A 184,024-nucleotide genomic window follows, 5' to 3' on the forward strand; every position below is an offset into this window, starting at 1 on the left:
AACTGCACCCGGCCCTGCTGCATGAGCACGGCCGCGAAGTGGTCGGCGGCGCGGTGGGTGCGCCGGGAGAAGTCGCCTTGCATCGTGGCCTCCTAGGTGACGAAGAGAATGGCGGAATCGGTTCCGGCCGGGGTGAATTCATCGAGTCGCAGGCGCAGCGTGTCCGTGCGCTGCGGCTGGAACAGGTCGTGGAAGACGCCCATTTCCGAGTCGTCATCCGCGCCGCGAACAATCTCGTCGGGGCACCAGGCGGCGAGCTGGGCGTATCCGGGTGTGCCGTAGCGGATCCGGGTGAATCGCGGCACGACTCGGATCGGATCACCGGAGTGGGCGGGCTCGCAGTGGAATTGCGCGGGGGTGCGCGAACCCGGTGGGAGCCAGCAGAATCGGAAGCAGCCCTGCTGGCGCCGCGCCACGCACACTTCGCCGGTGAGGATCGAATTCTCGAACAGTTCCGCCGCATGCACGCGCACCGCGCCGAAGACGGTGCAGCGGCGCGCGCTCACGGTGGCGAAGGCGAATCCGTCGTCGTCGGCCACGATCGCGGCCAGGCAGTCGTCGGTGGCATCGATAATGCTGTCGGACAACCAGATTCGATTCGGCTCCCGATGGGTCTCGTCCGCCTCCACGATGATGGTGCCGAGGATGCTGCGGTCGACCTGCAGGCACGCGGTGGTGCGCAGCAGTTCCAGGCTCGGCTCCTCCTCGTGTTCGGGACAGCACTTGTCATCCAGCGACCACCCTGGAACCAGTGTGCAGTGGCGGATACCCACCACACCGATCCGACCCTCCATGCGCACACTGCGACCCGTGATCAGCAACCCATCCAATGTGACGACGGCGGGCGGCGCATCGGTCGGCGGACCGTCGGGTCCGATGAGCCGTAGTGCGTCGGGACGGTTGCTGTACCAGTCGAGCAACCGGAGCACCGGCCGCTTCCGCTGCGCCGCGCGCAGGGTGAGCCGGTCGCCGTCTTCGAGCTTGATCTCCAATTGCTCCTGATAGGCGCCGCTGTCGACCAGCTCGATGACGGCCTCGCGCCGCTCGGGATCCGCCGACTTGTCGATATTCCACTGTCGAAGCGCCGCGTTGATCAGCGTGAACTGTCCGCCCGTGCCCACGGTGTACACGGTGGCGGCGGGTTTCAGCGGCCGGTGGTACTCCCCACCGCCGAGGTCGTCGGAGAACCCGTAGTGGTAGTCGACCCACACTCCGGTGTCGGGGGCGTACCCGGCGGGAAAGGCGATGCGCCCCAATACCGGATCGACGGCGACCTGCCCCGGCTTGGGCCGATAGACCCAGTCCGTCAGATCCGCGGCCACGATCCGCTCGAGCGGCACCGCGATCGGCGGGTCGCCCTCCTTCGGCGCGGCGGTGTAGAGGCACAGGCTCTTGCCCGGACCGTAGTAGTCGGCGGTCCGCTCCCGGAAGGCAAGCCGTCGGATGAAGGCGGGCACATCCCTCTCCTCGGCGATATGCGCGGGTTCGGGTTCGCGGTCCGGCGCGGTGATGAGCGGCGCGTCATTGCCGAGGATGCTGAAGGTGAAATGGGCGCGCGCCCGGTCGTGGCAGGAGAAGGCGGGCGCGCCGGTCACCGAATACGGTCGCAGCCGCCAGACGAACAGCCCGAGTTCGGGAATGTTGTAGCGGCCCTGTCCCCGCGGCGAATTGATCCGCCGCACATCGACGGTGTGCGCGAGCGCGTCGAACGGCCCGTCCACCCGGTCGAGCACATCCACCTCGCGCAGATCGGCGAGCCGCCCGCGATGGAGCCGTCGGGCATCGGCACGTGGATCGCGGCCCCACAGTCGGATCGCCTGGGTGAGGCCGAGCAGTCGGCGGAATTCCACCGCCCGCGCGGGCCACGCGGCTGCGTCGGCGGCGAGATCCTCCAGCACCGCGAGGGTGCCTTTACGCCTGCGATTGCGCACCGTGTGGCCGACATCGCGCCGGGCGGCCAAGGCGGCCAGCAGCTTTCGCGCCTCCTCGGTGCCCGCCGCCAGCGCCTCGGCCGAGGCGGGCGCGGCGTGGAAACCCACCAGATCCCCGAGGTAGGGCAGCACCCAGTCCTGGCAGGTCTCCACGAACCAGTCCTCGGCGAGCCGTTCGATATCGGCCTCGATCAGGTCGGCCTGCTCGGTGATCACCCCGAGCAGGGCGCGCAGCGGTCCGCCCAGGTCGTCGTCGCGGGACTGGTAGACCCTTGGCATGAGTTCGAAGAGCCGGTCCGTGGTCACGGGATCCTCCGCAGGGTCAGGGCCTCGGGCACGTCGGCCGGGAGTACGACGAGTCGGGCGGGGCGGATGCCGCGGAAAATCGTGAGCCGGGTGCCGCTGCCCGGATCGGCAACCGTCAGCGCGGGATTGAGCGCGGCCAGTTCGGCGAGGGTGAGTCCGGCCCGCTGCGCGAATTCGGTGAGCGTCTCACCCGAGCCGAGGCGACGGGAGACGGTGTCGTAGTGGGCCGGTCCGGCGGCGATACGCCGCTGCGCGCCTTTGAGTTTCGTCGCCAGGGTGACCAACTCCAGTGCGGTCGTGGTGCCGGGAACCCCGTGGAAGACCTCTACCTCCACATAGTCGACACCCGGCACGCCCTGTATGACCGCGATGGCCCGACTCAGGTAGGCGGGCGAGCCGAGCTCCGCTCGGGCGAAAGAGAATTCGTCCAGCAGCGCGGCCCGCACGGCGGGTTCCACCAGATCCCACGAATAGTCGGGCAGCACCGCCAGACCCGCCCGCAGAATCAGCAGCACCGACTCCCGCACCGCGATGCGGACCGGAACCCCGAGATCCCCGAAGTCGCGCAGCGATTCGGCCAATTTGACCAGCAGTTCGGCCGAGGCGTTCACCGGCGCGTCGCCGATGGTCGCGACCGTCACGTGCACCACCTCGCGCTCGCCGTCGAACAGTTTGCGCGCCGAGGCTTTGGCGAATCCGGCGCGGGCGCGGGTGAAATCCTCGTAGTCGCGCACCGAGACGAGCCGATCGAGCGCGAGCATGCGCAGCGGCATCGTGGCGCGCATGTCGGCCGGGCCGTCGCCGTCGGTGCCGCCGGTCGCGGGCACCGGGTTGGTCACCGCGTTGACACCGAGCGGGCGGGCGGCGAGCTGTTTGATCTGATCGGCGTCGACATCACCCGAACTACCCGCCCCGACACGGAATTTCGCGGTGACATTGTCGACGCCGGTCTGCGGGCGCGCACCGTGCGTGCCGTCGCCGAAGCGCACCCGCACGGTGTGGTCGGCGGCGATATCGGTGGCGTACACATGATCGGTCGGGCCGTTGACGATGAGCGATTCCGTTGGGTGCCAACGCACTCCGGAGACCGCGACGGCAAGCGCCGGATCGTAGCCCGCCGGATTGTCGGCGGGTAGCGCGGTGAGCGGTGTCGCGGCGGCGATCTGCCGGATCGGGAAGCTCTGGCCCGCCGCGGTCGCATCGCCCGCGCCCAGCACCTCCTGACGGCTCTCCCCTTGATCGGCTTCCACGACATTGCCGTAGACGGTGACGGTTTCGCGCTTGTAGGTGTAGGCGAGATCCCCGCTCAACTCCAGGAAGGTCTGCAATGCCGCGCCGGGCTTGTTCGGATCCACCCGCTGGCGGATACCCGCGAGCATGGTGACTTCGGCGGCCTTCACCCCGGCGGTATGCGGCACATCGGTGCGCTCACCCGCCACGATCAGCAGGCGACCGGGCTGCAAACCGGAATAGACCTGCGCCAGTTCGATTTCCCGGCCCTTGATGTCCTCGATGATGGGATCGCCCAGGGGCGTGAGGTTCTCGCCCTGCGCCCAAATCGCCGACCCCACGGCGGGCGCGGAATTCCCGGCGCCCCAGGGATCGGTGCCGGCCACGGTCAGCACGGTGGCGGGGACCGAGGTGGGCAGCGCCGCCTTCGAGGTGGTCACGACGATCGGGCGCTTGTCCTGCCGCACCGCATCGATCAGGAACCCGGCCGTGTGCAGCGCTCCGGCGGAATCCTGCACCGTCGCGATCATCCAGGTGCCGGGCAGGATCTGGTCGTAGACCGCGTCCAACCACACCTCGCCGACGGGCGCCGTGCTGCTCGGGGCCGCGACCACCGCGGCCTTGGTGCGCAGCACTTGCAGCCCGGACAGCGGCGGCGGTGCCGTGAGTTGCTGATTGGCCCAGGCGCGGTGCAGATTCGGCGCGAGCCGCGGATCGGCCGCGATGAGCAGTTTCGGATGCACATCGGAGTTCGCGCGGAACTGCTCGGCCACCGGAGCGGCGATATCGCGCGCCTTGCGCGGCGGGATCGAGGGATCGCGCCGCAGCGCGGGCAGTACCGTGTCGAGCGCGGCGAGGGCCGCACCGTCGTCACAGTCCGCCGGATCGGTGCGCGATCGTCTCGCACTCGACTCCCCGCCGCCGCACGGCGGGCACAGCAGGTCGTGGGCGGCGCCCATGAGGCGGCCGATCTCCGGTGCACGGGTCCTGTCGCGGGCGCGCAGCAGGTCGGCGACTTTCTGCCCCGCCACCACGGCGTCGTGCACCGGGCCGGTGTACCACTCGACAACGGCACACGACTCGTGCGCCGCCGCGAGCTCACCGGTCTCCGCCAGCCGCTCCAACAGGTAGAGCGGGAGATCGGTGTTTCCGGGCTTGTGCAGTGCCGTCTGCAACGGTTGCAGATAGGTCGTGTCCGCGTCCTGCGCCGACTGGGCCTTCGGTGCGGTCGCACGCGCGGTATCCACCTTCGTGCTCAGATCGGCGATCGCGGCGGCCAATGCGTCGTCGGGCGCGATGAGCGTGACGATGGTGCGGTCGGCGGGGAAGTCCGGATCCGCGCGCTGCACCAGCCGCACGGCGGTATTGGTGACCTGGCCGCCGAACAGGAACAGCAGGCGGTCACCGGTTTTCAACCCGGCGGCGGTCCCGGCGACGAGTACGGTCGGCTTGGTGCGCACATCGCCGGGATCGGTCGTCGGCAGATGACTCGGTTCGTAGTAGGTGATGCGCACCGGCGCGGTGCGCGCGGGCGCCAGGGTGTTCCAGTCGGCGCGGGCCGGTAGCTCGTCCATGGTCTCGAAGGTCTGCGGCAACTCGTTCTGCTTGGCGACGCTGCGCGCACCCGACCCGATCGGAATCAGCGTGGCCGCACCGGGATCCAGGGTGTAGGCCAGGAAGGTGCTCGCGCCGAGGGCCGGTCGCGGGGTGTAGCCGACGAGATTGCCGAGTTCGGTCAGCGAGTAGGTCTCGGTGGCGGTGCGCAGGTAACCCTCATTGGCGATGCGCTCCTGGTAGAAGGTGAGCACATCGCCCAGCACCGCGAACGCGTCGAGCAAAGCGATCCCCGGATCGTCCGGATCGCGGGTCGTCAAGCGCGCCAACGCGTCCCGACTCGCCAACCTGGCCTGCATGGTCTCGCGGAAGCTGCCGTAGGCGCCGACGCGATAGGTCAGCGCGGGCAATCCCGGCCGGTTGAAGACCTCGACCGGCGTGCGGGGGCGAACCCCCGCGCAGCAACCGCATTCGCATCCGCAGCTCATCGCCCACCTACCAGGTGCAGTCGCAGCCGACCGTGTTCCGGCCGCGTCGGATCGTTGTCGAGCCGGGCCACCTCCAACGGCCCGATGGGTAGCACACCGGTCCGCAGCGCATTGCCCAGCGGTCCGAAAAGCCGCTCCAGCGTGGTGACTTCGGCGCTGCGCACACCGGGCAGCGCCACCACCGCGGCGATGATCCGGCTGACGCGCACCGGATCGCCGAAACTCAGTCGGGCCGGGTCGAACAGTCCGCCGGTTCGCGCGCCGAGCGCCCGCAGCACCGCCGCGCGCACGTGTCCGGTCAGGTAGTCCGGTGAAACCTCCACGCACAGCGCCAGATCCAGCGGCACCGTTAGCGCGGTGGACACCGCCAGGTCGTGGCCGATGCGCCGATACCGGTGCAGGACACCCCTGACCTCGTCCAGCAGCCAGGACGGCGCATCCTCACCGCCGAAGGGCAGGATCGCGACCTGCGCCTCGTACCAGCTTCCCGTCCACGCCAGATCCGCGGCGGCGGCCCGCACACCGGGCGCCCGCGCGGCGGCGGCCGCGTAGTCGGCGGCCGTGATGGCCCGCAGTTGCCGCAGCCGCGCCTCGTGCGGAGCCTGCTCGCGCACATCCGACACCGACTCGGGATCGATGCCACCCGAGGCCGCAAGGGGATTGCGCACCCGGATGATCGCCAAACCCTTGGCTTCGGTGAGCAGTCGATTGATCGTCTCGGCCCCGACATTCCCGGCACGACCGTTGCCGATGCGGTAGGTGATGGTCGGCCGATCGAGCGAATCGAAAGCCGCCCCATTGCGACCATCGCCGAAACGCAGTGTCAGGTAACCGTCGTCATCGGATTCGCCGACGAAGTCGCGATCATCCGGACCGCTGTCGAGCAGGTCGCGGCGCGGCCGCCAGCTCGCGCCGAACCCGTCGACCACGGTGACGGCGGGCAGTGCCGCGCGCGGATCCGTCGACAGGGCCGCCGCGGCGGGTCCGTGGAAGGCCGGATTCGCGGGATCGAGACCCGTGCCCTCCGCCGCACCCCACTGTTGCGTGATCTCCCAGCCTTCGACCGCGGCGACCAGCTCCCGACCGCCCAGCGCGCGCCGCACCAGTCGAGCCAGCCGCCCGAGTTTGGCGGCGAGCAGGTCATCGAAGCGGGCGAGCAGCAGTTTCAGCGCCGCCTCCGGCTTGTCCTTCAGAAGGACTCTGCGCAGAGTCGCCGGACCGAAAACCGCGGTGAGATAGGCGATATCGGCGTCGTCGAGTCGGGTGTGCGCGGCCTTGTCGCGCAACGAGCGCAGCTGGGCGCGCGCGCGATCGGGCAGCCCTTCCAGCCTGCGGGCCTGTGCCGCCGCCACCACCGCGGGCTGCGGATAGGCGGCGGTCATCGTGACAGGCCACGACTGCAGGCGCGGCCGAAACCGGTGCGGCAGCGGCGGATAGTGCGGGCGATACGCCGGTTTCGCCACATCTTGGCACCCGAAGCAGACCGGGGCCGGACAGCCCGGCTCCTGCGGATCGGGCTGCGGCACCTCCGGGTACTCCGGATCGCCGAAGTCGCCGTGTTCGACCAGCACCACATTGCCCCTGGCCGCGCCGACCACCAGATCGGCGCATTGCGATCCGCCAACGCTGTTGACGCACAAGGGGAATCGCAACGCGTCCGCCCGCGACCAAGTCACCTCCAGCAACCGCACTCCGTAGAGGTCGTCGCCGGTCTCGGTGACCGAAATCAGTCGAACCGCCTGCCGGTGCGTGTGATCGGCATCGGCGGGCAGACCGGTCTTCGGGCCGAGCAGTTCCTCGAAGACGAGTATGTCACCGGGGGCCAGGTGCAGGATGCGCTCGGATTCACCATCGCCGCGACCAGATCCGTCGGGCGCGGCCGACCCCGGCCCGCTGCTCGATGTCGCGGGCCGCGAGTCCACCAGCGTCGCCGAGGTGGCCCCTTCCGGCAGGCAGCAGTCGTGATCGCCCCAAGTCCAGATATCGATCCGATTGTGCGCCCGGTGCAGAACGAGATCCCGTGTCTCGAGCGGCACAAACCGCTCCGTCCCCGCTCCGAAGCGAATATCCTCCGGCGCGAGTCGCACATCCGCCGAGACCTCGACGCACACCCACGCCCGCGCCGCACACCCGTCGTGCATGGCGTAGTCGACCAACCGGGCATGCCGCCGCACCGAGGTGCGCAGCCGAGCGGTATCCAGATAGGCCTCGGTCGCGGCCGCATCCTGCCGATAGGACAACCGATCACCCTCGTAGGCGAGCAGTTCCACCAGCGCGATGCCGATATCGGCGATGTGCCGCTCGGTCCACTCCGGGACGGTGATACTCATCCGCTCCAGCAGCAACTGCCGGAAGCTCTCGAAATCCTTGGCCTGATAGTCGATTTCGACTACCGGATCGGTCGGGTCCGGACAGTCGCAGACCGGTGCGCAGTCCAAATCGTCGCAGCCGGTGACGAATCGGAATTCCGCACTCGTATAGCGCGGGTCGAATCCGGCGACGCCGAGGATCCGCAGCCGATAGGTCGAGACATCGCCGACATCGCTCACCCGCAACCGGACGCTGCCCTCCAACTCCGGATCGTCGCCGTAGACGGGTTCGACGCCCAGAACCTTGATCCCCGTGACCTTCACCCCACCGTCGACACGAAAGTTCCGCGGCCCGAGGTCTTGCGGCGTCTCCCCGAAGAACAGCACGGTCAACACATGCCGATCCGCCCCGACATCCACCGAATCGATGCCGTTGCGCCCGTGCGCGCGGACCACCGCGCGGCGACGCTCGTCGGTGCAGGTCATATCACCCTCCCCTCGAGGCGATCGGTGCGCCGCTGCCCGGTGGCGAGCAGGGTGTAGTCGATATCGATGCGCAGCGTGGCCTCCTGTGCCGTGACGTCCATCCGCGCTACGGCGATGACATCGCCGAGCCAGCGCAATAGCGCGCCTTCGGCCGAAACCTGGAGCGCCGCCGCCACTTCCGGACTATTGGGTTCGAAGACCAGGTCCAGCAGTCCACAGCCGAAGTCGGGTCGGTCCACGCGTTCGCCGGGCCGGGTGAACAGCAACTGCTCGATCATCTGCCGCACATGGTCGGGATAGTTCGCGGCGGCGGTCCGGCCGCGCGCGTCGATGGCGAAAGGAAAGGCGATATCCACGGCCCTCACGTCCCCACTACTCGCACTTGAACGAACGACAATTGCGGCGGCCCCGGTGTGAGCGACCCGAGGCAGATGCCATTGCCAGGTCCCGGCGGCGGGGTCGACTGGAGCAGCACCGGCGCGCCGCCGAACAGCGGGGTGCCGAGATTCGACCACTGCACCATGGTGCACGGCGGGGCCGACCCGGTCAGCCCGCAGCCGATCACCACGAGTTGGTCCACGGCCGTCGCCACGGGACTCACCCCGATCACCGCGACGGGCGCACCGCCGGGGACGAAGGTCACCTGACCACCGTGCGGGCACAGCATCTTGGTGCTGTAATCCACCACGAAACCGGGCATCTCGCACCTCCTATCGCTTGATGATCAGGGCCGTGTCATTGATGAACACCGCCACCGGCGTGATCCGGATCGACGCACCGCCGGGGCCGCCGGAAAGCACGATCCCGGTCTCGTCGAGCTTGATCGACGGCCCGCCGGGGGATTTGATCTGCAATTGGATACCGCCGGTCGGTCCGGGCAGATCCGTGATCAGCAGGGTGTTCTGCAATGAGGTGCCCATCACGACCTTCGGCACGCCCGGTGGCACCGCCGAGGCGATCGGGTGGATCTCGTCCAGGTCGTCGGGCCAGAATCCGGTCCACTTGCCGCGATCGATATCGCCGTCCACGAATTGCACGATCACGCCCGTGCCGACCATGGGCACCACCACCATGCCCGGAATCGGGGTGACCGGTTCGCACCAGATGCACGGGTCCTCGCCCAGCACATCCTGCACCTGGACCATCACCCGGTTGCCGCCGGTGACATCCACATTGCCCACCACGACACCGTGGTAGACACCATTGAATTTCTTGGCATCGGTTGTCATGGCAGCACCTTCGGGAAAAGCGGACCGAATCCGTCGCGGGTCAGGGAGAAGCTCTGCTTGTATTCGCCGCGTTTTATGTCGTGGGTGACGCTTTTGACGTAGTAGAGGCCGTCGTAGTTGAGTCCCGCCCCGCGCACACCGACCAGGCTGCGCGATTTCAACACTTGCCCGTAGCGCAGCACATCGAGTTTGCCCTGCGCGGTCACCGCGTCGGCGGCCTGCGTGGTCTTGCTCAATCCGCGCAGCGCGATATCCATCAGCGGCCGACCGTCGATATCGGGCAGCGGCTGCTCCCGCAGCGCCACCGCGGGTCGCGGGGCCAGCGGCGGGCGCAGCAGCGAGATATCCGGAACCGGCACGGAGATACCGATTTTCGTATTCGGCTCGGTGAAATGCATGGTGTACTGGGTGCGGGACAGGCCGTCGAAGCCGAAGGACAGCGATTCGACATTGGTGGCGGTATCGCTGTTCACCGTCAACGCGGGCTGCACGATTCCGGCCCGCACCTCCGGACCCCAGTACGCGGTGCTCACACCGGGCGCCGGTCCCGGAATGAGGTAGAAGGTGTAGCCCGCCTCCGAGGCCAATGCCTGGACGTACTCCAGGTCGGTGCTCGACTGCACGGGGATGCTCTGCAACGGATTGGGCACACTGATGATCACCGGGGGCACCGCAGCCGGAATCATGCCGTACTGCGCGTATTTCAGCACGATCAGCATGACCCGCACGTTGAACGGCATGGCCGGGAAGCAGGCGTGCTCGTGGCGCAGATCCATCAGCAGGGTCAGATCCTCGCCGGTGACGGTCAGCGTCGACTGGCCCGGCGTCTCGGACGGACTCAGTTCGTGGCGGGTGATCACCCCGTCCATCAGCACGTCGGGCAGTCCGCCGAGCAGACCGGTCAGCACCACCCGCGCGGGCGGGTCGAGCAGACCGGTCGGCAGCAGGGTGCTGGTGATGATCGAGTTCTTGCTCACCGCGAAGGTCAACTGGAAACCGCTGCGCGTGCCCGCGCCGGAGGTGACCTGGATCGTTTGCAGCGCGTCGATCAGCGGGCGGGGCGCGGGCACCGCGACGACCCCACCGATCATGAGATTGATCTGCAGGCTCTTACCCATTGGCCGCTCCCGGTGTGATCAGCCCCGCGGCCGGGATCGCGGCGGGCAGGGTGATGCGCAGGACCCGACCGGGCACGGCGGTCAACTCGTCGGGATCGACGACGCGATTGCCGTCGGCGAGCCGCCACCACTGTTCGGCGTCGCCGAAGACGGCGAATGCCACCACATCCGGGCGCTGGGCCGGGCGCACCAGGTAGGTCCCGGTCTGCGCCAGATCTTCCGGATGCGGGAGGATGCGGCGGCGCACGTAGGTGAGCACGCGTCCATCGGGTGTGCGCAGCACGGCGGTCGGGATCCCGTAGAAGCGACTGGTCACGGCGAACATCGGCGCACCACCTTCAAATCGAGGACACGCCGAGCGTGCCGAGTCCGGAATCGACGGGAGCGGCCATGCGCTCCTTCTGCCCCTGGTAGGCCAGGTAGAGCAGCCCACCCTTGTGCGTGTAACCCAGGTCGTCCACGGTCAGGACCCGAACTCCGATACTCGCCTTCGCGCGCACGGGGGCCAGCGCCTGATCGAATTCCTCCTCGGTAACACTGAAATCGGTGATCCGCACCGGCAGCACCCGGCGCGGGCCGAGCACCAGCACCGTCAGCGGCGATTCCACCGGCGCGATCTCCAAGGTGCCCTTGGTGGCGAGGTCGTACTCCTCCCACAGTTGCGGCACGCTCGGATACATACTCACCTCGATCGCCGACAGCACCGGATACAGGCCGTCGGCGGGCAGATCGGCGCCGTCGGCCAGGTCGGAGGCGTCGAATTCCGCGTCGAATTTGTAGGTTTCGTGCGGCGGACCCTTCAGGCGCAGCACCTCGAGTCTGTCGCCGGGCTCGTTGCCGATGCCCTGCGGCTGAAGGGTGCGCGTGAGTGTATCCGGGTTGTATTGGAACGGAATGGTCTTCTGCGGTCGTCCGGTATCCGGATCGACCATGACGAAACCGCCGCGCAGCGGCTTGGCTCGCCTCGGGAATGTGCTCATCGGAGTTCTCCCTCCCCGGTTCGGCGCAGCGCCGAATACACCGAATGCGCTATGGCACGGCCCAATTCGCCCGATTTCGGTGCGGGCATGACGACGGTGACGCGGGTGCGCGCGGCGCGCCGCCACCCGCCGGGCGAATCGGAGAGCAGGCGGGCCAGTTCGACGCGAATGGCGGCGGCGAGGTCCGTCGGACGAACCGCGGTGTCCGTCAGGATGATTCGGTCGATGCGCAACTCGATGGTCATGGCGCGCCCACCTCGTCGACGGCGAAATCGCGGTCGCGGACCGGCAGTTCGAGCTTCTCGAATTCGGAGCGGGCGGCGGCCAAGGCGTGGCGCATGCCGATCCGCGCGCCATCGGCGGCGGCCAGGAAGGCGGCATTGACCGCGATATTGCGGGCCATGCCGCCGCTGACCGACATGGCCGCCAACCGCTCGAAATCCAGGTCCTCGGTCGGCGCCGCCGCCGGAAACGACTTCCGCCAGATGGTCTTTCGCTCGGCCGGACTCGGGAACGGGAATTCCACGATGAACCTCAGCCTGCGTAGAAAGGCCGGATCGAGGGCGCTGCGCAGGTTGGTGGCCAGGATGGCCAGCCCGCGATAGGTCTCCATGCGCTGCAGCAGATAGTTGATCTCGATATTGGCGTAGCGGTCGTGGGCGTCCTTGACCTGACTGCGGGTGCCGTAGAGCGAATCGGCCTCGTCGAAGAACAGGATGCAGCCCCCGCCCTCGGCCGCGTCGAACAGTCGGCGCAGATTCTTCTCGGTCTCACCGATGTACTTGCTCACCACGGCCGACAGATCGATCCGATACAGGTCCAGCTTCAATTGCGCGGCAAGCACTTCGGCGGCCATGGTCTTGCCGGTGCCGCTCGGCCCCGCGAACAGGACGCTGACGCCGAGGCCGCGACTGATCCGCGCGCCGAAACCCCACTGTTCGTAGACCATGGTCCGGTGCTCGACCTGGTCGGCCACCTGGTGCAGCAGACGCAGCACCGGGTCGGGCAGCACGATATCGTCCCAGTCGATTCTCGGCTCCAGGCGCTGCGCCAGTGCGTCCATCCGCGGCCGGGTGCGTCCCCGGCAGGCGGGCCACGCGGCCTCGGCCCGACCGCCCGCCATCTCGGCGACCGCGCGAATCTCGGCCTCCTCCACCGCGAATTGCGCCGCCAGCGCATCGATCGCGACCGGATCCGCGGTGGGAAGCAGCGATTCGCGCCACACCCGCGCCCGCTCGGCGGGCGTCGGCGCGGCCGCGTCGAGCACCACCGAGGGGCGACCCAGATCCGACCAGCTCTCCCGCGTCGCGAGCACGCAGCGCCCGGCGAGCCGGGACAGGAACCGGCCCAGCGACGGAGGTTCCGGACCGGTCTCGTCCACCGCCTCGGCATCCACGTACAGCGCCAGCGGCAGCAGCGCCGACTCCCGGTCCCACAGTCGCGCCAGACCATCCAGATCGACCGCGCTCTGCGGCAGCATGGCCGCGGGCAATTGATAGGCGGCCAGCCCGCATTCGGCGGCGGCACAGGCGGCGATGGCGCGCTTGGCGGCCGGATCCGGCCCCGCCAGTTGCAGCACCGGCGCGACCTCGCAGCGCCAGTGCTCGGCCCCGGTCTCGACCACTCGCCACTGCGAGGGCGGCAGCGTTCCCGAAGGCGGATCGAGGTGGGTGAGCAGGGGTGTCAGCCGGTCGTCGAGGTGGTTGAGTCCCTTGAGGTAGTTGACGATCCGCTCGTCGGCCGCCAACCCGGCCCCGATGACACCGTCGCCTGCCCACCGCGTCAGCTCCACCAATCGCCAATACCGCAGTCCCGCATGCGGTGAGACCACCTCCCACGCCGGATCCGGGAGCACCGCGAGCGCCAATCCGAATGTCGGGCACCGCCGCTGGGCATCGCCGTTGATCCGGGCGCACAGCGCCCCGGCCACCGGATCCAACTCGACCGCGGCGCACAGCAGCAGGGTGTCGCGCTCGAACCGCGACAGACCGAGGCGCTGCGCCAACCGCACCAGTGCGGGCTCCGGCGAAACAGACTCGGCCGCGGCGATTTCCGCGGCAGCCGCAGTGATCTCCTTGTCACTCACCGCGCCGGAACCACGCGGACTGCCGCTGAACGAGACGTCATCGAGCGGCACACCATCCGCACGGGTGGTGTTGCCCGCATCGGCGACCCGCGCCGCGCTCCCCCGCCACCAACTCCGTGGTGCATCGACACTCGGCCGCTCCCCCGCATCCTCGTTTCGGGCCTGCGGCGCAGTCTGGTGCGCATGCTCGGCCAGATGCCGCTGCAGCAGCAACCGAATCCAGCTCAGGGAGGCCGACAGGAACCGGGCATTGGCCGATTCCCATTCCGAGGGTGCGAGCGGCGTGGTCATCAGGTCACCGTCAGGGTTTGCGTAGGGTCGAAGCGCGGCTTGGGTTGCGACCGGTCGACCAGGCGGCTGTCGACGCCGCCGACGCGCAGGCGCAGCAGGTGGCGACCGGGCGCGGCGGCCGCGATGACGAAGGTCAAAGCCGTTCCGGTGACCGGGGTCGCGGTGTCGGTGCGCTTCTCGGCGACCGAGCGACCATCGGCGATCAGGACGACGGGCTGGCCCGCGAGCACCGGTGGGTCGCAGGTGAGGTGCACCGTCGCGGCGCCTGCCGGATCGCGCGCCACCGTCATCGGCATGCCGCTGGTGACGCGCGGGGCGACACTCAGCGGCACGCCATTGGTGCTGGTCGAGACCTCTTCCCCGGCAACGGTATCGGTGAGGATCAGGGCCACCGACCACAGTCCGGCGGGCACACCCGCGGCGGGAAGGGTGAAGCGCACGCTGTCGGCGGCGACACCAGAGGCCGGGATGACGAGCGGCGCGGCCAGCAGCGGATGGGTCAACTCGACCCGTGCCGAGGACGCGCCCAGCTTCGCACCGTGCAGCAGCACGGCCTCACCGGGGTGCGCGGAGGCTTGATTGTTCTGCGGGGCAGCGCTTTGCAGCTCCGGGAACGGCGAGGCGATATCGCCCTGCGCCACCGGCCCCTGATCGGCCGCGCCGCGCTTGAGCACCGGCACCGGAGCGCGTCGGGGCCGTCTGCTGTCGATGAGCACCGCCCGCACCTCGAAGGCCGCCGAAAGCCGGTACGGCGCTTGAAATGCCGACCACAGCGAGTAGATGTCGCTCTCGCCCAAGGGCTGCCAGGTGATTCGTATCCGATCCAGTTGGGCAGCGACATTGCTGAACGGGCCGGAATCGGTGAGCCGCGCCGAGGTCAACAGGGTCTGCTCGTGAATGGCGCGCACCGCCAGGCCGAGAACCCGGTGCGCGTCGGTATCCCTACCGCCCTGAATGTAGGGCGTGATCAGGTAGTGCAGCACCAGCGGCAGCGCCGGATCGCCCGACTCACCCGGCAACAGGTCCAGCGGATCCGCGTTGCGCAGCGCCGCGTCCACCTCGGTCCGATACAGGAACAGATTGCATTGCAGCGGTTCGATCTCGGTGCGCACCTCGTGCGGCGGCTGGGCGATCACCTTGACCGCGCCGCCGAAGCCCAGCCCGGAGTCGTTGACCGATTCGCCGATCAGATGCAGCAGTGTCTTGGTCACCGCCTCGATGGCCCGCGCGTCGCTCATCCCCGCCCCCTCGCGTCCCGCTCGCGCAGGTAGTCCTCCAGGCTGACCTGCGGCCGCTTCGGCGCCTCGGCGCGGCGGGTCGGCTCGGAACCGGAAGCGGCGCTGCGAATCTCGACCCGTCCGATACTGATCCGGACCTCGGGTTCGACGCCCGCGCCGCGCGCGGCTCGCGCCCGCCGCGAAATCGGACCGGGCGGTGTCGGATCCGCCGAGCGCGGCGCAGTGGTCCGCGCGGAGTCGAGGACCGGTGCGTGTTCGACGATGGTCTGCGCGGAGGAGGTGCGTTCCACCAGGGTCCGCGCGAATTCCACTGCCTCGACGACGGATTCGACCGTGTACATGGCAGAACTCACTTCGATCGTGTTCGATTCGGAAGAATTGGTGGTAGTCGGCACGGACACGGCAGAGGCGGAACCCGGCAACCCTGATCGGGCGGGCCGCGGCCTGCCGGGCGCGGATAAACCGGGCAGACCGGATACCGCGAGGTGAACGGCTTGCGACACCGGCGAACCGGACTGCACTCGAAGCGATTCCGCTCGTTGATCCGGCCGCGCCGGATCAACGCCGACCTCGGCCGAATCGTGCCCGGTATCGGTGAACTGCCCCATGGGCAACTCCATGTCCCCGCCACGCGCCGAAAGCGGTTCGAACAGTGTCGGAATCAACGGCCGAATACCCGCGATCCGGCCGCGCCCCAGCAGTCGATCCACGAAATCCGTCATGACGCCACCATTTCCAGATAGCGCCTGCGACGGGCGGGTCCGACGGCCAGCACCTCGGCCTCCGACCATCCGTAGGCCGAGGCCAATACGTGCACCTCCGAGAGCAGCCTGCGCGCGTCGGCATCCATTTCCGCCCACAGGTACCCCCCGATATCGAAGGGCGCCGACCAGGCGAATCCGCAGACGGCACAGTCCAATTCGACCAGCACATCGGCCTGCGGATCGAGCGCGGCGAGCATCTCGACCCCGTCGCCCCCCTCGGGCACGCAGCGGCTCAGCAACTCGCGTCTGGGATCCTCGGCGCGCGCCGCCGCGAGCAGATCCCGCGAGGTGATCGCCCGATATCCCGCCGAATCGACAACGGCGGAAGGTGTTTCGCGTCGGATATCCTCGGGGCGCAACCCCAACTCCAACTCCGCCGCGCATTCGGGACAGTCCACGACGCAGTCGAATCCGGCCCCGAACCACCGCTCCCGCAGCGCCATGACGAACTCGTCGCGCCGCCCGACGGGCAGATCGGCGACGGTGCGCGGGTCCGCGCCACCCGCCACGGCGAGCACCAGCGCCCGCCCGATCGGCGGGCGCGTCACGGCGGATTCCCACAGCGCCAGCAGTTCGGCCTGCGCGCCGTGTCGTGTCCCGCTCATCGGATCACGCCGGATCGGTGAAGGAGACCTCGGGCAGATCGGGCACATCGGCCCGCACCCACCCCTCGTTCTCCAGCCTGATATGTTGAATCGCGACGGCATTGGCATTGGCATCCAGATCCGAGACCGGCTGCCACTCCGAGACCCAGCAGTTGAACACCTGATACGAGAGCACCTTCTGACCGCCCTCGTTGAAGACGTCCACCACCAGATCCTGACGGAAGTCCTTGAGCGAGGTCTCCATACCACCCGCCGAATTGGTGAAACTCCACACCCGGTTGGCCCACTGCTCGAACGCCTTGTCGGTGGTGACGCCCCGCTCGAGCACGATCGGGTCGTATTCGGTGCGCCCCGGCAGCTTGGTGCTGGTCGCCGGATCACCGCCCGCCCGGTGCTTGATCACCTCGGTGGTCCGCTTGAATCCGGTCACCTTGCTGACACCGAGTATGTAGTCGTTGCCGCCACTGAGCTTCACCCGGAATCGGAAATTCTTGAACGGATCGCGCCGTTTCGTCTTGCCCTCGGCCATCTCTGCACGTCCTTCCCTGCGTCAGACCTGGATCTGACCGGCCAACTGCTGAATGTGGATGATCACGAACTCTGCGGGCTTCAGCGGTGCGAAGCCGACCAGGATATTGACGATGCCGCGATCGATATCGTTCTGCGGATTGTTCGTGCTGTCGCATTTCACCAGGTACGCCTGCTGCGGTGTCTGCCCCTGGAAGGCGCCCTGGCGGAACAGGTTGTTCATGAAAGCACCGACATTGAGCCGGATGGACGACCACAGCGGTTCGTCATTGGGTTCGAACACCACCCACTGGGTGCCGCGATACAGGCTCTCCTCGAGGAAGAGCGCGAGCCTGCGCACCGGCAGATATTTCCACTGGTCGGCGAGTCGATCCGCGCCGCGCATGGTGCGCGCGCCCCAGGACACCGGTCCGATCACCGGGAATACGCGAAGGCAGTTGATACCCAAGGGATTCAGGATGCCGTTCTGCGGATCGGTGATCTTCAGCGGTTTGGCGCCGCCGAGGCTGTCGACCCCATTGAGCGAAGCGTCGGTGCCCGCCGGAGCCTTCCACACGCCGCGCGCCACATCGGTGGACGCCCAGATTCCGGCCAGGACCCCGCAGGGCGGGAACGATTCGACCGCGCCCTTGTGCAGCGGATTTCCCATTCGGATATTCGGGAAGTAGATCGCCGCGTTCTTCGTGTTCGGCCCGGTGAGATGGTGGGCCTTGGTCGGATCGGCGGCGTCGTTGACCGTGACCCACGTTTTCGGCGGATCGACGATGAACATGGCGCGCCGATCGACGCACATTTTGAGCGCCTTGTCCTGCACTCCGTTGATATCGCCGGTGACGTCGAGCAGTCCGGGCAGGCAGAGCATATTGAAGATGTCGGTCTGCAACAGTTGGTATATCCCGGTGCTCGCACCGTCGCCCGCGTAGTCGTCGGCGGTGACCGCGGTGGCATCGGTGCCACTGCCCGCGGCGGGCACCGAGAACCAGCCATCGGGTGGATCGCCCGCCTTTGTCGCGTCGCCGAACGGGTCGGTTCCCGGCGGGAGATCCTTGTGCTTATCGGGCCGGGTCGTCACATCCGCAGCTGCCGCGAGCGTGATCAATTGCGACCCGCTCAATAAATTCGGCAGGTAATTCGGGCTGGTCTTGTCGGTGGTGACATTGAGGTAGGTCTCCAGCGTTCCGGTTCCGGAGTCGAAGACACTGAGGTTGTAGAGCTTCGAATCGACGGTGGCGGTGTTGTAGTCGACCCGCACGCACAGGTTCATGCCCCACGCGCCCTTGCTGATCGCCGTCAGCAGCGGAAACCCGCCTGTCGGAGGTGTCCCGGCCGCCGCGGGTTTCAGCTGGATCGTCGCCGCCGTGCTGCCACTGCCCGCCAACCGAACGATCTCGGCCTCGCTGCCGCCGTTCAGATAGAACTGGTACACCGCCTGACTCATCGGACTATTGGCGTTCAGGCCGCCGTAGTTCTGCACATAGTCGTCGAAGCTGGTGATGTGCACCGCCTCGTCCGGCCCGCGCGGAGCCCAGCCGACGAAGGCCGCGATCGAGGTGGGAACCCCGACGATGGTGCGGACCGCGCTGGGCAATTCGTCGATGTATACGCCTGGATAGGTCGGACTCACTGGCATGACCGGTTCTCCTCTGACGGTGCCGTGACGGCGTGGATCGTGTCGACGAGGGTGTCGAATGAGGGCGCGTCGAGCGTGGTGCGCTGCGGCAGCAGCCGCCACAGGGCGCTGCCGCGACCGTCATCGATGATCGCGATGATCGGGAATCCGCCGGTGACGCCGAAGAATTCGGGCCGCTGCTCCAAGAGCGCGTCGCTGTCGAATTGCCAGACCACGACATCGGGGGCCAGACGGCGCAGGCGGTGGGCGAGGTCGCCCGGATCGCCCGCGGTGGCTTCATCGACCACGGGCATGTCGACCACCGTCATATCGGCGCGTCCGCCGACACAGCCGCGGATCAGTCCGCCGAGGATGCCCGAGCATGCGACGAGTGCCACCGTGGTCTCGGTCGTATCGTTCATCAGTCCCTCGCAGCCGACGCCCGCCATGGGCGTCACCGCATCCAGTAACGCGCGCGGCCTCGGCCCGCGACAATGGATCGAACGGGTCCGACTTCCTCTGAACCCGATCCGGACCCGCACCGCGCGAACCGGCCGACCAGTTCGGCGAAACCGCTGGCAGCGGAGATTTCACCGGCATCTCACCGTGGACCAACCGCTCCGGATCCGGCCGCGAATCTGCGAGAATTCGGGAGTATCGGTCGCAAGGGCAGTGCGGAATCGGGCGGAGACGGGAAGCCTGCGCGCACCGGTGTTCTAAGGAGCGCGGATGGTCCACCAATTCCAGCCGCCGGGGGAGGCAGCAGCCGGATTCGGCGCCGACGCGCCGAATCGCACCGCCGATGCCGGGGCATTACGCATTGTGATCGTGTCGCCGATCAGGTTGTATCGCGACGGTTTGGCGGCGGTGCTGCGCGCACTCGACGACGTCGCCGAGGTCAGCACCTGTGAGGAGGCGATCGACGCGGTCGGGGCGGCCCGTCGAATCGCCGCCCAGGTGGTGCTGCTCGATATGTCGGCGGCCGCCGGGGTGTCGGCCGCCAGGGTTTTCACCAGGGAGTTGCCCGGTGTGCACGTGGTGGCGCTGGCCCTGCCCGAGACCGGACAGTCGGTGGTGGCCTGCGCCGAGGCGGGCATTGTCGGCTATGTGTCGCGGGAGGGCACCCTCGATGATCTGATCGCGGCCGTTCGCCACGCCATGGTCGGCGAGATGCGCTGTCCACCCGGCATCACCGGAATCCTGATGCGCCGCATCGGGGCCATGGCCGACGATCGCCTCCCCTACGCCACCAAATTCCGGTTGACCGCGCGGGAGCGCGAGATCGCCGACCAGGTGGCGCTCGGATTGAGCAATCGAGCCATCGCCGACCGGCTCGGGATCGAACTGTGCACGGTCAAGAACCACGTGCACAATATTCTCGACAAACTCGGCGCCGGGCAGCGCGCCGAGATCGCCCGATGTCTGCAGGAGTAGCTCTCACCCGCCGTAGCGGACGCCGGGCGGCCCGTCGAAAAGATTCCACGGCAGCGGCCGATAGTCGTTCTCGCACGGATTGCCCCCGGTGACCAGGAACTCCCCCGTCGTCAAATCGACGATGCTGGAGGCAATGGTCTTGTACCTGGTCATCTCGGCGGCGCGCTCGTCGGGATGGCAGCACACCGAATGCGGGTAGGCACTGTGATCGGACAGGGTGCGCGCGATGATCGCGCGGACATCCCCGGCCCGCGCGGCGGCCAGTCCGCGCTCGATCACCTGCACCCGGAACAGCGAATCGATCGCGCTCAGCTTGCGGGCCGCATCCGGGGTGCCGTAGCGATAGTGGTTGCCGTGCACCAGGACTCCCGCGCGCGGCTCGCCGTGATTGTGGCCGAGCGGGGTGGTCTCCAGATCGATGGTGATGCCGTCGCGGTGGGTGAACAGCAGATTGGCGGCGATCTGCTGGCGGTGGTTGTACGGGACGGCCAGGGCATCGTGCAGGTTGTCGGCGTCGAGGATCATCCGGCGCAGGATGGTCTGCGGTAGGCCCGTCGGCGTGCCGAACGCGCCGTCGAGTGCGCTCGCGTTCAGCGCGATACCGGCGGAATTCGCACCGTGCCTTGCGATTTGCCCCGCCTCCACCGGCATGACGATGGTGGGTTTGGGTGGTTGCACGATGCGCAGCGACACCACGCTCGATGCCGCGCCCGCCCGCCAATCCCAATTCTGTCCGCAGTAGACGTGGCCGTCGGCGGTGGCCTCCGGCACCAGGGCGAACGCACAGCATTCGCCGAAGCCGAAATCGGGGCGGGTCAGGATCTCGGTGCGGGCATTGAGGGCCAGGATCTCGTCCTCGTGCAGATCCGCGCCCTCGGCGATGGCATCCATCTCGATCAGCAATTCCGGTGCGGCGCGAGCGATCACGCGCCGCCAGCCACGGGCGGCGGCCAGAACGTCCGGCCATTGCAGACCCGGCGCGCCCGAAGGATCGCAGGCCGCGAAGACTCCCCGGTAGTAGTCGATCGAAGCGCGAATCTGCTCGCGCGCCGCCTCGCCGTAGGTGAGCCCGCGCTGCCGGGCGCCGCCCTCGATCTCGATCATCAACATTCGACGCCCTATCTGAAATGTTGCTACAACTGGCAACGAGTTTGTAGCGTTCGCTTCGACGGTGTCAACCACGCGCGAGCCCCCAATATGGGGGCGTGCTCTCGGATCATCGGTGCGGGCACTTCCGGCGAGCGCACACGAATCTCGCTGCGCGCTCGTATGATTCGGCCACGCTCGGTGTCACGGCTTCACACGCTTGCGCGTGTGCGCCGCATCGCGGCCGTCGGTGACCAGCCTGGCGGCCAGCGCGGTCAGCGTCTCGGCGGAGACCGTGGCGGCGGGTTCATCACGCAGGGTCAGGCTCACCACCAGCGCGGTGGTGAGCACCTCGCCCCCGAGCCTTTGCCCGTCCATCGTCCGGCAGGTGCGATAGGCCGGAAGCACCACGTCGACCTTGTCCACCAGCGGGGCGCACAGTTCGTCCACGATCACCAGCACCCGCGCGCCGACCGTGGCCGCGTGGTCGAGCGCGACCTGGTAGTCATTCGCGATCGGCGGCGTCAGGTAGAGCACCATCACATCGGTCTCGCACAGGCGCAGCAGATCCTCGGCCAACGCCAAGCCGCCGACCCGACTCGCCCGCGCCCGCCGACCGATCCGCGTCAACCGCATGGCGAGATATTCGGCCAGCAGACCGTTGACCCCCATTCCGAACGCGTGCACCGTCTCGGCCTCGGCCAGCAGCTGCACGGCGCGGGTGAAATCGTCGACGGGGATCGACCGCAGCGTCTTCGTCAAGTCCACCGCGGCGGCGGCGAAAACCCGCTCCAGGACCGAATCACCGACCGCGCTCCGGTCGACCTCGGGTCCGCGCGACAGGGCCACCTCCATGGCCAGCTCCCGCCGCAACTCCTGAAGACTGCCGTAGCCGAGGCTTTTCACGGTCCGCACCACCGTGGCATCGCTGGTCTCGGTCGCGGTCGCGATCTGCTGCGCGGTCGCCAGCAGCGCCTCCTCGCTGTGCCTGCGCAGATATTCTGCGACCACCCGTTCGGCGGGCGGCATCCCTGCCAGCTTGCCGGCAATGCGCTCGGCGAGTGATTCCCTCATCGACCCTCTCCTCGGCGATGTGCTACAGCGCACACTATGCCGGCCACGACCCAGCCTCCCAGCGTGCGCAATACCCGTTCGGTTGCTACTGATTTCGCTACCAACCCAAGCACCGCTGTGCCAGAATGGCTTTCGCAAGGGGATTCGGAAGTCACTGTGGCAGACCAGTTTTCACGTGTCCCAACATGTGGTCTCTGCCAGGTGCTTCGGCACGGCCCACCGTCGGCGCTGACGCGGCGGTCGGCGTGCGCGACGAGTGGGGTATTTCATGAGTTCACCGCGTGTGTACGAACCGGTGCCCATCCGCCGGGAACGGATCGATATCGAGGAGTCCAAGGAGCCGACGCGGCCCTCGGTGCAGGAACTGAAACAGATGCTCAACAGGATCGGCCTCACCTGCGAGCAGACCAGCACCGAACAGCTCGGCCAGTTCATCGCCGATGTGCAGGCCAAACTGCCATCATCACAACGTCATAGCAACCAGGGCTGGTTCATCGGTCAGCGACGAGATCGGCTGCGGCGCGAGATCGGCACCGAGGCCGACGAATTCCGTCGGCGCATCGCCCGGCTGCATTTCGATCCCGAGGGCGGAAAGTCCGTGCGGAAGGCGGCCGCCGATCCGGGCGCCGCCGAGTTCTTCCACGCCATCCTGCGCGATAATCCGGGCGGCGTAGATTTCGTGAATCAGCTTTCCCCCGTGGAACATTGGCGCGATGCCGCTGCGGCGGAATTCGCGGGTGGATTCGTCGAACACAATCCGTTCACCACCCTGATGTTGACGAAACTGAGCCTGCTCGACATCACCCCCGCCGCGGTCGGCACCTGGGTGCCCAAGGACAGCCCGGCGATCAACGAGTGGGCGACCTCGCTGGCCGAGTTGGTGAGCGCGCGAACCTTCGACTGTCTGGCGGGCAAATCGCTGAAGAACAATCGAAACAACTGCCGCAAGGGTGAGCAGCCGACGCGACGCTGGGGCGAGACATATCGGCGGCCCGAGTCCTACGAGGGCAATATGTCCAGCGCCGACGCCATCAAGGACAAGTACATCACCCTCGCCTACAATGCCTCGGCCGCGACGGCGGAGGGCCTGGATCAGACGGATATGACCGCCTTCCTGTCCAATCTCGTACTCCCCCTGATGCCCACGAGCCTCAAGGACTACGACAGCCGCGATCCCAAGACCCAGGAGGATCTGGAGCGCTACATATTCCTCGCGGGCGACCCGCAATACGATTCGCTCGGGAATGTGGTCGGTGCGACGGGCGCCGGGGTCATCGGCATCAAATGGCGGATTCGCATCAGCGAATACCGCCGCAAGGACAAGAACGGCGGAACCACCCATCCGACCAATATGGATATCTGGATCCGCTCCCTGCTGTACCCCTCGGTCTACAAGGACCGTGTCAACCCGACCACCATCAGCGAGCAACTCGACGACGATCTCGCGCTCTGCCCGGTAGAGGAGTAGTCGAAATGTCGGACCCAACACCAATTCCCGAGCCGCGCGAGCCGGTGCCCTCGGACCGGAAGGTCAAGATCTTCCAGGCCATGCCGCCCGCGAACAAGGACACCTTCCTCAATTCGGCGATCATCAATCTCGCCGATCCGAATCCGATCGCGGCGGTGCTCTACGCCCCCGATCTGGAACAGTTGGTCTGCCTGGACAATACCGAATCGCCCTCCGACAGCTCATGGAGCGAATCGGTCACCACCGGATTCAGCCTGTCCACCTCGGTCACCTTCGATTTCAGCACCCAGTTCGAAATCGACGCCGTGGTCGCCAAGGCCAATGTGACCTTCGGTTTCAGCTTCACCCTCACCGCCGAGTACAACAAATCCGTCACCAAATCGATCACCTGCGAGGTGCCCGCCGGGCAGCGCGCCTTCGTCTACCGGGGGTATCTGTACAACCGACTGCTCAAGCACAATACGGCGGCCCGCACCTACGAGTGGGTCAGCCAACCCGGCTGGCTCTACACCAATATCATTCGCACATCATCGGTTCCGCTGATTGGACAGACGACGATCGTCACGCGCCGCTCGGACGTGGCTACTCGACAGCCGGTCGCACACACCTCCTGAAAGGATGAGAATTACGGCAACGCGATGTATTTGGTCTCCAGGTACTCCTCGATGCCCTCCGAGCCCGCCTCGCGGCCCAAACCCGATTCCTTGATCCCGCCGAACGGCGCGGCGACATCGGAGATGATCCCCCGATTGATCCCGACCATGCCGGATTCGACGGATTCGGCCACGCGCAGCGCGCGATCCAGGTCGGTGGTGTAAATGTAGGCGGCCAAACCGAATTCGGTGGCATTGGCGGCCGCGACACCGGCCGCCTCGCCATCGAATCCGGTGATCGCCGCGACCGGCCCGAAGACCTCCTCACGCAGGATGCGCGCCTCGGCGGGCACATCGGCGAGCACGGTGGGTTCGTAGAAGTAGCCCGACCCGGACACCCGCGCACCGCCCGTGGTGATGCGCGCGCCTTTGCTCACCGCATCGGCCACCAACTCGGCCACCGAATCGCGCTGTTCCTCACTGATCAGCGGACCGACCTGCACACCATCCAGATGACCGGCGCCGATCTTCAGCGCGCGCATCCGCTCGGTGAACCGGTCGGTGAACTCAGCGCGCACCGCGTTGTCGACGTGGAAACGATTGGCGGCCGTGCACGCCTCGCCGGTATTGCGCATCTTGGCCGCCAGCGCGCCGTCGAGGGCGGCATCCAGGTCGGCGTCGGCGAACACCACGAACGGGGCATTGCCACCGAGCTCCATCGAGGTGCGCAGCACGCGCGAAGCCGACTGCGCCAGCAGGATTTTGCCGATCGCGGTGGAACCGGTGAAGGTCACCTTGCGCAGTCGCGCGTCGGCGAACAGCGGGTCGGTCAACCGGGCGGCGCGTGCGGTCGGCAGGATGGACAGCACGCCCGACGGCAGACCGGCCTCGGCGAAGATCTCGCCGAGCAGCAGCATGGTCAGCGGTGTCTCCGCGGCGGGTTTGACCACCATGGTGCACCCCGCGGCGAAGGCGGGCGCGATCTTCCTGGTGCCCATGGCGAGCGGGAAATTCCACGGCGTGATGGCCAGCGCGGGGCCGACCGGCTGCTTGGTGACCAGAATGCGGCCCGCGCCCGACGGGGAGTGGGTGTAGCGGCCATTGATCCGGACCGCCTCCTCGGCGAACCAGCGCAGGAATTCGCCGCCGTAGGTGACCTCACCGTAGGACTCGGCCAGCGGTTTGCCCATTTCCAGGGTCATCAGCATGGCGAAGTCGTCGCGCCGGGCATTGATCAATTCCCAAGCGCGGCGCAAGATCTCGGCACGCTGCCGGGCGGGGGTCGCGGCCCAGCCGGGCTGCGCGGCCGCCGCGGCGTCCAGAGCGTGCGCGCCATCGGCGGCAGTGGCGTCGGCGACCTCGGTCAGCACCGCGCCGGTCGCCGGATCGTGCACCGGGAAGGCGCCGCCGCCGGTCGCGGGGACCTGTTCGCCGCCCAGCCACAGCCCTCTGGGCACCGCCGCCAGTAGATCGGCCCGTTCGCGCATGATGAAATCTCCTCTGTCGGTGGTCGTTACGGTCGGCGCGCGCAGCCGCGCAGCGCCTCGGCGAGGACGCCGACACCGTCGGCGAGCAGGTCGGCCCCGATCACCAGCGGGGGCAGCAGCCGGATGACATTGCCGTAGGTGCCGCAGGTCAGCGTCAGCACGCCCTGCGAAAGCGCTTCGGCGGCAACGGCCTTGGCCAGTTCCGGTGCCGGATCGGTGCTGCCGGGGCGCACCAGTTCCACCGCGAGCATGGCCCCTCGACCGCGCACATCGCCGATGACCGGCGTCTCGGTCGCGAGCTCCCGTAGTCGGGGCAGCACGGCGACCTCGATCTCCCGCGCCCGCGCGGGCAGATCCAGCTCGCGCATGACGGCGATGGTGGCCGAGGCGGCCGCGCAGGCCACCGGGTTACCGCCGTAGGTGCCGCCGAGTCCGCCGGGATGCACCGCGTCCATCAGGTCGGCGCGACCGGTGACCGCCGCCAGCGGCATCCCGCCCGCGATCCCCTTGGCCAGCGCGATCAGGTCGGGCACCACGCCCTCGTGCTCGCACGCGAACCACGCCCCGGTGCGGGCGAATCCGGTCTGCACCTCGTCGGCGATGAACACCACGCCGTGTGCGCGCGCCCAATCCGCCAGCGCGGCAAGGAATCCCGGCGCGGGCACAATGAATCCGCCCTCGCCCTGGATGGGTTCGATGACAATGGCCGCCAGCGAGTCCACGCCGATCTGCGCCTCGATCCTGGAGATCGCCCGCCGCGCCGCCTGCGCGCCCGTCAGGCCCGGCTCATCGCGGAACGGGTAGGACATCGGCATCCGGTAGATCTCCGGCGCGAACGGGCCGAACCGCGCCTTGTAGGGCATATTCTTCGCGGTCAGCGCCATGGTCAGATTGGTGCGACCGTGATAGGCGTGATCGAAGGCCACCACCGCGGTGCGGCCGGTCGCCAAGCGCGCCACCTTGACCGCGTTCTCCACCGCTTCCGCGCCGGAATTGAACAGCACACTGCGCTTGTCGTGGGCGCCGGGGGTGCGCTCGGCGAGTTGCTCGGCCACTCGGACATACCCCTCGTAGGGAGTGACCATGAAACACGTATGCGTGAATCGGGCCGCCTGCTCGGCCACCGCCGCCGCCACCCGAGGATGCGAGGCGCCCACCGAGGTCACCGCGATACCGGAGCCGAGATCGATGAACGAATTGCCGTCCACGTCGACAAGGACGCCGCCGTCCGCGTCGGCCGCGTAAACCGGTGCGGTGGAACCGACTCCGGCGGCCACGGCGGCGTCGCGGCGCGCGGCCAGTGCCGCCGAGCGCGGTCCGGGCAGCGGGGTGACCAGGGCGCGGCGTTGCGGTAGCCGATGGGTTGCGTCATGCATTTCGAAGGGGTCTCCAGGTCGAGTCGAAGGGGAGAAGATCCGGGTGGGAAAATCGCGTGACAGCGGGTGCGAAATCACAGCGCGGTGCGTGGATCCGGCGCGAGCGCCGCCTGCGTGGCGCGGAAGTACTGCGGCTGCCGCCAGCGCATGACCAGCATGAGCACCGCGCCGAGCAGCAGGATACCGAAGCTCATATAGAACACCAGCCCGATACCGCCGATCGACGCGCCGCTGCCCTTGGCCGGATTCATGCTCTCGCGCACCGAGGTCACGAATACGGCGGCCAACATGAGTCCGCCGCTCAGCGGGAACAGGAATTTGAAAACGAAATTGCGCGCACCGGTGAATAATTCGCGCCGGAAGTACCAGACGCAGGCGAACGCCGTGATGCCGTAGTACCAGCAGATCATGATACCCAGCGCCGCGACGGTATCCACCAGCACCCGCTGCGACAGCAGCGCCGCGGCGGTGTAGAACACACCGGTCACCACGCCGACCACGATGGTTCCGAAGACCGGAGCCTGCGTGCGGGATCGCACCACGGCGAACCGCTTGGGGAACGCGCCGTACACGCCCATCGCCAGCAGTGTGCGCGCCACCGGAAGGAAGGTCGTCTGCAAGCTGGCCACGGCGGAGGCGAAGATGGCCAGTAGCAGCAGCGGTCCGGCCGGGCCGAGCACCGGATCGGCCAGCACCGCGAAGACATTGTCGGCATTGTGCGGATTGCCGAGTCCCACACCGTCTTCGCGCACACCGGCGTACATCATCACCGCGATCGTCACCAGCAGGTAGGTGATCAGAATGGAGACCACGCACAGCAGCCCGGCCCGGCCGGGCACCCGATCCGGATCCTTGGACTCCTCCCCCAGGGTCAGGCAGGTATCCCAACCCCAGAAGGCGAAGATCGATCCGGTCACGCCGATCACGAAGGCGCTCACCGTGATTCCGGTGAACGGGTTGAGCCAGTCGAATTGGAAGCTCAGGTGCGCCGGTGCGTCGCCCGAGGTCACCTTCACCAGCGCCACCACCGCGAACACCAGCAGCACGATCAGTTGAAAGGCGACCATCACATACTGCAGGCGCTCGCTGGTGGTGATGCCGCGACCCGCCACGTACGTGGCCGCCGCGAGCAATGCGAGGGTGGTGAGAATGTTCACCACTTTGTTGTCGGCGACGTCGGCCAGTTCGGAGTAGCCCGAAATCCGGGCCAGGAAAAGGTAGCCGAACTTCATGCCGATGGCGGAGAGGTTGGAAAGCACGATGGCGGAGGCCATCACCATCCCCCACCCCGCCATCCAGCCGACATACGGCCCGAATGCCTTGGCGGACCAGGTGAACGACGCGCCGCAGTCGGGCATGCGCGCATTCAACTCGCGATAGGCGTAGGCGGTCAGGAACATCGGGATGAACCCGGCGATGAGAATGGCGGGCATCTTCAACCCGACCGCGGCCACGATGAGGCCGATGCTGGTGGTCAGCGTATAGCCGGGGGCCACCGTCGAAATGCCGAGGATGGCACCGGAAATGGTCCCGATACGACCGGAGGCCAGCCCCTTGCCGCCGACCGGCCCCGCGTCATTGCGGGTCGTGGTGCTGCTAATTGCTCTACTCTCCTTGCCTCACAACGGCTTTCGTCGACCATGCGGCGACCCGACCGCCCGATCGGGGGTCGGGTCGCGCGGCCGCGCTCAGTCGTGGGCGCTCATGACATGCTTGATCCGGGTGTACTCCTCGACGCTGTAGGCCGAGAGATCCTTGCCGTAACCGGAGTATTTGAAGCCGCCGTGCGGCATCTCGGCCACCAGCGGAATATGGCAGTTCACCCATACCGCACCGAAATCCAGTGCGCGCGTGAACTTTTCAGCGATGGCATGGTTGCCGGTCCAAATACTGGACGCCAGTGCGTAGCGGACGTCGTTGGCCAGGGCAATGGCGTGCTCCGCGTCGGTGAACGGCTGCACCGTCAGCACCGGGCCGAAGGTTTCCTCCTGCACCAGCGCGTCGTGCTGACGCACACCGGTGACGATGGTGGGTTCGACGAAGAATCCCTTGTCGCCCAGGCGTTTTCCGCCGGTGACCACCGTGACGTGCGCGGGCAGCGCCGCGAGTTTGCCCAGCACCGCGTCGAAATGGCCGCGGTTGTTGAGCGGACCGTAGAAGCTGTCCGGATCATCCGGCAGACCGGGGCGCAGTTGCTCCGCGCACTTCGCCACCGCCGCGACGAATTCGTCGTGGATCGACTCGTGCACCAGCAGTCGGGTCGCGGCCGTGCAGTCCTGTCCGCCATTGAAGAAGGCCGCCTGCGCGATACCGAGCGCCGCCTTCTCGAGATCCGCGTCCGGGAACACTATCGCGGGGGCCTTACCGCCCAATTCGAGATGCGCGCGCTTGAGCTGCTGGGCCGCCGACCCGGCGACCGCGATTCCCGCCCGCACCGATCCGGTGATCGACACCAGGCCCGGCGTCGGATGGCGCACCAGCTCCGCACCCGTATTCGCGTCGCCGAGAACGACATTCAGCACACCATCGGGCAGGATGCCTTTGCTGATCCCGGCCAGCACCAACGTGCTCTCCGGCGTGGTGTCACTCGGCTTGAGCACGATGGTGTTCCCTGCGGCCAGCGCGGGACCGATCTTCCAAATGGCCATCATGAACGGGTAGTTCCACGGCGTCACCTGCGCGACGACCCCGATCGGCTCACGCCGGACATAGGAGGTGAAACCCTCCAGGTACTCACCGGCGGCACGCCCTTCGAGCAGACGCGCGGCGCCGGCGAAGAAGCGGAGCTGATCCGCGCCGACCGCCACCTCCTCCGCGGCGACGACCGCCGCGGGCTGACCCGTATTGCGGCATTGCGCGGCGACGATCTCGGCACTGTGCGCCTCGACGGCGTCGGCCAGCCGCAGCAGCGCCTTCTGCCGCACGCTCGGAGTCGTGCGACCCCAGGACGCGAAAGCGCGCTCGGCCGCCCGCATGGCGGCGTCGACATCGGCGCCGGTGGAGATCGGCGACCGCGCGAGGACGCTTTCGTCGACCGGGTTCACCAACTCCAGGGTTTCGGTGGCTCCAGAGGCCACGAACGCGCCGTCGATGTAGTTCTCGAGTACTGGACCCGACATGTATTCACCGTCCATCCATCCGACTGTGATGCGCAGTTTGTCCGGCCACAAGTGTGCGGTCCCGCACACCACCCCTCCCCCTGCCTAAATGTCCAACCACACAATTCGGACTCGCCGTTTTGTACAGTCGGGCGATGTTCGTCTCCATCGAATGGGTGCTCGCCCAGCCGGAATTCGCCGCCCGACTGCGCGGCGGCGCGGCCGGGCTGCGCCGCGGCATCGACCTCGTCGTCACCAGCGAACTCGAGGATCCCTGCCGCTGGCTCTCCGGCGGGGAACTGGTGCTCACCACCGGGATGCGACTACCGGACACACCCGAACGTCGCGCCGCCTACCTGCGCGAACTGGACCAATGCGGTGTCGCCGGACTCGGTTTCGGCATCGGACTCACCCACGCCGAAGTGCCGAGGGATCTGGTGCGCGCCGCCGACGCGATCGGGCTGCCACTGCTCGAGGTGCCGTTACGGATTCCCTTCGCGGCCATCGTCAAAAGGGTCAGCGCGCGCATCGCCGAATTGCGCTACGACGCGGTGCTGCGCGCCGCTGCGGCCCAGCCGCGCATGACCAGGGCGCTCATCCGATCCGGGGCGCACGCCATCGTGGCCGAACTGGCCCGATCGTTGGCGGCGACGGTGCTGGTGCTCGATCCGGCGGGCGAGGTCATCGAATATCGGCCAGGCCCACCGGATCCCGAACTGATGCGGGCCGCGCGGGCCGCGACCGGGACGGCGGCCGGCGGGGTGCGCACCGAACCGTCGGGGGCCTCGATCACCCACCAGCGCATCGGCGTCGGGCGCCAACATCACGGCGATCTGGTGGTGATCAGTCCGACCGCACTCGGACACGTCGACCAGATCCTGCTCGGACACGCCAATTCGCTGCTGGCCCTCGACTTCGAGAAGCCCGCCCGACTGCAAGACGCGCGCCACCGGCTGAACAGCCAGGCACTGGCGCTGCTGCTCGGCGCGGAAACCGATCCCGAACCCGCCTGGACCCAGCTCGCCCAAGCGGCCGACGCGGCGGGCCGCATCCGGGTGCTCGCGGTCGACTGCGATACCGCCGAGGCCGCCGAAGAAGCGCGAAACGCGATCGAGGACGCGGTGATTCGCGCCGGACACCCCCTATTCCTGCATTGCGACGCATCCGAACTGCTCGCCGTGCTCCCCGCCTCGGGCGCCGCGCTCGCGCAGCGCAGCGCCCACGACATTGTCGGCGGCGCCCGGCGTTTCCTGCGTTTCGGCCTGGGCCGCGCGCATCCGGTCCGGGAACTAGCCACCGCCGTCTCGGGCGCCAGACTCGCCGCCTCCGCCGCCACCCGAGGCGGGCCTGCCGCCGAATTCGGCACCCCCACCGGCGAATCCCTCCTGTCACACGACGCCACCCGACAACTGCTCGCCACCATGGCCGCCACCCTGCTCGCCCCCGTCATCGACCACGACCGCACCCACGCCACCCCCCTGCTCCCCACCCTGCGCGCCTACCTCGAGGGCAACGGCCACTGGGAATCCGCCGCCGCCTGCCTCGGCATCCACCGCCACACCCTCCGCAACCGGATGACCACCATCCGCCACCTACTGTCCTGCGACCTCGACGACGCCCGCATCCGCGCCGAGCTCCTGCTGACCCTCCTCGCCGCCGACCACTGAACCCGCCACGACGGATTTCATGATCGGCTCGCGAAAGTCGACGGATTTCGTTGTTCGGGCCGCCGCCGGTCGCCGATGGAGCACCGAACACACCCGCCGAGGCGATTGTTCGGCGCCGCTCGGGGCGGCAGGATGCCGGGGGTGAGTGAGCAGGAAGTCAATCGGACGGCGGCGCCGGTGTTGGATCCGATCAACAAGCGGATCATCGCGCAGTTACAGGAGGACGGGCGGCGGCCGTACGCGGCGATCGGGAAGGCCGTCGGGCTCTCGGAGGCGGCGGTGCGGCAGCGGGTGCAGCGGCTCTCCGACGCCGGGGTGATCCAGATCGTCGCGGTCTCGGATCCGTTGCAGGTCGGGCTGTTTCGGCAGGCGATGATCGCGGTCACGGTGGACGGCCCGCTCGGGCCGGTCGCCGAGGCGCTGGCCGCCATGGACGAGATCACCTACGTGGTCGAGTGCGCGGGCCGCTACGACATCCTCTGCGAGGCGGTCTGCGCCGACGACGCCGCGCTGCTGGATCTGGTGTCGAATCGGCTGCGCGGGCTGCCGCAGGTCCGGCACGCCGAGATCATGGTCTACCTCAAGCTGCGCAAGCAGACCTACCGCTGGGGTTCGCACTGAACAACGAAATCCGTAGCAAGATCGCAGTGCGGCAACTATTTGTCGCGGTTGCAAGCCCAGAGACAACCGATTCGGTTGCACATCCGGAAATAGTTGTGGCATAAACGGAGGTACCGAACCCCGGCGCAGCGGCCGGGGCGCGATTCGGTTCATCCGCTAGGAGTCCGCAACCATGACCGTCACCGAGCAACCCGCCACTACCGAACGCAGCGCGCGGATCATCCGCGACAACATGTTCCTGCACTTCACCCCGCACACCGGCCTGACCGGGGACGATATCCCGGTGATCGTGCGCGGTGAGGGCGCCTACGTCTACGACGCCGCAGGACGCCGCTACCTCGACGGTCTGGCGGGTCTGTTCGCAGGCCAGATCGGCCACGGCCGCGACGAGTTGGCCGCGGCCGCCGCCCGCCAAACCAAGGAACTGGCCTACTTCCCGCTGTGGGGCTACGCCCATCCCACCGCCATCGATCTGGCCGAGCGCCTCGCCGAGGCCGCTCCCGGCGAACTGAATCGCGCCTTCTTCACCGTCAGCGGCGGCGAATCCGTCGAGACCGCGTGGAAGCTGATCCGGCAGTACTTCAAAGCCACCGGCCGACCCACCAAGCACAAGGTGATCAGCCGGTCGCTGGCCTACCACGGCACCTCCATGGGCGCGCTGTCCATCACCGGAATCCCCGGCGCGAAATCCGAATTCGAACCCCTCGTCCCCAGCACCATGCGGGTGCCGCACACCAACTTCTACCGCGCCACCGAACACGCCGACGACTACGCGGCGTTCGGACTCTGGGCCGCCGACCGGATCGAGGAGGCCATTGTCTTCGAGGGCGCCGAGACCGTCGCGGCCGTCTTCCTCGAACCGGTCCAGAACACCGGCGGCTGCTTCGTGCCGCCGCCCAACTACTTCCAGCGGGTCCGCGAGATCTGCGACCGCCACGACGTCCTGCTGGTCTCCGACGAGACCATCTGCGCCTTCGGCCGCATCGGCTACGACTTCGGCGCCAAGCGCTTCGGCTACCAGCCCGACCTCATCACCACCGCCAAGGGCCTCACCTCCGGGTACGCCCCGCTCGGCGTGGTCATGCTCGGCGACCGGATCATGGAGCCGTTCCTCAATGGCTCGACATTCCTGCACGGCTCCACCTATGGCGGACACCCGGTCTCGTGCGCGGTCGCCCTCGCCAACCTCGACGTGATCGAGCGCGAGAACATCTACGGCCACGTCCTGGCCACCGAGGACGCCTTCCGAACCACTCTGGAAAAGCTCTACGACCTGCCGATCGTCGGCGATGTGCGCGGCACCGGCTACTTCTACGCGGTGGAACTGGTCAAGGACAGGACCACCAAGGAGAAGTTCACCGACGAGGACGCCACCCGCATCCTCAAGGGGCACGTCTCCAAGGCCCTGTTCGAGGCGGGTCTGCACTGCCGCGCCGACGACCGGGCCGAACCGGTCATCCAGCTCGCGCCGCCGCTGATCTGCGAGCAGGCGCAGTTCGACGAGATGGAGCAGGCGCTGCGCTTCGCACTGACGGGGGCGCAGGAACTGCTCTGAACCTTCGAGGTCGCCGGGGCGAGATGGGCTGATCCCGCCGCCGCGCCTCGGTCGCCGCACGTGCCGTCAGTGGTCGGCACGATCGCGTTCGTGTCGTTGTCCGGGTGCGACGGCTCGGTCATCGGCCTCGGTCGCCGCGCGTCCGTAGCGCTGGGTGTCGAGCAGGTACCAGTCCTGATATCCGCGCATCCAGTCCTGCAAACCGGTGATGTACCCGCACAATTCGGTGCGGGCCGACCGGCGGACCCGCTCGGCCAGCACCGCGAAGTGGTCGATCTCGGCACGCACCCGATCGGCCACGGTATCGACGGCTCGCGACAGATCGGTGCCGTCGGCCGTGTAGAGGGTCACCATATTGCGGAACTGACCGGGTTGGCGCGCCTCCACCACCAGGCTCTGAATATCGTTGGACCAGCTCACCACATTGTTGGCATGCAATTGCAGCCGCTGGGTCGCGGGCGCGTAGTACTCCGCCGCGCTCACCGCCCCCGCATTGGCCGCGTCCGACAGCGCCAGGCACGGATTCATCCCGCTGGTGTGCCTGCGAATCGTCTCGTAGGCGCCGATCCGGATCGGATGCGGCTGAACGTGATTGAGAATCTGCAAACCCGCAGTGCTCGCCCACAGCCGCATTCCGGTGGCGAAACGCTGAAAATGCTCCGGCGACAACAGCATCCGCAGGCGACGACAGATATCCAGCCACGCCGCCGCACCGTAGATGGGCCGCTCGCCGACTCGATCGAGATCGAGCACATCGATCATCGCGGTCAGTTGCGCGATGGTGTCCGGCGTGACGGTGTCGACCCGGTCCACGAACAGATCGTCGGCCAGGAAGAACCACAGGCAGTAGTCGGCGGTGACCTGGAGCAGCGCCCGATCGGCGCGCGGATAGCAGCGCGCCGCCAAATACCCGTATCTGGTCCGGACCACCCGCTGCCGGTACTTCTCATCGGGGTAGAGCCCGTACTGCGCACCCCAGGCGACCGTGTCCCGTTCGGCCTGTTCGGCGGCGGGATGACACGACCCTTCCCAGGGAAACACGAACAGCGGCACCGCGAGGTCGCCGCAGTCGATCCTTGACCCCATCCAGCCACGCTACCAGTATTTCCGAATACGAACAGCCCACTGCCACAATGCATTTCAGCATTCCGATGGGATCGGTATCGCACCCGCGGCATGCGGGTGTCAGAGCGCCGACTCGTATCCGAGAGGCGCGGATCGAACTGTGCACGGATTCGCGCGGGTAGTCTCACCCGTAGCCGGAACCGCACCCGCGTGCGGGCCGGCGTCCGCGGCCAAGGAGTAGTTCATGCGTTTGAATCCCGAGACCGTCTCGGTGATCGACTCACCCATCGGTTCGGCGCACAAACTCGTCGAGAAACGTAGCGGTGCACGCGAATTGCTGAACCTGTCGCAGGCGGCGCCGCAGTATCCGCCCGCGCCGGAGGTGATCGAGCACATCGTGGCCACCGCCCGCGACCCACACGGGGCCGAATACTCCACCGTCGGCGGACTCCCCCATGTGCGCACGGCCATCGCCGAAGACCTCGCCACCGCCTACTCGGGTGCGGTCCGTCCCGATCAGGTGGTCGTCACTGCGGGCTGCAACCAGGCATTCTGCCTCACGGTCGCGGCACTGGCCGGTCCCGGCGACGAGATCATCGGCTACCTGCCGTACTACTTCAACCACGATATGTGGATGCGGATGACCGGCCTGGTGCCGGTCTATGTCGATCCGGGTCCCGAGCTCATCCCGGATGTCGCGGCCACCGAGGCGGCCATCACCCCGCGCACCAAGGCCATCGTGGTGGTGACACCCGGCAATCCGAGCGGGTTCACCGTGCCGCCGGACCGCATCACGGAACTGGCCGAGGTGGCGGCCCGGCACGATCTCGCGCTCATCATCGATGAGACCTACCGCTCGTTCCGCGACACCGACGCCGCGCCGCATCGGCTCCTCGCGGATCCGAACTGGACCGAGACGGTGGTCAGCCTGCACAGTTTCTCCAAGGATCTGGCCATTCCCGGCTACCGCGTCGGCGCGGTCGTCTCCTCGACCGAGCTGGGCCGCGAGGTCACCAAACTGCTCGACTGCGTGGCTATTTCGGCGCCGCGCATCGGCCAGGAGGCCGCCTGGGCCGGACTCACCGCGGCGGGCGCGTGGCGGCGCGCACGGGCCGCCGAGATCGCCCAGCGCCGCATCTGGTTCACCGAGGCCATGGCCGCGCATCCGGGCGGCTACGAATTACTCTCCGCCGGCGGATTTTTCGGCTGGGTCCGCCATCCCTATCCGGACCGCTCCACCGAGGATGTGGTGCGCGAGTTGATCATCGACTACGACACCCTCGTCATCCCCGGCACCGTCTTCCTCCCCGACGACCGTCGAATGCTGCGCGTCAGCTACAGCAACGCCGACCGGGACGCCATCGCGGATTTCGCCGACCGGTTGACCGCTTCGGCGCCGCACTGACCGAACCGCGCGGTCGCGAAATCCGTAGCGACTCAGGCCAGAGACAGCAACTTGGCCTGGCCGGTGACCACGATCTCGTCGCGATCGACCAGTGCGACACGCACCTGCACCGTCTGCCCCGCCGCGACCGGTGTGCCGACCAGGCCGACAATCGCATTGTGGGTACCGCCATCGCAGGTGACGGCGGTCTGTGTGCCGTCGGCCGACGGCGCATCGGCATTGGGGTCACCGACCATCGCTCGGATCGCGACCACCCCGGAGGAGGGTTCGCAACTGTAGTCGACGGCGATATTGGCCGGACCGACCGCGCCGATATCGATACTCGTCGCGGCCTGAGCGGGCGCGGCGAACCCGAGAACAGCCGAGGCCAACGCGCCTAAGACGCCGAACGCAAGGACAGGGCGGCTGACAGACACCATGGATCCTCCTACCTAGCGGGAGCACAGCTGGACACGATCCAGAAACGAGCGGTGCGACCGCACCGCGCCTCCATCGTCGCGCACCACGGCGGCCCGTGGTCGGAAACCGCCCGGACTCGAGGCCGATCCTGCGAGAATCGGGCGCGGGACCGGCCCCGGCAGGCATTTAGGCGGGCGGGACGAGGGTGATGAGGAATTCCTCGTCCCGCCCGCCCGAACACCGTCCCTGAACCACCTCGGCGCCCGCCGCCATATCCTGATCGCGCAGCGACAGGCACTCGCGCGTCGCGTCGGGACGCAATCGGAAGTGGCCGACTGCGGGCGGCCCCACCGCTTCGAGCCGGAACCGCTGGGTCGGATCGCCCGAAGCGCACTCCCCGCGCGGTTCGAGCAGATCCCGACCCGGCCCGTCCCGCAACACGGTGAGACACCCGACACCGAAACTCGGGTGGTGCCACTGGATTCGGACCATTCCCCCACCAACCGGCTCGAGATAGACGCGCGGCACCCGAGTCTGCGCACAGGGCCGCTGCACCGCGATCACGCTGGGATAGTGGCGAGTTCGATCCACACCGTCGGACAGGCACAGTTCGGGGGTCCGGGCCGGTTGGATCAACGCCCAACTGCCGATCGAGGGCAGAGCGAGTCCGGGAACGGGATCGGGCGTCCCGCTGTCGGTCTTGCCGGATAGCGCCTGCACGCCCAAAGTGCCCAGCACACCCACGATTCCGGCGAACAACAGCCACAGGAATCTGAACCTGCGCCGCACCAATGGCTCCGGCTCCGGCTCGACTCCGTCCTCACGCTCCCGCGACCGCGCCGCGATCCGCTCCCGCGCGTCCAACCACCGCGTCACCTGCTCGCCGTCGAGTCCGCATGCGCGCACGAAACCTGCCACGAAAGATTCGCGCGGCAGGGTGGCCCGCCCCAGCGTGGTGGCGATCGTGCTGGACGGCAGCACATCTCCGTTCGCGGCGGCCTTCCCCTGCAATTGTCGATAGGCCAGTCCGGACCAGCTTTTCAACGACCGTAGCGCGGCGACATATTCGGCCGCCGTGGCGGCCCGCTCCGGCCGCGGACTGTCCTTCCCGCGCGCCATACCGTCCAGCATGACAGAAATTTCCACCTGGCAGCGTGGGATCGAATCGGAAATTCAGCTTGTCCCTTCTCATTTCGACCGGTGTTCGAACGGCAGGTCGACCTGTTCCGAACACACCCGAACGCGTTCGACCCTTGTCCGCGCCCCACCCCACCGGCAAGGCTCGATATCGACGTTGCGGCCGGGAAGCCTGCGAAACAACGGATTCGAGTTAGGGGGTGCGCCATGGACTACCCGCACTGAGCGCTGAACTGATCAGCAATTGAGATCGGGGTGCCCGGCGTCGCGAGCCGGGCACCCACAGCTTTCCTTGGACGGGAGCCGCATTTGTCCACCCCTCGCACCGCGAAAACCGCCCGCGCGGAAATATTCCGACCGCTCGCGCCGGAAATGCTGGCCGACCCCTATCCCGTCTACGCCAGGCTGCGCGCCGAGGATCCGGTGCACTGGCACGAGGGGCTGCGCGCCCTGGTGCTCACCCGGCACGCCGACTGCACACGGGTGCTGCGCGAACACGGCGTCTTCTCCGCGGACCCGCGCAAACTCGGCAAACCCATTGCCGCCCAGGTGATCAGCCTGCAAACGATGGACCCACCGGAGCATTCGATCATCCGCCACCACTTCGTCGCCGCACTCAAACGCCGGGATCTCGCGACCTGGGCCGCGGGCGTCGCCGCGACCGCCGACGAACTCGTCGCCGCCGTCGGGACCGAGCCCTTCGACTTCGTCGCCGATATCGCCGAACCACTGGCACTTTCGGCCATGTGTCTGCTCTACGGCGTGAACTATCCGCTCGACGACACCGTATTCCGCACCGCGTCGCGCACTTTGGCGCTCGGTATGGACGCGGGCCTGGCTCCCGAGCGCCGCGCCCCCGCTTTGGCCGCGCGCGAGACGATCAACGAGATGATCCGGCAGTGGGTATCCGACCCGCCGCGCCACTCGGTCCTGGCCCATCTCGACGACATCACGGCCGTCCCGTCCGAACACCTCGTCAATTCGGCCCGCGCGATATTCGACGCGGGCTATTCGACCACCGCCAATTTCCTCGGCAACGCGGTACGCTGGTTGCTCGCCAATGGCCATCGGGATGCGTTGGGCACCTTGGACACTCGCGCGGTGGACGAACTCGCGCGTCTGGTGGGTCCGGTACAGGCGGTCAGCAGGCTCTGCCTGGAGGACACCGAATTCGGTGGCCGGAGCATCGGCCGGGGCGAGATCGTCATCGCGCTGCTGGGTGCGGCCAATCACGATCCCGAGGTCTTCCCCGATCCGCAACGCGCCGAATTCGGACGCGCACCCAATCCGCATCTGGGTTTCGGGCGCGGGGTGCACTCCTGTCTCGGTAGCCACATCGGCAATCGAATCATGGTGGCGCTCAGCCGATCCCTCGCCTCGGTGCGCCTGGAGAGCGCGGGCGCGCACCGTCAGCGGCCCACCGCGACCCAGCGCGGCCTCGATCTGCTGCCGCTGCGGGTGCGATGATGCGCGCACTACTGCTCGCGCTGCTGCTCGCGGCGCTGTTCGCCCCCGCCGCCACGGCGCAAGACCTGGCGGCCGAGAATATTTCGCGTGCCGTCAGCACCTCCGACGCCATGGCCACCGTGGCCGCGCTCGACGCCATCGCCGTCGCCAATGGCGGCAATCGGGAGACCGGCAAACCGGGTTTCGCGCGCTCGCGCGAATATGTGGAGAACGCGCTGCGACGCGCAGGCTACGACGTCGTCGCGCAACCGGTCCCCTACCGGGATTTCGCGGCCGACACCGAAACTCTCACCGCGCCCGATGGCCGCCGAATCCGCACGCTCATGGCGCAATTCGTCCCCTCCGGGCAGGTCACCGGGCCGCTCGCCGATGCGGGCGCGGGCTGCTCTACCGCGGACTACCCGAAGGGCACCGCCATCGCCGTCATCCGTTCCGGCGACTGCCCGTCGGGCGATAAGACGGTAGCCGCGCGCGATGCGGGCGTGCAGGCCGTCCTCGTCTACGACGCCGGACCGGCGATCGATGCGGCGATCCGGCGCCAAGTCCCGCATGCCGCACTGCCAGTCGGGTTCCTCAGTCAGCGCGACGCCTCCGCGCTCACCGCCGCGCCCGGTTCGGCACAGCTGGAACTGCGCGGCCACACCTTCGACGACACCGCGGTCAGCCTGTTCGCGGAAACCTCCGGCGGACACCCGGACAGCGTCGTCATGGCGGGTGCGCACCTGGACAGCGCCGTGGACGGACCCGGTATCAACGACAATGGCAGCAGTGTCGCCGCACTGTTGGAGACCGCGATCCGGCTGGCCCCATTCCAGGATCGGGTGCCGAACAAGGTGCGTTTCGCCTTCTGGGGCGCGGAGGAATTGATCGACATCGGCTCGAGCTACTACATCGATACCCGCACACCCGCCGAGGTCGCCGCCATCGCCCTGTATCTGAACTGGGAGATGATCGGCTCGCCGAACTACGCGCATTTCGTCATGGACGGCGACGGCGCGGACCATCCCGGCGGGTCGGCGGGTCCGCCGGGTTCGGGCACCGTCAAAGCCGTGATGGCGCAGGGCTATCAGATCCAGGGGGTGCCCTACCGCACGGCGGACCTCGCCCAGATCGGTTCGGATCAGGAGCCGTTCGCCCGCGCGGGCATCCCGATCGGCGGCGCGTTCGGCGGGGTGCGCGCGCTCAAGACGCCCGAGGAGGCGGCGGTCTTCGGCGGCGTCGCCGGTCAGCCGTACGACCCGTGCTATCACCAGCCGTGCGACAACCTCGCCAACGTGAATCCCAAGGCATTCGAGCAGGCCCTGCGCGCGATGGCATGGGCCGTCGCCCGTTTCGCCGTGGACGACCACTTAAAGAAGTAGGCCCCACCCTCGTTGCCGATATGGCAAAGCAACGATGTCCGTTTCTGCTGAATAGCGCACTGCCCGGCCACTATCGGTTGCCAAATCCGCAAAACCACATTGCCCCGACGCGGACCACGACGCAATGTCGTAGAACCACCGACGAAGGGATGCCGATGTTCTCGAAGGTCATCACCGATTTCTGGCGCGAACAGATGTTCGCCTCCGCAGCGATCGGCGCGAACGGCGACTTCGCGGTCACCGTCAATCCGGACCTGAAGCAGGACAGCGGGGTCATGATCCTGGAGATCGCCGACGGCGCGACCATCGCCACCCTCGCCCCGGCCCTCGCGGCGAAGATCGGACTGCAAAGCGCCGATGCTCCGACCGCGGCCGGATTCCGGAAACTGCTGACCGACGCCGAGATCGCCCTGAACGGCGCCGACTTCCTGTTCTATTTCACCGAGGCGGCCAAGTCCGAACTGCTCGCCGAGAACAACGACAGCAGGGTCCGCAGGCTCACCGCCGAGGATGCCGAGCTGTTCGCGGCCTTCGAATCCGCCACTCCCGAACAGGATCTCGACGACGCCTATGTCGAACTCGACCACGAGATCGTCTACGGCTCGTTCGACAGTGGCGCGCTGGTCTGCGCCGCCAGCTCCTACACCTGGGCCGCGGGCGACTACACCAGGGAGAAGGACTCCGCGATCAGCGACTTCGGCGTCGTCACCGTCCCCGAACATCGGGGCAAAGGCCATGCCCGCGCGGCGGTCCGGGCGCTGGCCCGCCACGCCTACGCCGCCGGACTCGAACCCCAGTACCGCTGCCAACTCGACAATGCCGCCTCGGTGGCCTTGGCGGGCAAGTCGGGCCTGACGCTGTTCGGTAACTGGGACCGGATCGCCGACTGACCGAACGCACTGTCGCACAGCGATTTCCACAGAGGGCCGGGGCGGCGTTCATCGCCTCGGCCCTCGTCACCATCGCACATCACCGCCATTCCCGCGGCTAATCCGCCCTAGTCGAGTACGACGAATTCCGCCGCCCGGATTGTGGTGGCGCACCGAATCGCCGGAACGCCCGCGTACCTAGATTGCTCGAACACAGACAATGCGGTCGAACGGAGTTATCAATGGCGACGCAGCAGACAATGGTGGTCGCGGCCGATGCGGCGCAGCGCCGACGAATAACGCGCACGGGGGCGATCACCGCGGTAATCCTCTTGCTCGCCTATTCGATCGACTATATCGATCGATTCGGAATCAGCATGGCGCTGCCCGCGATCGGCCGCGAGTTCGGACTGTCCAAGACCTCGCAGGGTCTGCTGGTCACCGCCTTCGCCCTGGTGTACATGATCTGCCAGATTCCGGCGGGCATGGTGGTCGATCGGATCGGTTCGCGGGCGCTGCTGCTCGGCGCGCTGATCATGTGGTCGGTCTTCACCCTGATGACCGCCGTGACAACGACTTTCGCCCTCTTGCTCGTGGTGCGCGGACTCTTCGGCGCGTCACAGGGTTTCTTCCCCGCGGCGAGTTTCAAGACCATCGCCGAACGCACCACACCGCGCAATCGCGGCACGGTCATGAGCGTCGTGCTCGCCGCCGCCGGCGTCGGCAGCTCGCTGTCCCCGCTGCTCATGGGGCCGCTGCTGGAGCATTTCGGTTGGCGCGGGGCATTCCTGTGGCTGGCGGGTACGGGCGCGCTCCTCGGCGTGGTGTTGCTCCTGCTGCTCCCCAAGCCGCTGTCGATCGAATTGCGCGACGCCGAGCGCCCGGTGCCGCCGAGCGCCAAGGCCCGGCGCGCGGTCCTGCGCTCGCCTCGGGTGTGGCTGCTGGCCGGTGTGTTCTGTGCGGCGAATTTCGTCACCTACGGGTTGATCACCTGGGTCCCCACCTATCTGCAACTGGCCAAGGGCATTTCGATCGGCAAGACGGGCGTGCTGGCCTCGATTCCCATGGCGACCAGCGTATTCACCACCATCGCAGGCGGATTCCTCTTCGACCGGTATTTCCGGGACAATCCGCGCTGGTACCTGTGCGTCACACTCGGAATCGGCGGCATATTCCTGATTCCCATGGCGGCGGCCGATTCCGCGAACGCCTTCATCGTGTGGGAGACCTGTGCCTCCTTCGTCGCGGGTCTGGGCAGCGGCGCGCTGGTCGCCCTGCCGATGCGGTTGCTGCCGTCCACGCTGACCGGCACCGGAATGGGCGTCTTCAATTTCGGCGGCCAAGTCGCGGGCGTGGCCGCGCCGTTGCTGCTCGGTATCGTCATGGACAAGTTCAGCTATGCGGCGGCGTTCGGACTACTCGCCTGCTCGTGTCTGATCGCGGCCGGACTGGCGCTGTGCATTCCGCGGCGCGTCGATCCAACCAATTTCATCAAGGGAGCACTCAGCTGATGCACGACAACAACGGTGCGACAACGCAATCGCGGACGGGAGAGGTGCTGCTGCGCGGCGGCACGGTATGCGATCCCGGATCGGGTTTCTCGGGAACGGCCGATGTGCTGGTGCGCGATGGGAAAGTCGCCGCCCTCGGCGCCGATCTCGCCGTCGCGGCGGACATCCCGGTGCTCGATGTCAGCGCGATGATTGTCGGCCCCGGCTTCATCGATCTGCACAGCCACGTCAATTCCGTTGCCGGGCAGCGATTGCAGGCCTTCGACGGCGTCACCACCGCACTCGAACTCGAGGCGGGCGCACCCGATATCGAACAGACCTACCGCGCCGCCGCGCAGGACGGTCGCCCACTCAACTACGGCTACTCCGCCTCCTGGGCCGCCGTGCGCTACGCCGCGCATCTGGGCACGCCGCCCCACGACCTGCTCGGCGTGCTCGGCGCGCCCGAATGGCAGCGCAGCTCCTCCGACCTGGAACGCCGCACCTGGCTCGACCTGCTCGAAAAGGAGTTGGCCGCGGGCGGACTCGGCGTCGGCATCCTGCTCGGTTACGCGCCGCGCACCGATCCCGCCGAATTCCTGGCCGTGGCCCGGCTGGCGGCGCAGGCGGGCGCGCCGACCTTCACCCACGTGCGCGAATTGGTCGAGTCCGATCCGACCACCCCGATCGACGGCTCCACCGAAATCGCCGTCGCCGCGGCCGAGACCGGTGCGGCCATGCACCACTGCCACGTCAACAGCACCTCCCGCCGCCATATCGACCGGGTGCTGTCCACGCTGGATACGGCGCGTGCGAGCGGATCCAAGGTCACCGTCGAGGCGTACCCGTACGCGGCGGGCTCCACCGCCATCGGCGCGTTCTTCCTGGCGCCGGAACGGCTTTCCCGGTGGGGCGTTGGGCCGAGCGATATCGTGCTGGTCGACACCGGCGAGCGCATCGCCGATGCCGCGCGGCTGGCCGCGGTCCGGGAGGCCGATCCCGGCGCGCCGTGCATCATCCACTACCTCGACGAGACCAGCGCCGCCGATATCGCGCTGCTGCGCAACTCCCTGGCCTTCGAGGACAGTATCGTCGCCAGCGACGCCATGTTCGTCACCTGGGCCGACGGGTCCCGCGAATCCCTGCATTGGCCGCTGCCGCCCAACGGTCGCACCCATCCGCGCACCTCGGGCACCTACGCCAAATCCCTGCGCCTGATGGTCCGCGAATCCGGCGCCTGGACCTGGCTGGAAGCATTCCGCCGCTGCTCCTACCTACCCGCCAGGGTGCTCGACACCATCTGCCCCACCATCCGCCCCAAAGGCCACCTGGGCATCGGAGCCGACGCGGATATCGTCGTCATCGACCCGGCAACCGTCACCGACCGCGCCACCTACGCCGACCCCACCCGCACCTCACAGGGCATCCGGCACCTGATGGTCAACGGCACCTTCGTCATTCGCGACAACACCCTGCGCACCGACGCCTTCCCCGGCCGTCCGCTGCGCGCATCGCCCCTCGCGTGAACAAAACCCTCGCGTAGGCGAACAGGCCCGCTCCAGAACCCGGAGCGGGCCTGTTCGCCTCAGCCCGGATTCCCCATGGCGAGTAGTTTGAGTTGCAGCATGGCGCCGAAACGAGAATCCGAATCGGTCAGGTCGATACCGCCCACCTCGGTGATGCGGCGCAGCCGATAGCGAAAAGTATTGGGGTGGATATAAACAGCGGCGGCGGCCGCGTTCACATCCCCGAACGCGGTGAGCCAGGCGTCGAGAGTCGCGACGAGACAACTGCCCTGCGCCGTGTCGTAGTCGCGCAGGCGGGCGATCGGACCGGTCAGCGGGTCGCGGCGGATGGTCATCAGATCGTGCAATTCCTGGAGCAGGGCCTCGGTCTGCACTTCACTGATATGGGCGACGCGACGGGTGCCTGCGGCGAGTACGCGCAGCGCGCGGTCGGCATCCTCGCGGGAGCGCCGCAGACCGGCGACATCCACCGCCGTGGTGCCGATGCCGATCCGAACGGGAGCGCGTTCGCCGATGCGCGCGAGGAAGTCGCGGGCGGTCTCGACGGCCCGGTGCGGCGCGCCGAACACCGGCACAATGCCGTATGTCGTATCGCCGAGCAGCGCCGTCGCCGCCGCAGGATAGACGGCATTGAGATGCATACCGAACGCGTCGGCCAGGCGCTCGTGCTCGCTGACGCGGCGGGCGTCGGCGGCAGGCGAATGGTCGCCCCGGTCGGGCACCATGGCCAGCACCGTCACCGGTTGATCGGCCACACCGAGTTTGCGCAGCGCGTCCACCGCGTCGGGTCCGGCGTCCAATGCCCGACCGACCAGATCGGCACGCAACCGCCGCGCCACATCCGACCCCGCGCGCTGTCGCAACAGATGCACCGCCGCCAGCTTGCCGACCTCCTCGAACGAGCGGATCCGCGCCGGAGTCAACGGCTCGTCGGTGGCCGCCCAGATGGAGCCGAGCAGTTCATCGCCCGCCCGCACCGCCTGCGCGATACGAGCCACGGTGAACCCGTTGAAACCGGGCTGCGGCGCGATCCGGACCGGTGAGTCGCTGCGCGCCAACTCGCGGAATACGCCCTGCTCGGCCAGATACTGCGAATACTGCGCCGGAACCTGACGTCCCAGAATGGTTTCCGTCCGCGACACGTCGGCCGCGTCCTGCCCGCCGGAGAAGGCGAGCACCCGGCTGTTGCGGTCCTCGATGGTGACCGGCGCGTCGAGCAACGCGGCCACCGCATTGGCCAGGGCGAACAGATCGCCGGAGGGGATACCGCCCAGCGTCTCCGGTTCGCCGAGCCGATCGTCGGCCAGCAGACCGCGCAACCAGGTGGTCAACTGCGTCCACGACGCGCCCCTGGTGAGTTCGAGCAGCGCCACGCCTGATCGTTGCGCGGATTGCACCAGCGCCGGATCCGCGACGAGCGGGGAGCGCACGACCAGCGCCGCCGCCCCCTGCCCGCCCAGATCGCCCAGGAGTCGCCGGATCTGCTCCGAATCGCGCAAACCGATGCCGAGCACCAGCGACCCGGCGGGCGGCGGCTGCTCATCGAGCGGATCGTGGATCGCGACACCGGTGATCTGCCTGGCGTTTTCGGCATCGCCGCCGAGCAACCGCAGCAGCGCCTCCCCGAGGTCGTCGAGAATACGCACCAGGTTTGCGGAGGCCATCCGCCCAAGGTAGTCGGCCCCCGTGACCACGGCCAGGCCCGCCTAGACCGGAATCCATTCCGTCGACACGGTGACCGCGTCGAGGAGATCGGGTTCGGGCCGTACGCCGATGCCCGGTCCGGTGGGCACGCTCAGGTATCCGTCCGCCAGCACGAACGGTTCGGTGATATCGGTTTCGTAGTAGCGGTCCGAGGCCGAGGTATCGCCCGGCAGGACGAATCCGGGCAGCGCGGCCAGCGCCACATTGGCGGCCCGACCCAGACCCGTCTCCAACATGCCGCCGCACCAGACCGGGATACCGTGCGCCACGCACAGGTCGTGGATGCGCCGCGATTCCAGGTAGCCGCCGACGCGGCCCGGCTTGATATTGACGATCTGGCACGCGCCGAGCGTGATGGCCGCGGCGGCGGTGCGGGCATTGGTGATGGATTCGTCGAGGCAGATCGGTGTGCGGACCCGCTTGGCCAGTTCCACGTGGCCGAGCAGGTCGTCCTCGGGCAGCGGCTGTTCGATGAGCAGCAGATCGAAGGCATCGAGTTTGACCAGCCGGTCGGCGGTGGCGAGGGTGTAGGCGGTATTGGCGTCCACCTGAAGGTCCAGGTCTCCGATGCGCTCGCGCACCGCGCGCACGGGTTCGACATCCCAACCGGGTTCGATCTTCAGCTTGATGCGCCGATAGCCTTGCGCCACATAGTCGTCCACCGCGGCGAGCAGCGCGTCGATGGAATCCATGATCCCGACCGAAACCCCGCACGCCACTCGGCTCCGGGTCGCGCCGAGTTCACGGCTGAGCGCAATGCCCAGCGAGACCAGCTCGGCATCGAGGATGGCGGTCTCGAGCGCCGCCTTGGCCATGGCGTGGCCGTGGAATCTCGCCAGCGCGGGAGCCACCGCGGCCCCGGTGAGGTCGTCGCGGCCCGCCAACGCGGGAATCAGGAAGCGCCGCAGCACATCCACGCTGCCCTCGAGGTATTCCGGCGAGTAGACCGGATCGACCAGGGCCACACATTCGGCCCAGCCCTCGGCCTCATCGGTGACCGCGCGCAGCACCAGCATCTCCCGCGCGGTCTGGGTGCCGAACGAGGTGCGGAACGGGGATTTCAGCGGCATGCTGACCCGCCGCAGTTCCACGCCGGTGAGTTTCATTTCATCTCCTTGGTGAGCAGGTAGCCGCCGGTGCGGTCGAATCCGGTGACGCGCGAGCCCGCAGCGAACAGACCGGTCAGCGCTTCGCGCACGGCGGCGCGCCAGCGGGCCGCCATGGCCGGGTCCGAGGCGCGCAGCGCGGTGATATCCGCGGGCACCCCCACCAGTGACCGCGCGCCGTCGAGCGAGCCGGGGACCGGTGCGCCGTCCGGCGAGATCCCCACCGCCACAACAGCATCCGTGCCGATATCGGCGATATCGGGTTTTCCCTCGCAGATCGCCGCCACGGACGGCGCGCGCAGATCCCAGCGGATGAGCAGCCGATCGGTGGCATCGCCCGCATTGATGACATCGTCCATGGGACCGTAGAAGTCCGGCAGGTACTCCACCGGAAGCGCGCCCAGTTTGGCGATATTGAAATAGGCGTTGCGACGGACCAGCGGATCGAAGGTCCAGCCGATGGTGGCGATTCCGTACGACAGCGCCCAGGCCCGCTGATGGGTCTTGAGGGCGAAACCCACATTGCGGCCGCGCAGCCCATCGACCACACCCGCGATATGGCTGTGCAGCAGCAGGTCCGCGGGCGCGGCATGGAATCCCACACCGACGCCTACCATTTCGTCCCCGTCGTAGGCACCGGCGATGTATCCGCCGGATTTTGCCAACGCGCGCAACAGATTCGGTGTGACCGGTCGGTCCTGCGGCGCGGACTGCCACATCTGCGCGCACAACCGGCACACCTCGGCGATCTCCTCGATCGTGGACAGGGTCGCGATCCGCACGCCTGCCAGGTCGGCGGCCCGACCGGCGGCGGCGGTGGCGCGACCGAGCACGCCGGTGTTCTCTCCGATCATCGTCACCGCAGATCCTTTCCGCGCAGTTCCGCCACCAGCGCGTGGAAAAGCGCGGTGCGGGTGGGCAATTCGTCGACGAGCACATGTTCGTGATCGGCGTGCGCGCCGTCGCCGCACGCGCCGAGTCCGTCCAGGGTGGGGATGCCGATCCCCGCGGTGAGATTGCCGTCCGAACCGCCGCCGACCTCGACACCGGTCAGCGGGCCGATGCCCAGGTCCTCGGCAAGGCGCTGGGCGCGGCCGAACAGCGCGCGCGAGGCGACCGAGGACAGCGGCGGTCGATTCGGTCCACCATGCACCTCGACGACGGCACCGTCGAGAACGGGCCGCAGGGCGTGCATGGCCGAATCGATGCGGTCCTGCTCGGCAGGCTCGAAGGCGCGCACGTCGACCGCGCACACCGCCTCGGCCGGGACCGTATTCTCCGTCGTGCCCGCGGACATGACGGTGGGGGTGACCGTGGTGCCCGCCGCCGCATCGCCCAGTTCGGCGATGGCTCGGATCTGGTGGGCCAACTCGATCGTCGCGTTGACGCCGTTCTGCGGTTCCAGACCCGCGTGCGCGGCCCGGCCACGCACCTGAACCCGATACTGGGACACGCCTTTTCGCGCGATCTTCAGCGCGACTCCGGCGGCGGGCTCCGCGACGAGCACCGCGGCGCACCCGCGCGCCTGCTCCAGAATCAGCTCGCGCGAGGAGGGGGCGCCGATCTCCTCGTCACCGGTGACCAGAATGGTCACGCCGGTGCGGTCGGGCAGCGCGGCTACCGCGCGCAATGCCATGGCCAGACCCGCCTTCATATCGAAACAGCCGGGACCGAACAGTTTTCCGTCGCGCACCGCGAATGGGTGCGTGGCCAGCGAACCCACCGGCCACACCGTGTCGTGGTGGCCGAGCACCAGCACCCCGCCGGGTCCACCGAACTGCCAGAGCAGATGGGTGCGGCCCGCGAGCACGATCCGCTCGGGTTGCGCACCGAGCAGGGCGGCGCCCACCTCGGCCACCACCTCGGCCCCGCGCGCCACCGCGGCCAGATCCGCCGAGGGCGATTCGCAGCACACCAGTCGCTCGATATCGCCGAGCAGCGCGGGCAATTCGTCCCGGAACCGCAGCACCAGCGCGGGTCCGGCGGACAGTTCCGCAGCAGACGTCATCGGGTTCCTCCTCACTTCCCGGATTCCCCTGGAAGCTTGGCCCCCGAGTCCCATCCCTCACTTCGTCGCCGTGCATGAATCCCGTTCAGCCGGTTCGTGGTTCTCGACGAATGCCAGGCCGGGCCTAGGTGCAGATCGGGTCTCTGATCTCCAATAATTCGGCTCCGGTGCTGGTAGAGCCGGTGGCGCAGAAGCGATCGGCGGGCGTGCGGCGCACGATCAGGGTGGTGGAGGCGGATTTGGCGTCGGGTTGCACAGCGTCCTGACGCGAGCCGCCGGTGGAGTCGGAGCGGCGGTAGAGCGAGACCATCACCCGATTGCCGGAGCCCGCATTGTCCAGTCGGGTGATGCGGCCCCAACTGGCGCCGCAGCGCGACGAATACAGGATCTCCAGGCGCAGTTTGCCGGTGACCACCGAATCGGCGATGGGTTTGGCGTCTTTATCGCATTCGGCATTGGCCGGGTCGTCTCCGGTGTTCACGGCGGCGTGGTCGGGAGGCCGCTCCGCGCGCCCCGTCGAGGTGAGGGCCAGCGCCGTCAGGACCGCGCCCACCATCAATAGTGCGATGAGAAACAATCCGCCCCGCGGGAATGCTCTCGTTCGTGTCTGCGCCATGCGTCCTCCTCGAGCAGCGCAACCGTTTTCGGTGCGGCGGGCGGCACCGAAACCCCTTTTCGTCAACGCGCGGAGAGAAATTGACGCGACCACACATCACGCACACTTTCTCAGCCGTCCGACCGCTTGGGCAATCTACCGCTCGGGACGAATGAACGCACGTACAGACCAAGCGGTATATCCGGATGCGAACGTCTTTGCGCAGATTTTGCCGCCGGATGCGGATAAAAGTGCACGAATCGCCGCGCCGCGCGCGAGGTCGAATATTCGGAATTGAGATCGTCTTTCGCACCGAACGCGATGGGAAAGACGCGCATTTCTGAATAGCCGGTCGCACCGCGCGGCCCGCACCTCGCCCGCGACCCGCCGATCCGCTGATCGGTCCGGACCGCCGCGCGCGAGGCGTACGCCGATACGCTCGACCGGACCGCGTTCTCCGTCCAGGGAAGGTTCGAAATGAGTCCTCGCTACGGTGAATTCGTGCCGAGAAGAACCTCCATCGCCCCGGCGGCCATCGCGCTCGCGGGCTGCCTCACCGGTCAGTACGACCCGACCGAAGCAGGCGCCGCGCCGGGCCGGTCGGACAACGCGGAACCGCTCTACCAGCCGAGCGGCCCTGCCAGCGCCCAGAATCCGGCATACTCGCCCGACGGGGCGAACCTGCTGTTCACCCAGTTCCGCGCGGGGTACAACGCGGGCGGGGCGAGCCTGAATCTCATGCCGAGTTCCGGTGGCGCCCCGCAGACCCTGTTGCAGAACGGAGATCAAGCCGCGGTGAATCTGCCGGGCGCCGCGTGGAATGCCGCGAACGGCTTGATCACCTTCGCCTACGACGCCTCCGATCGCGACGAGATCTGGACCATGAAGCCGGGTCAGCAGCCGACCAAAGTCACCACCCACTCGGGGACGAGCCACTACACCGAACCGAGCTTCGCTCCCGCGGGCGATTGGATCGTCTTCCAGGACAACGACAATCAGGCGGGCAATACCTCGCGCGGGAGCATCTGGAAGGTGCGCACCGCGGGCGGCGCTCCCGTGCTGCTGGTCGACGGTCCGGGTTCGGGCACCGACAATCGCCAGCCGAACTGGTCACCGGCGGGAAACAAGATCGTCTTCCAGACCCGGAGCGCGAGCGGCGGCTGGCATCTGGCGACCATCGGCCCCGACGGCGGTCCGGTCACCGCGCTGAGCAGCGGTAACGACGAGGACACCGATGCGAGCTTCGGCCCGAACGGCGACTGGGTGGTGTACTCCTCCGATCACGCGCGCACCGCGCACGCCCAGATCTACGTGCGCCGCACGGACGGAACCGGCAGTCCGATTCGCGTCACCACCTCCGAGGTGTACGACGGTGCGCCGAGTTGGTCACCGGACGGCAAGTGGATCGCCTTCGAATCCGGCGGCGACGGGACCGCCCCCACCGGCATCTGGCGCATTCCGGCAAAGACCACCTGATCGGTTCACAACCCCGCGAGGAGTGCGGCGACCTCGCGGGCGCAGCCGTATCCGATGGTCATGCCAGAACCGCCGTGCCCATAGTTGTGAATCACCGGGATTGCGGGCAGACAGGTGTGGTCGATCTCGAGCCGCACCTCGTCGCGGCCCGGTCGCAGCCCGACGAGCGTCTCCAATACCTCGCTCCGGGCCAGTTGCGGCACCAGATCCCGGCAGCGGTCCAGAATCGACCGCGTCAGTTCGGGATTCGGTGTCAGGTCCCACTCCCCCGCATCGAGGGTTCCGCCCAGCACACAATCGTGCGCGCGCGGATGCACATAGGCCCGCCCCAGCGGATGACCCTCATCGCGCACCGACATGGTGACACCGGGGTTGGCCACCCGCACGATCTGCCCCCGAATCGGACGAATCGATTTGTCGCCCACCAGTTCCCGCGCACCGAGGCCGGTGCAGTTGACCACCGCGTCCGGCTTCAGGTCGACCACCTCGGCCAACTCGCGCACGGTTCGACGGACCCATCGCGCCCCCGCCGCATCGACCCGGCCCCGCAGATACGGCAGATACACCGGCATCTCGACCAGCGGCACCGCGAATCGAAATCCGAACCGATAGCCCGCGGGCAGCTCATCGGCACGGGCAGGCCGGAACCCACGCACGCTCCCGGCCCAGGCCGGCGCGGGTATCTCCGCCCGGTACAGCGCCAACGACTCGCACATTCGCACACCCGGAGCCTGTACCCGCTCCCAGTGCTCGAAGGTGTCGCGCCCCCACTGCCCCACCCGCTCCCCCGGCCCCACCGCCGTCGGAAACCACACCGCCGCGGCCAAATACGAGGCCGTGCGCGTGATCTCGTCGGCACTCACCACCGTGACTTCGTGACCATCCGCCAGCAAACGCTCGGCCACTGACAGCCCAATGATTCCCGAACCGATCACCACAACGCGCACCCGCCGGATGCTACCGGCTACCCGCTACTGAACAGCCCTGTCCCGAAGCGGGATTCGACCCGCGGCAAATGTTCGGCGGGTGGAATCGGCTCCACCCGCCGATACCGCGCGGCCCTCAGCCCAACTTTCCGGCCAGCAGGTTTCCCGGCGCGTTCGCATCGGTGCTGAGGAAGAAATCGCGGGCCGCCGTCGTGAACTCCTCCTTGGTGACGTAGCCGTCACCATCGATATCGAGCACGGCGAACGACTGCGCCCGATCCTCCGGCGACATGCCACTGTGCTGCTGCGCCCGGTCCATCTCCTCGCGGCTGACCCGTCCGTCGCCATCGGTATCGGCCAGCTCATAGGTCGCCAGCGCGAACGGGATGAGCACGTCCTCCAGGAATTCGGGCTTGTCCATGCTGTTCACCCACTCCTCCCGGCTGACCTCCTTGTCGCCATCGGTGTCGGCGTGGCCGAGCAGGTCCTGCCAGAGCTTGTTGGCATGGCCCACCATGGTGCGCCACTTCGGGGTGCCGGGCGCGATCTCGAAGGTCGTGCACCAGCCCTGGACGATGAGATCGATATCGGTTTGGTCGATCTTGCCGTTCTGGTCGGCGTCGAAACGATCGAAAAGCACGCTGAATTTCTGATTCTGCAGTGCGGTTGCCATGACATGCCTTCCCTCGATGTGCGTCGATCTGACACTCGCTATCTTATTATGTAGCTTTCGATTCGGGGCTGGAACGCACGATCGCGAGCAGGTTACTGGATCTAGATCATCTGCAAGACAGGAAGATTGAACGGACCGATCGAATTCCGACCGGTCCGCCCCACATTTCGAATCACTACGTTTCAGTATTCTGAAACACGGATATCCATCCGGTAGGGCGGGTGACCGAATCGCGGGCCGATCCGATCACCGGCCGATTCAGCGCACCACGGCCGCGACGGCCGCCACCTCCACCAGCGCGCCGGGCACACCCAGCTTGGCGACCAGCGCCGCAGTGACCAGCGGCGGTTGCGGACATACGGCCAGCGCGGCCGCCGCCGCGCCATAGGCCGCCCGCACATCGACACCATCGACCAGCAGCACCGTCGTCTGCACCAGATGTTCGAAACCCAGCCCGGCCGCCGCCAGCGCGATCCCGACATTCTCCATGGCCCGCCGGGCCTGCGCGGCGACATCATCGCCGCCGATCAGCGCTCCGCTCGCGTCGACGGCATTCTGACCGCCGATGTACACCGTGGTGGCGCCCGGCGGAACCACCGCGACATGGCTGAACGCGGGGGAGACAACAAGCCCCTCGGGGCGCAGCAACTGAATATCGGTCACGCCGGGCACTCTAGAGAAGGGGGCCGACAAGAACCGGTTCGGTTCACCCCCACTGCATCTCGCCCTTCACGACCTTCGCGCTCAACTCCAGCGAACTCTCACCGGGCAGGCCGGGATAGCGCTGCTTCATGGCGGCGATGAGGTCGGCGCTGTTGCCCGCTGCGGCCTCGGCCTCGTTGAAGGCGAGGAGGTAGTCGCGGGTGAAGCGCAGCGCCGCGATCCCGTTGTCGGCGCCCGCTGGGGCGTGGCCCGCGACGACGATCTTCGGATCGCGCGCGATCATGGTGTCGAGGTTGGCGATCCACTGCTTGCGCTGTGCCGATGCGGGCAGGTCGGCGATGAACAGGTGTTCGCCGGAGGCGACGAGATTACCGCCGAAGATGGCTCGCAGATCCTGCGACCACAGGTAGTAGCGGTCCCCCAGGTTGTCGGCGCGCACGATATCGAGGGTGTGACCGCCGACCGTGAGAGCGGTTTGCGCACTGGGTTGCGCGATGACCACGTCGGCGACCGCACGCGGGCCATTGTCGCCCAATTGCGGGGACCAGGTGGCGATCTTGCCTTCGACATTCCCGTGCACGGCCGCCACCACATCCTCGGGTGCGAGCACCTTGGCCTGCGGGAAGGCGCTCGTCACCGGGCGCAGCCCGAAGTAGTAGTCCGGATCGCTGGAGGTGACGAAGACGGTGCTCAGCGGCTGACCGATGGTATTGATCCGATCGGCGAGGGCTTTACCGTCCGAGAGGGTGAATCCGCCGTCGACGAGCACCGATTCCGCACCGGCCGTGAGGATGACGGGGGCGCGGTCGAATCCGGCCTCGTTCGCGCGAATCGCGGTCCACCGCAATTCGTTTCCGGATTTCTCGGTGCCGTTCGAGTCGTTCGACCCGCACGACGCCGTCGCCGCCGCGATACCGATGGCGGCCAGTGCGGCCATCCCCTTGCCGAACCTCATGCTGTGCCCTTCCTCGTGCCGCGTCCTTATCGTCCGAATTCCCCTGGCACCCTACCCGGTTATCTCCCGGTTAACGGGAGTCAGAATTCGACCACGTCCGGCGCGGCGATTCGGGGTGGTTCGCCGCGACGACGCGACAGCAGCGCGCCGACCAGGATCGCCGTCGCGATGAGCACGAAATGGGCGGCCATGAGAACAAGGAAGGGGAGGACGAATCCCTGGTCGGTGACCGCGCCGCGCGAGGTGGCGCAGTAGAGGGTGTAGTTGACCGAGGTGCCCTCCGAATCGTGGGTGGTGTCGGCGACCACGATCGGCTCGCGGTACGGTGCGCCGCAGAACAGCGGCGCGGTCAACTCGGCCTCACCCGGCCAGATCGCCACGGGGACGACCAGCGTGAGCGGCGTCGCCGACGCGGCCACCGAAATCGCCTTCAGCACGCGGAATTCGGACATCACGCCTGCCGGGTCCGCAGATACGCGCCGGTGCGGTCGAATTCGACGACCGCCTCCGTGCGGGGCGAGACCACATTGGTCACGATGCGGATCTCACGACCGAAGCGGCCGACCACCAGCGCGGTCACCTCGCCGCCGGGCACCTCGCCGCGGGCGATGGCGGTATCCACGATCTCCTCGATCCGGCCGAGGCCGGGCACCTCGCTCACAGCGAAGCTCTCGCCGTCCAGATCGTCGCGCGCCGAAACACGAACCGGTTCCGGCGCGCTCAGCGCCCCCAGGGTGAACGAATAGTCGTCCAGCGCGCGGGACGCGCCCGGCGGACGAATCCGCAACCGCGCCACCGCCTGTCGCGCACCGATCTCGGGCCGATCGGACAGGAAGCGGGTGAGCTGCGGCGGTTGATCGAAAAGCACCAACCGGAACTGGGCGGTGTTCGGCGCGGCGAGCAGAATCACGCCCGCCTGAATATCGGCCGCTCCCAGGCGTTCGCGCAGTGCGGCCAACGCGCCGCCGGGCAGGTCGCTCACCAGTCCGCCACCGCGCGACCGCAGCTGCTGTTCGAAATCCGGCCGTTGCACCGCCCCAACGCAACCAGCCGTCCCCAGGACCACCAAACACATCGCGGCTCGCAGCCATAGCTCAGCCCGCAGCCATCGTCTTCGCCGCATACCCTCGGATGCTAGGGGCTCGCGCGCGTTTGCGCGCGCCCTACCACTCGACGGGTAGCTTCGTCACACCGTAGACCACCGAATCCGGCCGAAAGGCAAGCTCTTCCGACGGCACGGCCAAACGCAGAGTGGGAAACCGGCGAATCAGTTCGACCAGGGCGATCCGCATTTCCAACCGCGCCAGCGGTGCGCCGACGCAGTAGTGGATGCCGTGCCCGAAGGCCAAGTGGCCATTGGACTTTCGGGAGATATCGAACAGATCCGGGCCGAGTTCCGGATCACGGTTGGCGGCAGGTATGGAGCACAGCACCATCTCACCCCGCGCGATCGCGATATCGCCGATCACCGTATCCCGCAGGGCCGTTCGCAGACCGGGATGGTGCACGACCGACAGGTGGCGCAGCAGTTCCTCGACCGCCCGATCCGGCTCGGCCCGCCCATCGGCCAGCATCGCCCACTGTTGCCGATGTTGCAGTAGCAACAGCGTGCCGAGGGCGAGCATGCTGGCGGTGGTCTCGTGTCCGGCGATGAGCAGCAGGACGCCCAGGCCGATCAGGTCCGCGTCGGTGAGTTCGTCCCCGTGTTCGCGCACCAGTGCGCCGAGCAGCCCGGATCCGGGATCGGCCCGCTGCAATCGCACGAATTCCGCCATATAGGACCGGGATTCGGCCGCGGCGGCGGCGCGACGGGCCTCGCCGATGGTGCGGTCCAATTGCGCCGCGCCGCGCCGCTGGAAATCGGCACGGTCGGCATAGGGCACGCCGAGCAGTTCGCAGATCACCAGCGACGGCACCGGGAGCGCGAAGGATTCGACCAGGTCCACCGGGCCGCCGTGCAGGGCCATCGCGTCCAGGTGTCCGGTGACGATCTCCTCGATGCGCGGCCGCAACCGCCGCATCCGCGACACGGTGAATTCCGGGGCCAGCACCCGCCGCAGCCGGGTGTGGTCGGGCGGATCGGCCACCACCAGCGGGCCGGGTGTCAGCTCGCGCAGGCGCAGTGCGGCGTCGTTGCCCAGTGCGGCGGCCACGTGCTCGGCCATCCGATCGGCCGAGTTGCTGTACAGCGCGGGATTATTCAGCACCTCGCGGACATCGGAGTACCGGGTGACCAGCCATACCGGCACCGAGAGCGGACCCATCGGAAACGTGACGCGACTGACCGGTTCGGTCTCGCGTAGCCGGGCCAGAGCGGGATGGGGGTCGAAACGGTCACGCCAGCGGTAGAACGGAACGCGCGCGGAATGCGGCATCGAATCCCTGTCTCGATAACGAAGCTGTAATTGAGAGCCAACTCTCAATTAACGGGGATCCGACGGTAGCACAAACGGCGGCAGCGCGGTGGCGGCAGCGGGACGCATCGCGTCCAGCAGCAGCGCCAAATACCGGCGCCAACCGTTGCCGGAACCGCCTCCCGCACTTCCCATTCCGAGGAACATGGCATCGGCGGCCCCGCCGAGCCGCTGCGCCGCGATCAACATGGTGGTCAACCGCGGCAGATCCGCGGCGACCAGATCCGCGCGCACCACTCCGGCCTCCTGCGCCCGGCGCAACACCGTGCCGAAGTCCTCGAAATAGCGAACGGCCAACTCCGCGAAGATATCCGGCGACAGCGCGGCGGCGAAGGTGTGCTGTTCGCGCTCGGCGACCTCGAGCACCACCTCGAGCATGTCCACCATCGCCTGCCACGGATCGGCCCGCTGCAGCGCCAGCGCGGCAACCGGCGCGACATCCTCGGCGAAGCGCCGCCGCAGCACCTCGAGAATCAACTCCTCGCGACCGGCGAAGTGTCGATACAGCGTCGCCTCGCTCACCCCCGCCGCGGCCGCCACCTCCCCCAACTGCGCCCGCGCGCCGCGCTCGGAGAACACCGCCCGCGCCGCCACCAGGATCTTCTCGATATTGCGCACCGCATCGGCGCGTGGACGTCGCGTGGTCGAAGACATGCCCCACCCTAAAATGCCGCGTCGGCCGGGGGATCCCTATTCCGGGGACAGTCCGTCGACATGTGAACTCCGGCACAAACACTTAGGCAGACCTTATCCACACCGCGAACTCGTTGCTATCGTCAAGTCCTCAGAGGACCTGATGAATCAGATCTCGGCGAGGGCGCGGCGCGATCCGCCCGCCCGATCTGCCGAGCACCATCGAAAGCACCGCGACTGCGGCAGAAATAAGGGAGAAATGCTGTGAAACGGGGTCAAGTCGCGTTCCTGACGGGAACGCACGTGGTCAATGACCTCTATCAGGGGGCGGTGCCCGCGCTGCTGCCATTCCTGATGTCCGAACGCGGCTACAGCTACTCGGCGGTCGCCGGAATCACCTTGGCCGCCACCGGATTGTCGAGCCTCACCCAGCCGATCTTCGGCATGATCGTCGACCGCCGCCAGCGAAACTGGCTGATACCGGCCGGATTCCTGGTCGCCGCCGCCGGAATCGCCTGCGCCGCGATGAGCTCCGGATATCTGCTCACCTGGGTGTGCGTGGCCATCGCGGGAATCGGGATCTCCGCCTACCATCCGCCCGCCACCAATGCGGCCCGCGCGGCGGGCGGACCCTCGCAGTTCGCCATGAGCGCCTTCTCCGTCGGCGGCACCGTCGGCGCCTCGCTCGCACCGCCGCTGGTGACCCTCGTCGTCGGCGGGCTCGGACTCTCCGGCGGCTACCTGCTCGCGGTGCCCGCGATCGTGGTCGGTCTGCTGTGGACGCTGCAGAAACCGTGGTATCGCTACCGGGGCTACGTGATGGCCGCGCCCATCGCGGCGACCGCCGAACAGCGCCGCGGCCACGACGACTGGCCCGCCTTCGGGCGACTGGTCCTGGTGACGGTCTGCTGGTCGGTGCCCTATGTCATCACCATGTCCATGGCCTCGCCCTTCCTGATCCACACCCTCGGATCATCCAAATCCGTCGCCGCGCTGACACTTTCGCTGTTCACGGTGGCGGGCGCGGTCGGCACGCTGGTCGGCGGGGCGCTCGCCGACCGCTACGGACGTCGCATCGCCATCCGCGCGGGCTACCTGATGGCCCCGCCCGCACTGCTGGTCCTGACCCTCGCGCAATCCACGGTGTGGGCGGCGTTGGCCATCGCCCTGGTCGGCCTGGCCATGTTCCTGCCCTTCGCTCCACAGGTCACCCTCGCCCAGGACTATCTGCCCACCCGCCCCGGCTCCGCCAGTGGCGTCACCCTCGGCCTGGCCATGTCGGTCGGCGGCCTGGCCTCCCCGCTGTTCGGCATCCTGGCCGACCACGTCGGACCGCGCGGCGCGATCGCCACCGCGGCAGCCGTGCTGGTCGTGTCGACCATCGCCGCGTTCACCCTGCGCGATCGGGTGCCGCCCGCGACCGTCTCCGAACACGAACGCGAACTGCTCGTCGCCGCGGAACGCTGAGCATTCAGAAGGGCGTGACGGCGCCCAGGTGGGCGTCGATCGCGCTGGACATGGTGCGCCGGGCCGCCGCGGCGGCGGACCGCGCGTCACCGGATTCGATGGCCGCGATCAGGCGGGCGTGCGACTGCTCGTCATGGCGCCGGTGCACGGTGTCGCGGAATTCCGGTGTGCCGACCACCTTTTCGGCCGCGCCGCGCAGTGCGCCGGTGAAGGAGGCATACAGAGCCGAGAGAACCTCGTTGTGCGCGGCGGCCACCACCGCCGCGTGCAGGCGCAGGTCGGCCTCGACCACCTTCGCCGGCTCATCGGCCGACTCGCGTTGCCGCAGTGCGTCTTTCAATACCTCGATATCCGCCTCGGTCCGGCGGCGCGCCGCGAGCCGGGCCGCCTCCACCTCGAGCATCAATCGCACCTCGTACACCTGCGCCACATCCGAGCGCAACAGGTGCCGATCGAAGTCCGAAACCGGTTTCACCGAAACCACATACGTGCCCGATCCGTGCCGCGAGCGCAGCTGCCCGGACGCGATCAGCGCGCGCACCGCCTCCCGGCTGGTCGATCGCCCCACTCCGAGCAGCCGACTCAGTTCCTGCTCATTGGGAATCCGGGCGCCGACCCGCCATTCCCCCGCCTCGATCAGGCGCGACAATTCCGCACTGGCCTGCGCCACCAAGGATCGCGCCTGTACCGGCCGAACAGTCATCGCCCACCTCCGCGGCCCCCGCTCATCTGGTCCTCATAGGACCCTATCGACTTTCGTACCGAGCGCCAGCAAGGCCCCGAACGCAGCCGCGCAACCCAGCAGGGCGCAGGCAGTCGGATATCCGCCGACGGAATTGGCGAGGAAAGTTCCGGTGGCCGGGCCGAGGGCGACGGCCAGTGCGGCGGGTGTGCAGGCCAGAGCATTGAGGGTGGCGAAATCTCTTGTGCCCCAACGGTCGCTGACGGCAGTGGCCTGCACAAGGGTAAGCGCTCCGCGCGCGGCGCCCGCGAATACGGAAACCCCGACGAGCATCGGGAGCGGTCCGGGCACCGCCGCGAGCAGCACCGCGGCCAGACACGCGGTCGACATGACGACGGCGGTGCGCGCGGGCGGGTGCGTGCGGCGGGCCAATGCCGGGTAGCCGAGGCGGCCCAGGAGTTGTCCCGCGCCGCAGAGCCCGAGGACGGTCGCGGCGGTGCGACCGTCGACGCCTCGGTCGACGAGCAGCGGGACGAGATTGCTGGTCGCACCGTAGATGGCAAGGGCGGTAAGGCAACTCGCCGCCGTCAACAAGGCGAAGGCACGCGAACCCGCGACGGCGCGGATATGCGTCGCACCCCGCTCGCGGGTGTGCCCATGGTGTGGCGACCAGGGCGGGGTGAGGCACAGCCAACGCAGCGGCAACGTCACAGCGGCCAATACCAGGGCGAGGACGACGAGGGTGGGCCGCCAGCCCAGGTGCGCGGCGAGTACGGCATGGTGTGCGCCCACTGCCGCGAACCCCTGCACCTCGCCGAGGTGAGCGCGCGCCTCGGACCGGGATTCCCGGACCGACTACGCGAAGACGCCCTGGCCACCGGACATTTCACCGACTAGCGCTCGATCGGCGTCGTTCCCGCCCGCCGCGACGATCGCGGCCGAGGTGTCGCCGCTGGGACCCGGTATTGCGGCAAAAGCGCTTTCGCGGCTCTGGGTCCTGGCTCAGTCTCGCGCGCGGTGTGATCAAAAACCCACGCCGCGACGGATCGGCTGAGTGAAAATGGGGTCGGTCGAAGTTCGGCCGACAGGGGATGTGTCGGCACACAGCCGACGGAATGTGGGGAAATACCATGAGACCCAGCAAGTTCGCCGCGACGGCCGTACTCGCGGCCTGCGCCACCGGTATCGCGGCGGGCGCCGTGCAGGCCCAGCCGCTGCCCGGTCCAGGCATCGCGGGCGTCGACCACGGTGTCGGCTACCTCGTCGCGCCCACCGCGGACCGGGCGGGCCTGAGCACCACCGTCACCTCGGGGCGGTTCGCGCCCACCCCCGACGGTCAGGCCATCGCGCTCACCGACGCCACCGGCGCGATCGTGGCCACCGTCCCGCTCGCGCTGCGGTCGACCGCGGGCACCGTCGGCCTCGCCGCGACCCTGGCCGACGACGGCCGCACCCTCACCCTCACCCCGCAGTCCGACCGGACGGTGCAGGCCATCGACGCGGCCTCCGACACCATTGCCCGCAAGCAGTACAACGCGGGTGTCGGCGCGCTGGTCGGCGCCGGTATCGGCGCGGTGATCGGCTTCTTCCTCGGCGGTGTCGGCGCATTGGTCACAGTGCCGATCGGCGCGGGCCTCGGCGCGCTCATCGGCTACGCCACCCCCTAAAAGGAGCCGCCTTCGTAAAGGGCGCCTGGAAAATCGTCGAAGCGCCGTCGCGGGTCCACGCGACGGCGCTTCGAGCTGTCCGCGCCGCCCCCGCGGCCGCCCCCCAACTCCGCGAACCGAGGGCGGCGGCCGAGACGAACGGACTCGGTACCCTCGGGGTGCGGGCGTTATGTCCGCAGTTCAGGATGGTGGCGCGAAAGGTTCTCCGATGATTGGTTCGAGCAGACTTGTCTGCGCAGCATTGGGCGTGACCGCGGCGGCACTGATGCTGGCCGCCCCCACCGCGTCGGCATCGATCACCGGATTCGATGTCATGCCCGGCCCGATGCCGGGATTCGGCACCGGATGCACCTACACCGTGATCGCGCACGCCGGGCCGGGCGAGTACTTGAGTTTCTACGACAGTCAGGACGGATTGTTCGATCCGGCGGGCGCGGTGCAGGTGGGCGCCTCCGGCGAGGTGCGGGCGCGGTGGACCCCGAGCACTCCCGGCAGGCACAACCTGCACGCCGCTCAGATCGGCAGCGAGAAGACGCTGCGCATCGAGGTCGCCGCGGGCGTCGGCTGCCCGTTCTAGAACTGTCCCTGGCGCAGGGTGTTGCCGCGGTAGTAGAAGTCCTTGGTGCCCTGGTTGGTGTTGTAGTTGACCAACGCGCCCGTCGCCGGGTCGGTGTAGCCCAGGCACAGCGAGGACCCGTCGCCGACGGTGATCGGCTGACAATCGGTGTTGCTGTATTCCGCCCAGGCCACGGCGTAGGCCCACAGCGGCTGCGCGGCGAGGGTGCCCGCGGTGGGCAACTGGGCCACTTCGGTGAGCGCCATCGGCTTGTTCGGCGCGACATTGTGCAGGTCGCTGTACCAGTCCGCGGGTGCCTGCCGATTCCACCACAGGTCGAGTCCGAGCACATCGACGTAGGCGTCACCGGGATATTCGGCGGTCGCATCCCGGTTCTGCGCGCCCGCCACATCCTTGAGCGCCCAGACCCAGATCAGGTTGTCCAGCCCTTTGCCCGCGTAGTAGTCGTGCATGAGCCGGAACAGCGCGGCACGCCAGGACTGCTGCCGGCGCGTACTGGTTCCGATGGTCGTCCCCCACCAGGCCCAACCGTCGTTCATTTCGTGAAAAGGTCGCAGCAGCACGGGAACTCCGGCCGCACGCAACTGGGTGAGGTAGGGCAGCGCCTCGTCGAAACGACTCAGCAGCGCGGAATTGAGCGGATCGCCCGAGGTGAGCAGGCGCTGCCACTGGTCATCGGTGAGCGAACCATTGACGGCGGTCTGATCCGAGGCGTTCGTGGGCTGCCACTGGCACGACGATCCGGTGGTCGGCGGGCACATATGCCAGGTCAGTGCGACCAGCGAACCGGCGCGCCACTGGGCGATGGCCTGATCGGTGAGTGCCTGCCGCCACGTGCCGTCGGTGAACGGCGCGTCGTAGAGCAGGTCACCGCTCCAGACCGCCGGACGCACGCCGGTGATATCGGCGACCTTCTGCGTCCACGGCCCGTACAGCGATGCGGCCGGGGCGGTATTCCAGTTCCAGCCGAACGGCGTCGCCGACGGCTCGCGATTGTGCTGTCCGGACAGGATGCGATTCTGCGCGGGCAAGCCATTCAGTAGTGCCAGCACCCCGGCGCGGTCGACGGGCATTGCCCGCGCCGCACCGGGATTCGCGCCCACGAACAGCGCGGCCACCACCGCCGACACTGCGCACACCGCTGCGGCGCGGCCACCGAACCATCTCATTCGCTCTGCTCCCTCGGGTTTGGCCCCCCGAGATGCAGATGATGGTGGAAGGGTGAAATCGCCTGGCTTCAGGCGCTTCTCACGGTAGGGAACGCTCCTGTGCCCGCATCCGGAGCCCGGCGGGGGCGAGCACGGCGGTGGCCTTCGGCCGAACCCGGCTGCCCGGTATCGACCGCAACCGCCAGCGGGACGCGATCGTCGCCAGCATGAGCGTCGCCTCCATCAGCGAGAAGGCGTCACCCATGCACTTGCGCGCGCCCGAACTGAACGGGATATACGAATTTCGCTGCGGCGCGTCACCTCCCGGCAGCCACCGATCCGGGTCGAAGGTATCGGCCGCATGCTGCCCTGGATGGTGGTGGGTGAGGTACGCGCCGAAGATGATCGTCGCGCCCGCCGGAATCGTCGCGTCGCCGAGTTCGGCATCCGCTGTGGTCACCCGGCTGAGCATCCAGGCGGCGGGCCACAACCGCATGGTCTCGCTGACGATGCGCCCGGTCAGTTCCAGCCGATCGAGGTCGTCATGGGTCGCGGCGCGCCCGCCGAGCACCGCGTCCACCTCCGCGAACAGTCTGCGCTCGATTTCGGGATGTTCGGCGATCAGGTGCAGCGCCCAGGCGATGGTGCCGCTGGTGGTCTCGGTGCCCGCCCACACGAACGACAGCAACTGGCCGATGATCTCCTCGTCCGACAGGTAGCCCGCGTCCGTCTCGGGATCGCGGGCGGTGAGCAGGGTGGACAGCAGGTCGCCGTGATCGCGCTCGTCGGCGCGCCGCTCGACGATGATCCGCGACATCTGCGCGCGCAGTCGCCGCACCGCGCGCCGGTAGCGCGGACCCGCCAGCCAGCCCAGCGCGGGCGGCAGGATTATGCGCAGGTACATGCCGTTCATGAGGATCAGCAGGTCATCGAGGATGCGCCGCAACCGATCCGGGGGAAGGGAATCGGAGAACATGGTGGCCACAAGGGTTTTCGAGGCCATGGTGGTGGTTTCGGCGAGGATGTCCAGGGTTTGGCCGTCGCGCCAGCGGTCCACGACGGCGCGGATCTGCTCGGTCATGATCGCGGCGTAGCCCGCCATCCGCACGCGCTGGAACGAGGGCTGCACGAGTCGGCGCAGTCTGCGGTGCACCGCGTGCGGACAGACCGGCAGGCTGTCGCCGACCTCCGTGCGCGCCCGGTCGAAGAGGGGGCCGCCCTTGTCGAAGGTGCGGTCGTCGCGCAGGACCCGATCCAAGAGAACCGGATCGCACACCACCACCGCGTCGGCCGAGCCGATGCGGATGCGAACCAGATCCCCGTGCGCGGGCAGTCCGGCGAGGAAGTCCAGGGGGCGACGCAGCAGTGCGACGGTATGGCCGAGCAGTGGCACCGCGCGCGGCGCGAGCGGAATGGAGCTTTGCGTGGTCAAACTCTTCCTCCTGAGGACGGCGCGTACTGAACGACGAACGGAACCACAGCGGCGGAACCACATAATCTGTTGTCCGCGAGGAGAATTCAGCGATGCTCGAATAAACGTGAGCCGAAGATGCTAAGCAGTGTAAGCGGCACGCCGGAATTTCCCAATTATGGGAATCGATTGGGCGGTCGATGCCGGGTCGAATGCGAATATCCCCGATTGTCCGCCAGCACCACCATCGTCACGACTTTCAAAAGGGGATGACAGATGAACGCGCCCAACACCATCGGGTTGACTGTGGGAGAACGCCTCGAGATCCGCCGCCGCAGGCGCGGGCTGTCCCGCAGGGTGGTCGCCAATCTGGCCGGACGCAGCGAGGAATGGCTGCGTCTGGTGGAATCCGGCCGCAGAAGGCTCGACAGCATCGAGGTCCTGCTGCGGCTCGCCGAGATCCTGCAGGTGGACGATCTCACCGAATTGATCGACGCGCCAACGGGATCGCTGCCGCGACCGGACGGCGACAGCCTGCGTGCCCTGCGCCGGGTGATCGTGGACCATCCGGCGCTGTGCGTCTATCAGGACGACGCCGTCTTCACCGAAACCGACCATCCTGGAACGCGATTCGCCGCGCCACCGCCGAGACATCGCGACTCCCCCACCGCAGGGGCCGAATTCGATTCGACACTGCTGGCGGCCGCGCTCGGCGAATGCCGCACCATCTGGAGCGCCTCGCCGCAGCGCTATTCGCGCCTGGCCCGCAGACTCCCCGCCGTCCTGCGCGCCAGCCGCGCCGCCCGCTGGCGACTGCGCAGCGACGACTCGGCCGAACTGCTGGTGCAGACCTATCACGTGGCGCGCCAATTGCTCACCGGCTGCGGCGAACACACCATGGCGGCCACCGTCGCCGACCGCTCCATGGCCACCTCGACCCGGATCGCGCACGGCAGGCTCACCGCTGCCAGCGCCTGGCATGTCGGCAGCGCGCTGCTCGGACTCTCCTATCCGATCGAATGCCGCGACTACGCGCTGGCCGCCGCCCATCGCCTGGCCCCGACCCGGCCGCGCGATCCGGCCGACGCGGCACTGTGGGGCGCGCTGCACCTGCTGGCCGCTCGCGCGGGGGCGGCGGCGCGCCTCTCGCACGAGCCCACCGCACTGCTCGCCACGGCGCAATGCACCGCCGAGGCGCTCGGCGTGGATACCGAGACCCACGCGATTCCGTTCGGCCCCACCGAGGTCGGCATCACCGGCATCGAGATCGCCTTGGCCGCCAGCAATCCCGACGAGGCCATCCGCAGAGCCGCCGCTATCGAGCCTGCCGCCGACTATCTGCCCGCGCGCCGCGCGAAATACCATATCTGCCAGGCATTCGCCTATGTGCACCGCCGCGACGACGTGGCCGCCGCACTGGCCCTGACCAAGGCCGCCGACCTGTGCGCCGAGGATATCCGCTACGACCAGGACGCGCACCGCTGCGTCCAGCATCTGCTGCGGCGCGACAACTACCTGGTGCGCGCCGAGGTGCGCAGGCTGGCCGAACTGGCGGCACTGGTCTGAGTTGGGTCCGCCGGTCGGCGCGGAATTGGACCCGCCGCGCCACCGGCCGCCGGTGACCACCCGCACCCCTGTCGCGTTCCCACTGTGGCGTCGATCCGCACTCCCACCTCGGCTTGGCCGCGAAGACCCACGCGGACAACACACTCCACTGCGGATCCGGCATCCGCGCCGGATCGCGACGCCGGGACGGCGCTGACGAAAGGGTCTGCGATGGAAATCGAATCCGAGCGTTACCACCTGCGGTGGGCCGGTGTGGTCGGCCTGCTGCCACTGCCCGCCATGATCATCGGCTTCGCCATCGGCCAATTCCCTTGGCCGGACGACAATCTCGGCGGACGCACCTACCTGAACTATGAACTCGGCAATCACTTCGGCGAGATCGGCACCCTGGTGTGGTTGACGCTCACCGGCGCGTCGGTGGTGTTCGTGTGGCTGCTGGGGATCGCCTACCTGCGGCACGCGCGCACCGTGACGCTGAGCGGCGTCGCGATGATCGGCGGCGCGGCGGCCTCGGCGGGGACGGCCGTCGTCTTCGCCAGTTCCTTCGTGACCATCGCGATCACCGGGCGCGGCTATCCCGGATTCGCGCAGGGCGACGAGCGCGCCGACCTGATGGTCATGACGTATTCGTGGAATCTCACCGAGATCTGCTTCGCACTGAATACCGCGCTGCTCGGGTTGATCTGGTGCGCGGTCGCCGCGGCGCATCGGCGCGACGCCGCCGTGCTGCCCGCGCCTTTGGGACGCGCCGCCGCGTTGGTCGCGGTGATCGACCTGACCTCGCTCGTCTCGCTGTTCGTACCCACCGGCCCGTGGTCGCCCGGTTCGGTGCTCAATGTGCTGCCGGGTGCGGCGGCCACCTATATCTGGATCATGGTGGCGGCGGTGATCCTGATGCGCCGCAACGGACTTCCGTCCCGGACGCGGGCGGTCGCCGCGGTCCACTAAACCGGGAGCGGGTCCCCTACCGCGGGGACCCGCTGTCACCGCGACGGCGCGAGCTGCCATGCCCGATGCCCGTTCGCGGTTCGGCTCTGGGTGCGCGCGTATTCGAGCGAGTAGCGGAAGCTGGTGTAGTACCAGTCGATCGACCCGCCCAGCCACAGCCGCATGGCCGCGCCGTATCGGTGCACCGCGTCGGTCGCGGCCGCGCCCAGCCCGATCTGCTCGCACAGCGCGGGCAGACCCGACTCCAGTGCGCAGAACCGGTCGATCATCTGCTCGGTGTCCTCGGCCACGAGCCGCATGGCCTCGTCGCGGGTACAGCCGAGTTCGTGTTTGCGCACCAACACCAGATTGTCGATATCGCCGACCATCTCCTCCTTCGGCGCCGAGATCAGATCATTGGTGAGCAGCGAGATATCCTCGGTCAGATCGCGCATGCGGCGCAGTTCCGGACTGTGGAAGGCGGCGGGCGGCACCTCGAAACCGCCGGTGCGCTCCATGAAGTCGAACACGATGCCCATACCACCGCTGCCGCGCCGGATCACCAGGTAGTCCTCGAACTGCTCCGGTGTGCCGCGCACCCGACCCCGCGCCTCGTGCACATGCGCGTAGAGCCACTGGTCGTAGTTGTAGGCGGCGCGCTCGCACCAGGAGCGGGACATGCCCTGCCTGCTGCGATCCCAGATATCGGCGAGTGCCGCGAGGTAGGGCGGCAGGTCGGCGCGGTCTTCGGTGTGAAAGATCTCGGCCGCCTGCGAGATCACGTGCGCCGTCTGGATCGGGTCGCGGCCGAGCGGGCCGTCGAAGGGTTCGTCGGTGATGGCCGCCATCCCCATGAAGTCGGCCAGCAGATCCAGATCGGCCCCGCGCGCGTAGGGCCAGCCCTGCGCGACCAGGCGGGTGGTCTCGATCTTGACGAACCGGTCGATCGGATAGGTCGCCCCCTCCGCGTCGCCGATCACGCCGTAGCCGAGATGCCAATCGACGGTGTGCGCGAGGGACTGCTCGAGATCCGGACTGCACCGCACGGCGAAGGGGTGCGCGACACGGCCGTCATGGGGTTCGCTGCTCATGAAAGATTCTCCTCGGCTTCGGAACTGTCGGCACGGACCGTAGGCGGCGGGAATCGGCCGCGACCCAACCGCGCGAGGGGCCGATCACCACCGCAAAGTTGTCCACGGCCATCGCACCGCCCACCGATCCGGATATCCGGATTCCTTTGTGGCCGTCGATATCCCGACGCCACGACCCGAACAGCGTTGGCGGCGCGCCACCTCCGCGCGGCTAGCTTTCCCACATCAGAGCGACATGGCCTGCGGCGACGAACCGGAGATGATCCCATGACAGCGAATACCCTCGGCCCGACCACGAAGACGAGCCGCGCGGCGGCGACACGAACCGCCGATCATCGCGCCCCCGATCTACTTCTCGCCGCCCGGCGCGCCTGCGAGCCGATCCTGCGCGAGAGCATCGGCGCGCTGCCCGATCCGCTGCGCCGAATGGCCGGATATCACTTCGGCTGGTGGAATGTCGGCGGCGTCCCGACGGCAGCGGATTCCGGAAAGTCCCTGCGCGCGGCGCTGACTCGCGCCGCAGCGGCGGCCTGCGGGGGCGCCGACTCCGAACGCGCCGCCGCCGCAGTAGAATTGCTGCACAACTTCACCCTGGTGCACGACGATGTGATGGACCGCGACCGCACCCGACGCGGGCGGGCCACCATCTGGGCGATCTGGGGCGCGAACGACGCCATCCTGCTCGGAGATGTCCTGCACACCTTGTCATTTCGCATGGTCTGCACCGGTCTGCCGGTCGCGACCACGGCGGGCGCGGTATCCCGCTTGGCACACGCCTCGATCGAGGTGTGTCGGGGTCAGCAGGAGGATTGCGAATTCGAGACCCGCACCGGCGTCACCATGGGCGAGTACATCGCCATGGCCGCGGGCAAGACCGGTGCGCTGATGGGCTGCGCCACCGCGCTCGGCGCGCTATGCGCCGGAGCGGACCCCGAAACCGTGTCCGCCCTGGACACTTTCGGCCGCGAACTCGGTCTCGCCTTCCAGTTCGTCGACGACATCATGGGCCTGTGGGGCGATCCCGCCGTCACCGGCAAACCGGCGGGCCGCGACCTGGTCCGACGCAAGCGCACCCTACCGATCGTCGCGGCGCTGGAAACCGACACCGAAGCGGCCCGCACCCTGGCGGGCCGCTATCGCTCGAGCCTCCCGATGACCCCCGCCGAAATCGCGGCGGCCACCGAACTGGTCACCGCGGCGGGCGGGCGCGAAACCGCCCTGCGCCATGCCAACGAACGCATCGACACCGCACTGGCGGCCCTGCCCGCCGAGCTGCGCGCCGATGATCTCCGCGCGCTCGCCCGCCTGGTCACCGATCGCGAGCGCTGAGGATTCAGCCGAGATCGGCCGCCGCGATGGTGACGGGCGCGGCTGGCTCGCCGTCGAGTTGGCCGCGCTCGGTCGGGATGATTCCCGCCTCCACCATGCGGTCCAATACCTCCATACCGCGCACCACCCGACCGAGGACCGAATAGTTGGCGGGAATGTGCGCGAAGGAGTGCACGAGGAAGAATTCGCTGCCATTGGTGCCCGGCCCCTGATTGCCCATGGCGAGGGTGCCGCGCTCGTAGGTTTCCGAACCGTCCACCTCATCGGCGAATTTGTATCCGGGACCGCCCTTCTCGACCTCGTAGAGGTCACCGCACTGGAGTACGCCGAGTCGGGTGCTGTCGGTCAGTCGCCAGCAGCGACTGCCGTCGAAGAAGTGCTGGGCGACCAGGCTCGCCATATTCTGTACGGCGCACGGCGCGGCGCCCGCCCGATTCAGGCGCACGGTCACCGGGCCGTAATTGAAATGGAAGGTCACATCGACCGTGCCGATACCGAGCGCGATCGGCGCGGGCGGTTGGACGGGGCGCGCGGCCGGATTCTCCGGGGTCGGCGTGTAGGAGCACAGGGTGATCGGCGGTCCGGCGGCGGCCGGACCCGCGCCTGCCAACAATCCGGAGAACAACAGGGCGGGAATCGCCAAAACGGCGCCCAAACGCGACTTCATAGCCAGGAAGCTAGCTCACATCCGGCAATCTGTCCGGCAAAAGCCGCAATCCGGACGATGCCCGATGCACTGGCCGTACAGACCTCGTTCACATCGTGTTTACGATATCTCGGTGCTAGTGAACGATGTGCGCGCGGAGCAGACCGCCGCGGCAGGTGCGGTGCCCCGAACGCGGCCGGTACTGATGTGGGGCGCGGCAGCGGCGGCGATCTTCGCACTGGTGGGCGGGGAGTTGATGGCCGCGCACATCTCGGCGCTCGGCCCGCTGACCAGCCTGGTGCGCGACTACGCGGGCACACCGAAGTCGGCGACGACACCGTGGGCCGGATTCCTGCTCGCCCTGGTCGGTTTCGCGAACCGCGAGCGGATCGCCGCACTGGCCGCCGCCGTCGGCATCGACGCGATCTTCGTCACCGTGCGCACCCTCGAGGGCAGGCCGTTCACCGTGGGCAACGGCCCGACCATCGTGCTCACCGCGCTCGCGGCACTGGTGGTGCTGCGCTGGTCGGGGACCCGACGACGAACGGCCCTGCGCACCATTACCTTCGGCGCGCTGCTCATCTTCGCCACCAAGGTCAGCGAGATCTGGTTGGACATCACCGCGTGGGCCTGCCCGACGGTGCTCGACCCCTATGTGGAACTCGCCGATCACGCGCTGGGCAACCCCTCGTGGCTGGTGGGTCAGGCGCTCGACGCGGCGGGACCGATACCGCTGGGCGTGGTCCGCTGGGTCTACTTCGAACTGCCGCTGGCGGCCATCGTGGTGGCGGCATGGCAACTGCGCCACGTCACCACCCGAGGCTGGCCGCGGCACTACCTGGTGCGCACCTTCCTGACGCTCGGGCTGGTGGGGCCGATCTGGTATGTCGTATTCCCGGTCGTCGGGCCGATCCTCGCCTACGGGCCGATGGGTCACGGCTTCGAGATCGCCAATATCTGGCCCGATGCCATCCCGACCGCCGAGCCCCCCGCACCGCTGGCTTTCGACGCCATCACACCGCGCAACTGCATGCCGTCGCTGCACACCGCCTGGGCGCTGTCACTGTTCATCCATTCCCGGCGCGGGCCTGCCTGGTTGCGGTGGGGCGGTGCGTTCTGGCTGGTCTGCACGCTCATCGCGACCCTCGGCCTCGGCGCGCACTACGGTATCGACCTGGTCGTCGGCGCGACCCTCTGTCTCACCGTGGAATCCGCGCTGCGCGATCCGGACCGAGGCTGGGATCGCGCCCGCGTCAGGCTCGTCGCCGCGGGCGCCGCGCTGTTCGCCGCACTGCTGCTCGGCATCCGGTACGGGGCCGAGATCATGGCGGCGCATCCGGTCCCGGCCTGCGGCACGGTGCTCGGCGCGCTCGCGGCGCTCGTTGCGCTGTTCTACCGAACCTGGTTCGCGACAACCCCTTCCGAGGTCGACACGGCAGCCCGGCAGTTGGCCGGACGCTAGCGCGGCGCCAACGCGCCGCTATTTGTTGGCACGTCGCACGGAGCGCCGCACCATACCGCTGATCACCGGCCATTGAATGGCGCGCAGCATCACCTCGTTCATGACGACATGCGCTTTGGTGGGTGGCGCGTACTGGACGGCACCGCGCCGGGCCAACGCCTGCCGCTTGTCGACCTCGGGTCGCAACCCGTTCGCCCACTCGGCCAGTGCCGTGGGGATATCGGCATTCCCGAGGGCCGCACCGAGGCGATCGGCGCCGGTGAGGGCCAAGGCCGCGCCGTAACCCGCGAACGGGGTGACGCACCAGGCGGCGTCGCCCAGCAGGACGACCCGGCCGCGACTCCACTGCGGCAGCACCACCTGGGTCACCGAATCGAAATAGGCGCTCGACGGATCCGCCGCGAGTTGGGCGAGTGCGTCGGGGACGCCGCCGCCGAGGTCCCCGAACATTGCCGTGAGGGCCGCGACCGGGCCTGCCGCCAGGTCGGTTCCGGCGTCATCGGTGCGGTAGGTCAGGAAGGTCGAGGACCGATCCGGGCCGAGGTTCATGACCGAGGCGGAGCGGCGCAGGCCGATGAAGGTGGCGCCCGCGCCCTCCGGCACCACCCCTGGTTGCCGGGCGAGCGGGAAGGCCGCCACCATATGCCGCAGATCCACCCGATCGCCCGCCGCCGATCCGAAGATCAGGTCGCGCACGCCCGAGTGGAGTCCGTCCGCGCCGACCAGCAGCTCGGCCCGTTCGACCGTGCCGTCGTCCAGCGTCGCATCCACCTGTGTGCCGTCCTGGACGATATCGACCACGGTGGCGCCGAACCGGATCGGCACCTCGTCCCGAATCGCCTCGTACAGCACGGTTTCCAGATCACCTCGGAAAAGGGTCAGCGCCCGTGCGCCGAGCGCGGCCTGCGCGAGGGCGGGCGGCACGGTGAGTTTCGTCCCGCCGTCCTCGCGGACCAGCACGGTGGTGAACCAGCCGATATCCCGCGCGGTCAGCGCAGGCAGCAGGCCGAGTCGTTCGGCGGCGTCGTAGCCGTATCCGGTGAGATTGACCAGGTAGCCACTGCTGCGCCGAGCGGCGGCTCGCTCGATGACGAGCACATCCCAGCCGTCGCGCCGCAACCGCAGCGCGGTCGCCAACCCGGCGATACCGGCGCCGACCACCACGGCCCGCCGATTCCCGATCTGTCCCATGACTCGAATTCCTCTCCGTATCGGATGCTTTCGATGTCGGCGAGGACAGAAAGGTCATCGTCAACTCGAAGTTGACGATAGCCTATAGCGTCAACCTCGGGTTGTCGATCGAGAACTACCGCAGGTCGAATCCGAGCGCGTCGGCCGCCGCGTCCGGCGTCGGCTGACTCCAGCGCTCCCCGAGTGCCGCATTGGTGCTCAGCGACCGCGTCTCGGCCTTATCGATGTAAATGATCCCGGCCAGATGATCGGTCTCGTGCTGGAAGATCCGCGCGGGCCAGCCACTGAACCGCTCGACATGCTCGCGACCGTCGAGATCGGTAAATGTCGCGAGCACCGATTCCGACCGCCGCACCACGGCCTGATAGCCCGGCATGCTCAAACACCCCTCATAGAAGCCGACATCCGGACCGTCGGCCGCGTAACTCGGGTTCACAATGGTGAATTCGGCCAACTCCACCCGCCCGCGCGCCGCGGCCACCTCCGGTGCGATCCCGCGCGCCGCATCGCCGAGCACCGCCAGCCGCAGCGGAATCCCGATCTGCGGCGCGGCCACCCCGACGCCGGGCGCGGCATGCATGGTGGCGAACATGATTTCGCTCAACTCCCGCAGCAGTTCCGAGTCCACCTGTCCGGCAACCGGTTCCGCTATTCGGCGCACCACCGGATCACCCACCGCGACCAGCGGCGCCGGACCACCCCGATAGCGCTCGACCAAATCCACGACCATTGCGGCAACATTCACCCGGACATTGTGCCGCTCGGGCATCCCGCCCCGGCAGGTCGGGCACCCGCCGCGAGACGGCCCTACCCTGCCGATTTATTCGTCATTGATTCCCGATGAACCCCGCAGGCCCAGGATTACGGTGCCGGTATGCACCCCATCGCTGGGCGCAGACCGTTCACCCCCCAGAAACAGGGGCGGCGCGCGATCACCGGCACCGATATTTTCGGGAGGAGATTCAGTTTCCGCGAATACCGACATCGAATGGAAAACAGAGAACCGTCAATCATTTGGGAGTTCGTAGCATGGATACGATTGATCGCGGAGGAGCAGGTGCGATCGGCCCGAGCCGACTGGCCGTGGCGGGACGATCGACCGATCTCGATACCACCGATCCCCGGTCCCACCGCATCATGATGACCAAGGTGGGACTGCATATCACCGATAAACTGACCTTCGAGACGTGGGAGCTGGCCGGACACCGCCTTTCGGGTATCGTCGATTCATCCACCTGGTGCCTCGGGGATTGGCTCGTCTACGGCAAGAGCAGTTTTCCGGACCGCTATCACCGCGCCATTCGCGCCGCCGGACTGCAATATCAGACATTGCGAAATTACGCGTGGGTGTCGCGCCGCTTTCCGCTGGAACGCCGCCGCGCGCAATTGAGTTTCCAGCATCACGCCGAGGTGGCCTCGCTGCCGATCGAGAAGCAGGATCTCTGGCTCGATCGCGCCGTCGCGTCGACCTGGACCACCAAACAATTGCGCACCCAGATCCGGCAGGCGCAGCACGCAACGCCGACCGCGAAGAAGGTGGACAAGGCGGTGGCGTTACTCCCCGCCATCTCGTTGGAAGGCAGCAGGCTGCCCTCGTGGCGCAAGGCCGCCGAGTACCAGGGCATCGATTTCGACCAATGGGTGATCACCACCCTCGATCGGGCCGCCGAGAGGGCACTCGAGGCGCTACCGTCGCGAAACTAGCGGGGGCGGCCCGCATTCGGAGGGACTCGACGCCGTCATCGATCCCACCGAGACCCGCACCCCGCGCTGATCAGGCCGGGTCGAACAGCCGCGCCGCCAGGTCGATGAGGACGGCATCGCTGCCGGCGTCGGCCTCGGCGGCGATGCCGGTGCGAAACAGGGATGCGCCCTCCAGCACCGCGGTGAACACCCGCGCGCGGGCCGCGCACGCGTCGGCGGACAGTTCGGGACGCCGCGCCCGGACGACCTGCGCGACCTGCTCCTGATACGCGCGGTAGAACTCGCGCACCGCCGCCGCCACCGTCTCGTCCCGACTCGCCAATGCCCACAGTTCGGAGTAGAGCCGCATCGAGCAGATGTCGTGTTCGGCCAGGAGCAGCCGCACCAGATCTTTCGCACCCCCATCGGATTCGGCCTCGGTGAGCAGCGGTGTCAGTCGCTGCAACGATCGGTCGAGGGCGCGGCGCAGCACCGCGCCGACCAGATCGGCCCGGTTCGGGAAGTAGTACTGCAGGTGACCCAGCCGAATGTTCCCCGCGGCGGCCACGGCCCGCATCGTCAACTCACCGTGCCCGGATTCGAGCAGGATGCCCTCGGCGATGTCCAGGATCGCACCGCGACGCCGCTCTCCTTTCGACGTGGCCGCACTCATCCCGACGCTCCCTTCTCACGCGGCGAGACGCGCGCCGCCCATGTCGATCCGCAGCCCGACACCGTACTCCGCGAGCTGATCCGGCACCTGCTCGGGCAGCGGCGTCTGCTCCGGGAAACGGATACCGGGGTCGGCGGGCGCACCGTCGAGGCCCAGGGTGCGGCGCAGCCCGAGGACCGCGCCGACCGCGGTGAGGTGCGCTTGACCCGCCGGATCGCGCAGGTGCGCGGTCGCCGTCCGGTCACCGTTGACGATATCGATGCGAACCTGCGCGGTGCCGCCTTCGCCGGGCGAGTACAGCAGCGACCGGCGCGTCGAGGTGAAAGCCGGGCCGCGTCCCCAACGGAACAGGCCGATGCGCCGCGCCAGCAGCAGCGCGGAAGTCGAAGCGCCCGAACTGAATCCGATGCGGGTGCGCGCGGTGGCGGTGCCGAGGGTGAGCGGCAGGGTGAACTGTTCGGGAGTGTCGAGCCGCGCGACCTTCGTCGCGGTGTCTCCGATACGGACGCTCTCGACCTCGCTCAGCGGCATGACCATATGCCGCGCGCCGGTGGTGACGACCTCGAAATCGAGGCCGAGCCGGTCCATGAACTCCACCGAATCCGCGCCGGCCCGGTCGGCGAGGTCCCAGCGGATCGCGATATCGACCCGTTCGGCCCCGCCGAGCCGCGCGGCCAGGTGGGCCGCGACCAAGCTGGTCACGCCGCCCATCCACGCCGAGGACAACAGCACCGGCGCCTGCGGGGTCAGCAGTGCGGCGACCGTGACGGCCCGTTGCATCCGTGCCGTCCACCGCGTCACATCCGTGAACGGCACACCGCCCGCGATGGCGGCGCGCAGCACCCGATCGTCCGGATCGTTGACCACACCCACCACGGCCCGCACCCCGGCCCGGAACGGCTTCGGATCGGCCAGATCCCAGACCTGGAGCGCCGCATCGGTTTCGGTGGCAAGCGCGCGCCCTCGCTCGGGTGAGCGACCGGTCAGCAGCAGTGGGAACTCGCGCGCGGCCATCCGCGCGACCTCCGTGCCGACGGTGCCGTAGCCACCGACGAGGAGTACCGGTCCTTGCGCGTCGAAAAACAGTTCGTCCGTCATGGCCACCAATATAGGTCAATCGACCTAAACTGTGCCGCATGGTTCGCGCCACAGTCGCGGCGATCGGTGACGCGGCTCGCACGCGGTTGGACTCTGTATCACCGTCCGTGATAGGGAAGATGGTCGTGCAGCGCAGAAACCCAGCCCCCGACACCGTTCGCCGCGCGCTCCGGTGAGCCGCGCGAGCGCTCCGGCGACAACTCCGGTCGCGACCACCCACCACCGCGGCGACCTCGACGGCCTGCGCGGCATAGCCATCGCGCTGGTGGTGGTGTTCCATATCTGGTTCGGTCGGGTCTCCGGCGGCGTCGATATCTTCCTGGCGCTCTCGGGCTACTTCTTCACCGGATCGCTGCTGCGGCGCGCGGAGTCGACCGGGCGGGTCGGTCTGCGCGAGACCGCCGGGCGCACCGCGCGCCGCCTGCTGCCCGCGCTGGTGGTGGTGCTCGCGGCGGTGGTCGTGGCGACGATCGCGCTGCGGCCCTATACCCAGTGGCCCGATATCGCGACGCAGACGCTGGCCTCGCTGCTGTATATCCAGAACTGGCAGTTGGCCCTGTCCTGGTCGGACTACCTGGCCGCCGACCCGTCGGTGAGTCCGCTGCAACACCTCTGGTCGATGTCGGTGCAAGGGCAGTTCTATCTGGCGGCACTGCTCGTCATCGCCGGTATCACCGCGGGCTGCCGTCGACTCGGCATCGCGCCGCGTCCTGCCGCCGCGTTCGTCATCGCGACCATGGCCGTGGCGTCGTTCGTCCATGCCGCGCAGGGGATGGCAGCGCACCAGGGCTGGAACTACTACGACAGCACTGCCCGCGCCTGGGAACTGCTGGCGGGCGCGCTGCTCGCGACCCTCGCCCCCTACCTCACCCCGCCCCGAGCACTGCGCCCGATCCTCGCGGCGGCCGGGCTGGCGATCGTCTTCGCCTGCGGCTGGTTGCTCGACGGCGCGTCCCAGTTCCCCGGTCCGCTCGCTGTGGTCCCGGTGGCCGCCGCGCTCGCCCTGATCCTCGCGGCCCACCATCTCGGACCGACCGAACAGCCCCCGCTCCTCAGCCGCCTGCTGACCAGCGCCCCCGCCGTTCGACTCGGCGAACTGGCCTACGCCCTCTACCTCTGGCACTGGCCCCTGCTGATCTTCTACCTCGCCGAACGCGACACTCCCACCGCCGGATTCGCCGACGGCGCGATACTCATCGCCGCCGCGCTGGTCCTGGCTCAGCTCACCGTCCGCTTCGTCGAAACGCCGTTGCGCCGCCCGAAGCGGGCGCCCGCCACCACCCGACGCCTCGTCGCCACGCTCGGCGTCACCCTCGCGGTCGCGACCGTGGGCACACAGGTCGTGCTGCATCTGAATCCACCGAAGGCCGCAGCCGCCCTCGATCCGATTCGCTATCCGGGCGCGGAGGCGCTGGCGCGCGGCGCGCGCATCCCGGATGTTCCCATGCGACCGTCACTGTTCGACGCGCCCGCCGATATCCCGCCGCCCACCGGCGACGGCTGCATCGCCGACTGGGATACCCGCGAGGTGATCACCTGCGACTACGGCGATACCACCGCCGAACGCACCATCGCCGTGGTCGGCAGCTCGCACGCCGAGCACTGGGTTCCCGCGCTGGAAGTGCTGGCCCGCCAACACCATTTCCGCATCGCGGTCTACCTGAAGATGGGCTGCCCGCTCACCGTCGCGCAGGAGCCGAGCTACAAGGGCGAGGCCAATCCGGACTGTCGCGATTGGTCGCGCGAGGTGCTCGATCGCCTCGCCGTGGACCGCCCGGACTGGGTGTTCACCACCGCGACCCGCCCCCGCGACGGCGTCGGCGACGAGACGCCGCAGGACTACCTGCAGGTCTGGTCGGAACTGTCCGATCGGGACCTGAAGGTGCTCGCCGTGCGCGACACCCCGTGGCTGCGGCGCGACGAGGTCCGCTACCGGGCCATCGATTGCCTTGCCCAACACGGCAATCGCCTCAGTTGCGGTATGACGCGCACCGACGCGCTCGATCCGGTCAATCCGGCGGCGGCCCCGGCGGCGGCATATCCCAACGTATTTCCGCTGGACCTCTCCGATGCCGTCTGCGACGAGCAGGTGTGCGCGGCGAGCGCGGGCAATGTGCTGATCTACCACGACGAACATCACCTCACCGCCAGCTACTCCCGTTCGCTGGCACCGGAATTGGGGCGCCAACTCGGACCGATCCTCGGCTGGTGGTGAGCGGCGCTACCACCCGCGCAGCGCCGCGCCCATGAGCGGACCGCCGAGACCGTGCTGTCCCAAACGCTGGACCAGCGCCGCCAATTCGCGTTGGCGTTCACCCGATCCGGCCACGCGCGTCCTGCGCGCGAACCCGTTGAGCGACGGATCATGGCGCAGGATCCGCAGTTCCAGCTCGGCGGTCTCCGGCGAGACCGCCGCGCCCAGGTGCCCGGCCAACCCGGCGCGCAAGGCGCGCAGGCGATTCAGCGCGTCGACCTGACTGCCCGCACGGTACAGCGCCAGCGCGTACATGCGGGCCAACGGTTCGTGCCAGGGATGCTCCCCCGCCAAAATGGCCAGCTCCCTGACCAATTCGGGGCCGCAGCCCTGACGCAGGGCGGCGTCGAACCCGATGGTGGCCACCTCGAGCCGCCACCGGTCCAGCCGCGCCGCCTCGGCCGCCGCGTAGGGAGCCCAGGTGAGGTCGGCCAGCGCCGGTCCGCGCCACCAGCGCAGCGCCTCGTCGGCGGCGGCGCGCGCCGCCGCGTAGCGCCCGGACCGATGTGCCGCGTACATCCGCTCCGCTGCGGATTCGGCGGCGGGCAGATCGCCGACGGACGTCGCTGTCCGATAACCTGCCCGCGTGCGCAGCACGCTCGCCCCGTGCACCCCCAGTGCCGTCCGCAGCCGCGAGACGATCACCCGCAATCGCTGCACCGGACGGCTCACCTCACCGTCACCCCACAGGTCGACGGCCAGCCGCCCGTCCGCGACGGGCACACCGCCCGCCAACGCCAACCGGACCAGCACCGCGCGTTCCAGTGGCCGGTCGACCCTTATCTCTCCCCCACCCGCCCCGATCAGCACGGGTCCCAGCACCCGGACTTGAACATTCGAGCCCCCCTGCACCACACCCATATTCACCCCTCCAGTCGATTCGGCGACGACCCCCCGAGCAGCACGCCGTAGTGCGCGAACTCGGCCTCGACCTCCGCGGCGCGGGGATGGCACAGACCCGGCGGCGGTGGCGCCAGTTCCGGCGCCGCCGTCGCGAACGCCCGATGCGCCCGCTCCACGCCCGCGGGGGTGATCAGCACCAGCAGCCGCGCCTGCGCGGTCCGCACCGCCAACCCGTGCGGTATCCCGCGCGGCAGCCACACCGAGGCGCCCGGCCCGACCTGGATGCGATCCAGTCCGCGCCGCACTGTCAGCTCCCCGTCGAGTACGTAACACAGCTCGTCCTCCCGCGCGTGCACGTGCTGGGGCAGCTCAGCGCCCCGAGGCAGCACCACCTCCGCCATGGCGAGCATCCCACCGGTGGTCTCCGCACGCTGGTGCCAGATCACCAGGCAACCGAGCGCCCATTCCGCGATCGGTCGATGATGTCCCAGTTCGTCCCATCGCACCGACAAGATGCCGCCCCTCTATCGAATTCCTCCGTGCTCAATGCTGACCCACCCGCACCGGGAACGGAAACACCGATCCTGTGTCGGATCTACAATCCACGATTGTGGACGTGGAATTACGGCACCTGCGCGCCTTCCATGTACTCGCGACCGAGCTGAATTTCACCCGCGCGGCGGCCCGGCTGCACATGAGCCAGCAGGCGCTGAGCAATCAGATAAAGCAACTCGAAACCCGGATCGGCGCAACGCTTTTCCAGCGCAATACCCGTCAGGTCACGCTCACCGACGCGGGTCGAACCCTGCTGGCCAGGGTGCCGAGCATCCTGGAGACGGTCGGCGCGGCCCTCACCGACACCAGGGGCATCGGCGCGGGCGAGCGGGCCGAACTCATCCTGGGCGTGCGCGGGGTGACCGGCCTCGACATCACCCCCAAGGTGCTGCGCGCCTTCGCCGCCGACCATCCCGAGGTGGCCGTCACCGTCGGTCGGGTCGATTTCGACGACTGGAGCGCCGGGGTGCTCCCCGGTCGAGCCGATATCGGCCTCGTCTGGCTGCCCGCGCCCCCCGGTGTCGAGGTGACGCCGCTGGTCGAGGAGCAGCGGATCGCGCTGCTGCCCGCAGATCACCGGCTCGCGCGGCTCGAGGCCGTTCCGCCGACGGAATTGGCGACCGAACCCTTCGCCTGGTGGGCGAACAATCGGGACGCGCTCACCCGCGACTACGCCACCCTCGCCGAATATCGGGACGGGCCGGCCGTGATCGGGGCCGAGGTGGCCACGGTGGAGGATCTGCTGGCCGCCGTCGGCAACGGTCAGGCCGTCGCGGTCTCGGTGGCCTCGATCGGCCGATTCTTCCCGTGGGGCGGCGTCGTCACCCGACCGCTGCTCGACCTCGCGCCCGCGGTGCTCGCGGTGATCCGCCGCAGCGGCGATACCCGGCCGCTGGTCGCGGCGTTCATCAAATCCGCGGCCAAAGCGGCGGCCGAGTTCGCTGCCGAGTGAAGGACTCAGAAGCGCCGCACACCCGCGATCGGCATGGACGACACCGGGGACAGCACCACGCCGATGCCGTAGGTGGAGGCGTGGATTACTTGGCCGTCTCCGACGTAGAGCGCCGAATGTCCGCCGTCGTAGAAGGAGACCAGATCGCCGGGGCGCATCTCGTCGACCGAGACCGCGTCGCCGGTGGACAACTGCTCGTAGCTGGTGCGCGGCAGGTCGATGCCCGCCTGCCCGTAGGACCACTGCACCAGCCCCGAGCAGTCGAAGGCATCGGGTCCGGCCGCGCCCGCCGCGTAGTCTGCCCCGAGTTTGCTGCGCGCCGCTTCCACCGCTATCGCACCGGCCGTGGCCTCGGACGCCGGGGGCTGGGCGGGCGGTGCGGCGGGTTCGACACTCGGCGGCATCCACTCCACCCTGGGTAGTTCGATATGCCAGGGCAGTTCCAGCCACGGCGGCAGCGACAGCGGCGGGATGGCGAGCGGCTGCGCGGAGACGTCCGCGGACACCTCGGAAATGGGCGTGTCGACGGACGGATCGCGATGGGGTGTGCCGAGAAATTGCGCCCCGATTACGGCCGCGCCTGCGATTATCGCCACCGGTAGCGCCCGCCGCAGATAACGGCGACGCCCCGGACGAACTCCGGTCGAGAATTCCATCATGCCGTCCTCCGAATTCATCGCGCGGTCGCGGACGGGATTTCGCCCGGTCGCGACCCCAGTGTGAGATCGAGAACATGGCCAGCGGATCCGGGCGTCCATATTTCAGGACGGTGCGACCACGCGGGAATTCGACACGCGCCCGGGCAATAACGAATCGATAACTACCTGTTGCGACGCTCGGTCAGGAGAATATCCAGACCCCACCGGATCAGCCCGGCGGCGATGGCCAGATGAAGGACGAGCGCGGCATAGACCAGCAGCGGGCCACCCTCGGCGGCCCAGTGCGGCAGCCACGGGAGCGAGATCAGCGCCGCGAGTGTCAGCGCGATCCCGAGCGCGATGGCGGGGACCGCGAGCGGACGCAGCTCGGTCTTCGCACCGATGCCGATCCGCGCCTGTTCCGAGTCGGAGATCGAGTCGGGTATGCCGTCCATAACACCCCCATCACGTTGCAGCAAACTTTCAGCTACTCGCCAAACTGCCGCATTCGCCCCGCGAAGGGAAGGGGTAGGTGAGCGGAGTCACACAACTCGCCCCGGCGAGATCAGCTGTGGCCACCCCGCGCACGACCGCCGCGATTCCGTGACGCGCACCGAGTCGGCGGCGGATCATGGGCAGCCATGACCAAGGTATTCCAGGCCGTCGCCGACGCCCTCGCCCAACTCGGCCTCTCGCATATCTTCGGCGTGGTCGGCAGCGGCAATTTCGAACTCACCAACGCGTTGCGCGCCAACGGTATTCGATTCACCGCCGCCCGACACGAGGGCGGCGCGACCACCATGGCCGACGCCTACGCCAGAACCACCGACACCGTCGCGGCGGTCTCGCTGCACCAGGGCTGCGGCCTCACCAACGCCATGACCGGCATCGCCGAGGCCGCGAAAAGTCGCACACCACTGTTGATCCTGACCGCCGACGCGGGCACCGGATCGCTGCTGTCGAACTTCCGGGTGGACCAGGACGCGCTCGCCGGCGCCGTCGGCGCGGTTGCCGAGCGCGTACACACGCCGAAAACTGCCGTGGCGGACGCGATTCGGGCCTACCGCACGGCCCGCGACGAGCGACGCTGCGTGGTGCTCAGCCTGCCCGTCGATATCCAGACCATGGACGCCTACTCCGAAAAGACAGCCCCCGAACGGATTTCGGCCCCGACACCACAGCCGGTCCGCCCCGCCGCCGGTGCCGTCGTCGAACTCGCCGAACTGCTCGACACCGCGCGGCGACCGGTCTTCCTCTGCGGACGCGGCGCACGCCCGTACGCCGGAGAACTGCGCGCGCTGGCCGCAAGAACCGGCGCGCTGCTGAGCACCTCCGCCGTCGCGCACGGACTCTTCCACGACGAGCCGTGGTCCCTCGGCATCTGCGGCGGCTTCGCCGCCCCCGCCACCCTCGACCTCATCGCCGACGCCGACCTCATCATCGGTTGGGGTTGCGCCCTGAACCGGTGGACCATGCGCAACGGCGCCCTCATCGGCCCGCAAACCCGTCTGGCACAGGTGGATCACGAAGCCGCCGGACTCGGCGCACAGCGACGGATCGATCTGGGCGTCCTCGGCGATGTCGGACAGACGGCGCGCGACGTCCTGAATGTCTGTGCCTCCCGCACCGGCTACCGCACACCGGCCGCGGCGACTCGAATCGCGACCGACGCGCACTGGCGCGAGGTCCCCTACGAAGACACCTCCACCGCCGAACACATCGATCCCCGCACGCTGAGCATCGCCCTGGACGACCTGCTACCCGCCCAGCGCACCGTCGCCATCGACTCCGGCAATTTCATGGGCTATCCCAGCGCCTACCTCAGCGTGCCGGACGAAGCAGGTTTCTGCTTCACCCAGGGCTTCCAATCCATCGGCCTGGGTTTGGCCACCGGGATCGGCGCGGCGCTGGCCCGACCCGATCGGATCGCCGTGGCCGCACTCGGCGACGGCGGTGCGCTCATGGCCGCCGCCGAACTGGAAACCGCGGCGCGCCTGGGTATCGCGCTGGTCGTCGTGGTCTACGACGACCACGCCTACGGCGCCGAGGTGCACCACTTCGGCGCCGCCGATATGAGCACGGTCGTCTTCCCCGACACCGATATCGCCGCCCTCGCCCGCGGCGCCGGATTCACGGCGGCCACCGTGCGCCGCGTCGAGGATCTGGCCGTTCTTTCGGAATGGCTCGCCGGGCCGCGGGACCGACCGCTGCTGCTCGACGCGAAGGTGGTCAGCGGTGGATCCTGGTGGCTGCACGAGGCATTCGAGCAGCACTGAGGCTCAGAGCGCGGGCCAGGATCGGGCGCGGAAGGCGGCGGGGGTGAGTCCGGTGCGCTGATGGAAGTATTTGGAGAAGTTGGAGGGATCGTCGAAGCCGAGGTCTTCGGCGATGCGGGCCACCGGATCACGCCCGTGGGCGAGCAGGCGTTTGGCCTCGAGCAGAATGCGCTCGTCGATGAACTCCTTGGCGCTCATACCCGTGTTCTCCCTGGCCAGACGGTTCAGGGTATGGGTGGAATAGCCGAGGCGGGCGGCGTAGTCGGCCACCTTGTGGCGGGTGCGGAAGCGGGCGTCGACCTCGTCGCGGAACCAAAGGAATGCCTCGCGCGTCGCGGGACCGTGCGTGCTGCCCTCGGGTGCGGCGATAATGAGGTGCAGCAGGGCGGCCGCCAGTGCGGCGGAGCGAGCGGCGGCGCGAATCGCCTGGTCCCCCATAGCGTTTCGCGGTTCGGCCGCGGCGGCGGCGAGGGCGAGCGCAGGCGGTCCCTCGACCGAGGCGGCGGGCCAGTAGTTGGGTGTGCTGACACCCGCACCGCGAATGAGCTCGGCGGTGCCCGCCCCGATCGCGGCCGCGGTGAACAGGAACACCGGCCCCTCGATCGCCGCTATCCGCCCCCACTGCTGCACCTGCCCGGCGCGAACCCACAGAACATCGCCGGGCTCGAGCGGATAGCCGGTGAAGTCGACCGTGTGCACGGCATGTCCGGAACCGATGCGGAACAGCAGGTCGAAATCGAGCCGCTGCGGAGCCAGGAATTCGCGCGGACCACCCCGCTCCCGAATCCCGGCCAGCGTGCCGACCTCGATCTCACCGACCGCCCCGGCGGGCGGCGCGTATCGCACCGAACGAATGCGCTGCTCCATTTTCACCACGATACGCACCGTCACGACCGTGAAAACCCCAGTTCATCTCCATAGCCTTGGCATCATGACAGTGAAAATGACCTACGTCTTCGACGCCTACTGCGGCTGGTGCCACGGCTTCGGCCCCACCGTGACCGAATTCGCCGCCGCCAATGCCGACCGCATCGACCTCGAGGTGCTCAGCGGCGGACTGTTCACCGGTTCGCGAGTCGCGCCCATGTCGGCGATGCCGTACATCCCCGAGGCCAACGACCGCATCGCCGCGCTGACCGGCGCGGAATTCGGTCCCGGCTACCAGAAGCTGGTGGCGGACGGCCGTTTCGCCATGGATTCCACCGCGGCGGCCGCCGGATTCGCCGCCCTGCGCGCCGCCGCCCCCGAACGCGCGCTCGCCTCGGCCGAGGCCATGCAGCGCGCCTTCTACCGTGACGGACTGAGTCTGTCGGATCTGGCAACCTATCGGCGAATCGCCGACGAGAATGGTCTCGATGCCCGACGCGTCCTCGAATTCCTGAACGGCCCGCAGGCCGCGACCACCGCACGCCACGATTTCAGCCGCGCCGCACAGCTCGGCGTCACCGCCTTCCCCACGCTGCTGCTGCACACCCCCACCGGAGTGGTTCGACTCGGTGGACCCGCCGCCGACGCCACCCGACTGACCGCCGCACTCGACCGGCAGATCAGCAACAACTGAGACAACCCCCGAAAGGACCCCACCATGTCCGCCTTGGACTACCAGATCCTCGATTTCGCCGACAGCTCCCTCAACAAGACGAGCGTCCTGGTCACCGGGCCGACCGAGGCCCTCGTGGTCGACGCCGCCTTCACCCGCGCCGACGGCCACCGCATCGTCGCCGCGGTGCTGGATTCCGGTAAGCGCCTCGGCACCGTCCTCATCACCGCGGGCGATCCCGACTTCTACTTCGGCGCCGAAGTGATCGCCGACGCCTTCCCGGAGGCACAGTTCCTCGCCCCCGCCGATGTCATCGACCACATTCACCACAGCTACGAGGGCAAGCTCGCGGCCTGGGCGCATCTCGGCGTGAACCTGCCCACCCGCTTGGTCGAGATCGCCCCGCTCCACACGCCCGCCGTCACCGTCGACGGCCTCGCACTCGAGATCCATCGCGCCAGTGCGATGCTCGGCGATCGGTCGTGGTACGTGTACGAACCGACAGGGCGCGCGCTGCTCGGCGGGGTGCTGCTGTTCGAAGGTCTGCACGTATGGACCGCCGACACCCCGACCGAGGCGCAGCGCCGCGAATGGATCCGGGTGCTCGACGAACTCGAGGCACTCGCCCCGGCTTTCGTCGTCGCGGGCCACCGGGCCGCCGACACCCCCACCGACCTGACGGCCATCCGCCATACCCGCGAGTATCTGCGCGACTTCGACAAGATCATCACCGACGCGACCGACGCCGCTTCGGCCGCCGCCGCGCTGAAGGCCGACTACCCGAATGCCGGATTGACCGTCGCCGCCGACCTCGGCGCCAAGGTCGCCAAGGGGGAAATGACATGGGGCTGAACACCTTCGAAGCCGACAGCCCCGCCGGTGTGGTGCGCCGCCAATATCTGGCCTCGGCCGCGGGCGATCTGGCCGCGCTGCGCGCCACCCTCGCACCCGATGTGGAATGGACCGAGATGGCGGGCTTCCCGCTGGCAGGCACCTACCGCACCCCCGAGGGCGTCACCTCGGCGGTGATGGAACGACTCGACAAGGACTGGTCGGGGTGGACCGCCCACGACGACACCTACCTTGTCGACGGCGAGAACGTGGTGGTCCTGGCCCGCTACACCGCCACCCACCGCGGCACGGGCAAACCGTTGAATGTGCGGGTGGCACACCATTTCACGGTGCGCGGCGGGCGGATCGTGCGCTTCGAGCAGTTCGTCGACACGGCGCTGGTGCGCGACGCCGCGAATTAAACGGGCACGCCGACGACGATGCTCGCCGCGCCGTGCAGCGCCAAGGTGTCGGCGTGGTGCAGCCCCGCCGTCGCGAACAGCGCGCCGAATTCGGCCAGGGTGCGCTCGCGGCCCGGATGCAGGGCGAGCATGACGATATCCATCACCTTGCCGTCGTCGGGATGATTGCCCTCGGTGAGCGCCGCGTCCACCACCAGCACGCGGCCCTGCGGGGCCATGGCCTTGCGGATATTGCGCAGGATGAGACCCGCGCGCTCGTCATCCCAGTCGTGCAGGATGCGGGAGAGCACGTAGACATCGCCGCCCTCCGGGACGGCGTCGAAGAAATCGCCCCCGACCAGTTCGGCCCGATCGGCCACGCCCGCCTCGTCGAGCACCCGCTCCGCCTCGCCGACCACGGCTCGCTGGTCGAAGATGACGGCGGTCAACTCCGGATAGCGGCGCAGCAGCGCCGCCGCCAGGTAGCCGCGCCCGCCGCCGACATCGACCAGCCGTCGCACGCCCGACAGGTCGTAGCCCGAGACGGTGGCATCGTGGACCCGGCGCACCTGATAGCCCATGGCGTCGTTGAAGACCGCCGCCTGTTCCGGATGGTTCGCCAGGTGCGACCACCAGTCCGTGCCGGTCACCGACTCGAATGCGGGTGTGCCGGTGCGGACGGTATCGCCGAGGTGGCCGAGCGCCGAGGTGCGTTCGGAGATGCCCCACAGGCGGGCCAGGGCGCGGACCGAGTCCGCGCCCGAACGCAGCGTGTCGGACAGTTCGGTAGCGGCGAAGGTGCGCGACGCGGTCTCCTGGAATATTCCGGCCGCCGCCAGCCCGCGCAGCACCCGATACAGCGGGTCCGGCAGGCTGCCCGAGCGCTGCGCCAACTCGGCGACGGTGCGCGGGCCGTCGGCCACCAGATCGGCCAGCCCCAGTTCGGCGGCCACCGCCACCAAGGGCACGAGTACGGCCCCGTTCAATATCTCCGTCATCCGCCGCTGTGCGTCCACCACCGAACCTCCTCGCATCCGCCCCCAAGCAGTCTGCGCCGACGATCCCGGTTCCGCAAGCGAAACAGCTTGTCTATCAATGAAATTCGCGTGCCGTCCAGACCTCTTGACCGATATCTACTACGGTTCGTAGGATTAATACATGTGGATCATCCTGGTCATCGCAGGCGTGAGCATCGTCGTGATCGCCGTCGGCTTCGCGATCGGTTTTCCCAAGGACTGAACATCCGACCCGCAGCCCCGACGGCCCGCACCCTCGAAACCAGCCGTCGGGGCGTAGCGGGCCGCCCAGCGCCGGCAGACGCGCGGATCGGGCAGGCGCGCAGCAGTGGACGCCGCCGCCACGGCGGCGGCCATCGGCAGTCGATCCGATGAACCACCCGGCGCGGCAAGGTATTCGGCGGCATCGGGAGTCGACTGCCCGACACAGCCCGCCCGCTCGACGACCAGGACGGCCAGCTGATCCCCCGAAGGGCGCTGCGCGCCTCGGCCGCCGGAGCGTATCGACGCTACGCCCGCCTGCGCTGCGGGAGCCGGTGAACGCAGCGGCCGATATCCGCCAGCAGACGCGCGGCTACCTCGGCAGGCTGAATTCCGGGCCGCGAATCAGCGGCGGCCCGAGGGGAATTCGGACCCGAAAGAGGAGCGATACATATGGATTCCGGCCTGGCACCGAAGGTCTTCATCGTCACCGGCGGCAGCTCCGGCATCGGGCTCGCGGTGGCGCGACGGCTGACGCGGGCGGGCGCGGCGGTGGTGATCGGCGCGCGGCGGGCCGGGGTGGGCGAGCAGGTCGCCGCCGACCTGCGCGCCGAGGGCGGCAGGGCGATCTTCGCGCGGGCGGACGTCTCGGTGGAAGCGGACGCGGCGCACCTGGTCGAGGTCGCCACCGGGGAATACGGCCGACTGGACGGCGCATTCAACAACGCGGGCAGCATCGAGGCGGTGGGCGAGCTGAGCTCGGTCGACGCCGCGGACTGGGCCGCCGAACTGAACGCCAACCTGACCAGCGTGTTCTACAGCCTGAAATACCAACTGCCCGAGGTGATCAAGACACGCGGCTCGATCGTCAACAACGCCTCGAATATGGGGGCGGTCGCACTGCCCGCAATGGGTGCGTACGTGGCCGCCAAGCACGGCGTGGTCGGACTGACCAAGGCGGCGGCGCTCGAGGTGGCCGATCGGGGCGTGCGCGTCAATGCCATCAATACCGGCGGCGTGGACACACCGCTGGGCCGCAGCAGCGCCGGATCCGAGGAGGCGCTCGCCGCGATCGCCGCCATGCATCCGGTCAATCGGCTGGCCACGCCCGAGGAGATCGCCCCCATGGTGACCTTCCTGCTCGGCGACGAGTCCACCTTCGTCACCGGCGCGGCACTGGCCATCGACGGTGGTTTCACGACCCGCTGATCCGCCGTCCGCGACCGATCAGCAAACCCATTGAGGTGCACGCGGTTTGGTCGCGATGGATGATGGATCGGTGAAAACGAAACTGAACTGCCCCTGCGGCGAGTACATCACCGGCGCGAACGAGGACGAACTCGTCGAGAAGACCAAGGCGCATCTGGCCGACAAGCATCCGGGCCACGACTACAGCCGCGACGAGATCCTCTTCATCGCCTACTGAAGTTCAACGCCCGCCGAGCATCCCCTGCGATGTAACGCTATCCAGAGCCACGATATCCAGCGTTACATCGCAGGGTGATTCACGCACCGAGAGCCGGCCAACTAGCGGCCGGTTCAGTGCGACCCCGGCCAACCGGCCAGTGCCATGTCCATAGCACGCGATAGCTCGGCAACCGTGGCGCCACCGGCCGCCAGCACCGAAAGTCCGTAGGTGGTCGCCCAGATCGATCGCGCGAGCGCGTCGGCATCGACGTCCGGGGCGAGATCACCTTCGGCACAGGCCCTTTCGAAACGTTCGCGCATGCTGACGTGCGCCGCGCGCCGTCGCGCCGCCAGTTCGTCGCGCACCTGCGCGCCCTGTGCGCCAGTGGCCAGCGCCCCCTGGACGAACAGACAACCACCCGGCCCCGATGTGGTCAGCTCGATCGCCCCGCGCATCAGCGCCTCGGCCGTCGCGCGCGCCGTCGGCGCGGCGAGCGCGCGCCCGACGTAGCTCGCGGGGCCGGCTTCATAGTGATCAACGGCCTTGAGGAACAGCGCCGCCTTGTTGCCGTATGCCGCGTAGAGGCTCGGCTTGTTGATGCCCATCGCCTCGGTCAGATCGGCGAGTGCCGTGCCCTCGTAGCCCTGCCGCCAGAAGACGCGCATGGCCCGCCCCAGCCGTTCGTCGAGGTCGAATTCGCGCGGTCGTCCTGTCGCCACGACCCTCCTTTGCCTGATCTGTACCAATCGGTATAGAGTACCGCCACCCAATCTATACCGATTGGTACACAATGGTCAGGAGTAGTCATGCAGACAGCACTGGCGGGCAAAACCGCACTCGTCACCGGCGGATCGCGCGGGTTGGGCGCGGCCATCGCCCGCGCGCTCGCGCAGGCAGGCGCCGATGTCGCCGTCAGCTACGTATCCAGTCCGGACAAGGCCGACAGCGTGATCCGAGAGATCCGCGCCATCGGCAGACGCGCCGTCGCCTACCGGGCCGATCAATCCGATACCGCCGGGGTGGCCGGACTCGTCGATTCGGTGGTCGCCGACCTCGGCGGACTCGACATCCTGGTCAACAACGCGGGCGTGGTCGCCTACGGCGCCCTCGGCGACGACAGCGCCGATCATCCGACCCTGGACCGCCTGCGCGAGGTCAATATCGACGGCGTGATCACGACGATCAGAGCCGCCGCGAATGTGCTCGGCGCGGGCGGGCGGATCATCACCGTCGGATCCACACTCGCCGCCCGCGCGAGTACACCCGGAGTCGCCGACTACGCCGCGAGCAAGGCCGCGATCATCGGCTACACGAAGGGCGCGGCCCGCGATCTCGCGCCGCGCGGCATCACCGCGAATGTGATCCAAGCGGGGGCTTTCGCCACCGATATGAACCCGCCGGACGGCCCGACTGCCGATCAGCAGCGCTCCTGGAATCCCATGGGCCGCTTCGGTCGACCGGAAGAACTCGCCGCAGGCGTGGTCTTCCTCGCCTCCCCCGCCGCCTCCTACATCACCGGCACGGTGCTCACCATCGACGGCGGCGCGCTCGCCTAGGGCCTGAGACTTCGACACAGACCCTAGCGCTCAGCGCAGACCATTCGCGAGCGCGGTCACCACGCAGGTGCCGAGGCGGCCCAGTCGGTCGTAGAGCACGGCCGTTCCCACCGCGACTCCCTCGGCGGCGACCCGATCCTCGGCCCGCAGGCCGAGTTCGGGTCCGGAGGGGAGGCGCGAAAGGGCCAGTGTCATATCGGCATTGATGTAGCGGACCCCGGCCGTGCCCAGATGGCAGACCAGATTCGTCACATCGGCCATGGCCGCCGCCCGCTGGAATGGGGAGATCTTCTCCCCCTCTACCAGGGGAATCAGGTTCTGCCACAGCACATTGCGCTCCGGGTTGCGTCCCGATGTCAGGTCCTCGGTCCATTCCGCGGCACCGGACCGCAGCAGTGGCGGGTCGCCGTCCGGTGCGACCAGCCGGGTGTCCGGCATCGGGAGTTCTTCCTTCGGCGCCCATACCTCGCCCGCCGAATCCCCTTTGGCCGCCAGGAATACCGCGGTCCCGCGCGTGCGCACCTCCCCCGCCTGGATGACTTGCGCATCCGCGACCACCACCCGATTCCCGGCCCGGACCACCGCACTGCGCACCTCGATCGGCGCATCCGGCACCGCGCGAAACATATCCACCGTCAACCGTGCGGGCACGAATCCGGCCGCAGGACAGTGCCGTTCCAATTCCCGCGCCAGCAGTCCGCACAGCGCCACCCCGCTGACCTGCCCGCCACCCCATTTGGCCAACCCGAGGGGCCGAACCCAAAACACCCCGTCCCGCAACTCGAAGAACGTCTCAGCCAAAACCGACCCCTTTCCGCGCTTCGATTAGAACACGTACTATTCGCGGTTCTCCCCTTGCCCACGCAGAGCGCCCAGCCGCGCGGCGGCAACAAAGTCGAAGGATGGATCGAGCAGCAGCAGTGTGCGTTCCACCCCTGCCAAAGTTCGGAAGGCACGAGCGACCTGCTCCGGAAACCTTCCCTCGGTGCCGAATGCCGCGATGGGATCGGACTTGTCGGGCACAGCCAGAAGGTCGGCGATCACGCGACGCTCGGCTTCGTCCAAGCGCCCGACAGCGGCGAAATCGAGCAGACCGAGGGTGCCGTCATCGTCCACCAGGACATTGTTCGGATGCAGGTTCGCGTGAAAGACACCGGCGATGAGGATCTGTCGCAGCGCCGTTTCGAGTAGTGCGCGGGCGGCGCGGGTTCTGGTGTCCGCGTCGAGCAGAGCTAGGTAGGGTCCGGCCGCTCCGATGGGTGTCCCCGAAAGACGCTGCATCACTAGGATATTCGTGCTGGACAAGGCCGGATACGGCACCGGGATCACCGCGGTCGACCCCGCGTCCGCCGCCGCCACGGCGCGCATATTCGCCAATTCGACTGTGTAGTCCAGTTCTTCGCGCAGTGACGCCGAGAGCCGCTCCGCCACATCGACCCCGCCGGGAACGCGACGGGCCAGCCGACGCAGCACCGGTAGGTCCCGCTCAACCTGCGCACGCACACCCGGCCGCAACACCTTCACCACCACCGGAGCCCCGTCACAGAGTCGCGCGCAGTGCACCTGCCCGATCAGGGATACCGCCAGGGGCGTCCGATCCACCGCCGCGAACACCTGCTCAACCGGCCCGCCGAGCGAATCCCGCAGCACCGCCTCGACATCCGGCCACGACATGGGCACACCATCGGATCCCAGCCGAGTCAACTCCTCGGCAATGGCCGCGGGCACAATATCGCGCCGCACCGAAAGCAGCCGCCCCAGTGCGATATACGTGACCCCGGCCTCCGACGCCGCCCGCCGCAATCGCGCCCCGACCTCGGCATCCACTCTCGCGCCACGCCGCAGATACCCGCCGAGCCCGTGCCGCGACAGCAGCATCCGCAGGCGCAGATACCCCACCCTCTCGCGCCAGGAGCGCGCCAACGCCCCAGCAATCCCGTTCGACACCATCAGAACCTAGCCACGGGAACCCGGCGCGAGCATCAGGGAGAACCCGGAGGCTCTCCCTGATTCCCACCTCAGGAGGCAGGCTGCACCGTCGGCTCCGATTCCGCGACGGCCACGCGACGCGGCTGCCATCCGGGCGGCCCGAACAGGTATCCGGCCCATTCGCGCGGACCGCGCGCGTGCCGCAGATCCCCCGCCAACGCGCGGATCTCATGGGTGTAGACCTTCAACGGATTGTGCGAGCCGACCGGGTGCACCAGCCCGAACTCCACCCGAGCCACTTCGTGCGCATAGGTCCCGAAGAGCCGATCCCAGAAGATGAACATCCCGCCGAAGTTCTTGTCCAAGTAGGGATTATTGGCACCGTGATGCACCCGATGGTGCGAGGGCGTATTGAACAGGTACTCGATGGGCCGCCACATTTGGTTCACCCGCTCGGTGTGCAGCGGAATCTGGACCAGGATGGTGAGCGACTTGGCCAGGAAGATGGTCTGCACCGGCGCGCCGAGCAGCGCGATCGGCACGTACCAGAGTTGGCCGAGCAGATCCATCGCCCCGAACAGGCCCAGCCGATAGTTGGTGGTGAGATTGAAGTTCTGGCTGGAGTGATGCACGCTGTGCGTGGTCCAGAACAGCCGCACCCGGTGCGCGGCGCGATGCTCCCAGTAGTAGGCCAGGTCGGCGAGCAACAGCACGATCAACCAGGCGACGGGATTGCTGGTGCCCCAGTGCAGCGGGGTGATCTGCGCGGCCACCACCACCAGGGCCGCGCCACCGAGCACCTCGGTGAACCGCAGGATGAATCCGTTGGCCAACTCGAGGGAGACATTGGTCGCCGTATCCTTGAGCCCGTAGCCGCGGCGTTCGGGATGTTTGGTGTGTCGGCGACCGAGCCAGTAGGCGGTGATGTCGACGATCAGCAGGATCGCGAGCGCGATATCCGACTTGTTCAACACCAGGATGAGCAGATGTTCTAAGTCCATGGGTGTCCGCCTTTTCCGGCCGTCAGAGGGGCCGCGGACACTGCCCAACCGCGGCGCGGCTTCCCGCCGCGTCCGCTCTCCCTGTGGCGCAACCGGAATCAATTCGACGATAAGCCGCTCAGCGGTTCAGGGCGTCGGCCGAGAGTCGGCATTCGACTCACTCGCGCGAGGGACGCCGATTCGGGGAATCTCAGGGTTGCGCGTCGAAAGCCTCGATTATCGCGCGCCGCACCAACGCGGGATCCACGGTGCCCAGTTCGCGCGCCACCGAAGTCATGTCAACCTCGGGCAATCCGCAGGCAACCGCCCACTGCCAGGGCTGGAGATCGCCGTCCACATTCAGCGCGAACCCGTGACTGGTGACCGCGCGGCTCTGGCGCATACCGATGGAGGTGATCTTGCGATTCGTCCGCGCGACCCACACACCGGTGAGCAATTCCGATCCGGGCGGGGTATCGCGGCGCTCGGCGGGGATGCCGAGACTGTCCAGCGCCGCGATCAACCGATGCTCGACCTCGCGAATGTAGTCGACCACACCCTCATTCGGCGCGAGCCGCACGATCAGGTAGCCGACCAACTGTCCCGGACCGTGATAGGTCAATTGGCCGCCGCGCGTGGTCTCGAGCACCGGGATGTGATGCGCCGGATCCGGCAGATGCTCGCTGGGCGTGCGCCGCCCGATCGTGTACACCGCAGGATGACTCAGCAACCACAGGGTATCCGGCCGCTCGTCCCGCTGCCGCTCCTCGACCATGGCCACCATCCGCGCCATCGCCTTGTCGTAGTCGACGACTTCGCCGGCAGGTTCCTCGAACATCAACATCAGCGGCCTCGACCTCATCCCCCGACCCTACTCGCGCCCCCTGACGGCAGGGCCGGGGCCTGCGCACGACGACGAACTGTCGGTGTGGGAGCGCTGATCGACGAAGGCGCCCTCGAGCAGTGCCGGTACCGACCGGCTCGCATCGAGTTCCAAGGCGATGTCGACATCCGCGCCGAACCCATGGGAGCTCAACTCACGCGCCGAAGAGCTTTCTCTTATCAAGGCCGGAAGATCCGAGATGCCCTGGTAGCTCGCGCAGGCCGAAAGAGCCTCAGGTGATAGTGAATCCGCGCCACCCTGCGCGAGGGCAGCGATCACCGCCGCCGCGCCGAACCAATCCTCGATGGCAGGTCGGAGTTGTCCACCCGGCCAGTGTTCGCCTGCGGCAATGACCGCGATCGGCGATTCCACTGTGCCCCAGCCTTGTTCGAGTATCCAGCTACCGACCGAAGAGGCATTGCGCAGGCAGGAGGCAACAACAGGTATGCCATCGACCGCCGAAGAGATGGCAGATCCGTTGGGCGACGGCAGCACCAGGCGTTTCGCCGCAGGTGCCCTACGCAGGGCCGCAGGCGACAATGACCAAGGCTGCTCCAATGACACAGAACTCCGCCCCACCGCCAACTCCGCCCCTGCTTCCCTGGCGAAATCCGCTGCGCTATCACGCCATGGGTACGGCAATACCGCCATGCCGGCGTCCACCGCCACCGATACGGCAGTCGTGAACGACAGCACATCGACCACCACTATCGCGACGCACTCCGCTGCCAGCGTGGTCGCCCCGGCCAACCCCCATTCCAGCCGCACACCGTATGGCCGCTGCGTGGCCCAATCCGTACGCATACCGGTTTCTATCACTCCCCGAGTCGATGCGACCTGACCGGAGAGCCAACAGGCTGTCCCACCCGCGCGATGTGCAGCAGGCGATCCGGGGCTTCGACGCCCAGTCGCGTAGCCAACCGGGCGCGGGTGGTGGGGTCGTCGATGATTTGGCTCAGTGGGTGGCTCGCGTAGCCGCGGCGGGTCAGTTCGAGCCAGAGGCGCAGGAGGGTTCGCCCCGATTCGACGGTGTCGCGACCGGACTGCAGGATGATCACGTCGCCGTCGCCCGCCAGGGGGCCGTTGGATGCGGCGGCCAGGACTCTGCCGAGTCCGGCGTGCCGCAATGTCGGATAGGCCGCGAGGGCGGTGCGGAGCCCGGTGGCCTCGATTCGGTTGAGGCTCAGTGCCGCATCGGTGAGTCCGTCACAGCGGTAGCGGGCGTGGTGTGGGCTCAGCCGCAGCCATTCGCGCAGTTCCCGAACGGCGGCCGGGGCGGCGAACAGTTCGCGATCGGCGGCGCGCAGCAGCAGGCGGACCTCGTGGCAGTCGAGGCGACGCAGTTGCGCGCCATCGGATTTCGCGAGATCGGCCAGCACACCGAAGCCATCGATGTGTCCGGGCCGGTAGGCGCCCCGGTGCGAGGCGCGGCGGCGAACATCCTCGGTGCGGTACCGGGTTTCATATGGTTGAGCCGCGGGCTCGAGGTATCCGATCCGCCGGTCGCCCGGATCCGGAACGAAGCCCATCGCCAATCCAGCATCGGCGCAGACGATCAGACAGCATTCCACGAACGCGCCGAGCCCCAGCATCAGATCACGCCCGGTGGGGTCGCTCGCCGGCAGGGAACGCGCCGGGTCCCAGCCTATTTCGACACGGTCGGACCGATAGGTGAGCACCCATGGCTGCGTATTGTGCGCACTCGGGGCGCGTCGGAAGTCCGGCTCGAGTGCCCGCACGGCGGCGATATCGAGGGTCACGTCAGATCCTTTTCGTAGAAGGTGTACCCGTGCAGCGGGTGCCCGCCCATGGCTCGGAAATGGTGCGCCGAACCGGGATTCGTGTGCTCGACATAGGTGCTCCGCAGGGTGCGATAGCCACCGGCGCGCAGATTGCGCAGCAGTTCCCGCGACAGGTACCGCATATGCCCGTTTCCCTGTTCGTCGGGAACGGTGCCCTTGATGATGAGCACGGCCTCGCGCCGATACCGCGCTCGTCGAGCGAGCAGCCGAATCTGATTGCGCAGCCGCAGATCACCGCCCACCGCGACCAGGAATTCCGAGATATCCGGTACGCAGAGCACGAAGGCGATGGGCCGATCGTCCTTGGTCAGGTACAGCAGCAGCGATTCATCGAGCAGGTGGGCGAGCCCCTCGGTCTGCGCCGCCAATTGCGCCGCGGAGATCTCGGTGTAGTAACCCAGTTGCGCGAAGGCGGCATTCAGCATCTCCCGCAGGATGGGCAACTGCGCGGCGAACCGGCGGCGCGAGCCGCGATGCAGCCGCACCCCCGGTCCCAACTCCGCACCGGCGAATACGGTGTCCGGATCGGCGGTGACCGGGCACATCCAGGTATCGGACTCGAATCGCCTGACGAACCCGAAGGTTTCGTACTCCGAAGGATAGTGCGCCGGATTCCAGGCACTGTCGATGAATCCGCGTTCCGCGAACCCGGACGTGATGACCCCACCCGCCTGATTGGGCAACAACGCCACCGGGCCGAACACCCCGCCGCGTCCGACCCGATGCGCCCGCGCCACGATCTCCTCGAACAGCGCGGCCCCCGAGTCCTTTTCGAACTCGGTCAGCCCGAATAGTTGCCGCTCCCGCCCGAGTTCGGCATCGAAGGCGGCATCGGTGTGCAGTGTCGTCCGCCCGATGACGCGCCCACCGTCGCGCAGCAGATACAGCTCGACACCCTCGCGATACCAGCGCCGAATGGTCTGGTGCGGCGTCGGCACATAGCGACGGTCGTGCAATCGCCCCGGCAGTTCCAGGAATTCGCGAAGCTCGCCGGTCCCCTCGACCCGGTGCCACCTCATCGCCGCACCGCCGGGCCAACCGCCTCGTGCGAGAGCGGGGTGAAGGTCGGAATATGGCGCATGACATTCTCTTCCGCCCGCCAGACCCCATTGGTGTAGCCGGCGGGGTCGGCGCAGTAGAGCCGGATGTATCCGCCGGTGGCGTGGCGGGCGCCCTCGGTCACCCAGATCATCAGCTTGCGGTGGTGGCGGCTGCGGGCGAAGGCGAGCAGCGCGTCGCGGTCGGTGAAGAAGGCGATGGTGCCGAGGGTGAGCGGAAACTCGTAATACACCTTGTGCCAGCAGTATCCGCGCATCCGCCGCATATCGCGCACCATCCGCAGCCAGGTCAGGGTGAGCACCAAGATCGAGCGGAGGCCGCGGTAGCGGGTGGCCCCGACGAACATGGCGGTGGCCTGCCCCTGCGGCGGGGTCTTGCTGAAATCGGTCGTCCTCATGAGGTCTGCACCAGATAGCTGTTCTTGAGCTTGGTCATGCCCGCGAAGGGACCCGCACCGGGTTCGTGCAGGCGCACGCGCAGGTCGGCGGCGGCCGGGTCCTCGCGCAGCGAGGCGGCGAAGTCGCGCGATACCCGCGCCAAGTGGTCGAGCACTCCGCGACGGCAGGTCTCGGCGAGTATCGGCAGATCGTCGGAATCCATTCCGATGGAATCGATTTCGAGATGCACGACGGGCCGCGATTCGAGGTCAGGGAGCTCTTCGAGCGCAAGGCAGAACCGCGAGATCCTGTCGGCGTGCGGATTGTCCCGGTACAGGCCGTACTCGATATCCTGCGGGTAGAGGTTGGCCCCCATGTACGACACGGTGCTGTCGGCGCGCCCGAAGACGAACAGCAGCGGCAGCCGCATGGTGTCTCCCGCCGCGGCCCTGCGACATTCGGCCCAGAGCTGCGGATCCCGGCGCAGTATCGCCTCCACAGCGGGCAATTCACGCAGCATGACCTCGTCGCCCACGTTGTAGCGCAGTTTGGGCTGCAAGCAGTGCGGGGAGGTGAGGGTGCACAGCAGTTCGCCGCGCGGGTTCACCTCGAGGTAGGTCTCGAGCGGGTTGTAGTGGAAGATCATCGGCAGCCGCTGCTCGTTCGGCCCGAGCAGGGCACGGCGCAGCGCGGCGTCCTCGGACAGCCTGCGGCGCAGCCATACGGTGAATCCGGTCTCCGCACCCAGTCCGATGGTGAGATCGCTCGCGCCGTAACCGGATCGGATCCGCGCGAAGCGCCGTTCCAGGTAGTCGCGCAGCGCCTCGGTCATCGATTCGCCGCCGACCATCCCGCTGATGTGGTACTCGGCCCACGGGAATCCCGTGGCGTCCAGGCGATCCCGCAGATGCTTCAGGAAAGGCGGATACGCGGCGACGATATAGTCGTAGTCCGGTCCGAAGTGCCGCAGCGTGTCCATGATCTTGTCCAGATCCGGCCCGGTGTTCTTCACCATCGCGATCCGCGCCATGGCCGCGCCGGTGGTCGTGCCCGTGGCCCAGGCGCCCATCGAGTACGCGTTGATGACGAACCGCCGCTGTCCCGGAAAGGCCAGTTCCACATAGCCCGCCGCATTGCGGTAGATGTTGCGCAGCTCGCGCGGCCCGCGCACCCAATTGAACGGCGTCCCGGTCGATCCCGAGGATTCGTCGACGATCACGCCTGCCCGGTGCAGCTCGCCCCGATGACAGCGACTCGCCTCGTCGTAGACGCCCGCGTAGTTCCGCTTGTCGGTCTCGGGGAAGTCACTGAGTCGCCGTATCTTTCGCGTACCGGACCGCCGCAGGAAGCTGCGATACGCCGGAACGTCCAGCGCGGCGACCTGACAGGCCAGCAGCGCGTGCCGCGCCGCGAGCCGCCCGAGGGACGGCCGGAAGGTCCGCACCATATACCGCCAGATCGCCGGATCCACAGCGGCCGCACCGTATCCCAGCGCCAGCGCACCCGACACCGCCCGCAAGCGGATCAGCCGCCACCGCTCGCGCGATGTGAGCCCCACCCCGTACCTCATGCCGAAGTCCTCTCCCGAGAGTCGTCCCGGACCTTGCGTCCGGCAATCCATGTCTGCGTCACCCGCAACGCTGTATCCAGCCTCGCCGAAACGGCCGCCGCGAACACCCGTGCCGGTACCCGAATCCGCTAGGTAGGACTACCTGGTCTCGACCAGGGGATTTCAACTTCGACTGCGCGGCGGGAACTTTCACCGGTATCGGTCCGACTCTCTGTGGGACGACGTCGTTGCCCCGTTCCATCCACGCGAGAGGAGTTCATCGTGCGTATCACTGTTCGTCGGAAGAAGACCCGCAGCCGGCTGCTGAACAACCACGGCTGATCCGGACCGGTCGGCGTCCCGCACAGCCGGGACGCCGACCGGCGCAACCCATCGCATCGGAAGGACTCCCGTGGAGTACCGCAGGGCCTCGAGCCTCATCATGTATTGGGACTCCGGCGAATTGACCGTCGAGAACTATCTGGAGTCCCGCTCGACCGACGAGGAGAGCGAGAACGCACTCGCCCTCGACCCGGCCGCGGTCGAACTGCTCGACCGCTTCGCCGAATGGACCGACGACGCCGCCGTCATCGCCGAATATCCGCAGCACGAACCGGATTCGGTGCGCAAGGCGATCGAACTGCTGGCCGAGGACGGCCTGCTGCTCACCCGCGAATCCGCCGGACGCGAGGAGAGATTCCTGGCGGCGTGGGCGAATTGGGGCGAGGAGGCACGCTTCTTCCACTTCGGCACCCGCAATGCCATCTACACCGGCGACAGCCTCGAACAGCGCCGCTCCGACGCCCGCTGGGTGCGCGAGACCGGCGGCGAGCCGCCCGCCATCTTCAAGACCTATCCCGATGCGCCGCGCATCTATCTGCCGCGCGTATTCCGGCCGCTCACCGATGATTTCGGCGCGGTGCTGACCCGCAGGCGCACCCACCGCGTCTTCACCGGCGAACAGGTGAACCTGCACGATTTCGCCACCGCGCTGTTCTACACCTTCGCGCCGATGCAGCTCTACGACGCGGGCGATCTCGGCACCCTGATGCTGCGCACCAGCCCGTGCGGTGGCGCCAGGCACGAATTGGAGGGCTATGTCGCGGTCCTCGATGTGCAGGGGGTGCCGCCGGGGCTGTACCACTACAACGCGGAATCGCATGCGCTGGAACTGATCGACGCGGCCTTCGACCGGGATCGCCTGCACCGGGTGACCTACGAGTCGGAGATGTGCACGCCGTCGGCCTTCGTCTGCTTCGTCACCGCCGTCTACGAGCGCACCATGTACAAGTACCGGCATTCGCGCGCGCTGCGGGTGACGCTGCTGTCGGCCGGACATCTCGGGCAGACCTTCGTACTCACCAATACCGCACTGGGACTGGGCGCCTGGCAGAGCGCGGCCTTCCGCGACGACGAGGTGGACGCGGCGCTCGGTGTGGACGGATTCGCCGAGGGCGCGCTGTACATGTTCGGCGCGGGTATCCCGGTCTACGCCGAGGACGGGATGCCCAAGGGGATCACCCGCGCCGGACTGGTGGACCGGGCGGCGCTCGCGAGCGCGGCCGAATAACGTTCCCCCGGTGGTGATCACGACCTACACGACACTGCTGCGGCAGCGCTGGGTGCCCGCGCTGCTACTGGCGGGCACCCTCGCGCGGCTGCCGTTGCAAATGTATTCGTTCGCGCTGCTGCTGCTCGTGGTGCAGCGCACCGGATCCTTCGCGACGGCGGGTGCGACCGCAGCAGCGGCGGCCGCCGGCTATGCGGTGGCGGTGCCGGTGCAGGGTCGACTCGTCGACCGCTTCGGTCGGACCCGAATCCTGGTGCTCACCGCCGCGATCAACCTGGCCGCCTTCGCCATCGTCCCGCTCGCCGTGCGGGCGGGCACGCAGACCCTGCTGGTCGCCGCGGTGCTGCTGGGCGCGTCGCTGCCACCGGTGGCGGCGGCCCAGCGGGCGCTGTGGCCGGAGGTGGTGGTCGAGGAAGCGGCCCGGCGCACCGCCTTCACCCTCGACGCGCTGCTGCTGGATCTGGCGCTGGTGGTGGGACCGCTCCTGGTGACGGCGATTTCGGCGGTGCTGGGTCCGCTGTGGGCGGTGGAGGCGGGCGGAGTGGCCATCGCGGCGGGCACCCTGTGGTTCAGCGGACTGCCGCCCGCGCGCGCGAGATCGGGCCGAAAACGTTCGGGCGCTTTCGCCGGGCCACTGCGTAGTCCGGCGATCGTGTTGCTGCTGTGCGGTTCGGTGCTGACCGGAACGTTGCTCGGGGTGGTCCGGGTGACCTTCGTGCGCTTCGCCGACGCGCACGCCGCCCCGCATGCCGCCGGATTCGCCTTGGCCGCCTATGGACTCGGCAGTCTGGTCGGCGGACTCGCCTACGGCGCGATCCGGTGGTCCGGCGACGCGGCGCGCCGCCTCGCGCTCATCCTCGCCGGATACGCGGCCGGAGTCGCGCTGCTGGCCTGCGCACCGAATCCGACTGTCCTGGTGGGACTGTGCCTGTTCGCCGGAGTGTGGCTCGGGCCGACGGTGATCTGCACCTTCGAACTGGTCGGCCGGTGCGCGCCACCGGATGCGGTCACCGAATCGTTCGCCTGGGGTATCACCGCCACCTACTCCGGTTCGGCACTGGGCAATTCGCTCGGTGGCGCGCTCACCGCGACCGGCGCCGCATTTCTGGTCGCCGCCTGCTGCGCCGCAGTGGCGACACTCGCAATTTCACTGGGCCGAAAGGTTTTCCATGCTTAGACCACCGCTGCTCGCTCTCGCGGCCCTACTGCTGGCGGGGTGTGGCAGTTCGACGGGCGCCCAGCCCGCCGCCGTCGCTCCCGGCTACGGCGAGGTGCGGGTGCGCGACTGCCAAGGCATCGAATCCCGTTTCACCGCACCGCCGCAACGGGCACTGGTGCTCACCCCGAGCGTGTTGGAACCGCTGTATTGGCTCGGCGTCGCCGATCACGTCGCCGATCTCGGACAGCCGCCGCGACCGGGCAGCCTGCCCCCGCAGTTTCGCGCCCAAGCCGACCAATTGCCCGCGCTGGCCGGGAAGTACGTGGCGGGCGGTGGCTATCAGCCCGTGCCGAAGGAGCAGTTGCTCGCGGCCCGCCCGGATCTGGTGCTCGGTGGTTTTCCGAGCAATTTCGCCGCCAAAGGCGCGGTGCCGCAGCAGGAATTGGCCGACTCCGGGATCCCGTCCTACCTGGCGTTGAGCACCTCCTGCAAGCAGGCGCTGGACGGTCCACAGACCGATCTCGGACTGGTCTACCGCGACATCGACAACCTGAGTCGCGTCTTCGGCGTCGCCGATCGTGGCGCGGAACTCCTCGCGCGAATGCGTGGACAGATCGATGCCGTGTCCGCGCGGGTGGCCAATACCCAGCGCCCCAGTGTGTTTGCGTTCGAATACGACGAGGGGACGCAAACACCGAATGTGCCGGGCAACCGCCAGACCGTCAATGCCGTGATCACCCTGGCGGGCGGGCGCAATCTGTTCGACGATATGGACCGCTCCTACGACAAGGTCGGCTGGGAACCGATCGCGGCGCGCGATCCCGATACCGTGCTGCTCATCATCTATGACACCGGCGAGGAGGCCCGCAATGCGGCGCGTTTCGCCGAGGCCGAGCGGTTCGTGCGCGAGCAGCCCGCACTGAGTGCCACCAAGGCGGTGCGTGCGGGCCGATTCGCCAGGCTCGTCTACGAATACGGGTCGGTCGGCGGCGTCCGCAACGCACAGGCCGTGGAATTGCTCGCGGACCAACTGCATCCGCGATGAGGGCCTACCTGGTCGCAGGCGCGGCGCTGATCGGGGCACTGCTGCTGGCGATCTGCCTCGGATCGGTGCCCATCGCGCCGGGCGCGGCGCTGGAGATCGTGGGGCGCAAGCTGATCGGCGCGGACACCACCATGTTCGCGCCGATCGATGTGACCGTGCTGTGGGCGGCGCGAGTGCCCAGAGCGGTGCTCGGGGCGGTCGTCGGCGCCGGACTCGGCGTAGCCGGGTGCGCCACACAGGCTTTGGTGCGCAACCCGATCGCCGAACCGTATCTGCTCGGACTCACCTACGGCGCGGCGGCAGGCGCCGTCGCGGTGCTCGTCACCGGATTCGCGCCGCTGGGTCCGATGACCGCGAGCGCGGCGGCCTTCGCCGGGTCGATGGCCGCCTTCACGGTGGTCTATCTCTTCGCCAGGGGCGAGGGCACCCTCTCGCCCCTGCGGCTGGTGCTCGCCGGGATCGCCGTGACCTCCGGCTTGCAGGGGATCGTCATCTTCCTGGTGCGACTCGCCGACGATCCGTCCACCACGGCCTCGGTGCTGTTCTGGTTGTTCGGCAGTCTCGCCGACGCCAAATGGTCCCAACTCGGATTGCCCGCGATCGTGCTGGCGATCATCGTCATCGCGCTCGTCGGTCAGGGGCGGGGGCTCAACGCCTTGATGCTCGGCGACGAGACCGCCGCCGGACTGGGGGTGCGGCCGGGACGGCTACGGCTGACGCTGTTCCTGCTCATCGCCCTGCTCACCGGGGTGCTGGTCGCGCTGGTCGGCGGTATCGGGTTCGTCGGATTGGTGGTGCCGCACGCGGTCCGGCTGCTGGTCGGGGCCGACCACCGCCGGGTCCTACCGCTCGCGGCTCTCACCGGGGCGGCCTTCCTCGTTCTCACCGATCTCGCCGCGCGGACGGTTATCGCGCCGGGCGAACTGCCCATCGGCGTCGTCACCGCGGTCCTCGGCGCGCCCACCTTCCTGTGGTTGGTGCGGCGGCGGGCACGAGCCGAGGTCGGGTCATGAGCCGAACAGGCGGTGACGCAACATCTTCCGGGGCGCTGACGCTGTCGGGCATCCATGTGGCCCTCGCGGGCGCCCCCATCGTCGCGGGTATCGATCTCGAGGTCCGCGCGGGCGAACGCGTCGGACTCGTCGGCCCCAACGGCAGCGGCAAATCCACCCTCCTGCGCACCGTCTACCGCCACCTCCCCGCCGACAAAGGCACCGCCTGGATCGACGGCAACGACCTGTGGGCCATGAAACCCCGGCACGCCGCCCGTCGCATCGCCACCGTCCCCCAGGAGACCCACCCGGAATTCGACATCACCGCGCGCGACATGGTCGCCATGGGCCGCACCCCCCACAAGAGCGCCTTCGCCGCCGACGACCCCGCCGACCGGGAAATCATCGCCGAGGCCCTGCGTCAGGTCGACATGCTCGCACTCGCGGCCCGCCGCTTCGCGGCCCTCTCCGGCGGCGAGAAGCAACGCATCCTCATCGCGCGCGCCCTGGCCCAACGCACCCACCTGCTCCTGCTCGACGAACCCACCAACCACCTCGACCTGCACCACCAGTTCGCCCTGCTCGAACTCGTCACCCGCACCGGCCTGACCACCCTCACCGCCCTGCACGACCTCAACCTCGCCGCCGCCTACTGCGACCGCCTCTACGTGCTCGCCGCAGGCGCGGTCGTCGCCTCCGGAACCCCCGAATCCGTCCTGACCCCGACCCTGCTCCGCGACGTATTCCGCGTCCAGGCCACCATCACCGCGCACCCCAGCACCGGGCGACCGCACCTAACCCTGCACCCGCTGACCTGACCGCACCACCGCGAGACTGCTCGCCTCGAGCACGAGAATCAGTGCGACATACTGCAATCCGCTGATCAGCGGCACGTGATCGATCGGCAGCGTGTAGGCGAGCAATATGCGAACCCCCGAGTCGGCGATCAAGCCGACACCCCAGATGACGGTGGCGATGCGCATCTTGCGCTGGAAGGCGGGCGAGTCCACCCAGGATCGTTCGATGCGCTCGTGGGTCTCCCCCCTGGTCATCGAGCGCGCCGCCTGGAAATAGAACGGGGTGCGCGCCAGCGTGGCCAGTATCCACAGTCCGGCCAAGCCGGTGAGCCACCCGTCCTTGGCCAGCAGAAAGCGCGGGCTACCGGTCAGGAAGGAGACCGCGACACTCACGACGATCACGCTCAGCGCGAACAGGGCCAACCCGTCGACGCGTCGCCGCGTGGCCACGGTCCAGCCGGTGCGCAACAGCGGCGGGATGGTTCCCAGCGTCAGCGCCAACCACTGGTCCGCGCCGCACGCTCGCGCGCCGTAGAAAATGGCCAGTGGCGCAAGGACATTGACGCCGATACCGGACATCATGGCCCGGCGCGAATCGTTGCTCATGGCGAACCCCGAGGAAAACAAGCCTGCACAGTCGATGATAGAAGACAACGACCGCCGCCATGCCCCCAACTGTGCGGCAAATATATGGCGAATACAATCGACAAGTCACCGACACCGAATGACCACCCATACCTACCCTTACCACCACCAATTTCCGAACAGCAAGGTATGCACCGCATTACCTCAGTTCGGTGAGCCTTCCATTGCCGGCGGTGTGCTACGAGTTCGAATACGGTCGTACCCATGAGCGCTGACCTGACCACCCTCGCCGTACACCCTGGCGAACCGCACGCCGCGAGCCTGGCGGTGCGGCTCAATTGGTTGCGCGCGGCGGTCCTCGGCGCCAATGACGGCATCGTCTCCGTCGCGGGCATCGTCGTCGGTGTGGCCGCGGCCACACCCGATCGCGGCCCGCTGCTGACGGCGGGTATCGCGGGCCTGGTCGCGGGCGCGGTCTCGATGGCGCTCGGCGAATACGTCTCGGTCAGCACCCAGCGCGACAGCGAACGCGCCCTGCTCGACAAGGAGCGCCGCGAGCTGCGCGAACAGCCCGAGGAAGAACTGGACGAACTGGCCGCCCTCTACCGGGCCAAGGGTCTGTCCCCCGCCACCGCGCGAACCGTCGCCGAGGAACTCACCGCGCACGACGCCTTCGCCGCGCACGCCGAGGCCGAACTCGGCATCGACCCGGACGAACTCACCAATCCCTGGCATGCCGCGCTGTCCTCGGCACTGTCGTTCACCCTCGGCGCGCTGCTGCCGCTGCTGGCGATCCTGCTGCCGCCCCTCGAGTTCCGGATACCGGTCGCGGTCGTCGCGGTGCTGGCGGCCCTGGTGCTGACCGGCAATATCAGCGCCCGCCTCGGCGGCGGCCCGGCCCTGCGCGCCACCGCCCGCATCACCGTCGGCGGCGCGCTGGCCATGGCCGTCACCTATGGCATTGGCCATCTGGTGGGTGTCGCGATCTAGAGTTGGCCGGGTGGATCCCGCCGACGCCCGCGCCCGGCTGAGCGCCGCCAGGGTGGCTCACCTGGCCACCGCCGACGCCGCGGCCGTACCCCACCTGGTCCCGATTGTCTTCGCACTCGACGGCGACCTGCTGTACTTCGCCGTCGACCACAAGCCAAAGAAGGGTCCCGACCTGCGCCGCCTGCGCAATATCGCGGCGAATCCGCGCGTCTCGGTCCTCGTCGACCGGTACGACGAGGACTGGCGGCGACTATGGTGGGTGCGCGCCGACGGCCGCGCAGCTATCCATGCCGAACATCCCGCCGCTGTTGCCGCGCTCACCGCGAAATATTCCCAATACCAGGACATTCCACCCCTCGGACCCTATGTGACAATTACCATCGACCGCTTGGCGGGTTGGTCCTTCGCCTGACCGTTGACAGGCAGCAACACGTTCTGGACATATTGGACGCAGTCCAGAGGAAAGGATCGCGCCTTGTCGACCATCCGCCAGTCCCGCTCCGGTGCCATCGTCACCCTGACGATTGATCGCCCGGACAAGCTCAACGCCCTCGATTACCCCACCATCGACGGGCTGCAAGCCGCGCTGGACGAGGTGGAGGCCGAGGACGCGCTGCGCGCGGTCATCCTCACCGGTGCGGGTGAGCGCGCCTTCAGCGCGGGCGCGGATATCCCCTCGCTGGCGGGTTCCATCGCGGGTGGCACCGACCGGGCGCTGCGCGAGATCGTGCGCCGGGGCCAAGGTCTGACCCGCCGGGTGGAGACCTTCGGCAAACCGATCATCGTCGCGGTCAACGGCCTGGCCTACGGCGGCGGCTGCGAGATCACCGAGGCCGCACCGCTGGCCATCGCCGCCGAGCACGCCACATTCGCCAAACCCGAGATCACCCTGGGCTTTCCGCCGCCGTTCGGCGGTTCGCAGCGGCTGCCGCGTCATATCGGCCGCAAGCGCGGACTGGAGATGATCCTCACCGGCGACCCCATCGACGCCACCCGCGCCTACGAACTCGGCATCGTGAACCACGTGGTCCCGGCCACCGAACTACTCGCGGCGGCAACCGATTTGGCCGAACGCATCATCCGCCATCCGGCGACCGCGGTCACCGCCTGCCTCAATGCCGTCACCAGGGGCATCAACCTGCCCATCGACGAGGGACTGGCCGTCGAGGCGGGGTGGTTCGCCAATACCGTGCCGACCAAAGGTGTTGCCGACGGCCTCGCCGCATTCCTGAACCGGCATTCCTGATCCGGCATTCGTCAACCGGCACTGAGTAATACCCGATCCGACACGACACACCGCACGACACGCGGGCACCCGGCCTCGAGCGGGACACAAACAGCAAATTTGCACCCCCCTCTCGAGATACTCACAGGGATGTACCGATCAAATAGGGTATGAGCACGAGTACGCGACGAGATCGCGCGCGCTACGCGCGATCTCGCCCGATGACCGGCGCCGCCGCCGGAATCGCCACCGTCCTTTGGCTGGGATCGACCACGGCGGCGGCACTGTGGCTGGGTGCGGGATCCGCAGCGGCAGAGGCGCATCGCCCTTCCGGGGCGGTGGCGGACGCGGCCGTCGCGGTCGCCGTTCCCGAGATACCGCAACCCGCCACCGAGGTGGCCGAGCAGATGCAATCGGCCATTCGGGCCGCCTCCCCCGATAGCCGGGTCGGCATCGATGTGGTCGATCTGGACAGCGGCGCGGTACTGGCCGGACTCGATGTCGACCATCCGTTCTTCACCGCCTCGGTGGTCAAACTGCTCATCGCCCTGGACGCACTCAAATCCGCCGACTGGCAACCCGATCCGGCCGCCGCCGCGCAATTGCGCCAGATGCTGGCGGCCAGCGACGACGGTATCGCCGACGGACTCTGGGATGCCAACGGCGGCCCGGAGATCGTCTCGCGCATGATCGAGATGATCGGACTGCCCGGCACCCTGCCGCCGGAGGATCGCTACCAGTGGGGCGAAACCCTCACCACCCCACGCGATGTCGTGTCCATCTACCGCTACATCGCCGCCGACGCGCCACCGCAGGCCCGCGACCTGCTGCTGGGCGCGCTGCACGGGGCCGACAAGATCGCCGCCGACGGCACCGATCAGTACTTCGGCATTCCGGCCGGACTGCCCGGTGTCACCTGGGCGGTGAAACAGGGCTGGATGTCGCTGGATTCGTCCACCACCATCGATACCACCGGCCTCATCGGCCTCACCCCGGACAAGCCCTACCGCTACGCCGTGGTGGTGCTCACCACCCAACCGGCCGACACCGCTTGGGCCGCAGCGGGTTCGGCGGTCACGGCAGGAATCGGCGTGCTGGGCACCATAATCCAGCACCGGTAGCGTTCAGTCGGCGGTTCCCGTGACCACCACCCGGTTGCCGTCGAGTTCGCGTCCGTTCAGCGCGGCCACCGCCGCCGCGGCATCGCGCAGGTCGCCGTAGACGACCGAGCCGGTGGCGCGATCGCGATCCACCCGCGAGTCGAGCACCTGGCCGAAGTCCGAGGCCAGGCGGCGCACCTTCTCGTCGGAGGTCCGGGGCGACAGGTTGCTCAACTGAATCCTCGCGAACATGGGCGAACTCCTTCGACGCATCCGGCAACCACGCGGGGGCCGGCCTGTCGTCGATCGCTGCCGAGTTGCGGATAGTCCGCGCGCCAAGCGCTCTCGATCGCGTGGCGATCGACGGCGGCGCTGACCCCGACCCTTCGAGAATAGCGGCACGGCTCCCTGGCAGCGGGCTAATCCGTTACCAGTCTTGATAATTCGTCGTTTCGAAGTTGTGAACGCCGAAAGTCGCTGAACTGCCGCTCTTTTCAGTGCGCGGTCTGTGAAGCCGCCGCCCGCGCACTCAAATCCGAGTGGGCGAGCAGGTGGCGGGGCGGCGCGTCGAGCACCAACTCGGAGCGCACCCGCAGCCTGCCGTCCACATGCAGCAACTCCCCCGATGCCAGTGCCCGCCACCGCGGATTCTCGTCCATCCGCTCACTGGCCACCACCACCGCCGGATACCGCGCCAGGTCGGCGCTGTGGGTGCGCACGGTGCCGGGCAGGCCGGCGTGGTCGAGATGGCGGTCCCCGTGCGGGCCACCTGCCGCGCGCTCGAGCACGAACAGCTCATGCGTGTCGGGGTAGCGCAGCGCCCACAGCTCGCTGGCGGTGGTGACGAGCAGATTCAGCGCGTAGACCGGCACCGAGTCGGCGATCCAGCGCACCGCGTCCACAATGCCCGCGGTGATATCGCCGCCGTGCCGGTCCACCCGCTGGGTGATCAGCGCGAAGATCCGCTCGGAATCGGTGTCGCCGCCGACCAATTCGCGATAGTCCCCGAGTTCGGCTGCTATCGCATCCAGCCCGTGCACCACGCCGTTGTGCGCGAACAGCCGCCCGCGCTGCTCGAACGGATGGGTGTTGCGCACATTCAGCGAGCCGGTGGAGGCGTAGCGGACGTGCGCGAGAAAGGTGCCCGATTCGCGCTCCCGCGCCGCGCGACCGAATTCGGCGTCGGCATAGGCCGCCACCGGCTCCTTCTCCACGAACGGCGAGCCGTCGGCGCGGTAGGTGCCCAGTCCGGTCCCATCGGGTTCGCGCCTGCTCTGCCGCACCAGGCTGTCGGGAGCGTCGAGCAGCCAGAAAGTGGCCCGCACGCGATGCGGCGCGGCCGTGAGACCGAATAGACGGCACATGACTCCACAATAGGGCCGCGCGGCCGCGCACTCAGGCCGGTCCGCGGGGAAATATCGGCGAGCAAACCTGTGCGACACCGTATCCGGTACCGGGAGTTCGCGGTGCGCATCACATTCGACTGTTGAACGTGACGCGTCCGAGTGATAAACATTGTGCACGAGTCGCAACTAGTGTTGCACATCATGCAATAGAAGGATAGCAATGCCGCACTGTGGATTTCGGCCCGTGCGACGCCTGCTGGGTGTCGCGGCCGCGCTGCTGCTGCTCGCAGGGTGCGCGCCGGTGCATTCGGACCCGGCGGGCTCCGGAGCCGACGAGCGCACAGGCACACTTCGGGTCTGGCTGTTCGACGAGGCCAACCGCGCACCCAAGGCGGCGGTCCTCGACGAGGCCATCGCCGAATTCACCGCGACCCGACCGGATGTGAAGGTCGATGTGCAGTGGGTTCCGGTCGCAGGCCGCGCCGACAAGTTCGCGGGCGCGTTCATCGACCCGGCCAGCGCGCCCGATGTCGCCGAATTCGGCAATACCGATGTCGCCGGATACGCGGCCACCGGCGCGTTCGCCGAACTCGGCCCGGAGGCCGCGGCCATGTCCGACCTGGTGCCCTCGGTGCTGAAAACCGCCGAGTACGCGGGCAAGATCTACGGCCTGCCCTGGTACACGGGTGTGCGGGCGCTCTACTACCGCACCGATATCTTCGCCGAACTCGGTCTGCGCCCGCCCACCACGCTGGACGAACTGACCGCGACCGCGCGCCGGATCCGCGCCGCCAAACCCGAGATGTACGGAATCGCGGTGGGCGGCAAGTACACCTACGCCATGCTGCCGTTCCTGTGGGCCGAGGGCGGCGAACTCGCGAGCTACGACGGCACCATGTGGAACGCGCAGATCAATTCCGAGCAGGCCGCGGCGGGCGTCACCCGCTACACCGATCTCATTCACGCCGATATCTGCCCACCGGCCCAGTGCGCCGATTTCACCGGAACCCAGAGCGTGCAGGCGTTCGCGGGCGGTAAGGCGGCCATGACCATCGGCGGTGACTTCAACCGCAAGGCCGTCGACCAGGGCGCGGTGCAGGGCAAGTACGCGGTGATCCCGCTACCCGGCCGCCAATCGGGCTCCGTGGCACCGGCTTTCGCGGGCGGCAACCTGCTCGGTGTCTTCCGGGCCAGTCGGCATCGCGGACTGGCTCGCGAATTCGCCCGGCTACTGGCCGATCCCAAATATCAGGAGAAGATGTACGTGGCGATGGGCAACCTGCCGACGCTGGCCGGGGTACAGGCCGAACTCGCGGACAATGACCCGTTCCTGCGGCCGTTCGTCGAAACGCTGCGCGCCGGAACCAAATTCGTACCGAGCACGCCTGCCTGGTCGAAGATCGACAGTCAGAACCTGCTGCCGACGGCGGTGCAGCAGATCGCGACCGGCCAGAAGACGCCCGCCGCGGCGCTCTCGGTGGCCGCCGCGGCGATGAACAAGGCATTCCGGTAGGCGCACATGGCTATTCGCGATCATCTCCCGCGCCGCGACACCGCGACCGCCTGGCTCTACCTGGCCCCGGCACTGCTGCTCCTGCTCGCGGTGCTGGCCTACCCGATCTATCAGATCGTGCTCATCTCCTTCTACGACTATGGGCAGCCGCAGGCGGTCGGCACCGCACCGCTGGAATTCATCGGACTCGGCAACTACCGAGAGTTGCTGTCGGACGGACAATTCTGGCGGGTCCTCGCGAACACCTTCGGCTTCGGCGCGGTCTGCGTTGGCGGCTCGTTGGCGGTGGGCACGGCGCTGGCGGTGCTGGCCGCCCGGATTCGGCCGCTGCCGAGGCTGCTGCTGTTCCTGGCGGCGCTCGGCGCGTGGTCCACACCCACCATGGCGGGCTCCTATGTGTGGCTGTTCCTGTTCGACACCGATTTCGGCATCGTCAATGCGGCGCTGGGCGGACTCGGCTTCGACGGAATGCGCGGACACTCCTGGACCTATGACACCCTGTCGGCTTTCGGAATCGTGGCCGCCGAGGTGATCTGGTGCTCGTTCCCCTTCGTCATGGTGACGATGTACGCCGGGATCAAGGCCATACCGGGCGAGGTGCTGGAGGCGGCCGCGCTGGACGGGGCCTCGGGCCTGCGCACCGCCTGGTCGGTGGTGTTGCCGATCGTGCGCCCGCTGCTGCTCATCGCCACGGTGCAGTCCATCATCTGGGATTTCAAGATCTTCACCCAGATCTACGTCATGACCAATGGCGGCGGCGTGGCCGGACGCAACCTCATCCTCAATGTCTACGCCTACCAAAAAGCCTTCGCCGGGCAGGAATACGGACTCGGCTCAGCGATCGGAGTGCTGATGACCCTGCTGTTGCTCTCGGTGACCGGTTTCTACATCCGGTCACAGCGCAGGAGCACACCGTGAAGGCCCGGCGGCTGGTCGCCGACGCCGTCGCGATCATCGTCGCCGCGCTGGTCGCGTTCCCGCTCTACTGGATGGTGCTCGCCGCGGTGAAACCGGCGGGCGAGATCCAGTCGGCCGCACCGCGACCCTGGACGCTCACCCCGAGCTGGGACAGTTTCCACCGGGTGCTGTCCATCAACGGTTTCGGCCGCTACTTCCTCAACAGCATGCTGATCGCGGCGGTCGTGGTGGTGTGCTCGCTGGTGCTGTCGTTCCTGTCGGCGGTGGCGCTGACCAGATTCCGATTCCGCGGGCGCACAGTGCTGCTGGTGATGATCCTGGTGGCGCAATTGATTCCGGTCGAGGCGCTGACCATTCCGCTGTTCTTCCTCATGCGCTCCCTCGGCGGCGCCGTGCCCGCGCTGGGACTCAACGAACTGGGCTCGATCATGCTGGTGGATCTGGCTTTCAGTCTGCCGCTGTCGATCTGGCTGCTGCGCGGCTTCGTCGCCGCGGTGCCCGAGGAGCTCGAGGAGGCCGCCCGCATCGACGGCGCGAGCAGGCTGCGTTTCCTCTGGCAGATCCTGCTGCCGCTGGTGGGACCCGGACTGGTCTCGGTGAGCATGCTCGCCTTCATCCACGCCTGGAACGACTTCCTGTTCGCCAAGACCTTCATCATCTCCAAGACCGAGAATCAGACGCTGCCGCAGGCGATGCTGGTGTTCTTCAAACCCGAGGACACCGACTGGGGCGCGGTCATGGCGGCCTCGACGCTCATGACGATTCCGGCTTTGATTCTGTTCGTGATCGTGCAACGCAAACTTGTTTCCGGATTGGATGGGGCGGTGAAGGGTTGATGCCCGGCTTCGAAACATTACTGCCACGGCCGGTTTCGGCGCAGCCGCGACCGGGTGTGTGTCGGTGGCCCGGCGAGCTCGAATTCCGCACCGACACTTCGCTGCCCGCCGAGGGCTATCGGCTGGAGATCGCACCGCAGGGGATCACACTGCACGCCGCCGACGCCGCCGGGAAGTTCTACGGGCAGCAGACGCTGCGTCAGCTCGCGGGGCCGGATGCCTTCCGCGCGGCCAGGATTCATCCCGGACCGGTGGAGTTGCCGTGCGGGGTGATCGAGGATCATCCGCGCTTCGCCTGGCGCGGATGCATGCTCGACGTGGCGCGCCATTTCCGGACCAGGGCCGAGGTGCTGCGCTTCGTCGACCTCATCGCCGCCCACAAACTCAATGTGCTGCACCTGCACCTCACCGACGACCAGGGCTGGCGCATCGAGATACCCGATTTCCCGCGACTGACCGAAATCGGTTCGTGGCGCACCGGATCCATGGTCGGCAGACATGACGGACCCGAACGCGACGGCCGCCCGCACGGCGGTTACTACACCGGCGCGGACCTGCGCGAGATCGTCGCCTACGCCGCCGAGCGGGCCGTTACCGTGATTCCCGAGATCGATGTGCCAGGGCACGCGCGGGCCGCGCTGGCGGCCTACCCGGAACTGGGTCCCGACACCACCGAACCGTGGCAGGTGTGGACCCGCTGGGGTGTGAGCACCGCGCTGCTGGACCCCTCCGACTACACCCGCGAGTTCTTCCGCCGCATCTTCGATGAGGTGCTGCGGATCTTCCCGTCGCAGATCATCGGCATCGGCGGCGACGAAGTGCCCGGCGCGACCCCCGCACATGGTCGGTTCGCCGCCGATCTGGCCGCCTACCTCACCGAATGCGGTCGCACCGCCTTCGGCTGGGATGAACTGCTCGAAGCGGGCGCGTTGCCGCCCATGGTGATCGCGGCCTGGCGATCCGATGCCGCCGCGACCGATGCCGTCGCGGCGGGTCATCGGGCGGTGCTGTGCCCGGAGGAGCGCATCTACTTGAACCACCGGGAATCCGACCGCACCGACGAACCGATCCCGGTCGGCTACCTGCGCACCCTGCAGGATATGTACGACTACGAACCCGCCTGCGGCCCCGGCATTCTGGGTATCGAGGCCCCGGTGTGGAGCGAACAGCTCGACACCATGCGCCGCGTCGAATACCAGGTCTTCCCCCGGCTGTGCGCCGTCGCCGAAACCGCCTGGAGCACCGGGCCGCGCGATTTCACCGAGTTCCTGCCTCGGTTGCGCGAGCACCATCTCCCCCGCCTCGACGCCCTCGGGGTCGAATACCGGCCCCTGGCCGGGCCGCACCCCTGGCAGACCCGGCCCGATGTGCCGCCGACGGCGCACCGCCCCTGGTAGTCAGTCGAATTTCGCGGCGTAGTCCGCGATTTCGCGCAGGTAGCCGTCCAGGCGGGCCGGGGTGAGCCACGAGGCGCGGAAGGAGTTCTCCGCCAGGGCGATCAGACGCGCGCGATCCAGGTGCGCGTGTTCGGCCAGGCGCAGATAGTTCTCGCCGACGTAGGCGCCGAAGTAGGCCGGATCGTCGCTGTTCACGGTGACGGTGAGACCGCGATCGAGCAGGTCGAGGATCTCGGTGGACTTCATCTGGTCGGTGACGAAGGAATTGGAGACCGGACAGGTGGTGAAGCCGATTCCCTTCTCCTTGGCCACCGCGACCAGGCGCTCGTCCTCGACGATATTGGTGCCGTGATCGATGCGGTCCACGCCGATCTCCTCCAGCGCCTGCCGGATGTGCTCGATCGAATCCTGCTGATCGATATCGCAGTGCATGGTCAGCAGGAATCCCGCGCCGCGGGCGCGCTCGAACACCGCGGCGAATTTGCTCGGCGGATTGCCGCGCTCATCGGAGTCCAGTCCGACGCCGATGATCCAATCCCGGTAGGGCAGCGCCTCCATCAGCGTGGCCATGGCGAATTCGGCCGAGTGATCGCGCAGGAAGCACAGGATCAGCTCGGCCGAGATGCCGAATTCGCGGCGGGCGCGCACGATGGCCGACCGGTAGCCGGACACCACCGTGTCGAACGGGACGCCACGGGAGGTGTGCGCCTGCGGGTCGAAGAACATCTCGACATGGCGCACGCCATTGGCATGGGCCCTCGTCAAGTAGTCGTAGGCCAGGTCGTGGAAGTCGGGCGCGTGCCGGAGCACCCGCATCGCCGGATAGTAGACCTGGAGGAAGGAGGTCAGATCGTGGAAATCGTAGGTCTGCCTGACCTGCTCCACCGTGGTCTCGGCCAATTCGATCCCGTTGCGCGCGGCCAGTCGGAACTTCAGCTCCGGCTCCAGCGTCCCTTCCAGGTGCAGGTGCAGTTCGGCTTTGGGCAGTCCGCGCACGAATGCGGCGAGATCGTTCGACATGCCCGCCATCATCCTCTCCCGTTTCAGCGGGGTTGCTGCGCGGTCACCAGAAACACGTGCGACGTCACCGGGGCGACGGGCAGCTCGCGCCCCAGTTCGCGCAGGTACTCACCCAGCCCGGTCCGCCGTGCCGACCAGCCGTGCTCGGTGAACCACTGCGCCGCATCGGCTCTCGGGTCGTTGTAGATCAGATCCACCCATTGCCGCTGCTCCTCGGCGAGCTCGTGGCCCGCGTTCCGCATGCTCTCGTACAGATCGGCGGGTAGCGGCTCCATGGCCTCGATGGCGACCCGACTGCCGGGCGCGCTGTTGGCCACGACAGCGGCGAACAGGTCGTCCTGCGCCCGCGGGGCGAGGTAGATGAGCAGGCCCTCGATCAACCAGGCCGTCGCCTCGGCCGGATCGAAACCCTTGTCCCGCAGCGCCGTCGGCCAGTCGCCGCGCAGGTCGACCGGCACCTCCCTGCGCTCACCGCGCGGCTTGTGTCCGGCCGCCGCCAGCGTTTCGCGCTTGAATTCGAGGACTTCCGCCCGGTCCAGCTCGTAGACCGTCGCCTCCTCCAGTTCCGCCATTCGGTAGGCCCTCGCATCCAGCCCGGCGGCCAGGATCACCACCTGCCGCACCCCATCGCGAACCGCCGCGGCCAGGTACTCGTCGAAGTACCGGGTCCGCGCGCCCACATGCGCCAGGAACGACGGCCCGAACTCGGGTGTCAGCAGCGCGTGCCCCTCGGCCCGGCCCTCCAGGAGTTCGACCCATTCGCCACCCGAGGCCCGCAGGAACACCTCCGCCAGCGGATCCACCGCCAACGGATCCGGCTCCCGTCCCACCAGTGCCCGCGTCGCCGCCACGAACAAAGCGGTGGAACCAACACTCGTATTGATATCCCAGCTATCCGAATCGGTGCGCATATGCCCACGCTAGTGCGGTGTTGATCATCCCAACAGCAGATCCATATACGTCGAAGGCGATACCCGAGCGCGGTGCGCGCGCCAGGCCAAATGGGCGTCGGGACGGACCAGCATCGGGTCGGGAACATCGGCTGTCAATCCGACCAGCTCGGCGCCGAGTCGCCGCGCCTGCGCGAGATCCGGCACCGAGCCCGAGGGCGCGACCACGGCGAAGCGCCCCTGCAACGCCGCGTAGAGCCGCGTCTGCCGCCCCTCCGATGTGCGAGTCTCGATATCCGGCACCCGATCACCGGGCAGCACATGTTCCGCCGAAGTGTGGCGCGTGGTGCCCAAACTCGACAAAAACCCAAGGGGCGCGAGCGGACCCCGCCGATACGACACCCCCAACTGGCTCGCCGACGCGGTGACCCGCCGCATCAGCCGCCGATCGCGCAGAATCGGCAGAATCACCCGATCCCGCAGGAATCGGGCAGGGGCATTGCCCGCCAACAGAATTCGAGTCGCACCCGTGGTGCCCGCCGCGACATCCGCGCCGACCGGCCTGCGCTCGGCGGTGTAGGTGTCCAGCAGCGCGTCCCCCGCAAGACCTTTGGCGACGAGCACCAGCTTCCACGCCAGATTCTCCGCATCGCCGATCCCGGTGTTCAACCCCTGCCCGCCGAAGGGACTGTGAATATGCGCGGCATCCCCCGCGATCAGGAGACGACCGCGCCGATAGGTATCGGCCAGGCGACGCTGGATACGGAAGGTGGAGATCCACTCGACCGATTCGAACCGCACCTCGCCCCCGGTGCGCGCGGCCACGAGCCGGGCGAGCTGGGCCAGGGTATCGGCCTCCTCGACACCGACCGCCGCGATGATTCGCCACAGGTCCGCACCGGGCAGCGGGAACAGCACCAGCAACCCCTCCTCGTGCATCCAGACGTGGGTTCCCGCGCGGCTCACCGGCAGTTCGACATGCACATCGGCCAGGACGAACCGCTCGATGATCGGTCTGCCGGGAAATCCGATCCCGGCGATCTTGCGCACCGCGCTGTGCGCGCCGTCACAGCCGAGCAGCCAATCGCCCCGCACCTCGCCGACCGGACCGTCCACCCGCACGAGGACACCGGTCGAATCCTGCTCCGCGCCCGCGACGGGCGCACCCCATTCGATCTTGCCGCCGAGCTCGGCCAGTCGGATCCGCAGCCGCGCCTCGAGTTCGGCCTGCGACACCAGGATCACCGGATGACGGCCCGCCGCCGTGGCCGCGCCCACCGGGAAGGTCAGCAGATCGCGCCCGCCCGCATGCACGGTCGCACCGATCGGATTGATCCCGCGCTCGGCCAGATCCCCCAGCGCCCCCAGCCGCTCCAACACCTCCGCCCCGCGCGGCTGCACCGCCAACGCCCGCGAAGTGGTGGCAGGCCCCTCGGCCGCGTCCAACACCCGCACCGGCACCCCGCGCCGCAACAATCCGCACGCCGCCGCCAACCCTGTCGGCCCGGCCCCCGCGACGATCACCACCATGGTTTCCCCTTTCGCCCGAACCCAGGGTAATCGGGTCGCCCGCCGCACGCGGGGGCCTCGACCGTTGGACGGAACGAAAACCACTTGCCGACCGATAGCGGGAACTGCCACCATGTCCCGCGACCCGACCACACCGAGGAGCACCCATGCGCCGATTCCGCGAAACGCCCCAGATCCCTTACCGGACTGTGACTTTCAAGGAATTCGACACCCATGCCCACTCTCAATATCGGTATCCTCGCCCATGTCGACGCAGGTAAGACCAGCCTGACCGAGCGCCTGCTGTTCGACACCGGAGCCATCACCGCCCTCGGCAGCGTCGACGCCGGAACCACCCGCACCGATACCGGACTGCTCGAACGGCAGCGCGGCATCACCGTGCGCGCCGCCGTGGCCTCGTTCGCCCTGGGCCGGACACGCATCAACGTCATCGATACGCCTGGCCACGCCGATTTCGTGGCCGAGGTGGATCGCGCGCTGGAACTGCTGGACGCCGCGATCCTGGTGATCTCCGCCGTCGAGGGGGTGCAGGCGCAGACCCGAGTGCTGATGCGGGTGCTGCGCGAACTCGGCGTGCCGGTGCTGATCTTCGTCAACAAGATCGACCGGGTCGGCGCGCGCTACGCCGATCTCGTCGACGAGATTCGGAAACTGCTTGCGATCCGGGCGATTCCGCTGACGCGGGTCGAGCAGGCGGGCACCTCCGCCGCCCGGATCGCCCCCATCCCGATCACCGAGCACGCCGAGACGCTGGCCGAGGTGGACGATGCGATCCTCACCGGACTGCTCGACGGTCCGGCGCCGACCGCCACCCAACTCGTCGCGGCGCGCGACGCCGCCATCGGCCGGGGCGAGCTGCACCCGATCCATTTCGGCTCCGCGCTGAGCGGCGCCGGAACCGCCGATCTGCTGGATACCCTCGCCCGAATCGTCCCGCCGCAGGCCGATCCGACCGCGCCCGCCGATGGCGTCGTCTTCGCCATGGACCGTTCGACAGGCCCGAAACGCGCGTACCTGCGGCTGTTCTCGGGCACGGTGCACGCCCGCGAACGCCTCACCCTGCGTCACACCGATGGCACCGAGTACACCGGACACGTCACCCGACTCGACGTCGTTCCGGCGGCCGACCACCTCGAAGCGGGCCAGATCGCGGTCCTCACCGGCCTCGCGGAGGTCCGCGTCGGCGACAGATTGGCAGGCTCCCGCCGTAGCGAACGCGGCACCGCTTTCGGCGTCCCCGACCAGCGCACCCTGGTCCGCAGCGACACCCCCCAGCGGTTGCACGCGGCGCTACGCCAACTGGCCGACCAAGACCCGCTGCTCGATCTGCGCACCGAACCGGACGGCGCCGCCACCCTGGCCCTGCGCGGCGAGATCCAACAGCAGATCATCGCCGCCACTCTGGCCCACGAGTTCGGCCTCACCGCCCATTTCGCCCCCAGCACACCCCCGCCACCCGACCGCGTGCTGTCGATCGCGGAGGCCGCGGAGGAAATGGGCTATCGCGCACCTTGCCCCAGCGGCTTCTGGGCCTCCCTCGGCCTGCGGGTGGCGCCGGGTCCGCCGGGGTCGGGCATCGACTACCGCAGCGAAACCGAACGCGGCGCGCTCCCCCGCGCCTTCCACACCGCCATCGAAGTCTCGGTGCGCGCCGCGCTCGCGGCCGGTCCCAACGGCCGCCCCGTCACCGATTGCGTCGTCACCGTCCTGCGCACCGGTTTCGCGGGACCGGTCACCACCGCCGCCGATTTCCGGGGTCTGACCCCGATCATCCTGCACCGCGCCATCCGCAGGGCGGGCACCGACGCGGCCTGCATTGCGCCACAGTCCATTCGGGACCAGCCGCCGATGGCATAGGCGCGATCACGGCTCGGCAACGGTGTGGGGACGATCGGCGTTCTCAGCTATCACACCGGTAACTCTGCTGTTGTGCACGGGATTTCGCGGTTTACTGGAATGGAGCCGCCCCTCGGCATCGGCTCGAGAGGAGTCTCCCCGTGCGCACCGCTGCCACCCTCGTCCTGCATCCGCGCATGCTGCGCGTCCTCGTAGCGGCCACCGCCAGCGGGCGGGGTCCGCGCGCGATCAATGCCGACGCGGTGGCCGGGTACACCGATCCGGCCACCGGGCGCGGCGCGTACGCGGTGGCCGACGGGGTCGGCGATCATCTGCTCGCGGCGCGGGCGGCCCGCACCGCGGCGACGATCGCGGCGCGGGCGGCCGCCACGGCGGGCGCGCAGGTCGGCATTCTCGCCGCGCAGCAGGAACTGCTGCGCGAATTCCCGGAGCCCGAGGCGGATTGCGTCCTGGTAGTCGCCGCCGTGCCCGCCGCGCCCGGTCCGGATGGCCCGACCGATATCGCCTGGGTGGGCGACTGCCGGGCCTACCGCTGGAACGGCCGTGTGCTGCACCAACTCACCACCGACCACACCGTCGGCGAGTATTTTCGATCACAGGGCATTGCCGCCGCGCCCCGGATGGATCACGTGGTGACCACCTCCGCCCGCACCGCGCCGCCGGACCGTATCGGTCGCGCGAGCACCGGCTCCAGCCGGGGCAGGTTGCTGCTCGCCACCGACGGGATCGTCCGTCGACTCACCATGGCCGAGTTGAAATCCGCACTCGCCGAGGGCCTTACGCCGCAGGATACGGCGAACGCACTGGTGCGCCGCGCCTTGCGCGCGGCAGGCACCGACAATGCCACCGCCTACCTCGTCGACGGCCGATAGCCCACGCCGGTTACGAATAGCCGACCGGCGTGTAAATCCCCGAATTCGGGGTGGCACTGTTATAGCCGGCGCAAATTGTCACGATGGTTCCCAGCCGTGAGAGGGTGCTAATTTTCGAACCATCGCTGTTTCACAGGGGCTTGCGGCAGAACCCTTGGGCGATGACAAGGAGGTTCGGTGCCCGAGTTCGAAGGCGCCCCACGACGACCCGACCTGGTTTCGGTCGTAATTCCCGTATACAACGGACTCCCATTGCTGGATGTGCAGTTGGAAGGTCTCGCGGCGCAGGACTACCAGGATTCCTTCGAGGTGATCATCAGCGACAACGGATCCACCGACGGTCTGCGCCAACATCTCGCGAACCATCCGCTGCGCGAAAAGCTGTGCCTGCGCCATATCGACGCCTCCGATGCCAAGGGCGCACCGCACGCACGCAATGCCGGCGCGGCTGCGGCCGACGGCGATTTCCTCGCCTTCACCGACCAGGACGATCGCGTGTATCCCGGCTGGTTGCGCGGATTGGTCGAGGCCGCAGCCGAATTCGACGCGGTCGGCGGACCCATCGAGGTGCACTCGCTCAATAGCCCGAAGGTCGCCAAATGGCGGCCATGCCCGGCCCCCGACCAGCGCTTTCCCTCGCACTACCGCTATTTCGCGCACGGCAACAATATGGCCATGTGGCGCACCACCTTCGAGAAGGTCGGCGGTTTCGACGAGAATATGCTCGCCGGTGACGACCTCGATATTTCCTGGATGATCGAGGAGGCGGGCCTCACCCTCGGACATACCCCCGAAGCGATGGTGGCCTATCGCCTGCGCACGACATTGCCCGAGGCACTGCGTCAGGCAATCGGCTACGGACGCACCCAGGTCGATGTGTATGCCAAACACCGACCGAATGGCTGCCCGCCATATCCGAAAAGGGCGACTCTGATCACGCTCGCGGCCACAGTGTTCTGCAATCCGCTTTTCTTTTTCGTGCGCCCGTGGGTGCCGACCGGACTGTGGGCACTGCACGCCGGAATTCTCATCGGCAGAATTCAGGGATCGATTCGCCTGCGCACAATGGACTATCTCTGAAGATGCCGATGCGCAGGCGCACATTTCTCGCCGCGGCCGCGGGCGCGCTCGCGTTGAGCGCGCCGATAGCGCATGCCGAATCCCCGCGACACGGCTACAACCGCCGCTTCCTCGCCCGCCCGGACCGGCTGCACATCCCCTCCGATACCACGGAATTGCTCGACGCACTGGCCCGATCGGTGCGCGAGGATCTGCGCGTCGCGGTCCGCTCGGGCGGACACTGCTTCGAGGATTTCGTCGACAGCCCGGACACCAAGTCGCTCATCGATCTCCAGTCGCTGAACCGGATCGACTGGGACACCGAGCATCGCGCCTTCTCGATCGGTGCGGGCGCGACCCTGGACACCGTCTACACCGGACTGTCCAAATGGGGTGTGACCATTCCCGGCGGCATCTGCAAGGGTGTCGGCGCGGGCGGCCATATCACCGGTGGCGGATACGGCCCGCTGTCACGGCGGCACGGGCTGGTCGCCGACCACCTGTACGGGGTGGAGGTGGCGACGGTGAACGCGCGCGGCGAGGTCGCACTCACCGTCGCGACCAAGGACGGCCCGCACCGCGACCTCTGGTGGGCGCACACCGGCGGCGGTGGCGGCAATTTCGGCGTGGTGACCCGATTCCTGCTGCGCGCACCGGATTCCGACGGCGCCGACCCACGCACCGCGCTGCCCCGCCCGACCGGGACGGTGCTGGTGGCGCAGTTGCTGCTGCCGCGTCCACTGGCCACCGAGGATTCGTTCGTGCGGCTGGTCGGCAACTATCTCGACTTCCACCACCGCCACAGCGCGCCCGGCAATCGCTTCGCCGGACTCTATGCCCGACTCATCCTGCGCCCGCTGGTCGAGAGCCTGGCCGATATGTTGATCTTCCTGCACAGCGACGAACCGGACGCCGCCGCCCTGCTGGCGGAATTCCTCGCGACCGTCACCGACGGTGTCTTCCCTGCTCCGCCGCGACTGCCCACCGCACGGGTCTCCTATCTCGACAGCGTCGACCGGTACTACGCGGCGCCGCCCGTGAATCCGGCGCGGGTCAAGATCAAGACAGCGCTGCTGCGCCAACCGTATTCGCCGGAGCAACTGCGAGTCCTCTACCGGGCCATCACCGATCCGGGCATCATGGGCGAAACCTTCGTGGAGTTCGCCCCTTTCGGCGGCGCGATCAATGCCGTCGCCTCGGACGCCACCGCGATGCCCGCACGGGACGTGTTCATGAAGATGCTCATCCACGCCGCCTGGTCCGATCCCGCGGCCGACGACCGATTCATCGCCTGGGCGCGCGACACCTATCGCGAGATCTACCGCGACACCGGCGGGGTGCCCGTACACGACGACCGCAACGGCGGCAGCTACATCAACTATCCGGATCCCGACCTGGCCGATTCCACAACCCCCTGGCACGAGTTCTACTACCGCGACAATTACCCGCGCCTGCAGCAGGTCAAGGCCGAGTGGGATCCGAAAAACCGCTTCCGCCACAACCTTTCGATCACCCTGCCCTGATCGCCACTCGGCGAACGAACCTAGGTCGGCAATCCGACGGCCCGCTCGCCGCTGCGCCGCTGCGCCGCTGCTGAATCACCACGGCCGCCACCAGCAGCGACCTGGTCAGCCTCGGCGCGGCCACCTTCGCACTGGAGGGCTTCCTCGCCGACCGGGAGACCTTCGGCTCCATCGCCGCATGGCGCGCCACCCGAACCACGATCACCCCGTGACCCACCGGTATGTTGCGGACATGGCCAAGCTGGGATACCCCGTCGTCGCCGCGCTCGTCGCCCTCACCCTCGCGGCGGGCACCGCCTCGGCGGACTCGTTCTACACGGCGCAGGCGAACCGGATCGCGGGCGAGCACGGTTCGATCATCCGGAGCCAATCACTCGACGGCGATCCGGCCCTGCCCGGCGCACGCAACTACCTGGTGCTGTACCGCTCGGTCGACCTGCAGGGCCGCACCGTAGCCGTCTCCGGCACCCTGGCCGTCCCGGAAGGCTCCCCGCCGCAGGGCGGTTGGCCGCTCATCTCCTTCGCCCACGGCACCACGGGCGTCGCCGATGCCTGCGCACCCTCCCGCGACACCGGCCCCGACTACCCTTCCCACGACTACACCTCCGGCGTGCGCCGCACCCAGGCCCGGTGGATCGCCGCCGGGTATGCCGTCGCCCAAACCGACTACCAGGGCCTGGGCACCGGCGGTCCGCACGGCTACCTCATCGGCGAGACCGAACAGCGCGCCGTCGCCGATATGGCGTTGGCGGCCAGGCGAATCGATGCGAATATCGGCGACCGCTGGATCGCCATGGGCCACTCCCAGGGCGGTCAGGCCGCACTGTTCACCGACGCCCGGGCCCAGCAGTGGGCTCCCGAACTGCGTCTGCTCGGCGCGGTGGCCCTCGCCCCCGCCTCCCATCAGGGCTTAGCACTTCAGGCCGGTCAGCTCGGCGCGGCCACCGGGAGCAGCGGCGCCATCGCGGCGCTCACCGGCGGCGGCGCGACACCTTTCATCCCCCTCATCGTGCGCGGCGCGCAGACAGCCGCCCCGATCGATCCGGCCCGCTTCCTCACCCCGCGCGCCCAAGAGTTGCTCCCCCTCGCCAACACCTACTGCATAGGCGACCTGCGCGACGCCGACAAGTGGGGCGGACTGCCCGGCGGCGAGGTCTTCGCCCCCACCGCGGACATGTCGGCATTCCTCGACGTGCTGGCCCAGAACGATCCCAGCGGACTGACTTTCCCACAGCCCGTACTCGTCCTGCAGGGCCGCGCCGACACCACGATCCCGGCCGTGGCCACCGACGCCATGGTCGCCCAGCAGCGCGCGGCCGGTCAGCCCGTCGACTATCGCACCTACCAGGGCGTCGACCACCGAGGCGTACTCGACGCCTCGTTCGCCGACACCCTGGCCTGGGTCAACGCCCGATTCGGGCGCTAGGCCCCGGCGCGTTGGGACGCAGCACCGCCAAGCTGCCGATCAACACCGCGGCCAGACCGATCAGCGTGTAGGAGTTGCCGACCAGGAATTGCAGCGCGGTCCAGTCGAACTCGCGCCCCATCGTCTGCGGGACGAACCAGATGAGCCCCTGCGGCACCAGCGGCAGATCCGTATCCCACGAGCCGATCGCATCCACCTGCATCGGATAGGCGAACATCAACAGCAGCACCGCGACAGGCAAGGCGACGCGCAGGACCTGATTGCGCAGCGCGAGCACCGCCCACATGACGGCAGGAATCACCCACACCCAGTAGTGCGTCCAGGACACCGGCGACACCAGCAGCGTCACACCGGCCGCCAAGACAATGCCGAGCATCTCGTCGCCGCGCTGCTGTGCCACGCGCGCCGCGGCCATACCGATCAGACCGAGAACGCCCGCGCCGATCAACCACGGCAGGTGATCGGTCCACGTCGTCCACTGCAACCGACCGAAAACGCCATTGAGCGACTGGTTCTGCACATACGCGAATCCGATCCGATTCTGCTGCGCCACCGCCGTCGTCCAGAACTGCCACTGCTGCGCGGGTCGATACCAGAAGCCGATGGCCACCGTCACCGCGAACGCCGCCGTCGCCACCCCCGCGGCTTTGAATCGGCGGGTGATCAGCAGGTACACGATGAATACGGCGGGCGTCAGTTTGATCCCCGTCGCTATGCCGAGGAGAATGCCGCGATACCAGCGCCCCTGCGGAATCGCCAGATCCGCCAGCACCATCGCCATCAGGATGATGCTCACCTGCCCGAACCGGAAGGTCTGCTGCACCGGTTCCAACCACAGCGCCACGCTGCCGATCGCCAGCGTCGCCGCCAGCAGACCCGGACTGTTCTTGAAGCGCAGCAAACGTCCCGAACACCACACGCTCGCGTAGAGCGCGAACAGGGTGATGATCGTGGCCCCGGTCCCCACCTCCGTGATCGGGAATCGCGCCAACTCCGCGCAGATCCAGGCCGCGAACACCGGATACAGGAATGGGAGATACAGCGGTCCGCGCTCGGTGTACAACTGCTCCGGATGCAATGCGGCCGCCTTACCGCCCCACATGTACACCTGGAGATCGATCTGATGCCAGTACACATCCCAGTTGGGCCGCAGCAACAGCAGCCAAACAGCTATGGATAGCGTTGTACCGGCGATCGCCAACAATAGAACAGTTCGTGCAGGCCAACCGCGTGCGCGTGCGGGCGCGGCGGGTGGCTCTGTCGCCGGTGCGACAGTAACCATCGATTCGATTCCTTCATCAGGTTGCAGCAGAACGCATCACGCGAATCCCCTGAATCGCCATCTGCCCGGAAGGCGACGCAGGACAACGGATTTCAGAAAACGAGAACGCCGAAAGGCGGCGACGCACCAGCGACCGCGGCCTTGCAAGCCCGAACGAATATCAACCGTGTCGGCATAATTCAGCGTCCCTCATCACTGTCCAACATCTCGACAAGAGACAAACGCTATCACGCGGCGAACCCGTGCGCCGCGCCGCTATTTCCACAGTTGGCCCGCGCTCTCGGGGGTGAGCAGGTCGAAGCACCCGCTCGACCAGGGTCGTTGGGAGGATAGCCGAGGATCCCGGACATAGGCCAACGCCGCGGTGCGAATCACGGCCCCACCATACGCAGGTACGACCCGAGGACCGTCCGTCCGGTATCCACTCGCGCGGGGCGATCAACGAAACACGGTCGCGCCGAACGGAAGTCGCATCGCTAGCATCTCCCCCGACAGAAGATTCGACCGCCACCGAGCACAGGAAGGGGGCGCGCATGCGGCAGATCCTGTTCGCGGCGTTCATCGCGCTCGCCGTCTCGATCACGTTGACACCGTTGTTGATCAAGCTGTTCACCCGTCAGGGGTTCGGGCAGGAGATCCGGGTGGACGGCCCGGAAAGCCATCAGGCCAAACGCGGCACGCCCACCATGGGCGGTATCGCCATCCTGGTCGGCATGTGGGCGGGCTATTTGGGCGCGCACGCGGTGGGGTTGCGCTATGACGGGAATAGACCGTCGGCCTCCGGGCTGCTGGTGCTCGGCCTGGCGAGCGCGCTGGGTGTGGTCGGCTTCCTCGACGATTTCATCAAACTGCGCAAACAGCGCAATCTGGGGTTGAGCGCAACGGGCAAACTGATCGGCCAGTTCGGCGCGGCGATCATCTTCGGCATTCTGGCACTGCGGTTTCCGGGACAGACGGGTCTGACGCCGGGCAGCAAGCACCTGTCGATCGTCCGCGATATCGCGACGGTGTCCTTCGGGGTGATCGTCTTCCTGCTCGTTGTCTGCTTCCTGGTGCTGGCCTGGTCGAACGCGGTCAATATCACCGACGGACTCGATGGGCTCGCGGCGGGATCGATGGGTATGGCGTTGGGCGCGTACATGATCATCACCTGCTGGCAGTACACGAATTCGTGCGCAAGCAGGCCGGGCGTCGGCTGCTACAACGTGCGCGACCCGCTGGACCTGGCGGTGGTGTGCGCGGCGGGCGCGGCGGCCTGTGTGGGCTTCCTGTGGTGGAATGCGGCCCCCGCCCGAATCTTCATGGGCGACACCGGATCGCTGGCGCTGGGCGGGCTGCTGGCGGGCCTGTCGGTGACCACGCGGACGGTGCTGCTCATGGTGGTCGTCGGTGCGGTGTTCGTCGCCGAGATCACCTCGGTGCTGTTGCAGATCATCGTGTTCCGCACCACCCGCAATCGACTGTTCAAGATGGCCCCGTTCCATCATCATTTCGAGTTGAGCAAGTGGGCGGAAACGACTGTGATCATTCGGTTCTGGCTACTGGCGGGTGTGGCGGCCGCCGCGGGGTTGATGCTTTTCTACAGTGAGTATCTGGCGGCGATCGGGTAGGTCATGCCACCCTGGCGACACAGAACACGCGCCGGAACGGCAGCCAGGTGGCGCCATCGGCCCGCACGGGGTACGCGTCCCGAAGCATCGGCGCGAGCTGCGCGCGAAACTCCGCCCATCGCGCATCGTCGAGTGCGGCGCGCACGGGTCGCAGCGCGGTCCCGGTGACCCACTCCAGCACCGGGTCCGTCCCCGACAACCGCTGCAAATACGTTGTCTCCCAGGCATCCACCGCACATCCGACCCCGGCGAGCAGTTCGGCGTAGCCCGCGGGATCCAGCACCGCCCGCGGCTCGAGTATCCCGGAGGACCCCAACAACTCCCGCCACTGCGCCATCCCGGCCAGCTCGCGGATCGCCACATGTGAGGGCGCGTCGAAGTTGCCCGGCACCTGCCATGCCAACCAGGCCCCGGCCTGCAGCCATTTCACCCAGTCCACCAACAGCTCGGCGTGGCCGGGAACCCACTGCAGCACCGCGTTGCACACCACGACATCGGTGTCCGCCTCGGGCCGCCAATCCCGCACATCCCCCACCGCCGCATCGATCCCGTTCGCGAGGGCCGCCGACACCATCTCGGCCGACGAATCCAGCGCCGACAGCGCCGCGCCGGGCCATCGATCGCCCAGCGTGCGGGTCAGATTTCCGGGTCCGCACCCCAGGTCGACCACCCGCCGGGGCGACGCGGCCCCGACGCGTCGCACCAGGTCGAAGAATGGCCGGGCGCGCTCGTCGTCGAAGGCGAGGTACTGCTTCGGATCCCACATGGTCGCACTCCCTTCAAACAGTACGTACGTACTGTATTACTACCTCCCAAAGGCGGCAAGAGTGTAGTTGTGCCCACGAAAGGGCATTGATCTCACCGATGGGGTATGCGAGGCTCGGCGTGCCCCGATAGCGGGGAAATACAGTGTCGGAAGGGGTTATTCATTTTGTCTATCGCGAAAAGTGTTGCCGTGGCCGCCGGTGCGGCGGCGGCGCTCGCCCTGGCCGCGCCCGAGGCGGGCGCGTCGGTGACGCGCATCGATGTCGCCACCGGGCTGAGCTTCGGCAGTTCCGGATCGATCGGCACCGGCTGCTCCTACACGGTCACCGCGACCGCGCGGCCGGGTTCCTCGGTGGTCTTCCTCGACGAGGTCGACGGATTGCGCACCGACGCCACCTTCAAACCGGTCGGCCCCACCGCCGATGCCAACGGGAAGGCGAGCACCACCTGGACGCCCGCGAAGAAGGGTCAGCACAAGATCTGGGCGGCCGAATACATCTCGGGCGAGACCTATTTCATGACCGCCGTCAACGTGGGGACCGGCCTCAACCTCGGCCCCCTGTGCTTCGTGCTGCCCTGATCATTTCCCCTCGGGTCGCCGACGCGGTCGTCCATTCCGTCGCCATGACGCACTGGGCGGCCGCGCGTCACCACCTGCGGGAATTCACCAGCGCCGCAACCGCTTCGCGCGGCATGGCGGGCGAGCGGTGGCCGTCGCGTCCGGTCATGTCCTCGTTGACGAACAGCGCGTTGAGCACCGCCTCCTCCACGGCGTGCACCGCCGCCGCGTACAACAGGTCCATCCGATTCCAGGGCAGCACCCGCCGGATCTCGATCTCCTCGACCGAAACCTCCCGCATCGGAAACGATGTCGTACTCGGCCTGTCGTCGGCGGTGGAGAAGGCCAGGAACAGATCACCGGAGAACAGACTCCCCGTGGTGCCGGTGCGGGCCAACCCGAGCGGCACCCGCCGCGCCAACGCCTCGCAGCGAGCGCCGTCCAGCGGTGCGTCCGTGGCCAGCACGACGATCACCGAACCCGACCCACCCGGCACGCGCAGATCGCGCTCGAACCACTCGTCGGTCGCCATCGGATTCGGGGTGTCCAACAGCCGCCCGACCGGAACCCCGGCCACCGTCAACTCCTCCCGCGAACCGAAGTTGGCCTGCACGAAGGCCCCGACCGTGAAAGTCTCGGCGCCGAAGGCGATTCGGCGCGAGGAGGTGCCGCTACCGCCCTTGAAGCCGTAGCAGTTCATCCCGGTCCCGCCGCCGACGGACCCCTCGGCCACCGGTCCGGTTCGGGCGGCGTCGAGCGCCTCGCCCACCACCTGCGGGGTGACGTGCGCGCCATTGATGTCGTTGAGGTAGCCGTCCCAGGTCTCCGCGCAGACGGGCAGCAACCACTGCCGCGCCAGCGCGGGATGCTCCCGATTGATCCATTCGATCACCCCGGTGTGACACACGCCGATGGCATGCGTATTGGAAATCGTGATGGGCATGGACAATTCGCCCACCTCATCGATCCAGGCGGTGCCGGTCATCTCGCCATTGCCATTGAGCGAGTAGCGGCCCGCCGCACACGGCCGCCCCACCCCGGCGCGTCCGCGCGGCAGGATGGCGGTGACGCCGGTGCGGACCGGACCGCGCCCCACCGCGAGCGGCCCGGCCCCGGAGATGAGCGTGCGGTAGCCGACCTCGATACCGGGAACGTCGGTGATGGCGTTGTGCGGGCCGGGAATTCCGGGCAGATCCACGCCGAGATCGCGCGCGCGGGAGTTCGTCATTCGGTCACCTCTGTTACGGCCGTGATTTCGGGACAGTTGGTCGCGGTGCGGGCATAGGAGCAGATCAGGGCGGCGGCGCGGGTCGGCGGCACCGCCCGATTGGGGGTGATGATGTGCAGTCCATACGCGTCCTCCAGTGCGACGAGATTGTTGGCGATATCGAGCGCGGATTCGGTGAGCGTGAAATGCCCCTGTGCCACACCGACTTCCAGGATGGCCAGATACAGCGCCACCTGCTTCTCATAGAGCGCGGTGAGCAGCGCCGAGTGCTCGTCGCGGAAGTTCAGGTGGTTGTGCAACTGGTAGAGCGCGACGACGAGCGGATCGTCCCCCGATTTGGGGATGCCCGCGCGAATCATGGCGCACATCTTGGCCCTGGCATCGGTGAGACCGGCGACCATGGTCATCCGATCGGTGAAAAAGCGTTCGCCGGACAGACGGTGCACCTCGCGCAGCAGAGTGCCGAAATCGTCGAAGTAGTAGTGCACGGTTCCGGTGGACACCCCGGCCAGCTCCGCCACATCGCGCACCCGCAGTGCGCCGACCCCGCGTTCGTGGATGGCGGTGAGGGTGGCCTCGACAATGGCGGCCCGCGCGGCCTCCTGGTTCTTCTTCCTGCCCATCCGTCTCCCATCAGAACCCTATTTGCTGACTCTTGGTCAACAAAAAAATAATCCGTTTCTGCCACATCCACAAGCAGCTTCGGTCATTCTTTGACCCATCGTCAAAGAAAGGGGTCGTCGTGTCAGAGCCGATGCCCGCGTACTCCCAACAGCTCGCACGCTCCCTGTCCGTACGGGAGAACATCCTCATCACCCTCTCGGCGGTAACGCCCGCGTCGAGCGTGTTCATCATTTCCCCGACCGTGCTCGGCGCGGCGGGCGGCGCGGCGGTGGCCGTATTCCTGATCGCCGCCGTCGCCGCCTGCTTCGTCTCGCTGTGCTACGCCGAACTCTCGGCCACCTACCCCATCGCCGGCGGTGAATACTCCTGGGCCGCACGACTACTCGGCAAATCCGCCGGCTTCGCCACCTTCCTGCTGACCATGATCACCGGAGTGCTCATCATCGCGGTCATCGCACTGGGCACCGGCGCCTACCTGGGTGTGGTGTGGTCCGGCCTGAGCGGCAAATGGATCGGCGCCGCGGTGATCGTGGTGACCGCCGGGATCGCCATGCTGAATATCCGCGCCAACGCGTGGATCACGGGCATCGCGCTCAGTATCGAGATCCTGGCCGTCACGGTGCTCGCCGTCCTCGGCTTCGCCCACAGCGAGCGCGGACCGAGCGCGTTCGTGCACGCGCAGACCATCGACTCCGGCCAACTGAGCACCGTGAGTATCGGCGCGCTCGCCGCACTGGTCCCGGTGGCGCTGTTCGCCTACAACGGCTACGGCCAGGCCGTGTACTACGTGGAGGAGACCAAGAACGCCGTCAAATCCATCGGGAAGATCATCCTGATCTGCCTGGGCGTCACCGTCGCGGTGGAGGTCATCCCCGTCGCCGCCGTGGTGCTCGGCGCGCCGAACATGCAGGATCTGCTCGGCGCCGACGCCCCGATCAACTACCTGCTCACCACGCGCGGCGGCACGATCGTCAACGAGATCGTCAGCCTCGGCATCGCCATCGCCATCATCAACGGCGTCATCGCCATCGTGCTGCAGATCTCGCGCCTGCTGTTCTCCTCCGCGCGCGACCGCTCCTGGCCCGGCCCCATCGACGACGTGCTCGGCTCGGTGCACCCGACACTGCGCACTCCCGTCGCCGCCACCCTCGTCGTCGGCGTGGTCGCCGCACTGGCCGCCGCCTTCGTGCCGATGAAGGTGCTCATCACCGCGACCGGCGCGGCCGTGGTGCTGGTCTATCTCACCGTCGCCATCGCCGCACTGCGCCTGCGGCGCGGCGGCGCGGTCAGTCGCGGCTACCGGATGCCGCTGTGGCCGCTGCCGCCGCTGATCGTCATCGCGATGATGCTCTACGTGGTGTACCGGACGCTGTCGGACAATTGGGAACAGGTCGCCTTCGCGGTGAGCATCATGGTCGTCGGGGCGCTCTACTACCGGATCTACCTGCATCCGCGCCGCGGCGACCGGTGGACCCTGCCCGACCCGGTACACGAGTCCTAGGAATCGCGCACCGCCGCGGCCGCTTTGCGCGCCGCCACCAGCACCGGATCCCAGACCGGGGAGAACGGCGGCGCGTACCCGAGATCGAGCATCGTCATCTGCGCCACGGTCATCCGGGCGGTCAGCGCGACGGCGGCGATATCGACCCGCTTGGCCGCCCCCTCCCGGCCGACGATCTGCACCCCCAGCAGGCGGCCGGCGCCGCGCTCGGCGAGCATCTTCACCGTCATCGGTTCCGCGCCGGGGTAGTAGCCCGCGCGGCCCGTGGATTCGATGACGACGGTGACGAATTGGAGTCCGGCGGCGCGGGCGTCCTTCTCGCGCAGACCGGTTCGCGCCACCTCCACCTCGCACACCTTGCTCATCGCCGTCCCGACCACACCGGGGAAAGTGGCGTAACCGCCGCCCACACCCGACCCGATCACCTGACCGTGCTTGTTGGCGTGGGTGCCGAGCGGGATGTGGCGGGTCATCCCGGACACCAGATCCAGCACCTCCACGCAATCGCCGCCCGCCCAGATATTGTCGAATCCGCGCACCCGCATGGCGAGATCGGTGAGCAGACCCCCGGATTCGCCCAAAGGCAGCCCGGCCGCGCGCGCCAAGTCGGTGGCCGGCGCGACGCCGATACCCAACACCACCACATCGGCGGGTATCTCCGCCGATGTGGTGACCACCGCCCGCACCCGCCCCCCATCGGTCCGTATCGCGGTGACCTCCGCTCCACTTCGGACATCGATCCCGATATCGCACATGGCCTTTCGCACCAGTGCACCCATATCCGGATCCAGCGTCGACATCGGCTCCGACCCCCGATCGACCAGTGTCACCGCGAATCCGCGGCGAATCAGCGCCTCGGCCATCTCCACCCCGATATAGCCGCCGCCGACCACCACGGCCCGCCGACCCTCGAGCGCCTCCAATGTGTCGAGCAGCGCCTGACCGTCGTCCAGAGTCTGGACCCCGTGCACTCCGGCCGCATCGATACCGGGCAGGTCGGGGCGGATCGGGCTCGCACCGGTGGCGATCACCAATTTGTCGTAGCCGGTCCAGGTTTCGGCGCCGGAGGCCAGATCGCGGGCGCGCACCCGACCGCCCGATACATCGATCTCGGTGACCTCGGCGCCCATCCGCAGATCTATCTCGCGCGCCCGATGCTCCTCGGCGGTGCGGGCGATCAGCGAATCCCGCCGCGCCACTTGACCACCCACCCAATAGGGGATGCCGCAGGCGGAGAAGGAGGTGAAATGTCCGCGTTCGAAGGCCACGATGCTCAGCTCGTCCGGGCCGCGCAGCCTGCGCGCCTGCGAGGCCGCCGACATACCCGCCGCGTCCGCGCCGATGACCACCAGTCGCTCACTCATGTCTGCACCGTACGGCGCGGATGGTAGGAATGGGCGGGTGGGCGACGAATCCAACACACCCGACGAACGGGTCCTCGAACTGGCCGGACAGGTCTTCGACCTCGCGCGCGCGGGCGATGCCGCGGCCTTGGCCGGGTATCTGGACGCGGGCGTCCCGGTGAATCTCACCAACGACCGGGGCGACACACTGCTCATGCTGGCGGCCTATCACGGTCACGGCGCGGCCGTCGCGGCCCTCATCGCCCGCGGCGCCGATCCGAACCGGCCCAACGACAAGGGCCAGACTCCCCTGGCGGGCGCGGTCTTCAAAGGTGAGGACGAGATCGTGCGCGCACTGCTCGAGGCGGGCGCGGACCCCGACGCGGGCACGCCTTCGGCTCGCGAGGCCGCCCGGATGTTCGGCAAGGGCGAGTTGTTCTAGCGGCGCGTTCGACCGGCCAGAAAGAGCAGCACCAGAGCCACGCTGAACCAAACATAGGTATTGCCGATGAAATGCTGCCACGGCGTCCACGCCATTTCCCGTCGGTTCTCGCCGGGCAGCCAGTCCTGCGGGCCGTAGACAAAGATGGCCGCCGTCACCGCCCCGGTCAGATACCACGGCAGCGCCCGCCGCCACGGCAGGCGCGTCGCATAACCGAATACCGCCAGCAGCCCCGGCGCGATCCACACCCAGTGGTGCGACCAGGAGATCGGCGAAAGCAGCAGCGCGAATACCGCATTGAGCGCGAAGGCCACCGCGGGGAGATCGGTCGCCTGACGCATGGCCGTCCAGATGAGGACCAGCAGCACCGCACCCAGCGCCAGCCAGATCAGCGTGCTCGCCGGTTTCTCGACGCCGAGGCGGGTCAGCATGCCCTGGATCGACTGATTCGTCCGGAAGGCCGACCCACTCAATCCAGACAGATTGCCCATACCGCCGAACCAGTACTTCATCGAGGCGCCGGGCAGCACGGCGAAGGCCAGCGCGGACGCCGCCGCGCCGGAGATCGCCGCCGTCACCGCGGCCTTGTACTCGCGGCGGACCAGGAAATACAGCACGAACGCGACCGGGGTGAGTTTGATGGCCGCCGCGACGCCGACCAGGATGCCGCGCCGCCAGCGCGGCTTCTCGGTCAGGCAGTCGGCCGCCACCAAGGCCATGACCAGCAGATTGACCTGGCCGAACTTCAGGGTCTGATGCACCGGCTCCAACAGCATGGCCGCCGGAACCGCGCAGGCCGTGACCATGGCGGCGGTGCCGAGCGTCGGCCAGATCCGGCGCGCCACCAGGTAGAGCGTCAGCGTGAGCGCGAGCGTGGAGGTGATGAAGAAGGCGACCTTGGCGATCCCCCACGGCAGCAGCGCGAACGGACTCAGCGCCAGCGCCGCGAACGGCGGGTAGATGAACGGCAACCCGATGCCCAGGCTGGTGGCGGGCAGCGTGGCGTACATATCGCGGCCGTCGAACAGCGCCTGCACGCCGAGCCGATACACCTGCAGATCGATATAGACACCGTCGAAGCGCTCCAGCGGCCACAGCGGCAGCAACTGGTACACGGCGGAACCGGCAATGAGAACCAGCGGCAGCGGCCACAGCGGCCCGAAACGGCGGATCACGGACTTGGGCCGCAACGCGGTGGTCACACTTGTCATCCGAAGCGACTATACCGACCCGGTCGCGGGCGGCCGAACCTCGGGCAGAGGTGTCCGAATAGGGGGATTCATGATCGCCGCCGCCCAATTTCCACATTTCCCCGACGATCGCCCGCAGTTCGCCGCACACTGTCCCAAACACCGTACAACGCGGGTGTTTTCACGCGGGAGCAGTCATGAATGAGGACGAACGTCGCCTCGCCGAACTCGGCTACCGGCAGGACCTGGCCCGAACCTGGTCCGCCTTCTCCAATTTCGCCATCAGCTTCACCATCGTCTCCATCCTGACCGGCGGCCTGGCCAGCTACGGCATCGGGTTGGCCAACGGCGGGCCGATCACCATGGCGTGGGGTTGGCCGCTGGTCTCGGTCATGGTGCTCTTCGTCGGCCTGGCCATGGCCGAATTGGCCTCGGCCTACCCGACCTCGGGCGGATTATATTGGTGGGCGGCCGAATTGGGCGGTCCGGTGTGGGGCTGGTTCACCGGATGGTTCAACCTGATCGGGCAGATCGCCGTCACCGCCTCCATCGACTACGGTGCGGCGATCTTCACCACCGCCGTACTCAACGTGATCGGCATCCCCGTCGGAACCGACCGCACCGCAATCTTTTTCGTCTTCATCGCGATCCTGCTCGGACACGCGATCCTCAATGCCCTCGGCCCGCGCCTGTCCGCCGTGATCAACAACGTCTCCGCCTGGTGGCATGTGGGCGGCGTGCTGATCTTCGTGCTGGTGCTCGGCTTCGGCGCGAACCACCACCAGAGCGCCGCGTTCGTCTTCACCGAAACCGTGGAGAACAGCGCCATCGGATTCGGCGGCGTCGCCTTCAGTTTCCTGCTCGGACTGCTGCACGCGCAGTACACCTTCACCGGCTACGACGCCTCCGCCCACATGTCCGAGGAGACCCACGATGCCGCGCGCAGCGCGGCCAAGGGCATCATCAACACCATCGTGGTCTCCGCCGTCGCGGGCTATCTGCTGATCCTGGCGGTCACCTTCGCCATTCCGAACCTGGACGACGCGCTGAATCCGGAGAAGAACAGCGGCTATCCCGTCATCTATATTCTCCAGAACTCGCTGAGTCCCTTCTGGTCCGGACTGCTGCTCGTCATCGCCGCCGCGGCCCAACTGTTCTGCGGCTACGCCTCGGTGACGGCGGCCTCGCGCATGCTGTTCGCCTTCGCGCGCGACGGCGCGGTCCCCGGTTCGGCGCACTGGGCGCGGCTGTCCGCACGCAAAGTGCCCGTCAACGCGGTGCTGTTCATCTCCTTCTGGGCGTTCGTGCTGCTCATCCCCTCCATGCTGGTGCCCGTCGAGAACGCGCCGACCGCCTATGCCGCGGCCACCTCGGTGGCCACCATCGGCCTCTACCTCGCCTACGGCATCCCGATCCTGCTGCGCCAGCGCCAGGGCGCTCGATTCCACACCGGCCCTTGGCGATTGGGCCGCTGGCACCGGCCGGTCGGCATCGTCGCGCTGATCTGGATCGTGGTCATCAGCCTGCTGTTCATCCTGCCTACCGATGTCGGGGGCTACCCGTGGCATGCCGAATTCACCTGGAATGCCGTAAATTACGCGCCGCTGACCCTCGTCGCGGTGGTCGGTGCGGTCGGCGTGTGGTGGTCGGTCTCGGCCCGACGCTGGTTCACCGGACCGCGCCGCACCGTCGAGACCGCACTCACGATCGACGATTGATGGCCTCGGTGAACGCCGCCGCGTGCGGACCCGACCACTCGAACTCCACCCTCGGCGGTTCGGCGGGGCCGTGGTTGCCGATGGCGGGGCCGGGGATGATGGATTCCACCAGGCCGCGCACCTCGGGAAAGGTGAGCGCCCCGCCGCCGCGCAACTGCCACTGCACCTCGAGCAGCGGCATCGGCTCGGCGGTGAGCAGCGCCGCCAGCAGATCCTCGGTGCCGATGTAGTTGTGTCCGTGTTCGGCGGCGATCCGCGCGGCCCGACGCAGCGCGATGATCACGCCGGGGGCCGCGCCGGTGATGGTGGTGAGGGTGTTGTCCCGGTCGATGCTGGTCACGCTGGCCTCTTTCGATCGTGCAACTCGATGCCGACCACGCTACCGAAATCCCCTATCGGCCGCCGTGAACTCGGAAAACCTTCCGCTGCAATTGTTTTGGTTACGCCACCGTATCCATCGGCGCACCGAACCACCGGATCAGCGCGTCGGCGAGCCCCTCGGCATCGAAACCGTCTGTGGCCCAAGCGATCACACCGTCGGGACGAACCAGCAATGCCCGTATCTCGCGCGGCTGCGCCGGTTTCGCGGCGATCACCCGCACCCGATCCGACCAAGCGGTCCCGACCGTGCTCGCCGCGCCGGAATCCGACAGGTCCAGCAAAACCCCTGCGCCCGTGTGGAAGTGGTCACCGACGCGGGTACCGTCGGACAATTCGAAATCCGGTGCGGACGCACCGAGCAGCCGGTGACCGACGCCGAGATCGCAGCGGTGCGACACACCCGAGAGTTTCTTCGCGAGATACGTGACGCCGTCGGGAGTGTCGAGCAGATCGGTCATCACCTTCCGCAGCGCCCGGCTGCGCGGATCCAATCGCATGAGCGCGACCTGCGCCCTGGTCCACTCCAGCACCCACGCGCCGACCGGATGCCGTTCGGCGCTATAGGTATCGAGCAGATCCTCCGAGGCCCGACCGGTCACGACCGCCGCCAACTTCCAACCGAGGTTGATCGCGTCGCCGATACCCAGATTCAAACCCTGCCCGCCGAAGGGTGAATGGATATGGGCCGCGTCACCGGCCAGCAGCACGCGACCCATGCGGTAATCCGGGACCTGACGGGTGTTGTCGGTGAACCTGGTCGCCGAGCGTACTCCCGAAATCTCTACCGGCACACCGGAAACCGCGCGCAGACTGTCCTGCAGCTCGGCCGCGGTGATCGGTGCGTCGCGCTCGGTCGGCGGGCCGTCCAACTCCACCGTCAAGAACCGGCCCGCCATGGGGCCGTGCACGTAGATACCGTTCTCGGTGGAGTTCCAGCCGCGACCCAACCCCTCGGCATTTCCGATCTCCGCCAGCGCCTGATGTCCGGTGATCTCCGCGTCGAGGCCGGGAAATTCGAAACCCGCCACCTTGCGCACGGTGCTGCGCCCGCCATCGCAGCCGACCAACCACGACGCGCGAATCTCGGTGTCGCCCAGCCGGATCGACACACCCGAACCCTCGTCGGTGAAATCGGTGAGCTCCGCGCCGCGCCGGAGAGGGATCTCCAGTTCGTCGGCGCGCCGGGCCAGGATCGCCTCCATCTCCTGCTGCGGGACCAGCATCACCTCGCTCGCCGGACCGAGGTCGGCGAAGGCCGGGTCATCGGCACGCAGTTTGGCCGCACCGGCCATGATGCCCGCGAAGTGCCCGACGATCGGAACCCTCCGCCCCGGCTGTTCGACGGGGTTCGGGGCGAAGTCCGCGAGCCCCCGCAACGCGGCGGCCTGGACCCGCAGCAGTTCCGGCAACAGCCCGCGGCGGTAGAACGCCTGTGCCGTAGGCACAGTGATGCCACCGGCCTTGACGGTGGGATCGGGTTCGGTCAGGCGTTCCACCACGAGCACCGAGGCGCCGCCGAGTCGGAGTTCGCAGGCGAGCATCAGACCGACCGGACCCGCACCCGCCACCACCACGTCGAAAGTTTCGTTCATGTACCCACTGTCGGTGGCCTGCCTGGCACCGGACTTGCGTGACGCTTGCGTGCATCGGTCACCGGACGGAAACCGATTTATTTCCCAGCCTGGTGAAATGCCGACCGCACGGGGATTACCATGCAGAAATGACGCGTCACGCGGGTCCGGACGCGGGGGCAGCCGAGGCGGTTGCCGGATTCACCGCCGCCTGGCGCGACGCCGTCGATCCGCCGAATCTCGACGATTTCCTCCCCATCGCCGCGGGTCCGCGCCGCGCCGCGCTGGTCGAACTCGTCAAAATCGATCTGGCGCAGCGGTGGAGCCGCGATATCCACCCCAAACGGCTCGCCGACTATGTTCGCGAACTGCCCGAACTGGCCGACCATCCGCTGCCGCCCGACCTCGTCTACGAGGAGTTCCGGCTGCGCCGCCAAGCGGGCGGTGATGTGCGGGCCGCCGACTACACCGCCGCCTACCCGGCGCAGGCCGAGCAATTCACCGAGATGCTGGCCGACGACGAACTCCCCCGCCCGCCGGAGGAACCGGTCCCGCTCGATGATCTGGGGCCGGGGCAGACCGTCGACGATTTCGACCTGATGACCGGACTCGGCCGCGGCGCGTTCGCCCGCGTCTTCCTCGCCCGCCAACGCTCCATGCAACGCCTCGTCGCCGTCAAGATCTCCGCCGACAAAGGCACCGAACCCCAAACCCTCGCCCAACTCGACCACGACTACATCGTGCGCGTCTTCGATCAGCGGATCATGCCGAAACGGCGGCTGCGCCTGCTCTACATGCAGTACATCCCCGGCGGCACCCTGTTCAGCGTGCTCGACAAAGTCCGGCACACCGAACCCGCCGAGCGCTGCGGCGCCACCCTGCTTGATGCCATCGACTCAGTGCTCGGGGAAAAGGGCGAGATCCGCCCCGGCGAATCCCCCGTCCGCGGCGAGATCGCGACACTCACCTGGCCCGAAACCGTCGCCTGGCTCGGCCGCCGACTCGCCATCGCCCTCGATCACGCCGGACACTGCGGCGTCCTACACCGCGACATCAAACCCGCCAACGTACTGCTCACCGCCGAGGGGATCCCGAAACTCGCCGATTTCAATATCAGTTTCAGCGGCAATGTCACCGGCGACAGCCCCGTCGCCTACTTCGGCGGCTCGCTGGCCTACATGTCACCCGAACAACTCGCCGTCATCCACCCCGAACTCCCCACCAAGGCAGCCGATCTCGACACCCGCAGCGACCTGTACGCACTCGCCGTCGTCCTCTGGGAACTGCTCACCGGCACGAAACCTTTCGGCGAGGACACCGTCGCGGGCAGCGACCGGGCCGCCCTGGACGCCATGCTGAAACGCCGTACCGGCGATCCGCGAACCCTGCTCGTGCACCACCTCCCGCCCGACTGTCCACCGGCCCTGCGGCGCGCGCTCATGCGCGCACTCGACCCCAACCCCGATCAACGCTGGTCCAGCGGCGCGGACTTCGCCCAGCAACTCGATATCTGCCTCGACGAGCGCGCCCGCGATCTGGTCGACCCGCCCGCGCACAGTTGGCGACGCTGGGCGGCGCCCTACCTGCACGTGGCGGGCGCACTCGCCATCGCTGTGCCGAATCTGCTGGCGATCCTCTACTCCAGCAATCACAGTCGGCGGCTCATCATCGACAAGCTCGACACCGCCGCGCAGCAGCATTTCACCACCGCCGTCAACGCCAGTTTCATCGCGACCTTCGTCTTCGGCTATGTGGTGATCAACGCACTCACCCTGCGCGCCTGGTTCACGCTGATGGGTCTGCGGCGCGGGCGCACCTACGATTCGACACGATTGGCGCACGTCCGCGCCGACACGCTGCGCTTCACCATGCGCTGCGAACTGATCTGCGCGGTGCTGTGGGGGGTTGGCGGGCTGGTCGTCCCGGTCGCGGTCGAATTGTCCGGCAATAGCGTTCCGGCCGACGCCCATGTGCACTTCTTCCTCAACCAGATCATCTGCGGCGGTATCGCGCTGGCCTATCCGTACTTCCTGATCAGTTACTTCTCGATCCGCGCGGTGTATCCGATATTCATCCCGCATGGCGGTCTGGATCGCACCGACGATCGCCAACTGTGTGAACTGGGCCGCAATAGCATCTGGTTCCTCGGACTCGCGGCCTCGATCCCCCTGCTCGGCATGGCGGCGGCGACCTTCATCCCGGCCGCCGATCTCCCGCGCGTGGTGGTTCCGCTGCGGGTGCTCGGCGTCGGCAGCGCCCTCGGATTCCTGCTCTGCTACTGGCTCTATCGGCAACTGGAGGGCGATATCGCGGCTCTGCGCCGCATCGTGCACCGCTGATCGCGGCAATCCCGGAGCGAATGCGGTCTACGACTCGAAGTAGTATGACGCCGTGCGGGAACCGAGGGATGCGACGGCGCGGGCGCGCGGCGCGTTCGTCGGCTCCGCCTCCGGTGCGGTCGGTATCGCGGCGCACGCGCTCGGCGGCGGGGAGGTCGCACTCGGGCAGTCCGGGCTCGCACTGCTGATCGCCGCCTGCGCCCTCGTCGGTCATCTCGTCGGATCGCTGCGCAACCGGTACGGCCTCGTCGAGGTGATGGTGTTGCTGGCGGGCGGGCAGACGCTCGGGCACACCGCGCTCTCACTCGCGCCGGGACATCAGCACGGCGGCGCGACCGGCGCCATGCTCGCGGCGCATCTGGTGGCCATTCCCGTGGGCGCGGTGCTCATTCGCGGCGCCGAACTGGCCATCACGCGCGTTGTCTCCAGCGTGCGGCGCATTGTCGCGGCACTACTCCCCCTGCCCGCGACAGAATCCACCGGCGTGCGCGCGTTCGGCTCGCTCCCGGCGCTGCGCCCGATACTGCTCGGTTCGGGCACCGGCACGCGCGGACCACCCCTGTTCGGATAGCACCTTCTCCCACCGCCGTCAGCGGATCGATCGTTTGATCCGCCGCGCTCGGCGGTATCTCGCAGATCGTCATCCGAATGGAGTTCCCATGCTTTCCACCCGCTCGCGGCTGCTGTCCGGCGCCGTCGCGGTTCTCGCTGTCCCCGGCCTGCTGATCGGCTGTTCGAGCAACAAGGACGACGCGGCCGCCAAGGCCGCCGACTCGCTCACCATCAAGGATCAGTGGGTCAAAGCGGCCGACGCCGAGATGTCCGCCGCTTTCGCCGAATTGAGCAACACCGGCGACAAGCCGATCTCGATCGTCGGCGCGACCAGCCCCGCCTCGCGCACCGTCGAACTGCACGAGGTGGTGCCAGGGGCCGACGGCGCGAAAACCATGCGGCCCAAGCCCGGTGGGTTCGTCGTCCCCGCGCACGGCAGCACCAAACTGGTCCCCGGCGGGGAGCACATCATGTTCATGGGGCTGACCGGACCGCTGCGCACCGGTTCGGAGACACCGATCACGCTCACCCTCGACGACGGGTCAACCAAGACCTTCACCGCCAGGGTTCGCGACTTCCACGGGAACCAGGAGAACTACGCCCCCGAGCACGGTGGCTGAGCCGCGCGCGGTCAATCGGCGGCGACTGCTCGGCGGCGGTGCGGCGGTCGCCGGTGCGGCCGGAATCGGCTGGGGCGCGGCAAGTTCGAGTACACGCGCGGTCACGACCGCACGCGACCCGATGGCGACCGTACCCTTCCACGGCCCGCATCAAGCCGGAATCGCCACCGCGCCACCGGATCACGCCGCCTTCGTGGCGCTGGACCTGCGGCCGGGCGCCACGCGCGCGGACGTCATCGGCGTGCTGAAGATCTGGACCGATGACGCGGCTCGCCTGACACAGGGCGGTCCCGCACTGGGTGACACCGAACCCGAACTCGCGCGGCGACCTTCGCGACTGACCGTCACGGTCGGCCTCGGCCCCAAGGTATTCGGGGTCGCCGGCGTCCAGGCGCGGCGACCGTCGTGGCTCGCGCCGCTGCCGCCGTTCACCATCGATCGGCTCGAACCGGCCTGGTGCGACGGTGATCTCGTGCTCCAGGTGTGCGCCGACGAGCCGACCGCGGTGGCGCACGCGGTGCGGGTGCTGTGCAAGGGCGTGGCGTCCCTGGTGACGGTGCGCTGGGTGCAGCGCGGTTTCCGCAATGCCGAACCCGGCGCCTCGCCGCGCAATCTGATGGGTCAGGTGGACGGCACCGTCAATATCGCCCCCGGCACCGCCGATTTCGATCGGCTGGTCTGGGATGACGGCGCCGCGCAACCGTGGTTGCGCGGCGGCACCTCGCTGGTGCTGCGGCGGATCGCCATGACGCTGGACACCTGGGACGAGATCGACCGCGACGGAAGGGAATTGACCGTCGGGCGCACCCTCGACACGGGTGCGCCGCTGACCGGGACCAAGGAATCCGACGACCCGGATTTCGCCGCCGTCGACCGCTACGGCATTCCGGTGATCCCGCCCTCGTCGCATATCGCCCGCGCCCACCACACGAGCGAGGGTGAGCGCTTCCTGCGGCGTGGCTACAACTACGACGATGCCCCGATTCCGGGACACACCTCGAATTCCGGTCTGCTCTTCGCCGCCTTTCAGCGCGATGTGGCCGCCCAGTATCTGCCGGTGCAAAAGCGGCTGGCCGAATTCGACGCGTTGAATGTGTGGACCGTCCCCGTCGGCTCCGCGGTGTTCGTCATCCTGCCGGGGGTGCGGACACCGGGTGATTACCTCGGGCAGTCGCTGTTCGAGGGATGAGGGGGGTTCGTTGCCCGGTGCGCCGGGCAACGAACCTCACCGGAGCTCCGGATCGAGCACGCTCGACAGCGCCGAGAGCGCGTCGCGGCGGGCGGCATGGCGCACGCTCATCCCGTCGCGGGCCGAACTGACCAGTCCCGCGCCCCGCAACTGCCCGAGGTGGTGGCTGACCGTCGACTCCGACAGGGCCAGCGTCGCGGCCAGATCCCTGGTGTTGATCGCGCGCTCGCGGCCCGCCAGCAGCAACGACATCAGCTTGACCCGGACCGGATCGGCCAGCGCCTTGAGCCGCAGCGCCACCTCGAGCGCGGACCGGTCGTCGACCGGGGCGGCGGCCACCGGGGCGCAACGGATCGGCGCGGACACATCGAGGACGGGCAGTGTCTTCGGCATGAGTCAATAGTGCCCGTCCGCGCCGAGTTGGGCAGTGTCCGTCCGTGCGGGACTAGGCGACGCCGAGCTTCTTTGCGTCGCTTCGCATTCCGAACGCGCCGATGACCTCGACGATACCGACGGCGAGCAGCCACACGCCGACGACGACGGTGAGGGTGCCCAGCGAGGTCAGCGGCCAGGCGATGACCACGATGCCGCCGATGATGATCACCACGCCGAAGAAGATCGTCCAGCCGCGCGCGGGCATCTCCGGCTCCGACAGTGCCGTCACGGCGGCGGCGACACCGTGGAACAGCCAGCCGATGCCGATCCAAATGGCAAGCAGCAGAATGGATGTCAGCTCGTTGCGGAAGCAGAACACGCCGATCGCGATGGACAGCACGCCGCTGATGAACGAGAGCACCCTGACCCCGGTGCTGGTCGGCAGGCCGAATGCGCCGAGCAGTTGCAGGAATCCGGAGACCACCAGGTAGATTCCGAACAGGATGCCCGCCGCCAGCAGCGTCGGACCCGGCCAGACCAGAATGATGATCCCGAGGATTACCGAGAGGATGCCGGTAACCAGGACGGTCTGCCACGCACTGCGGGCAAGCATTTTCATTGGCCCTTCTAGCACGCTGTTTGTCGTCATAGCTGAAAATGCTAGGCGGTGAAACGTCGGTATCCAGGAATTTGCCAATACGGGTGGGGATCACGCGGGCCACAGTCACGTTTACCGGCCCACACCTCGGGTAGTCATCCCTAAGTGGCCCGCGTCGACGGGCGGAAGGTATGTCGGCTAGGAGATCTAGAGTGTCGTTAGTACTCGTGCTGCAGGCACGCGGCCTCGGTGATCTGCTCACTGCGGTCCCGGCACTGCGCGCCCTGCGTCGGGCTCGACCACACGATCACATCGTGCTGGCCGCGCCCCAGCGGGTCAAGCCGATCGTCGATCTCATCGCCTCGGTGGATGAACTGTCCCCCACGGCGGGCGGCATGCTGCGCTGGGACGGTCCGCGTCCGGCGCTGGCGGTCAACCTGCAGGGTCCCGACGCCGCGAGCATTGTCGAACTGACCAAGACCGATCCCGAACGCCTGCTCACCTACCGCAATTCGGCCTTCCCCGACCTGGAGGGACCGCCCTGGCAGGAGGAGATGCACACCGTCGACCGCTGGTGTCGGCTGCTCGAATCCGATGGGATCGGCGCGGATCGGCGCAATCTCGGTCTGGTGCCCCCGGTTTCGACCACCAGCCACCGCGATTGCGTGGTGGTGCATATCGGCGCGGGGGCCGAGGCGCGGCGCTGGCCCGCGGACCGCTTCGCGGCGGTGGTGCGGCATCTGCTGGTGACGGGGCGCGATGTGGTGCTCACCGGTGACGAATTCGAACGCGAGATCGCGCTGCATATCGCGGCGCGGGCCGGGCTCGCGGTGCGCCGGGTGCTGGCCGGGGAGCAGAATCTCACCGAACTGGCCGCGACGGTGGCCGAGGCCGGGCTGGTGATCTGCGGCGATACCGGGGTGGCACATCTGGCCACCGCCTTCGGCACCCGCACGGTGCAACTGTTCGGGCCGACACCGCCGCGCTGGGCCGGGCCGCCGCCGCATCTGCTGGGACGGCACGCCGTGCTGTGGGTGGGGCAAATGGGCGACCGCGATGCCGACACCCCCGATCCCGGACTGCTGCGAATCGGGGTGCCCGAGGTCATCAACGCGGTGGACAAGCAACTCAACAAGCGGAACTGGCCGGGGACCGGGGCCTCGGAGCGGCGGCGCACTACCTATCGCAGGGTCGGCTGAGAGATCGCCGCGGCATACGCGGCCAACGCGCTGGGCCAGAACCGCTCCAGATAGTCGCGGGCGTCGCCGAGTCCGCGCGGGTCCAGGTGGTACATGCGGCGATTGCCGTCGGGACGCATCCCGACCAGGCGCGCCTCGCGCAGGACGCGCAGATGCTGGGAGACCGCCGAACTGCTGACCCCGACCGCGGCGGCGAGCTCGCCGACCGAGCGCGGAGCCGGCGGCAGCGCCTCGAAGATCGCACGGCGCGTGGGGTCGGCAAGTGCCTCGAGCGCGCGGACTCCATTAGTGGCCACTGAAATAGTGTGCGTTGCGGCTACCGTCTCGTCAATTTCGCGCAATACCCGCACTTCGCGGCCTGACCGGCGCGACACGCACGTGTGTAACCTGTTTGTTACAGACGAACCGGGCTTTTGTACCAAGGTGAGGATTGCCACTCGATAACGGCGGTTCCGGATCGGCCCGCTACCTTCGATCCATGACCGTGACCATTCCGTTATCAATCGCGACCCGCGCGGTCGCCGTCGCCGCCGTGCTCGCCGCCGGTGTGACCGCCGCGTCCGCCCTTGCCAACGACCACACGGCCGCCGCCGCCCCGACCACTCGATTGGCGGCCTTCACCCCGCACGAAGCCCAGATGCCGCAGACGGTGCCCGCCGCCGTGGTCGCCACCCAGGAACGCATCGCCGCCGATCTGGCGCACAAGGCCGCCGAGGCGGCCCGCCCGCGCACCGTCCGTCCGGTGGCGGGCGTATTGACCTCCTCCTTCGGCCTGCGCTGGGGCGAACTGCACGCGGGCATTGATTTCGGCGATCCCCTCGGCACCCCCATCGCGGCCGTCACCGACGGTGTGGTCATCGAGGCCGGACCCGCCGACGGCTTCGGACTGTGGGTGCGAGTCCAGCAGGACGACGGCACCATCGGCATCTACGGCCACGTCAACGAGATCCTGGCCACCGTGGGACAGCAGGTGAAGGCGGGCGACATCATCGCCACCGTCGGAAATCGCGGCTACTCCACCGGACCGCACCTGCACTACGAGATCCACACGGCCGCGGGCGAACCCATCGACCCACTGCCCTGGCTGGCCGGACGCGGACTGCGCCTGCTGTTCGATCCTTCCTGAGAGCGGCAGGCCCCGTAGGATCGGCCGATGCAGTTCCGCGTCCCGATCTCCCTCGCCGCCGCCGCGCTCGCCCTCGGCCTCACCGCCGCGACCGCGCACGCCGACACCACCCGACTCCTCACCGTGCGCGCGGCAGGCACGCTGCGGGTGTGCACCACCGGCGACTATCCCCCGTACACGGTGCGCGAGGCGGACGGCTCCTATCGGGGCATCGATATCACCCTGGCGACGGAATTGGCCGCGACACTTGGTGTTTCACCGCAGTGGGTGCCGGTGACCTGGGCCGCACTCACCGAGGATTTCGCGGCGCGCTGCGATATCGCGGTCGGCGGCATCTCCGATACGGCGGCGCGGCGGCAGACGGTGGACTTCTCCGTCCCGCTCTCCACCGACGGCAAGACGCCGGTCAGCCGCCGCGCGGACGGGGACGCCTACGCCACCGTCGAGCAGATCAATCGCCCCGGCGTGCGGGTGATCGTGAACCGCGGCGGCACCAATGAGGCATTCGCGCGGGCCAATTTTCCGGCCGCCGACCTCACCCTCTGGCCCGACAACCTGACCATCTACGACGAGATCGAACAGGGCCGCGCCGATGTCTTCGTCACCGATTCGGCCGAGGGACGCTACCGGCAGCAGACCCATCCCACCCTGCGGGTCCTGCATCCGGACGCGCCGTTCGACTCCTTCACCAAGGCGTACGCGCTGCCGCGCGGTGACGCGCCGTTCGCCGCGGTCGTGAATACCTGGTTGGCCGTGCAATCGCGGACCGGACATGTCGAGCGGCTGACCGAGGACTGGATCGGCGCGCAGTAGGGTCACGCCCGTCGGGGCGATACCGAAGTGCTAGGCGCGAATCACGCCCGCGCGGGATGTGGTGCGGCGCTTACCATTCCTACCGTCGGGACATGACGCACCCGAGATTGTCGCATCGCCCCATGCTGTACATGGTGGGCGCGATGGTCGCGCTGGCCGTCTTCGCCGCGATCGGCATGGTCGTCGACGACCGCGTGCTGCTCGGCGAATCGGTGTGGCTCAAACCATTCAAATTCGCCGTCGCCTTCACCGTCTACGGGCTCACCCTCGCGTGGCTGCTGTCGCTGCCGCATCGGGGCGCTCGTGTCACGTGGTGGTTCGGGCTGGTATTCGCGGTGACCGCCGCGATCGATGTCGGATTCATCGTCCTGCAGGCGGCGCGCGGCACCTTCAGCCATTTCGATAAGGCGGGCGACCCGGTCAACTCGATCGGGCAGCAGGTGTTCGCCGCAGGCGTACCCGGCCTGTTCATAGCGAATCTCGTTATCGCGCTGATCATTTCGTGGCAGCAGGTGGCCGACCGACCGATCTCGCGCGCCATCAAGGCCGGATTGGGCATCGCGGTGGCCGGGATGTTCCTCGGCTACCTGATGGGCTTCACCGGCAAGCGGATCGAACGCGACGCCAATGGCAATCTCGTCCAATTGGCCGGTGGGCACACGAAATTCGCGAACGGACCGGAACCGGGCCGCTACGACGGGCTGCCGATCACGCACTGGAGCACCGTCGCCGGCGATCTGCGCGTCCCGCATTTCCTCGGATTGCACGGTATCCAGGCGCTACTGCTCGCGGCCCTCGTACTGTCCCGGCTCGCCTCGCGTGTGCCATGGCTGCGCGAGGAACGGACCAGGGCGCGCATCGTCGGCGTGCTGGCCTGCGGCTATGCCGGAGTCGTCGCCATCACGCTGTGGCAGGCGCTGCGCGCCCAATCGCTGATCCACCCCGATGCGACGACCCTCGCCGCATGCGGCGCACTCGGCGCCCTGGTCCTCGTCTGTCTCACCGCGATCGCGGTGCGCGCTCACTCAGCGCAAACGCTCCGCCTCGCGGGTCAGTTCTAACAGTGTCTTGCTCAGCCCCGTCAGTTCCTCGGTGTCGGCGCCCTCGCCGATGGCCGTCGCGATATCCTCCGCGGCACAGCGGGCCGCGAACCACCGGTCGGCGAGATCGCTGGCCTCCTGAGCCGACAGCACCACGGCATCGGAGGGTATTCCCGTGCCCTTCAAGCTATTTCGATGCTCATAGGCCCGCTGGCGGCAGGATTGGCGGCAGTACCGACGCCGACGTCCGGCCTCGGACTCCACGATCTCCCGCCCGCACCACAGACAGGACAGCTGTCGTTTGGGGGCGCTGGGGCCCGACCAGATCGCATGCTGCACGTCGGACACCATAGCCCCATCGGCCGCGCGATCGAGCAATCCAGTGTCCCCTACAATGGAAGGGTTCGTTGGCAGGGTTATCGTGCCGGGAACTATTCGGGCAGGCGCGCGCGTTGTTCTGCAACGAGAGATATCGGCGCAGCATTCAGCTCATGGACACAGGGAGAGGACCGCACACATGGCAGATCGCGTACTCCGGGGCAGTCGGCTCGGAGCGGTGAGCTACGAGACCGATCGCGACCACGACCTGGCCCCGCGCCGGATTGCCCGGTACCGGACCGATAATGGCGAGGAATTCGACGTCCCCTTCGCCGACGATGCCGAGATCCCGCCCACCTGGCTGTGCCGCAACGGTCAGGAGGGTGTGCTGATCGAGGGCACCAGCCAGGAGGCCAAGAAGGTCAAGCCGCCGCGCACCCACTGGGATATGTTGCTCGAGCGTCGCAGCAAGGACGAACTCGAGGAACTGCTCAAGGAGCGCCTCGACTTGCTCAAGACCCGCCGCCGCGCCTGAGCACACAGCTACCGCCCCCCTCGCCTTCGCGCGAGGGGGGCGGTTCTGTTTGCCGTCTTCTCAGCGACAGCCTTCTAGCGACTGGCGACCTTGCGGTAGCGCAGCAGCGACAGCGGGACCGCCACCGCGAGAATCACCAGCGAGCAGGCGATGGCGTACGGCACGCAGTGCTCGGCGGGCCACCCGTGCGGGGGGACGAAGGTGGGCGGCGCGCCATTGTCGAACAGTTTGCGACCCGCCGCCGCCACGGCGGTGATCGGATTCCACTGGGCCAGCGTGCGCAGCGGCCCCGGCAGGGTCTCCGCGGAGATGAAGGCCGAGGAGATGAACGACAGCGGGAACAGCCAGATGAGTCCGGCGCTCTGGGCCACCTCGACGGTCGGCGCGAGCAGACCGGTCAGCGCGCCCACCCAGGACATGGCGAAGGCGAACAGCAGCAGGATGCCGAAAGCCAGTGCGGCGTCGGCGATTCCGCTGTGGATGCGCCACCCGACGACATAGCCGCAGCCCGCCATCACGACCAGGCTCAGCAGATTCACCACCAGATCCGACAGGGTGCGGCCCAGCAGCACCGCCAGCCGCGACATGGGCAGCGCCCGCATCCGGTCGATAATGCCCTTCTGCAGGTCACCGGCCAGACCCACGGTGGTGAAGGCGGCATTGAAGGCGACCGTCTGGGTGAAGATGCCCGCTAGCAGGAATTCACGGTATTGGCCGCCGCCCAACGAGGCGCCGAAGATATAGGCGAACAGGAACACGAACATCAGCGGCTGGATGGTCGCCGTGACCAGCAGGGTCGGGACCCGCAGGATGGTCAGCAGGTTGCGGCGGGCCACGATGGCGCTGTCACGGAAGACACGCAGCGAAGGGGATGGATCCCGCTGCGCCGCTACGGGTTCCGCAGTCGGCTCCGGCTCCGGAACGACGGCTTTCTCGATGACTGGAGCGGTGGTCACGCACTTACCTCCTGGCCGGTGAGCGAAAGGAATACATCGTCGAGACTGGGGCGGCGCACCGAGGCGTCCAGCACTTGGACGCCCGCGTCGTCGAGGCGGCGCAGCGCCTCGACCATGGTGCGGGTGCCCTCGCCGACGACCACGGTGATCTCCTCGGCGCCCGCCGCGCGCGCCGGTTCGCCCAGGCCGACCAAGGCCAGCACCATCAGGGCGGGATTGACGTCCTGGCCGGGGGCCAGGGTGACGGTGAGCTTCTCGCCGCCGATCGAGGTCTTCAGTTCGTCGGCCGAACCGCGCGCGATGACCCGCCCGCGATCGATGACGGTGATCCGGTCGGCCAGCAGGTCCGCCTCCTCCAGGTACTGGGTGGTGAGCAGGACCGTGGTGCCGTCCTTGACCAGGTCGCCGATGATCCGCCACATATCGAGGCGGCCGCGCGGATCCAGACCGGTGGTCGGCTCGTCGAGCACCACCACCGGCGGCCGGGCCACCAGCGCGCCCGCCAGGTCGAGGCGGCGGGCCATACCGCCGGAGTAGGTGCCCGCCCGACGGTCGGCGGCGTATTCGAGGCCGAGCGCGCCGAGCAGTTCGCTCGCGCGTTCGGCGGACCGCTTCTGGGACATGCCGTAGAGGCGGGCCACCATGTGCAGGTTCTCGTAGCCGGTGAGGTTGGCGTCGACGGCCGCGTACTGACCGGACAGACCGATCCGCTCGCGGGCCGCGCCCGGATCGCGCAGTACATCGACCCCGGCGACGCGCACCGATCCGGAGTCGGGCCGCAGCAGGGTGGTGACGATGCGGACGGTGGTGGTCTTGCCCGCGCCATTGGGACCGAGCAGACCAAGTACCGTGCCCGCCGGGATCTCCAGGTCCACACCGTCCAGAACGCGTACGCGGCCATAGTGTTTCACCAAGCCGGACACCTCGACCGCGAAACTCATGCTGGGAATCCTTCCTGAAGGTGGCGGCGCAGTACCGGACCGAGCGCCGCGAGCGCGGCGGGAGTCGTCATTTCCGAATGGGCACAGTCGATTTCGTGTTCGGTGATGGCCCCGGTGACATACGGTCGCCACGCCGAGGCCCGCCGCTCGGGATGGGCGCGGTTGACCGGGTCGGCCGCAGCGGCGAAGAACAGCAGGTCACCCTTGAACAGCGCGGGCGCGAATCCGTTCGCCTGCGCGGTGCCCGCGGCGTAGCCGTGGTAGAGGCGTTCGAGATGGTCGACGGTGAGCGCCGCGAACGGACCGGGTTGCGAGCGCAGCAGATCGGCGGCTTCGCGCAGGCCCATGGCCGGATCGAGGCGGCCGTCGAGGGTTTCGCTGCCGAATTCGTCGAGGATCTCCGCGACGCTCGGCATGGCCGCAGCCAACAACTCGTCGGAGAGCAGGTGGCTGTCCAACATGGCGAGCAGGGCCACCTCGTCGCCCTCGACCTGTAGGCGCACCGCGATCTCGTGGGCGATGAGTCCGCCCAGCGACCAGCCGAGCAGATGGTAGGGACCTTCCGGTTGGATCGACTTGATATGCGCCGCATAGTGTTCGGCGGCATCGGCGATGGAGGCGAACGCCCGCTCCCCCGCCACGTGCGGCGCCTGCAGACCGTAGACCGGACGGTCCGGACCGATGTGGGCGAGCAGACCGGAGTAGCACCAGGACAGTCCGATCGCCGGATGCACACAGAACAGCGGTGCGAGGGTGGAACCGCCCGTCCGGATCGGCAGCACCGGGGCCAGTGCGGCGGCGGCCACCGCCTCGGTGCCGTGTCCGTCGAGTTTGGCCGCGATGGCGGCCGGGGTGGCCTGGCCGAACATCAGCGCCACCGGCAGTTCGATCCCGTTGTCGCGCACGTGCGCGACGACCTTGGTGGCCAGCAGCGAGTTGCCGCCGAGTTCGAAGAAGCCGTCATCCGCGCCGACCCGTGCCACACCGAGCACTTCGGCGAAGGCCGCGCACAGCGCCGCCTCGGTGGCACCTACCGGGGCGCGGTAGCCCTCGGTCGCGGCGAAGACCGGTTCCGGAAGGGCCTTTCGGTCGAGTTTGCCCACCGGGTTCAGCGGGATCCGGTCGATCAGCATGATCGACTGCGGCACCATGTAATTCGGCACCCGCTCGGCGAGATGTTCCGACAGCGCCGCTGTGGTGAGCGCGTTGCGCGGCTTCACGTAGGAGACCAGCGCGGTCGCGCCCGCCGGGGTGGTGTGACCGATGGTGAGCGAGAACTCCACCTCGTGGTGCGCGGCCAGCGCGGCGTCGATCTCCCCCAGTTCGATGCGGAAGCCGCGGATCTTCACCTGGTGGTCGGTGCGCCCGACGTATTCCAGGTCTCGGGCATCCGAACGCACCAGGTCGCCGGTGCGGTACATGCGCGAACCGGGCGCACCGAACGGGTCGGCGACGAAACGCTGCGCCGTGAGACCGGGCCGGTTCAGATAGCCGCGCGCGAGGACCGCGCCCGCCAAATGCAGTTCTCCGGTGACGCCGACCGGTGCGGGATGCAGCCTGCCGTCCAGGACACTCGCGCCGACACCGCGGATCGGGCCGCCGATGGTGATCGGGCCGCCCGGTGTGAGCGGCGTCGACATCAAGGTGACGATGGTGGTCTCGGTGGGGCCGTACACGTTGTGGAGCTTGCGGCCCGGCGCCCACCGGGTGACCAGATCCGGCGGCAGCGCCTCGCCGCCGACGAGCACCTGCCGCAATTCGGTGACATCGGTCGGATCGACCGTGGCCAGTGCCGCGGTGGTGATGAACGCGTGGGTGATCGCGCTGTCGATGAGGAACCGCGAGAGTTCCGCGCCGCCGACCACACCGGGCGGGGTGAGCACCAGGGTGGCCGCGCCGCCGAGCGCGAACAGCAGGTCGAGCATGGCCGCGTCGAAGCTCGGGGTGGCGAAATGCTGGACGCGGCAGCCGGGTTCGACCTCGAATCGGGCCGCGGTCTCGGCCGCGAAATTCGACAGGCCCGCGTGGGTCACCACCACGCCCTTGGGGGTTCCGGTGGAACCGGAGGTGTAGATGACGTAGGCCGGATGGTCCACGCGCAGTGCTGCGTTGCGGTCCGCCTCCGCGATGGGCGCGTCGTCGGCGGCCAGCACCGCGGCGCGGAAGACCGGATCGTCCAGGACGATCCACTCGGCGCCCGTGTCCGGCAGCGCGTTTCGGTGCTCGGCCAGCGTAATGCCCAGCGCCGCTTGGGAATCGGTGAGCATGTGCGCGATGCGCTGCGGTGGGTAGTTCGGATCGACCGGGACGAAGGCCGCGCCCGCCTTGGCCACCGCGAGCACGGCGGCAACCGATTCCGCCGAACGCGGAATACCCAGCGCGACAAGAGTTTCCGGTCCGACGCCGCGATCGATGAGCACCCGCGCCATCCGGTTGGTCCAGCGGTCGAGGGCGTCGTAGGTGATATCGGTGCCCGCGGCGGACAGGGCCACGGCCCGCCTGTTCATCCCCGCCGCGGCGGCGAAGACCTCGGGCAGGGTGCGGGGTGCGTCGGCCGGGGCGCCATGAATCCGGGCCTCCGCGTCGTCGAGCAGTTCCAGATCGCCCACCGGGGTGGTCGGATCGGCGGCGATGGCGCTCAACAGGCGAACCAATCGACGACCGAAGCGGTCCGCCGTCGCCGCGTCGAACAGGTCCGCCGCGTAGTCGACCGACAGCGCGATACCGTCGCGCGCCGATTCCACCAGCGTGAACTGGAGGTCGAATTTGGCGATGCCGCTGTCGAATTCCACCGCCTCGATGCGCAGACCGGGCAGGGCGGGCAGGCGGGCGGGTTCGTCACGGACCGAGAGCATCACCTGGAACAGCGGGTGATGGGCCGTCGAGCGCACCGGATTGAGCACCTCCACCAGCCGCTCGAAGGGCAGATCGGCATTGGCGAAGGCATCGAGATCGGCATCGCGCACCGCGTGCAGCAGGTCGGTGAAGCGCGCGGCCGGATCGATGCGGGTGCGCAGCACCAGGGTATTGACGAACATGCCGACCATCCCGTCCAGCGCCGGATGATCGCGCCCGGCGATGGGGGTGCCGACGGCGATATCGTCGGCGGCGCTCAGGCGATGCAGCAGGACCGCGAGGGCCGCGTGCAGCACCATGAACATGCTCACCCGCTGCTCGGCGGCCACCGCGCGCAGGCGCAGATGGGTGGCCGCGTCGAGCGCGCCGCGCGTGGTCCCACCGCGATAGGACGGGGTGGCGGGGCGCGGCCGGTCCGTGGGCAGGGCGAGCAGATCCGGGCCGCCGGTCAGCGCGGTGCGCCAGTAGTCGAGCTGGGTGCGCAGCGCCGAATCCGGATCGTCCTCCGTGCCGAGCGTATCCCGCTGCCACAGCGTGTAATCGGCGTACTGGATCTCGGGTTCGGTCCAGCCGGGAACGCTGCCGCCCGCCAGGGCCGCGTAGGCGGCGGCCACATCGGCGGCGAGCGGACCCAGCGACCAGCCGTCCATCGCGATGTGGTGCACCACCAGCACGAGCATCCGCTCCTGCGGGCCGAGTTCCAGCAGTGCGGCACGCACCGGGACCGAGGTGGCCAGGTCGAAACCCGTCGCCGCGAAATACCGGACGGTATCGGCGATCTCGGCCTCGGTCACGGTCAGCGTGGTGAGCGGGACGGCGGCGGCCAATGGTGCGATCACGCGCTGGCACGGTTCGCCGTCGAGTTCCGGGAAGACGGTGCGCAGCGTCTCGTGTCGGTCCTGCACCGCGTGCAGGGCCGCGCGCAGCGCGACCACATCCAGTGGACCCGTCATCCGCAGCACGACCGGGATGTTGTAGGCGGCGGCGTGTTCGCCGACGGTCGCCGCGTGGAAGCGGTGCAGGAACCACAGCCGATACTGCGCCGCCGACAACGGAATTCGCTCGGGACGCACCCTGCGCCCTGGTGCGGGGCGTGCCGCCGCGCCGTCGCCCGCGTCCAGCAGCGCGGCCAGTTCGGCCACCGTGGGATTGGCGAAGACGGCCCGCACTTCGAGTCGCACCCCGCGCGCCGCCGCCAGCCGGGCCACCAATTGCGTGGCCAGCAGCGAGTTTCCGCCGACATCGAAGAAACTGTCGGAGGCCGCGAGGGCATCGACCGCGACCAGTTCACCCATGATCTGCGAAACCAGGTGCTCGGACGCGGTTTCCGGCGCGCGGCCCGCCGGGTCCGCGAGCAGTTCCGGTTCGGGCAGGGCGGCCGAATCCAGCTTGCCGACCGGAGTGAGCGGAATCCGTTCCAGCACAGTGATGCTCGCAGGCACCATATGCGCGGGCAGGTGGGCCGCGACATGGGCGCGCAGCGCCGCCCGGTCCGGATCGGACCCCGCCGTTTGGACGAACGCGACGATCCGGTCCACCCCCGCGATCCGCCGCACCTCGGTGTGCGCGAAACGGATATCCGGATGCCCGGCCAGCGCGGCGGTGATCTCGCCCAGTTCGATGCGGAAACCGCGCACCTTCACCTGGTGGTCGCTGCGGCCGAGGTAGCTCAGCGTGCCCGCCGCCGTCCAGCGCACCACATCCCCGGTGCGGTACATGCGCGCGCCCGCCGGACCGCACGGATCGGCGACGAAACGCGCCGCGGTGAGATCGCCGCGGTGGAAATAGCCGCGGGCCAGGCCGATCCCGCCGAGGTACAGCTCACCCGGCACACCGACCGGCACCGGGCGCAACCGCTCGTCGAGCACCAGCGCCCGCGCGCCGCGCACCGGCGCGCCGATGGTGATCGGCTCGCCCGCCCGCAACTCGGCGATGCAGACCACCACCGTGGACTCGGTGGGGCCGTAGCCGTTGAGCAGGCACCGGCCCGGCGCCCAGCGGGCCACCAACTCCGGCCCGCACGCCTCGCCGCCGACCATGAGGACGCGCAGATCGGGCAGCGGCCAGCGATCGTGATCGATGGTCGCCAGCGCGGCCGGGGTGAGGAAGGTGTGCGTCACGCGCTCGCGGGCGAGCAGTTCGGCCAGCTCGTCGCCGCCGTAGATATCGGGCGGGCAGATGACCATGGCCGCACCGGAACCCAAGGGGAGCAGCAGATCCAGGATGGCCGCGTCGAAACTGGGCGTGGAGAAGTGCAGGGTGCGGGCCTGTCCATCCATGCGCATGCGCTCGCGCAGTTCGTCGACGAGATTGGACAGGCCCGCGTGGGTCACCGTGACGCCCTTGGGCTTTCCGGTGGAACCCGAGGTGTAGATGAGGTAGGCCGGATCGTCGATACGCAGCGGGCGGACCCGCTCGGCCTGCTCGATCCTCGTCTCCGGGGCGGCGGCGAGTTCGGCGAAGCAACTCGGCTCGTCCAGCAGCAGCCATTGCGTGGCTGTATCCACTCGCGGCAGGGTGGCGGCGACGGAAATCCCCGCACGGCAACCGGAATCGGTGAGCATGTGCTCGATCCGGTCGGCCGGATAGTTCGGGTCCACGGGGACGAAGGCCGCGCCCGCCTTGGTCACCGCGAGCGCGGCGAGTACCGATTCGATCGAGCGGGTCAGGCCGAGGGCGACCCGGTCCCCGGCGCCGATACCGCGCGCGATCAGCAGGCGCGCCAGGCGATTCGAGCGGCGATCCAGTTCGGCGTAGGTGAGGCTGGTGGTGCCGGGCCGCTCGGCGGAGCCGACCTGGCGCAGCGCGGTGCGCTCGCCGTACATATGCGCGGTGGCCGTGAAGCAGGCGGCCAGGGTGCACGGGGGCGCGCTGTCGGCGCCGCGCGCGGGGGCCAGCAGCCTGCGTTCGGATTCGGTGCGCGCATCGATATCGCGAACGCGCACACCGGGATCTGCCGCGACCGCCGCGAGCACCCGCACCAGGCGCGCGCCGAGCAGCTCGACCGTGGCATGGTCGAAAAGTTCTGCGGCGTAGCCGAATTCGAACTTCAGGCCGGCGTCGAACGAACCGGTGACGCGCAGTTCGAGATCGAATTTGACCCTGGCGATATCGAGTTCCTCGGCGCTGATCGACAATCCGGGCAGTGTCAGGACCGGGGCCGTGCCGTCCTGGACACCGAGCGCCACCTGGAACACCGGACTGCCCTGGGGTCGGTCCAGCGCCTCCACCACGCGCTCGAACGGAATATCGGTGTGCGCCATGGCGGTCAGCTCATTGTCGCGGTCGGCGCGCAGCAGGTCGGCGAAGGTGCCGTCCGGATGAACATGCGAGCGCAGCACCACCGTATTGACGAACATCCCGACCAGATCGTCGAGCTTGGTATCCGCGCGACCCGCGACGGGTGTGCCGATCGGGATGTCGCGGCCACCCGTGACACAGCGCAGCAGCACGGCCAGCGCCGAGCGCAGCACCATGAACAGGCTCATACCGTGCGCCGAGGCCACGGTGGCCAATCCGCGCTGGACCGCCTCGGGCACGGTGAAAGACACCGCGCCCGAAGTCATTTCGGGCTCGGCCGGGCGCGGGCGATCGTAGGGCAGCGGCAACTCGCCCGGCAGTTCGTCCAGCGCGGCGCGCCAGTGGGTGAGCTGCGCGTTCGCGCGGCTGTCCGGATCGGTTTCCGCACCGAGCAATTCGTGCTGCCAGAGCCCGAAATCCACGTACTGCACCGGAAGCGGACTCCAGGTGGGCGCACTACCCGCCCGCCGGGCGGCGTAGGCGAGGGCCAGGTCGCGGGTGAGCGGAGCCAGCGACCAACCGTCCGCGGCGATGTGATGCAGCGCGATACCGAGCACGTGCCGCTCCGATCCGGTGCGCAGCAGCAGCATTCGCAGCGGCACCGCGGCCGCCAAGTCGAATCCGGTTCGGGCCATGGCCGTCAACGCGGCCGACGCGCCCGCCTCGTCCAACTCGATCGGCGGCGGCGCGGTGAAAGCCGCTTGCAGCGGCAGCACCACCTGGTGCGCGCCCGCCTCGTCCTCGGGGAAGACCGTGCGCAGCACCTCGTGCCGCCCCATCAGATCGGCCAGTGCGGCGCCCAGCGCGGGCACATCCAACGCACCATCGATGCGCAGCGCGAAAGCGATGTTGTACGCACCGGATTCGGGGGAAAGTCGATTCAGGAACCACAGCCGACGCTGTGGCGGCGACAATGGAAGACGTCCCGGACGCGGGGTGTGCTCAGCCAGCGTGGGTCGCCGCGTCCGGGGCGCGCGATCGATCCGCTCCGCCACCCCGGCCACGGTCGGCGCCTCGAACAGGGTCCGCACCGGCAGTTCGACCCCGAACTCGGCGTGCAGCGCCGCCGTCAATCTGGTGGCCAGCAGCGAATTTCCGCCGATATCGAAGAAGCTGTCCTCGGCGCCCGGCACCGGATGTCCGAGGACGGCCGCGAAGATCGCCGCGACCTCGCGCTCCCGCGTCGACTCCGGTGCGCGCGAGGGTCCCGTCGCCACGAAAACCGGTTCCGGCAGGGACTTTCGGTCCAGTTTGCCCGCAGGCGACACCGGCAGCGCCTCGAGCACCGTGAACGCGGCGGGCACCATATATCCGGGCAGTCGCTGCCGTGCCGTCTCCGCCAGAGCGGCGGTGTCGAGCGGGCCGTCGGCGGTGAGGTAGGCGGCCAGGCGCTGCTGACCGTGCGCGTCGGTGTGCACGAGGGTGAGCGCGAAGCCGACACCGGGATGGGTGCGCAGCACGTGGTCGATCTCGCGCAGTTCGACGCGGAAACCGCGAATCTTGATCTGATCGTCGGCGCGGCCGAGGAAGCGCAGCCGACCGGCGGCGTCGGCGACCACCAGATCGCCGGTGCGGTACATGCGTTCGCCGCGACGACCGTGCGGATTGGCCGCGAAGCGTTGCGCCGTCAGACCGAATCGGCCGTGATAGCCGCGACCGAGGCCGGGACCCGACAGGTACAGCTCACCCGGCGTCCCCGGCGGCACCGGATGCAGGCGCGCATCCAGGACGAACAGGCGCATACCCCGGATGGGCAGACCGAGCGGCACCGGGCGGCCCGGTATCAGCGGTCCGGTGGCCGTCGCGGCGACCGTGGCCTCGGACGGGCCGTACATATTGTGCATGCGGTGCCGCGCGGTCCAGGTTTGGACCAGATCCTCGCCACAGGCCTCGCCGCCGACGATGACCGCGTCGAGATCGTCGAGCCCGTCGTCCGGGACGGTGGCCAACGCGGCCGGGGTGATGAAGGCGTGGCTGATCCGCTCGGTGCGCAGCAGCGCCGCCAATTCCGCGCCGCCGTACATGGTCGCGGGCGCGACCACGATGGTGGCCCCCGAGGCGAAACCGAGCAGCAACTCCAGCACCGACGCGTCGAAGCTGGGCGAGGAGAAGTGCAGGGTGCGTGCCGAATCCGTGACACCGAACAGGTGCGTCTGCTCGTGTGCCAGCGAGGCGAGGCCCGCGTTGGTGAGGATCACCGCCTTGGGCGTGCCGGTGGAACCGGAGGTGTAGATGAGGTAGGCCGGATGCGCGGCGCACAGCGTGCGGCGCCGGTCCGCGTCGGTGATCGGGTTCGCACCGTGGCGCGCCACCTCGGCGGAGCCGAGCGCCAGCCAGTCGACGCGGCCGCGGCGATGTTTGCCGCCGCCCGCGAGCCGGGATGGCAGCGTCGTCGAGAACTCGGCGTCGGTGAGCCCCAGCGTGACGCCGGAGTCCTCGATCATGTGCGCGATGCGCTCGGTCGGGTAGGCGGGATCGATCGGCACATATGCCGCACCGGTTTTCGCCACCGCCCACACCGCGAGGATGGATTCCAGCCCGCGCGGCAGGGCGATGGCGACCACCGTCTCCGGACCCGCGCCGTGTTCGATCAGGGTGCGCGCCAGGCGATTCGACGCCAGATCCAGCTCGCGGTAGGTGGTGTCGACCCCCAGGTGGCGCACGGCGATCCGGTCGGGCACCCGCTCGGCGGTATCGGTCAGCAGTCGGGCCAGCGTGAGCGAGGGCTCGGCGGGCGAACCGGCGATGGGCACCAGGTTCGCGCGCTCGCGGCGGTCCAGGATGTCGATATCGCCGAGCGGGCGGTGCGGGGCGGCGACGGCCGCGCCCAGCACCGCGACGAAGCGGCGGGCGAAGGACCGCACCGTCTGTTCGTCGAAAATATCGGTGGCATAGCCGAATTCGGCCTGCAACGGACCGTCGGCCGGACCGTCGCGCACCTCGAGGCGCAGGTCGAATTTGGCGATCTCGGTCTCGATGGGCAGCACCTCGGCCCGCAGGCCGGGCAGTTCCACCCGCAAGCGCGGAGCGTGGTCGTAGGACAGCATGACCTGGAACAGCGGATGTCGCGCGGCCGAACGCTCCGGATTGACCGCCTCCACCAGCCGCTCGAACGGCACATCCGGATTGGCGAAGGCATTGAGGTCGGTTTCGCGCGCCACATCCAGCATGCGGTCGAATCCGGCGGCCGGATCCACCTCGGTGCGCAGCACCAGGGTGTTGACGAACATGCCGACCAACTCGTCCAGGGCCGGATCGGAGCGGCCCGCGATCGGGGTGCCGACGACGATATCGGCGCCGCCGCACAGCCGGGCCAGCAGGGCGGCCAGCGCGGCGTGCAGCACCATGAACATGCTCACACCCCGACCGGCGGCCAATTCCACGGCGGCACGGTGGATTTCGGCCGGGATGACGAAATCGACCCGGCCGCCGCCGGTGCCGCGCCGCGCGGGGCGGGGGCGGTCCAGCGGCAGATCCAGTTGCTCGGGCAGGCCCGCGAGCGCTCCGCGCCAAAAGTCCAGCTGCCTGCTCAGGGAGCTGGCCGGATCGGACTCCTCGCCGAGCAGTTCGCGTTGCCAGAGCGCGAAATCCGCGTACTGGACCGGCAGCGGCGTCCACTGCGGCGCGGTCCCGGACACGCGGGCGGCCACCGCCGTCATCAGATCGCGCGCCAGGGGGGCGATGGACCAGCCGTCGCCGCAGATGTGGTGCAGCACCAGCAGAAAGACATGCCGCTGCGGCCCGGTGCGGTAGAGCGCCGCCCGCACGGGGGCCTGATCGCGCAGATCGAAGCCGTAGCAGGCGAATTCGGCGATGAGGCCTGCCACCTCGGATTCGGCGACCTCGACCGGATCGGTGGTGAGCGGGATATCGACGGCCGGGTGGATCAACTGGTAGGGGCCGGTCGGGCTGTCCGGGAAGGTGGTGCGCAGACTCTCGTGCCGGTCCAGCACGTCGACCAGACCCGCGCGCAGCGCGGCCACCTCGAGCGGACCGTCCAAGCGCACGGCCAGCGGCATGTTGTAGGCGGCGGCATGCTCGGCGAAGCGGTTCAGGATCCATAGCCGCTGCTGGGCGGGTGAGAGCGGAATGCGCTCCGGTCGCGCCGCCGCCACCAGCCGGGGCGAGGTCGTGACCGGGTTGTGCGTGGCGAAGCGCTCGGTGAGCGCCGCGATGGTGCCGGTCTCGAACAGATCGCGAATCGTCAGTGCCGCGCCGAGGGCGGCATTGATTCGGGCGACCGCGCGGGCCGCGCTCAGCGAATTGCCGCCGAGGTCGAAAAAGCTGTCCGCCACGCCGATCTCGTCCTCGGGCTGGTCCAGGACGGTCGCGAAGATCCCCGCGAGCACCAACTCCACCGCGGTCACGGGCGCCGCACCCGACCGGCCCGCGTGCGCGGGTGCGGCGGGCGCGGGCAGGGCGCGGCGATCGATCTTGCCGTTCGGGCTGAGCGGGAGCTCGTCGAGCTCCTGGAGCACCGCGGGCACCATGTAGGCGGGCAGGGTGCGGCGCAGACCCGCGAGCAGGGCCGCGGTGTCCAGGTCCGCACCGGGCGCGGCCACCAGGTACGCCACCAGGTCCGTGCCGTTGTGGGCGACGCAGACCGCGCGGGCCACCCGCTCGTCGGCCAGCAGCGCCGACTCGATCTCGCCGAGTTCGATGCGCAGGCCGCGGATCTTCACCTGGAAGTCGGTGCGGCCCAGGTACTCCAGGGCACCGCCGACCAACTGCCAGCGGGCCAGATCGCCGGTGCGGTACATCCGGGCGCCGGGCACGAACGGATCGGCGACGAAACGCTCCGCGGTGAGCCGGGATTCGCCGAGGTAGCCGCGGGCCAACTGGATGCCGGACAGGTACAGCTCCCCCGCCACACCCGGCGGCACGGGCCGCAGCCCGGCGTCGAGCACATAGGTCCGGGTGTTCCAGACCGGCGCGCCGATCGGCACCGACTGCGGCTCGCCCGCGCACGGCCAATACGTGACATCCACCGCGGCCTCGGTGGGGCCGTAGAGATTGTGCAATTCCGGCTCGGGCAGCGCGGCCCGGAAATCCCGCACCGTGGCCGCGGGCAGCGCCTCACCGCTGCAGAACACCCGGCGCAGACCCGAGCAGCCGCGCACATCGGTGTCGGTGACGAACACCGACAGCATGGACGGCACGAAATGCACCGTGGTGATCCGCTTCTCGGCGATGACGCGGGCCAGATAGTCGGGATCGCGGTGGCCGTCGGGCGCGGCGATCACCAGCCGCGCACCCACCTGCAGCGGCCAGAAGAACTCCCAGACCGAGACATCGAAACCGGCGGGCGTCTTCTGCAGCACGGCGTCGGCGCCGTCGAGCGGGTATTCGTGCTGCATCCAGCGCAGCCGGTTCACGATGGCCGCGTGGGTGACGGCCACGCCCTTGGGGCGGCCGGTTGAGCCGGAGGTGAAGATGATGTACGCCGGGTGGTCGGCGCGCAGCGGTGCGATGCGCTCGGCGTCGGTGAGGGGGCCGTCGTCGAGATCGTCGGTATCCAGGGTGTCGAGCGCGAGGCGGCATATGTGCTCGGGTAGGGGAAGGCCGTCGGCGGCGGCGGTGAGCACACCGATCGGGGCGGCCCGCCGCAGGATCTGCTCGACGCGCTCGGCCGGGTGGTCCGGATCGAGCGGGAGGTAGGCCGCGCCCGCCTTGATGATCGCGTACATACCGACCACCAGTTCCACGCTGCGGCGCAGATAAAGGGCGACAACGGTTTCCGGACCGGCGCCGCGCGCGACGAGCAGTCGGGCCAATTGGTTGGCGCGTTGGTCGAGCTCGCGGTAGGTGAGCGATTGCGCCCCGAATTCCAGAGCGACGGCGTCCGGGCAGCCTGCGGCCCGGTCCGCGAACAGACTCACCAGGGTGCCCCGCTGCGGCACCGTCGCGGTCGCGTTCCAGGTCCGCAGCACCAACTCGCGCTCGTCGTCGGTGGTGACCGGGATGGCGGCGGCGGGCGCGTCGGGACCCGCCGCCAGGAAGCGGTTGAAGAAGTCCAGGAACCGACCGTGGTGCGCCGCCACCTCCTGTTGGCCGTAGCGGCGCGGGTTGGCCTCGAAATCCAGGTACATCCGGTCGCCGACGCCGTTGTAGAGGTTCATCGACAGGTCCTCCACCGGGCCGGTGGAGAGCACCCGCAGCGAGCCGAGCAGGTTGCCGAACCGCAGATCCTGGTGGAACAGCATGATATTGACCATCGGGCCGAAGAATCCGCGCGCATCCCTGGAGTAGCCGCAGTCGCGGCGGATATCGTCGGAGCGGTAGCGCTGGTGGCGCAGCGCGCCGGTGATCTTGACCTCCGCCGCCTTGACCAGCTCGCGAATGGTTGTCGACGCGGTGCGGCGGAGCCGGATCGGCACCACATTGGACACGAAGCCCGCCGAGCGGCGCAGCGCGACCGTGGTGCGCGCCGACACCGGCAGGCTCAGCACCACATCCGGATCGCCCGTCACCGCGCCCACGTAGGCGGCCAGCGCGGCCACCACGAGCGTCGGATCGGTCGCGCCGAAGGTCGCGGCGGCCTCGGCCATGGCCGCCGTGGTCGGCGCGCTCAGCACGGCCGAGACGTGGCGGCGATCCACCTCCGGACGCGCCGGGGTGCCGCCCATGGCCAGATTGGCCGGTTCGCCCGCGCCCGCGAGCTCGGCGGCCCAATAGTCGCGGTCGGTGTGGAAGCGCCGGGTCTCCCGATAGTCGGATTCGCCCGCGTACAGCTCGGCCAGCGGCGTGGCACGGGAGACGACCGGTTCGGCTCGGTCCTCGAGCGCGGTGTAGATCTCGGCGGTGCGGGTGAGCGCGTTCATCGCGCCGTAGCCGTCGATGACGATGTGATGGCCGCGCGCGTACCAGATGTAGTCCGAATCGCCGGTCCGCAGCACCGCGTTCGTGGTGAGCGGATCGTTTTCCAGGTCGATCGGGGCGGCGGCGTGCTCGCTCATCCAGCGCAGCGCGGCCGCGTGCGGGTCCGCCTCGGCGCGCAGATCGATCCTGGCCCAGCCGGGACGGCGCCGCGGATCGATGAATTGGTGTGGCACACCGTCGATCTCGACCAAACGGACATGTCCGACCTCGGTCTCGGCCCCGAACCGCTCGATCGCGTACAGCAGCCTGCCCACATCGAGGTCACCGTGGATCTCGACATACTGGGCCACGGTGAGGGGCACATCGGGACGAATTCGCTGCGCGTACCACAGGGCGCTCTGCGCGGGCGACAGAGCGAACGGTGGTGCCGTGAAATCATCCGTAGCGGCCATGGCGACCCGGTCGGTGGCCAATGAACCCATCAAACACTCCTTCTGCCGCTGTCGACGCAACTCCCCGCGTTCCCCGAACGTCCGACCGTGACGCACGCATGCGCCACCCGTAGGACGTGATCCACGACCTACATTCGGAGCGTCGCATCGACCGGATTGGCGGCTAAGAGGATTTGTTTCACATCCAACACCGTTGGCGGCGTGGCCAATTCGCTAGCTACATCTGGGCAAATGTGATCTTTCGCCGGCGAAGGACCGAAATACCAGCAAGATCACCGTGTAGAGCGGTCCGAGATCAGTGCTCGAGCTACAGACAGGCGAATAGGTCGGACAGGCCGCGAAGGCCCCCACGCGGCGCCGAAATGTCGGGCATACCAACGGTTCGGTTTGACCGCGTACGGCTCAGGATACGGGTTCGCCCGCGCGTTGCACACCTTTCGAGGCGCCGACCCGATCCCCGCGTCGCCGGTACACTGCGACCGCCACGGCCGCCGCGCACACTGCCACGGCCGCCCATTCGGGCAGCGATCCGAGGCGGGTTGCCAAGGTGGTGCTGTCACGCAGCGGAAGCCGCGCCTCGAGGGCGGCGGGCACGAATTTGGCGGTCTCCTGACGCACCGCGCCGTCGGCGGTGATGATCGCACTGACCCCCGAGGTCGCCGCCACCACCAGGGCACGACCGTGCTCCACCGCCCGCACCCGCGACATGGCTAACTGCTGGTAAGTCATCTCCGAGTCACCGAAAGTGGCGTTATTGGTCGGCACCGTCAGCAATTGCGCGCCCGCCCGCAGCGAATCCTGGAAGGCGCGATCGAAGGCCACCTCGTAGCAGGTGGCCACACCGATATCCACCCCGGCGGCATGCACCGCGCCGGTGCCATTGCCCGGCACGAAATAGCCGGCTTTGTCGGCATAAGTGGAGAACAAACGGAAGAATCCGCGCATCGGCAGATACTCGCCGAACGGCTGGATGATTTTCTTGTCGTGCCGTTCGCCCGGCCCCTCGGCGCCATTCCAGACGATCACCGAATTCGTCGTGGTGCGATCGGCGTTCACCAGAACCGCGCCCACCAGGATCGGCGCCTTGATCAGCGTCGAGGCCCGCGTGATCGCCTGCGCCGCATCGTCATTGCGCAACGGATCGATATCGGAGGAATTCTCCGGCCACACCACCACATCCGGTTGCGCCGCCGCACCGTCGGCCACCGCGCGCGCCAACTCCTCGGTGCGCTTGACGTGATTGTCCAGCACCGCGCGCCGCTGGGCATTGAAATCCAGACCGAGCCGGGGCACGCTGCCCTGAATGGCGGCGACCGTGATCGTCCGATCGCCCGCCTCCGGGCCGGGCAGCGTCGACCGCAGGATCGCGCCTGCCAGCGGCATGACAGCCAAAGTCGCCGTCGCGGCGACAATCCCACTCCGCAGCGCGAACTCGGGACGGCGCAGCGCGAGCACGAGCGCGGCCAACCCGGTGCCCGTCAGCGCGACAGCGAAACTCACCAGCGGCGCGCCGCCGTAGGCCGCCAGCGGCAGGAACCAGCCGTCGCCCTGCCCGAAAGCCAAACGACCCCACGGGAATCCACCGAATGGGAAATTCGAGCGCGCCCATTCGGCGGTCGTCCACGCCAACGCCACCCACAGCGGCCAGCCGGGCAACCGCACCAGCAGGCGCGTCAGCGCACCGAACAGACCCAGATAGAGCGCGCACGCGGTGGACAGCGCCAACCACGGCACCGGACCGACATAGATGCCGGTCCACGGCAGCAGCGGCACGAAAAACGCCCACCCGCCGAGCAATCCGTAGCCGAATCCGCCGCGCAGGCGGCCCGGACCGCGCACCGCCAGCGTCAGCACGGCGACACCGAGCGGGGCGAGGAACCACCACGGGCGTGGAGGGAAGCTGCCGAACAGGAGCAACCCGCCGATAATCGCGGCCGCGCAGCGAACGAGGACGGGGTAGCGCGCGACCCCGCGCGACAGCGATTCGGCTCTCATCATCACGCCTTGTAGATCGTCTCGCCGCGATGCACGGTCCGCAGGCAGCGCGGCAGCGGCGAATCCGATCGCAGCGGCGGCAGACCCGGCACCCGCGAACGGGGATCGGTGGACCACCGCTGCACCGAATCGGCAGCCGCGGCGACCATCAGGTCCTCGGCCTCCCAAATCGCATAGGAGGCGGGCGCGCCGGGCACCAGGGTTCCGGCGACACCGTCGCGCACTCCCCCGGCGCGCCACGCACCTCTGGTCGCCGCGGCGAAGGCGGCACGCGGCGACAGGGCGTTGCTCGCGGTCCGATGATTCACCGCCGCGCGCACGGCCGCCCACGGATCCAGCGGTGTGACCGGCGCGTCCGAACCGATGGCCAGGGAGATACCGGCGGCGGCCATGGCGGCGAACGGATTCAACGCGACCGCCCGCTCACCGAGTCGCGCGGCGTACATACCGTCCGGACCACCCCACGCGGCGTCGAATCCCGGTTGCACACTGGCGATCACGCCGAGGCGGGCCAGCGCGGCAATCTGGTCCGGATCCAGCATCTCCGCGTGTTCGACCCGGTGCCCGCGCGCCGCGACCGACGGGCCGCCCAGTTCGGCGGCCACCCGCTCGAAGCCCGCGACCACCGCGTCCATCGCGGCGTCGCCGATGACGTGGAAGCCCGCCTGGACACCCGCCAGGGTGCAGGCGCGCAGGTGGGCGGTGATGGCGTCGGCGTCGAGATAGCCGACGCCGGAGGTGTTCTCATCGGTATACGGCGCGCGCAACCAGGCGGTATGCGAGCCGAGCGAACCGTCGACGAACAGATCGCCGCCCAGTCCGTGCACACCGAGTTCGCCGACCAGGGCGCTCGCCTCGTCGGCGCTGCGCACGGCTTCGCCCCAGTAGGCACGCACCTCGACACCGTGTTCGAATTCCAGCAGTTCGGCCAGGTCCGCGCGGCCCGCGATCTGCGGGCCGGAGCATTCGTGCACGGCCGCGATCCCGTGCGCGGCCGCACGATCCAGAGTGGCGCGGCGCGCCGAATCCCGTTGCGCGCGCGAAGAACCCGCGAGCGCCGCGACCCGGACCGCATGGTGTGCCTCGGCGCGCAGCGGCGCGCCCGGGGTGAACCCGGTGCTACCGGGGACGACGTCGAGCAGTGCGGTGGAGACGACCGCCGAATGCGCGTCCACCCGCGACAGGTACGCCGGGCGCGGACCGACGGCGGCATCGATCTCGGCGAGCGTGGGCGCGCGCCGCTCGGGCCAGGTCGTCTCGTCCCAACCGCTGCCGAGCAGGACCCCTGCGGGATGGGCGGCGGCGAAGGTGCGCACCAGTTCGAGGCAGTGCTCGAGCGAGCGGGCCTTGGACAGGTCGAGTCCGGTGAGTTCGAGTCCGGTCGCGGTGATGTGCACATGCGGGTCCACGAAGGCCGGGGCGACGAACGCGCCGTCCAGATCGACGATCTCGGCATCGGGATGCAGTGCGCGACCCGGTTGCTCGGCACCCAGCCAGACCACCGTGCCGTCGGCCACCGCCATGGCGGTGGCGTCGGGGGAACTCGGGCTGTGGATGCGACCGCCGATCAACAACTGGGTACTCACGGTGGACAGTCTGCCGGCGCGCGCCGAAGCCGTGGCAGGCGGTGGAGTTCGGGCCTCAGGCCGGACCGATCACCCGGTGCGCCTTGCCCTGTCCGTCGTCGTAGTACTCGCGCACCACGCTGCCGTCGATGACCTCGTCGCCATCGATGACCACCCCGCGATAGGGCAGATGCGTGGTGACCACCGGGCCGAGGCGCCGCGCGGCCAAAGCCGTGATCAGCGGCCGAACCAGGAATCGGGTGGGCGGCAGGAGCAGCAGCAATCCGGCGACGGAGGTAACCAGGCCCGGCACGAACATCAGCAGCCCGCCGGTGGCGACCAGCGCGCCGTCGGCGACGGCGGTGCCCGGCGGGATCTCGCCGCGACCGGCACGCCGGAACTGTTCGAACACCCGCCTGCCCTGCGACCCGATCAGCAGCATGCCCGCCGCCGACCCGGCGATGAGCAGCAGAATGACGGGCACGACGCCGAGCCAGGACCCGACGGCGAACAGCGCGAGAAGTTCGACGACCACATAGAGCACGAACAGCAGGGCGGGCATGGCGATCCTTTCGGACGATCTACCCCTACCAACGCATCGGCCCGCGAATTCTCTCCCGGTGTGTCTGATCTGCGGCGTTCGCGGGTCCCTCCGTGGTTACGCTGCGCTACCGCCTCCGGTCCCGTCGCTCACGCCGCGGGCCTGACAACTCGCTGAGATTCTCAGCCGCCCGGCCGCACCAGACCCGTCTCGTAGGCGAGCACGACCGCTTGCACCCGGTCGCGCAGGCCGAGTTTGGTGAGCACCCGGCCGACATGCGTCTTCACCGTGGCCTCGGACAGGAACAGCTGTTCGGCGATCTCGGCATTGGATCGCCCGGCCGCGATCTGTTCGAGCACCTCGCGCTCGCGGGCCGTGAGCACCTCGAGGACGCGGGGATCGCGGGTGCGGCCCGGATTCTCGGCGATGAGCCGATCGAGCAGCCGCTTGGTGACCTTCGGGGAGACCACCGCGTCACCCGCGGCCACGCTGCGGATGGCCGAGACCAGATCCTCCGGCGGGGTGTCCTTGAGCAGGAATCCGCTCGCACCCGCGCGCAGCGCGCCCAGGGCGTGCTCGTCCAGGTCGAAGGTGGTCATGACCAGGACCCGCACCCCGTCGCCCGCCTCGACGATGCGGCCGGTGGCGGTGACGCCGTCGACCACGGGCATGCGGACATCCATGAGCACCACGTCGGGCCGCAGTTCGGCGGCTCGGCTGACCGCCTCCGCACCATTGGCCGCCTCACCGACCACCTCGAGATCCGGATGCGCGCCGAGGACCATTTTGAGTCCCATGCGCATGAGTTCCTGGTCGTCGACGACGAGTACGGTGATCGGCACGCCCCCAATTTACGGGTGTCCATTCCCTAGTCGCGACCCTCGGGGGCGATGGGTATGGTCGCCGTCACCCGCCAGGCGCCCTCGGCGGTGCGGCCCGCCTCCATGACGCCCCCGAGAACGGCGACCCGCTCCCGCATCCCGACCAGCCCCATTCCGCTGCCTTCGATGCGGGCGCCATTGGCCGGGACCCGCATCGGAACCCCGCCCGAGTCGATCACCTCCACGCACACATCGGCCTCACAGCGACGCACCCGCACCCAGGCCATCGGATGCTCACCCGCGTGGCGCAGGGTGTTCGTCAGCGACTCCTGCACGATGCGATGCACGCCGAGACTCACCTCGGGTGGGATGTCGTCGAGTTGACCGGTGAGCTCCAATTCGACCGCCAGCCCGGTGCCGCGCATCATCTCCACCACCTTGGCCAACCCGGCGGTGCCGTGCTGGGGCAGTTGATCCGAGGACGGCTCGGTGCGCAGCAGCGCCACGGTGCGGCGCAGTTCCCGCAGCGCCTCCCGGCCGGTGCCCGCGATGGTGGACAGCGCCTGCTCGACGACGGCGGGATCGCGGTGCAGCGCGTATTTGGCCCCGTCGGCCTGCACGATGATCACGCTCACCGCGTGCGCCACCACATCGTGCAGTTCGCGCGCGATCCGGGTGCGCTCGCCCGCGACCGCATCGTGCGTGCGGCGCTCCCGGTCGTAGTCGGCCACGGCGAGCCGGGCGGCGACCTCCGCGTCATAGGCGTGGCGGGCGCCGATGAATTCGGCCAGCGTCCAGCACAGGGCGTAGAACAGGCCCGTCATGAAGATGTCGCCGTAGTTGCCTGCACCCTTCACCGCATAGGCGAGCAGGGTCTCCACCACCGCGCCCGCCAGGAACCACAGTCCTTCGAGACGCCCGATATAGGCAACGAGGGTATACAGCTGTATGCCGAGTCCGAGCAGGGCCGGATGATTTGCCACCGAGTCGCCGATGATGTGGTCGATCACCAGGATGAGCAGCGATATCGTCAACATGGTGACCCCGACCGCCCTCGGGTAGGTGCGCCGGAAGACCAAGGGGGCGGCCAGGAAGACCGAGAGCACGAGGTAGGTGATCTTGTGCCTGCTCTCGGCGACCCCGAGCACATCGACCAGCAGCATGCCGAGAGCCAGCAACGCGTCGGTAATCATCGGCTTACCGCGGAGCCACAAACTGAATCGGCGCACGATTTCAGCCTAGGGTGCGGCGAATGGTTGTCTTTGCCGCGTGAGTGTTGCGGACTGGGCGATTCTGTTGACGGCGACCACGGCCGCGGGTTGGGTCGACGCGGTCGTCGGCGGCGGCGGGCTGATCGTGCTGCCCACCCTGCTGCTGGTGATGCCGGGAATCGCGCCGCAGACCGCGCTCGGCACCAACAAGTTCTCCAATGTCGCGGGGACCGCGGCGGCCGTGTTCACCTTCTCGCGCAAGGTGCCGATCGAATGGCGGGTGATGCTGCCGGCGGGCGCGCTGGCCGCAGTGACGGCGGCGGGCGGGGCGGCGGCGGTCTCGCTGATCGATCGGAAGTTCTTCATCCCGATCGTGATGGTGGTGCTGGTGGGTGTCGCGATCTTCGTCACCGCACGCCCGCAGATCGGTCTCACCATGGCCACCCACCGGCCGACCCGGCGGCGCACACTGCTGGTGATCGGGCTGGCCGCCGGACTCATCGGCGGCTATGACGGTCTGCTCGGTCCCGGCACCGGAACCTTCCTCATCATCACCTTCGCCACGCTGCTCGGCACCGAATTCGTGCGGGCCGCGGCCATGTCCAAGGTGATCAACTGCGGATCGAATGTGGGCGCGCTCATCTACTTCGGCGCGACCGGGCACATCATGTTCGCGCTGGGGCTGGCCATGGCGGCGCTCAATATCACCGGATCGGTCATCGGCTCGCATATGGCGCTGCGCAACGGCGCGAAATTCATTCGGGCGGTGCTGCTGGTCGTGGTGGTCGTGATGGTGATCAGACTGGGGTGGCAGCAGTTCGGCTGAGCCAGGGCTGCAACACCTTCGAGGTGGTCTCGTGGATGTGGTGGTGCAGTCGCTCACCGTCCTCGGCGTAGGGCCCCTGGAACAGCACCGTCAGCGCGCCGGAGACCGCGCCGACCACCGCGCCGACCAGCGCGGCCGCGCCGACCTCGTCCAATTCGCTCGGGTAGGCCAGTTGCAGGTGGCGCGCGATCTCGCGCTGGGCGACCAGTTGCGCGTGCGCTGCGCGACCGCTCACCGAGGGCACCGTGCGCGAGACCCGCGCCCGCACACCGGCTATCCGCGCGCCCAGATCGTCCACCAGGTGCTCGCCGGGATTGTCGCCCGCCGCGCGCAACGCGCGCAGCAGCACCTCGACCGGTTGTTCGTCGGGGCGGCGCACGGCGATGGCGGCGACGGCGGCACGCACCCGGTCGTCGGGCTCGGGGAACAGCAGTTCCTCTTTGCTGGCGAAGTAGTTGAAGAAGGTGCGGGTACCGACCTCGGCGGCGGCGGCGATATCGGCCACCGTGGTCTGTTCGTACCCTCGGGTCTCGAAGAGTTCGACGGCGGCCGCGAGCAACGCGCGGCGGGTACGGTCCTTTTTTCGGTCACGCAGGGCGGATGGCGGCACGCGGGCACAGTACGGCATTTCCCGATGTGGATGCGGTAGGCGCGGTTTCGCGCGTGCCGCAGGGAATCTCCGACTGATCGCGCGCCGGGCATGCCGTGCCACTTGGCATCGCGTGCGTCTTTGCACACGATGCAAGTTTGCATGGGACGAATTTCGGGGTCGCCCGCGCGACGGGGGGCACTGCGACTAGCGTATTGCCCGTGACCACCGCGACTTCCAAGGATGTGGACGCCGAATTCCGCGCGCTGCCACTGCGCCTGCTCGCCGACGCCGCGCTGTCCACCGCGAAGGTGGCGGGTGCGGAGCACGCGGATCTGCGGGTGCACCGTCTTGTCACCCAACGTATCTCGCTGCGCGACGGCCGGGTCGAATCCGTTACCAATGGCGTCGATGTCGGGTTGGCGGTCCGGGTGATCGTCGACGGCACCTGGGGTTTCGCCTCGCATGCCGCGTTGACTCCCGATACCGCCGCCGAAGTGGCCACCAGGGCGGTCGCCGTCGCCAAGGCGCTGCGCGCGCTCAATCGCGAGCGCGTCGAACTCGCCGACGAGCCGACCTACGACGCCACCTGGGTCTCCGACTACGGGGTCGACCCGTTCACCGTGCCCACCGCCGACAAAGTGGCGCTGCTGCAGGAGTATTCGGGCCGCCTGCTGGCCGCCGACGGCGTCGACCACGCCACCGCCTCGGTGGATCAGGTCAAAGAGCAGACCTTCTACGCCGACACCTCCGGCTCGCGCATCACCCAGCAGCGGGTGCGGCTGCATCCGCAACTGGAGGCCGTCACGGTCGACAGCGCCTCGGGCGTCTTCGAGAGCATGCGCACCCTCGCCGCACCGGTCGGGCGCGGCTGGGAGTACGTCACCGGCGCGGACGGCATCTGGGACTGGGGCACCGAATTGGCGCAAATTCCGGCCTGGCTGTCGGAGAAGGTGAAGGCGCCGAGTGTGGTCGCGGGTCCGACCGACCTGGTGATCGACCCCACCAACCTGTGGCTGACCATTCACGAATCCATCGGCCACGCCACCGAATACGACCGCGCCATCGGCTACGAATCCGCCTACGCGGGCACCTCCTTCGCCACCCCCGACAAACTCGGCACGCTGAAGTACGGCACGCCCCTCATGCACGTCACCGGCGATCGCACGGTGGCCAACGGCCTGGCCACCGTCGGCTACGACGACGAGGGCGTCGCGGGCCAGCAGTGGGACCTGGTGCGCGACGGGATCCTGGTCGGCTACCAGTTGGACAGGGCGTTCGCCCCTCGGCTGGGCCTGTCCCGCTCCAATGGCTGCTCCTATGCCGATTCGGCACACCATGTCCCGATTCAGCGCATGGCCAATGTCTCGCTGCGCCCCGATCCGGAGCGCGACACCAGCACCGCGGAGCTGATCTCGCGGGTCGAGAACGGCATCTACATCGTCGGCGACCGCTCCTGGTCGATCGATATGCAGCGCTACAACTTCCAATTCACCGGCCAGCGGTTCTTCCGCATTCGCAATGGCGAATTGGACGGCCAGTTGCGCGATGTCGCGTATCAGGCGACCACCACCGACTTCTGGGGTGCGATGGAGGCGCTGGGCGGCCCGTCCACCTGGCAGCTCGGCGGCGCGGCCAACTGCGGCAAGGCCCAACCCGGCCAGGTGGCCGCGGTCAGTCACGGCTGCCCGTCGATCCTGGTGCGCGGCATCAATATCCTCAACACCCGGACGGAGGCGGGTCGGTGATCCCGGCAGGCGAACTGGTCGAACGCGCGCTGAAACTCTCACAGGCCGACGAGGCCATGGTGCTCGTCACCGACAAGTACGACACCTCGCTGCGGTGGGCGGGCAATTCCATGACCACCAATGGCTCCTCGGTGCTGCGCGAGTGGACCGCCCTCGCGATTCTGCGCGAGGGTCCGAATACGGCTCGGGTGGGCAGTATTCGGTCCACCAGCGTCGAGGAGGCCGATATCGAATCGGTGGTGCGGGCCGCCGAGGATGCCGCGCGCACCGCCGAACCCGCCAGGGACGCGATGGCGCTGCTCGAACCGTCCGGCGCGCCCGATACCGATTGGGCGGCCGAACCGGGACGCACCGGGATCGAGGTCTTCACCGACCTCGCCGCGGATCTCGCGCACGGTTTCGACGGCGCGGACCGCCTCTACGGATTCGCGCACCATCAGATGCACACCACCTGGCTGGGCACCTCCACCGGTGTGCGCCGCCGCTTCGTCCAGCCGACCGGTTCGGTGGAGATCAACGGAAAGCGCGGCGACGGTGCGGATCTGGCCAGCGCCTGGGTCGGCGTCGGCACCCGCGACTTCACCGACGTCCGGATCACGCCGATGCTGGAGGAGTTGTCGCGCCGCCTCGATTGGTCGGCCCGCCGCGTCGACCTGCCCGCCGGGCGCTACGAGACGCTGCTGCCGCCCTCAGCGGTCGCCGACATGCTCATCTACATGATGTGGTCGATGGAGGGGCGGGCCGCGCAGGAGGGACACAGCGCCTTCAGCAAGCCCGGCGGCACCCGAATCGGTGAGCGGCTCACCGAACTACCGCTCACCCTCTACTCCGATCCGTACGCCCCCGGCTTGGAGTATCAGCCCTTCGTGGGGGCTTCGTCCTCGTCGGAATCGGTGTCCGTCTTCGACAACGGCCTGCCCGCCGACCGGGTCGATTGGGTGCGCGACGGCGCGATCTCGTCGCTGGTCTACCCGCGCGCCACCGCCGCCGAATTCGGTGCCGCACCAACGGCTCCCGGCCTGAATCTGCTGCTCGACGGCGGTTCGGCGGCCGGCTTGGACGAGATGATCGCGCGCACCGAACGCGGCCTGCTGCTGAGCACCCTGTGGTACATCCGCGAAGTGGATCCGGCCACCCTGCTGCTCACCGGCCTGACCCGCGACGGCGTCTACCTGATCGAGGACGGCGCGGTCACCGCCGCGGTGAACAACTTCCGCTTCAACGAGAGCCCGATCGACCTGCTGCGCCGCGTCACCGAGGCCGGGGCCGCCGAGCCGACGCTGCCGCGCGAATGGAAGGACTGGTTCACCCGCACCGCCATGCCCGCGCTGCGGATTCCCGACTTCCACATGTCCTCGGTCAGCAAGGCGACCTAGGGTCTAGTTCTCGGGAGTCACCTCGATACCCACGGTGCCCGTACGGCCCCGCCGCAGCAGGCTGCCGAGAATGATGAACGGCCCGAGCACGAAATACTTGCGCATCAGCAGTTTTCGCACGCGGGCCGTCTCCTCGGCGTCGAGTACGCGGCCCGCGCCCGCCACGACCGCACCGTGCGGTTTCCCGGTGGGATTGCAGGGCTGCACGGTGACGGCGGGGTTGCGCCGCAGCCGCTTGATCTTCCAACTGTCGGTAGGGGTCCACAGGTAGAGCTTGCCCGCGTCGGCGACCGCCCACAGCGGCGCGGTGACGGGGGTGCCATCTTTGCGGTAGGTGGTCAGCAGCACATAGTCGGCGCGGCCGATGGCTGCGAATGCCGTGGTCATGCGGGCAGCGTATCGCCCTGCCGCCCTTGGGCGTCGGTGAGCACCCTCGGTCCGTCCTCGGTGATGGCGATCGTGTGCTCGGTGTGCGCGGTGCGGGAACCGTCGGCCGAGCGGAGGGTCCAACCATCGGGGTCGGTGACGATGCGGTCGGTGGTGCGGGCGAACCAGGGTTCGATGGCGATGGTCAGGCCGGGGCGCAGACGGAATCCTTTGCCCGCGCGGCCGACATTGGAGACGTGCGGGTCCTCGTGCATGGTGCGGCCGAGGCCGTGGCCGCCGAATTCGTTGTTCACCGGGTAGCCGTAGTCGGCGGCGACCGCACTGACGGCGGCGGAGATATCGCCGAGTCGGTTGCCCGGTCGGGCGACGGCGATGGCGGCGGCCAGCGCGTCTTCGGTGGCGCGGATCAGGCGCAGATCCTCGGGGGCGGCCGTGCCCACCACGGTGCTGACGGCGGCGTCGGCCACCCAGCCGTCGATGCTCACCGCGAGATCCATGGTGAGCAGGTCGCCGTCGCGCAGCGCGTAGTCGAACGGAAGTCCGTGCAGCACGGCGTCGTTCACCGACAGGCAGACCGTATTGCGGAACGGACCGCGACCGAACGAGGGCGAGTAGTCCCAGTAGCAGGACACCGCCCCGCGCAGCGCGATCCGCTGCCGCACATGGGCCTCCAGATCCAGCAGGTTCACCCCGATCCGCGCCTTGGCGCGCAGTTCGGCCAGCACCTCGGCGACGAAGCGCCCGGTGACCGCCATGCGCTCGATCTCGTCGGGAGTCTTGAGCTCGACCATATCCATCCTCTCGGTATTTTAATACCAGGATAGCGGCTTGCGGTATTTAAATACCAACCGTAGCCTTGAGCCATGGTCCGTCTGCCCTTGTCTCCCGCCCAGATCGAGGCCGGCCGCCGCCTCGGCGCCGCGCTGCGCGCCGCCCGCGGCGAACGCGACCTCGGCGAGGTGGCGGCCGCGGCCACCATCTCGCCCGAGACCTTGCGCAAGATCGAGACCGGCAGGCTACCCTCCCCCGCCTTCGGCACCGTGGTCGCCCTCAGTCGCGCGCTCGGCCTTCCCTTGGACGAACTGGCCGAGATCTGGTCCTCGGCCGGTCTGGCGCGCTCGGCCTGACTACCGGCCCCGACTGGTTACTGGCCCCGACTGGTTACTGGTTCGCCCCGGCAACGCCGCCGACGATCGCACCGACGACGCAGCCGGGCACGATCCCGATCACCAGGAAGATCAACCCGATGAGCCCGCCGATGGCGCAGCCGATCAGCGCGTTTCGCACGATGGTGTCCATATCGCCGATGGTCTGCACCGCACCCTGCTCGGGAACGGCCGACCCGACCGGGGTGAGGGTCAGCGTGGTCGCGGCGGCATCGATCTCGGGTGCGACCCGCACCTGCTGACCCGTCACGGTGGTCATACTGACCGGCACCGTGGCGACCTGAGTGCCATCCGGGGCCACCACCGCGAGTCCGGCGTCAGGGGTGCGGACGAACTTCCCCGAGGTGAGATGAACCGTCGCGGCGGAGCGATCCGGAGCCACCGTGGCGGTGTAGGCGATCGGGCCGTCCACCGCACTGAAGGACGGCCCCGCCGGCTCGACCTGACCGTAGGCCGTCGCCGCCGCGATCCCGGTGGCCGCTATGGCCAGAGTCGCCGTCGCCGCCAATTTTCCGATATGCATTGATAATTCCCATCATCTCCGACGAAATGCCATGCACATCATGCGCCATCGGTCGGGCGGCGGGTTACCGATTACTCGAGTTCGCCCTCGGTCTCCAGGTAGATCTGCCGCAGCCGGTCCAGCGTCTGCTGTTCGGGATGCTCCCACAACTGGCGCTCGGCGGCCTCGAGCAGCCGTTCGGCGATGCCGTGCAGCGCCCACGGATTGGACCGCTCCATGAACTTGCGGTTCACCTCGTCGAAAACGTAACTGTCGGCCAGCTTCTCGTACATCCAGTCGGCCACCACATTGGTGGTGGCGTCGTAACCGAACAGGTAGTCGACGGTGGCGGCCATCTCGAACGCGCCCTTGTAGCCGTGCCTGCGCATGGCCTCGAGCCAGCGCGGATTCACCACGCGGGCGCGGAACACCCGCGCCGTCTCCTCCGACAGGGTGCGGGTGCGCACCGCCTCGGGACGGGTGCTGTCGCCGATGTAGGCCTGCGGATCCTTACCGGTCAGCGCGCGCACGGTGGCCACCATGCCGCCGTGGAACTGGAAATAGTCGTCGGAGTCGGCGATATCGTGTTCCCTGGTGTCGACGTTCTTGGCCGCCACCGTGATTCGTCGATACGCCGCGCGCATATCGTCGGCGGCGGGCGCGCCGTCGAGGTCGCGACCGTAGGCATAGCCGCCCCAGGCGGTGTAGACCTGCGCCAGATCGTCGTCGGTGCGCCAACTCTTGGCATCGATCAACTGGAGCAGCCCCGCCCCGTAGGTGCCGGGTTTGGAACCGAAGATGCGGGTGGTGGCGCGGCGCGCGTCGCCGTGTTCGGCCAGATCCGCTCGGGCATGGGCGCGAACATAATTCGACTCGGCGGGCTCGTCCAATTCGGCGACCATGCGGACCGCGTCGTCCAGCAGCGCCAGCACGTGCGGGAAGGCATCGCGGAAGAATCCGCTGATGCGCACCGTGACATCGATGCGCGGGCGACCCAATTCGGCGAGCCCGACCACCTCGAGGGTGGTGACGCGGCGGCTGGCCTCATCCCACACCGGCCGCACGCCGAGCAGGGCGAGCACCTCGGCGATATCGTCGCCGGAGGTGCGCATCGCCGAGGTGCCCCACACCGAAAGGCCCACCGAGCGCGGGTATTCGCCGTGATCGGTCCGGTAGCGCTGCACCAGCGAATCGGCCATGGCCTGCCCGGTCTCCCAGGCCAGCCGCGACGGGACGGCCTTGGGGTCGACCGAATAGAAGTTGCGGCCGGTGGGCAGCACATTGATCAGACCGCGCAGCGGCGACCCGCTCGGCCCGGCCGGAATGAATCCGCCATTGAGCGCGTGCAGCACCCGGTCGATCTCCACACCGGTCTGCCGCAGGCGGGGCACCACTTCCCTTGCGGCGAACCGCAATACCGCGCGCACCTGCTCATTGTCGGTGATGCCGTCGACGGCATCGGCGGACCATTCGGCGGCCTGCAGGGCCGCGACGAGTTCGCGCGCCCGTGCCTCCACGGCGTCCACGCGCTCGCGCGCCTCGCCACCGGATTCGTCCAGGCCCAACGCTTCGCGCAGACCGGGCACGTGCCGCTCGCCGCCCCACAACTGCCTGGCCCGCAGCATGGCGAGCACCAGATCCAGTTCGCTCTCGCCGATCGGCGCCTGCCCGAGCACGTGCAGGCCGTCGCGGATCTGCACATCCTTGATCTCGCACAGCCAGCCGTCGACGTGCAGCAGCATATCGTCGAAGGATTCCTCGTCCGGGCGCTCGGCCAGCCCCAGGTCGTGGTCCATCTTCGCGGCCCGCATCAGCGTCCAGATCTGCTGGCGGATGGCGGGCAGCTTGGCCGGATCCAGGGCCGAGATATTGGCGTGCTCGTCGAGCAGTTGCTCCAAACGCGCGATATCGCCGTAGGTTTCGGCGCGCGCCATCGGCGGGATGAGGTGGTCGACCAGGGTGGCGTGCGCGCGGCGCTTGGCCTGGGTGCCCTCACCCGGATCATTGACCAGGAAGGGGTAGATCAGCGGCAACTCGCCCAGGGCGGCGTCGGTGCCGCAGGAGGCCGACATGCCGAGGGTCTTGCCCGGCAACCATTCCAGATTGCCGTGCTTGCCCAGGTGCACCATGGCGTCGGCGGCGAAACCGTCCGGGGCCGACAGCCAGCGGTAGGCGGCCAGGTAGTGGTGGCTGGGCGGCAGGTCGGGATCGTGATAGATGGCCACCGGATTCTCGCCGAAACCGCGCGGCGGCTGCACCATCAGCACCACATTGCCGAAACGCAGTGCGGCGATGACGATCTCGCCCGCCGGATCGGCCGAGCGGTCCACATACAGTTCACCCGGCGCCGGACCCCAGGCCGCGACCACCGCCTCCCGCAGATCCTGCGGCAATGTCGCGAACCAGGCCGCGTAGGGGGCGGCGCCGACGCGAATCGGGTTGCCCTCCAACTGTTCGGCCGTGAGCCAGTCCGGATCCTGACCGCCCGCCGCGATGAGCGCGTGGATCAGCGCGTCGCCGTCGGCCTGCTCGAGACCGGGAATCTCCCCCGGTGCGCCGAGATCGTAACCGGCGGCACGCATCTCGGTGAGCAGCCGAATCGCGCTGGCGGGGGTGTCCAGGCCGACGGCATTGCCGATGCGGGCATGCTTAGTGGGGTAGGCGGAGAGCATGAGCGCGATCCGCTTGTCCGCGTTGGGAATATGGCGCAGTCGCGCATAGCGGACCGCGATGCCCGCGACCCTGGCCGCGCGTTCGGCGTCGGGAACGTAGGCGGACAGGCCGTCGGCGTCGAACTCCTTGAACGAGAACGGGACCGTGATGATGCGCCCGTCGAATTCCGGCACCGCCACCTGGGTGGCCACATCCAGCGGGGACATCCCGTCGTCATCGGCGGCCCACTGCTCGCGACCGCTGGTGAGGCACAAACCCTGCAGGATCGGCACATCGAGGTCGGCCAGCGCGCCCACATCCCATGCCTCGTCCTCGCCACCGGCCGAGGCGGTCGCGGGTTTCGTGCCACCCGCGGCCAAGACGGTGACCACCAGGGCATCGGCGCGGCGCAGTTCGGCGAGCAGTTCCGGCTCGGCCGTGCGCAGCGAGGCGCAATACAGCGGAAGGGCATTCGCGCCCGCCGCCTCGATGGCGCCGCACAGCGCGTCGATGTAGGTGGTGTTCCCGGCCAGATGCTGTGCGCGGTAATAGATCACCGCGACCGTGGGCGCCTCGGCACGGACCATCGCCGCGCGCGCCAACTCGCCCCAACTCGGCAACTGAACCGGCGGTTCGAAACCGTGCCCGGTGAGCAGCACCGTGTCGGAGAGGAAGTTGTGCAACTGACGCAGATTCTCCGGGCCGCCCGCCGCCAGGTAGTTGTGTGCGTCGGCCGCGACACCGCCGGGCACCGTCGAGCATTCCATCAGCTCCGCGTCCGGCGCGATCTCCCCGCCGAGGGCCACCAGTGCAATGCCACTGGCGCGCAGCGCTTCCAGACCCGCCTCCCAGGCTCGTTTGCCGCCGAGCACGCGCAGCACGACCAGATCGATCCCGTCCAATAGACCGGGCAGGTCCTCGAGCAGCAGCCGGGCCGGATTGCCCCAGCGGTAGTCCGCGCCGCTCGCACGCGCGCTGAGCAGGTCGGTATCGGAGGTGGACAGCAGCAGGATCACGGGGTGACGGCCTTCCTCGGGTGACGCGCCCATCGGGGGGTTTGCTGCTCGCCGGAGAGGGTCTGGCTGTACACAGTGGCGCGACCGCACCGGAATCACACCGGTTTCCTCGTCACCCGCCGAGCACGCGAAGCCTACCGCCCCGCCGGTACGTAGGCTGGACTGGCCATGACCAGATCCGCCCCCGACTCCTGTCCCGGCGTGCTGCGGCTGCACCAGGCGGCCGACGGCCCGCTGGCCCGCGTGCGCGTTCCCGCAGGTCGCCTCGAACCGGCGCAAGTGCTGGCGCTCGCGCGCGCCGCGAGCGATCTCGGCGACGGCAATATCGAGCTGACCTCGCGCGGCAATGCGCAACTGCGCCGGGTTCGCGACGCCGCCGAACTGACCCGACGACTCGAGCAAGCAGGCCTGCTGCCGAGCCGCACCCACGAGCGGGTGCGCAATATCGTCGCCTCGCCGCTGTCGGGGCGCGTCGGCGGCCGGGCCGATGTGCACGGGCTCGCGGCCGATCTCGACGCCGGGTTGCGCGCCGCTCCGCGCCTGGCCGAACTGCCGGGCCGGGTGCTGTTCACCCTCGACGACGGGCGCGGCGATATCAGCGGACTCGGCGGCGATATCGGCGTACACGCCACGGACGCGGACGAATTCGCGGTACTGCTGGCCGGCCGCGACTCCGGCATCCGGGTCTCGGCCGCCGACGCGGTCCCGGTCATGCTGGCCGCCGCGCACGGCTTCCTCGAGGTGAGCTCCGGACAGTGGCGACTGCGCGAAGTGGCGGACGGCCCGCGACGGGTGGCCGATTCGCTCGGTCTGGCCACGGCGCCGCAGCGGCTGGAATTCGGTGCGACGCACGAAATTCCGATCGGCTGGCTGACTCAGGACAACGGCCTGGTCGCACTCGGCGCCTGCATCCGACTCGGCTCACTGCCCGCACGCCTGGCCGAGTTCCTCGCCGCCACCGAACGCCCCGTCCTGCTCACGCCATGGCGCGGCATCGTGCTCGCCGATCTGGAGGAATGGGCCGCCGAACAGGTGGTGCGGGTGCTCGCGCCGATGGGTTTGATCTTCGACGCCGAATCCCCCTGGCTGCTGGTGAGCGCGTGCGCCGGAAAACCGGGCTGCGCGAAGGCGCTCACCGACGTGCGGGCCGATGTCGCGGCGGCGGTCGGCGAGGTCACCGAACGCCAACACTGGTCCGGCTGCGAACGCCGCTGCGGACGTCCGCCCGGCGCGATCACCGATGTCGTCGCGACGCCGGCGGGATACCGAGTCCACCCGGCGCACTGAAGGTCCGCACGAGAGGGGTTGTGGCATATGGCTATCGGCCTCACCGACACCCAGATCGAACAGATGTCGCCGCAGGACCGCAGGGACCTGATCCGCAGGCTGCGGGTGCTGCCCGAGCTGCGACTGCCGCCCCCGCATGTCATCGCGCGGCTGCGGCTGGTCCGGTTGACCCTCATGGTGGGCGGCTCGGTGGCGCTCATCCCGTGGATCGTCTTCCTCGCCCTGACGCTGCCGGACAACTACCAGGCCCGCAATTGGCCCGGCACCTGGGTCGGTTTCGATCTGCTGCTGGTGGTCATGATGGCCAGTACCGCCTATCTCGGGTGGCGCCGCCGCCAGCTGGTCATGCTGCCCGCCTTCGGTTCCGGCCTGCTGCTGCTCGCCGACGCCTGGTTCGACATCATGACCGCCGAACCCGACGATATGTGGCTGTCGGTGCTCACCGGACTCGGTGCGGAAGTGCCGCTGGCGGTATTGCAGATCGCGGGCGCGCTGGCACTGTTCCGGTTCACCATGCTGGCCCACCCGCTGGCCGATCCCTCGGTCAGCGTGTGGCGTCAGCGCTTCCAGATCTAGGCCCAATGCCGCTCAGTTAGCGATCCTGCCGGGTTGTCAACCCGGCAGGATGTGGATGCTGATCTGCGTTTTGTAGCTGTTGCGGTCGATGTCGCCTTTGGCGCGGTGTTTGGAGATGGCGCG

At 68.5% G+C, this 184,024-nt stretch carries 166 protein-coding genes (1 of these 166 cut by a window edge); 68 read left to right on the plus strand and 98 right to left on the minus strand.

Going from position 1 to position 184,024, the window contains the following annotated elements; all coding sequences use genetic code 11:
* The 18 genes in view from D5S18_RS27115 to D5S18_RS27200 are tightly spaced (at most 21 nt apart) and all read right to left on the minus strand, a layout consistent with a single transcriptional unit that may run on beyond the window.
* On the minus strand, positions 1 to 83 hold the start of the coding sequence (locus D5S18_RS27115) for a DUF6519 domain-containing protein (protein WP_120043912.1). The gene continues 1,441 nt to the left of window position 1, outside the view; only the first 83 of its 1,524 coding nucleotides appear in the window; it begins with the start codon at positions 81 to 83; its stop codon lies off the left edge, out of view.
* Positions 84 to 92: 9 nt separating this feature from the next.
* Positions 93 to 2,237, minus strand: a complete 2,145-nt coding sequence (locus tag D5S18_RS27120; protein ID WP_239004024.1) for a hypothetical protein — start codon at positions 2,235 to 2,237, stop codon at positions 93 to 95.
* On the minus strand, positions 2,234 to 5,509 hold the full coding sequence (locus tag D5S18_RS27125; protein ID WP_120043913.1) for a putative baseplate assembly protein: 3,276 nt from the start codon (positions 5,507 to 5,509) through the stop codon (positions 2,234 to 2,236). The genes D5S18_RS27120 and D5S18_RS27125 overlap by 4 nt, the downstream gene beginning before the upstream one ends.
* A complete protein-coding gene (locus tag D5S18_RS27130) occupies positions 5,506 to 8,304 on the minus strand; it encodes a putative baseplate assembly protein (RefSeq protein ID WP_120043914.1) in 2,799 nt (932 codons plus the stop codon). The genes D5S18_RS27125 and D5S18_RS27130 overlap by 4 nt, the downstream gene beginning before the upstream one ends.
* On the minus strand, positions 8,301 to 8,669 hold the full coding sequence (locus D5S18_RS27135; protein ID WP_120043915.1) for a GPW/gp25 family protein: 369 nt from the start codon (positions 8,667 to 8,669) through the stop codon (positions 8,301 to 8,303). Before D5S18_RS27135 ends, D5S18_RS27130 begins: the two co-directional genes overlap by 4 nt.
* Complete coding sequence (locus D5S18_RS27140) at positions 8,666 to 9,004, minus strand: hypothetical protein (RefSeq protein ID WP_120043916.1); 339 nt, start codon at positions 9,002 to 9,004, stop codon at positions 8,666 to 8,668. The genes D5S18_RS27135 and D5S18_RS27140 overlap by 4 nt, the downstream gene beginning before the upstream one ends.
* 10 nt (positions 9,005 to 9,014) lie before the next feature.
* A complete protein-coding gene (locus D5S18_RS27145; protein ID WP_120043917.1) occupies positions 9,015 to 9,533 on the minus strand; it encodes a phage baseplate assembly protein V in 519 nt (172 codons plus the stop codon).
* Positions 9,530 to 10,651, minus strand: coding sequence for a hypothetical protein (locus D5S18_RS27150; RefSeq protein WP_120043918.1), 1,122 nt, complete (start codon positions 10,649 to 10,651; stop codon positions 9,530 to 9,532). The genes D5S18_RS27145 and D5S18_RS27150 overlap by 4 nt, the downstream gene beginning before the upstream one ends.
* Positions 10,644 to 10,976, minus strand: a complete 333-nt coding sequence (locus D5S18_RS27155; RefSeq protein WP_120043919.1) for a LysM domain-containing protein — start codon at positions 10,974 to 10,976, stop codon at positions 10,644 to 10,646. Before D5S18_RS27155 ends, D5S18_RS27150 begins: the two co-directional genes overlap by 8 nt.
* A gap of 13 nt (positions 10,977 to 10,989) precedes the next feature.
* Entirely contained in the window at positions 10,990 to 11,631 is a 642-nt protein-coding gene (locus D5S18_RS27160) for a hypothetical protein (protein WP_120043920.1), read from the minus strand.
* Positions 11,628 to 11,876: a hypothetical protein gene (locus tag D5S18_RS27165; protein WP_120043921.1), complete on the minus strand. Its 249-nt coding sequence runs from the start codon at positions 11,874 to 11,876 to the stop codon at positions 11,628 to 11,630. Before D5S18_RS27165 ends, D5S18_RS27160 begins: the two co-directional genes overlap by 4 nt.
* Complete coding sequence (locus D5S18_RS27170; RefSeq protein ID WP_120043922.1) at positions 11,873 to 14,008, minus strand: ATP-binding protein; 2,136 nt, start codon at positions 14,006 to 14,008, stop codon at positions 11,873 to 11,875. Before D5S18_RS27170 ends, D5S18_RS27165 begins: the two co-directional genes overlap by 4 nt.
* Positions 14,008 to 15,246, minus strand: a complete 1,239-nt coding sequence (locus D5S18_RS27175) for a Pvc16 family protein (protein ID WP_120043923.1) — start codon at positions 15,244 to 15,246, stop codon at positions 14,008 to 14,010. Before D5S18_RS27175 ends, D5S18_RS27170 begins: the two co-directional genes overlap by 1 nt.
* A complete protein-coding gene (locus D5S18_RS27180) occupies positions 15,243 to 15,968 on the minus strand; it encodes a hypothetical protein (protein ID WP_120043924.1) in 726 nt (241 codons plus the stop codon). The genes D5S18_RS27175 and D5S18_RS27180 overlap by 4 nt, the downstream gene beginning before the upstream one ends.
* A complete protein-coding gene (locus tag D5S18_RS27185) occupies positions 15,965 to 16,615 on the minus strand; it encodes a hypothetical protein (RefSeq protein ID WP_120043925.1) in 651 nt (216 codons plus the stop codon). Before D5S18_RS27185 ends, D5S18_RS27180 begins: the two co-directional genes overlap by 4 nt.
* A gap of 4 nt (positions 16,616 to 16,619) precedes the next feature.
* The gene (locus D5S18_RS27190) at positions 16,620 to 17,144 is read right to left on the minus strand and encodes a phage tail protein (protein WP_120043926.1); all 525 of its coding nucleotides are present in this window, start codon (positions 17,142 to 17,144) and stop codon (positions 16,620 to 16,622) included.
* Positions 17,145 to 17,165: 21 nt separating this feature from the next.
* Positions 17,166 to 18,773 (minus strand): phage tail sheath family protein, encoded by a 1,608-nt coding sequence (locus tag D5S18_RS27195; protein ID WP_120043927.1) that lies wholly within the window; start codon positions 18,771 to 18,773, stop codon positions 17,166 to 17,168.
* Positions 18,764 to 19,174 carry a hypothetical protein gene (locus tag D5S18_RS27200; protein ID WP_147404200.1) on the minus strand — a complete coding sequence of 137 codons (411 nt, stop codon included), beginning with the start codon at positions 19,172 to 19,174 and terminating at the stop codon, positions 18,764 to 18,766. The genes D5S18_RS27195 and D5S18_RS27200 overlap by 10 nt, the downstream gene beginning before the upstream one ends.
* Positions 19,175 to 19,481: 307 nt before the next feature.
* Here D5S18_RS27200 and D5S18_RS27205 point away from each other — a divergent pair, with 307 nt between their 5' ends.
* Entirely contained in the window at positions 19,482 to 20,186 is a 705-nt protein-coding gene (locus tag D5S18_RS27205) for a LuxR C-terminal-related transcriptional regulator (RefSeq protein ID WP_120043929.1), read from the plus strand.
* A gap of 3 nt (positions 20,187 to 20,189) precedes the next feature.
* On the opposite strand, the gene D5S18_RS27210 is transcribed toward D5S18_RS27205, so the two are convergent.
* Together D5S18_RS27210 and D5S18_RS27215 are read right to left on the minus strand one after the other, a co-directional pair.
* On the minus strand, positions 20,190 to 21,290 hold the full coding sequence (locus D5S18_RS27210; RefSeq protein ID WP_203236934.1) for a C45 family autoproteolytic acyltransferase/hydrolase: 1,101 nt from the start codon (positions 21,288 to 21,290) through the stop codon (positions 20,190 to 20,192).
* Between the two features lie 186 nt (positions 21,291 to 21,476).
* Positions 21,477 to 22,346, minus strand: coding sequence for a MurR/RpiR family transcriptional regulator (locus D5S18_RS27215; protein WP_120043931.1), 870 nt, complete (start codon positions 22,344 to 22,346; stop codon positions 21,477 to 21,479).
* A gap of 268 nt (positions 22,347 to 22,614) precedes the next feature.
* Here D5S18_RS27215 and D5S18_RS27220 point away from each other — a divergent pair, with 268 nt between their 5' ends.
* Positions 22,615 to 23,814: a lectin gene (locus D5S18_RS27220; RefSeq protein WP_120043932.1), complete on the plus strand. Its 1,200-nt coding sequence runs from the start codon at positions 22,615 to 22,617 to the stop codon at positions 23,812 to 23,814.
* 5 nt (positions 23,815 to 23,819) lie between these two features.
* Positions 23,820 to 24,428 carry a hypothetical protein gene (locus D5S18_RS27225; RefSeq protein ID WP_120043933.1) on the plus strand — a complete coding sequence of 203 codons (609 nt, stop codon included), beginning with the start codon at positions 23,820 to 23,822 and terminating at the stop codon, positions 24,426 to 24,428.
* Positions 24,429 to 24,439: 11 nt separating this feature from the next.
* On the opposite strand, the gene D5S18_RS27230 is transcribed toward D5S18_RS27225, so the two are convergent.
* From D5S18_RS27230 to D5S18_RS27245, 4 genes are all read right to left on the minus strand, one after another.
* A complete protein-coding gene (locus D5S18_RS27230) occupies positions 24,440 to 25,894 on the minus strand; it encodes an NAD-dependent succinate-semialdehyde dehydrogenase (protein ID WP_120043934.1) in 1,455 nt (484 codons plus the stop codon).
* 26 nt (positions 25,895 to 25,920) lie between these two features.
* Entirely contained in the window at positions 25,921 to 27,270 is a 1,350-nt protein-coding gene (gabT, locus tag D5S18_RS27235; RefSeq protein ID WP_120043935.1) for a 4-aminobutyrate--2-oxoglutarate transaminase, read from the minus strand.
* 74 nt (positions 27,271 to 27,344) lie between these two features.
* A complete protein-coding gene (locus D5S18_RS27240; RefSeq protein WP_120043936.1) occupies positions 27,345 to 28,871 on the minus strand; it encodes an APC family permease in 1,527 nt (508 codons plus the stop codon).
* Positions 28,872 to 28,958: 87 nt separating this feature from the next.
* Entirely contained in the window at positions 28,959 to 30,389 is a 1,431-nt protein-coding gene (locus tag D5S18_RS27245; RefSeq protein ID WP_120044097.1) for a gamma-aminobutyraldehyde dehydrogenase, read from the minus strand.
* A 134-nt stretch (positions 30,390 to 30,523) separates the two neighbouring features.
* Here D5S18_RS27245 and D5S18_RS27250 point away from each other — a divergent pair, with 134 nt between their 5' ends.
* From D5S18_RS27250 to D5S18_RS27260, 3 genes are all read left to right on the plus strand, one after another.
* Positions 30,524 to 32,035, plus strand: a complete 1,512-nt coding sequence (locus D5S18_RS27250; protein ID WP_120043937.1) for a PucR family transcriptional regulator — start codon at positions 30,524 to 30,526, stop codon at positions 32,033 to 32,035.
* 132 nt (positions 32,036 to 32,167) lie between these two features.
* On the plus strand, positions 32,168 to 32,656 hold the full coding sequence (locus D5S18_RS27255; protein WP_162500993.1) for an Lrp/AsnC family transcriptional regulator: 489 nt from the start codon (positions 32,168 to 32,170) through the stop codon (positions 32,654 to 32,656).
* A 172-nt stretch (positions 32,657 to 32,828) separates the two neighbouring features.
* A complete protein-coding gene (locus D5S18_RS27260) occupies positions 32,829 to 34,211 on the plus strand; it encodes an aspartate aminotransferase family protein (RefSeq protein ID WP_120043939.1) in 1,383 nt (460 codons plus the stop codon).
* A 66-nt stretch (positions 34,212 to 34,277) separates the two neighbouring features.
* On the opposite strand, the gene D5S18_RS27265 is transcribed toward D5S18_RS27260, so the two are convergent.
* Positions 34,278 to 35,297: a terpene synthase family protein gene (locus tag D5S18_RS27265; protein WP_120043940.1), complete on the minus strand. Its 1,020-nt coding sequence runs from the start codon at positions 35,295 to 35,297 to the stop codon at positions 34,278 to 34,280.
* A 223-nt stretch (positions 35,298 to 35,520) separates the two neighbouring features.
* Between D5S18_RS27265 and D5S18_RS27270 the strand changes: the two genes are divergently transcribed.
* The gene (locus D5S18_RS27270; protein ID WP_120043941.1) at positions 35,521 to 36,681 is read left to right on the plus strand and encodes an aminotransferase; all 1,161 of its coding nucleotides are present in this window, start codon (positions 35,521 to 35,523) and stop codon (positions 36,679 to 36,681) included.
* A 32-nt stretch (positions 36,682 to 36,713) separates the two neighbouring features.
* On the opposite strand, the gene D5S18_RS27275 is transcribed toward D5S18_RS27270, so the two are convergent.
* Complete coding sequence (locus D5S18_RS27275) at positions 36,714 to 37,100, minus strand: hypothetical protein (RefSeq protein ID WP_147404202.1); 387 nt, start codon at positions 37,098 to 37,100, stop codon at positions 36,714 to 36,716.
* Positions 37,101 to 37,266: 166 nt separating this feature from the next.
* The gene (locus D5S18_RS27280) at positions 37,267 to 38,226 is read right to left on the minus strand and encodes an RICIN domain-containing protein (protein WP_239004025.1); all 960 of its coding nucleotides are present in this window, start codon (positions 38,224 to 38,226) and stop codon (positions 37,267 to 37,269) included.
* 300 nt (positions 38,227 to 38,526) lie between these two features.
* Here D5S18_RS27280 and D5S18_RS27285 point away from each other — a divergent pair, with 300 nt between their 5' ends.
* The 5 genes from D5S18_RS27285 to D5S18_RS27305 all read left to right on the plus strand — a co-directional run bounded on the left by D5S18_RS27285 (position 38,527) and on the right by D5S18_RS27305 (position 44,930).
* A complete protein-coding gene (locus D5S18_RS27285; RefSeq protein WP_203236935.1) occupies positions 38,527 to 39,684 on the plus strand; it encodes a cytochrome P450 in 1,158 nt (385 codons plus the stop codon).
* Positions 39,684 to 41,045, plus strand: a complete 1,362-nt coding sequence (locus D5S18_RS27290) for a M20/M25/M40 family metallo-hydrolase (protein ID WP_203236936.1) — start codon at positions 39,684 to 39,686, stop codon at positions 41,043 to 41,045. The genes D5S18_RS27285 and D5S18_RS27290 overlap by 1 nt, the downstream gene beginning before the upstream one ends.
* Positions 41,046 to 41,200: 155 nt before the next feature.
* Positions 41,201 to 41,935, plus strand: a complete 735-nt coding sequence (locus D5S18_RS27295; RefSeq protein ID WP_239004026.1) for a GNAT family N-acetyltransferase — start codon at positions 41,201 to 41,203, stop codon at positions 41,933 to 41,935.
* A 221-nt stretch (positions 41,936 to 42,156) separates the two neighbouring features.
* Positions 42,157 to 43,425 (plus strand): MFS transporter, encoded by a 1,269-nt coding sequence (locus tag D5S18_RS27300; protein ID WP_203236937.1) that lies wholly within the window; start codon positions 42,157 to 42,159, stop codon positions 43,423 to 43,425.
* Positions 43,425 to 44,930: an amidohydrolase family protein gene (locus tag D5S18_RS27305; protein ID WP_120043948.1), complete on the plus strand. Its 1,506-nt coding sequence runs from the start codon at positions 43,425 to 43,427 to the stop codon at positions 44,928 to 44,930. The genes D5S18_RS27300 and D5S18_RS27305 overlap by 1 nt, the downstream gene beginning before the upstream one ends.
* A gap of 59 nt (positions 44,931 to 44,989) precedes the next feature.
* On the opposite strand, the gene D5S18_RS27310 is transcribed toward D5S18_RS27305, so the two are convergent.
* The 5 genes from D5S18_RS27310 to D5S18_RS27330 form a co-directional block, all read right to left on the minus strand.
* Entirely contained in the window at positions 44,990 to 46,594 is a 1,605-nt protein-coding gene (locus D5S18_RS27310; protein WP_120043949.1) for a helix-turn-helix domain-containing protein, read from the minus strand.
* A 42-nt stretch (positions 46,595 to 46,636) separates the two neighbouring features.
* Positions 46,637 to 47,740 carry an o-succinylbenzoate synthase gene (menC, locus tag D5S18_RS27315; RefSeq protein WP_120043950.1) on the minus strand — a complete coding sequence of 368 codons (1,104 nt, stop codon included), beginning with the start codon at positions 47,738 to 47,740 and terminating at the stop codon, positions 46,637 to 46,639.
* Positions 47,737 to 48,600 carry a GNAT family N-acetyltransferase gene (locus D5S18_RS27320; protein WP_203236938.1) on the minus strand — a complete coding sequence of 288 codons (864 nt, stop codon included), beginning with the start codon at positions 48,598 to 48,600 and terminating at the stop codon, positions 47,737 to 47,739. The genes menC and D5S18_RS27320 overlap by 4 nt, the downstream gene beginning before the upstream one ends.
* Positions 48,597 to 49,748: a M20 family metallopeptidase gene (locus D5S18_RS27325; RefSeq protein WP_203236939.1), complete on the minus strand. Its 1,152-nt coding sequence runs from the start codon at positions 49,746 to 49,748 to the stop codon at positions 48,597 to 48,599. The genes D5S18_RS27320 and D5S18_RS27325 overlap by 4 nt, the downstream gene beginning before the upstream one ends.
* Before the next feature lie 124 nt (positions 49,749 to 49,872).
* Positions 49,873 to 50,364, minus strand: coding sequence for a DUF2690 domain-containing protein (locus tag D5S18_RS27330; protein ID WP_120043952.1), 492 nt, complete (start codon positions 50,362 to 50,364; stop codon positions 49,873 to 49,875).
* 480 nt (positions 50,365 to 50,844) lie between these two features.
* Here D5S18_RS27330 and D5S18_RS27335 point away from each other — a divergent pair, with 480 nt between their 5' ends.
* A complete protein-coding gene (locus tag D5S18_RS27335; RefSeq protein WP_239004027.1) occupies positions 50,845 to 51,819 on the plus strand; it encodes a TolB-like translocation protein in 975 nt (324 codons plus the stop codon).
* Positions 51,820 to 51,824: 5 nt separating this feature from the next.
* Here the strand turns inward: D5S18_RS27335 and D5S18_RS27340 are convergent, their stop codons facing one another.
* The 8 genes from D5S18_RS27340 to D5S18_RS27375 form a co-directional block, all read right to left on the minus strand.
* Positions 51,825 to 52,766, minus strand: a complete 942-nt coding sequence (locus D5S18_RS27340; RefSeq protein ID WP_120043954.1) for an FAD-dependent oxidoreductase — start codon at positions 52,764 to 52,766, stop codon at positions 51,825 to 51,827.
* 115 nt (positions 52,767 to 52,881) lie between these two features.
* Complete coding sequence (locus D5S18_RS27345) at positions 52,882 to 53,418, minus strand: EF-hand domain-containing protein (protein WP_120043955.1); 537 nt, start codon at positions 53,416 to 53,418, stop codon at positions 52,882 to 52,884.
* A gap of 258 nt (positions 53,419 to 53,676) precedes the next feature.
* Complete coding sequence (locus tag D5S18_RS27350; protein WP_120044099.1) at positions 53,677 to 54,081, minus strand: RidA family protein; 405 nt, start codon at positions 54,079 to 54,081, stop codon at positions 53,677 to 53,679.
* Positions 54,082 to 54,124: 43 nt separating this feature from the next.
* Positions 54,125 to 55,036, minus strand: a complete 912-nt coding sequence (locus tag D5S18_RS27355; RefSeq protein ID WP_120043956.1) for an MBL fold metallo-hydrolase — start codon at positions 55,034 to 55,036, stop codon at positions 54,125 to 54,127.
* Positions 55,037 to 55,116: 80 nt separating this feature from the next.
* Positions 55,117 to 55,488, minus strand: a complete 372-nt coding sequence (locus D5S18_RS27360) for a hypothetical protein (RefSeq protein ID WP_147404204.1) — start codon at positions 55,486 to 55,488, stop codon at positions 55,117 to 55,119.
* The gene (locus tag D5S18_RS27365; RefSeq protein ID WP_120043958.1) at positions 55,488 to 56,069 is read right to left on the minus strand and encodes a hypothetical protein; all 582 of its coding nucleotides are present in this window, start codon (positions 56,067 to 56,069) and stop codon (positions 55,488 to 55,490) included. The genes D5S18_RS27360 and D5S18_RS27365 overlap by 1 nt, the downstream gene beginning before the upstream one ends.
* 130 nt (positions 56,070 to 56,199) lie before the next feature.
* Entirely contained in the window at positions 56,200 to 57,411 is a 1,212-nt protein-coding gene (locus D5S18_RS27370; protein ID WP_120043959.1) for a cytochrome P450, read from the minus strand.
* Positions 57,412 to 57,459: 48 nt separating this feature from the next.
* Complete coding sequence (locus D5S18_RS27375) at positions 57,460 to 58,104, minus strand: TetR/AcrR family transcriptional regulator (protein ID WP_120043960.1); 645 nt, start codon at positions 58,102 to 58,104, stop codon at positions 57,460 to 57,462.
* Positions 58,105 to 58,347: 243 nt separating this feature from the next.
* Here D5S18_RS27375 and D5S18_RS27380 point away from each other — a divergent pair, with 243 nt between their 5' ends.
* Positions 58,348 to 59,550 carry an MFS transporter gene (locus D5S18_RS27380; protein ID WP_120043961.1) on the plus strand — a complete coding sequence of 401 codons (1,203 nt, stop codon included), beginning with the start codon at positions 58,348 to 58,350 and terminating at the stop codon, positions 59,548 to 59,550.
* Between the two features lie 4 nt (positions 59,551 to 59,554).
* Here D5S18_RS27380 and D5S18_RS27385 read toward each other — a convergent pair whose 3' ends face one another.
* Complete coding sequence (locus D5S18_RS27385; RefSeq protein ID WP_120043962.1) at positions 59,555 to 60,253, minus strand: FadR/GntR family transcriptional regulator; 699 nt, start codon at positions 60,251 to 60,253, stop codon at positions 59,555 to 59,557.
* Between the two features lie 33 nt (positions 60,254 to 60,286).
* On the minus strand, positions 60,287 to 61,024 hold the full coding sequence (locus tag D5S18_RS27390) for an MFS transporter (protein WP_158607995.1): 738 nt from the start codon (positions 61,022 to 61,024) through the stop codon (positions 60,287 to 60,289).
* Positions 61,025 to 61,362: 338 nt separating this feature from the next.
* On the opposite strand from D5S18_RS27390, the gene D5S18_RS27395 reads away from it, so the two are divergent.
* Complete coding sequence (locus D5S18_RS27395) at positions 61,363 to 61,899, plus strand: DUF8020 domain-containing protein (RefSeq protein ID WP_120044100.1); 537 nt, start codon at positions 61,363 to 61,365, stop codon at positions 61,897 to 61,899.
* A gap of 208 nt (positions 61,900 to 62,107) precedes the next feature.
* Positions 62,108 to 62,476: a hypothetical protein gene (locus tag D5S18_RS27400; protein WP_147404206.1), complete on the plus strand. Its 369-nt coding sequence runs from the start codon at positions 62,108 to 62,110 to the stop codon at positions 62,474 to 62,476.
* Here D5S18_RS27400 and D5S18_RS27405 read toward each other — a convergent pair.
* Both D5S18_RS27405 and D5S18_RS27410 read right to left on the minus strand, forming a co-directional pair.
* On the minus strand, positions 62,473 to 63,645 hold the full coding sequence (locus tag D5S18_RS27405) for a glycoside hydrolase family 26 protein (protein WP_120043965.1): 1,173 nt from the start codon (positions 63,643 to 63,645) through the stop codon (positions 62,473 to 62,475). The two genes, D5S18_RS27400 and D5S18_RS27405, sit on opposite strands and share 4 nt — an antisense overlap.
* A gap of 79 nt (positions 63,646 to 63,724) precedes the next feature.
* Complete coding sequence (locus D5S18_RS27410; RefSeq protein WP_239004028.1) at positions 63,725 to 65,056, minus strand: cytochrome P450; 1,332 nt, start codon at positions 65,054 to 65,056, stop codon at positions 63,725 to 63,727.
* Positions 65,057 to 65,311: 255 nt separating this feature from the next.
* On the opposite strand from D5S18_RS27410, the gene D5S18_RS27415 reads away from it, so the two are divergent.
* Positions 65,312 to 66,601 carry a helix-turn-helix domain-containing protein gene (locus D5S18_RS27415; RefSeq protein ID WP_120043967.1) on the plus strand — a complete coding sequence of 430 codons (1,290 nt, stop codon included), beginning with the start codon at positions 65,312 to 65,314 and terminating at the stop codon, positions 66,599 to 66,601.
* A gap of 210 nt (positions 66,602 to 66,811) precedes the next feature.
* Complete coding sequence (locus D5S18_RS27420; protein WP_120043968.1) at positions 66,812 to 67,549, plus strand: hypothetical protein; 738 nt, start codon at positions 66,812 to 66,814, stop codon at positions 67,547 to 67,549.
* A gap of 35 nt (positions 67,550 to 67,584) precedes the next feature.
* Here D5S18_RS27420 and D5S18_RS27425 read toward each other — a convergent pair whose 3' ends face one another.
* The gene (locus D5S18_RS27425) at positions 67,585 to 68,619 is read right to left on the minus strand and encodes a terpene synthase family protein (RefSeq protein WP_120043969.1); all 1,035 of its coding nucleotides are present in this window, start codon (positions 68,617 to 68,619) and stop codon (positions 67,585 to 67,587) included.
* A 267-nt stretch (positions 68,620 to 68,886) separates the two neighbouring features.
* Here D5S18_RS27425 and D5S18_RS27430 point away from each other — a divergent pair, with 267 nt between their 5' ends.
* Positions 68,887 to 69,948 carry a polyprenyl synthetase family protein gene (locus D5S18_RS27430; RefSeq protein WP_120043970.1) on the plus strand — a complete coding sequence of 354 codons (1,062 nt, stop codon included), beginning with the start codon at positions 68,887 to 68,889 and terminating at the stop codon, positions 69,946 to 69,948.
* A gap of 4 nt (positions 69,949 to 69,952) precedes the next feature.
* Here the strand turns inward: D5S18_RS27430 and D5S18_RS27435 are convergent, their stop codons facing one another.
* Entirely contained in the window at positions 69,953 to 70,615 is a 663-nt protein-coding gene (locus D5S18_RS27435) for a peptidylprolyl isomerase (protein WP_120043971.1), read from the minus strand.
* Positions 70,616 to 70,727: 112 nt separating this feature from the next.
* Here D5S18_RS27435 and D5S18_RS27440 point away from each other — a divergent pair, with 112 nt between their 5' ends.
* On the plus strand, positions 70,728 to 72,056 hold the full coding sequence (locus D5S18_RS27440; RefSeq protein ID WP_282434896.1) for a phosphatase PAP2 family protein: 1,329 nt from the start codon (positions 70,728 to 70,730) through the stop codon (positions 72,054 to 72,056).
* A gap of 18 nt (positions 72,057 to 72,074) precedes the next feature.
* On the opposite strand, the gene D5S18_RS27445 is transcribed toward D5S18_RS27440, so the two are convergent.
* A complete protein-coding gene (locus D5S18_RS27445) occupies positions 72,075 to 73,247 on the minus strand; it encodes an FAD-dependent oxidoreductase (protein WP_120043972.1) in 1,173 nt (390 codons plus the stop codon).
* 115 nt (positions 73,248 to 73,362) lie between these two features.
* Positions 73,363 to 73,992 carry a peptide deformylase gene (locus tag D5S18_RS27450; RefSeq protein ID WP_203236940.1) on the minus strand — a complete coding sequence of 210 codons (630 nt, stop codon included), beginning with the start codon at positions 73,990 to 73,992 and terminating at the stop codon, positions 73,363 to 73,365.
* Between the two features lie 284 nt (positions 73,993 to 74,276).
* Here D5S18_RS27450 and D5S18_RS27455 point away from each other — a divergent pair, with 284 nt between their 5' ends.
* Entirely contained in the window at positions 74,277 to 74,951 is a 675-nt protein-coding gene (locus D5S18_RS27455; protein ID WP_203236941.1) for an LmbU family transcriptional regulator, read from the plus strand.
* A 70-nt stretch (positions 74,952 to 75,021) separates the two neighbouring features.
* Here the strand turns inward: D5S18_RS27455 and D5S18_RS27460 are convergent, their stop codons facing one another.
* On the minus strand, positions 75,022 to 75,603 hold the full coding sequence (locus tag D5S18_RS27460) for a TetR/AcrR family transcriptional regulator (RefSeq protein ID WP_120043974.1): 582 nt from the start codon (positions 75,601 to 75,603) through the stop codon (positions 75,022 to 75,024).
* Between the two features lie 15 nt (positions 75,604 to 75,618).
* Positions 75,619 to 76,701 (minus strand): saccharopine dehydrogenase family protein, encoded by a 1,083-nt coding sequence (locus D5S18_RS27465; RefSeq protein ID WP_120043975.1) that lies wholly within the window; start codon positions 76,699 to 76,701, stop codon positions 75,619 to 75,621.
* A gap of 172 nt (positions 76,702 to 76,873) precedes the next feature.
* Between D5S18_RS27465 and D5S18_RS27470 the strand changes: the two genes are divergently transcribed.
* Entirely contained in the window at positions 76,874 to 78,916 is a 2,043-nt protein-coding gene (locus D5S18_RS27470; RefSeq protein WP_120043976.1) for an acyltransferase family protein, read from the plus strand.
* Positions 78,917 to 78,922: 6 nt separating this feature from the next.
* Here D5S18_RS27470 and D5S18_RS27475 read toward each other — a convergent pair whose 3' ends face one another.
* On the minus strand, positions 78,923 to 79,816 hold the full coding sequence (locus D5S18_RS27475; RefSeq protein WP_120043977.1) for an AfsR/SARP family transcriptional regulator: 894 nt from the start codon (positions 79,814 to 79,816) through the stop codon (positions 78,923 to 78,925).
* Between the two features lie 2 nt (positions 79,817 to 79,818).
* Positions 79,819 to 80,304: a cupin domain-containing protein gene (locus tag D5S18_RS27480; RefSeq protein WP_239004048.1), complete on the minus strand. Its 486-nt coding sequence runs from the start codon at positions 80,302 to 80,304 to the stop codon at positions 79,819 to 79,821.
* Between the two features lie 110 nt (positions 80,305 to 80,414).
* On the opposite strand from D5S18_RS27480, the gene D5S18_RS27485 reads away from it, so the two are divergent.
* Entirely contained in the window at positions 80,415 to 81,305 is an 891-nt protein-coding gene (locus D5S18_RS27485; RefSeq protein WP_158607996.1) for a LysR family transcriptional regulator, read from the plus strand.
* A gap of 5 nt (positions 81,306 to 81,310) precedes the next feature.
* On the opposite strand, the gene D5S18_RS35930 is transcribed toward D5S18_RS27485, so the two are convergent.
* Positions 81,311 to 81,964, minus strand: coding sequence for a C40 family peptidase (locus D5S18_RS35930; RefSeq protein WP_239004029.1), 654 nt, complete (start codon positions 81,962 to 81,964; stop codon positions 81,311 to 81,313).
* Between the two features lie 161 nt (positions 81,965 to 82,125).
* Complete coding sequence (locus D5S18_RS27495; protein ID WP_120043980.1) at positions 82,126 to 82,398, minus strand: hypothetical protein; 273 nt, start codon at positions 82,396 to 82,398, stop codon at positions 82,126 to 82,128.
* Between the two features lie 186 nt (positions 82,399 to 82,584).
* On the opposite strand from D5S18_RS27495, the gene D5S18_RS27500 reads away from it, so the two are divergent.
* The gene (locus D5S18_RS27500) at positions 82,585 to 84,219 is read left to right on the plus strand and encodes a thiamine pyrophosphate-binding protein (protein ID WP_120043981.1); all 1,635 of its coding nucleotides are present in this window, start codon (positions 82,585 to 82,587) and stop codon (positions 84,217 to 84,219) included.
* A gap of 3 nt (positions 84,220 to 84,222) precedes the next feature.
* Here D5S18_RS27500 and D5S18_RS27505 read toward each other — a convergent pair whose 3' ends face one another.
* Positions 84,223 to 85,086: a helix-turn-helix domain-containing protein gene (locus D5S18_RS27505; RefSeq protein ID WP_120044104.1), complete on the minus strand. Its 864-nt coding sequence runs from the start codon at positions 85,084 to 85,086 to the stop codon at positions 84,223 to 84,225.
* Positions 85,087 to 85,150: 64 nt separating this feature from the next.
* Here D5S18_RS27505 and D5S18_RS27510 point away from each other — a divergent pair, with 64 nt between their 5' ends.
* From D5S18_RS27510 to D5S18_RS27520, 3 genes are read left to right on the plus strand one after another with little or no spacing between them, the layout of a single operon-like run.
* A complete protein-coding gene (locus D5S18_RS27510; protein ID WP_120043982.1) occupies positions 85,151 to 85,780 on the plus strand; it encodes a DsbA family protein in 630 nt (209 codons plus the stop codon).
* A gap of 24 nt (positions 85,781 to 85,804) precedes the next feature.
* A complete protein-coding gene (locus tag D5S18_RS27515) occupies positions 85,805 to 86,611 on the plus strand; it encodes an MBL fold metallo-hydrolase (RefSeq protein ID WP_120043983.1) in 807 nt (268 codons plus the stop codon).
* Positions 86,602 to 87,012 carry a nuclear transport factor 2 family protein gene (locus tag D5S18_RS27520; protein ID WP_120043984.1) on the plus strand — a complete coding sequence of 137 codons (411 nt, stop codon included), beginning with the start codon at positions 86,602 to 86,604 and terminating at the stop codon, positions 87,010 to 87,012. Before D5S18_RS27515 ends, D5S18_RS27520 begins: the two co-directional genes overlap by 10 nt.
* Here the strand turns inward: D5S18_RS27520 and D5S18_RS27525 are convergent.
* Both D5S18_RS27525 and D5S18_RS34560 read right to left on the minus strand, forming a co-directional pair.
* Positions 87,009 to 88,010: a methyltransferase gene (locus D5S18_RS27525; RefSeq protein WP_158607997.1), complete on the minus strand. Its 1,002-nt coding sequence runs from the start codon at positions 88,008 to 88,010 to the stop codon at positions 87,009 to 87,011. The two genes, D5S18_RS27520 and D5S18_RS27525, sit on opposite strands and share 4 nt — an antisense overlap.
* A gap of 132 nt (positions 88,011 to 88,142) precedes the next feature.
* Positions 88,143 to 88,364, minus strand: a complete 222-nt coding sequence (locus tag D5S18_RS34560) for a hypothetical protein (protein WP_147404208.1) — start codon at positions 88,362 to 88,364, stop codon at positions 88,143 to 88,145.
* Between the two features lie 297 nt (positions 88,365 to 88,661).
* Here D5S18_RS34560 and D5S18_RS27530 point away from each other — a divergent pair, with 297 nt between their 5' ends.
* Positions 88,662 to 89,417: an SDR family NAD(P)-dependent oxidoreductase gene (locus tag D5S18_RS27530; RefSeq protein WP_120043986.1), complete on the plus strand. Its 756-nt coding sequence runs from the start codon at positions 88,662 to 88,664 to the stop codon at positions 89,415 to 89,417.
* A gap of 70 nt (positions 89,418 to 89,487) precedes the next feature.
* Positions 89,488 to 89,634 (plus strand): DUF1059 domain-containing protein, encoded by a 147-nt coding sequence (locus D5S18_RS27535; protein WP_120044105.1) that lies wholly within the window; start codon positions 89,488 to 89,490, stop codon positions 89,632 to 89,634.
* Positions 89,635 to 89,747: 113 nt separating this feature from the next.
* Here D5S18_RS27535 and D5S18_RS27540 read toward each other — a convergent pair whose 3' ends face one another.
* The gene (locus D5S18_RS27540; RefSeq protein WP_120043987.1) at positions 89,748 to 90,335 is read right to left on the minus strand and encodes a TetR/AcrR family transcriptional regulator; all 588 of its coding nucleotides are present in this window, start codon (positions 90,333 to 90,335) and stop codon (positions 89,748 to 89,750) included.
* Positions 90,336 to 90,422: 87 nt separating this feature from the next.
* On the opposite strand from D5S18_RS27540, the gene D5S18_RS27545 reads away from it, so the two are divergent.
* Positions 90,423 to 91,172 carry an SDR family NAD(P)-dependent oxidoreductase gene (locus D5S18_RS27545; RefSeq protein WP_120043988.1) on the plus strand — a complete coding sequence of 250 codons (750 nt, stop codon included), beginning with the start codon at positions 90,423 to 90,425 and terminating at the stop codon, positions 91,170 to 91,172.
* Positions 91,173 to 91,202: 30 nt separating this feature from the next.
* Here D5S18_RS27545 and D5S18_RS27550 read toward each other — a convergent pair whose 3' ends face one another.
* The 9 genes from D5S18_RS27550 to D5S18_RS27590 all read right to left on the minus strand — a co-directional run bounded on the left by D5S18_RS27550 (position 91,203) and on the right by D5S18_RS27590 (position 99,772).
* On the minus strand, positions 91,203 to 91,973 hold the full coding sequence (locus D5S18_RS27550) for a thioesterase family protein (RefSeq protein WP_239004030.1): 771 nt from the start codon (positions 91,971 to 91,973) through the stop codon (positions 91,203 to 91,205).
* A 36-nt stretch (positions 91,974 to 92,009) separates the two neighbouring features.
* Positions 92,010 to 93,119 (minus strand): ABC1 kinase family protein, encoded by a 1,110-nt coding sequence (locus D5S18_RS27555; protein ID WP_158607998.1) that lies wholly within the window; start codon positions 93,117 to 93,119, stop codon positions 92,010 to 92,012.
* 71 nt (positions 93,120 to 93,190) lie between these two features.
* Positions 93,191 to 94,102 (minus strand): sterol desaturase family protein, encoded by a 912-nt coding sequence (locus D5S18_RS27560; RefSeq protein WP_120043990.1) that lies wholly within the window; start codon positions 94,100 to 94,102, stop codon positions 93,191 to 93,193.
* A 190-nt stretch (positions 94,103 to 94,292) separates the two neighbouring features.
* Positions 94,293 to 94,943 (minus strand): lipoyl(octanoyl) transferase LipB, encoded by a 651-nt coding sequence (gene lipB / locus D5S18_RS27565; RefSeq protein WP_120043991.1) that lies wholly within the window; start codon positions 94,941 to 94,943, stop codon positions 94,293 to 94,295.
* A 9-nt stretch (positions 94,944 to 94,952) separates the two neighbouring features.
* Entirely contained in the window at positions 94,953 to 95,768 is an 816-nt protein-coding gene (locus tag D5S18_RS27570) for a 2-phosphosulfolactate phosphatase (protein WP_120043992.1), read from the minus strand.
* Between the two features lie 11 nt (positions 95,769 to 95,779).
* Positions 95,780 to 96,724 (minus strand): nitroreductase family protein, encoded by a 945-nt coding sequence (locus tag D5S18_RS27575; RefSeq protein WP_120043993.1) that lies wholly within the window; start codon positions 96,722 to 96,724, stop codon positions 95,780 to 95,782.
* The gene (locus tag D5S18_RS27580; protein ID WP_120043994.1) at positions 96,721 to 97,785 is read right to left on the minus strand and encodes a hypothetical protein; all 1,065 of its coding nucleotides are present in this window, start codon (positions 97,783 to 97,785) and stop codon (positions 96,721 to 96,723) included. Before D5S18_RS27580 ends, D5S18_RS27575 begins: the two co-directional genes overlap by 4 nt.
* On the minus strand, positions 97,782 to 98,222 hold the full coding sequence (locus D5S18_RS27585) for a DUF4188 domain-containing protein (RefSeq protein WP_120043995.1): 441 nt from the start codon (positions 98,220 to 98,222) through the stop codon (positions 97,782 to 97,784). Before D5S18_RS27585 ends, D5S18_RS27580 begins: the two co-directional genes overlap by 4 nt.
* Entirely contained in the window at positions 98,219 to 99,772 is a 1,554-nt protein-coding gene (locus D5S18_RS27590) for a phenylacetate--CoA ligase family protein (protein ID WP_120043996.1), read from the minus strand. The genes D5S18_RS27585 and D5S18_RS27590 overlap by 4 nt, the downstream gene beginning before the upstream one ends.
* A gap of 391 nt (positions 99,773 to 100,163) precedes the next feature.
* Between D5S18_RS27590 and D5S18_RS27595 the strand changes: the two genes are divergently transcribed.
* The 5 genes from D5S18_RS27595 to D5S18_RS27615 are packed head-to-tail and all read left to right on the plus strand — an operon-like array spanning position 100,164 to position 105,335.
* On the plus strand, positions 100,164 to 101,321 hold the full coding sequence (locus tag D5S18_RS27595) for a SagB/ThcOx family dehydrogenase (protein ID WP_120043997.1): 1,158 nt from the start codon (positions 100,164 to 100,166) through the stop codon (positions 101,319 to 101,321).
* A 10-nt stretch (positions 101,322 to 101,331) separates the two neighbouring features.
* A complete protein-coding gene (locus D5S18_RS27600; protein ID WP_120043998.1) occupies positions 101,332 to 102,498 on the plus strand; it encodes an MFS transporter in 1,167 nt (388 codons plus the stop codon).
* Positions 102,491 to 103,525, plus strand: coding sequence for an ABC transporter substrate-binding protein (locus D5S18_RS27605; protein ID WP_158607999.1), 1,035 nt, complete (start codon positions 102,491 to 102,493; stop codon positions 103,523 to 103,525). Before D5S18_RS27600 ends, D5S18_RS27605 begins: the two co-directional genes overlap by 8 nt.
* Complete coding sequence (locus D5S18_RS27610) at positions 103,522 to 104,538, plus strand: FecCD family ABC transporter permease (RefSeq protein WP_120044000.1); 1,017 nt, start codon at positions 103,522 to 103,524, stop codon at positions 104,536 to 104,538. The genes D5S18_RS27605 and D5S18_RS27610 overlap by 4 nt, the downstream gene beginning before the upstream one ends.
* Complete coding sequence (locus tag D5S18_RS27615) at positions 104,535 to 105,335, plus strand: ABC transporter ATP-binding protein (RefSeq protein ID WP_120044001.1); 801 nt, start codon at positions 104,535 to 104,537, stop codon at positions 105,333 to 105,335. The genes D5S18_RS27610 and D5S18_RS27615 overlap by 4 nt, the downstream gene beginning before the upstream one ends.
* Here D5S18_RS27615 and D5S18_RS27620 read toward each other — a convergent pair.
* Entirely contained in the window at positions 105,312 to 105,920 is a 609-nt protein-coding gene (locus D5S18_RS27620) for a VC0807 family protein (protein ID WP_120044002.1), read from the minus strand. The two genes, D5S18_RS27615 and D5S18_RS27620, sit on opposite strands and share 24 nt — an antisense overlap.
* Before the next feature lie 243 nt (positions 105,921 to 106,163).
* Here D5S18_RS27620 and D5S18_RS27625 point away from each other — a divergent pair, with 243 nt between their 5' ends.
* The 4 genes from D5S18_RS27625 to D5S18_RS27640 all read left to right on the plus strand — a co-directional run bounded on the left by D5S18_RS27625 (position 106,164) and on the right by D5S18_RS27640 (position 109,235).
* On the plus strand, positions 106,164 to 106,889 hold the full coding sequence (locus D5S18_RS27625) for a VIT1/CCC1 transporter family protein (protein WP_120044003.1): 726 nt from the start codon (positions 106,164 to 106,166) through the stop codon (positions 106,887 to 106,889).
* A gap of 10 nt (positions 106,890 to 106,899) precedes the next feature.
* A complete protein-coding gene (locus D5S18_RS27630) occupies positions 106,900 to 107,301 on the plus strand; it encodes a TIGR03668 family PPOX class F420-dependent oxidoreductase (RefSeq protein WP_439651178.1) in 402 nt (133 codons plus the stop codon).
* Between the two features lie 63 nt (positions 107,302 to 107,364).
* Positions 107,365 to 108,135, plus strand: coding sequence for a crotonase/enoyl-CoA hydratase family protein (locus D5S18_RS27635; RefSeq protein ID WP_239004031.1), 771 nt, complete (start codon positions 107,365 to 107,367; stop codon positions 108,133 to 108,135).
* Between the two features lie 200 nt (positions 108,136 to 108,335).
* Positions 108,336 to 109,235: a serine hydrolase gene (locus tag D5S18_RS27640; protein ID WP_120044005.1), complete on the plus strand. Its 900-nt coding sequence runs from the start codon at positions 108,336 to 108,338 to the stop codon at positions 109,233 to 109,235.
* Positions 109,236 to 109,238: 3 nt separating this feature from the next.
* Here D5S18_RS27640 and D5S18_RS27645 read toward each other — a convergent pair whose 3' ends face one another.
* A complete protein-coding gene (locus D5S18_RS27645; RefSeq protein WP_158608000.1) occupies positions 109,239 to 109,466 on the minus strand; it encodes an RNA recognition motif domain-containing protein in 228 nt (75 codons plus the stop codon).
* Between the two features lie 242 nt (positions 109,467 to 109,708).
* Positions 109,709 to 110,578, minus strand: a complete 870-nt coding sequence (locus D5S18_RS27650) for a class II glutamine amidotransferase (RefSeq protein WP_120044007.1) — start codon at positions 110,576 to 110,578, stop codon at positions 109,709 to 109,711.
* A gap of 226 nt (positions 110,579 to 110,804) precedes the next feature.
* Between D5S18_RS27650 and D5S18_RS27655 the strand changes: the two genes are divergently transcribed.
* From D5S18_RS27655 to D5S18_RS27670, 4 genes are read left to right on the plus strand one after another with little or no spacing between them, the layout of a single operon-like run.
* Entirely contained in the window at positions 110,805 to 112,073 is a 1,269-nt protein-coding gene (locus D5S18_RS27655) for an extracellular solute-binding protein (protein ID WP_239004032.1), read from the plus strand.
* Between the two features lie 6 nt (positions 112,074 to 112,079).
* Positions 112,080 to 112,991 (plus strand): carbohydrate ABC transporter permease, encoded by a 912-nt coding sequence (locus tag D5S18_RS27660; RefSeq protein WP_120044009.1) that lies wholly within the window; start codon positions 112,080 to 112,082, stop codon positions 112,989 to 112,991.
* Positions 112,988 to 113,827 carry a carbohydrate ABC transporter permease gene (locus D5S18_RS27665; protein ID WP_120044010.1) on the plus strand — a complete coding sequence of 280 codons (840 nt, stop codon included), beginning with the start codon at positions 112,988 to 112,990 and terminating at the stop codon, positions 113,825 to 113,827. Before D5S18_RS27660 ends, D5S18_RS27665 begins: the two co-directional genes overlap by 4 nt.
* Positions 113,827 to 115,224 (plus strand): beta-N-acetylhexosaminidase, encoded by a 1,398-nt coding sequence (locus D5S18_RS27670; RefSeq protein ID WP_120044011.1) that lies wholly within the window; start codon positions 113,827 to 113,829, stop codon positions 115,222 to 115,224. Before D5S18_RS27665 ends, D5S18_RS27670 begins: the two co-directional genes overlap by 1 nt.
* Here D5S18_RS27670 and add read toward each other — a convergent pair whose 3' ends face one another.
* From add to D5S18_RS27685, 3 genes are read right to left on the minus strand one after another with little or no spacing between them, the layout of a single operon-like run.
* Positions 115,225 to 116,244, minus strand: coding sequence for an adenosine deaminase (gene add / locus D5S18_RS27675; RefSeq protein WP_120044108.1), 1,020 nt, complete (start codon positions 116,242 to 116,244; stop codon positions 115,225 to 115,227). It lies immediately after the preceding gene.
* A 23-nt stretch (positions 116,245 to 116,267) separates the two neighbouring features.
* Entirely contained in the window at positions 116,268 to 117,155 is an 888-nt protein-coding gene (locus D5S18_RS27680) for an SAM-dependent methyltransferase (RefSeq protein ID WP_120044012.1), read from the minus strand.
* Positions 117,156 to 117,179: 24 nt separating this feature from the next.
* Positions 117,180 to 118,664, minus strand: a complete 1,485-nt coding sequence (locus D5S18_RS27685) for an FAD-dependent monooxygenase (protein ID WP_120044013.1) — start codon at positions 118,662 to 118,664, stop codon at positions 117,180 to 117,182.
* A gap of 213 nt (positions 118,665 to 118,877) precedes the next feature.
* Here D5S18_RS27685 and D5S18_RS27690 point away from each other — a divergent pair, with 213 nt between their 5' ends.
* The 5 genes from D5S18_RS27690 (at position 118,878) to D5S18_RS27715 (ending at position 125,401) form a co-directional block, all read left to right on the plus strand.
* On the plus strand, positions 118,878 to 120,521 hold the full coding sequence (locus D5S18_RS27690) for a GTP-binding protein (protein WP_120044014.1): 1,644 nt from the start codon (positions 118,878 to 118,880) through the stop codon (positions 120,519 to 120,521).
* Positions 120,522 to 120,661: 140 nt separating this feature from the next.
* Positions 120,662 to 121,393, plus strand: a complete 732-nt coding sequence (locus tag D5S18_RS27695) for a PP2C family protein-serine/threonine phosphatase (protein WP_239004033.1) — start codon at positions 120,662 to 120,664, stop codon at positions 121,391 to 121,393.
* A 177-nt stretch (positions 121,394 to 121,570) separates the two neighbouring features.
* Positions 121,571 to 122,473, plus strand: coding sequence for a glycosyltransferase family 2 protein (locus D5S18_RS27700; RefSeq protein ID WP_239004034.1), 903 nt, complete (start codon positions 121,571 to 121,573; stop codon positions 122,471 to 122,473).
* A 2-nt stretch (positions 122,474 to 122,475) separates the two neighbouring features.
* Positions 122,476 to 123,975, plus strand: a complete 1,500-nt coding sequence (locus D5S18_RS27705) for an FAD-binding oxidoreductase (protein ID WP_120044015.1) — start codon at positions 122,476 to 122,478, stop codon at positions 123,973 to 123,975.
* 232 nt (positions 123,976 to 124,207) lie between these two features.
* A complete protein-coding gene (locus tag D5S18_RS27715) occupies positions 124,208 to 125,401 on the plus strand; it encodes an alpha/beta hydrolase family protein (RefSeq protein ID WP_158608001.1) in 1,194 nt (397 codons plus the stop codon).
* On the opposite strand, the gene D5S18_RS27720 is transcribed toward D5S18_RS27715, so the two are convergent.
* The gene (locus D5S18_RS27720) at positions 125,379 to 126,602 is read right to left on the minus strand and encodes a glycosyltransferase 87 family protein (protein WP_158608002.1); all 1,224 of its coding nucleotides are present in this window, start codon (positions 126,600 to 126,602) and stop codon (positions 125,379 to 125,381) included. The two genes, D5S18_RS27715 and D5S18_RS27720, sit on opposite strands and share 23 nt — an antisense overlap.
* A 614-nt stretch (positions 126,603 to 127,216) precedes the next feature.
* Between D5S18_RS27720 and mraY the strand changes: the two genes are divergently transcribed.
* A complete protein-coding gene (gene mraY, locus D5S18_RS27725; protein WP_120044019.1) occupies positions 127,217 to 128,293 on the plus strand; it encodes a phospho-N-acetylmuramoyl-pentapeptide-transferase in 1,077 nt (358 codons plus the stop codon).
* A gap of 1 nt (position 128,294) precedes the next feature.
* Here the strand turns inward: mraY and D5S18_RS27730 are convergent, their stop codons facing one another.
* Complete coding sequence (locus D5S18_RS27730) at positions 128,295 to 129,059, minus strand: trans-aconitate 2-methyltransferase (protein ID WP_120044020.1); 765 nt, start codon at positions 129,057 to 129,059, stop codon at positions 128,295 to 128,297.
* Positions 129,060 to 129,248: 189 nt separating this feature from the next.
* Here D5S18_RS27730 and D5S18_RS27735 point away from each other — a divergent pair, with 189 nt between their 5' ends.
* Complete coding sequence (locus D5S18_RS27735; RefSeq protein ID WP_120044021.1) at positions 129,249 to 129,638, plus strand: hypothetical protein; 390 nt, start codon at positions 129,249 to 129,251, stop codon at positions 129,636 to 129,638.
* 67 nt (positions 129,639 to 129,705) lie between these two features.
* On the opposite strand, the gene D5S18_RS27740 is transcribed toward D5S18_RS27735, so the two are convergent.
* A complete protein-coding gene (locus tag D5S18_RS27740; RefSeq protein WP_120044022.1) occupies positions 129,706 to 130,845 on the minus strand; it encodes a DmpA family aminopeptidase in 1,140 nt (379 codons plus the stop codon).
* Positions 130,842 to 131,468, minus strand: coding sequence for a TetR/AcrR family transcriptional regulator (locus D5S18_RS27745; RefSeq protein ID WP_120044023.1), 627 nt, complete (start codon positions 131,466 to 131,468; stop codon positions 130,842 to 130,844). Before D5S18_RS27745 ends, D5S18_RS27740 begins: the two co-directional genes overlap by 4 nt.
* Positions 131,469 to 131,587: 119 nt before the next feature.
* Between D5S18_RS27745 and D5S18_RS27750 the strand changes: the two genes are divergently transcribed.
* The gene (locus D5S18_RS27750; RefSeq protein ID WP_239004035.1) at positions 131,588 to 132,970 is read left to right on the plus strand and encodes an APC family permease; all 1,383 of its coding nucleotides are present in this window, start codon (positions 131,588 to 131,590) and stop codon (positions 132,968 to 132,970) included.
* On the opposite strand, the gene D5S18_RS27755 is transcribed toward D5S18_RS27750, so the two are convergent.
* Positions 132,967 to 134,334, minus strand: coding sequence for an FAD-dependent oxidoreductase (locus D5S18_RS27755; protein ID WP_120044025.1), 1,368 nt, complete (start codon positions 134,332 to 134,334; stop codon positions 132,967 to 132,969). The genes D5S18_RS27750 and D5S18_RS27755 overlap by 4 nt on opposite strands.
* A 37-nt stretch (positions 134,335 to 134,371) precedes the next feature.
* On the opposite strand from D5S18_RS27755, the gene D5S18_RS27760 reads away from it, so the two are divergent.
* The gene (locus tag D5S18_RS27760) at positions 134,372 to 134,755 is read left to right on the plus strand and encodes an ankyrin repeat domain-containing protein (RefSeq protein WP_439651179.1); all 384 of its coding nucleotides are present in this window, start codon (positions 134,372 to 134,374) and stop codon (positions 134,753 to 134,755) included.
* Here D5S18_RS27760 and D5S18_RS27765 read toward each other — a convergent pair.
* Positions 134,752 to 135,966, minus strand: a complete 1,215-nt coding sequence (locus D5S18_RS27765; protein ID WP_120044027.1) for a glycosyltransferase 87 family protein — start codon at positions 135,964 to 135,966, stop codon at positions 134,752 to 134,754. The two genes, D5S18_RS27760 and D5S18_RS27765, sit on opposite strands and share 4 nt — an antisense overlap.
* Before the next feature lie 176 nt (positions 135,967 to 136,142).
* Here D5S18_RS27765 and D5S18_RS27770 point away from each other — a divergent pair, with 176 nt between their 5' ends.
* Entirely contained in the window at positions 136,143 to 137,663 is a 1,521-nt protein-coding gene (locus D5S18_RS27770) for an amino acid permease (RefSeq protein ID WP_120044028.1), read from the plus strand.
* Here D5S18_RS27770 and D5S18_RS27775 read toward each other — a convergent pair.
* Complete coding sequence (locus tag D5S18_RS27775; protein WP_120044029.1) at positions 137,647 to 138,003, minus strand: Clp protease N-terminal domain-containing protein; 357 nt, start codon at positions 138,001 to 138,003, stop codon at positions 137,647 to 137,649. The genes D5S18_RS27770 and D5S18_RS27775 overlap by 17 nt on opposite strands.
* 100 nt (positions 138,004 to 138,103) lie before the next feature.
* Positions 138,104 to 139,636, minus strand: coding sequence for an FAD-dependent monooxygenase (locus D5S18_RS27780; protein WP_120044030.1), 1,533 nt, complete (start codon positions 139,634 to 139,636; stop codon positions 138,104 to 138,106).
* A 128-nt stretch (positions 139,637 to 139,764) separates the two neighbouring features.
* Between D5S18_RS27780 and D5S18_RS27785 the strand changes: the two genes are divergently transcribed.
* From D5S18_RS27785 to D5S18_RS27800, 4 genes are all read left to right on the plus strand, one after another.
* The gene (locus D5S18_RS27785; RefSeq protein ID WP_120044031.1) at positions 139,765 to 141,954 is read left to right on the plus strand and encodes a serine/threonine-protein kinase; all 2,190 of its coding nucleotides are present in this window, start codon (positions 139,765 to 139,767) and stop codon (positions 141,952 to 141,954) included.
* Positions 141,955 to 142,006: 52 nt separating this feature from the next.
* The gene (locus D5S18_RS27790; protein WP_120044032.1) at positions 142,007 to 142,525 is read left to right on the plus strand and encodes a hypothetical protein; all 519 of its coding nucleotides are present in this window, start codon (positions 142,007 to 142,009) and stop codon (positions 142,523 to 142,525) included.
* 88 nt (positions 142,526 to 142,613) lie between these two features.
* Positions 142,614 to 143,126, plus strand: coding sequence for a copper chaperone PCu(A)C (locus D5S18_RS27795; protein WP_120044033.1), 513 nt, complete (start codon positions 142,614 to 142,616; stop codon positions 143,124 to 143,126).
* Positions 143,119 to 144,315: a Dyp-type peroxidase gene (locus D5S18_RS27800; RefSeq protein WP_120044034.1), complete on the plus strand. Its 1,197-nt coding sequence runs from the start codon at positions 143,119 to 143,121 to the stop codon at positions 144,313 to 144,315. Before D5S18_RS27795 ends, D5S18_RS27800 begins: the two co-directional genes overlap by 8 nt.
* Before the next feature lie 36 nt (positions 144,316 to 144,351).
* Here D5S18_RS27800 and D5S18_RS27805 read toward each other — a convergent pair whose 3' ends face one another.
* Positions 144,352 to 144,708: an Rv2640c family ArsR-like transcriptional regulator gene (locus tag D5S18_RS27805; RefSeq protein ID WP_120044035.1), complete on the minus strand. Its 357-nt coding sequence runs from the start codon at positions 144,706 to 144,708 to the stop codon at positions 144,352 to 144,354.
* A gap of 52 nt (positions 144,709 to 144,760) precedes the next feature.
* Positions 144,761 to 145,309 carry an HdeD family acid-resistance protein gene (locus tag D5S18_RS27810; RefSeq protein WP_239004036.1) on the minus strand — a complete coding sequence of 183 codons (549 nt, stop codon included), beginning with the start codon at positions 145,307 to 145,309 and terminating at the stop codon, positions 144,761 to 144,763.
* Between the two features lie 191 nt (positions 145,310 to 145,500).
* Here D5S18_RS27810 and D5S18_RS27815 point away from each other — a divergent pair, with 191 nt between their 5' ends.
* The gene (locus D5S18_RS27815; protein WP_120044037.1) at positions 145,501 to 146,487 is read left to right on the plus strand and encodes a glycosyltransferase family 9 protein; all 987 of its coding nucleotides are present in this window, start codon (positions 145,501 to 145,503) and stop codon (positions 146,485 to 146,487) included.
* On the opposite strand, the gene D5S18_RS27820 is transcribed toward D5S18_RS27815, so the two are convergent.
* The gene (locus D5S18_RS27820; protein ID WP_120044038.1) at positions 146,469 to 146,783 is read right to left on the minus strand and encodes an ArsR/SmtB family transcription factor; all 315 of its coding nucleotides are present in this window, start codon (positions 146,781 to 146,783) and stop codon (positions 146,469 to 146,471) included. The two genes, D5S18_RS27815 and D5S18_RS27820, sit on opposite strands and share 19 nt — an antisense overlap.
* A 182-nt stretch (positions 146,784 to 146,965) precedes the next feature.
* On the opposite strand from D5S18_RS27820, the gene D5S18_RS27825 reads away from it, so the two are divergent.
* The 3 genes from D5S18_RS27825 (at position 146,966) to D5S18_RS27835 (ending at position 149,487) form a co-directional block, all read left to right on the plus strand.
* On the plus strand, positions 146,966 to 147,613 hold the full coding sequence (locus D5S18_RS27825; protein WP_120044039.1) for a M23 family metallopeptidase: 648 nt from the start codon (positions 146,966 to 146,968) through the stop codon (positions 147,611 to 147,613).
* Positions 147,614 to 147,640: 27 nt separating this feature from the next.
* Positions 147,641 to 148,426 carry a transporter substrate-binding domain-containing protein gene (locus tag D5S18_RS27830; protein ID WP_120044040.1) on the plus strand — a complete coding sequence of 262 codons (786 nt, stop codon included), beginning with the start codon at positions 147,641 to 147,643 and terminating at the stop codon, positions 148,424 to 148,426.
* A 92-nt stretch (positions 148,427 to 148,518) separates the two neighbouring features.
* Positions 148,519 to 149,487, plus strand: a complete 969-nt coding sequence (locus tag D5S18_RS27835) for a hypothetical protein (protein ID WP_239004037.1) — start codon at positions 148,519 to 148,521, stop codon at positions 149,485 to 149,487.
* On the opposite strand, the gene D5S18_RS27840 is transcribed toward D5S18_RS27835, so the two are convergent.
* Complete coding sequence (locus D5S18_RS27840) at positions 149,452 to 149,805, minus strand: hypothetical protein (RefSeq protein ID WP_239004038.1); 354 nt, start codon at positions 149,803 to 149,805, stop codon at positions 149,452 to 149,454. The two genes, D5S18_RS27835 and D5S18_RS27840, sit on opposite strands and share 36 nt — an antisense overlap.
* 178 nt (positions 149,806 to 149,983) lie before the next feature.
* On the opposite strand from D5S18_RS27840, the gene D5S18_RS27845 reads away from it, so the two are divergent.
* Positions 149,984 to 150,319 carry an RNA polymerase-binding protein RbpA gene (locus D5S18_RS27845; RefSeq protein WP_120044042.1) on the plus strand — a complete coding sequence of 112 codons (336 nt, stop codon included), beginning with the start codon at positions 149,984 to 149,986 and terminating at the stop codon, positions 150,317 to 150,319.
* Positions 150,320 to 150,393: 74 nt separating this feature from the next.
* On the opposite strand, the gene D5S18_RS27850 is transcribed toward D5S18_RS27845, so the two are convergent.
* The 8 genes from D5S18_RS27850 to D5S18_RS27885 form a co-directional block, all read right to left on the minus strand.
* Entirely contained in the window at positions 150,394 to 151,182 is a 789-nt protein-coding gene (locus D5S18_RS27850) for an ABC transporter permease (protein WP_120044112.1), read from the minus strand.
* 89 nt (positions 151,183 to 151,271) lie between these two features.
* On the minus strand, positions 151,272 to 152,216 hold the full coding sequence (locus D5S18_RS27855) for an ATP-binding cassette domain-containing protein (protein WP_120044043.1): 945 nt from the start codon (positions 152,214 to 152,216) through the stop codon (positions 151,272 to 151,274).
* Positions 152,213 to 165,673 carry a non-ribosomal peptide synthetase gene (locus tag D5S18_RS27860; RefSeq protein WP_120044044.1) on the minus strand — a complete coding sequence of 4,487 codons (13,461 nt, stop codon included), beginning with the start codon at positions 165,671 to 165,673 and terminating at the stop codon, positions 152,213 to 152,215. The genes D5S18_RS27855 and D5S18_RS27860 overlap by 4 nt, the downstream gene beginning before the upstream one ends.
* A gap of 372 nt (positions 165,674 to 166,045) precedes the next feature.
* The gene (lnt, locus tag D5S18_RS27865) at positions 166,046 to 167,638 is read right to left on the minus strand and encodes an apolipoprotein N-acyltransferase (protein ID WP_120044045.1); all 1,593 of its coding nucleotides are present in this window, start codon (positions 167,636 to 167,638) and stop codon (positions 166,046 to 166,048) included.
* A 2-nt stretch (positions 167,639 to 167,640) separates the two neighbouring features.
* Positions 167,641 to 169,224 carry an amidohydrolase gene (locus tag D5S18_RS27870; protein WP_239004039.1) on the minus strand — a complete coding sequence of 528 codons (1,584 nt, stop codon included), beginning with the start codon at positions 169,222 to 169,224 and terminating at the stop codon, positions 167,641 to 167,643.
* A 55-nt stretch (positions 169,225 to 169,279) separates the two neighbouring features.
* Positions 169,280 to 169,765, minus strand: a complete 486-nt coding sequence (locus tag D5S18_RS27875; RefSeq protein WP_120044046.1) for an FxsA family protein — start codon at positions 169,763 to 169,765, stop codon at positions 169,280 to 169,282.
* A gap of 161 nt (positions 169,766 to 169,926) precedes the next feature.
* Complete coding sequence (locus D5S18_RS27880) at positions 169,927 to 170,586, minus strand: response regulator (RefSeq protein ID WP_120044047.1); 660 nt, start codon at positions 170,584 to 170,586, stop codon at positions 169,927 to 169,929.
* A 26-nt stretch (positions 170,587 to 170,612) separates the two neighbouring features.
* Positions 170,613 to 171,794 carry a sensor histidine kinase gene (locus D5S18_RS27885; RefSeq protein ID WP_203236942.1) on the minus strand — a complete coding sequence of 394 codons (1,182 nt, stop codon included), beginning with the start codon at positions 171,792 to 171,794 and terminating at the stop codon, positions 170,613 to 170,615.
* A gap of 40 nt (positions 171,795 to 171,834) precedes the next feature.
* On the opposite strand from D5S18_RS27885, the gene D5S18_RS27890 reads away from it, so the two are divergent.
* Positions 171,835 to 172,602, plus strand: a complete 768-nt coding sequence (locus D5S18_RS27890) for a sulfite exporter TauE/SafE family protein (RefSeq protein ID WP_120044048.1) — start codon at positions 171,835 to 171,837, stop codon at positions 172,600 to 172,602.
* On the opposite strand, the gene D5S18_RS27895 is transcribed toward D5S18_RS27890, so the two are convergent.
* A complete protein-coding gene (locus D5S18_RS27895; protein WP_239004040.1) occupies positions 172,574 to 173,212 on the minus strand; it encodes a TetR/AcrR family transcriptional regulator in 639 nt (212 codons plus the stop codon). The genes D5S18_RS27890 and D5S18_RS27895 overlap by 29 nt on opposite strands.
* Before the next feature lie 200 nt (positions 173,213 to 173,412).
* Here D5S18_RS27895 and D5S18_RS27900 point away from each other — a divergent pair, with 200 nt between their 5' ends.
* Together D5S18_RS27900 and D5S18_RS27905 are read left to right on the plus strand one after the other, a co-directional pair.
* Entirely contained in the window at positions 173,413 to 174,939 is a 1,527-nt protein-coding gene (locus D5S18_RS27900) for a TldD/PmbA family protein (RefSeq protein WP_120044050.1), read from the plus strand.
* Complete coding sequence (locus D5S18_RS27905) at positions 174,936 to 176,315, plus strand: TldD/PmbA family protein (RefSeq protein WP_120044051.1); 1,380 nt, start codon at positions 174,936 to 174,938, stop codon at positions 176,313 to 176,315. Before D5S18_RS27900 ends, D5S18_RS27905 begins: the two co-directional genes overlap by 4 nt.
* 3 nt (positions 176,316 to 176,318) lie before the next feature.
* Here the strand turns inward: D5S18_RS27905 and D5S18_RS27910 are convergent, their stop codons facing one another.
* Both D5S18_RS27910 and map read right to left on the minus strand, forming a co-directional pair.
* Positions 176,319 to 176,702: a PPOX class F420-dependent oxidoreductase gene (locus tag D5S18_RS27910; RefSeq protein WP_120044052.1), complete on the minus strand. Its 384-nt coding sequence runs from the start codon at positions 176,700 to 176,702 to the stop codon at positions 176,319 to 176,321.
* A complete protein-coding gene (gene map / locus D5S18_RS27915) occupies positions 176,699 to 177,493 on the minus strand; it encodes a type I methionyl aminopeptidase (RefSeq protein WP_120044115.1) in 795 nt (264 codons plus the stop codon). Before map ends, D5S18_RS27910 begins: the two co-directional genes overlap by 4 nt.
* A 72-nt stretch (positions 177,494 to 177,565) precedes the next feature.
* Here map and D5S18_RS27920 point away from each other — a divergent pair, with 72 nt between their 5' ends.
* Positions 177,566 to 177,829, plus strand: a complete 264-nt coding sequence (locus D5S18_RS27920) for a helix-turn-helix transcriptional regulator (protein ID WP_120044053.1) — start codon at positions 177,566 to 177,568, stop codon at positions 177,827 to 177,829.
* A 34-nt stretch (positions 177,830 to 177,863) separates the two neighbouring features.
* Here the strand turns inward: D5S18_RS27920 and D5S18_RS27925 are convergent, their stop codons facing one another.
* A complete protein-coding gene (locus D5S18_RS27925; RefSeq protein WP_120044054.1) occupies positions 177,864 to 178,391 on the minus strand; it encodes a DUF8020 domain-containing protein in 528 nt (175 codons plus the stop codon).
* Between the two features lie 71 nt (positions 178,392 to 178,462).
* Complete coding sequence (gene cobN, locus D5S18_RS27930) at positions 178,463 to 182,038, minus strand: cobaltochelatase subunit CobN (protein WP_120044055.1); 3,576 nt, start codon at positions 182,036 to 182,038, stop codon at positions 178,463 to 178,465.
* 168 nt (positions 182,039 to 182,206) lie between these two features.
* Here cobN and cobG point away from each other — a divergent pair, with 168 nt between their 5' ends.
* Positions 182,207 to 183,325, plus strand: coding sequence for a precorrin-3B synthase (gene cobG, locus D5S18_RS27935; RefSeq protein ID WP_203236943.1), 1,119 nt, complete (start codon positions 182,207 to 182,209; stop codon positions 183,323 to 183,325).
* Positions 183,326 to 183,352: 27 nt separating this feature from the next.
* On the plus strand, positions 183,353 to 183,901 hold the full coding sequence (locus D5S18_RS27940; protein WP_120044057.1) for a hypothetical protein: 549 nt from the start codon (positions 183,353 to 183,355) through the stop codon (positions 183,899 to 183,901).
* Positions 183,902 to 184,024 lie beyond the last annotated feature (123 nt).

Origin of the sequence: Nocardia panacis (genome assembly GCF_003598715.1) — a bacterium.
Lineage (GTDB): Bacteria > Actinomycetota > Actinomycetes > Mycobacteriales > Mycobacteriaceae > Nocardia > Nocardia panacis.

Bases quoted from the DNA above. Each gene is read 5' to 3' on its own strand.
- D5S18_RS27125 (WP_120043913.1), bottom strand. From the start codon at position 5,509: ATGAGCTGCGGATGCGAATGCGGTTGCTGCGCGGGGGTTCGCCCCCGC.
- D5S18_RS27130 (WP_120043914.1), bottom strand. From the start codon at position 8,304: ATGACCTGCACCGACGAGCGTCGCCGCGCGGTGGTCCGCGCGCACGGG.
- D5S18_RS27140 (WP_120043916.1), bottom strand. From the start codon at position 9,004: ATGCCCGGTTTCGTGGTGGATTACAGCACCAAGATGCTGTGCCCGCAC.
- D5S18_RS27145 (WP_120043917.1), bottom strand. From the start codon at position 9,533: ATGACAACCGATGCCAAGAAATTCAATGGTGTCTACCACGGTGTCGTG.
- D5S18_RS27150 (WP_120043918.1), bottom strand. From the start codon at position 10,651: ATGGGTAAGAGCCTGCAGATCAATCTCATGATCGGTGGGGTCGTCGCG.
- D5S18_RS27155 (WP_120043919.1), bottom strand. From the start codon at position 10,976: ATGTTCGCCGTGACCAGTCGCTTCTACGGGATCCCGACCGCCGTGCTG.
- D5S18_RS27160 (WP_120043920.1), bottom strand. From the start codon at position 11,631: ATGAGCACATTCCCGAGGCGAGCCAAGCCGCTGCGCGGCGGTTTCGTC.
- D5S18_RS27165 (WP_120043921.1), bottom strand. From the start codon at position 11,876: ATGACCATCGAGTTGCGCATCGACCGAATCATCCTGACGGACACCGCG.
- D5S18_RS27170 (WP_120043922.1), bottom strand. From the start codon at position 14,008: ATGACCACGCCGCTCGCACCCTCGGAATGGGAATCGGCCAATGCCCGG.
- D5S18_RS27175 (WP_120043923.1), bottom strand. From the start codon at position 15,246: ATGAGCGACGCGCGGGCCATCGAGGCGGTGACCAAGACACTGCTGCAT.
- D5S18_RS27180 (WP_120043924.1), bottom strand. From the start codon at position 15,968: ATGACGGATTTCGTGGATCGACTGCTGGGGCGCGGCCGGATCGCGGGT.
- D5S18_RS27185 (WP_120043925.1), bottom strand. From the start codon at position 16,615: ATGAGCGGGACACGACACGGCGCGCAGGCCGAACTGCTGGCGCTGTGG.
- D5S18_RS27190 (WP_120043926.1), bottom strand. From the start codon at position 17,144: ATGGCCGAGGGCAAGACGAAACGGCGCGATCCGTTCAAGAATTTCCGA.
- D5S18_RS27195 (WP_120043927.1), bottom strand. From the start codon at position 18,773: ATGCCAGTGAGTCCGACCTATCCAGGCGTATACATCGACGAATTGCCC.
- D5S18_RS27200 (WP_147404200.1), bottom strand. From the start codon at position 19,174: ATGAACGATACGACCGAGACCACGGTGGCACTCGTCGCATGCTCGGGC.
- D5S18_RS27205 (WP_120043929.1), top strand. From the start codon at position 19,482: ATGGTCCACCAATTCCAGCCGCCGGGGGAGGCAGCAGCCGGATTCGGC.
- D5S18_RS27210 (WP_203236934.1), bottom strand. From the start codon at position 21,290: ATGATCGAGATCGAGGGCGGCGCCCGGCAGCGCGGGCTCACCTACGGC.
- D5S18_RS27215 (WP_120043931.1), bottom strand. From the start codon at position 22,346: ATGAGGGAATCACTCGCCGAGCGCATTGCCGGCAAGCTGGCAGGGATG.
- D5S18_RS27220 (WP_120043932.1), top strand. From the start codon at position 22,615: ATGAGTTCACCGCGTGTGTACGAACCGGTGCCCATCCGCCGGGAACGG.
- D5S18_RS27225 (WP_120043933.1), top strand. From the start codon at position 23,820: ATGTCGGACCCAACACCAATTCCCGAGCCGCGCGAGCCGGTGCCCTCG.
- D5S18_RS27230 (WP_120043934.1), bottom strand. From the start codon at position 25,894: ATGCGCGAACGGGCCGATCTACTGGCGGCGGTGCCCAGAGGGCTGTGG.
- gabT (WP_120043935.1), bottom strand. From the start codon at position 27,270: ATGCATGACGCAACCCATCGGCTACCGCAACGCCGCGCCCTGGTCACC.
- D5S18_RS27245 (WP_120044097.1), bottom strand. From the start codon at position 30,389: ATGTCGGGTCCAGTACTCGAGAACTACATCGACGGCGCGTTCGTGGCC.
- D5S18_RS27250 (WP_120043937.1), top strand. From the start codon at position 30,524: ATGTTCGTCTCCATCGAATGGGTGCTCGCCCAGCCGGAATTCGCCGCC.
- D5S18_RS27255 (WP_162500993.1), top strand. From the start codon at position 32,168: ATGCCGGGGGTGAGTGAGCAGGAAGTCAATCGGACGGCGGCGCCGGTG.
- D5S18_RS27260 (WP_120043939.1), top strand. From the start codon at position 32,829: ATGACCGTCACCGAGCAACCCGCCACTACCGAACGCAGCGCGCGGATC.
- D5S18_RS27265 (WP_120043940.1), bottom strand. From the start codon at position 35,297: ATGGGGTCAAGGATCGACTGCGGCGACCTCGCGGTGCCGCTGTTCGTG.
- D5S18_RS27270 (WP_120043941.1), top strand. From the start codon at position 35,521: ATGCGTTTGAATCCCGAGACCGTCTCGGTGATCGACTCACCCATCGGT.
- D5S18_RS27275 (WP_147404202.1), bottom strand. From the start codon at position 37,100: ATGGTGTCTGTCAGCCGCCCTGTCCTTGCGTTCGGCGTCTTAGGCGCG.
- D5S18_RS27290 (WP_203236936.1), top strand. From the start codon at position 39,684: ATGCGCGCACTACTGCTCGCGCTGCTGCTCGCGGCGCTGTTCGCCCCC.
- D5S18_RS27295 (WP_239004026.1), top strand. From the start codon at position 41,201: ATGTTCTCGAAGGTCATCACCGATTTCTGGCGCGAACAGATGTTCGCC.
- D5S18_RS27300 (WP_203236937.1), top strand. From the start codon at position 42,157: ATGGCGACGCAGCAGACAATGGTGGTCGCGGCCGATGCGGCGCAGCGC.
- D5S18_RS27305 (WP_120043948.1), top strand. From the start codon at position 43,425: ATGCACGACAACAACGGTGCGACAACGCAATCGCGGACGGGAGAGGTG.
- D5S18_RS27310 (WP_120043949.1), bottom strand. From the start codon at position 46,594: ATGGCCTCCGCAAACCTGGTGCGTATTCTCGACGACCTCGGGGAGGCG.
- menC (WP_120043950.1), bottom strand. From the start codon at position 47,740: ATGAAACTCACCGGCGTGGAACTGCGGCGGGTCAGCATGCCGCTGAAA.
- D5S18_RS27325 (WP_203236939.1), bottom strand. From the start codon at position 49,748: ATGACGTCTGCTGCGGAACTGTCCGCCGGACCCGCGCTGGTGCTGCGG.
- D5S18_RS27330 (WP_120043952.1), bottom strand. From the start codon at position 50,364: ATGGCGCAGACACGAACGAGAGCATTCCCGCGGGGCGGATTGTTTCTC.
- D5S18_RS27345 (WP_120043955.1), bottom strand. From the start codon at position 53,418: ATGGCAACCGCACTGCAGAATCAGAAATTCAGCGTGCTTTTCGATCGT.
- D5S18_RS27355 (WP_120043956.1), bottom strand. From the start codon at position 55,036: ATGAGGTTCGGCAAGGGGATGGCCGCACTGGCCGCCATCGGTATCGCG.
- D5S18_RS27360 (WP_147404204.1), bottom strand. From the start codon at position 55,488: ATGTCCGAATTCCGCGTGCTGAAGGCGATTTCGGTGGCCGCGTCGGCG.
- D5S18_RS27370 (WP_120043959.1), bottom strand. From the start codon at position 57,411: ATGCCGCATTCCGCGCGCGTTCCGTTCTACCGCTGGCGTGACCGTTTC.
- D5S18_RS27375 (WP_120043960.1), bottom strand. From the start codon at position 58,104: ATGTCTTCGACCACGCGACGTCCACGCGCCGATGCGGTGCGCAATATC.
- D5S18_RS27385 (WP_120043962.1), bottom strand. From the start codon at position 60,253: ATGACTGTTCGGCCGGTACAGGCGCGATCCTTGGTGGCGCAGGCCAGT.
- D5S18_RS27395 (WP_120044100.1), top strand. From the start codon at position 61,363: ATGAGACCCAGCAAGTTCGCCGCGACGGCCGTACTCGCGGCCTGCGCC.
- D5S18_RS27400 (WP_147404206.1), top strand. From the start codon at position 62,108: ATGATTGGTTCGAGCAGACTTGTCTGCGCAGCATTGGGCGTGACCGCG.
- D5S18_RS27405 (WP_120043965.1), bottom strand. From the start codon at position 63,645: ATGAGATGGTTCGGTGGCCGCGCCGCAGCGGTGTGCGCAGTGTCGGCG.
- D5S18_RS27415 (WP_120043967.1), top strand. From the start codon at position 65,312: ATGAACGCGCCCAACACCATCGGGTTGACTGTGGGAGAACGCCTCGAG.
- D5S18_RS27420 (WP_120043968.1), top strand. From the start codon at position 66,812: ATGGAAATCGAATCCGAGCGTTACCACCTGCGGTGGGCCGGTGTGGTC.
- D5S18_RS27425 (WP_120043969.1), bottom strand. From the start codon at position 68,619: ATGAGCAGCGAACCCCATGACGGCCGTGTCGCGCACCCCTTCGCCGTG.
- D5S18_RS27430 (WP_120043970.1), top strand. From the start codon at position 68,887: ATGACAGCGAATACCCTCGGCCCGACCACGAAGACGAGCCGCGCGGCG.
- D5S18_RS27435 (WP_120043971.1), bottom strand. From the start codon at position 70,615: ATGAAGTCGCGTTTGGGCGCCGTTTTGGCGATTCCCGCCCTGTTGTTC.
- D5S18_RS27445 (WP_120043972.1), bottom strand. From the start codon at position 73,247: ATGGGACAGATCGGGAATCGGCGGGCCGTGGTGGTCGGCGCCGGTATC.
- D5S18_RS27455 (WP_203236941.1), top strand. From the start codon at position 74,277: ATGGATACGATTGATCGCGGAGGAGCAGGTGCGATCGGCCCGAGCCGA.
- D5S18_RS27460 (WP_120043974.1), bottom strand. From the start codon at position 75,603: ATGAGTGCGGCCACGTCGAAAGGAGAGCGGCGTCGCGGTGCGATCCTG.
- D5S18_RS27465 (WP_120043975.1), bottom strand. From the start codon at position 76,701: ATGACGGACGAACTGTTTTTCGACGCGCAAGGACCGGTACTCCTCGTC.
- D5S18_RS27475 (WP_120043977.1), bottom strand. From the start codon at position 79,816: ATGGGTGTGGTGCAGGGGGGCTCGAATGTTCAAGTCCGGGTGCTGGGA.
- D5S18_RS35930 (WP_239004029.1), bottom strand. From the start codon at position 81,964: ATGATGGAATTCTCGACCGGAGTTCGTCCGGGGCGTCGCCGTTATCTG.
- D5S18_RS27495 (WP_120043980.1), bottom strand. From the start codon at position 82,398: ATGGACGGCATACCCGACTCGATCTCCGACTCGGAACAGGCGCGGATC.
- D5S18_RS27500 (WP_120043981.1), top strand. From the start codon at position 82,585: ATGACCAAGGTATTCCAGGCCGTCGCCGACGCCCTCGCCCAACTCGGC.
- D5S18_RS27505 (WP_120044104.1), bottom strand. From the start codon at position 85,086: ATGGAGCAGCGCATTCGTTCGGTGCGATACGCGCCGCCCGCCGGGGCG.
- D5S18_RS27510 (WP_120043982.1), top strand. From the start codon at position 85,151: ATGACAGTGAAAATGACCTACGTCTTCGACGCCTACTGCGGCTGGTGC.
- D5S18_RS27515 (WP_120043983.1), top strand. From the start codon at position 85,805: ATGTCCGCCTTGGACTACCAGATCCTCGATTTCGCCGACAGCTCCCTC.
- D5S18_RS27520 (WP_120043984.1), top strand. From the start codon at position 86,602: ATGGGGCTGAACACCTTCGAAGCCGACAGCCCCGCCGGTGTGGTGCGC.
- D5S18_RS34560 (WP_147404208.1), bottom strand. From the start codon at position 88,364: ATGGCCGCCGCCGTGGCGGCGGCGTCCACTGCTGCGCGCCTGCCCGAT.
- D5S18_RS27530 (WP_120043986.1), top strand. From the start codon at position 88,662: ATGGATTCCGGCCTGGCACCGAAGGTCTTCATCGTCACCGGCGGCAGC.
- D5S18_RS27545 (WP_120043988.1), top strand. From the start codon at position 90,423: ATGCAGACAGCACTGGCGGGCAAAACCGCACTCGTCACCGGCGGATCG.
- D5S18_RS27560 (WP_120043990.1), bottom strand. From the start codon at position 94,102: ATGGACTTAGAACATCTGCTCATCCTGGTGTTGAACAAGTCGGATATC.
- lipB (WP_120043991.1), bottom strand. From the start codon at position 94,943: ATGAGGTCGAGGCCGCTGATGTTGATGTTCGAGGAACCTGCCGGCGAA.
- D5S18_RS27570 (WP_120043992.1), bottom strand. From the start codon at position 95,768: ATGCGTACGGATTGGGCCACGCAGCGGCCATACGGTGTGCGGCTGGAA.
- D5S18_RS27580 (WP_120043994.1), bottom strand. From the start codon at position 97,785: ATGAGGTGGCACCGGGTCGAGGGGACCGGCGAGCTTCGCGAATTCCTG.
- D5S18_RS27585 (WP_120043995.1), bottom strand. From the start codon at position 98,222: ATGAGGACGACCGATTTCAGCAAGACCCCGCCGCAGGGGCAGGCCACC.
- D5S18_RS27590 (WP_120043996.1), bottom strand. From the start codon at position 99,772: ATGAGGTACGGGGTGGGGCTCACATCGCGCGAGCGGTGGCGGCTGATC.
- D5S18_RS27605 (WP_158607999.1), top strand. From the start codon at position 102,491: ATGCTTAGACCACCGCTGCTCGCTCTCGCGGCCCTACTGCTGGCGGGG.
- D5S18_RS27610 (WP_120044000.1), top strand. From the start codon at position 103,522: ATGAGGGCCTACCTGGTCGCAGGCGCGGCGCTGATCGGGGCACTGCTG.
- D5S18_RS27615 (WP_120044001.1), top strand. From the start codon at position 104,535: ATGAGCCGAACAGGCGGTGACGCAACATCTTCCGGGGCGCTGACGCTG.
- D5S18_RS27620 (WP_120044002.1), bottom strand. From the start codon at position 105,920: ATGAGCAACGATTCGCGCCGGGCCATGATGTCCGGTATCGGCGTCAAT.
- D5S18_RS27625 (WP_120044003.1), top strand. From the start codon at position 106,164: ATGAGCGCTGACCTGACCACCCTCGCCGTACACCCTGGCGAACCGCAC.
- D5S18_RS27640 (WP_120044005.1), top strand. From the start codon at position 108,336: ATGACCGGCGCCGCCGCCGGAATCGCCACCGTCCTTTGGCTGGGATCG.
- D5S18_RS27645 (WP_158608000.1), bottom strand. From the start codon at position 109,466: ATGTTCGCGAGGATTCAGTTGAGCAACCTGTCGCCCCGGACCTCCGAC.
- D5S18_RS27650 (WP_120044007.1), bottom strand. From the start codon at position 110,578: ATGTGCCGTCTATTCGGTCTCACGGCCGCGCCGCATCGCGTGCGGGCC.
- D5S18_RS27660 (WP_120044009.1), top strand. From the start codon at position 112,080: ATGGCTATTCGCGATCATCTCCCGCGCCGCGACACCGCGACCGCCTGG.
- D5S18_RS27670 (WP_120044011.1), top strand. From the start codon at position 113,827: ATGCCCGGCTTCGAAACATTACTGCCACGGCCGGTTTCGGCGCAGCCG.
- add (WP_120044108.1), bottom strand. From the start codon at position 116,244: ATGTCGAACGATCTCGCCGCATTCGTGCGCGGACTGCCCAAAGCCGAA.
- D5S18_RS27680 (WP_120044012.1), bottom strand. From the start codon at position 117,155: ATGCGCACCGATTCGGATAGCTGGGATATCAATACGAGTGTTGGTTCC.
- D5S18_RS27685 (WP_120044013.1), bottom strand. From the start codon at position 118,664: ATGGTGGTGATCGTCGCGGGGGCCGGGCCGACAGGGTTGGCGGCGGCG.
- D5S18_RS27690 (WP_120044014.1), top strand. From the start codon at position 118,878: ATGCCCACTCTCAATATCGGTATCCTCGCCCATGTCGACGCAGGTAAG.
- D5S18_RS27705 (WP_120044015.1), top strand. From the start codon at position 122,476: ATGCCGATGCGCAGGCGCACATTTCTCGCCGCGGCCGCGGGCGCGCTC.
- D5S18_RS27715 (WP_158608001.1), top strand. From the start codon at position 124,208: ATGGCCAAGCTGGGATACCCCGTCGTCGCCGCGCTCGTCGCCCTCACC.
- mraY (WP_120044019.1), top strand. From the start codon at position 127,217: ATGCGGCAGATCCTGTTCGCGGCGTTCATCGCGCTCGCCGTCTCGATC.
- D5S18_RS27730 (WP_120044020.1), bottom strand. From the start codon at position 129,059: ATGTGGGATCCGAAGCAGTACCTCGCCTTCGACGACGAGCGCGCCCGG.
- D5S18_RS27740 (WP_120044022.1), bottom strand. From the start codon at position 130,845: ATGACGAACTCCCGCGCGCGCGATCTCGGCGTGGATCTGCCCGGAATT.
- D5S18_RS27745 (WP_120044023.1), bottom strand. From the start codon at position 131,468: ATGGGCAGGAAGAAGAACCAGGAGGCCGCGCGGGCCGCCATTGTCGAG.
- D5S18_RS27755 (WP_120044025.1), bottom strand. From the start codon at position 134,334: ATGAGTGAGCGACTGGTGGTCATCGGCGCGGACGCGGCGGGTATGTCG.
- D5S18_RS27765 (WP_120044027.1), bottom strand. From the start codon at position 135,966: ATGACAAGTGTGACCACCGCGTTGCGGCCCAAGTCCGTGATCCGCCGT.
- D5S18_RS27770 (WP_120044028.1), top strand. From the start codon at position 136,143: ATGAATGAGGACGAACGTCGCCTCGCCGAACTCGGCTACCGGCAGGAC.
- D5S18_RS27780 (WP_120044030.1), bottom strand. From the start codon at position 139,636: ATGAACGAAACTTTCGACGTGGTGGTGGCGGGTGCGGGTCCGGTCGGT.
- D5S18_RS27785 (WP_120044031.1), top strand. From the start codon at position 139,765: ATGACGCGTCACGCGGGTCCGGACGCGGGGGCAGCCGAGGCGGTTGCC.
- D5S18_RS27795 (WP_120044033.1), top strand. From the start codon at position 142,614: ATGCTTTCCACCCGCTCGCGGCTGCTGTCCGGCGCCGTCGCGGTTCTC.
- D5S18_RS27805 (WP_120044035.1), bottom strand. From the start codon at position 144,708: ATGCCGAAGACACTGCCCGTCCTCGATGTGTCCGCGCCGATCCGTTGC.
- D5S18_RS27810 (WP_239004036.1), bottom strand. From the start codon at position 145,309: ATGAAAATGCTTGCCCGCAGTGCGTGGCAGACCGTCCTGGTTACCGGC.
- D5S18_RS27825 (WP_120044039.1), top strand. From the start codon at position 146,966: ATGACCGTGACCATTCCGTTATCAATCGCGACCCGCGCGGTCGCCGTC.
- D5S18_RS27830 (WP_120044040.1), top strand. From the start codon at position 147,641: ATGCAGTTCCGCGTCCCGATCTCCCTCGCCGCCGCCGCGCTCGCCCTC.
- D5S18_RS27835 (WP_239004037.1), top strand. From the start codon at position 148,519: ATGACGCACCCGAGATTGTCGCATCGCCCCATGCTGTACATGGTGGGC.
- D5S18_RS27845 (WP_120044042.1), top strand. From the start codon at position 149,984: ATGGCAGATCGCGTACTCCGGGGCAGTCGGCTCGGAGCGGTGAGCTAC.
- D5S18_RS27855 (WP_120044043.1), bottom strand. From the start codon at position 152,216: ATGAGTTTCGCGGTCGAGGTGTCCGGCTTGGTGAAACACTATGGCCGC.
- D5S18_RS27860 (WP_120044044.1), bottom strand. From the start codon at position 165,673: ATGGGTTCATTGGCCACCGACCGGGTCGCCATGGCCGCTACGGATGAT.
- lnt (WP_120044045.1), bottom strand. From the start codon at position 167,638: ATGAGAGCCGAATCGCTGTCGCGCGGGGTCGCGCGCTACCCCGTCCTC.
- D5S18_RS27875 (WP_120044046.1), bottom strand. From the start codon at position 169,765: ATGCCCGCCCTGCTGTTCGTGCTCTATGTGGTCGTCGAACTTCTCGCG.
- D5S18_RS27910 (WP_120044052.1), bottom strand. From the start codon at position 176,702: ATGACCACGGCATTCGCAGCCATCGGCCGCGCCGACTATGTGCTGCTG.
- map (WP_120044115.1), bottom strand. From the start codon at position 177,493: ATGGTCGAGCTCAAGACTCCCGACGAGATCGAGCGCATGGCGGTCACC.
- D5S18_RS27920 (WP_120044053.1), top strand. From the start codon at position 177,566: ATGGTCCGTCTGCCCTTGTCTCCCGCCCAGATCGAGGCCGGCCGCCGC.
- D5S18_RS27925 (WP_120044054.1), bottom strand. From the start codon at position 178,391: ATGCATATCGGAAAATTGGCGGCGACGGCGACTCTGGCCATAGCGGCC.
- cobG (WP_203236943.1), top strand. From the start codon at position 182,207: ATGACCAGATCCGCCCCCGACTCCTGTCCCGGCGTGCTGCGGCTGCAC.
- D5S18_RS27940 (WP_120044057.1), top strand. From the start codon at position 183,353: ATGGCTATCGGCCTCACCGACACCCAGATCGAACAGATGTCGCCGCAG.